The organism is Enterobacter cloacae complex sp. SHL022, from assembly GCF_049237785.1.
GTDB classification, from domain to species: Bacteria; Pseudomonadota; Gammaproteobacteria; order Enterobacterales; family Enterobacteriaceae; genus Enterobacter; species Enterobacter hormaechei_C.
Genome location: NZ_JBMKJH010000005.1, coordinates 115,063 through 337,928 on the forward strand (window position 1 = coordinate 115,063; position 222,866 = coordinate 337,928).

252 protein-coding genes (2 of these 252 only partly in view) are annotated in these 222,866 nt (G+C 53.3%); 156 read left to right on the plus strand and 96 right to left on the minus strand.

What is annotated here, in order from left to right:
- Window positions 1-178, plus strand: the final stretch of a protein-coding gene (locus ACOTZD_RS11805; RefSeq protein WP_057979956.1) for a DUF1097 domain-containing protein. 305 nt of this gene lie to the left of the window's left edge; only the last 178 of its 483 coding nucleotides appear in the window; the start codon falls outside the window, past its left edge; the stop codon is at window positions 176-178.
- Between the two features lie 43 nt (window positions 179-221).
- On the opposite strand, the gene csgG is transcribed toward ACOTZD_RS11805, so the two are convergent.
- The 4 genes from csgG to csgD are packed head-to-tail and all read right to left on the minus strand — an operon-like array spanning window position 222 to window position 2,569.
- Entirely contained in the window at window positions 222-1,055 is an 834-nt protein-coding gene (gene csgG / locus ACOTZD_RS11810) for a curli production assembly/transport protein CsgG (protein WP_003858055.1), read from the minus strand.
- Window positions 1,056-1,081: 26 nt separating this feature from the next.
- Window positions 1,082-1,498 (minus strand): curli production assembly/transport protein CsgF, encoded by a 417-nt coding sequence (csgF, locus tag ACOTZD_RS11815; protein WP_003858054.1) that lies wholly within the window; start codon window positions 1,496-1,498, stop codon window positions 1,082-1,084.
- A 26-nt stretch (window positions 1,499-1,524) separates the two neighbouring features.
- Window positions 1,525-1,914, minus strand: a complete 390-nt coding sequence (csgE, locus tag ACOTZD_RS11820; protein WP_003858052.1) for a curli production assembly/transport protein CsgE — start codon at window positions 1,912-1,914, stop codon at window positions 1,525-1,527.
- Between the two features lie 4 nt (window positions 1,915-1,918).
- Window positions 1,919-2,569 carry a biofilm master transcriptional regulator CsgD gene (csgD, locus tag ACOTZD_RS11825; protein WP_003858049.1) on the minus strand — a complete coding sequence of 217 codons (651 nt, stop codon included), beginning with the start codon at window positions 2,567-2,569 and terminating at the stop codon, window positions 1,919-1,921.
- Window positions 2,570-3,312: 743 nt separating this feature from the next.
- On the opposite strand from csgD, the gene csgB reads away from it, so the two are divergent.
- The 5 genes from csgB (at window position 3,313) to ymdB (ending at window position 5,743) form a co-directional block, all read left to right on the plus strand.
- The gene (csgB, locus tag ACOTZD_RS11830; RefSeq protein ID WP_003858046.1) at window positions 3,313-3,768 is read left to right on the plus strand and encodes a curli minor subunit CsgB; all 456 of its coding nucleotides are present in this window, start codon (window positions 3,313-3,315) and stop codon (window positions 3,766-3,768) included.
- Between the two features lie 39 nt (window positions 3,769-3,807).
- Window positions 3,808-4,263, plus strand: coding sequence for a curli major subunit CsgA (gene csgA, locus ACOTZD_RS11835; protein ID WP_003858043.1), 456 nt, complete (start codon window positions 3,808-3,810; stop codon window positions 4,261-4,263).
- 56 nt (window positions 4,264-4,319) lie between these two features.
- A complete protein-coding gene (csgC, locus tag ACOTZD_RS11840; RefSeq protein ID WP_003858040.1) occupies window positions 4,320-4,652 on the plus strand; it encodes a curli assembly chaperone CsgC in 333 nt (110 codons plus the stop codon).
- Between the two features lie 153 nt (window positions 4,653-4,805).
- On the plus strand, window positions 4,806-5,126 hold the full coding sequence (locus tag ACOTZD_RS11845; RefSeq protein ID WP_003858038.1) for a type 1 fimbrial protein: 321 nt from the start codon (window positions 4,806-4,808) through the stop codon (window positions 5,124-5,126).
- Between the two features lie 80 nt (window positions 5,127-5,206).
- A complete protein-coding gene (ymdB, locus tag ACOTZD_RS11850; protein ID WP_045350131.1) occupies window positions 5,207-5,743 on the plus strand; it encodes an O-acetyl-ADP-ribose deacetylase in 537 nt (178 codons plus the stop codon).
- A 41-nt stretch (window positions 5,744-5,784) separates the two neighbouring features.
- On the opposite strand, the gene mdoC is transcribed toward ymdB, so the two are convergent.
- Entirely contained in the window at window positions 5,785-6,924 is a 1,140-nt protein-coding gene (mdoC, locus tag ACOTZD_RS11855; RefSeq protein WP_017384749.1) for a glucans biosynthesis protein MdoC, read from the minus strand.
- Between the two features lie 255 nt (window positions 6,925-7,179).
- On the opposite strand from mdoC, the gene mdoG reads away from it, so the two are divergent.
- From mdoG to ACOTZD_RS11870, 3 genes are all read left to right on the plus strand, one after another.
- On the plus strand, window positions 7,180-8,733 hold the full coding sequence (mdoG, locus tag ACOTZD_RS11860; RefSeq protein WP_032608994.1) for a glucans biosynthesis protein MdoG: 1,554 nt from the start codon (window positions 7,180-7,182) through the stop codon (window positions 8,731-8,733).
- Window positions 8,726-11,254: a glucans biosynthesis glucosyltransferase MdoH gene (mdoH, locus tag ACOTZD_RS11865; protein WP_015570846.1), complete on the plus strand. Its 2,529-nt coding sequence runs from the start codon at window positions 8,726-8,728 to the stop codon at window positions 11,252-11,254. The genes mdoG and mdoH overlap by 8 nt, the downstream gene beginning before the upstream one ends.
- 84 nt (window positions 11,255-11,338) lie before the next feature.
- On the plus strand, window positions 11,339-11,566 hold the full coding sequence (locus ACOTZD_RS11870; RefSeq protein WP_003858030.1) for a YceK/YidQ family lipoprotein: 228 nt from the start codon (window positions 11,339-11,341) through the stop codon (window positions 11,564-11,566).
- Window positions 11,567-11,573: 7 nt separating this feature from the next.
- Here the strand turns inward: ACOTZD_RS11870 and ACOTZD_RS11875 are convergent, their stop codons facing one another.
- Window positions 11,574-11,963 carry a MysB family protein gene (locus ACOTZD_RS11875; RefSeq protein ID WP_032104437.1) on the minus strand — a complete coding sequence of 130 codons (390 nt, stop codon included), beginning with the start codon at window positions 11,961-11,963 and terminating at the stop codon, window positions 11,574-11,576.
- Window positions 11,964-12,009: 46 nt separating this feature from the next.
- On the opposite strand from ACOTZD_RS11875, the gene ACOTZD_RS11880 reads away from it, so the two are divergent.
- From ACOTZD_RS11880 to ACOTZD_RS11910, 7 genes are all read left to right on the plus strand, one after another.
- Window positions 12,010-13,845 carry a recombinase family protein gene (locus ACOTZD_RS11880; protein WP_269150367.1) on the plus strand — a complete coding sequence of 612 codons (1,836 nt, stop codon included), beginning with the start codon at window positions 12,010-12,012 and terminating at the stop codon, window positions 13,843-13,845.
- A gap of 30 nt (window positions 13,846-13,875) precedes the next feature.
- Entirely contained in the window at window positions 13,876-14,217 is a 342-nt protein-coding gene (locus tag ACOTZD_RS11885; RefSeq protein WP_048241037.1) for a hypothetical protein, read from the plus strand.
- Window positions 14,218-14,679: 462 nt separating this feature from the next.
- Window positions 14,680-15,075, plus strand: a complete 396-nt coding sequence (locus tag ACOTZD_RS11890; RefSeq protein ID WP_048241035.1) for a hypothetical protein — start codon at window positions 14,680-14,682, stop codon at window positions 15,073-15,075.
- Between the two features lie 470 nt (window positions 15,076-15,545).
- Complete coding sequence (locus ACOTZD_RS11895) at window positions 15,546-15,716, plus strand: hypothetical protein (protein WP_154817000.1); 171 nt, start codon at window positions 15,546-15,548, stop codon at window positions 15,714-15,716.
- Window positions 15,717-15,789: 73 nt separating this feature from the next.
- A complete protein-coding gene (locus tag ACOTZD_RS11900) occupies window positions 15,790-16,311 on the plus strand; it encodes a hypothetical protein (protein WP_174402503.1) in 522 nt (173 codons plus the stop codon).
- Between the two features lie 71 nt (window positions 16,312-16,382).
- Window positions 16,383-16,844 carry a hypothetical protein gene (locus ACOTZD_RS11905; protein WP_048241032.1) on the plus strand — a complete coding sequence of 154 codons (462 nt, stop codon included), beginning with the start codon at window positions 16,383-16,385 and terminating at the stop codon, window positions 16,842-16,844.
- Between the two features lie 507 nt (window positions 16,845-17,351).
- Complete coding sequence (locus ACOTZD_RS11910) at window positions 17,352-17,864, plus strand: DUF2778 domain-containing protein (RefSeq protein WP_306414113.1); 513 nt, start codon at window positions 17,352-17,354, stop codon at window positions 17,862-17,864.
- A gap of 283 nt (window positions 17,865-18,147) precedes the next feature.
- Here ACOTZD_RS11910 and ACOTZD_RS11915 read toward each other — a convergent pair whose 3' ends face one another.
- The 4 genes from ACOTZD_RS11915 to ACOTZD_RS11930 form a co-directional block, all read right to left on the minus strand.
- Window positions 18,148-18,894, minus strand: coding sequence for a hypothetical protein (locus ACOTZD_RS11915; protein WP_048241029.1), 747 nt, complete (start codon window positions 18,892-18,894; stop codon window positions 18,148-18,150).
- A gap of 238 nt (window positions 18,895-19,132) precedes the next feature.
- The gene (locus ACOTZD_RS11920) at window positions 19,133-19,738 is read right to left on the minus strand and encodes a hypothetical protein (protein WP_048241027.1); all 606 of its coding nucleotides are present in this window, start codon (window positions 19,736-19,738) and stop codon (window positions 19,133-19,135) included.
- Between the two features lie 9 nt (window positions 19,739-19,747).
- Window positions 19,748-20,311: a hypothetical protein gene (locus ACOTZD_RS11925; RefSeq protein WP_156183426.1), complete on the minus strand. Its 564-nt coding sequence runs from the start codon at window positions 20,309-20,311 to the stop codon at window positions 19,748-19,750.
- Between the two features lie 60 nt (window positions 20,312-20,371).
- Complete coding sequence (locus ACOTZD_RS11930; RefSeq protein WP_048241023.1) at window positions 20,372-20,707, minus strand: hypothetical protein; 336 nt, start codon at window positions 20,705-20,707, stop codon at window positions 20,372-20,374.
- Between the two features lie 196 nt (window positions 20,708-20,903).
- Between ACOTZD_RS11930 and ACOTZD_RS11935 the strand changes: the two genes are divergently transcribed.
- Complete coding sequence (locus tag ACOTZD_RS11935) at window positions 20,904-21,578, plus strand: EAL domain-containing protein (RefSeq protein ID WP_174402502.1); 675 nt, start codon at window positions 20,904-20,906, stop codon at window positions 21,576-21,578.
- 41 nt (window positions 21,579-21,619) lie between these two features.
- On the opposite strand, the gene ACOTZD_RS11940 is transcribed toward ACOTZD_RS11935, so the two are convergent.
- Window positions 21,620-22,429 carry a chaperonin gene (locus ACOTZD_RS11940; RefSeq protein ID WP_214574057.1) on the minus strand — a complete coding sequence of 270 codons (810 nt, stop codon included), beginning with the start codon at window positions 22,427-22,429 and terminating at the stop codon, window positions 21,620-21,622.
- Between the two features lie 166 nt (window positions 22,430-22,595).
- Between ACOTZD_RS11940 and ACOTZD_RS11945 the strand changes: the two genes are divergently transcribed.
- Genes ACOTZD_RS11945 through ACOTZD_RS11960 form a run of 4 tightly spaced genes read left to right on the plus strand, consistent with a single transcriptional unit; the run spans window position 22,596 to window position 24,496 of the window.
- Window positions 22,596-23,141 carry a hypothetical protein gene (locus ACOTZD_RS11945; protein ID WP_174402067.1) on the plus strand — a complete coding sequence of 182 codons (546 nt, stop codon included), beginning with the start codon at window positions 22,596-22,598 and terminating at the stop codon, window positions 23,139-23,141.
- The gene (locus ACOTZD_RS11950) at window positions 23,053-23,835 is read left to right on the plus strand and encodes a phage terminase large subunit family protein (protein ID WP_174402066.1); all 783 of its coding nucleotides are present in this window, start codon (window positions 23,053-23,055) and stop codon (window positions 23,833-23,835) included. Before ACOTZD_RS11945 ends, ACOTZD_RS11950 begins: the two co-directional genes overlap by 89 nt.
- 20 nt (window positions 23,836-23,855) lie before the next feature.
- A complete protein-coding gene (locus tag ACOTZD_RS11955) occupies window positions 23,856-24,185 on the plus strand; it encodes a hypothetical protein (protein WP_174402065.1) in 330 nt (109 codons plus the stop codon).
- 41 nt (window positions 24,186-24,226) lie between these two features.
- Window positions 24,227-24,496, plus strand: a complete 270-nt coding sequence (locus ACOTZD_RS11960) for a hypothetical protein (protein ID WP_048241000.1) — start codon at window positions 24,227-24,229, stop codon at window positions 24,494-24,496.
- A gap of 43 nt (window positions 24,497-24,539) precedes the next feature.
- Here ACOTZD_RS11960 and ACOTZD_RS11965 read toward each other — a convergent pair whose 3' ends face one another.
- Window positions 24,540-24,986, minus strand: a complete 447-nt coding sequence (locus tag ACOTZD_RS11965; protein WP_234903200.1) for a glycoside hydrolase family protein — start codon at window positions 24,984-24,986, stop codon at window positions 24,540-24,542.
- Window positions 24,987-25,025: 39 nt separating this feature from the next.
- Here ACOTZD_RS11965 and ACOTZD_RS11970 point away from each other — a divergent pair, with 39 nt between their 5' ends.
- Genes ACOTZD_RS11970 through ACOTZD_RS11985 form a run of 4 tightly spaced genes read left to right on the plus strand, consistent with a single transcriptional unit; the run spans window position 25,026 to window position 26,706 of the window.
- Window positions 25,026-25,457: a hypothetical protein gene (locus ACOTZD_RS11970; RefSeq protein WP_059363519.1), complete on the plus strand. Its 432-nt coding sequence runs from the start codon at window positions 25,026-25,028 to the stop codon at window positions 25,455-25,457.
- Between the two features lie 9 nt (window positions 25,458-25,466).
- Window positions 25,467-26,075 carry a hypothetical protein gene (locus ACOTZD_RS11975; RefSeq protein WP_048240994.1) on the plus strand — a complete coding sequence of 203 codons (609 nt, stop codon included), beginning with the start codon at window positions 25,467-25,469 and terminating at the stop codon, window positions 26,073-26,075.
- Between the two features lies 1 nt (window position 26,076).
- Window positions 26,077-26,400, plus strand: coding sequence for a hypothetical protein (locus ACOTZD_RS11980; protein ID WP_156183418.1), 324 nt, complete (start codon window positions 26,077-26,079; stop codon window positions 26,398-26,400).
- A 3-nt stretch (window positions 26,401-26,403) separates the two neighbouring features.
- Window positions 26,404-26,706: a hypothetical protein gene (locus tag ACOTZD_RS11985; RefSeq protein ID WP_032993641.1), complete on the plus strand. Its 303-nt coding sequence runs from the start codon at window positions 26,404-26,406 to the stop codon at window positions 26,704-26,706.
- A gap of 12 nt (window positions 26,707-26,718) precedes the next feature.
- Here ACOTZD_RS11985 and ACOTZD_RS11990 read toward each other — a convergent pair whose 3' ends face one another.
- The 3 genes from ACOTZD_RS11990 to ACOTZD_RS12000 are packed head-to-tail and all read right to left on the minus strand — an operon-like array spanning window position 26,719 to window position 27,574.
- The gene (locus tag ACOTZD_RS11990) at window positions 26,719-27,075 is read right to left on the minus strand and encodes a hypothetical protein (protein ID WP_156183416.1); all 357 of its coding nucleotides are present in this window, start codon (window positions 27,073-27,075) and stop codon (window positions 26,719-26,721) included.
- 3 nt (window positions 27,076-27,078) lie between these two features.
- On the minus strand, window positions 27,079-27,288 hold the full coding sequence (locus ACOTZD_RS11995) for a hypothetical protein (RefSeq protein ID WP_156183414.1): 210 nt from the start codon (window positions 27,286-27,288) through the stop codon (window positions 27,079-27,081).
- Window positions 27,289-27,325: 37 nt separating this feature from the next.
- A complete protein-coding gene (locus tag ACOTZD_RS12000; protein WP_075262028.1) occupies window positions 27,326-27,574 on the minus strand; it encodes a hypothetical protein in 249 nt (82 codons plus the stop codon).
- A gap of 45 nt (window positions 27,575-27,619) precedes the next feature.
- Here ACOTZD_RS12000 and ACOTZD_RS12005 point away from each other — a divergent pair, with 45 nt between their 5' ends.
- The gene (locus ACOTZD_RS12005; protein ID WP_234903199.1) at window positions 27,620-28,087 is read left to right on the plus strand and encodes a hypothetical protein; all 468 of its coding nucleotides are present in this window, start codon (window positions 27,620-27,622) and stop codon (window positions 28,085-28,087) included.
- Window positions 28,088-28,471: 384 nt separating this feature from the next.
- Here ACOTZD_RS12005 and mdtG read toward each other — a convergent pair whose 3' ends face one another.
- Window positions 28,472-29,707, minus strand: a complete 1,236-nt coding sequence (mdtG, locus tag ACOTZD_RS12010; RefSeq protein WP_003858021.1) for a multidrug efflux MFS transporter MdtG — start codon at window positions 29,705-29,707, stop codon at window positions 28,472-28,474.
- A 141-nt stretch (window positions 29,708-29,848) separates the two neighbouring features.
- Window positions 29,849-30,775 carry a Kdo(2)-lipid IV(A) acyltransferase gene (locus ACOTZD_RS12015; RefSeq protein ID WP_003858019.1) on the minus strand — a complete coding sequence of 309 codons (927 nt, stop codon included), beginning with the start codon at window positions 30,773-30,775 and terminating at the stop codon, window positions 29,849-29,851.
- A gap of 218 nt (window positions 30,776-30,993) precedes the next feature.
- On the opposite strand from ACOTZD_RS12015, the gene ACOTZD_RS12020 reads away from it, so the two are divergent.
- Window positions 30,994-32,043, plus strand: coding sequence for a rhodanese-related sulfurtransferase (locus ACOTZD_RS12020; RefSeq protein WP_003858018.1), 1,050 nt, complete (start codon window positions 30,994-30,996; stop codon window positions 32,041-32,043).
- Window positions 32,044-32,081: 38 nt separating this feature from the next.
- Here the strand turns inward: ACOTZD_RS12020 and ACOTZD_RS12025 are convergent, their stop codons facing one another.
- The 9 genes from ACOTZD_RS12025 to mdtH all read right to left on the minus strand — a co-directional run bounded on the left by ACOTZD_RS12025 (window position 32,082) and on the right by mdtH (window position 38,740).
- The gene (locus ACOTZD_RS12025) at window positions 32,082-32,660 is read right to left on the minus strand and encodes a YceI family protein (protein WP_022650779.1); all 579 of its coding nucleotides are present in this window, start codon (window positions 32,658-32,660) and stop codon (window positions 32,082-32,084) included.
- A gap of 1 nt (window position 32,661) precedes the next feature.
- The gene (locus ACOTZD_RS12030) at window positions 32,662-33,228 is read right to left on the minus strand and encodes a cytochrome b (RefSeq protein ID WP_003858015.1); all 567 of its coding nucleotides are present in this window, start codon (window positions 33,226-33,228) and stop codon (window positions 32,662-32,664) included.
- A 226-nt stretch (window positions 33,229-33,454) separates the two neighbouring features.
- Window positions 33,455-33,568 (minus strand): YceO family protein, encoded by a 114-nt coding sequence (locus ACOTZD_RS12035; RefSeq protein WP_003858014.1) that lies wholly within the window; start codon window positions 33,566-33,568, stop codon window positions 33,455-33,457.
- Window positions 33,569-33,618: 50 nt separating this feature from the next.
- On the minus strand, window positions 33,619-34,737 hold the full coding sequence (gene solA / locus ACOTZD_RS12040) for an N-methyl-L-tryptophan oxidase (RefSeq protein ID WP_174402063.1): 1,119 nt from the start codon (window positions 34,735-34,737) through the stop codon (window positions 33,619-33,621).
- Window positions 34,738-34,849: 112 nt separating this feature from the next.
- A complete protein-coding gene (bssS, locus tag ACOTZD_RS12045) occupies window positions 34,850-35,104 on the minus strand; it encodes a biofilm formation regulator BssS (RefSeq protein WP_003858012.1) in 255 nt (84 codons plus the stop codon).
- 273 nt (window positions 35,105-35,377) lie between these two features.
- Window positions 35,378-35,623, minus strand: coding sequence for a DNA damage-inducible protein I (gene dinI, locus ACOTZD_RS12050; protein ID WP_003858011.1), 246 nt, complete (start codon window positions 35,621-35,623; stop codon window positions 35,378-35,380).
- A gap of 74 nt (window positions 35,624-35,697) precedes the next feature.
- Window positions 35,698-36,744, minus strand: a complete 1,047-nt coding sequence (gene pyrC / locus ACOTZD_RS12055) for a dihydroorotase (RefSeq protein ID WP_174402062.1) — start codon at window positions 36,742-36,744, stop codon at window positions 35,698-35,700.
- 128 nt (window positions 36,745-36,872) lie between these two features.
- Window positions 36,873-37,433: a lipoprotein gene (locus ACOTZD_RS12060; protein WP_023305855.1), complete on the minus strand. Its 561-nt coding sequence runs from the start codon at window positions 37,431-37,433 to the stop codon at window positions 36,873-36,875.
- A gap of 98 nt (window positions 37,434-37,531) precedes the next feature.
- Window positions 37,532-38,740: a multidrug efflux MFS transporter MdtH gene (gene mdtH / locus ACOTZD_RS12065; RefSeq protein ID WP_003858008.1), complete on the minus strand. Its 1,209-nt coding sequence runs from the start codon at window positions 38,738-38,740 to the stop codon at window positions 37,532-37,534.
- Between the two features lie 236 nt (window positions 38,741-38,976).
- Between mdtH and rimJ the strand changes: the two genes are divergently transcribed.
- The 4 genes from rimJ (at window position 38,977) to murJ (ending at window position 42,812) form a co-directional block, all read left to right on the plus strand.
- Window positions 38,977-39,561 (plus strand): ribosomal protein S5-alanine N-acetyltransferase, encoded by a 585-nt coding sequence (rimJ, locus tag ACOTZD_RS12070; protein WP_003858007.1) that lies wholly within the window; start codon window positions 38,977-38,979, stop codon window positions 39,559-39,561.
- Between the two features lie 9 nt (window positions 39,562-39,570).
- Entirely contained in the window at window positions 39,571-40,221 is a 651-nt protein-coding gene (locus ACOTZD_RS12075) for a YceH family protein (RefSeq protein WP_003858006.1), read from the plus strand.
- A 2-nt stretch (window positions 40,222-40,223) separates the two neighbouring features.
- Entirely contained in the window at window positions 40,224-41,192 is a 969-nt protein-coding gene (locus ACOTZD_RS12080; RefSeq protein WP_174402061.1) for a Gfo/Idh/MocA family protein, read from the plus strand.
- Between the two features lie 84 nt (window positions 41,193-41,276).
- Complete coding sequence (gene murJ, locus ACOTZD_RS12085; RefSeq protein ID WP_023324447.1) at window positions 41,277-42,812, plus strand: murein biosynthesis integral membrane protein MurJ; 1,536 nt, start codon at window positions 41,277-41,279, stop codon at window positions 42,810-42,812.
- 59 nt (window positions 42,813-42,871) lie between these two features.
- Here murJ and flgN read toward each other — a convergent pair whose 3' ends face one another.
- The 3 genes from flgN to flgA form a co-directional block, all read right to left on the minus strand.
- Window positions 42,872-43,297 carry a flagella biosynthesis chaperone FlgN gene (gene flgN, locus ACOTZD_RS12090; RefSeq protein WP_003858003.1) on the minus strand — a complete coding sequence of 142 codons (426 nt, stop codon included), beginning with the start codon at window positions 43,295-43,297 and terminating at the stop codon, window positions 42,872-42,874.
- Window positions 43,298-43,301: 4 nt separating this feature from the next.
- A complete protein-coding gene (gene flgM / locus ACOTZD_RS12095) occupies window positions 43,302-43,595 on the minus strand; it encodes a flagellar biosynthesis anti-sigma factor FlgM (RefSeq protein WP_003858002.1) in 294 nt (97 codons plus the stop codon).
- Between the two features lie 93 nt (window positions 43,596-43,688).
- Window positions 43,689-44,348: a flagellar basal body P-ring formation chaperone FlgA gene (gene flgA / locus ACOTZD_RS12100; RefSeq protein ID WP_421636276.1), complete on the minus strand. Its 660-nt coding sequence runs from the start codon at window positions 44,346-44,348 to the stop codon at window positions 43,689-43,691.
- Between the two features lie 157 nt (window positions 44,349-44,505).
- Between flgA and flgB the strand changes: the two genes are divergently transcribed.
- From flgB to flgL, 11 genes are all read left to right on the plus strand, one after another.
- The gene (flgB, locus tag ACOTZD_RS12105) at window positions 44,506-44,922 is read left to right on the plus strand and encodes a flagellar basal body rod protein FlgB (RefSeq protein ID WP_003857999.1); all 417 of its coding nucleotides are present in this window, start codon (window positions 44,506-44,508) and stop codon (window positions 44,920-44,922) included.
- 3 nt (window positions 44,923-44,925) lie between these two features.
- The gene (gene flgC / locus ACOTZD_RS12110) at window positions 44,926-45,330 is read left to right on the plus strand and encodes a flagellar basal body rod protein FlgC (protein ID WP_003857997.1); all 405 of its coding nucleotides are present in this window, start codon (window positions 44,926-44,928) and stop codon (window positions 45,328-45,330) included.
- 11 nt (window positions 45,331-45,341) lie between these two features.
- On the plus strand, window positions 45,342-46,052 hold the full coding sequence (gene flgD / locus ACOTZD_RS12115; RefSeq protein ID WP_003857994.1) for a flagellar hook assembly protein FlgD: 711 nt from the start codon (window positions 45,342-45,344) through the stop codon (window positions 46,050-46,052).
- Window positions 46,053-46,078: 26 nt separating this feature from the next.
- A complete protein-coding gene (gene flgE / locus ACOTZD_RS12120) occupies window positions 46,079-47,287 on the plus strand; it encodes a flagellar hook protein FlgE (protein WP_032658025.1) in 1,209 nt (402 codons plus the stop codon).
- 20 nt (window positions 47,288-47,307) lie between these two features.
- Window positions 47,308-48,063, plus strand: a complete 756-nt coding sequence (locus ACOTZD_RS12125) for a flagellar basal body rod protein FlgF (protein WP_003857990.1) — start codon at window positions 47,308-47,310, stop codon at window positions 48,061-48,063.
- Window positions 48,064-48,074: 11 nt separating this feature from the next.
- The gene (gene flgG, locus ACOTZD_RS12130) at window positions 48,075-48,857 is read left to right on the plus strand and encodes a flagellar basal-body rod protein FlgG (RefSeq protein WP_000625853.1); all 783 of its coding nucleotides are present in this window, start codon (window positions 48,075-48,077) and stop codon (window positions 48,855-48,857) included.
- Window positions 48,858-48,914: 57 nt separating this feature from the next.
- A complete protein-coding gene (gene flgH / locus ACOTZD_RS12135; protein ID WP_003857987.1) occupies window positions 48,915-49,613 on the plus strand; it encodes a flagellar basal body L-ring protein FlgH in 699 nt (232 codons plus the stop codon).
- 12 nt (window positions 49,614-49,625) lie between these two features.
- A complete protein-coding gene (locus ACOTZD_RS12140; RefSeq protein ID WP_003857984.1) occupies window positions 49,626-50,723 on the plus strand; it encodes a flagellar basal body P-ring protein FlgI in 1,098 nt (365 codons plus the stop codon).
- Entirely contained in the window at window positions 50,724-51,677 is a 954-nt protein-coding gene (flgJ, locus tag ACOTZD_RS12145) for a flagellar assembly peptidoglycan hydrolase FlgJ (protein WP_017384732.1), read from the plus strand.
- Window positions 51,678-51,752: 75 nt separating this feature from the next.
- Window positions 51,753-53,393, plus strand: a complete 1,641-nt coding sequence (gene flgK / locus ACOTZD_RS12150) for a flagellar hook-associated protein FlgK (protein ID WP_174402059.1) — start codon at window positions 51,753-51,755, stop codon at window positions 53,391-53,393.
- Between the two features lie 16 nt (window positions 53,394-53,409).
- Window positions 53,410-54,363, plus strand: coding sequence for a flagellar hook-associated protein FlgL (gene flgL / locus ACOTZD_RS12155; RefSeq protein WP_003857977.1), 954 nt, complete (start codon window positions 53,410-53,412; stop codon window positions 54,361-54,363).
- A gap of 75 nt (window positions 54,364-54,438) precedes the next feature.
- Here the strand turns inward: flgL and ACOTZD_RS12160 are convergent, their stop codons facing one another.
- The gene (locus tag ACOTZD_RS12160; protein ID WP_045330545.1) at window positions 54,439-55,650 is read right to left on the minus strand and encodes an MFS transporter; all 1,212 of its coding nucleotides are present in this window, start codon (window positions 55,648-55,650) and stop codon (window positions 54,439-54,441) included.
- Window positions 55,651-55,759: 109 nt separating this feature from the next.
- Between ACOTZD_RS12160 and ACOTZD_RS12165 the strand changes: the two genes are divergently transcribed.
- Window positions 55,760-56,698, plus strand: a complete 939-nt coding sequence (locus ACOTZD_RS12165; protein ID WP_088567145.1) for a LysR family transcriptional regulator — start codon at window positions 55,760-55,762, stop codon at window positions 56,696-56,698.
- A 40-nt stretch (window positions 56,699-56,738) separates the two neighbouring features.
- On the opposite strand, the gene rne is transcribed toward ACOTZD_RS12165, so the two are convergent.
- Window positions 56,739-59,855 (minus strand): ribonuclease E, encoded by a 3,117-nt coding sequence (gene rne / locus ACOTZD_RS12170; protein ID WP_174402058.1) that lies wholly within the window; start codon window positions 59,853-59,855, stop codon window positions 56,739-56,741.
- Between the two features lie 570 nt (window positions 59,856-60,425).
- On the opposite strand from rne, the gene rluC reads away from it, so the two are divergent.
- Complete coding sequence (gene rluC / locus ACOTZD_RS12175; protein WP_003857970.1) at window positions 60,426-61,373, plus strand: 23S rRNA pseudouridine(955/2504/2580) synthase RluC; 948 nt, start codon at window positions 60,426-60,428, stop codon at window positions 61,371-61,373.
- A gap of 95 nt (window positions 61,374-61,468) precedes the next feature.
- On the opposite strand, the gene ACOTZD_RS12180 is transcribed toward rluC, so the two are convergent.
- Window positions 61,469-62,053, minus strand: coding sequence for a Maf family protein (locus tag ACOTZD_RS12180; protein WP_032628189.1), 585 nt, complete (start codon window positions 62,051-62,053; stop codon window positions 61,469-61,471).
- Window positions 62,054-62,193: 140 nt separating this feature from the next.
- Here ACOTZD_RS12180 and yceD point away from each other — a divergent pair, with 140 nt between their 5' ends.
- From yceD to ptsG, 14 genes are all read left to right on the plus strand, one after another.
- The gene (gene yceD, locus ACOTZD_RS12185; protein ID WP_003857966.1) at window positions 62,194-62,715 is read left to right on the plus strand and encodes a 23S rRNA accumulation protein YceD; all 522 of its coding nucleotides are present in this window, start codon (window positions 62,194-62,196) and stop codon (window positions 62,713-62,715) included.
- A 16-nt stretch (window positions 62,716-62,731) separates the two neighbouring features.
- Complete coding sequence (gene rpmF / locus ACOTZD_RS12190) at window positions 62,732-62,905, plus strand: 50S ribosomal protein L32 (protein WP_003857964.1); 174 nt, start codon at window positions 62,732-62,734, stop codon at window positions 62,903-62,905.
- Between the two features lie 81 nt (window positions 62,906-62,986).
- Window positions 62,987-64,021: a phosphate acyltransferase PlsX gene (plsX, locus tag ACOTZD_RS12195; RefSeq protein WP_153677011.1), complete on the plus strand. Its 1,035-nt coding sequence runs from the start codon at window positions 62,987-62,989 to the stop codon at window positions 64,019-64,021.
- A 6-nt stretch (window positions 64,022-64,027) separates the two neighbouring features.
- Window positions 64,028-64,981, plus strand: coding sequence for a beta-ketoacyl-ACP synthase III (locus ACOTZD_RS12200; RefSeq protein ID WP_003857960.1), 954 nt, complete (start codon window positions 64,028-64,030; stop codon window positions 64,979-64,981).
- Window positions 64,982-64,996: 15 nt separating this feature from the next.
- The gene (gene fabD, locus ACOTZD_RS12205) at window positions 64,997-65,926 is read left to right on the plus strand and encodes an ACP S-malonyltransferase (RefSeq protein ID WP_174402057.1); all 930 of its coding nucleotides are present in this window, start codon (window positions 64,997-64,999) and stop codon (window positions 65,924-65,926) included.
- A 12-nt stretch (window positions 65,927-65,938) separates the two neighbouring features.
- Window positions 65,939-66,673, plus strand: a complete 735-nt coding sequence (gene fabG, locus ACOTZD_RS12210) for a 3-oxoacyl-ACP reductase FabG (RefSeq protein WP_116290981.1) — start codon at window positions 65,939-65,941, stop codon at window positions 66,671-66,673.
- A 154-nt stretch (window positions 66,674-66,827) separates the two neighbouring features.
- Window positions 66,828-67,064, plus strand: a complete 237-nt coding sequence (gene acpP / locus ACOTZD_RS12215; protein ID WP_003857954.1) for an acyl carrier protein — start codon at window positions 66,828-66,830, stop codon at window positions 67,062-67,064.
- A gap of 91 nt (window positions 67,065-67,155) precedes the next feature.
- Window positions 67,156-68,397 carry a beta-ketoacyl-ACP synthase II gene (fabF, locus tag ACOTZD_RS12220; protein WP_003857950.1) on the plus strand — a complete coding sequence of 414 codons (1,242 nt, stop codon included), beginning with the start codon at window positions 67,156-67,158 and terminating at the stop codon, window positions 68,395-68,397.
- A gap of 120 nt (window positions 68,398-68,517) precedes the next feature.
- Entirely contained in the window at window positions 68,518-69,327 is an 810-nt protein-coding gene (pabC, locus tag ACOTZD_RS12225; protein ID WP_174402056.1) for an aminodeoxychorismate lyase, read from the plus strand.
- Between the two features lie 2 nt (window positions 69,328-69,329).
- Entirely contained in the window at window positions 69,330-70,352 is a 1,023-nt protein-coding gene (gene yceG, locus ACOTZD_RS12230) for a cell division protein YceG (RefSeq protein ID WP_045336687.1), read from the plus strand.
- Complete coding sequence (gene tmk, locus ACOTZD_RS12235) at window positions 70,342-70,983, plus strand: dTMP kinase (RefSeq protein WP_045336685.1); 642 nt, start codon at window positions 70,342-70,344, stop codon at window positions 70,981-70,983. The genes yceG and tmk overlap by 11 nt, the downstream gene beginning before the upstream one ends.
- Window positions 70,980-71,984: a DNA polymerase III subunit delta' gene (holB, locus tag ACOTZD_RS12240; RefSeq protein ID WP_174402055.1), complete on the plus strand. Its 1,005-nt coding sequence runs from the start codon at window positions 70,980-70,982 to the stop codon at window positions 71,982-71,984. The genes tmk and holB overlap by 4 nt, the downstream gene beginning before the upstream one ends.
- A 10-nt stretch (window positions 71,985-71,994) precedes the next feature.
- Window positions 71,995-72,789 carry a metal-dependent hydrolase gene (locus ACOTZD_RS12245; RefSeq protein WP_015570819.1) on the plus strand — a complete coding sequence of 265 codons (795 nt, stop codon included), beginning with the start codon at window positions 71,995-71,997 and terminating at the stop codon, window positions 72,787-72,789.
- A 297-nt stretch (window positions 72,790-73,086) separates the two neighbouring features.
- Window positions 73,087-74,520 (plus strand): PTS glucose transporter subunit IIBC, encoded by a 1,434-nt coding sequence (ptsG, locus tag ACOTZD_RS12250; protein WP_003857942.1) that lies wholly within the window; start codon window positions 73,087-73,089, stop codon window positions 74,518-74,520.
- Window positions 74,521-74,661: 141 nt separating this feature from the next.
- Here the strand turns inward: ptsG and fhuE are convergent, their stop codons facing one another.
- Entirely contained in the window at window positions 74,662-76,851 is a 2,190-nt protein-coding gene (fhuE, locus tag ACOTZD_RS12255; RefSeq protein WP_032658035.1) for a ferric-rhodotorulic acid/ferric-coprogen receptor FhuE, read from the minus strand.
- Window positions 76,852-77,204: 353 nt separating this feature from the next.
- Between fhuE and hinT the strand changes: the two genes are divergently transcribed.
- The 8 genes from hinT to ACOTZD_RS12295 all read left to right on the plus strand — a co-directional run bounded on the left by hinT (window position 77,205) and on the right by ACOTZD_RS12295 (window position 83,288).
- Window positions 77,205-77,564, plus strand: coding sequence for a purine nucleoside phosphoramidase (hinT, locus tag ACOTZD_RS12260; RefSeq protein WP_006809243.1), 360 nt, complete (start codon window positions 77,205-77,207; stop codon window positions 77,562-77,564).
- A 1-nt stretch (window position 77,565) separates the two neighbouring features.
- The gene (locus ACOTZD_RS12265) at window positions 77,566-77,940 is read left to right on the plus strand and encodes a YcfL family protein (RefSeq protein ID WP_003857939.1); all 375 of its coding nucleotides are present in this window, start codon (window positions 77,566-77,568) and stop codon (window positions 77,938-77,940) included.
- A gap of 13 nt (window positions 77,941-77,953) precedes the next feature.
- Window positions 77,954-78,598, plus strand: coding sequence for a penicillin-binding protein activator LpoB (gene lpoB / locus ACOTZD_RS12270; RefSeq protein WP_085929697.1), 645 nt, complete (start codon window positions 77,954-77,956; stop codon window positions 78,596-78,598).
- Window positions 78,579-79,403 (plus strand): thiamine kinase, encoded by an 825-nt coding sequence (gene thiK / locus ACOTZD_RS12275; RefSeq protein ID WP_023324458.1) that lies wholly within the window; start codon window positions 78,579-78,581, stop codon window positions 79,401-79,403. Before lpoB ends, thiK begins: the two co-directional genes overlap by 20 nt.
- An 11-nt stretch (window positions 79,404-79,414) precedes the next feature.
- Window positions 79,415-80,440 carry a beta-N-acetylhexosaminidase gene (gene nagZ, locus ACOTZD_RS12280; RefSeq protein WP_003857934.1) on the plus strand — a complete coding sequence of 342 codons (1,026 nt, stop codon included), beginning with the start codon at window positions 79,415-79,417 and terminating at the stop codon, window positions 80,438-80,440.
- Window positions 80,441-80,471: 31 nt separating this feature from the next.
- Window positions 80,472-81,014 carry an alpha/beta hydrolase YcfP gene (gene ycfP / locus ACOTZD_RS12285; RefSeq protein ID WP_006809239.1) on the plus strand — a complete coding sequence of 181 codons (543 nt, stop codon included), beginning with the start codon at window positions 80,472-80,474 and terminating at the stop codon, window positions 81,012-81,014.
- A 236-nt stretch (window positions 81,015-81,250) separates the two neighbouring features.
- The gene (locus ACOTZD_RS12290) at window positions 81,251-82,555 is read left to right on the plus strand and encodes an NAD(P)/FAD-dependent oxidoreductase (protein ID WP_022650789.1); all 1,305 of its coding nucleotides are present in this window, start codon (window positions 81,251-81,253) and stop codon (window positions 82,553-82,555) included.
- Window positions 82,556-82,748: 193 nt separating this feature from the next.
- A complete protein-coding gene (locus tag ACOTZD_RS12295) occupies window positions 82,749-83,288 on the plus strand; it encodes a glycine zipper 2TM domain-containing protein (RefSeq protein ID WP_017384715.1) in 540 nt (179 codons plus the stop codon).
- Between the two features lie 59 nt (window positions 83,289-83,347).
- Here the strand turns inward: ACOTZD_RS12295 and comR are convergent, their stop codons facing one another.
- A complete protein-coding gene (gene comR / locus ACOTZD_RS12300) occupies window positions 83,348-83,983 on the minus strand; it encodes a TetR family copper-responsive transcriptional repressor ComR (protein ID WP_022650790.1) in 636 nt (211 codons plus the stop codon).
- Window positions 83,984-84,228: 245 nt separating this feature from the next.
- Here comR and bhsA point away from each other — a divergent pair, with 245 nt between their 5' ends.
- Window positions 84,229-84,486, plus strand: a complete 258-nt coding sequence (bhsA, locus tag ACOTZD_RS12305) for a multiple stress resistance protein BhsA (RefSeq protein ID WP_006809234.1) — start codon at window positions 84,229-84,231, stop codon at window positions 84,484-84,486.
- A gap of 77 nt (window positions 84,487-84,563) precedes the next feature.
- On the opposite strand, the gene ldtC is transcribed toward bhsA, so the two are convergent.
- From ldtC to ACOTZD_RS12320, 3 genes are all read right to left on the minus strand, one after another.
- Window positions 84,564-85,529 (minus strand): L,D-transpeptidase LdtC, encoded by a 966-nt coding sequence (ldtC, locus tag ACOTZD_RS12310; protein ID WP_022650791.1) that lies wholly within the window; start codon window positions 85,527-85,529, stop codon window positions 84,564-84,566.
- A gap of 145 nt (window positions 85,530-85,674) precedes the next feature.
- A complete protein-coding gene (mfd, locus tag ACOTZD_RS12315) occupies window positions 85,675-89,121 on the minus strand; it encodes a transcription-repair coupling factor (RefSeq protein ID WP_023315819.1) in 3,447 nt (1,148 codons plus the stop codon).
- 145 nt (window positions 89,122-89,266) lie between these two features.
- Entirely contained in the window at window positions 89,267-90,340 is a 1,074-nt protein-coding gene (locus ACOTZD_RS12320) for an acyltransferase family protein (protein WP_023324461.1), read from the minus strand.
- A 256-nt stretch (window positions 90,341-90,596) separates the two neighbouring features.
- On the opposite strand from ACOTZD_RS12320, the gene lolC reads away from it, so the two are divergent.
- Genes lolC through cobB form a run of 5 tightly spaced genes read left to right on the plus strand, consistent with a single transcriptional unit; the run spans window position 90,597 to window position 95,536 of the window.
- A complete protein-coding gene (gene lolC, locus ACOTZD_RS12325; RefSeq protein WP_017384712.1) occupies window positions 90,597-91,796 on the plus strand; it encodes a lipoprotein-releasing ABC transporter permease subunit LolC in 1,200 nt (399 codons plus the stop codon).
- Entirely contained in the window at window positions 91,789-92,490 is a 702-nt protein-coding gene (gene lolD, locus ACOTZD_RS12330) for a lipoprotein-releasing ABC transporter ATP-binding protein LolD (RefSeq protein ID WP_015570809.1), read from the plus strand. Before lolC ends, lolD begins: the two co-directional genes overlap by 8 nt.
- The gene (gene lolE / locus ACOTZD_RS12335; RefSeq protein WP_003857918.1) at window positions 92,490-93,734 is read left to right on the plus strand and encodes a lipoprotein-releasing ABC transporter permease subunit LolE; all 1,245 of its coding nucleotides are present in this window, start codon (window positions 92,490-92,492) and stop codon (window positions 93,732-93,734) included. The genes lolD and lolE overlap by 1 nt, the downstream gene beginning before the upstream one ends.
- Before the next feature lie 54 nt (window positions 93,735-93,788).
- The gene (gene nagK / locus ACOTZD_RS12340) at window positions 93,789-94,700 is read left to right on the plus strand and encodes an N-acetylglucosamine kinase (protein WP_174402054.1); all 912 of its coding nucleotides are present in this window, start codon (window positions 93,789-93,791) and stop codon (window positions 94,698-94,700) included.
- 14 nt (window positions 94,701-94,714) lie between these two features.
- Window positions 94,715-95,536: a Sir2 family NAD+-dependent deacetylase gene (gene cobB / locus ACOTZD_RS12345; RefSeq protein ID WP_022647760.1), complete on the plus strand. Its 822-nt coding sequence runs from the start codon at window positions 94,715-94,717 to the stop codon at window positions 95,534-95,536.
- Between the two features lie 34 nt (window positions 95,537-95,570).
- On the opposite strand, the gene potD is transcribed toward cobB, so the two are convergent.
- The 7 genes from potD to ACOTZD_RS12380 all read right to left on the minus strand — a co-directional run bounded on the left by potD (window position 95,571) and on the right by ACOTZD_RS12380 (window position 102,687).
- Entirely contained in the window at window positions 95,571-96,605 is a 1,035-nt protein-coding gene (potD, locus tag ACOTZD_RS12350) for a spermidine/putrescine ABC transporter substrate-binding protein PotD (RefSeq protein ID WP_022650796.1), read from the minus strand.
- Window positions 96,602-97,393, minus strand: coding sequence for a spermidine/putrescine ABC transporter permease PotC (potC, locus tag ACOTZD_RS12355; RefSeq protein ID WP_015570805.1), 792 nt, complete (start codon window positions 97,391-97,393; stop codon window positions 96,602-96,604). The genes potD and potC overlap by 4 nt, the downstream gene beginning before the upstream one ends.
- Before the next feature lie 188 nt (window positions 97,394-97,581).
- A complete protein-coding gene (locus ACOTZD_RS12360) occupies window positions 97,582-98,700 on the minus strand; it encodes a phage integrase Arm DNA-binding domain-containing protein (RefSeq protein WP_023303434.1) in 1,119 nt (372 codons plus the stop codon).
- Window positions 98,675-98,938: a hypothetical protein gene (locus ACOTZD_RS12365; RefSeq protein ID WP_023303435.1), complete on the minus strand. Its 264-nt coding sequence runs from the start codon at window positions 98,936-98,938 to the stop codon at window positions 98,675-98,677. Before ACOTZD_RS12365 ends, ACOTZD_RS12360 begins: the two co-directional genes overlap by 26 nt.
- A 67-nt stretch (window positions 98,939-99,005) precedes the next feature.
- Window positions 99,006-101,570: a 3'-5' exoribonuclease domain-containing protein gene (locus tag ACOTZD_RS12370; RefSeq protein WP_421636277.1), complete on the minus strand. Its 2,565-nt coding sequence runs from the start codon at window positions 101,568-101,570 to the stop codon at window positions 99,006-99,008.
- Between the two features lie 272 nt (window positions 101,571-101,842).
- Complete coding sequence (locus ACOTZD_RS12375) at window positions 101,843-102,031, minus strand: hypothetical protein (protein WP_126514699.1); 189 nt, start codon at window positions 102,029-102,031, stop codon at window positions 101,843-101,845.
- Between the two features lie 275 nt (window positions 102,032-102,306).
- Window positions 102,307-102,687, minus strand: coding sequence for a helix-turn-helix domain-containing protein (locus ACOTZD_RS12380; RefSeq protein ID WP_032658059.1), 381 nt, complete (start codon window positions 102,685-102,687; stop codon window positions 102,307-102,309).
- A gap of 106 nt (window positions 102,688-102,793) precedes the next feature.
- Between ACOTZD_RS12380 and ACOTZD_RS12385 the strand changes: the two genes are divergently transcribed.
- The 44 genes from ACOTZD_RS12385 (at window position 102,794) to ACOTZD_RS12600 (ending at window position 138,112) form a co-directional block, all read left to right on the plus strand.
- Window positions 102,794-103,009, plus strand: coding sequence for a helix-turn-helix transcriptional regulator (locus ACOTZD_RS12385; RefSeq protein ID WP_072199678.1), 216 nt, complete (start codon window positions 102,794-102,796; stop codon window positions 103,007-103,009).
- Window positions 103,010-103,012: 3 nt separating this feature from the next.
- Window positions 103,013-103,567: a toxin YdaT family protein gene (locus tag ACOTZD_RS12390; protein WP_421636278.1), complete on the plus strand. Its 555-nt coding sequence runs from the start codon at window positions 103,013-103,015 to the stop codon at window positions 103,565-103,567.
- Between the two features lie 36 nt (window positions 103,568-103,603).
- Window positions 103,604-104,662, plus strand: a complete 1,059-nt coding sequence (locus tag ACOTZD_RS12395) for a DnaT-like ssDNA-binding domain-containing protein (protein WP_421636279.1) — start codon at window positions 103,604-103,606, stop codon at window positions 104,660-104,662.
- Entirely contained in the window at window positions 104,574-105,119 is a 546-nt protein-coding gene (locus ACOTZD_RS12400) for a replication protein P (protein ID WP_421636307.1), read from the plus strand. Before ACOTZD_RS12395 ends, ACOTZD_RS12400 begins: the two co-directional genes overlap by 89 nt.
- Before the next feature lie 14 nt (window positions 105,120-105,133).
- Window positions 105,134-105,553, plus strand: coding sequence for a PerC family transcriptional regulator (locus ACOTZD_RS12405; protein ID WP_421636280.1), 420 nt, complete (start codon window positions 105,134-105,136; stop codon window positions 105,551-105,553).
- A gap of 3 nt (window positions 105,554-105,556) precedes the next feature.
- A complete protein-coding gene (locus ACOTZD_RS12410; protein WP_012132763.1) occupies window positions 105,557-105,817 on the plus strand; it encodes a DUF977 family protein in 261 nt (86 codons plus the stop codon).
- Window positions 105,814-106,146 (plus strand): hypothetical protein, encoded by a 333-nt coding sequence (locus ACOTZD_RS12415; protein WP_421636281.1) that lies wholly within the window; start codon window positions 105,814-105,816, stop codon window positions 106,144-106,146. The genes ACOTZD_RS12410 and ACOTZD_RS12415 overlap by 4 nt, the downstream gene beginning before the upstream one ends.
- Before the next feature lie 38 nt (window positions 106,147-106,184).
- A complete protein-coding gene (locus ACOTZD_RS12420; protein ID WP_421636282.1) occupies window positions 106,185-106,694 on the plus strand; it encodes a hypothetical protein in 510 nt (169 codons plus the stop codon).
- Window positions 106,694-106,951 (plus strand): hypothetical protein, encoded by a 258-nt coding sequence (locus ACOTZD_RS12425; protein ID WP_288455962.1) that lies wholly within the window; start codon window positions 106,694-106,696, stop codon window positions 106,949-106,951. Before ACOTZD_RS12420 ends, ACOTZD_RS12425 begins: the two co-directional genes overlap by 1 nt.
- A complete protein-coding gene (locus ACOTZD_RS12430; RefSeq protein ID WP_421636283.1) occupies window positions 106,948-108,927 on the plus strand; it encodes a DNA cytosine methyltransferase in 1,980 nt (659 codons plus the stop codon). Before ACOTZD_RS12425 ends, ACOTZD_RS12430 begins: the two co-directional genes overlap by 4 nt.
- 221 nt (window positions 108,928-109,148) lie before the next feature.
- Window positions 109,149-110,258, plus strand: coding sequence for a recombinase RecA (recA, locus tag ACOTZD_RS12435; RefSeq protein ID WP_421636284.1), 1,110 nt, complete (start codon window positions 109,149-109,151; stop codon window positions 110,256-110,258).
- A 316-nt stretch (window positions 110,259-110,574) separates the two neighbouring features.
- Window positions 110,575-110,976 (plus strand): DNA-binding protein, encoded by a 402-nt coding sequence (locus ACOTZD_RS12440; RefSeq protein ID WP_104879849.1) that lies wholly within the window; start codon window positions 110,575-110,577, stop codon window positions 110,974-110,976.
- Between the two features lie 204 nt (window positions 110,977-111,180).
- A complete protein-coding gene (locus ACOTZD_RS12445; protein WP_421636285.1) occupies window positions 111,181-112,200 on the plus strand; it encodes a DUF968 domain-containing protein in 1,020 nt (339 codons plus the stop codon).
- Between the two features lie 12 nt (window positions 112,201-112,212).
- Entirely contained in the window at window positions 112,213-112,818 is a 606-nt protein-coding gene (locus tag ACOTZD_RS12450) for a hypothetical protein (RefSeq protein ID WP_421636308.1), read from the plus strand.
- Between the two features lie 430 nt (window positions 112,819-113,248).
- The gene (locus tag ACOTZD_RS12455) at window positions 113,249-113,884 is read left to right on the plus strand and encodes a hypothetical protein (protein ID WP_194514610.1); all 636 of its coding nucleotides are present in this window, start codon (window positions 113,249-113,251) and stop codon (window positions 113,882-113,884) included.
- Between the two features lie 433 nt (window positions 113,885-114,317).
- Window positions 114,318-114,707: a phage holin family protein gene (locus ACOTZD_RS12460; protein ID WP_059295865.1), complete on the plus strand. Its 390-nt coding sequence runs from the start codon at window positions 114,318-114,320 to the stop codon at window positions 114,705-114,707.
- A complete protein-coding gene (locus ACOTZD_RS12465; protein WP_421636286.1) occupies window positions 114,697-114,975 on the plus strand; it encodes a phage holin family protein in 279 nt (92 codons plus the stop codon). The genes ACOTZD_RS12460 and ACOTZD_RS12465 overlap by 11 nt, the downstream gene beginning before the upstream one ends.
- On the plus strand, window positions 114,975-115,604 hold the full coding sequence (locus tag ACOTZD_RS12470; protein WP_421636287.1) for a glycoside hydrolase family 19 protein: 630 nt from the start codon (window positions 114,975-114,977) through the stop codon (window positions 115,602-115,604). Before ACOTZD_RS12465 ends, ACOTZD_RS12470 begins: the two co-directional genes overlap by 1 nt.
- 7 nt (window positions 115,605-115,611) lie before the next feature.
- Window positions 115,612-115,881 (plus strand): hypothetical protein, encoded by a 270-nt coding sequence (locus tag ACOTZD_RS12475; protein ID WP_421636309.1) that lies wholly within the window; start codon window positions 115,612-115,614, stop codon window positions 115,879-115,881.
- A gap of 4 nt (window positions 115,882-115,885) precedes the next feature.
- On the plus strand, window positions 115,886-116,014 hold the full coding sequence (locus tag ACOTZD_RS12480) for a hypothetical protein (protein WP_421636288.1): 129 nt from the start codon (window positions 115,886-115,888) through the stop codon (window positions 116,012-116,014).
- Between the two features lie 312 nt (window positions 116,015-116,326).
- Window positions 116,327-116,749 (plus strand): hypothetical protein, encoded by a 423-nt coding sequence (locus tag ACOTZD_RS12485; protein ID WP_156171092.1) that lies wholly within the window; start codon window positions 116,327-116,329, stop codon window positions 116,747-116,749.
- Window positions 116,746-118,038 (plus strand): DUF6575 domain-containing protein, encoded by a 1,293-nt coding sequence (locus ACOTZD_RS12490; RefSeq protein WP_421636289.1) that lies wholly within the window; start codon window positions 116,746-116,748, stop codon window positions 118,036-118,038. Before ACOTZD_RS12485 ends, ACOTZD_RS12490 begins: the two co-directional genes overlap by 4 nt.
- A 233-nt stretch (window positions 118,039-118,271) precedes the next feature.
- Window positions 118,272-118,775: a DUF1441 family protein gene (locus ACOTZD_RS12495; RefSeq protein WP_023303457.1), complete on the plus strand. Its 504-nt coding sequence runs from the start codon at window positions 118,272-118,274 to the stop codon at window positions 118,773-118,775.
- 3 nt (window positions 118,776-118,778) lie between these two features.
- Complete coding sequence (locus ACOTZD_RS12500; protein WP_075553098.1) at window positions 118,779-120,899, plus strand: phage terminase large subunit family protein; 2,121 nt, start codon at window positions 118,779-118,781, stop codon at window positions 120,897-120,899.
- Window positions 120,896-121,111: a hypothetical protein gene (locus tag ACOTZD_RS12505; protein WP_421636290.1), complete on the plus strand. Its 216-nt coding sequence runs from the start codon at window positions 120,896-120,898 to the stop codon at window positions 121,109-121,111. The genes ACOTZD_RS12500 and ACOTZD_RS12505 overlap by 4 nt, the downstream gene beginning before the upstream one ends.
- 8 nt (window positions 121,112-121,119) lie before the next feature.
- A complete protein-coding gene (locus tag ACOTZD_RS12510; RefSeq protein WP_421636291.1) occupies window positions 121,120-122,640 on the plus strand; it encodes a phage portal protein in 1,521 nt (506 codons plus the stop codon).
- Complete coding sequence (locus ACOTZD_RS12515) at window positions 122,588-124,708, plus strand: ClpP-like prohead protease/major capsid protein fusion protein (protein WP_421636292.1); 2,121 nt, start codon at window positions 122,588-122,590, stop codon at window positions 124,706-124,708. The genes ACOTZD_RS12510 and ACOTZD_RS12515 overlap by 53 nt, the downstream gene beginning before the upstream one ends.
- Window positions 124,709-124,776: 68 nt before the next feature.
- On the plus strand, window positions 124,777-125,112 hold the full coding sequence (locus tag ACOTZD_RS12520) for a DUF2190 family protein (protein ID WP_023303462.1): 336 nt from the start codon (window positions 124,777-124,779) through the stop codon (window positions 125,110-125,112).
- Window positions 125,112-125,468 (plus strand): head-tail joining protein, encoded by a 357-nt coding sequence (locus ACOTZD_RS12525; protein ID WP_421636293.1) that lies wholly within the window; start codon window positions 125,112-125,114, stop codon window positions 125,466-125,468. Before ACOTZD_RS12520 ends, ACOTZD_RS12525 begins: the two co-directional genes overlap by 1 nt.
- Before the next feature lies 1 nt (window position 125,469).
- Window positions 125,470-126,132: a hypothetical protein gene (locus tag ACOTZD_RS12530; protein WP_421636294.1), complete on the plus strand. Its 663-nt coding sequence runs from the start codon at window positions 125,470-125,472 to the stop codon at window positions 126,130-126,132.
- Between the two features lie 8 nt (window positions 126,133-126,140).
- Window positions 126,141-126,695: a hypothetical protein gene (locus tag ACOTZD_RS12535; RefSeq protein WP_045340844.1), complete on the plus strand. Its 555-nt coding sequence runs from the start codon at window positions 126,141-126,143 to the stop codon at window positions 126,693-126,695.
- Complete coding sequence (locus tag ACOTZD_RS12540; RefSeq protein WP_421636295.1) at window positions 126,688-127,311, plus strand: phage baseplate assembly protein V; 624 nt, start codon at window positions 126,688-126,690, stop codon at window positions 127,309-127,311. Before ACOTZD_RS12535 ends, ACOTZD_RS12540 begins: the two co-directional genes overlap by 8 nt.
- 38 nt (window positions 127,312-127,349) lie before the next feature.
- Window positions 127,350-128,819: a phage tail sheath family protein gene (locus tag ACOTZD_RS12545; protein ID WP_421636296.1), complete on the plus strand. Its 1,470-nt coding sequence runs from the start codon at window positions 127,350-127,352 to the stop codon at window positions 128,817-128,819.
- Window positions 128,816-129,322: a phage major tail tube protein gene (locus ACOTZD_RS12550; protein WP_023299868.1), complete on the plus strand. Its 507-nt coding sequence runs from the start codon at window positions 128,816-128,818 to the stop codon at window positions 129,320-129,322. Before ACOTZD_RS12545 ends, ACOTZD_RS12550 begins: the two co-directional genes overlap by 4 nt.
- Window positions 129,323-129,373: 51 nt before the next feature.
- Window positions 129,374-129,661, plus strand: a complete 288-nt coding sequence (locus ACOTZD_RS12555; protein ID WP_023299869.1) for a phage tail assembly protein — start codon at window positions 129,374-129,376, stop codon at window positions 129,659-129,661.
- A 114-nt stretch (window positions 129,662-129,775) separates the two neighbouring features.
- Window positions 129,776-131,866 carry a hypothetical protein gene (locus ACOTZD_RS12560; RefSeq protein ID WP_421636297.1) on the plus strand — a complete coding sequence of 697 codons (2,091 nt, stop codon included), beginning with the start codon at window positions 129,776-129,778 and terminating at the stop codon, window positions 131,864-131,866.
- Between the two features lie 5 nt (window positions 131,867-131,871).
- Entirely contained in the window at window positions 131,872-132,333 is a 462-nt protein-coding gene (locus ACOTZD_RS12565; protein ID WP_369794028.1) for a phage tail protein, read from the plus strand.
- Window positions 132,314-132,523, plus strand: a complete 210-nt coding sequence (locus ACOTZD_RS12570; protein ID WP_045340847.1) for a tail protein X — start codon at window positions 132,314-132,316, stop codon at window positions 132,521-132,523. Before ACOTZD_RS12565 ends, ACOTZD_RS12570 begins: the two co-directional genes overlap by 20 nt.
- Window positions 132,524-132,525: 2 nt before the next feature.
- Window positions 132,526-133,644: a contractile injection system protein, VgrG/Pvc8 family gene (locus ACOTZD_RS12575; RefSeq protein ID WP_421636298.1), complete on the plus strand. Its 1,119-nt coding sequence runs from the start codon at window positions 132,526-132,528 to the stop codon at window positions 133,642-133,644.
- Window positions 133,645-133,682: 38 nt separating this feature from the next.
- Window positions 133,683-134,036, plus strand: coding sequence for a GPW/gp25 family protein (locus ACOTZD_RS12580; RefSeq protein WP_421636299.1), 354 nt, complete (start codon window positions 133,683-133,685; stop codon window positions 134,034-134,036).
- Window positions 134,020-134,934 (plus strand): baseplate assembly protein, encoded by a 915-nt coding sequence (locus tag ACOTZD_RS12585; protein ID WP_045325029.1) that lies wholly within the window; start codon window positions 134,020-134,022, stop codon window positions 134,932-134,934. The genes ACOTZD_RS12580 and ACOTZD_RS12585 overlap by 17 nt, the downstream gene beginning before the upstream one ends.
- The gene (locus ACOTZD_RS12590) at window positions 134,927-135,478 is read left to right on the plus strand and encodes a phage tail protein I (RefSeq protein ID WP_045345258.1); all 552 of its coding nucleotides are present in this window, start codon (window positions 134,927-134,929) and stop codon (window positions 135,476-135,478) included. Before ACOTZD_RS12585 ends, ACOTZD_RS12590 begins: the two co-directional genes overlap by 8 nt.
- A gap of 2 nt (window positions 135,479-135,480) precedes the next feature.
- Window positions 135,481-137,688, plus strand: a complete 2,208-nt coding sequence (locus ACOTZD_RS12595; protein WP_421636300.1) for a phage tail protein — start codon at window positions 135,481-135,483, stop codon at window positions 137,686-137,688.
- Between the two features lies 1 nt (window position 137,689).
- Window positions 137,690-138,112: a tail fiber assembly protein gene (locus ACOTZD_RS12600; RefSeq protein WP_421636301.1), complete on the plus strand. Its 423-nt coding sequence runs from the start codon at window positions 137,690-137,692 to the stop codon at window positions 138,110-138,112.
- Between the two features lie 3 nt (window positions 138,113-138,115).
- Here ACOTZD_RS12600 and ACOTZD_RS12605 read toward each other — a convergent pair whose 3' ends face one another.
- From ACOTZD_RS12605 to potA, 5 genes are all read right to left on the minus strand, one after another.
- Window positions 138,116-138,682 (minus strand): serine acetyltransferase, encoded by a 567-nt coding sequence (locus ACOTZD_RS12605; RefSeq protein WP_421636302.1) that lies wholly within the window; start codon window positions 138,680-138,682, stop codon window positions 138,116-138,118.
- Between the two features lie 81 nt (window positions 138,683-138,763).
- Window positions 138,764-139,174, minus strand: coding sequence for a type II toxin-antitoxin system HicB family antitoxin (locus ACOTZD_RS12610; RefSeq protein ID WP_047353914.1), 411 nt, complete (start codon window positions 139,172-139,174; stop codon window positions 138,764-138,766).
- A gap of 21 nt (window positions 139,175-139,195) precedes the next feature.
- Window positions 139,196-139,375, minus strand: coding sequence for a type II toxin-antitoxin system HicA family toxin (locus tag ACOTZD_RS12615; RefSeq protein WP_421636303.1), 180 nt, complete (start codon window positions 139,373-139,375; stop codon window positions 139,196-139,198).
- A 225-nt stretch (window positions 139,376-139,600) separates the two neighbouring features.
- Window positions 139,601-140,464 (minus strand): spermidine/putrescine ABC transporter permease PotB, encoded by an 864-nt coding sequence (potB, locus tag ACOTZD_RS12620; RefSeq protein WP_045340850.1) that lies wholly within the window; start codon window positions 140,462-140,464, stop codon window positions 139,601-139,603.
- Window positions 140,448-141,596 (minus strand): spermidine/putrescine ABC transporter ATP-binding protein PotA, encoded by a 1,149-nt coding sequence (gene potA / locus ACOTZD_RS12625; RefSeq protein WP_171854206.1) that lies wholly within the window; start codon window positions 141,594-141,596, stop codon window positions 140,448-140,450. Before potA ends, potB begins: the two co-directional genes overlap by 17 nt.
- Window positions 141,597-141,833: 237 nt before the next feature.
- Here potA and pepT point away from each other — a divergent pair, with 237 nt between their 5' ends.
- Window positions 141,834-143,057: a peptidase T gene (gene pepT / locus ACOTZD_RS12630; protein ID WP_023315823.1), complete on the plus strand. Its 1,224-nt coding sequence runs from the start codon at window positions 141,834-141,836 to the stop codon at window positions 143,055-143,057.
- A 92-nt stretch (window positions 143,058-143,149) separates the two neighbouring features.
- Here pepT and ACOTZD_RS12635 read toward each other — a convergent pair whose 3' ends face one another.
- The 3 genes from ACOTZD_RS12635 to phoP form a co-directional block, all read right to left on the minus strand.
- Window positions 143,150-144,271, minus strand: coding sequence for a cupin domain-containing protein (locus tag ACOTZD_RS12635; RefSeq protein WP_003857909.1), 1,122 nt, complete (start codon window positions 144,269-144,271; stop codon window positions 143,150-143,152).
- Window positions 144,272-144,362: 91 nt separating this feature from the next.
- On the minus strand, window positions 144,363-145,826 hold the full coding sequence (gene phoQ / locus ACOTZD_RS12640; RefSeq protein WP_015570801.1) for a two-component system sensor histidine kinase PhoQ: 1,464 nt from the start codon (window positions 145,824-145,826) through the stop codon (window positions 144,363-144,365).
- A complete protein-coding gene (gene phoP / locus ACOTZD_RS12645) occupies window positions 145,827-146,498 on the minus strand; it encodes a two-component system response regulator PhoP (RefSeq protein ID WP_026094318.1) in 672 nt (223 codons plus the stop codon).
- Window positions 146,499-146,891: 393 nt separating this feature from the next.
- On the opposite strand from phoP, the gene ACOTZD_RS12650 reads away from it, so the two are divergent.
- Entirely contained in the window at window positions 146,892-147,284 is a 393-nt protein-coding gene (locus tag ACOTZD_RS12650) for a hypothetical protein (RefSeq protein WP_022650801.1), read from the plus strand.
- Between the two features lie 87 nt (window positions 147,285-147,371).
- Here ACOTZD_RS12650 and purB read toward each other — a convergent pair whose 3' ends face one another.
- The 5 genes from purB to rluE are packed head-to-tail and all read right to left on the minus strand — an operon-like array spanning window position 147,372 to window position 151,707.
- Window positions 147,372-148,742 (minus strand): adenylosuccinate lyase, encoded by a 1,371-nt coding sequence (gene purB / locus ACOTZD_RS12655; protein ID WP_022650802.1) that lies wholly within the window; start codon window positions 148,740-148,742, stop codon window positions 147,372-147,374.
- A 19-nt stretch (window positions 148,743-148,761) separates the two neighbouring features.
- The gene (gene hflD, locus ACOTZD_RS12660; RefSeq protein ID WP_006809213.1) at window positions 148,762-149,391 is read right to left on the minus strand and encodes a high frequency lysogenization protein HflD; all 630 of its coding nucleotides are present in this window, start codon (window positions 149,389-149,391) and stop codon (window positions 148,762-148,764) included.
- Window positions 149,392-149,418: 27 nt separating this feature from the next.
- Entirely contained in the window at window positions 149,419-150,531 is a 1,113-nt protein-coding gene (gene mnmA, locus ACOTZD_RS12665; RefSeq protein ID WP_032103856.1) for a tRNA 2-thiouridine(34) synthase MnmA, read from the minus strand.
- 40 nt (window positions 150,532-150,571) lie between these two features.
- Entirely contained in the window at window positions 150,572-151,045 is a 474-nt protein-coding gene (locus ACOTZD_RS12670; protein ID WP_022650804.1) for an NUDIX hydrolase, read from the minus strand.
- The gene (gene rluE / locus ACOTZD_RS12675; RefSeq protein ID WP_022650805.1) at window positions 151,045-151,707 is read right to left on the minus strand and encodes a 23S rRNA pseudouridine(2457) synthase RluE; all 663 of its coding nucleotides are present in this window, start codon (window positions 151,705-151,707) and stop codon (window positions 151,045-151,047) included. Before rluE ends, ACOTZD_RS12670 begins: the two co-directional genes overlap by 1 nt.
- A 117-nt stretch (window positions 151,708-151,824) precedes the next feature.
- On the opposite strand from rluE, the gene icd reads away from it, so the two are divergent.
- Window positions 151,825-153,075 (plus strand): NADP-dependent isocitrate dehydrogenase, encoded by a 1,251-nt coding sequence (gene icd, locus ACOTZD_RS12680; protein WP_003857898.1) that lies wholly within the window; start codon window positions 151,825-151,827, stop codon window positions 153,073-153,075.
- Window positions 153,076-153,150: 75 nt separating this feature from the next.
- Complete coding sequence (locus tag ACOTZD_RS12685; protein ID WP_022650806.1) at window positions 153,151-153,396, plus strand: YmjA family protein; 246 nt, start codon at window positions 153,151-153,153, stop codon at window positions 153,394-153,396.
- 4 nt (window positions 153,397-153,400) lie between these two features.
- On the opposite strand, the gene ACOTZD_RS12690 is transcribed toward ACOTZD_RS12685, so the two are convergent.
- Window positions 153,401-154,900: an EAL domain-containing protein gene (locus ACOTZD_RS12690; RefSeq protein WP_155023258.1), complete on the minus strand. Its 1,500-nt coding sequence runs from the start codon at window positions 154,898-154,900 to the stop codon at window positions 153,401-153,403.
- A 124-nt stretch (window positions 154,901-155,024) separates the two neighbouring features.
- Complete coding sequence (gene yncL / locus ACOTZD_RS12695; protein ID WP_071524166.1) at window positions 155,025-155,117, minus strand: stress response membrane protein YncL; 93 nt, start codon at window positions 155,115-155,117, stop codon at window positions 155,025-155,027.
- Between the two features lie 370 nt (window positions 155,118-155,487).
- On the opposite strand from yncL (ACOTZD_RS12695), the gene ACOTZD_RS12700 reads away from it, so the two are divergent.
- Entirely contained in the window at window positions 155,488-155,736 is a 249-nt protein-coding gene (locus ACOTZD_RS12700) for a GlsB/YeaQ/YmgE family stress response membrane protein (protein ID WP_003857896.1), read from the plus strand.
- Window positions 155,737-155,789: 53 nt separating this feature from the next.
- On the opposite strand, the gene yoaJ is transcribed toward ACOTZD_RS12700, so the two are convergent.
- Genes yoaJ through ACOTZD_RS12715 form a run of 3 tightly spaced genes read right to left on the minus strand, consistent with a single transcriptional unit; the run spans window position 155,790 to window position 157,037 of the window.
- Window positions 155,790-155,864, minus strand: coding sequence for a protein YoaJ (yoaJ, locus tag ACOTZD_RS12705; RefSeq protein ID WP_015570794.1), 75 nt, complete (start codon window positions 155,862-155,864; stop codon window positions 155,790-155,792).
- Window positions 155,865-155,963 carry a YoaK family small membrane protein gene (locus tag ACOTZD_RS12710; RefSeq protein WP_015570793.1) on the minus strand — a complete coding sequence of 33 codons (99 nt, stop codon included), beginning with the start codon at window positions 155,961-155,963 and terminating at the stop codon, window positions 155,865-155,867.
- Window positions 155,964-156,008: 45 nt separating this feature from the next.
- Entirely contained in the window at window positions 156,009-157,037 is a 1,029-nt protein-coding gene (locus ACOTZD_RS12715; protein ID WP_023315855.1) for a sensor domain-containing diguanylate cyclase, read from the minus strand.
- A 312-nt stretch (window positions 157,038-157,349) separates the two neighbouring features.
- Here ACOTZD_RS12715 and ACOTZD_RS12720 point away from each other — a divergent pair, with 312 nt between their 5' ends.
- Entirely contained in the window at window positions 157,350-157,604 is a 255-nt protein-coding gene (locus ACOTZD_RS12720; protein WP_022650809.1) for a DUF333 domain-containing protein, read from the plus strand.
- 80 nt (window positions 157,605-157,684) lie between these two features.
- Window positions 157,685-157,990, plus strand: coding sequence for a hypothetical protein (locus ACOTZD_RS12725; RefSeq protein ID WP_022650810.1), 306 nt, complete (start codon window positions 157,685-157,687; stop codon window positions 157,988-157,990).
- Here the strand turns inward: ACOTZD_RS12725 and ACOTZD_RS12730 are convergent, their stop codons facing one another.
- Window positions 157,991-158,335, minus strand: a complete 345-nt coding sequence (locus ACOTZD_RS12730) for a DUF488 domain-containing protein (protein ID WP_003857886.1) — start codon at window positions 158,333-158,335, stop codon at window positions 157,991-157,993.
- A 150-nt stretch (window positions 158,336-158,485) separates the two neighbouring features.
- Between ACOTZD_RS12730 and ACOTZD_RS12735 the strand changes: the two genes are divergently transcribed.
- Window positions 158,486-159,193, plus strand: a complete 708-nt coding sequence (locus tag ACOTZD_RS12735; RefSeq protein WP_022650811.1) for a CTP synthase C-terminal region-related (seleno)protein — start codon at window positions 158,486-158,488, stop codon at window positions 159,191-159,193.
- Window positions 159,194-159,224: 31 nt separating this feature from the next.
- Here the strand turns inward: ACOTZD_RS12735 and ACOTZD_RS12740 are convergent, their stop codons facing one another.
- Complete coding sequence (locus ACOTZD_RS12740) at window positions 159,225-160,412, minus strand: CynX/NimT family MFS transporter (protein WP_022650812.1); 1,188 nt, start codon at window positions 160,410-160,412, stop codon at window positions 159,225-159,227.
- Between the two features lie 99 nt (window positions 160,413-160,511).
- Here ACOTZD_RS12740 and ACOTZD_RS12745 point away from each other — a divergent pair, with 99 nt between their 5' ends.
- Window positions 160,512-161,303, plus strand: coding sequence for an AraC family transcriptional regulator (locus tag ACOTZD_RS12745; protein ID WP_022650813.1), 792 nt, complete (start codon window positions 160,512-160,514; stop codon window positions 161,301-161,303).
- Here ACOTZD_RS12745 and ACOTZD_RS12750 read toward each other — a convergent pair.
- The 3 genes from ACOTZD_RS12750 to ACOTZD_RS12760 all read right to left on the minus strand — a co-directional run bounded on the left by ACOTZD_RS12750 (window position 161,287) and on the right by ACOTZD_RS12760 (window position 165,223).
- Window positions 161,287-161,733, minus strand: a complete 447-nt coding sequence (locus tag ACOTZD_RS12750; protein WP_003857881.1) for a DUF441 domain-containing protein — start codon at window positions 161,731-161,733, stop codon at window positions 161,287-161,289. The two genes, ACOTZD_RS12745 and ACOTZD_RS12750, sit on opposite strands and share 17 nt — an antisense overlap.
- A gap of 106 nt (window positions 161,734-161,839) precedes the next feature.
- Window positions 161,840-163,876, minus strand: a complete 2,037-nt coding sequence (locus ACOTZD_RS12755) for a TIM-barrel domain-containing protein (protein WP_174402052.1) — start codon at window positions 163,874-163,876, stop codon at window positions 161,840-161,842.
- 15 nt (window positions 163,877-163,891) lie between these two features.
- Complete coding sequence (locus ACOTZD_RS12760; RefSeq protein ID WP_059370220.1) at window positions 163,892-165,223, minus strand: glycoside-pentoside-hexuronide (GPH):cation symporter; 1,332 nt, start codon at window positions 165,221-165,223, stop codon at window positions 163,892-163,894.
- A 287-nt stretch (window positions 165,224-165,510) separates the two neighbouring features.
- Here ACOTZD_RS12760 and yoaI point away from each other — a divergent pair, with 287 nt between their 5' ends.
- On the plus strand, window positions 165,511-165,612 hold the full coding sequence (yoaI, locus tag ACOTZD_RS12765; protein ID WP_017384693.1) for a small membrane protein YoaI: 102 nt from the start codon (window positions 165,511-165,513) through the stop codon (window positions 165,610-165,612).
- Between the two features lie 20 nt (window positions 165,613-165,632).
- Here yoaI and ACOTZD_RS12770 read toward each other — a convergent pair whose 3' ends face one another.
- From ACOTZD_RS12770 to yeaG, 3 genes are all read right to left on the minus strand, one after another.
- A complete protein-coding gene (locus tag ACOTZD_RS12770) occupies window positions 165,633-166,133 on the minus strand; it encodes a YbaK/prolyl-tRNA synthetase associated domain-containing protein (RefSeq protein ID WP_022650816.1) in 501 nt (166 codons plus the stop codon).
- Between the two features lie 99 nt (window positions 166,134-166,232).
- Window positions 166,233-167,516, minus strand: a complete 1,284-nt coding sequence (locus tag ACOTZD_RS12775) for a YeaH/YhbH family protein (protein WP_017384692.1) — start codon at window positions 167,514-167,516, stop codon at window positions 166,233-166,235.
- Between the two features lie 89 nt (window positions 167,517-167,605).
- The gene (gene yeaG, locus ACOTZD_RS12780) at window positions 167,606-169,540 is read right to left on the minus strand and encodes a protein kinase YeaG (protein WP_006809140.1); all 1,935 of its coding nucleotides are present in this window, start codon (window positions 169,538-169,540) and stop codon (window positions 167,606-167,608) included.
- Between the two features lie 432 nt (window positions 169,541-169,972).
- Between yeaG and ACOTZD_RS12785 the strand changes: the two genes are divergently transcribed.
- Window positions 169,973-170,719: a MipA/OmpV family protein gene (locus ACOTZD_RS12785; protein WP_022650867.1), complete on the plus strand. Its 747-nt coding sequence runs from the start codon at window positions 169,973-169,975 to the stop codon at window positions 170,717-170,719.
- A gap of 66 nt (window positions 170,720-170,785) precedes the next feature.
- Here ACOTZD_RS12785 and ACOTZD_RS12790 read toward each other — a convergent pair whose 3' ends face one another.
- Entirely contained in the window at window positions 170,786-171,670 is an 885-nt protein-coding gene (locus ACOTZD_RS12790) for a D-hexose-6-phosphate mutarotase (protein ID WP_003857869.1), read from the minus strand.
- A 74-nt stretch (window positions 171,671-171,744) separates the two neighbouring features.
- The gene (gene gapA, locus ACOTZD_RS12795; protein ID WP_006809136.1) at window positions 171,745-172,740 is read right to left on the minus strand and encodes a glyceraldehyde-3-phosphate dehydrogenase; all 996 of its coding nucleotides are present in this window, start codon (window positions 172,738-172,740) and stop codon (window positions 171,745-171,747) included.
- Window positions 172,741-173,081: 341 nt separating this feature from the next.
- On the opposite strand from gapA, the gene msrB reads away from it, so the two are divergent.
- Together msrB and ACOTZD_RS12805 are read left to right on the plus strand one after the other, a co-directional pair.
- Complete coding sequence (gene msrB / locus ACOTZD_RS12800) at window positions 173,082-173,495, plus strand: peptide-methionine (R)-S-oxide reductase MsrB (RefSeq protein ID WP_003857865.1); 414 nt, start codon at window positions 173,082-173,084, stop codon at window positions 173,493-173,495.
- Window positions 173,496-173,536: 41 nt separating this feature from the next.
- On the plus strand, window positions 173,537-173,815 hold the full coding sequence (locus tag ACOTZD_RS12805) for a YeaC family protein (protein ID WP_003857863.1): 279 nt from the start codon (window positions 173,537-173,539) through the stop codon (window positions 173,813-173,815).
- A gap of 60 nt (window positions 173,816-173,875) precedes the next feature.
- Here the strand turns inward: ACOTZD_RS12805 and ACOTZD_RS12810 are convergent, their stop codons facing one another.
- The 4 genes from ACOTZD_RS12810 to sppA all read right to left on the minus strand — a co-directional run bounded on the left by ACOTZD_RS12810 (window position 173,876) and on the right by sppA (window position 178,938).
- Window positions 173,876-175,132, minus strand: coding sequence for a glycoside hydrolase family 18 protein (locus ACOTZD_RS12810; RefSeq protein WP_032658143.1), 1,257 nt, complete (start codon window positions 175,130-175,132; stop codon window positions 173,876-173,878).
- A 219-nt stretch (window positions 175,133-175,351) separates the two neighbouring features.
- Entirely contained in the window at window positions 175,352-175,993 is a 642-nt protein-coding gene (gene pncA / locus ACOTZD_RS12815; RefSeq protein ID WP_174402050.1) for a bifunctional nicotinamidase/pyrazinamidase, read from the minus strand.
- Window positions 175,994-176,002: 9 nt separating this feature from the next.
- A complete protein-coding gene (gene ansA, locus ACOTZD_RS12820; protein ID WP_023303507.1) occupies window positions 176,003-177,019 on the minus strand; it encodes an asparaginase in 1,017 nt (338 codons plus the stop codon).
- A 62-nt stretch (window positions 177,020-177,081) separates the two neighbouring features.
- Entirely contained in the window at window positions 177,082-178,938 is a 1,857-nt protein-coding gene (gene sppA, locus ACOTZD_RS12825) for a signal peptide peptidase SppA (protein ID WP_032653247.1), read from the minus strand.
- 167 nt (window positions 178,939-179,105) lie between these two features.
- Between sppA and ACOTZD_RS12830 the strand changes: the two genes are divergently transcribed.
- The 3 genes from ACOTZD_RS12830 (at window position 179,106) to ACOTZD_RS12840 (ending at window position 182,729) form a co-directional block, all read left to right on the plus strand.
- Window positions 179,106-179,657, plus strand: a complete 552-nt coding sequence (locus tag ACOTZD_RS12830; protein WP_023324479.1) for an NAD(P)H nitroreductase — start codon at window positions 179,106-179,108, stop codon at window positions 179,655-179,657.
- Between the two features lie 116 nt (window positions 179,658-179,773).
- Window positions 179,774-180,817, plus strand: coding sequence for a selenide, water dikinase SelD (gene selD / locus ACOTZD_RS12835; protein ID WP_045350495.1), 1,044 nt, complete (start codon window positions 179,774-179,776; stop codon window positions 180,815-180,817).
- A gap of 4 nt (window positions 180,818-180,821) precedes the next feature.
- Window positions 180,822-182,729 (plus strand): DNA topoisomerase III, encoded by a 1,908-nt coding sequence (locus ACOTZD_RS12840; RefSeq protein ID WP_174402049.1) that lies wholly within the window; start codon window positions 180,822-180,824, stop codon window positions 182,727-182,729.
- A 71-nt stretch (window positions 182,730-182,800) separates the two neighbouring features.
- Here the strand turns inward: ACOTZD_RS12840 and gdhA are convergent, their stop codons facing one another.
- Window positions 182,801-184,144, minus strand: a complete 1,344-nt coding sequence (gdhA, locus tag ACOTZD_RS12845) for an NADP-specific glutamate dehydrogenase (RefSeq protein ID WP_023324482.1) — start codon at window positions 184,142-184,144, stop codon at window positions 182,801-182,803.
- Between the two features lie 225 nt (window positions 184,145-184,369).
- On the opposite strand from gdhA, the gene ACOTZD_RS12850 reads away from it, so the two are divergent.
- A complete protein-coding gene (locus ACOTZD_RS12850) occupies window positions 184,370-184,642 on the plus strand; it encodes a YnjH family protein (RefSeq protein ID WP_003857857.1) in 273 nt (90 codons plus the stop codon).
- On the opposite strand, the gene ACOTZD_RS12855 is transcribed toward ACOTZD_RS12850, so the two are convergent.
- Entirely contained in the window at window positions 184,602-185,018 is a 417-nt protein-coding gene (locus ACOTZD_RS12855) for a pyrimidine (deoxy)nucleoside triphosphate diphosphatase (protein WP_063401642.1), read from the minus strand. The two genes, ACOTZD_RS12850 and ACOTZD_RS12855, sit on opposite strands and share 41 nt — an antisense overlap.
- Window positions 185,019-185,093: 75 nt before the next feature.
- On the opposite strand from ACOTZD_RS12855, the gene ACOTZD_RS12860 reads away from it, so the two are divergent.
- Window positions 185,094-185,666: a carboxymuconolactone decarboxylase family protein gene (locus tag ACOTZD_RS12860; RefSeq protein ID WP_003857852.1), complete on the plus strand. Its 573-nt coding sequence runs from the start codon at window positions 185,094-185,096 to the stop codon at window positions 185,664-185,666.
- Complete coding sequence (locus ACOTZD_RS12865; protein ID WP_022650879.1) at window positions 185,656-186,273, plus strand: CDP-alcohol phosphatidyltransferase family protein; 618 nt, start codon at window positions 185,656-185,658, stop codon at window positions 186,271-186,273. Before ACOTZD_RS12860 ends, ACOTZD_RS12865 begins: the two co-directional genes overlap by 11 nt.
- Here the strand turns inward: ACOTZD_RS12865 and ACOTZD_RS12870 are convergent.
- The 6 genes from ACOTZD_RS12870 to xthA form a co-directional block, all read right to left on the minus strand.
- Window positions 186,270-187,577: a sulfurtransferase gene (locus tag ACOTZD_RS12870; protein WP_174402048.1), complete on the minus strand. Its 1,308-nt coding sequence runs from the start codon at window positions 187,575-187,577 to the stop codon at window positions 186,270-186,272. The genes ACOTZD_RS12865 and ACOTZD_RS12870 overlap by 4 nt on opposite strands.
- 73 nt (window positions 187,578-187,650) lie before the next feature.
- Window positions 187,651-188,271: an ATP-binding cassette domain-containing protein gene (locus tag ACOTZD_RS12875; protein WP_022650881.1), complete on the minus strand. Its 621-nt coding sequence runs from the start codon at window positions 188,269-188,271 to the stop codon at window positions 187,651-187,653.
- Complete coding sequence (locus ACOTZD_RS12880; RefSeq protein ID WP_174402047.1) at window positions 188,271-189,800, minus strand: ABC transporter permease subunit; 1,530 nt, start codon at window positions 189,798-189,800, stop codon at window positions 188,271-188,273. The genes ACOTZD_RS12875 and ACOTZD_RS12880 overlap by 1 nt, the downstream gene beginning before the upstream one ends.
- The gene (locus tag ACOTZD_RS12885) at window positions 189,773-190,942 is read right to left on the minus strand and encodes an ABC transporter substrate-binding protein (RefSeq protein WP_174402046.1); all 1,170 of its coding nucleotides are present in this window, start codon (window positions 190,940-190,942) and stop codon (window positions 189,773-189,775) included. The genes ACOTZD_RS12880 and ACOTZD_RS12885 overlap by 28 nt, the downstream gene beginning before the upstream one ends.
- Window positions 190,943-190,948: 6 nt before the next feature.
- A complete protein-coding gene (locus ACOTZD_RS12890; protein WP_032645828.1) occupies window positions 190,949-191,632 on the minus strand; it encodes a TVP38/TMEM64 family protein in 684 nt (227 codons plus the stop codon).
- Between the two features lie 6 nt (window positions 191,633-191,638).
- Window positions 191,639-192,445, minus strand: coding sequence for an exodeoxyribonuclease III (gene xthA / locus ACOTZD_RS12895; RefSeq protein ID WP_022650885.1), 807 nt, complete (start codon window positions 192,443-192,445; stop codon window positions 191,639-191,641).
- Between the two features lie 433 nt (window positions 192,446-192,878).
- Between xthA and astC the strand changes: the two genes are divergently transcribed.
- The 7 genes from astC to ves all read left to right on the plus strand — a co-directional run bounded on the left by astC (window position 192,879) and on the right by ves (window position 200,458).
- Window positions 192,879-194,099 (plus strand): succinylornithine/acetylornithine transaminase, encoded by a 1,221-nt coding sequence (astC, locus tag ACOTZD_RS12900; RefSeq protein ID WP_137048208.1) that lies wholly within the window; start codon window positions 192,879-192,881, stop codon window positions 194,097-194,099.
- Entirely contained in the window at window positions 194,096-195,130 is a 1,035-nt protein-coding gene (gene astA / locus ACOTZD_RS12905) for an arginine N-succinyltransferase (protein ID WP_022650887.1), read from the plus strand. The genes astC and astA overlap by 4 nt, the downstream gene beginning before the upstream one ends.
- Window positions 195,127-196,614, plus strand: a complete 1,488-nt coding sequence (gene astD / locus ACOTZD_RS12910; RefSeq protein WP_174402045.1) for a succinylglutamate-semialdehyde dehydrogenase — start codon at window positions 195,127-195,129, stop codon at window positions 196,612-196,614. The genes astA and astD overlap by 4 nt, the downstream gene beginning before the upstream one ends.
- Entirely contained in the window at window positions 196,601-197,926 is a 1,326-nt protein-coding gene (gene astB / locus ACOTZD_RS12915; RefSeq protein WP_058656886.1) for an N-succinylarginine dihydrolase, read from the plus strand. The genes astD and astB overlap by 14 nt, the downstream gene beginning before the upstream one ends.
- Window positions 197,927-197,935: 9 nt before the next feature.
- Window positions 197,936-198,901, plus strand: coding sequence for a succinylglutamate desuccinylase (astE, locus tag ACOTZD_RS12920; protein ID WP_047653632.1), 966 nt, complete (start codon window positions 197,936-197,938; stop codon window positions 198,899-198,901).
- A 337-nt stretch (window positions 198,902-199,238) separates the two neighbouring features.
- On the plus strand, window positions 199,239-199,733 hold the full coding sequence (gene spy, locus ACOTZD_RS12925; protein ID WP_015570753.1) for an ATP-independent periplasmic protein-refolding chaperone Spy: 495 nt from the start codon (window positions 199,239-199,241) through the stop codon (window positions 199,731-199,733).
- Window positions 199,734-199,900: 167 nt separating this feature from the next.
- The gene (ves, locus tag ACOTZD_RS12930; RefSeq protein WP_022650891.1) at window positions 199,901-200,458 is read left to right on the plus strand and encodes an environmental stress-induced protein Ves; all 558 of its coding nucleotides are present in this window, start codon (window positions 199,901-199,903) and stop codon (window positions 200,456-200,458) included.
- Here the strand turns inward: ves and cho are convergent.
- Both cho and nadE read right to left on the minus strand, forming a co-directional pair.
- Window positions 200,436-201,314, minus strand: a complete 879-nt coding sequence (cho, locus tag ACOTZD_RS12935) for an excinuclease Cho (protein ID WP_057979962.1) — start codon at window positions 201,312-201,314, stop codon at window positions 200,436-200,438. The genes ves and cho overlap by 23 nt on opposite strands.
- A 115-nt stretch (window positions 201,315-201,429) precedes the next feature.
- Complete coding sequence (nadE, locus tag ACOTZD_RS12940) at window positions 201,430-202,257, minus strand: ammonia-dependent NAD(+) synthetase (protein WP_022650893.1); 828 nt, start codon at window positions 202,255-202,257, stop codon at window positions 201,430-201,432.
- 231 nt (window positions 202,258-202,488) lie between these two features.
- On the opposite strand from nadE, the gene osmE reads away from it, so the two are divergent.
- The 7 genes from osmE (at window position 202,489) to chbG (ending at window position 208,342) form a co-directional block, all read left to right on the plus strand.
- A complete protein-coding gene (gene osmE, locus ACOTZD_RS12945) occupies window positions 202,489-202,833 on the plus strand; it encodes an osmotically-inducible lipoprotein OsmE (RefSeq protein ID WP_003857836.1) in 345 nt (114 codons plus the stop codon).
- 281 nt (window positions 202,834-203,114) lie between these two features.
- The gene (gene chbB / locus ACOTZD_RS12950) at window positions 203,115-203,432 is read left to right on the plus strand and encodes a PTS N,N'-diacetylchitobiose transporter subunit IIB (RefSeq protein ID WP_421636304.1); all 318 of its coding nucleotides are present in this window, start codon (window positions 203,115-203,117) and stop codon (window positions 203,430-203,432) included.
- 80 nt (window positions 203,433-203,512) lie between these two features.
- The gene (gene chbC, locus ACOTZD_RS12955; protein WP_017384664.1) at window positions 203,513-204,871 is read left to right on the plus strand and encodes a PTS N,N'-diacetylchitobiose transporter subunit IIC; all 1,359 of its coding nucleotides are present in this window, start codon (window positions 203,513-203,515) and stop codon (window positions 204,869-204,871) included.
- A 48-nt stretch (window positions 204,872-204,919) separates the two neighbouring features.
- The gene (gene chbA / locus ACOTZD_RS12960; protein ID WP_003857835.1) at window positions 204,920-205,267 is read left to right on the plus strand and encodes a PTS N,N'-diacetylchitobiose transporter subunit IIA; all 348 of its coding nucleotides are present in this window, start codon (window positions 204,920-204,922) and stop codon (window positions 205,265-205,267) included.
- A gap of 30 nt (window positions 205,268-205,297) precedes the next feature.
- Window positions 205,298-206,116, plus strand: a complete 819-nt coding sequence (chbR, locus tag ACOTZD_RS12965; protein ID WP_174402044.1) for a transcriptional regulator ChbR — start codon at window positions 205,298-205,300, stop codon at window positions 206,114-206,116.
- A gap of 109 nt (window positions 206,117-206,225) precedes the next feature.
- Window positions 206,226-207,581, plus strand: a complete 1,356-nt coding sequence (locus tag ACOTZD_RS12970; RefSeq protein ID WP_022650894.1) for a 6-phospho-beta-glucosidase — start codon at window positions 206,226-206,228, stop codon at window positions 207,579-207,581.
- An 11-nt stretch (window positions 207,582-207,592) separates the two neighbouring features.
- Window positions 207,593-208,342: a chitin disaccharide deacetylase gene (gene chbG, locus ACOTZD_RS12975; RefSeq protein WP_022650895.1), complete on the plus strand. Its 750-nt coding sequence runs from the start codon at window positions 207,593-207,595 to the stop codon at window positions 208,340-208,342.
- 109 nt (window positions 208,343-208,451) lie between these two features.
- On the opposite strand, the gene katE is transcribed toward chbG, so the two are convergent.
- Window positions 208,452-210,701, minus strand: coding sequence for a catalase HPII (gene katE / locus ACOTZD_RS12980; protein ID WP_174402043.1), 2,250 nt, complete (start codon window positions 210,699-210,701; stop codon window positions 208,452-208,454).
- Window positions 210,702-210,889: 188 nt separating this feature from the next.
- Here katE and cedA point away from each other — a divergent pair, with 188 nt between their 5' ends.
- Complete coding sequence (gene cedA, locus ACOTZD_RS12985) at window positions 210,890-211,144, plus strand: cell division activator CedA (protein WP_071785203.1); 255 nt, start codon at window positions 210,890-210,892, stop codon at window positions 211,142-211,144.
- 48 nt (window positions 211,145-211,192) lie between these two features.
- Here the strand turns inward: cedA and tcyP are convergent, their stop codons facing one another.
- From tcyP to hxpB, 4 genes are all read right to left on the minus strand, one after another.
- Window positions 211,193-212,584: a cystine/sulfocysteine:cation symporter gene (gene tcyP / locus ACOTZD_RS12990; RefSeq protein WP_023324494.1), complete on the minus strand. Its 1,392-nt coding sequence runs from the start codon at window positions 212,582-212,584 to the stop codon at window positions 211,193-211,195.
- A 127-nt stretch (window positions 212,585-212,711) separates the two neighbouring features.
- Entirely contained in the window at window positions 212,712-213,302 is a 591-nt protein-coding gene (locus tag ACOTZD_RS12995; RefSeq protein ID WP_015570742.1) for a metal-dependent hydrolase, read from the minus strand.
- A 95-nt stretch (window positions 213,303-213,397) separates the two neighbouring features.
- The gene (gene kduD / locus ACOTZD_RS13000) at window positions 213,398-214,159 is read right to left on the minus strand and encodes a 2-dehydro-3-deoxy-D-gluconate 5-dehydrogenase KduD (protein ID WP_003857827.1); all 762 of its coding nucleotides are present in this window, start codon (window positions 214,157-214,159) and stop codon (window positions 213,398-213,400) included.
- Between the two features lie 128 nt (window positions 214,160-214,287).
- Window positions 214,288-214,959, minus strand: coding sequence for a hexitol phosphatase HxpB (gene hxpB, locus ACOTZD_RS13005; RefSeq protein WP_003857825.1), 672 nt, complete (start codon window positions 214,957-214,959; stop codon window positions 214,288-214,290).
- Between the two features lie 140 nt (window positions 214,960-215,099).
- Between hxpB and ACOTZD_RS13010 the strand changes: the two genes are divergently transcribed.
- Window positions 215,100-215,636 (plus strand): YniB family protein, encoded by a 537-nt coding sequence (locus ACOTZD_RS13010; protein WP_003857823.1) that lies wholly within the window; start codon window positions 215,100-215,102, stop codon window positions 215,634-215,636.
- Between the two features lie 36 nt (window positions 215,637-215,672).
- On the opposite strand, the gene ACOTZD_RS13015 is transcribed toward ACOTZD_RS13010, so the two are convergent.
- The 3 genes from ACOTZD_RS13015 to pfkB form a co-directional block, all read right to left on the minus strand.
- Window positions 215,673-216,533 (minus strand): fructosamine kinase family protein, encoded by an 861-nt coding sequence (locus ACOTZD_RS13015; protein ID WP_022650899.1) that lies wholly within the window; start codon window positions 216,531-216,533, stop codon window positions 215,673-215,675.
- Window positions 216,534-216,638: 105 nt separating this feature from the next.
- Window positions 216,639-216,929, minus strand: coding sequence for a type V toxin-antitoxin system endoribonuclease antitoxin GhoS (gene ghoS / locus ACOTZD_RS13020; protein ID WP_047051472.1), 291 nt, complete (start codon window positions 216,927-216,929; stop codon window positions 216,639-216,641).
- Window positions 216,930-217,020: 91 nt separating this feature from the next.
- Window positions 217,021-217,953: a 6-phosphofructokinase II gene (gene pfkB / locus ACOTZD_RS13025; RefSeq protein ID WP_174402042.1), complete on the minus strand. Its 933-nt coding sequence runs from the start codon at window positions 217,951-217,953 to the stop codon at window positions 217,021-217,023.
- Between the two features lie 296 nt (window positions 217,954-218,249).
- On the opposite strand from pfkB, the gene ACOTZD_RS13030 reads away from it, so the two are divergent.
- Together ACOTZD_RS13030 and ACOTZD_RS13035 are read left to right on the plus strand one after the other, a co-directional pair.
- Complete coding sequence (locus ACOTZD_RS13030) at window positions 218,250-219,008, plus strand: DUF481 domain-containing protein (RefSeq protein ID WP_026080717.1); 759 nt, start codon at window positions 218,250-218,252, stop codon at window positions 219,006-219,008.
- Between the two features lie 263 nt (window positions 219,009-219,271).
- Window positions 219,272-219,502, plus strand: coding sequence for a hypothetical protein (locus ACOTZD_RS13035; protein ID WP_003857817.1), 231 nt, complete (start codon window positions 219,272-219,274; stop codon window positions 219,500-219,502).
- A gap of 147 nt (window positions 219,503-219,649) precedes the next feature.
- On the opposite strand, the gene yniD is transcribed toward ACOTZD_RS13035, so the two are convergent.
- Window positions 219,650-219,757 (minus strand): small membrane protein YniD, encoded by a 108-nt coding sequence (gene yniD, locus ACOTZD_RS13040; RefSeq protein WP_003857815.1) that lies wholly within the window; start codon window positions 219,755-219,757, stop codon window positions 219,650-219,652.
- Window positions 219,758-219,855: 98 nt separating this feature from the next.
- The gene (gene yncL / locus ACOTZD_RS13045) at window positions 219,856-219,948 is read right to left on the minus strand and encodes a stress response membrane protein YncL (protein WP_071785204.1); all 93 of its coding nucleotides are present in this window, start codon (window positions 219,946-219,948) and stop codon (window positions 219,856-219,858) included.
- Window positions 219,949-220,272: 324 nt separating this feature from the next.
- Here yncL (ACOTZD_RS13045) and thrS point away from each other — a divergent pair, with 324 nt between their 5' ends.
- From thrS to rpmI, 3 genes are all read left to right on the plus strand, one after another.
- Window positions 220,273-222,201, plus strand: a complete 1,929-nt coding sequence (gene thrS / locus ACOTZD_RS13050) for a threonine--tRNA ligase (protein WP_003857814.1) — start codon at window positions 220,273-220,275, stop codon at window positions 222,199-222,201.
- 3 nt (window positions 222,202-222,204) lie between these two features.
- A complete protein-coding gene (infC, locus tag ACOTZD_RS13055) occupies window positions 222,205-222,747 on the plus strand; it encodes a translation initiation factor IF-3 (RefSeq protein WP_023616141.1) in 543 nt (180 codons plus the stop codon).
- 97 nt (window positions 222,748-222,844) lie between these two features.
- On the plus strand, window positions 222,845-222,866 hold the start of the coding sequence (gene rpmI, locus ACOTZD_RS13060) for a 50S ribosomal protein L35 (RefSeq protein ID WP_001124225.1). The gene runs 176 nt beyond the window's last position; 22 of the gene's 198 nt are visible here — the first part of the coding sequence; it begins with the start codon at window positions 222,845-222,847; its stop codon lies beyond the right edge, outside the window.

Sequence of the window (222,866 nt, forward strand, 5' to 3'; positions counted from 1 at the left end):
CTTTGTGCCCGGCACATTCATGGGTGCCTGCGCGACCTTTGCAGGGCAGGGGGACTGGAAGCTGGTGGTCCCTTCGCTCATGCTGGGGTTACTGTTTGGCTACGCCATGAAGAACAGCGGCCTTTGGCTTGCGGCCCGACGCGAGAAGAGCCAGAGCGTTCCTGCGGTAAGTAAATAAAAAAAGGCGAGACGGAATTCTCGCCTTTTTTTTGCGCCGCTGATTATGACTCTGGCGGCACCGACATCTCACGATATTTCACCAGCACCGCATTACTCACGTCACTTTTATTCTGAAGATCCCACAAGCCGCGATCGATACCGTCATTAATCAGGAAAATCACGCCGGTTTCGATGGCCGACATCAGACACAGCATGACCGGCTCGTTAGAGGTATAGCCAATTTCACCCTCCAGCAGACGCTGGTAATCGATAAAGCGGAATACCCCGGCCTGCACTTCATAAGAGAGAATCGTTTTGCTGGTGGTCACCGAGGATAATATCTCACCCGTGCTCACGTTAACCACGCGCAGGTTGACGGCAATCTGGTCCAGCTGATACTGCGTGTCGGCCCCGATGCCAAAGTAACGCGCACCCGCGCCACCCGATTTCACGTTACTTTCGTAGCCGATAATCGAGCCTTCCACCATGATATTGGCTGCGGTGAGAGACTGTAGCGGCATGCGGTTATTGACACCAACGGTACCATTCTCCTGCGCGGCACGAATGATTTTTCGTTCGTTAAGCAGGTTTTGCAGCCCCTGACGTTCCAGCGGGATAAACCAGCGAGAATCTTTCAGGGCGGTAACCAGCATCGCGGTGGCGCTCTGCGGTACGGCTGTCGAGAAGTTACTGGCCGGATACGGTTTGAACTGACCCGTCTCATCCTGAATGTTATACACCGAGACGAATATCTTTCCGGTTGGGACCGGCAGATGTGTAAGATCCCGATAGCTCTGGGCACGAGGCATCAGGGTGGGTTTAGCGGCTTCTTTTGGCGGGGCAGTTAAACAACCGCTTAATAAGCACACTGCAACTAAAATAAAAAAGCGCTGCATAATAATTGTCCTTATTTCGGGGTTGTTTAGAAATCAGTTGAACTGGTCTGCAAACCGGAAACCTGGATTGTCGACGTTTTACCGGTTTTTCGGTCTGTCACATTTAACTGAAGCTGCCCGTCTTTATTGGCAATATCGACGATAAAGTCGTTAGTGACCATCCGGCCGGGTTTTCCGGTATTAATGTTAGTTAATAAGCCACCTAATATTTGCGACTGGATGGCCTGAGTAAAATTATCCAGGGCTGACGGGGTCTCGATACCGAAATCATCGTCATAGCTGGGGTCTTTATAGGAGTTTTGAGCCTGAGCCTGGTTAAGCATAAAGGCTCCGTTATTCGGGTTGCCGCCAAAATTAGGGTTGCGGAACTGGAATGTCATATTTCCGGCCCAGCTCAACGGCGCAATGAGCATTAACGAAATCACTGTGTGTGCGAGACGCATTACAGCCTCCGAAATAGGTATCGTTGTTAGAACTCATCTTTTGCTAAATCGCCTGTGCTCAAAAGGGCTTTGTCTAACTGTAGGCGGTTAATAGCTTCTTCTGTTTGTGCCAGCGCGAAAGCGACGTTCTGATCGAAGTCTCTTTTCGTTGGGAATAAAAAAGTCTGGTAAATAACGTCCTGATTAGCGGTTATTGTGATCCAGCTTCCCCACCGCGCACTGGGCCGTTCGTTGATGGTTAAGTTACCCGGATAATCGCTTTCCCACTTATCGCTGAAGGCACGATAAAAATCGTGTCCGACAGAGGTGACGGTGTGGTCGGTTAACAGTCCGGGAACTTCTACCTCAACAGCCTGAAGGTTTCCGGCAGCAAGCATAATGCCTGCGGCGGCAATCCAACTTAAGGTGCGTTTCATGCTATTAACGCCTGAGGTTATCGTTTGCCCACGACACCGCCTGCGTGCGATTTTTAACAGCTATCTTTTTGAAAAGATTATAAAGATGCGTCTTAACCGTATTTTCGCTGATAAATAACGAACGGGCGATTTCAATATTTGAAGCACCAATACGCAGTTTGTTCAGGATCTCTTTCTCACGGTGCGTCAGAAGGGCCGATTCCGAACTGTTATAGCGATAATTTCCGGAGTGGGTAATGAGGTAGCTGGCCAGTTTCTGCGAGAAATAACACTCCCCCCGCAATATGCCCTGCAAACCCTCCACGACACGGTTTTCTTCTTCAGTGACGTAAAACACGCCGTTAATATGCGGCCAGCTCTCAATTTCGCGGAAAGGATACTCATCAGGCGTATTTAATAACAATACGCGGATATTATTGTTTTTCCTGCTTAAATTATCTTGCCAGTAATGAATGAGTTTTTTATCCGCTTCCATCATATCGAGAAGAATGATGCTGCCAGAAGCGATATCATCAAAAGAACGTTGAATATTATGCAGTTTCCCGTTAAGAGACAGGCATTGCTTTAAATGCTGCAATAACGCTGTCGCTTGTAAGGAAGGTTTTGTGATCAACAATAATGTATGACCGGGTAAGCTATGGACTTCATTAAACATGATGAAACCCCACGTTATTTATGACACCCGGCAGTTGCCCTCGTATTATTGAAAAGGGCACCAGAGGTACTGACAGGTGTGGCACTGCTGTGTGTAGTTAAAAAACCTTCCTCCAAAGGAGGCGGTAAAATTAAAAACAAATAACGTACTGCTGTTTTCAATCTAGCTATTGCAAACTTTAAAGCAAGTGTTAATCGTGTAACAGAATGTAAAATTCGATATTAATTTGTGTATATTGCAGGGCTAATAGATTTTAAGATAAGGGGAAAGTTGTACATGTGTATAAACGTGCACAGATTTTAAAAACCATAAAGTATATTATAATGGGTTGAATTATTTGGCTTTGTATTATTCTAAGCCAGCCGGTAAAAAGTATGATCTCTGCTAAAAACATAAGACTTCCCTAAGCCAGAATTTTTTCTTAAGAAAACTTGCTTCGTGTCACGCGCGTGGCAAAGGGCATTGTCTTTTTTGTCTGAAGAAGCCGGTGCAGGTTGGACAGTCTGTCTCGCTGTTGTACAAGCGCAGGAAGACATTTTTGGTTTCTGCTTTAGGCGTGTATCCCGTCGTTTCAGGCGAGATTTACGACTTTGAGGTGAAGGAGAATATAAAAATAAGGCGCACGGGTGAGATATTAAACATGTTTCGGCAGACATACTCTTTTCCGTAACGCGGCGTTAACAAAACGAATCGCGTTAACGGAGCAAGAGATACTTTTTTATAGCCAGGTCCAGGGTGACAGCATGAAAAACAAAACGTTGTTTATGATGTTTACATTACTGGGTGCGCCTGGGTTTGTAATCGCAGGTGATTCAGATTTAGCCAGTTCTGAATATAATTTTGCGATAAATGAATTAAGTAAAGCTTCATACAATCAGGCAGCCATTATTGGTCAACAGGGTTCAGGAAATAATTCTGATGTACGCCAGGACGGTTCTAAATTGCTGTCCGTTATTTCTCAGGAGGGCGGGAATAACCGCGCGAATGTTGATCAGTCAGGGACGTATAACCTTGCTTATATCGATCAGACCGGCAACGGCAACGATGCGAGTATTAAGCAGGGCGCTTTTGGCAACACCGCCATGATTATCCAGAAAGGCTCGGGTAACAGGGCGAATATAACGCAGTATGGTACGCAGAAAACAGCAGTTGTAGTACAGAGACAGTCGCAAATGGCTATTCGCGTTATTCAACGTTAGCGATGTGTGACGCCTTAATCAATCCGATGGGGGTTTACCATGAAACTTTTCAAAGTGGCAGTTATTGCAGCAATCGTAGTTTCTGGCAGTGCTTTCGCAGGTGCGGTACCACAATTTGGCGGCGGCCACGGTGGTGGCTGGGGTGGCGGCAATAACGGCCCTGACTCAACCCTGAGCATTTACCAGTACGGCGGCGGTAACTCCGCGCTTGCTTTGCAGACGGACGCCCGAGATTCTGAATTGACCATTACCCAGCATGGTGGTGGTAACGGCGCAGATGTTGGCCAGGGCTCTGATGACAGTTCTATCGATCTGCTGCAAAAAGGCTTTGGTAACAGCGCCACCATCGACCAATGGAATAGCAAAGACTCTGTTATCAACGTGAAACAGTTCGGCGGCGGCAACGGCGCGGCGGTAGACCAGACAGCGTCCGGCTCAACGGTGACTGTGCACCAGGTTGGCTTTGGCAACAACGCGACCGCACACCAGTACTGATTCATTTCTGTACCAAAAAACAGGGCATGCGCCCTGTTTTTTTTCGGGAGGATCTCATGAGCACCTTCATTCTCCTTGCCGCGCTTGCCAGCCAGATAACGTTCAGCACCTCACAGCAGGCAAATATGACAACCATTATTCCTCAGGTCACGCTGGCAGACGCCTGCGAATGTCAGGTTGAGGTGTTATCTGTCCGACAGGGGCAGGGGGGACAAAGTACATCGCGGCAGAAAAATACTCTTTTTATACCCGCTAATCAGCCGATTGATTTAACGCGAATCAGTTTAAATATTCGCTCAGGGGATGCGGTAAAAATAATCGTCACCGTTTCCGATGGAAAATCGCTTCATTTATCACAGCAGTGGAACGCACCGGTAAGTGCGCTTTAATAATTCATGAAATCAATGATTTAATAAAGTGGCGGCGCTGCACAGGTAAGCTATGCTGATATCAAGAACCCAGTCATCGGGTTGCTTAAATTGATACTTCATAACGGAGCGTTTTTACCCCTCAAGGACGAATTTCATTGAGGAGTACAAATAATGTTCAAATCCGCAGCGTGTATTATTTCTGGTCTGGGACTGATCCTGTCCTCTTTTTTTTCTCCGGCTTATTCAGCAACTATAGAAAATGGTGGGGTGATTCATTTTCGTGGCGCGGTGGTCGCTGACCCGTGCGAAGTCACGCCCCGGCATCAGCAGTTTGCGATCTCCTGTCCGGAAAATAACCGTATGAAAACGCATACCATCAGTTATGACGAGGCGCTCCGGGGCCATCATCCTCATTCAGCTCTGGCCGCTGTCAGCATGAAATACCTGAATGAACAGAAAACGCTTGCGGTCGTTCAGGTGGATTACCGCTAACCGACGTTTTTTTCGCGGCAGTTTTTCTCCTTCTCCCTCTGCGATACACTGGTGAAAAAGGCGGGTTGCAGAGGGTGTTTATGAGACCGCAAATCGACGTTATTCATGGCGATATCACGACGGTGCGCGTTGACGTGACCGTCAACGCAGCCAATTCCTCCCTGATGGGTGGTGGCGGGGTGGACGGTGCCATTCACCGGGCCGCAGGCCCTCAACTCCTTGAAGCATGCAAAACCGTGCGTCAGCAGCAGGGAGAGTGCCCGCCGGGGCATGCTGTTATTACGCTTGCGGGCGATCTCCCGGCCAAAGCGGTGATCCATACCGTTGGACCCGTCTGGCACGGTGGCGACCGCCATGAGGCTGAGATTCTGGAGCAGGCGTATCGTAACTGCCTGCGGCTTGCGGCGGATAACGGGTATAAGACCATGGCGTTCCCCGCCATTAGCACCGGGGTGTTCGGTTATCCAAAGGAAGCAGCAGCTACGATCGCCGTGAATACCGTTTATCACTACCTTTCCCTCAAACCCATGCCGGAAAAAGTCATTTTTGTCTGTTTCGATGAGCACACCGCCGACCTGTATCAGCGGATTTTGACCGCGCGCAGCCAGGCATTTTGATGTCTGAAGTGCAAAAACGGCGCCCTGGAGGCGCCGTTTTGTTATCCCGCTTTAACCTGAGGTTTGCCTGAGAACAGGAAACGCAAAAGCGGGATCCGCAGGTGGATTTCATACAACACGATGGCAATGCCAACCACAAAGACCAGGCCGGTGAAGAAGCCCAGCGCATTCGAGGCGATATGCGGCGTAATGTACGCCCCGAAAAACAGCGTCAGCGGATGGTGAACCAGGTAGATAAACAGCGAAGCATTAACGAAATAGGTGACGCGACTGGATTTAAAATTCAGCAGACGATGGCCAAGGGCGAACACCACGTTCACCATCCACAGGCCCATCAGCATCGTTATCACGCTCTCTGTCTCATACATCCACGCGTCCCCGCTGCCATAGCGCTGATTGAGAAGATAGGCGGCAAAGGCCAGCGCAGCACCCACCGCACACCAGGGGGAGGGGGTGGTAAACAGCGCTTTAAGCCGGGGATGAATAAATGCCAGCGCCCCAATCAGGAAGAAGGGAATGTAGAACAGGGTCTGCATCACCACGAAATTAAACAGCCCATCGCTCAGAATGGGAGGGTAGACAATGAGCAGGGTACGCCTGACGGCGGCATACGCGACCCCCAGCGCAAGAAACAGCAGCGACAGCTTGCCCAGGGTGATGTTGGCGAAGAAGGTCGAGGATGCGGTGCTCGCGCGCTGACGCAGCTGGCTGAAGATCAGCAAACTCACCGTGGTTAGCACCACCAGTACCAGCAGGAACCAGAGGTGGGAAATAAGCTCCCAGACCAGGGTGTTGTATTTCTCATAGAAGGAGAGATTCGGCCAGTTTTCCGCCTTGCCTTTAACATGCTGCAACATGATGAACTGCGGCAGCGTCAGCAGCGGAATGGCCGTCAACATCGGTATGCCCACGCGCTCCACGCGCACTTTCCACCATCGCTTGAGGGGATAGCGCAAGAAGAGCATGTAAGAGAAATAACCGGAAATAACAAAAAACACCTGCATGCGGAAGGCATGGATAAAATCATTAAACAGCGTCAGCCACCAGGAGGGCATCTGGCTGTTCACGTGCCAGGTGTGGCTGGAATAGATCAGTGAAATATGAAAAGGGATCCCCAATAGCATGAGCCATGCGCGGATCGAGTCGAGGAAATATTCACGTTGTACAGGGGTTGTGCTCATATAACTTTGTGCATTCTCAGACTTTTCGCCTTATCCCTAAGGCTCATAATGGTTACATTCGGAGCCAACCCTACACCAAGACCGACACCCTGTCTCCAGGATAAGCACGCAAAGTGAAAAGCGGGTTCTTTCATTTGCTTAATCCATGAGCCAGCGAGCTGAACAAAGCAGTGATAATGTTGTCGGATTGCCTGAGTTTCCATTAAAATGGATCGGATCGATATAAGCACACAAAGGGGGAAGTGCTTACTTATTATGAAACATAAACCACAAATGATGAAAATGCGTTGGTTGGGTGTAGCAGTGCTGTTGTCACTGTATACCTCATCTGCACTGGCCTTTAACATCGATGATGTCGCAAAACAGGCAAAATCGATGGCGGGCAAGAGCTACGAAGCGCCAAAAAGTAACCTGCCCTCCGTTTTCCGCGACATGAAATACGCGGACTATCAGCAGATCCAGTTCAATCACGATAAAGCGTACTGGAACAATATTAAAACCCCGTTCAAGCTTGAATTTTACCACCAGGGTATGTACTTCGACACGCCAGTTGCCATCAATGAAGTGACGGCGACCGCGGTACGCAAAATCAAGTACAGCCCGGATTACTTCAATTTTGGCGATGTGCAACACGATAAAGACACGGTGAAAGACCTCGGCTTCGCAGGCTTCAAGGTGCTTTATCCGATTAACAGCAAAGATAAAAACGATGAAATCGTCAGCATGCTTGGCGCCAGCTACTTCCGCGTGATTGGCGCGGGGCAGGTGTACGGGCTTTCTGCGCGCGGTCTGGCAATTGATACCGCGCTGCCATCAGGTGAAGAATTTCCACGTTTTCGCGAGTTCTGGATCGAACGTCCAAAACCAACCGACAAACGTCTGACAATTTATGCGCTGCTGGACTCCCCTCGTGCGACCGGCGCTTATCGCTTCGTGATCATGCCAGGGCGTGACACGGTGGTTGACGTGCAGTCTAAAGTTTACCTGCGCGATAAAGTGGGCAAACTGGGCGTCGCACCGCTGACCAGTATGTTCCTGTTTGGGCCGAACCAGCCATCTCCGGCGACCAATTTCCGTCCTGAACTGCATGATTCCAATGGCCTCTCCATCCATGCCGGTAACGGCGAGTGGATCTGGCGTCCGCTGAACAACCCGAAACACCTCGCGGTCAGCAGCTTTGCGATGGAAAACCCGCAGGGCTTTGGTCTGCTGCAACGTGGCCGTCAGTTCTCCCGCTTTGAAGATCTGGATGACCGCTACGATCTGCGCCCAAGCGCCTGGGTTACGCCGAAAGGCGACTGGGGTAAAGGTAAGGTTGAGCTGGTTGAAATTCCAACCAACGATGAAACCAACGATAACATCGTGGCGTACTGGACACCGGATCAGCTGCCTGAAGCCGGTAAAGAGATGAACTTCAAGTATGCGATTACCTTCAGCCGTGACGAAGACAAGCTGCACGCACCGGATAACGCGTATGTGATGCAGACGCGTCGTTCAACGGGTGATGTGAAGCAGTCCAACCTGATTCGTCAGCCGGATGGCACGCTGGCATTTATCGTGGACTTCGCCGGGCAGGATATGAAAAAACTGGCGCCGGATACTGCCGTGACGGCACAGGCCAGCATTGGCGATAACGGTGAAATCGTTGAAAACGCCGTGCGGTACAACCCGGTCACCAAAGGGTGGCGTTTGACCCTGCGCGTGAAGGTGAAGGATCCGAAACAGACCACTGAAATGCGCGCCGCGCTGGTCAGTAACGATAAGCCGCTGAGTGAAACCTGGAGCTATCAGCTACCTGCCAATGAATAATACATCTGAATATATTGATGCCATGCCGCTGACGGACATTGAAAAAGCGGCGCTCCCTGCGAGCGACATCCGCGCGGTTCACACCGCGCTGGATGGTGAACATCGTCATTTTTCCCGTGATGATGATACGCCGCTGGGGTCAGTGAAGGCACGTCTGGAGCAGGCATGGCCGGACTCGCTGGCAGAAGGGCAGTTAATCAAGGATGACGAAGGGCGTGACCAGCTACAGGCGATGCCGAAGGCCACGCGTTCCTCCATGTTCCCCGATCCGTGGCGCACCAACCCGGTGGGCCGCTTCTGGGATCGTCTGCGTGGGCGTGACGTGACACCGCGCTATCTGTCACGTCTGACCAAAGAACAGCAGGCCTCCGAGCAGAAATGGCGTACCGTAGGAACGATTCGTCGTTACATTCTGCTGCTGCTGACGCTGGCGCAGACGGTTGTCGCCACCTGGTACATGAAAACCATTCTGCCGTACCAGGGCTGGGCGTTGATTAACCCTGCTGACATGATTGGCCAGGATATCTGGGTCTCCTTCATGCAGCTGCTGCCGTATATTTTACAGAGCGGCATTCTTCTGCTGTTCGCTGTGCTGTTCTGTTGGGTCTCCGCCGGGTTCTGGACGGCGCTGATGGGTTTCCTGCAACTGCTGATGGGGCGTGACAAATACAGCATTTCCGCGTCGACGGTCGGGGATGAACCCCTCAATCCTGAGCACCGTACCGCGCTGATCATGCCTATCTGTAACGAAGACGTTGACCGCGTATTCGCCGGGCTGCGTGCCACCTGGGAGTCCGTGAAGGCGACCGGTAACGCGGCGCATTTCGACGTCTATATCCTGAGCGACAGCTACAACCCGGATATTTGCGTGGCAGAGCAAAAAGCCTGGATGGAGCTGATTGCCGAGGTGCAGGGGGAAGGGCAGATCTTCTACCGCCGTCGTCGTCGTCGTGTTAAGCGTAAGAGCGGGAACATTGATGACTTCTGTCGTCGCTGGGGTAACCAGTACAGCTACATGGTGGTTCTGGATGCGGACTCCGTGATGAGCGGCGACTGCCTGAGCGGGCTGGTCCGTCTGATGGAAGCCAACCCGAACGCGGGTATTATTCAGTCCTCGCCAAAAGCGTCAGGTATGGACACGCTGTATGCGCGCTGCCAGCAGTTTGCGACCCGCGTCTACGGGCCGCTGTTTACTGCCGGTCTGCACTTCTGGCAGCTGGGTGAATCTCACTACTGGGGCCACAACGCCATTATCCGCGTGAAGCCATTCATCGAGCACTGTGCCCTGGCGCCGCTGCCGGGTGAAGGGTCGTTTGCCGGGTCCATTCTGTCGCATGACTTTGTGGAAGCTGCTCTGATGCGTCGTGCAGGGTGGGGCGTCTGGATTGCCTACGATCTGCCTGGCTCGTATGAAGAGCTGCCGCCGAACCTGCTGGATGAGCTCAAACGCGACCGCCGCTGGTGTCACGGTAACCTGATGAACTTCCGCCTGTTCCTGGTGAAAGGGATGCACCCTGTTCACCGTGCGGTGTTCCTGACGGGCGTTATGTCCTATCTGTCTGCGCCGCTGTGGTTTATGTTCCTGGCACTCTCGACCGCGTTGCAGGTTGTGCATGCTCTGACGGAGCCGCAATACTTCCTGCAACCGCGCCAGCTGTTCCCGGTGTGGCCGCAGTGGCGTCCGGAGCTGGCGATTGCGCTGTTCGCGTCGACCATGGTGCTGCTGTTCCTGCCTAAGCTGCTCAGTATCATTCTGATCTGGTGCAAAGGTTCGAAGGAGTACGGTGGTTTCTGCCGCGTGACCCTTTCACTGCTGCTGGAAGTGCTGTTCTCGGTCCTGCTGGCGCCGGTGCGTATGCTGTTCCATACGGTGTTTGTGGTGAGCGCGTTCCTGGGATGGGAAGTGGTGTGGAATTCACCGCAGCGTGACGATGACTCTACGCCGTGGAGTGAGGCCTTTATGCGCCACGGCTCTCAGCTGCTGCTGGGCCTGGTGTGGGCCGTTGGTATGGCCTGGCTGGATCTGCGTTTCCTGTTCTGGCTGGCGCCAATCGTCTTCTCGCTGATCCTGTCGCCGTTTGTGTCGGTGATCTCCAGCCGTTCCACGGTTGGCCTGCGTACCAAACGCTGGAAGCTGTTCCTGATCCCGGAAGAGTATTCTCCGCCGCAGGTGCTGGTGGATACCGATACCTATCTGGAGCAGAACCGCAAACGCACGCTGGATGATGGCTTTATGCACGCCGTGTTTAACCCGTCATTCAACGCGCTGGCAACCGCGATGGCGACGGCGCGTCACCGCGCCAGCCAGGTGCTGGAGATCGCCCGCGATCGCCACGTTGAGCAGGCGCTGAACGAGACGCCAGAAAAGCTTAACCGCGACCGTCGTCTGGTGCTGTTGAGCGATCCGGTGACGATGGCACGGCTTCACTACCGCGTGTGGTCCGCGCCGGAGAGATACTCTTCGTGGGTGAACTACTATAAGGACGTTAAGCTGAATCCGCTGGCACTGAAGGCGAAGTAAGTTGTTAAGTAGGGCGGGTAAGCGAAGCGCCACCCGCCAAATGAAATACCGGCTTAATCGCCGGTATTTTTTTAGAGGTCAGACATGAAAGTAATCATTGTCGTCATGATGGCATGCCTGCTCAGCGGCTGCGGCAGCATTATCAGCCGCACCATCCCCGGGCAGGGCCACGGGAATCAATACTACCCCGGCGTACAGTGGGACGTTCGCGATTCTGCATGGCGCTATCTCACCGTACTCGATCTGCCGTTTTCGCTGATTTTCGACACGCTGCTGCTGCCCATTGATGCCAGTCACGGCCCTTACGAGTAACGGGAGCTCATCGCTCGTCCCATTCGTCCGCTGCGGCCTGACCCTCTTCGGTATCCAGCGGCGGTTCGAGCTGAAACTCGCCTTCGTCCCATTCGTGCAGCGTATTTTCTTCCAGCCACTCCTGACGTAACTCAATTTCGTCATAGTCGCCGTCGAATACCGCCTGTGCACCTTCACCACTCAGTATCGGCAGACATTCACCATCTTCACCTTCATCAGCAAAGAATTCGGCCTGCCACATAATATCGCCGTCCTGTAGGACGTATTTTTGGATATTGAGTTGTTGCACGTCAGCATCTTCTTCCTCAATGCCGGGATTATCGGCGAGGAACTCTTCGCGAGCGGCATCAATTGCTTCTTCCAGCGTACTATAGAATACATATTCTTTATCGGACATAATGAGTTCCTCAATGATTAAGTTTATCAAATGTATAGGTGCATGAATGCGAACTGTCAAAGCGTATGTGTATAGCAGGGTATCAAGTATGCAACAGGTTGATGCCTTTGGCTTAGACAGACAAATCAGCACTGTCATGGACTTTCTTGAAAATGCAAAATTGCCTGTCGAGTTAGGGTATCGACTCGATCCAAACAATCATGAAGTACTTGAAAGCGACAAAGGATTGTCGGGGTATAAGGGGCACAACTTCACGAAGGGATCTCTCGGGCGATTCAAGGAACGTGTAAGGTCAGGAGAGATCACAGAAGGTTGCTTACTAATCGAGTCCGTGGACAGGTTTAGTAGAAAACAAGGCTACGATGCTATCGATGAATTCACTTTCCTGATCAAGCGTAACATCGATATCGTTGAAGTTGAGACAGGGCAAATTTTCAGCAACAAACTGGAGCACAGATTATCTGCTCTATCTACAAGTATTGAACGTGCTTACCAGGAATCGAAGCGAAAAGCTCGTATCAGCAAGAAATCATGGAAGCATCGAAAAGAGGAATCTTTAGCAAATGGGGTTGCTCTTAACAACAATACACCAGATTGGTTGGCTCTCAGTAATGACAAAAAAAAGTATGAGATAAACATACAGAGAGTACAAACAATAACTAAGATTTTTGAGTTATACCGTGATGGCTATGGTGTAACTCAGATCGTGAATCTTCTGAACAAAGAAGGGGAGAGGTACAACGGCAAAGGCTGGAATACCGTTACGGTTTATAACAAATTGCGTGATCGTCGGCTTAATGGCTACCTTGTTGGTAAGTACCCCAGCATACCCAAAAAAGATAATGAAAGTACAAGTGAGACAGAAAAGAGGGTATTGGAAAATCTTAAGATTAAAAGAGAAGCAAACGAAAATGCTAAACGAATATATCCAATAGTAGTTGAAGATGATCTGTTCTTAAAAGTCCAATCTATGATGGACAGAAACGTGTCTACCAAAAAACAAAGAAGTAGTACTACGAAGCAAAGGAATTTATTTAATGGTTTAACAAAGTGTCATGAGTGTGGAAGCCCAATGATCGTCCAGAGTATGTCTAATGGAGGACAATACTTACGATGTTATAGACAACGGACTAAAGACGAAAAATGTAATTCAAAGATGTTACGGTATTATGTTACTGAAAGAGTACTATTAGAACATATTAAAGGTTTGAATCTTAATGATATATATGGTGACAAATCAGGTAATCTTTCTTTAGAAAGCCTGAATAATCTTCTCTCACAAGTCAATAATAAGCTCGTAGTACTTAATGAGAAGATCAAAAGTGCCAGTGAAGAAGAAGAATTGTTCGCCATAATGGATTTTAAAAGAAAAAGAAATGCAGAGAAGGAAGATATACTTAATCAAATAAATGCACTTGAAAATGAAAGTGAAGTTGTTCGCCTGTCATATGACTATGATATTGAAGAAATTACCAATCAAGATAATACAGTGCTAAGAAGAAAAACAAATGAACATATCGCTAAAGTTGTATCATCTGTTAGGTGTTTGAGAATGGATTCAAGCTATATAGGGGCATATTATTTGTATGATATCTCATATCATAAAGACATTATCAAACATCTACTTTTAACAAATAATGATGGAGTGTTACTAAGTGAAATTAGCATCAACGAAAGCAATAATCAACGCGTATACAGCGTAAAAGAAGATAACAAAATAGTATTCAAGGTTGAATCTAATGGAGACGTTTGGGTATTGCATGCAAGTAGACAGAAAAGCATTGATGAACTATTACATTATATAAATGTCATGATGGTTGGCAGGGAACCAGAGGGTTTTGCTTACGAAGTCAATGAAGACATGATTGAATGGGTTGATTAAGCGAGATGCCAAAGTTAAAACGAGGTTCACATGAAAATTTTTTTCCTGCTTTTGGCATTGCCAGTACTGGTCAATGCAGCAGATAGAATTGTAACTGAGAGAGATGCCTGGCGTGGCTGGGCAGGTATTTCGAGTCCAAATGTTGTACAAATAAACACGCATTATCAGTGTGGGGATTATAGGGTGCAGGATTCAATGGAAAAATTAGATGTTAATGGTGTTGAACGTAAGGTGATACGCATAGACAGTTTTGATAACTCGGTGATTTCGTATACAGCTGATAACGGAATGGTTTTAAAAACCTCGCTCAAAGGAGCTTACTTAAAAGCAGGAAATGGCTACTTGAAGTGTGAGATTGTCGTTGATGAATAGGGCGTAGAGCAAACCTAAGAGGAATGATCTGCTGTTTTTGTATTAAAAACAAGGAGTTGGCGTGTTTTTAGAATAATCTAAGGAAAATAACTGGAAATAAAAAGAAAATGTTGGGATAGATTTAGGCTAACGATAAAGCGATTTTGATAGATACGCTTATCATTATTTTGCTAAAAAAGCAATATCTAAAACTACAATTCCGCACCCGATGGGTTGGATATTCGCCTTGAGCGATGATATTACTCTGTTGTCCCTTATTCTGTCAAATTTGATGCTAATTTCACTTAAGTGGCTTTTTGACTGTCATACCTCCGACCTTTAATATTTAAAGCGTGGAAACAACGTTTCTTTCAATACCAAGGCATTCTAACTATTTATATAAAATTTCACGGCTACAGTGGGATTACGTTGCAGTAATGCCGTAGTAACAAACACATCTTAATCAAACTAAAAGAGGAAAATATGAAAGCCAAAAAGATAATCAAAAAGCTACTAAGTGATCTCTATGCGGGAACTGAATATTCGTGTGGAATTCAAAGCATCAAACATAGTGAAGAGTTGCCTGTAATATTTGGTATGCATCGTACAGACCACGATATAATCACTAACTATAAAATAGTGGGTGATGAATTGGATGTTCACCAAATACATGTTTTACCGCGTGAAGTAACTCCAGATTGGGATTCACCTATTACAAGTAGCGTAGAACGAAAAAGTTTTCCAATAACTGAAGATGGATTGCGTCAATGTTCCGAGTACTTTAGCAATCTAATTACAATGGATCTAATTGAACTCGTTAAGAGTATTCGCGGTTATGACATAAGTTTGATTCATAAACCATCATTTAACATCGCATAAGTACACCCAATTTGACCTCTTGTGATAAATAAATTTATACAACAGCAAGAGGTAAATAACGTGATGCATCTTTTAACTGAATTAGTACTATTCCCAATCTACATACTCTGTATGATCTTCTTTATGATGCTATGTATTATTACATTACCATTAAAGATACCAGCAATAAATAAATTACTAACAAACTATCTGAAACAGAAAAAATAAATATGTTATATTATAGGTGAAGGCTCGAACATAGCTCACCTATTCAGCAGGAAAATAATAAATAAAACGTAGTAAGAGAAACGTGAATGGTTTGCATCATTCCGTTTCGTCATTTCATTCGCAATGAATCAAATGATAAATAAAATATAGATTGTGGCTCATCTATAAATTTCCTTCCATTGAAATACACCCTACCCACAGTAGGGTTCTTTTTACATGGGAATTACTACGAAATCGAAATCAAACCTAATATGGAAATTAACATGAAAATTAATAAAAAAGACGTAAAAACCAACTTGGTATCAGTACGTGTCACTGACGCACAGTTAGCAGAATTAAAGAAACTTAGTGAAAGCGGTGTTTGTGATCGTGAAACACTTGCGAGTGCTTTTCAGTACTTACTAAACCAACACATCATTCTAAAAAAAGGCTAATGCTATACGCCTAATAAAGTTATAGCAAATGGTGAAACAGGAAGTTTCACTGTCAATGAATGGAAGCATAGATATGAAGAGAAATAATGACCTAAAAAGAATCCGTACACACAATGATTACCCAACACTAAAAACAGGACGTAAATCATTCAATAACATGTTCGATAGAACTCTATACAATGATGATTATCATGATGTAACGATTAGTACCGAGTTTAGTAACCTATCATTGTTTTTGAAATGGCATGAAGTGAACTATGTAGAAGGTTGGCATCTTGATAAAGACATACTAAATCCTGGTGCTCGTGAGTATTCATCCCAAAACTGTATGTACGTTCCCCCTGAAGTAAACCAACTATTCAAAAGTACTAAACCAGGTAAGTACATGAAAGGTGTTGAAGCATCAGGTAAGAAATTCAAAGCATACTGTAGCGTAGATAGTAAAAAGAAATGTTTAGGAACTTTCAGTACTGAACTTGAAGCACATGAAGTACATATGAAATGGCGTAAGGCACGTTTGATAGAACTTGCTGAGAAGTACAAAGAATATAAAAAACTAAGTGCGGCACTATTGAATCACGCTAACAACATTTAAAGAAATTGGCCTGTAGTGGGTGGAATCACTACAGGCCAAGTATTAATTAAGAATATATAGGACTATTTATTATGGCAAAAACCTATTCAAGTTTTGATAACAGAAACGTAAAAGCACTAATTAGCCAGTACAAGCTATATAAAGATATCCCATGTGAAGATATCAAGAACATCATGAAGGATTCAGTAGCTAAGCTTAAGGTGAGAGATAAGATTAGTGTCTATGACGTGTTTACAGTATTGAGTAATGAAGATGAAATACGAAATGATTTACTATTCAATACTATCAATGCTATTAAAGTACAACAGGATAAGAAACAAGTAAAAGAACGTATGATTAGGTACTACGGAGCAGCGATCACGGATGCAGCAAAACGAATAGAACAGTATATGTTGGCACACCCAGACGCACTGCCAGCACCAGAATATGGACAAAGAACACTAACATATAAAGAGTTTGGTAAACTATTGGAACTACAAAAACAAGGTGACTTTATTGATGACATGATCGAGTACTTAAAGAGCTTGCGTTAATTGTGCCGTATTACGGCATATTACGGCATATTACGGCATGGTTGTATGCCGTAATACGGCAAAAAAAGCCCCTGAAACCCGCGTTTTACCATCAATACGGCAACTAAGTATAGAGATACGAAATCCATTCCATTTCATTCCATGTATTTCTTTCTCTATCAGTATTCACAGAAACTGTGACTTGCGTCACGAATACTACTCGTCGTGAACTCCTCGTAGTATTGGTTAGTAACGTTGCGTTTTTCTCGCCAGTACTCGAAAACCCGCAAGGCGTTATTACTCGCTTTGCTCGACAGATGATAGTACTGAATCAAAGTGATTGGGGTCGGTACTGCGTACCTAAAGTCTTTGTGAGTAACTACGCGTCGCCTTGCTCCTTGTCGGGGTTACGGGCTGTTGAAGCCCTTCATGTACTTACCTACCTTATAGTGGTGATGTTCGATTACTCGACACATGATAGAATTGCCATATGCAAACAGCAGGGAAAACAAAATGCAAATAATGAGGATGACATACGACGACATTGATAAAAATGGCTATGCCAAATTACACGTCTATGGAATAGGAACTTTCTCGGTATTCAGTGGGCAGAACCCATATACAAATGATCCCAATTGTGCGTTTATGCCTAATAGTGCTATCCCTACTGGACGGTACTGGATAGTTGATAGGCCAACTGGTTCTACTCTGAATCAGATCCGGGCATGGGGGATTGATACAATCACTGGTAACGATCACTCCGAATGGTTTGCACTCTTCAGTGCTCAAACCATGACAGATAGCATTCTCATTAATGGTGTATCGCGTGGTAGTTTCCGTTTGCATCCATTACGGCCAGATGGAACGGGTGTATCAGAGGGATGCATAACATTCGTCAATCGCCCTGATTTCTATACTGTACGTAGTCAGTTGCTACGTACTAAAAAGGTTAAAGTACCAGGTTCCAGAACTGGATTAATGGCGTATGGCTGGGTGGACGTGCAGGGGGGTAGCAACTATGCGAACTGTAGGATTCGTTAAGTATGCAGCCTTATATAGTATCTGCATCATCTTTTCATGGTGGTTATCAAGCTTTGGTAAGCCCCTGAACGGCATAACGCAATGGGCTATGGATACCGCCTATAGTACTTTCGGTTCCGGCCTGAGCGGGTCATACGAAGCTGATGCAGATCCAGTAAGGTTCATAGCCTTAATCGTGATGGTACTCATCTACGCTACGGTACTGTTCCTGCTCATACGCTTAGCCCTCAGTAAGTTCCACAACAAAAGAAATTAATTGCAAAAAGAAGCCCCAATAGGGGCTTTATTTCTTTTTACGGATAATGAAATCTTTTATTGGTCTGTTTTCGGAGTAAACTTTATTGATCTCATTCCTAATATACGTGTTGTTTTTTAATGCATCATGACGGATATCAAACAATTCTTTCTCAAAAGCATCTTTAGCTTTTTGATCTGTATAGAAGTGGCTACCGTACTCGGCAAATGCCATAAAAGCATTTACACTAATATTATTGTAATCATCCGATGTTTTTTTGATGAAATTTTTAATGTCGTTTGCATAGGAACTAACGTCATAGTTAGTGCGTGACACTGACTGTAGCTGGTTTATTATCCCATATGTTAGACGATGATATTCATCTATGTGAACTTCTAACTCTTTGTATAATTCTTCGATTAGAGATTGACTTTCTTCATTTGCACCATCAATTCTAACAGCATAAGAGATATTTTTAGTTAAGTTTAATATGAGGTTTTTAGCATACAAGCTTTTTGAACGTACATCAGCAAGATCTTTGTACACAGCATTTTCAATAATATTGTAGGCAATATCATAGTGTTTCTGTACCATCCAATCTGGCACTTTCATTAACGCGATGATAGCAATTATGAAAGTACCAAATGTCCCAATGGCACTTAACCAATCCGTAAATGATCCCCATTCAAATCCCTTGACATCAGCGAAGAGAACCTTAATGAGTACCAAAATTGCTAAAATTAATAGTACTCCAACAATAGAGATAAGGGCGATATTGGTTTTCCTGCAAACCATCTATAAATGCTCCTTTTGTCTTGATAATCAGCACAAGTACTTTACCACTGTAAACGCAATCAAGTACACTCACAACCTCACGCCCCCCACGATGGGTAGGTTTGTTGAAGGTGTGGGTGTGGCGTGAAACTCAGATTTTTTTGGATTTGCGTCAAGATGCAGAAGAGCGAGCATTCAAGCCATTCGTAAGAGCTTTAGCTGAAAGAAAATGTGATCGAATAAACCTTCATTAGGGGATTTATTTTACTTGAAACAAATCAATAAATTTTGTTTTTTTGAACTTAAGGTGTTTCTGTTCCGTTTCTGCCAAGTCCTTAATATAATCATTATAATGTACTTTGAATTGCTTGAATGAAGTACTGAATTCATCCATGCCAATATGTTCAGCAACATATATACAGCTTTTTGCTAATGAAGAAGCATTAAAAGCGGAGACACTTGAATCACGAAGCTTTTTTAGCACGTCATTAATTATGTCTTTGTCTTTTAAAAATAACGACCACCTTTCAATCATTTCCAAATTTTCTGATAGCTCGTCTATTCTTTGAATATCAAACGTGTGGTTTAGAATAAGCATTTGATAATCATGAGCTTTGTTTCCATCAACATAAGTTATGCGTTCATCGACAGCTTTCAAGTATTCAAACGCATCATGTAATTCAGATATGTAATTTTTAGTTTTACTGTATTGTTCATCGATATCGGATAACAGTTGTTCGGCTTTATCAAAACCTTTTGTGTGTGATCGTTGTGAGAACCACTGATTAGCATTTGCAGCAGCGTATACTGCAACACCTGCCATAACCCAATCAGCTACCGTACCAGTGATATCATACCAAGCCATAGCATATCCTCAATCAACAAATAATTCACTATAGTGTTTCATTATCTTATTATGAGAGCCTCGAACAATTTTGTAAAATTCACTGATTTGTCTGTCATACTCAAAGCTGTTTTGTAACCGTAATCTGGTTTCATCTGCTCCAATAGATAACGATTCCTCTATTTTATATGCCAGGCCTAAATGTGAATCAATAAGGTCTGTGAAGTGTACTTCGTTTTTAGGTTTTAATCCCCATAAATCCATGCGTTCCATTGTGGTACGAAGATTGATAATGTTCCTTCTATATTCAATTTCCCGCTGGTATATCGCGTTCCAGCGTTTTCGGAATAGCTCAACATCACCTTGTTCATCTGGATCTGTATTGATTATTTGTTTCACATCACTATGCAGGTAAAACCCCTCCTGCTGTATTTTACAAAACTGATCAATAAGCTCATCTGCAAATTTAAATTTTCGCTCATTGATTTTAGGTGAAAGCCAATCTTTAGCTTTTGCAGCAGCATACACAGCTACACCTGCCATTACAGCATTACATCCAGCACTAATCAGATCTGAACCATTGCCCCAATCCATGAATCCCTTCCCGATACAATCTTTTGTATTGTATGTACCACAACATTGTTGATGGTGCTATCAAAACGGCAACTCACCCTGCATATCACAGAATGCATCATCCTTATCCTGGGCCTCTAACATAGCTTGTTGTGCATAGAACCAACTACCAACAGCAAAGATATCCACGGGTTGAGCTACTTCAAGCATAAAGTAGTATGCGTTACTTGAGGCCACACCGAACCAGAATAAACGAGTACCATCCTCATGAGGAGTTGTCTCGAACAAGACACATTGCCCTTCTTCAAGACGTTCTAAGTACCCGCCCGAATGAACAACAACTACCCGTTGCCCGCACTGCCAATAAACTTGAACACCCTTTTTTACGCTTGGATCAAACAGGTTCTTATTGCCCATTTCTTAACCCACCACACATTGATAGATACTGTGAATTTATACAGTAAAATGGCCTTAAGCAAGACGAAACGCTAACAATTCAGTAAAAACGATCATATTCAATAGGTTAACTCTCATTAATCAGTTAGAAATCGACTTCTATAATAGATAATAACGATCAATAATTAAGTATCGATCGATTAAAGAGATAAAAGGAATGATCACTACAACGTTCATAGCAGAACCAATCGTGACAACATCAGGCCAGCTCGTAGGGTGCGAACTGTTAACCCGCTTCCACCGTGAAGATCTGCCAGTACTAAACAGCAAGTACTACATCATGGCTATGGATGTGGAAGGGAAGAGGGAACTACTCAAGCGACAACTACAGGCCATCGAATTACGTGCGTCATGGTTCAGGGATCACCGGCTCTTCTGTACTGTTAACGTTGATACATTACAGGCACGGCTATGTGTGTTTGATAGGGAAATCATTGAACTACTGGATAAGCTTGAGTTTATAAGGCTGGAGATCTCGGAGGACTTTGAAGGGCTTGAATTGGGTAGTGAACATCCAGTATTGAGAACACTGTTAAACGTTGGCTATCGCCTGTTTCTTGATGATCTTGGTTCCGGTCGGGCTAACTTAGCGGCGTTAACCACTGGATGCTATGAAGCGGTCAAAATTGATAGAGCGTTCTACCGTCAGGAAGTACAGAAACCCACATTCAACGTACTGATGAAGAACATCATGAAGTACTGCCCGTATGTGATTGTTGAGGGTGTAGAGCAGCGGCAAGAGTTACCAGTACTACACGATGCTGGAGTAACGGCGGTACAAGGTTATCTATATAGGTCAGTAAATTTTCTAAAGGTAGATACTTTAATTTAAACTAAGGCCACTCCTTAAGTGGCCCTAAAACGTATCAAATTTTATTTATTGCTTGGGTAGCTGACGCAGGTATGACCAGAACTCATTAAAGTCATCTGGTTACCCTCAAGAGGAACAAAAGGAAAAGAAACATATTTGAAATTACTTGAAGTCATGTTGAAGTACAGTTTCTTATCATTCATCGTGAGTTGTGTTGCGTGTGCTGGAAATGTACCTTGACCAGCTTGTGTTATTAAAAAAGCCATAGGGTAGAAATGTAGGCATGAACAAACACAGTTATGACCATTGTTATAGAAGCCAACAGTTTGGGCTGTTATTTGCAGCTTGTGAGGATAAAACCAATAGTAAAAGTCGTGAGTAGCGTGTATGTCCTCATTCTTACCAAGCACAAATTGTTTTAAAGGGGTGTAGAAAGGTGAATCAACAGGTGGGTTTAGGCAATCTGTTACTGAAGTAGCTGCAAGCAAATGACCTACCATTGCTCGTGTAAATGTAACAACATCGGCTTTGAAGGAAATGATGTTGGAAGGAAATGGTGTACCTTTAAAATAATGTTTTAGTAGTAACGTAAATTCTTTTGTGACTTTACCAATCTCATTATCAAGCGAGCCTAACAGGTCGTTATTACATTTGATACATATAGTTTTAAAAGTCGTGCCTATTTTAGCATCAAGAGGGCGAACTTCACTTAGTGAAAAATATTCTACAACAGACTTCTGAAGCATTTTCTCCGGTTTACATGCACTCTTGGGCGGTACGTGATCTCGGGTTAGTCTCCCAAAATTCCCACATATATTGCAGTAACCCTCGTCAATTCTTACATGCTTAAGTCTTTCTGTAATTTTGCTCATGCGTTCTTATCCTTCATGACAATTAAAAAGAATATAAATTTAATTGAATAAATAATCAAGTATAAAAAATAGGTTCTCCCTGAACCTTCTAAAGACCGCGTAGTTTCGCCGCACCCTTTTTAAAAAATATATAAGGTTTTGAACCTAATTCATTCAATGACGTTTTATGACATACCTACAACTATCACATATATACGGTTATGATCCGGCAACTGTTAGCCGTGATTGGAAAGCCAGAGGCTTAGATATAAGCCAAACAGACGAAGAAATATATCAATGGGTACAGGACAACGTACTAACACCATTGAGAGGACAAACAGATCTAAAAGAAGAAACCCAACGTGAACAATTACGTTTAGCAAAAGCGAAAGCAGACATTGAAGAAATGAATGCTGATCAGCTAAGACGCAATCTAATCGAAGTTGATTATGTAACAGAATCACTATCAAGCTACTTACTTCAACTAAAGAACATGTTGCGTAGTATTCCTAACACAACATACGTTGAACTATTCAGTAGTGAAGATGCTAACCAATTGAGGGAAACACACAAAGATAAAATAGATGAAGTACTACGTGATATTGGAAATTACGAGTACGAGGAAGAAATAGAAGAATATGAAAATGGAATTTCAGAATCAGAAGAAATTATTGAAGATATTGAATCAGGCAGTGAAGAACATCCTATCGCCTCAGAAGATAAAACCGAGTGATTGGGTAGAGAAGAACTTAAAGTTTTGTGATGGTGAGTTACAAGGTTCACCAATGCGTTTATACGAATTCCAGAAAGAACCACTTAATGCAATTATTGAACCTGGAGTACGTAAGGTTGTGCTAATGAGTTCAGCACAGCTTTTAAAAACAACAATAGTTACTGGTGCTTCATTGTACTTTCTACAGCACGATCCATCAAATATGGTTATTGCTGGTACAACAGCAAACACAGTTAAGAAGTACAAGAATGGTAAGTACGATCCAACAATTCAACTAACACCATCACTTGCTAAATTAATAACGAGTAAATCAGATAAAACAAAAACAAATGATGCCACTACCCAGGAAACAACAGTTGGTACATTCAATTACTTTGTATCTCTTAACTCACCATCTACACTACGTGGCCTAACTGCTAAACGTGTCTTTTGTGACGAGATCTCAGGCGTAGAAACTGATGGTGATGAGGGTAATCCAATCGCCCTCGTATCCCAACGCTGTGAATCATTCCGCGATTCACTAATCATGATGTGTTCCACACCGTTAGTACCGGATGATCCCATATGCCAGGAATTTGCTATGAGCGATCAGCGTTACTTTCATGTGCCTTGCCCTAAGTGCGGTGATGAACAACGCCTGATATCTTTGGTTCACATATTGTTTCAGGTGGTCAGGCCGCTAATGATCCAGTAGCTAACCAACACTATATAGCGTTGCGTATTCGTGGTGAAGATTTCCCACGTTACTTTGATAGTGATTTATCTATTAGCTTGACCTCATATGAACGTCAGTACTTCTATATTCGTATGGGTGGTGATGGAATTGGATTAACGAATCTATTTTACTATGATGCTGGTAACGGCGGTAGTTCAACATCGTTTAGATTAAATTCAATTTATGTACCTGCTGTTGGTCGTGGTAACTGGAATTATATATATGTAATGTGCCTAACTTCACGTAGTGGTATTGCTTCACTTAATGTTCCTGCTAACTGGTCTTCATTCTTATACCGTGCTGGTGAGCAACCTTTATATAATGCGTAATAAATACTATTACCAAATTATATAACATAGGGAAATTCTTAATGGATATTGGGACACTTTTTGCTCTGGTTATAAGTGGTTTAGGGGTTTTATATTCTATCTTCCGTGACAATACAAAAGATACTAATGACTTACTAAGTCGTGTATCTGATCTTGAAACAACTATTGCGGTACAAGATAGTAATATTACACGTTTAAGCGACGAACAAGACAAGATGAAAGAAACTTTGAGAAACCTTGAAATTCAAATTCACGAATTGGATATCAAACTTGAAAGGATTATTACTATTCTTGAACAATCAAAGCAGTAACTAAAAAAGGGACAGTACCGTAACTGATACTATCCCTTTTCTTTTACTTATTTGTTAGTTGTGCGATCATCGCGTTAACTCTTTTAGGTGTCTGACGATACCATAGAGAATCTTTAGCTTGTTTAATTGCTTCGGGGTAGTTGGCATCGCGAAGTGCATGAATCATCTTTTTAAACTTCATCGTTCCAGATAGACCAAGTTGAAAAACCATTATGATCATGAATTCTTGCCAATCTTTAGGAATGGTTAGGTTCAGTTTACTTAGCTGGCTTTCTGCTATAGCAATATCTTTGTCAAGTAGATGAAGTGCTTCAACCTCAGTAATACCATTATTGAAAATTTCACCTTGTAGTACTTTATGCCCGAATCCTACGGTATAGAATCCTTCACTATCCCTATATGGGTAATACCTGTTGTTTCTAAAGTACCCCATGCGTGTTTGATATGCTCGTGAACCCTCATATTCTATTAGTCTCGTTTTTATGTCCATTAAATAAATACCTTATGATAATTTTTATAAGGTATTTATATGGAAGCATGGCAATACAACGAAGATTGGAGTGAAGAAGAATTAACTAACGGTAGTTATGTAGGTTTCGTGTACTTGTTCCAATTTGAAGATAATACAAGCTACATAGGTAGTAAGCAGATGTACAAGAGAGTTAAGGATATTAAGAAACTAAAAGATAATTCTGTAGAAAACGGATGGCGTGAGTACAGTTCAAGTTCAAAGATAGTAAATTCCAAGATTGAAGAAGGATTAAATTTCACTCGTACTATCTTATGGGCTTTCCCTTCGATGAAAGAAACTCTTTTTGTAGAAACAGCATTAATCATTAATGAAGGACTAAAAACGGGAAATCTAAATCTTGCTGTAATGCATAAGGCGAGATTACCGAGTGGGAAAGATGCGGTACGTATCCGTGGAATCCTTCAATCATTATATGAAATACTAAATTAAGGAATAGACATGGCTTGGAGAAACAGCAATAGCCCTAATGATATGAAGCGATTCATAAACAAGAATAGCCCAAAGATAGGACAAGAATTAAAAAAAGAATTAAGTAGCCGTATGCGTATAGTTACACAGCACATTCAAAGAAAAATTGATAATGATGTAGCAGGTGGTGGTGTAGCGTTTACTGGAAAAAGTATGTACTTTAACTTTAGAAAGATAAGTGAGTTCAAGTCAGTTAACCAGATCATCCTACTACCTAATCAAGCATCATATCTAAAGTACGTTCTTGATCCGGCATATAAGAATGTTAATAAAGGGAAGATCATACCGTATCAGAATGCTAAGTTAACTAAGCAAGGTAACATTGCACAACTACGTTCAAGAACCAAGAGTGATAAATACAAAAAGGTGAAGAGTAGGAACGGTAACACGTACTTAATCGACACTACCAAGAAATCCTCTAAACGTAATCCTAAACTGGCTCGTGAACAAAGGGTGATTGGTTATTATGGTTCCGTTGGTAGAAAACCATTGTTTGATTTCTACGATGAAACCGAGAAACAAGTAATAGAACAATTAAGAACATTACGCGGTACGTTTGATTATCGTTGGAGGAAGTAAGATGGATAACTTAGAAAATTTCCCATGTTATGATCATTCTGTACTAACATATTTTTCTTTTCAGACAATCCAACCAGTAAGTGTTACTTTACCATATGATAAAGCACTATCTGGTAGTAAGCTCATAAAAAAGAAGGTTGATAAAACAAAGGGCGATTTAATCGTATATAGTTTTCATCATCATACAACACCAAAAGTATATGAGGATGATGTATTGATGGTTGAACTACTAAAAGAAAAAGTAGAAGTAAAGGTACTATTATCTTACAACCACATTTTTAAAGGTCATCGCGTAGTTTCTTGTGTTTGCCAAATACAAGGATAAAATATGTTAAGTATTATCATGGATCTTATCAAATCAGGGATTAGCCTTTTTACCAAGAATAAAACCGAAGTTGAAAAATCTAAAGACGAACTTGAAACAGAAAAAACGAATGAAGCACAGGAAACAAACCGTGAAGAGATCAAAGCTGGTAGAGGCTGGAGATCATTTTTAGGTTATGCGTGTACTGGTATTCTTGTGTATAACTATATCTTAGTACCTATATTAGATTACTTTGGTATCGTTTTATTCTCTTTCCCACTATCTGACATTATCAGAATCATCGTTTTGTTACTTAGTGGAAACTAATAAGAAAGCCCCTTAAGGGGCTTTTTTTTTCGCTTCATGCATTTTTGCTGATTTATACATTATGAAACACAAGAAAACAATCAATACACTGTATGATATCCCTTCTAAACATGAGAATTCTCTTTTCCAAATCCCAATTGCAGTACCAGTTATGGCTACTGCAACACTACAGACAGTCCATACATCCGATTGATTGTTAGACCAAGGTAATTTTAGATACTGGAATTTATTTTTGACGAAGTCAGTTCCTCCCAGAACGGTTAGGGTCAGAGATACCATTCCTAATGCTACTGTTACTTTGTATAAGAAAAGTAACCCAAAAAATGCTCCTACAACCAAAACAATAGTTACAAGCGGAGTTAGTTTCATTTTTTACCAATCCCAGTTAACAGTAGTATCTAACCCACGCAAATTAGTATGCTCAGTTCGTGTCGCTGTACGAACAACTTCGCCTGTTTCCTTAGATATAATATCAAATACCTCGATTTCGGTTTGCCCCATTGTTCCCTTAGCTCTAAAGCTTTTGCGAGCATATGTAAAATGCTCTTTAGGGTAATTAGCCTCAAATTGTTCTTCTGTCAAAATCCTATCCTCATATTGTAAATGAATGCTTGATAAGTCATTCGCACTTCCAAATTGTATTTTGTACACCACTACCTTTAGGTAAATGAGGATTCATGTTAGCACTATGAACATAGGTTGCTTTTTCCTTTCCATACTGCTGACATGCTTCATTAGCTGTTTTTTGTAAACTATCTAAACCATACCAACCATCAGACTGAATGCTGACAGTTTTACCATCATTATATTGTACTGCTGCACATCCCGTTAAAACTAATGGGACAAAGATCATAATTAGGCTTTTCATTATTATTTCCTAAATACCCGTACAACAACTGTACAAGGGCATTTTATGGGAAGAATTACAAAAAAGGAATCAGCATTACACATTCAGGTAATGGATCTCATCCATTCTGATAAGCATTTAACACAAGATGATAAGGAATTCATATTCACCAATTATAAGGGGGATGTCATTGGTGCTACTGGTGCTTTCTTTACCCCTGAAATGCTCGCATGGGATTTCATACTTGATGCTGGCTCTACTGGTCAGTGTATCGAACTATGTGCTGGTATCGGTCGTCTCAGCTACTACCAGTACTTAAGGAATAGACCTACGCATATTACATGCGTTGAACTCAATCCAGAGTACGTAATGATCGGGAAGAGGGTACTACCAGAGGCAGAATGGAACATTGGTGATGCTCTTCAGTACTCACCAGACCGTTACTACGATGTTGCCTATGGCAATCCACCTTTCGGTAAGATCAATACATCAGAAACGTATACAGGCCGTTATACAGGCTCAGAGTTTGAATAGAAGGTGATTGAACATGCGAGTACTTTCTCATCTTTTGGGGCATGGATCGTACCGCAAGGTTCCGCAGGGTTTAAGTACTCAGGCCATACGTACTATGACGCCACAGTGCAGACACAGAAGTATCAGAAATTTGTGAAGGACACGGGCTTAAACTTACATCCAGGCGTAGGCATTGATACGAGTATCTACCGTGATGAATGGAACGGTACAAAGGTGATATGTGAGAGCGTCTTGGTTGATTATGACGGTACAAATTTATGATGTATTTTGCTTTACGCTGCTTCCAGCGTGGCGTACATGGTCATTGGTGTCTCCCTGTTTTTCGTGAAGGTATTCAGGGAAAGAATAGCTGATTATGTGATTTTGCAAGTATGAATGCGAAAATTAGCCGTCACGATGTTGTCTTATTCGCCCCGGGCGTAGCGCCCGGGATAAGCTGAGCCACGAATAAACGGCGTTGAACAGCACGACGCCTGCCGTCACGATAAAGACCGCCCGGAAACCGAAACTGGCTGAAATCCCCGCACCGACCAGCGGCCCGGTGACGTTACCCAGATCGCGAAACGACTGGTTATAGCTGAAAATACGACCGGCTATCTGGTTGGTGGAATTATAGACCAGCAGCGTCTGCACGGCCGGGAGCAGTGCGCCATCGGCAGCCCCCAGCAGGAAGCGCAGGACGCCGAGCTGCCAGGGAGACTGCACCATCGCCATGGGGATCAGCAGCAGGACGGAGACGATCAGGGCGCAGATCAGGATCTTTTCCGGGCCGATACGGTCTCCCAGCTTGCCGAGCCGCGGCGCGCTCAGTAGCGCCGCCACGCCGGGAACAGAGGCGATCAGGCCGCTGATAAAGGCGATATTGCTGACGTTTCCCGCCAGATCGCGGACATAGAGCGTCAGAATAGGCGCGATTGAACCGGTGGCCACCTGGATAATCATGGTGGTCACAAACAGACTCAGCACCAGCTTTGGGTTTTTCAGCGAGGCCAGCACATCCCGGGCGTGCAGCATCTCTTTTTTGGCTACCGGCGTGAAATTCTCCCGGATACAGATAAGCGTCACCAGGAAGCAGAGGAACAGCACGCTGGCGGTAATGAAGAATACCGGCCGCAGTCCGTAGTGGTCGGCCAGCAGCCCGCCCGCCAGCGGGCCCAGCAGTGCGCCACTTACGCCGCCAGTAGAGAGCGTGCCCAACGCCCAGCCGCTTTTCTGGCGCGGGATTTGGGTGGCGATCAGGGCGTTGGCGTTAGGGATAAATCCCCCGAGCAGACCCAGGAGTGCGCGTAATATCAGGAACTGCCAGACGTTCTGCGCCATCCCCATCAGCAGCATAATGATCGCCATGCCGAGCGCGGAGCGCAGCAGCATAATTTTGCGGCCTTTGCGATCCGCCAGCCCACCCCAGAAAGGCGACGCAATGGCGGAGAACAGGAACGTAATGCTGAACACCAGGCCGGACCACATATTCAGGGCGCTATGTCCGGTGACGCCGAGCTGTTCAACGTAGAGGGGCAGGAAAGGCATCACCAGGCTAAAGGCGGCGCCAGTAAGAAAACAACCCAGCCACGCAACCGTCAGGTTACGTTTCCAGTTTATGGGAGCATCTGTGGGGGACATAACTATCCGCATAATGAGGTGCAGGGCACCGTGACCAGTGAGGTAATAAGCCTGCTAATTATGCGCCCGGGGTATGATTGCCGCAATGACGGGGAGCTTTTAAAGCTAAAACATCATGCGGCCCGGATGGCCGCATGCAGATTAATAACGTGAAGGGACGCCCTGAGGCCGGGTTTTAAAGCGGCGATGCAGCCACATGTACTGCTCCGGGGCGAGCATAATGCATTTCTCGACAACGCCGTTCATCCAGCGGGCGGTGGTTTCCGCATCAATCAGCGGTGGCGCGAGCTCCGGCTCCAGCATGATGAGCTGATAGCCTGAACCGTCTGGTTTACGGCGCGGTACAAACGGCACGATAGCCGCTTTGGACATTCGCGCCAGCATCCAGGTCCCGGTGGTCGTCGCTGCATCTTCCACCGCAAAGAACGGAACAAACACGCTGGATTGCGGGCCATAGTCATGATCCGGGGCGTACCAGACCACTTCACCTGATTTCAGGGCGCGGATCATCCCTTTCAGGTCTTTTCGGTCGATCATGCTTTTATTGGAGCGCATACGTCCGTTGGTCTGGATCAAATCGATCACCGGATTATCGTTAGGACGATAAACGCCAATACCGGGCGCCTGCATGCCGAACATGCGTGCGCCAATTTCGAGCGTCAGAAAATGAACGCCAATCAGCAGGACGCCAGTCTGGTTGGCCTGAAGAGTATGCACTGGCTCCATGCCGGTCCCGGCCACTTCCGTCCAGCGCGCCATGCGCTTATCCGACCAGAACCAGGCCATACCGGTCTCCATCAGCCCCATGCCGACAGATTCGAAGTTTTTAACCACCATGTCGTGGCGCTCAGATTCACTCATCTGAGGAAAGCAAAGCTCAAGGTTGCGATACGCGATCCTGGCGCGACGCTTCATAAACTGCTGAGCAATGCGACCCAGCCCTTTACCCATGCGGAAAATGACGGGATAAGGCAGCTGTACAATTAGCCACAACAAGCCAATGCCTGACCATGTTAACCAATAGCGGGGATGCAAAAGCGCGGCAGTAAATTTCGGTAACTGGGTCATGTCTGTCCTGTGTTCTAACGTCCTGAAAGGCTATTGTCTCATTTTTTAAGGCATAGCCAAAATGTCTGTCATCGAAACATGAAAGAATATGCAAATGTTAAGTCTGATTAATCAGATTGACTGAAATGTAGCGTAAATTGTGTGGATGTAAATTGTCTTTGTTTGCTATATCATGCCGACCGATTTTTATTTCTCAACGATTGCAGGACTTGTACACCATGCCAGTGTTACACAACCGCGTTTCGAATGAGATGTTGAAAGCGCGTATGTTGGCCGAAACCGAACCGCGCACAACGATCTCTTTCTATAAGTATTTCACCATCGACGATCCACAGGCGACCCGCGATGCGCTTTACCAGGCTTTCACCGCCCTGAACGTGTTTGGTCGCGTCTATCTGGCGCGTGAGGGGATTAACGCGCAGATCAGCGTGCCGGAAAGCAAGGTCAGCGCCTTCCGCGATCTCCTTTACGGGTTTGATCCGGCGCTTAACGGCTTACGCCTGAATATTGCGCTGGATGATGACGGTAAATCATTCTGGGTGCTGCGCATGAAGGTGCGCGAGCGTATTGTGGCGGATGGCATTGACGATCCGAGCTTCAATGCTGCTAATGTGGGGGAATACCTGAAGGCCGCTGAAGTGAACGCGATGCTCGACGATCCGGATGCGGTGTTCATCGATATGCGTAACCACTACGAATATGAAGTGGGGCACTTCGAAAATGCGATGGAAATTCCTGCCGACACCTTCCGCGAGCAACTGCCGAAAGCGGTTGAGATGATGCAGGAGCATAAAGACAAAAAGATCGTGATGTACTGTACCGGGGGGATCCGCTGTGAAAAAGCCAGCGCCTGGATGAAGCACAACGGGTTTAATAAAGTCTGGCACATTGAGGGTGGGATTATCGAGTATGCCCGCCGCGCCCGTGAGCAGGGTTTACCGGTGCGTTTTATCGGTAAGAACTTTGTGTTTGATGAGCGTATGGGCGAGCGAATTTCAGAGGACGTGATCGCGCACTGCCACCAGTGCGGAACACCGTGCGATACGCATACCAACTGCAAAAACGACGGGTGTCATCTGCTGTTTATTCAGTGCCCTGCATGTGCCGAGAAGTTTAATGGCTGCTGTAGCGAGCTGTGCAGTGAAGAGAGTATGTTGCCTGAAGAAGAGCAACGTCGTCGCCGTGCCGGACGCGAGAACGGGAATAAGATCTTTAATAAATCCCGGGGCCGACTGAATACCAAACTGGGTATTCCGGACCCGGAGTAAAACACTGCCCGGCGGCTCACAAGCCTGCCGGGCCTGTTTTATGACTTCTGCTGAACGCCTTCCACCGAAATAATCAGCTCTACATCCTGCGATGCCGGACCTAAATCCGTGGTGATATTAAAATCTTTCAGATGAATTTTGCCTGCGGCTTCAAAGCCAGCACGTTTACCGCCCCATGGATCGTCACCCTGTCCAATTAATTTGGCATCCAATGTGACCGGTTTTGTTACGCCGTTCAGCGTGAGATTACCGGTAATAGCGAGTTTATCACCATCTTTCTTCACCTCTGTCGACGCGAAAGTAGCTTGCGGGAATTTGCCCACGTTCAGGAATTCAGCGCTGCGCAGATGTTTATCACGCTCGGCGTGATTAGTGTCGACGCTGTTGGTATTAATGGTGACGTTCACTTTATCGGCAGCAGGGTTTTTCTCGTCGAAAGTAAATGTGCCATCGAAATCATTGAACGTGCCATATAACCAGCTGTAACCCAGATGCTGAATACGGAAATTGACGAAGGCATGCTGGCCCTCTTTATCAATTTTATAGTCGGCGGCCAGGGCCGAACCGGTAGTAAATAACAGCGAACCTAATGCGATACCCAACAGGCGTTTTTTCATTTTATGCTCCAGAGTCAACTGACGAACGGCCAAGCATGCGCTTCAGCGTATCGTCTTTATCAATAAAGTGGTGTTTCAGGGCCGCAAGGCCATGCAGGACAGACAAGATCACTACGCTCCATGCCAGCCACAAATGAACCACACCTGCGGTGTCAGCCTGTGAACCGGCGTCAGCCAGCGTGGCTGGGACATCAAAAAGCCCAAATACGCTGATCGGTTTGCCGTCTGCGGTCGAAATGAGATAGCCGCTGATCAAAATGGCGAACAGCAGGGCATAGAGTGCGATATGCGCGCCAACAGCGCTTATGCGGGTAAGTCGGCCATGGCTTTTGGGCGCAGGAGGGGGCGGAGAGATATGTCGCCAGATCACGCGAAAAACCAGACCCATCATCAGCAGAACCCCAATGCTTTTGTGCAATTCGGGGGCCTGATGATACCAACCGTCATAATAGCTTAATGTCACCATCCAGAGGCCGAGACCAAACATGGCATAGACGGCAATTGCAAATAGCCAGTGTAAACACATGGATATTATTCCGTAGCGACGGGAGGAGTTACGCCATTGCATATGAATTTCCGTTCTCAAATGACTGAGCAATAAAAATGGACGGGTTAAATAAATAATGCAACTGAAAAAAATGAATAATGTATTTTATTTAATTTATTTCAGCGAATTTGAATGTGTTTGCGCAATGTATTTCAATCGCTTCGTTCAATAAATTTGAGGCGACGTTTTTTAAAAAATATAAGTTAAATAAATTTAAAGGAGTGTCAATAAACGTCAGCGAGAATGTTCAGAAGAATACAATATAGATAACGTCAATGATCGCCAGTAGCGACCAAAGAACAATGTAGAGCATGAAATGCTCGCGGATGTTATTGATAAGGTAATTCACCAGTCTGCGCATCATGCCCCTCTCGCTAAACAGGCCCCGGTTACTCGGAGCCTGAAGAGGTATTATCGATCAAAGCGCGAGAGCGCGAAGGGCTTGAGATCAAACGAAGGCGCTATCCCCTGAGCAAACTGGGCGGCGATTTCACCTAACACAGAGGCAAATTTAAACCCGTGACCGCTGAGCCCGGTTACGAGCAGGGTGTTGTCGTGCCCCGGCAGGGTGTCGATGATAAAGTCTTCATCCGGGGTGTTGTCGTAGGTGCACGCTGCGCCGTAAAGCAACCCGCCTACACCCGGCAGGATATTACGCAGGAACGTAAAGGCTTCGGAACCATCCTGCGGATAAGCGCCGTACGGTTTGCGTTCTTCCGCAGAGGAAATTACCTGCCCGCCGTTATGTTTGCCAATCTTGAGCGCGTCTTTTTCCGAGGGGAAACCGTAGAACTGGTCGCCATTGGGTAACTCGCCTGTAAACGCCGGGAATTTGTTCTGGCTGCTGTAACGCCCGTCAGACTGGAACCAGGAGAAGACTTTTCGCACCGGCTGGATGGGCAGGTCCGGCAGCAGTTTCGTCACCCACGTTCCCGCACTCACCAGCAGACGCGTGGCGGTATATTCACCTTCAGAGGTGGTGACGGTTGAACCCTCTGCATGGTGGGTGATGCACGTGACCGGACAGTTGAACAACTGTGCGCAGCCCGCTTTGGCGGCGAGATCAATCCAGGTCTTAATGGCCGTTTCGCTGTGCAGTACGCCAGAGTTGGCTTCAAACAACCCAATGTAGTCTTCAGGGACAGAAATTTCCGGCCAGCGCGCCATGATGCCGTTCGCATCCAGACGCTCGACGTCCAGGCGGTAGGCTTTCGCGCTCTCCTCGACGGTCGCCAGAAACGTGGAGCTGGCTGGCCCCAGGTTAACGACCCCGGTGCGCTCAAAAATGCGTTCTTCGGTGAGGGCGGCCAGCTCATCCCACAGCGTCTGAGCCCGAAGCACCAGCGGTACATAGCGCTCACCTTCGCCATAAGCGTGACGTATCAGACGGGTATCGCCGTGATGGCTTCCTTCAGAGTGGGGGGGACGATGGGCGTCAATCATCAGCACATTCAGACCCGCCTGCGTGGCGTAATAACCGGCGGCAGATCCTACGGAGCCGCTTCCGATAATGATCAAATCGTATTTCATAGGCTTCTCTTTACTAACGCTTTGTTAGCAGAGTAATTAACTATGTAGGCTTATACAAGAACGAAATAAATAAGGCACCGCGAGGGTGCCTGTTGAGTGAAGAGGCATAAGATTAATGCCGTTTATACTCATTTTCCTGGTAGTCGCCAGATTCTATTTTTGCGATGCCTGCTTCCAAAATAGAGATAAACTGACGGGCGACGTCTGTTGTAAGCCACAGCGTCTGTCCAACTTCCGCTTCATCACGGTTTAGCTGATTTGGGGTCTGGTAGTGCAAACGCAGCATCAGCGCATCGTAGCTGTCTACGGTGCTGATATCCCAGCCAACAAGCGGATGGGTCTGGATCACTTCACTATTCTTTTCCATTATAACCCCCTTAATGCGTGTTAGAAGACAACGACTTTGAGGTTCAATGCATGTTTTTCTGAAAGCAATTTCAGTATATCAATTAATAAGGGTTCAGCAGGAAAAAATAAACGGGTAGCAACACATTTTTCTGCTTTTTAGGATTGTTCGAACAATAAAACGCCATCTTGTTCACGATTTTCTAAGAAGATGCTGAAATATTTTGAACTTTCAGGAGACGAAACGAAAAAAAGCCGGGGCGACCCGGCAAAAAACACAATGAGGGAGCAAATTTTAATCAGTGATGAACCAGTCGTCGGCGCTTTCCCATGTTTCCTGCAAAATTTCGCTGATGCGTTCTTTGTCTTCTTTCGCACCGCCGATGACGGAAAGATGGTTTGCTGTCGCATAACGTACCGTTACGGCGCCATCGTTTTCAGGAAAAGTGCTGTTAATACGTCGGGATAGTTCACCCGCCAGAGCGTCGAGTGCGCCAGCAGGCAGGACGGTGGATTTGGCAATGGTGACTTCAATACGCATAAATGCCCCCTGTGTAATATACTGTTTATTTATACAGTTATATTGTCGGTTTGACAACAGGGGGCGACACTTTTTTAGCGTTTTACCGTCCAGTTTACGGTTTCACCGGCCAGGAAGGGGATCAGCGTATCGTCGGTGAACGCAATCGACGCTTCAACCTGGCTTTCTTTGCGCTCCAGCTCAATGAACGTGTCATTGATCGGCAGACCGTAGAAACGCGGGCCGTTAAGGGAGCAGAAGGCTTCGAAATGGTCTAACGCATTCATCTCTTCAAACACGGTTGCGTAACTTGCCAGGGCGGTCGGGGCGTTAAAGCAGCCTGCACAGCCGCAACTCGCCTCTTTACGGTGACGGGCATGCGGGGCGGAATCCGTGCCGAGGAACGCGCGCGGGAAGCCGCTAGCGACCAGCTCACGTAGCGCCTGCTGGTGGATGTTGCGCTTGAGGATCGGCAGACAATACAGATGTGGGCGAACGCCGCCCACCAGCATGTGGTTACGGTTAAACATCAGGTGCTGCGGGGTGATGGTGGCGGCAATCAGCTCGTTTCCATCCCGGACATACTCTGCGGCATCTTTAGTCGTAATGTGTTCAAACACCACTTTCAGCCCCGGAAGACGCTGGCGCAGCGGCTCCATGACCGTTTCGATAAAACGTGCTTCGCGATCGAAAATATCAATGTCAGCGTGGGTCACTTCCCCGTGCACCAGCAGCGGCATGCCCAGTTTTTGCATACGCTCCAGAACGGGCATGATGGCGTCGATACTGGTCACACCATGGCTGGAGTTGGTGGTGGCATTCGCCGGGTAGAGCTTCGCGGCGGTGAACACACCTTCGTTAAACCCGCGCTCAACCTCATTGGGATCCAGCGAGTCCGTCAGGTAGCAGGTCATCAACGGGGTAAAATCGTGCCCGGCCGGAACGGCGTCAAGGATACGCTGGCGATAGGCAATCGCGGCCTCGACGGTAGTGACTGGCGGAACCAGGTTAGGCATAACAATCGCACGGCCATAAATTTCGCTGGTATACGGCACGACGGTTTTCAGCATGTCGCCATCACGAAGATGGATATGCCAGTCGTCTGGGCGGCGGATTTTGAGAACCTGGGATTGTACAGTCATGGAAGCTCCGGCTTGAAAGAGATCAGTCATAAGATGGCTGTTTTTGCCGGACACAAATCATAAGCGGAAACGTTTTCGTTTGCACACTATTCCGTTAAAAAAAACGGGCGCCTGAGCGCCCGGAGTATTTAGTCGGTGAAAGGGATGATGATTTCACCCGGTTTCACCTCTATCCCTTTGGCATATTTTTTCGCCAGAGATTCACCTTTGCTTTTGTCTTCGCTCAGAACATAGGCAGGTTGTTGGTTAAAGTAGTTCTGCAACGACTGGTTGAGATACGGCATCAGCGTTTGCAGCACCGGTTTCATTTTATCCGGCGTTACAACCGCATCGACGATTTCCATCTCTTGCAGGAAAATTGCCCCTTTCTCTTTATTAAAGACCGGCAGCGCCTTGAGCTTCAGCTTGATATCCGCTTTCTGATTGCCGAAGAGCGAGGTCATATCGAGGCTGGCATCGCCGGAAAGGGTGACTTTGTTAGGCTCCTCGCGACCAATCTGGCTGGCGAGATTCGTCAGGACGATATGCGCATCCGCAAGGCCGGGCACGCCGATATCTTTTGAAAAGTTATTATGTTTTTCCAGCGCCTGATTAATTTCCTGCTCACTGACGGTGTACTGCGTAAGCTGGTTACATCCCACCAGCAGACCACTGACAATTAACGCAGCGGCAATAACGATCTTTTTCATGGCGTTCCTCAACATAAAATCGGCGCATCTGTCCTGATACGCCAGTATGTCAGGGTGATCCTACAGAAACCAGCAGAAAAAACTGATAATGTAAGAGGTCAGGCGCCAGGCTCCAGCATCCCGCGGGTGCTGCGTTTATCACTGAACTGCCACCAGAGGGCAATCAGCGTCATAAAGCCGACCATGCCGAGCATGACCCACGGCAGCTCCGGCTGATGGAGCGCTTTTCCGGCATCAAACAGCCAGCCGCCACCGGTGTAACCCAGCGCGCCGCCAAGCGCCAGCCCGAGACGGCTGAAGCCCATGTAGCTGCCCCGGGCCCGGGCGTCGGCAAGTGACGCGCTCAGCGTTTCACGGGCTGGCTCGGCAATGATTGAGCCAATATAGAAGGTGCAGATCAGCATAAACAGTTGCTGAAGCGAACTTACCAGACCGATGGGCATCATGCTCAGCGTCATCAGCAACAGCCCGGCCATCAGACGGTGCTCAAGCCGGAAACGGCGCTCGCTCCAGCGGGCAATTGGATAGAGCAGAGTCAGTGAGAGGCAGGCCTCAATGGCATACATCCATTTCACCGCTGCCGGCGTGCCGGCAATATCGTTAACCATAATGGGCAGCATCAGCATGACCTGCACGGCGAGCATGTAGTAGCCGGTCAGGGTTAACACATAGGTGACGAAGCGTTTATCGCTTAGCACACGGTCAAGCCCTTCCCGCACAGGCGCTTTCACCGTCGACAGCTTCCATGCGGGCAGAAACAGACCGTTAAACAGCGCGCAGAGAATAAACAACACCGCACCGGTGGCGCAAACCAGGCGGAAATCGTATTGCAGCAGCCAGCTTCCCAGCAGGGCGCCCACCACCGCGCCTGCGCTGTCCTGCATCATCAAAATCGAGAAGAAGCGCCCCCGATGTTGCGGACGGATAAGCTTAACCACCAGCGCGGTACGCGGTGGGTCGAAAAGGGTGCCGCCAATCCCGGAAAGGAAACAGGAGAACCACAGCAGCCAGGGTTCATGAGCGATTGCCATGGTGGCGAATCCCGCCGCACGTAACAGCATGCCGGTGACGATCATCGGTTTTGCACCGAAGCGGTCAGCTATTGCGCCGCCAAACACGCCCAGACCCTGTTGTACAAACTGGCGTAGACCCAGCGCGATCCCGACCATCAATGCCGCCCAGCCCATTTGATCGACAAAACGAATTGATATAAGCGGAAAAACGACAAAAAAGCCGAGCACAACCAGCATGTTATCGACGAGCAGGAAATATTTACCCAGGCTCCTGGCCTGTGATACGCGGGACATTTTCCCTCCAGGGAAAATAAAAGGTGAGCACGCTAACATTCTGCGGTGTCGCCGCTCTTTTTCCCATACCCGCTGGCGACAATATTTTTTTATCAAAAAGGTGCTTTGATAGAGAGTTCTCATCGAAAAATGTGAAAAGCGATCAAAATGGTATGTCACTGTTTTCACAGAAGGCGCAGGCACAGGTATAGTAAAGCTAACAGGCAGAGCAGAAGCGACGGGAAGGAGTGGTAACGATGTTTGGCTATCGCAGTAATGTGCCAAAAGTGCGTCTGACGACGGACAGGCTGGTCGTTCGTCTGGTGCATGAGCGTGATGCCTGGCGTCTGGCGGATTATTACGCCGAGAATCGCCAGTTTTTAAAACCCTGGGAACCCGTTCGGGACGAGAGCCACTGCTACCCCTCTGGCTGGCAGGCGCGCCTCAGTATGATTGCGGAATTTCATAAACAGGGAAGTGCGTTTTATTTCGCGCTTCTCGATCCGGAAGAGAAAGAGATCGTTGGCATTGCCAATTTTTCAAACGTGGTACGCGGGTCGTTTCACGCCTGCTATCTCGGGTATTCCATCGGCCAGAAATGGCAGGGACAGGGGCTCATGTTTGAGGCGCTGACGGCGGCGATTCGCTACATGCAGCGCACGCAACATATCCATCGCATTATGGCTAACTACATGCCGCACAATAAGCGCAGCGGCGATCTGCTGGCCCGCCTGGGGTTTGAGAAAGAAGGCTATGCCAAAGATTATCTGCTGATTGACGGCGAGTGGCGGGACCATGTGCTCACCGCGCTCACCACACAGGAGTGGACCGCGGGTCGTTAAGGAGAAAAGATGAAATATCAGTTAAATGGCGCCGAAGCGCGCGTGATCGGCTGCCTTCTGGAAAAGCAGGTCACCACGCCGGAACAGTATCCTCTGTCCGTGAATGCCGTCACGATGGCCTGCAACCAGAAGACGAACCGTGAGCCGGTGATGAACCTTGGCGAGCACGAGGTGCAGGATATCCTTGATGAGCTGGTGAAGCGCCACTACCTGCGCACCGTCAGCGGCTTCGGTAACCGCGTCACTAAATATGAACAGCGCTTTTGTAATTCTGAATTTGGCGATTTAAAACTCAGCGCTGCGGAAGTGGCCGTTATCACCACGTTGCTGCTGCGCGGGGCGCAGACGCCGGGGGAACTGCGCACACGCGCTTCCCGCATGCATGAGTTTCAGGATATGCAGGACGTTGAACAGACGCTGGAGGGATTAGCCTCACGCGAGGACGGTCCCTACGTGGTGCGTCTGCCCCGCGAACCGGGCAAGCGTGAAAGCCGCTACATGCACCTGTTTAGCGGCGACGTGGAGCCCTCTGCGCTGGCCGTCGTATCCGACACGCCAGCATCAAACGAAAGCCTGACCGCGCGCGTGGCAGCCCTGGAAGACGAGGTTGCCGGGCTGAAGCAGCGTCTGGATGCGTTACTCGCACATCTGGGAGATTAATCGTGACAACATTACGCATTGGTGTTGTGGGGCTGGGAGGGATTGCGCAAAAAGCCTGGCTGCCCGTTTTAGGCGCCGCGTCAGACTGGACGCTGCAAGGGGCGTGGTCGCCCACCCGCGAGAAAGCAGAGCGCATCTGCAAAACCTGGCGCATCCCTTATGCCGGTTCGCTACAGGATTTAGCCCGTGAATGTGATGCGGTATTTGTGCATACCTCAACCGCGACGCACTACCAGGTGGTGAGCGAGTTGCTGAATGCAGGCGTTCACGTCTGCGTGGATAAACCCCTGGCGGAAAATGTACAGGATGCTGAGCGACTGATTGAGCTGGCCGCGCGTAAAAAGCTGACGCTGATGGTCGGCTTCAACCGCCGTTTTGCGCCCCTCTATCAGCAGCTTAAAGCGCAGTCCGGCTCGTTCGCCTCTCTGCGTATGGATAAGCACCGTACCGACAGCGTGGGGCCGAACGATCTGCGCTTCACGCTGCTGGATGATTATCTCCACGTCGTGGATACGGCCCTGTGGCTGAGTAACGGAAAAGCCCAGCTGCAAAGCGGCACGCTGTTGACCAGCGAGCAGGGTGAGATGGTTTACGCCGAACATCATTTTGCCGTTGAGCATTTGCAGGTGACGACCAGCATGCATCGTCGGGCGGGCAGCCAGCGCGAGTCCGTGCAGGCCGTTACGGATGGCGCGCTGTATGACGTCACCGATATGCGAGAGTGGCGGGAAGAGAAGGGCAATGGCGTGGTTGCGTTACCCGTTCCCGGCTGGCAGAGCACCCTGGAACAGCGTGGCTTTGTGGGCTGCGCGCGTCACTTCATCACCTGCGTGCAGAATCAGACGGTTCCTGAAACGTCCGGGGAGCAGGCCATTCTGGCGCAGCGCATCGTGGAACGACTCTGGCGCGAAGCCATGTCGGAAAAACTCGCTGTAACATCTGCCGATAGTAATTCGTTGAAATCCGGTTAGACTAAGCGCCGCTTGTTGGCTTTGCCGGGTGGCGCTTTCGCTTATCCGTCCTGGAAATCCGTAGGGTTGTGGAACTTCACGTTAATGAACTTATTAAAATCGCTGGCGGCCGTCAGCTCGATGACCATGTTTTCCCGCGTGCTTGGCTTTGCGCGCGATGCCATTGTGGCAAGGGTTTTTGGCGCAGGGATGGCGACTGACGCCTTTTTCGTTGCGTTCAAGCTGCCGAACCTGCTGCGCCGTATTTTTGCCGAAGGGGCTTTCTCACAGGCATTTGTCCCGATCCTTGCGGAATATAAAAGCAAGCAGGGCGAAGATGCCACCCGCGTCTTTGTGGCTTACGTTTCCGGTTTACTGACGCTGGCGCTGGCGATCGTGACCGTCCTGGGCATGCTGGCAGCGCCCTGGGTAATCATGGTAACGGCACCGGGCTTTGCCGACACGGCGGATAAATTTGCCCTGACGACGCAACTGCTGCGGATAACCTTCCCCTATATTCTGCTGATTTCGCTGGCGTCGCTGGTGGGTGCCATCCTGAATACCTGGAACCGCTTCTCCGTGCCGGCCTTTGCCCCCACGTTCCTTAATGTCAGCATGATTGGCTTTGCGCTGTTCGCCGCGCCGCATTTTAACCCACCGGTGCTGGCGCTGGCCTGGGCCGTGACCGTCGGCGGGGTGTTACAGCTTGCTTACCAGCTTCCGCACCTGAAAAAGATCGGCATGCTGGTTCTGCCGCGCATTAGTTTCAAAGATGCGGGTGCAATGCGCGTTATTAAACAGATGGGACCGGCGATACTCGGCGTGTCCGTCAGCCAGATCTCACTGATCATCAATACCATCTTCGCCTCTTTCCTGGTGTCGGGCTCGGTGTCCTGGATGTACTACGCCGATCGTCTGATGGAGTTTCCATCAGGGGTGCTGGGCGTGGCGCTGGGGACTATTCTGCTGCCGTCGCTGTCGAAAAGTTTCGCCAGCGGCAACCACGATGAATACTGCCGCCTGATGGACTGGGGACTGCGTCTCTGTTTTCTGCTGGCATTGCCAAGCGCGGTGGCGCTGGGGATCCTGGCAAAACCGCTGACGGTGTCGTTGTTCCAGTATGGAAAATTCACCGCCTTTGATGCCGCCATGACCCAGCGTGCACTGGTAGCCTACTCGGTGGGGCTGATGGGGCTGATCGTCGTGAAGGTGCTTGCGCCCGGTTTCTATTCACGTCAGGACATCAAAACGCCGGTTAAGATTGCCATTGTGACGCTGATTATGACGCAGCTGATGAACCTCGCGTTTATTGGACCGCTGAAACACGCGGGGCTGTCATTGTCGATTGGTCTGGCGGCCTGTCTGAACGCCGGGCTGCTGTACTGGCAGCTGCGCAAGCAGGATATCTTCACACCGCAGCCGGGCTGGGCAAGCTTCCTGCTGCGTCTGGCGATCGCGGTAGTGGTGATGGCGGCTGCGCTGGTTGGCATGTTGTATGTCATGCCTGAATGGGCGCAGGGCACCATGCCTTACCGCCTGATGCGTCTGATGGCCGTGGTGGCGGTCGGGGTGGTGGCGTACTTTGCCACGCTGGCGGTGCTTGGCTTCAAGGTGAAAGAATTCGCCCGCCGCACGGTATAAACGTCAAAAGGGGAGTTCACCAGAAGGTGCTCCCCGCTTCATGACGTGCCGCTACTGCGTCAAATCGAAATCTTTTTCCCGCCCGTGATACGTGCCGTGGCCGTCTGACCATCCGCACCGTACAGCCCCGGCTCTTTATAGGGCTTTAACACCTCAAGCGCCTGCTGATTACGGATAATCTGACCTTCCAGCAGCCAGCCGTTATGCTGGTTGAGATCGCGAAGATGCTGGGTTTTTTCTGTAATGGTCTGCCAGCGTTCGTTGATCTCATCATTGGCGCTGCGTTTCGCGTCTTGCTCAGCGCGTCGCTGTTTTTCCAGATAATCCAGGGTCGCCAGCAGCGAGCTTTTATCTTCAGTTATGCGTTGCAACGCGCTGCCGTTGATTTGACCAGAAGAGAGGTGGTGCTGTTCGGCATCCATCACCGTTTTCAGGTCGTTCAGGACCACCGTCATCTGATCCAGTATTTCTGACAGTCGACTCATACGGTTAGTTACTCTGGAGGAAACTCTGTGCGTCCTGAATCAGCGCATCAGCGATTTTGCTGGTATCCATTTTCAGTTCGCCGTTACGGATAGCCGTTTTCAGCGCTTCAACACGTTCCATGTTGATATCGCTGCTGCCTGGCTGCATCAGCTTCGACTGCGCATCGCTCAGCGTGACGCTGGTGCTGTTAGCCGTCGACGTTTTTTCCAGACGCGTTTTTTGCGGGGCAGCCTCATTCGTTTCGCGAGGTTGTACAGTGCTAACCGGCTTCAGGGCTGATGTACGATCAATGCTCATAGTGTTGTCCTCATCGAGGGTTCGCGGCGTTTGCGCCTGACATCATCATTTGTTGAATATTTATCGGCAGTCGCCGCGAAATCTTTAAAAAGATTACAGGTTAATCAGAATATTCCCATCAGGACCGACCGTGCCGCTGACCACCTGGCCTGAGGACATTCTGACCCGGGCATTTTGCGCCACTGCGGCATTATTCAGCGCTTTTCCTTCGCTGTTGATACTAAAGCCTTCGCCATTGGCGACCACCATCACCTGTTGTCCCGCTTTCACCCGCCATGCCTGGCGCAGCATGGATAGCTGTATCGCCTGTCCAGGGGCGACATCGCGCAGGCTGACCGCCTCCTGAGCCTGGTTAATGTCCAGCATCGTCCGCGGTGGAAGCTGATCCAGACGGCCTCGCTTCAGCGTTACGCTGTCAGGTTGCAGCAGGCTGCCTCGCGGAATCGGAACGGCGGCGACAACATAATTGCCCGTCGCCTGTACCGCAACCTGTAAATACCGTTTTTCATTGGCGCAACGCGCCAGCACGTTCACGTTACCCCATAACTTTGTGCTGCCGGTCACGCTAAATGACGGGGCTTCGCAGGAAGGGTAAAGGTTAGGCGGGGTGCGCACGGTCACGTGTACGTCATCGCTGAAACCGGCCAGCTTCTGCGCAAAGAATGCATTGAGCTGGTCCTCTAACCCCTCAGCCTGCACCAGAGGGCTCAAAAGTAGTAGGGTCGCCGCCAGGCCACGTTTAAAAGTCCGCATCGCACGTTCCACCATGTCCAGAATTAAGCAAATTCTACCCGCAGTGGTTTTCCATCAACGCAACAAATAGCGACGCATTTTGCGCTTATTCCGTCGATAAGGGAGACGCCTTGAGATTTAAGCTGTGAACTGAAATTTTCTCATCAGCGGAGGAGACATGCTCGATAAACTCGACGCCGCGTTACGTTTTCAGCAGGAAGCGCTCAATTTACGCGCCCAGCGGCAGGAGATTTTAGCCGCCAATATCGCCAACGCGGATACCCCCGGGTATCAGGCGCGCGATATTGATTTTTCCAGTGAACTCAAAAAAGTGATGGAGCGTGGACGTGCCGAAGGAACGGGTGTCTCACTGGCCCTGACATCCTCACGTCATATTCCCGCTCAGGCGATGACCGCACCAACGACCGACCTGCTTTACCGTATTCCCGATCAGCCCTCGCTTGATGGTAACACCGTCGACATGGACCGGGAGCGCACACAGTTTGCCGATAACAGCCTGCAATACCAGACAGGCCTGACGCTACTCGGCGGGCAAATTAAAGGCATGATGACCGTCCTACAGGGGGGCAATTAGTAAATGGCCTTGCTGAATATTTTTGATATCGCCGGTTCGGCATTAACGGCGCAGTCTAAACGACTGAACGTGGCCGCCAGTAACCTGGCCAACGCCGACAGCGTGACCGGCCCTGACGGGCAACCGTATCGCGCTAAACAGGTTGTCTTCCAGGTTGATGCTGCACCGGGTGCGGCAACGGGCGGCGTAAAAGTGGCGGACGTGGTTGAGAGCCAGGCACCCGACAAGCTGGTTTACGAGCCAGGCAACCCGCTCGCGGATGCCAGCGGCTACGTGAAAATGCCGAACGTGGATGTGGTCGGGGAGATGGTGAACTCCATGTCCGCGTCGCGCAGCTACCAGGCAAACGTCGAAGTGCTTAATACCGTGAAGAGCATGATGCTCAAAACACTCACTCTCGGCCAGTAAAGGAGACACGCATGTCCATCGCCGTAAACGTGAATGACCCGACAAATACCGGCGTCAATAGCACCAGCAGTGCGACCGGTTCCAGCTCTCTCACCGGGAGCAATGCCTCCGATTTACAGAGCAGCTTCCTGACCCTGCTGGTGGCGCAGCTGAAAAATCAGGACCCGACCAATCCGATGCAGAACAACGAACTGACCACGCAGCTTGCGCAGATCAGTACCGTCAGCGGCATTGAGAAACTGAACACCACGCTCGGCTCGGTCTCCGGTCAAATCGATAATAGCCAGTCCTTGCAGGCCGCCAACCTGATCGGGCACGGGGTGATGATCCCGGGGACCACGATTCTGGCGGGCACCAGCACCACCGATGGCACGTCCACCACCACCACGACGCCGTTTGGCGTTGAGTTGCAGCAGCCGGCCGACAAAGTCACCGCCACAATCAAAGACGCCAGCGGCAACGTGGTGCGCACGATTGAGATTGGCGAGCTTAAAGCGGGCGTTCATACCTTTACCTGGGATGGCAGCCTGACCGACGGCACTAAAGCGCCTAACGGCTCGTATCAGGTTGCGATTAGCGCCAGCAACGGCACCACTCAGCTGGTGGCTCAGCCGCTACAGTTTGCCCTGGTTCAGGGCGTCATCAAAGGTAGCGATGGTAACAAACTGGATTTGGGTACCTCCGGTACCACCACACTCGACGAAGTTCGGCAGATTATCTAAGCCTTCATACTTATCAGGAGTAAGTCATGGCCTTTTCTCAAGCGGTCAGCGGCCTGAATGCTGCGGCCACCAACCTGGACGTCATTGGCAACAACATCGCCAACTCCGCGACCTATGGTTTTAAATCCGGTTCTGCGTCTTTTGCAGATATGTTTGCAGGCTCTAAAGTGGGCCTGGGCGTGAAGGTGGCGGGTATCACCCAGGACTTCACCGACGGGACGACCACCAACACCGGTCGCGGTCTGGACGTCGCCATCAGCCAGAACGGTTTCTTCCGTATGGTGGATGCCAACGGTTCCGTATTCTACAGCCGCAACGGCCAGTTCAAGCTGGATGAAAACCGTAACCTGGTGAACATGCAGGGGCTTCAGTTAACCGGTTATCCGGTTGCCGGCACGCCACCTACGGTGCAAACCGGTGCGAATCCGCAGGCGATCTCCATCCCAACGACGCTGATGGCGGCGAAGTCCACCACCACGGCCTCTCAGCAGATCAACCTGAACTCCACCGATACCGCACCAACCGTCGCCTTCGACCCGGCCAACCCTGACTCTTACAACAAGAAAGGCACCGTGACGGTGTTTGACAGCCAGGGTAATGCGCACAACATGAACCTGTTCTATGTCAAAAACGCGACGCCAGCTAACTCCTGGAAGGTGTATTCCCAGGACGGCAGCGTAGCAGGAGATGCCGCGAAACTGGCAACCACATTGGTCTTTAATGAGAGCGGTGTGTTGACCGGCGGTGGGGAAGTCGATATCGAGACCGGAGAGATCACTGGTGCAACGGCGGCAACCTTCAAAATGAGTTTCGCCAACTCCATGCAACAGAATACCGGTGCGAACAACATCGTGGCGACGAGCCAGAACGGTTATAAGCCGGGCGATCTGGTGAGCTACCAGATCAACGATGACGGTACCGTTGTCGGTAACTATTCGAACGAACAGACCCAGGTGCTGGGCCAGATCGTGCTGGCAAACTTCGCCAACAACGAAGGCCTGAAATCCGAAGGGGACAACGTCTGGTCTGCCACGCAGTCTTCCGGTGTTGCCCTGCTGGGTACTGCGGGTTCCGGTAACTTCGGCACGCTGACCAACGGCGCGCTGGAAGCCTCTAACGTCGATCTGAGTAAAGAGCTGGTGAACATGATCGTCGCGCAACGTAACTACCAGTCCAACGCGCAGACCATCAAAACCCAGGATCAGATCCTTAACACGCTGGTTAACCTGCGTTAAGCAGCTGACGGGAAAGCGCAATGGATCACGCAATATATACAGCGATGGGCGCAGCAAGCCAGACGCTCAACCAGCAGGCTGTTACCGCCAGCAACCTGGCGAACGCCTCCACGCCAGGTTTTCGTGCGCAGCTCAACGCGCTGCGTGCGGTGCCGGTAGAAGGGCTGTCATTGCCCACGCGTACGCTGGTCACCGCTTCCACGCCGGGCGCCGACATGACGCCAGGCCAGATGGATTACACCGCGCGTCCGCTGGACGTTGCCCTTCAGCAGGACGGCTGGCTGGCGGTGCAAACGGCTGACGGCGGGGAAGGGTATACCCGCAACGGTAATATCCAGGTGAGCGCCACCGGGCAGCTGACGATTCAGGGGCATCCGGTGATGGGCGAAGCCGGTCCGTTGACGGTGCCGGAAGGGTCAGAGCTGACCATTGCGGCAGACGGGACGATTTCGGCGTTAAACCCGGGCGACCCGGCTAACACCGTTGCGCCTGTCGGTCGTCTGAAGCTGGTGAAAGCGGAAGGCAACGAAGTGCAGCGTGGCGATGACGGGATGTTCCGTCTGACCCAGGCGGCGCAGGCCACGCGTGGCGCCACGTTACAGGCCGACCCGACCATCCGCGTGATGTCCGGCGTGCTGGAAGGCAGTAACGTCAAACCGGTAGAAGCCATGACCGACATGATCGCCAGCGCCCGCCGCTTCGAAATGCAGATGAAAATCATCAGCAGCGTCGATGAAAACGCAGGCAAGGCTAACCAACTTCTGGCTATGAGTTAACAGGACTCCCTATGATCAGTTCTTTATGGATCGCGAAAACCGGTCTGGACGCACAGCAAACCAATATGGATGTGATTGCCAACAACCTGGCAAACGTCAGCACCAATGGTTTCAAGCGCCAGCGTGCGGTTTTCGAAGATTTGCTTTATCAAACGATTCGTCAGCCAGGGGCGCAGTCTTCTGAGCAAACCACGCTGCCGTCCGGTCTGCAAATTGGTACCGGCGTGCGCCCGGTTGCCACCGAGCGTCTGCACAGCCAGGGCAACCTGTCCCAGACCAACAACAGTAAAGACGTTGCCATCAAAGGTCAGGGTTTCTTCCAGGTGCAGCTGCCTGACGGGACCTCCGCCTATACCCGCGATGGTTCGTTCCAGGTGGATCAGAATGGTCAGCTGGTGACAGCGGGCGGCTTCCAGGTTCAGCCTGCGATCACCATCCCGGCGAACGCGCTGAGTATCACCATTGGTCGTGACGGTATCGTCAGCGTCACTCAGCAAGGTCAGGCCGCGCCGGTCCAGGTTGGACAGCTCAATCTGACGACCTTCATGAACGATACCGGACTGGAAAGCATCGGTGAGAACCTCTACACCGAAACGCAGTCTTCCGGCACGCCAAATGAAAGTACCCCGGGCCTGAACGGGGCGGGGCTGCTGTATCAGGGGTATGTGGAAACCTCGAACGTTAACGTGGCGGAAGAGCTGGTGAATATGATCCAGGTCCAGCGCGCCTATGAAATTAACAGTAAAGCAGTGTCGACGACCGACCAGATGCTGCAAAAACTGACGCAACTCTAAGGTGTAGCCCGGTGCGGTAAACGTCGCACCGGCTCCCTGTTTTCGAAGATGAAGGCAATGCAAAAAAACGCGGCGTTTCGTTATCCGATCCTGACTGTTCTGGCCGTCACCCTCAGCGGGTGTGCCTGGATCCCGTCTAAACCATTGGTACAGGGTGCGACTACCGCCCAACCCGTTCCCGGCCCCGCGCCGGTGGTGAACGGCTCTATTTTCCAGACCGCGCAGCCGATTAACTACGGTTATCAGCCGCTGTTTGAAGACCGTCGTCCGCGTAACGTTGGCGATACGCTGACCATTGTGTTGCAGGAAAACGTCAGCGCGAGCAAGAGCTCGTCGGCGAACGCCAGCCGCGACGGCAAAACCAATTTTGGCTTCGACACCGTACCGCGCTATCTGCAAGGGCTGTTCGGCAACGCCCGTGCGGATGTGGAAGCCTCCGGCGGCAACACCTTTAACGGTAAAGGTGGCGCGAACGCCAGCAATACCTTCAGCGGAACGCTGACGGTAACGGTTGACCAGGTTCTGGTGAACGGCAACCTGCATGTGGTGGGCGAAAAACAGATCGCCATTAACCAGGGTACGGAATTCATTCGTTTCTCCGGTGTTGTTAACCCTCGCACTATCAGCGGCACCAACACCGTACCGTCCACCCAGGTGGCGGATGCGCGCATTGAGTACGTCGGCAACGGCTACATCAACGAAGCGCAAAATATGGGCTGGCTGCAACGCTTCTTCCTTAACCTATCGCCGATGTAAGCGAGGTGACCTATGTATAAATTTCTCTTCGCCGTGGCGCTGTCGCTGGTCGCTACCGTTGCGCAGGCCGATCGCATACGCGATCTCACCAGCGTGCAGGGCGTGCGCGAAAACTCCCTGATTGGCTATGGCCTGGTGGTGGGGCTGGATGGGACGGGTGACCAGACGACCCAGACGCCGTTCACCACCCAGAGCCTGAACAACATGCTCTCGCAGCTCGGTATTACCGTACCGGCCGGGACCAACATGCAGCTGAAAAACGTGGCGGCCGTGATGGTGACCGCGTCTTATCCGGCCTTTGCGCGTCAGGGGCAGACCATCGACGTGGTTGTCTCGTCGATGGGTAATGCCAAAAGCCTGCGTGGCGGTACGTTGCTGATGACACCGCTGAAAGGCGTCGACAGCCAGGTGTATGCTCTGGCGCAGGGCAACATTCTGGTTGGCGGAGCAGGTGCGTCGGCGGGCGGCAGCAGCGTGCAGGTGAACCAGCTGAACGGGGGACGTATTACCAACGGCGCGATCATCGAACGTGAGCTGCCGACCCAGTTCGGCACCGGCAACACCATTAACCTGCAACTGAATAACGAAGACTTTACGATGGCGCAGCAGATTGCTGACACCATCAACCGCAGCCGGGGCTACGGCAGCGCCACCGCGCTGGATGCCCGCACCGTGCAGATCCGCACGTCAACCGGCAGCAGCAACCAGGTGCGAATGCTGGCCGATATCCAGAATATGGAAGTGAACGTGCCGGTTCAGGATGCGAAAGTCATTATCAACTCCCGAACCGGCTCGGTGGTGATGAACCGCGAAGTGACGCTGGACAGCTGCGCCGTGGCGCAGGGCAATCTCTCCGTCACGGTTAACCGCTCGGCCAACGTCAGCCAGCCGGATACCCCGTTTGGTGGCGGTCAGACGGTAGTGACCCCGCAAACGCAGATTGATTTACGACAGAGCGGCGGTTCGTTGCAGAGCGTGCGCTCCAGCGCCAACCTGAACAGCGTGGTGCGTGCTCTGAACGCGCTGGGTGCAACGCCAATGGATCTGATGTCCATTCTGCAATCCATGCAAAGTGCAGGCTGCCTGCGCGCTAAACTGGAAATCATCTAAATGCTGACCGATAGCAAACTGTTGACCAGTGCCGCCTGGGATGCCCAGTCGCTCAACGAGCTGAAAACCAAAGCGGGCAAGGATCCGGCGGCGAATATCCGCCCGGTTGCCCGTCAGGTGGAAGGCATGTTCGTGCAGATGATGTTGAAAAGCATGCGTGAAACTCTGCCGAAAGACGGCATGTTCAGCAGTGATTCCACGCGGCTTTACACCAGCATGTACGATCAGCAGATTGCCCAGCAAATGACCGCCGGAAAGGGACTCGGCCTGGCGGACATGATCGTGAAGCAGACCGCAGCCGCTCAGGGACTCCCGCCTGAAGAGGCCCCGCCGCAGGTGCCGCTGAAGTTTGATCTGGAAAAGGTGACCAGTTATCAAAATCAGGCGCTAACGCAGATGGTGCGTAAGGCGATGCCGAAGCCGGCAGAAACGCGTGACGAGCCGCTCTCCGGCGACAGCAAAGACTTCCTGGCGCAGCTCTCCCTGCCGGCGCGTCTTGCCAGTGAAGAGAGCGGCGTGCCGCACCATCTGATTCTGGCGCAGGCGGCGCTGGAGTCGGGCTGGGGGCAACGTCAGATCCGCAGGGAGAACGGCGAGCCGAGCTTCAACATCTTTGGCGTGAAGGCCACCTCCAGCTGGAAAGGGCCGACCACTGAAATCACCACCACCGAATATGAAAACGGTGCGGCAGTGAAGGTGAAAGCCAAATTCCGCGTCTACAGCTCGTATCTGGAAGCGTTGTCGGATTATGTCGGGCTGCTGAGCCGGAACCCGCGCTACACTGCGGTGACCCAGGCCGCCACGCCAGAGCAGGGCGCTCAGGCATTGCAGAATGCCGGCTACGCGACCGATCCAAACTATGCACGCAAGCTGACCAGCATGATCCAGCAGCTGAAATCCATGTCTGAGAAGGTCAGCAAAGCATATAGCACAGATCTCGAAAATCTGTTCTGAAAGTTCTCAAGTCCCGGTGGAGGTTGCCGATAACCTTCATCAGGACTCGTGTCTGAACGTATAAAAGGAACCCCCATGTCCAGTTTGATTAACAGCGCCATGAGTGGCCTCAGTGCTGCGCAGTCGGCACTCAATACCGTCAGTAATAATATTTCAAGCTACAACGTGGCAGGTTATACCCGCCAGACCACCATTCTGGGGGCATCAAACAGTACCCTGACCGGTGGTGGTTGGGTGGGTAACGGGGTCTATGTCTCCGGCGTTCAGCGTGAATATGATGCGTTTATCACCAACCAGCTGCGTGCGGCGCAGAACCAGAGCAGTGGGCTGACCACGCGCTACCAGCAGATGTCAAAAATTGACGACGTGCTGTCGGATACCACGAACTCGCTTTCTGCCAACCTCCAGGATTTCTTTAAAAGCCTGCAAACGCTGGTGAGTAACGCAGAAGATCCGGCTGCACGCCAGACGGTGCTCGGTAAGGCGGATGGTCTGGTAAACCAGTTTAAAACCAACGATCAATATCTCCGCGATCAGGATGCGCAGGTCAATACGGCGATTTCTACCAGCGTCGATCAGATCAATAACTATGCGAAGCAGATTGCTAACCTTAACGATCAGATCTCCCGGCTGACTGGCGTAGGGGCGGGCGCATCCCCGAACGAACTGCTCGATCAGCGCGATCAGCTGGTGAGTGAACTGAACAAGATTGTCGGTGTGGACGTTACCGTACAGGACAGCGGCACGTATAACATCTCTATCGCCAACGGTTACACCCTGGTACAGGGCAGCAACGCAGGTCAGCTGGCGGCGGTGAAATCCAGTGCGGACCCAGCGCGTACGACGATTGCGTATGTGGATGCCGCAGCAGGCAACGTGGAGATCTCAGAAAAACAGATCACCACGGGGTCGCTTGGAGGGCTGTTAACGTTCCGTTCTCAGGATCTGGATCAGGCGCGAAACACCCTCAACCAGATGGCGCTGGCGTTTGCGGATGCCATGAATACCCAGCACCAGGCGGGCTTTGACGCCAACGGAGATAAAGGCGGCAAGCTGTTTGATTTTGGCTCCCCGGCAGTGCTGAGTAACGGCAAAAACACCGGAAGCGCGTCCGTTACGGCAACGATGACGGACAGTACCAAGGTCCAGGCGACAAATTACAAAGTTGAGTATAACGGTACTGACTGGACAATCACGCGTCTGTCGGACAACACCAGCTTCACGGCCAAGCCTGACGCCAGCGGTAATCTTTCGTTTGATGGTCTTAACGTTAAGATTAGCGGCTCAGCCAATAATAAAGACAGTTTCATCGTCAAACCGGTGAATGACGTCATTGTGAATATGGACGTTGCGATCAGCGACGAATCCAAACTGGCGATGGCCTCCGCGCAAGGAAGCGGCGAAAGTGACAATACCAATGGCCAGAAGCTGCTGGATTTGCAGAGCGCTAAGCTGGTGGGGGGGAACAAAACCTTTAACGATGCTTATGCCGCGCTGGTCAGTACGGTGGGCAGCACCACGGCGTCGCTGAAAACCAGCAGCGAAACCAAAGTTAACGTGGTGACGCAGCTGACCAAACAACAGCAGTCAATCTCCGGGGTTAACCTGGATGAAGAGTATGGCAACCTGCAACGCTATCAGCAGTACTATCTGGCGAATGCGCAGGTGCTGCAAACGGCGAGCACGCTGTTTGATGCATTGATCAATATCCGCTAAGGCTGAGGCATAAAAAATGCGTATTAGTACTCAAATGATGTATGAGCAAAGCATGCGCGGCGTGACGAACTCACAAAGTCTCTGGCTCAGCTACGGCGAGCAGATGTCTACGGGGAAGCGCATCAACCGTCCATCTGACGATCCGATTGCCGCCTCGCAGGCCGTTGTGCTCTCTCAGGCTCAAACGCAAAACAGTCAGTATGCGCTGGCGCGCTCCTTCGCTACGACGAAAGTCTCGCTGGAAGAGAACGTGTTATCGCAAGTGACAACCGCTATCCAGGCTGCTCAGGAAAAGATTGTCAATGCGGGCAACGGTACGTTAAGTGACGATGACCGCGCTTCGCTGGCCACGAACCTGCAAGGTATTCGCGATCAGCTCATGAACCTGGCTAACAGCACGGACGGTAACGGCCGCTATATTTTTTCCGGTTACAAGACCGAAGCGGCGGCTTTCGACCAGACTACGGGTGATTATAAGGGCGGCGGAACGCCAATCAGCCAGCAGGTTGACTCCGCGCGCACGATGCAAATCAGCCATACGGGCACTGAAGTTTTCGATAGCTTCACCAGCAATGCGAAGCCAGAGCCAGATGGTAGTAAACCGGAAACGAATTTGTTCAAGATCCTCGACTCCGCAATTGAAGCGCTGAATACGCCGATTGGGGAGGATGAAACGAAAGCCGAGGCGTTTACGGCGGCTATTGATAAAGCCAACCGTGGCCTGAGCAACTCCCTCAACAACGTGCTGACCGTGCGCGCCGACCTCGGCATCAAGCTGGATGAGCTGGGCAAGCTGGACGCTCTGGGTGAAGACCGCGCGCTGGGTCAGACCCAGCAGATGAGTAACCTGGTTGACGTGGACTGGAACTCGGTGATTTCGTCCTACACCATGCAGCAGGCGGCGTTGCAGGCCTCGTATAAAGCCTTTAGCGATATGCAGGGTATGTCTTTGTTCCAGATGAACAGATAAGACTCTGACCTGTTTAACATGTCTTGAAACTGGGCATGTTTTGACTGCCCAACCCGTCCGGGTTGGGCATTTTTTTTACACACTTTCTGCCTGTGCGGACAGCACCCGGGCGCTTTCAATCACTCTGATAGCCAGCGCAATGGCACCACACAGGGTTGCCAGAGCCACCACGCCAGACCAGCCTGCCAGCGTGTAGATATTGCTGCCTAATGCCGAACCCAGCGCCATTCCGATGAAAATGACGGTAAACAGCAGAGCGTTCAGGCGTCCACGGGCCTGCGGCTCAAGGCTGTAGACCAGATTCTGGTGGGCCACGAGGCTGGACTGCAAGCCGAGATCGAAACCGACCGCGGAGAGGGCAATCAGGATCAACTGACCGTGTATATCCAGTGCCGGCATCAGGAACATCAGGGCAAACGAGAGGGTCACCAGCGCGGCACCCAGTTGGGTGACTTTACCGGCGCCCAGCTTATCTGCCAGACCACCTGCCAGCGGTGCGGCCAGCGCGCCAGCGGCTCCGGCAATACCAAATCCACCCGCCACGGCGCTGCCAAGGTGATACCGTTCCAGCAGCATGACCGCCAGCGTTGACCAGAATGCGCTAAAGGCAATCGACAGAAAACCCTGGGCCAGCGCGGCCCGACGCAGCGCCGGGTAGCGGCGCCAGAGGTGTTCCATGGAGCGCATCAGCGCCGGGTAGCTCAGCGTGGAGTGAACGGCGAAGCGGGGAAGCACGGCCCACATGACCACGCCGACAAAGGCAATACTTGCGGCGGCCAGCTGATACATCACCCGCCAGCCAAAGGCTTCACCCACCACGCCGCTCACGGTTCTGGAGAGCAAAATCCCCAGCAGCAGGCCGGTCATCACCGTGCCGACCGTTTTTCCCTGTTTGCCTTCCGGCGCGAGGATCGCTGCGGCCGGGACAATATCCTGCGCCATGGTGGCGGCCATGCCAATCAGCAGGCTGGTGAGCAGCAGGGAGTGCAGTTGTCCGGTCAGGCTACAACCCAGCAGGAACAGCGCCAGAGCCGCACTTTTTATCAGGATCAGCGTTCTGCGATCATGACGATCGCCGAGCGGGAGCAGAAACAGGATACCTAAGGCATAACCCGCCTGGGTAAGCGTCGGGACCATGCCCATGCCTTCGATACTCAGGTTCAGGTCTGAGCCCATCAGCGGCAGCAGAGGCTGGGCATAATAGATGGATGCCACGCTAAAGCCCGCACCGAGCGCCAGCATTAAGATTACCCAGCGGCTTACGGCCCGGGTGGTAGTTGTGTTCATAAGATGTTCCTCATTCGTCGTGTGCGGCTATTTTTTATCAGTACGCCTTGCGACGGTAGCGGGCGCGGTGGTAAAACGCTTATACGTGTAGCGTATGGATGGAAATGGTATGAAAAGGCCTGAGCGTATAGATCGGGTAGAACTGATGCGAACGTTTGTTCGCATTGTGGAGGCGGGGTCTCTTTCTGCGGCAGCACGTCAGCTGGCAACAACCCAGGCAACGGTGAGCCGACGGTTGCAGTCGCTTGAGACCATGCTGGGAGTACGCCTGATGCTGCGCACAACCCATACGACCCGGCTGACCGATGACGGCGAACGCTGCTATCAGCATGCCCGACGGGTGATTGACAGCTGGCTGGCGCTGGAAGACGAGGTAGGGCAGACGGAAGATGAACCGGTTGGGGTGCTGAGGGTGCGCGCCCCGCACGCGTTTGGCCAGGATCAGCTTCTGAAACCGTTAACCGAATTTTTGCAGCGCTATCCCCAGCTTTCTGTTGAGTGGATGCTCAACGATCGCTCGGTTGATTTCCTCGGCGACAACCTTGACTGTGCTATTCGGGTGGGTGTGGAAGTCGATCCGGCAACCGTGTCCGTGCTGCTGGCTGAAGTGCCGCGCTCGGTGGTGGCTTCACCGGAATTACTGGCCCGTTATTCCGCGGTTAAAACGCCGGAAGATTTGCAACAGCTTCCCTGGATTGCCATCAGCTCCTTTTATCAACGCCATGTGGAGCTTTTCCACGATGCATCATCTGCCCCGACGCGGGTTACCATTACGCCACGCCTGAGTACCGACAGCCTGTATGTGGCGCGCAATACGGCACTCACCGGGCTAGGTGTTGCGGTGGTATCCAGCTGGACAGTACAGGATGATATTCAGGAAGGACGACTGGTGCATCTACTGCCAGAGTGGCAGCCGGCAGCGCTACCGGTACATCTGGTTTACCCCTGGTCTCGTTATTATCCGGCGCGCTTGCGGCGTTTTCTGGAGCTGATGCGGCAGATAATGCCGGAGGTCACCGGAATGAGAAAGCCCCTGCAACAGCCATAAAAAAGCCGACCCGAAGGTCGGCTTTCAGTATTAGCGTGCGTTATTCAACAGGCTGAGGACGAGTAGCTGGCGCAGTAGCCATGTGCGTTGCACTGTGACCACCGGCAGCACCTTTGCCTTCGAAGTTGAATGCCGGACGAACCCAGTCGCTATGGCGTGGCGCTTCAGGTACATACTCAGGTGCCGGGGCGCGAGTCATCGGCGCGGTAGCAACGTGAGCAGGCGCTACAGCTGCAACGACCTCAATCGGCTCTGATTTCACTTCAGGCGCTTTGACCTCTTCGACAACAGGTTCAACCTGAATCTCGACGTCCTGAACAACCTCTTCAGTCACCGTTTCGACGGCAACGTCTGCGGTCTCTTCTGCTGCGGAGACTGGCTCAGCGTCTTCCGCGACTTCTTCAGCCACCACGGTATCTTCTTCGGCAATGATCTGCGGAGCGGCATCAACCGGCGCAGCAATGACTTCAGGATGGGTCGTTTCCACTTCCACAGCCTGCGGTGCCGCTGTGTCAACAACCTGCGGTTCAACCACGGTTGCCGCTTCAGTCACGACGTCTTCCACCGCTGCTATTGGTGCAATCACCTCTTCGGTCACAGTCTGTTCTTCAACCGCCTGCTCCGGGCGAGCAACCGGATAACGGATCCAGACTTTACCGGATGCCATCTCTGGTGACGCACACGCCACGGTCAATGGCATTGGCGACTGAGTTGGGTAACGCTCGTCACGGTAACGACGACGACGCTGACCGCTCACGCGCAGATGACGCGGAGAACGACGGGAGCGACGCGGCATACCTGCGTTGTCACGGTTTTCGCTGCTTTCGTCCTGCTCAACCTGATTTTCTACTACGGCTGGCAGGTCAACTTTCGCAACCTGTGTACCCGTTGTGCTTTCTGCTGCTTCAACCGCGATAACGTCGTTTTCTTCCGCCTGAACAGCACCCACACGCACTTTCTGGGTCAGCTGACGCTGCTTACGACGCGGCATAACCTGAGTACGCTCTTCCTGCTCCGTGTCCTGCTGTTCAACAGGCGCTTCGCGGTTCAGGTTTTTGACTTCCTGCTGGGCCTGGCGTTTCTCGTCGTTACGACGACGGTTACGCTCGCGGCGAGGTTGCTGCTCGTCACGCTGTTTGCTCTTCTCGGACTCATCGCCCGCCTGCTGGCGAATCTCACGATCTTCAACGTTCTGCTGCTGCTTCTCGCGACGGTTGCGACGGTTGTCCTCGCGTTGTTCACGACCTTCGTTGTTCTCGGAACGATTATCACGGCGCTCGTTACGATCGCTACGGTCGTTACGGTCATTACGATCGCGACGATTGTTCTGACGCTTACGACGGTCCTGCTGACGCTCTGGTTTCGCTTCTGTTGGCGCTTCTTTCGGCTGCTCAGGCTGAACTTCTTCGCCAGCAAACATTTTTTTCAGCGCGCCGAAGATGCGGCTCAGGAGACCCGGCTGCTCAGGCTGCGCTTTTGGCACGGCAGGGGCCGCCTTTTGCACGGCAGGTTTTGCCGCTGGTTTTTCCAGCGTCGCTTCCGGCGGGGCTTCCGGCATGATGAAGGTTGCTAATGCAGGCTGCTCAGGCAGTTTACGCTCGGCAGGCTCTTCATCCGATGGCAGCGCCATTTCTTCTTCATGCAGCTTCGGCAGCAGGTAGCTGAGGGTGCTTGTCTCTTCACCTTTACGCACGCGCAGCACGTGATAGTGCGGGGTCTGCATCTCGTCGTTTGGCACGATGATGCAGCGAACGCCGCCCTGACGCGCTTCGATTGCGCTCACCGCTGCACGTTTTTCGTTCAGCAGGTAGGAGGCAATCGGCACCGGAACAATGGCGTGAACCTCTTTGGTGTTCTCTTTCAGCGCTTCTTCTTCAATCAGACGCAGAATAGAGAGGGAGAGCGATTCATTGTCACGCACGGTACCTGTCCCGGAACAGCGCGGGCAGACGTGATGGCTGGACTCGCCGAGTGACGGGCTCAGACGCTGACGGGACATTTCCAGCAGGCCGAAGCGCGAGATATGGCTAATCTGGATACGCGCGCGATCCTGGCGCACCGCTTCACGCAGACGGTTTTCAACCGCACGCTGGTGGCGAACCGGGGTCATGTCGATGAAGTCGATAACAATCAGACCACCCAGGTCGCGCAGGCGGAGCTGGCGGGCGATTTCATCAGCGGCTTCTAGGTTGGTGTTGAAGGCGGTCTCTTCGATGTCGCCGCCGCGGGTTGCACGCGCGGAGTTGATGTCGATAGCGGTCAGCGCTTCGGTGGTATCGATAACGATAGAACCGCCGGACGGCAGACGCACTTCACGCTGGAAGGCAGACTCGATCTGGGATTCAATCTGATAGTGGCTGAACAGCGGGATTTCACCGGTGTACAGTTTAATTTTGCTGGTGAAATCCGGGCGACCCAGCGCGGCGATGTGCTGGCGAGCCAGCTCAAGCACTTTCGGGTTATCAATCAGAATTTCACCGATGTCCTGACGCAGATAATCACGGAAGGCACGCACAATGACGTTGCTTTCCTGGTGGATCAGGAACGGAGCAGGACGGCTTTCAGCCGCTTTCTTGATGGCTTCCCAGTGCTTCAGACGGAAGCTCAGGTCCCACTGCAATGCTTCGGCAGATTTGCCGACGCCTGCGGTGCGCACGATAAGGCCCATGCCGTCTGGCAGCTCGAGACTTGCCAGCGCTTCTTTCAGCTCTGTACGGTCATCACCTTCGATACGGCGAGAGATGCCACCCGCACGCGGGTTGTTTGGCATCAACACCAGATAGCTTCCTGCCAGACTGATAAAGGTGGTCAGTGCGGCACCTTTGTTGCCACGCTCTTCTTTATCGATCTGGACGATAACTTCCTGACCTTCACGCAGAACATCTTTAATGTTCGGACGGCCATGGGAGTTGTAGTTTGCAGGAAAATATTCGCGGGCGATTTCTTTGAGAGGAAGGAAACCGTGACGCTCAGCACCGTAATCGACAAATGCAGCTTCAAGGCTTGGTTCAATGCGGGTGATTTTGCCTTTGTAAATGTTCGCTTTTTTCTGTTCGTGTCCAGGACTTTCGATATCCAGATCGTACAGGCGCTGCCCATCCACAAGGGCGACACGCAACTCTTCTTGCTGAGTTGCGTTGATTAACATTCTTTTCATCGTAACTTACTCGTTATTCTTACATTGACGACAAAGCTGCGGGCAAGGTGACGCTTTCCGGGGTATGAACCGATGGCCTCGTGTCTATTCACGTCGCCAACCTCACGGTTGTCGCTCGCTTAAGAGGCGCAGAGTGTCGGTTGCCTGTGTTTCATACGGAAACACAGCGCAATTATCAGGGGAATTGCCTGGGAAAACTCTCCAGAGAACAATCCTTATACCGGGAAGTACTGCAACCCGCAGCCCGCTAACTGCCTGAAAGATCAATACGTCTTACGCCATTGCTGCGTGGATGATCGGTCAGACAAAATTGGTCATTCCGTCGACATCCTTACAAAACCCGGATTTAACGCGGAAAACGGATTCATTATTCCACTGCTCGCCGGGTTATAGCAAGATGACTTTTACCAATTATCACCCGGTTACTCACAGTTTCTTCACTTCAACGGGGTGATTGGTTTAATAACCACCAAATCGATTGCGCGAAAGGGGAGCGGTCCGGATAAAAGTAAATATAAGCATAGAAAAATGAGTGGCGCTAATGCCTGACGCTATTTAGAATCGCCAACCATGAAAACAGAGACTCCAGCCGTAAAAATGGTTGCCATCGCCGACGACGAGGCGGGGCAACGTATCGATAATTTTTTGCGCACCCAGTTGAAGGGTGTGCCAAAAAGCATGATTTATCGCATCTTGCGTAAGGGCGAGGTGCGGGTGAACAAAAAACGCGTGAAGCCAGAGTATAAGCTCGAGGCGGGCGATGAAGTCCGCATTCCACCGGTACGTGTTGCAGAGCGTGAAGAAGAGGTCGTTTCTCCGAAGCTGCAAAAAGTCGCGGCCCTGAGCGACGTTATCCTTTATGAGGACGACCACATTCTGGTGCTGAATAAACCGTCCGGAACGGCGGTACACGGGGGGAGCGGCCTGAGCTTCGGCGTGATTGAAGGGTTACGCGCGCTGCGCCCGGAAGCGCGTTTCCTCGAACTGGTTCATCGTCTTGACCGTGATACCTCTGGCGTGCTGCTGGTGGCGAAAAAACGTTCTGCGCTGCGTTCACTGCATGAACAGCTGCGCGAAAAAGGGATGCAGAAAGATTATCTGGCGCTGGTGCGCGGCCAGTGGCAGTCCCACGTGAAAGTGGTGCAGGCGCCGCTGCTGAAAAATATTCTGCAAAGCGGCGAGCGCATTGTTCGTGTTAATCAGGAAGGGAAACCGTCTGAGACGCGCTTTAAAGTTGAAGAGCGCTACGAATTCGCCACGCTGGTGCGCTGTAGCCCGGTGACGGGGCGTACTCACCAGATTCGCGTCCATACCCAGTTTGCGGGCCATCCGATTGCGTTTGATGACCGCTATGGCGATCGCGAATTTGATAAGCAGCTGGCGGGGACGGGGCTATCGCGTCTGTTCCTGCATGCGGCAGCGCTTAAGTTCACCCATCCTAATACTGGTGAAGTTATCCGTATTGAAGCGCCGCTGGATGAGCAGCTCAAACGCTGTCTGAAAGTTCTGCGCGGCTGATTTTGTGCCGGGTAGCGCTGCGCTTACCCGGCCTACATGTTTTTCTCCCTCTCCCACAGGGAGAGGGCCGGGGTGGGGGCATCAGGCCGCAACGGTCACATCGTCAGCGGATTACACTCTTCTCGCCTTAACATCTGGCACAGCGCAATCAGCGGCAACCCCACCAGCGTATTGGGATCGCGGCCATCGAGCTTGTCGAACAACGCAATCCCTAGTCCTTCACTTTTAAAGCTCCCTGCACAGTTCAGCGGACGTTCCCGACGCACATAATCCATAATCTCCTGTTCGCTAAGATGACGGAAGTGCACATCAAACGGCTCGCACTCGGTTTGCAGATGACCGGAAGCAGAATTATAAAGCGCCAGGCCGGTATAAAAGGTCACGATACTGCCTCTCGCACGCAAAAGCTGCTGGCAGGCGATTTCTTCCGTATACGGTTTGCCGGTGATTTCGCCGTCCAGCACACAAACCTGATCGGAGCCTATAATCAGATGAGCGGGGTAACGTACGGCCAGCGACTGTGCTTTCTCTTTCGCGAGACGGGTCACCAGATGACGCGGTGACTCGCCCGGCTGTGGCGTTTCATCCACCTCCGGCGCAGCGCATTCAAACGGGATCCCGAGCTTTTCCAGCAGCATTCGGCGATAAGGTGAAGTGGAAGCAAGGACGAGATTTGGCATATTTTTATCACCAGATATAGCGTATCGATGCCAGCCATTTTAAACTACAGGCCGCAATGTGTGCGAATAATTGGCAAAAGGCAGCTCTGGTTGCCTTTTTCTTTGACTCTATGACGTTACAAAGTTAATATGCGCGCCCTATGCAAAAGGTAAAATTACCCCTGACTCTTGATCCGGTTCGTACGGCTCAAAAACGCCTCGATTACGAAGGAATCTATTCTTCCGATCAGGCTGAGCGTATTGCCGAATCTGTAGTCAGTGTGGACAGTGATGTAGAATGCTCCATGTCGTTCGCTATCGACAACCAGCGTCTCGCCGTGTTAACCGGTGATGCAAAGGTGACGGTAACGCTCGAATGTCAGCGTTGCGGGAAACCGTTTGTACAGCATGTTCACACAACGTATTGTTTTAGTCCGGTTCGTTCTGACGAACAGGCTGAAGCACTCCCGGAAGCGTATGAGCCGATTGAGGTTAACGAATTCGGTGAAATCGATCTTCTGGCGCTGGTTGAAGATGAAGTCATCCTCTCCCTGCCAGTCGTTCCGGTGCATGATTCTGAACACTGTGAAGTGTCCGAGGCGGACATGGTCTTTGGGGAACTGCCTGATGAAGCGCAAAAACCAAACCCATTTGCCGTATTAGCCAGCTTAAAGCGTAAGTAATTGAGGAGTAAGGTCCATGGCCGTACAACAGAATAAACCAACCCGTTCCAAACGTGGCATGCGTCGTTCCCATGACGCGCTGACCGCAGTTACCAGCCTGTCTGTAGACAAGACTTCTGGTGAGAAACACCTGCGTCACCACATCACCGCTGACGGTTTCTACCGCGGCCGCAAGGTTATCACTAAGTAATCACGCGTCAGCGTGATTAGGCTTAGTGAGGAACTTCCCCGTGCAAACGGGGAGTTTACCGAACCAGGCTGCGACGATACCTTGACACGTCTAACCCTGGCGTTAGATGTCATGGGGGGAGATTTTGGCCCTACCGTGACAGTGCCTGCAGCATTGCAGGCACTGAATTCTAATTCGCAACTCACACTTCTTTTAGTCGGTAATCCCGACACAATCACGCCATTACTTGCAAAAGCTGACTTTGAACAACGTTCGCGTCTGCAGATTATTCCTGCGCAGTCAGTTATTGCCAGTGATGCCCGGCCATCGCAGGCTATTCGTAATAGCCGCGGCAGCTCTATGCGAATGGCGCTGGAGCTGGTGAAAGAAGGGCGAGCACAGGCTTGCGTCAGCGCGGGAAATACTGGCGCGCTGATGGGGCTGTCGAAATTATTGCTCAAGCCGATTGAGGGCATTGAGCGTCCGGCGCTGGTGACGGTGTTACCGCATCAGCAGAAGGGCAAAACGGTGGTGCTGGATCTGGGCGCTAACGTGGATTGTGATAGTACAATGCTGGCTCAGTTTGCCGTTATGGGGTCGGTGCTGGCAGAAGACGTGGTCGGGATTAACAATCCCCGCGTTGCGTTATTGAATATTGGTGAAGAAGAGACCAAAGGTCTGGACAGTATCCGCGACGCTGCGGAAATACTCAAACAGGTCCCCTCCATCAACTATATTGGTTATCTCGAAGCCAATGAGTTGCTGACGGGCAAAACGGATGTATTAGTGTGTGATGGCTTCACCGGAAACGTGACGTTGAAGACCATGGAAGGGGTCGTACGAATGTTCCTTTCTCTGCTGAAATCGCAGGGAGACGGTAAAAAAAGGTCCTGGTGGCTGATTATATTAAAGCGTTGGTTACAAAAAAGCCTGACGCGGCGATTCAGTCACCTCAACCCCGACCAGTATAATGGCGCCTGTCTGTTAGGATTGCGCGGCATCGTGATTAAGAGTCATGGCGCCGCCAATCAGCGAGCATTTACCGTCGCGATTGAACAGGCAGTGCAGGCGGTGCAGCGTCAAGTCCCTCAGAGGATTGCCGCTCGCCTGGGATCTGTATTAGCTAAAAGTGACTGAGCGTACATGTATACGAAGATTTTAGGTACCGGCAGCTACCTGCCAAAACAAGTGCGTACCAACGCCGATCTTGAAAAAATGGTAGATACGTCTGACGAGTGGATTGTCACGCGCACAGGTATCCGTGAACGTCGTATCGCCGCGCCAGACGAAACTGTGTCCACCATGGGCTACGAAGCCGCTCAGCGAGCGCTTGAGATGGCTGGCATTGATAAAGAACAGATCGGGCTTATTGTGGTGGCGACCACCTCTGCCACGCATGCCTTCCCAAGCGCAGCGTGCCAGGTGCAGAACATGCTCGGCATCAAAGGCTGCCCGGCATTTGATGTTGCAGCAGCATGCGCGGGTTTCACCTATGCACTGAGCATCGCCGATCAGTATGTAAAATCGGGCGCCGTAAAATATGCGCTGGTGATCGGCGCTGACGTGCTGGCGCGTACCTGCGATCCAACCGATCGCGGAACGATCATTATTTTTGGCGATGGCGCGGGCGCGGTGCTGCTGGGGCAGTCCGAAGAGCCGGGCATCATCTCCACGCACCTGCATGCCGATGGCCGCTACGGCGAGCTGTTAACGCTGCCTAACGCCGATCGCGTTAATCCGGACAGTTCAATTTACCTGACAATGGCAGGTAACGAAGTGTTTAAAGTGGCCGTGACTGAACTGGCTCACATCGTTGATGAGACGCTGGAAGCGAACAATCTGGATCGCGCCGCACTCGACTGGCTGGTACCGCATCAGGCTAACCTGCGTATTATCAGCGCGACGGCGAAGAAGCTGGGCATGTCTATGGATAACGTTGTGGTCACGCTCGATCGCCACGGCAACACCTCTGCGGCATCGGTACCGTGCGCATTTGACGAAGCGGTACGCGATGGACGAATTAAACGGGGCCAACTGGTCTTGCTTGAAGCCTTTGGTGGCGGGTTCACCTGGGGTTCCGCGCTGGTTCGTTTCTAGGATAAGGATTAAAAAATGACGCAATTTGCTTTTGTGTTCCCGGGACAGGGCTCGCAAACTGTTGGGATGTTGTCTGAAATGGCAGCAAACTATCCGGTTATTGAAGAGACTTTCCGTGAAGCTTCTGACGCGCTGGGTTATGATCTGTGGGCGCTGACCCAACAGGGCCCTGCTGAAGAACTGAACAAAACCTGGCAGACTCAACCGGCACTGCTGGCGGCATCCGTCGCATTGTGGCGCGTATGGCAGCAGCAGGACGGCAAAGCGCCGACGCTGATGGCGGGTCATAGCCTCGGTGAATACTCTGCGCTGGTCTGCGCTGGCGTGATTGCCTTCGCTGACGCGGTACGCCTGGTTGAATTGCGTGGTAAATTCATGCAGGAAGCGGTGCCAGAAGGCACGGGCGGCATGTCTGCCATCATCGGTCTGGATGATGCTTCTATCGCTAAAGCCTGTGAAGAATCTGCTGAAGGTCAGGTCGTTTCTCCGGTAAACTTTAACTCGCCAGGCCAGGTGGTAATCGCGGGTCATAAAGAAGCGGTTGAGCGTGCAGGTGCTGCCTGTAAAGCTGCGGGCGCAAAACGTGCACTGCCCCTGCCGGTGAGCGTGCCGTCTCACTGCGCGCTGATGAAGCCCGCAGCTGATAAGCTCGCGCTTGAGCTGGAAAAAATGACCTTTAACGCACCGACGATTTCCGTTGTGAATAACGTCGATGTGAAGTGCGAAACCGCGCCGGAGGCTATCCGTAACGCGCTGGTTCGCCAGCTCTACAGCCCGGTTCAGTGGACTAAAACTGTTGAATTTATGGCGTCTCAGGGCGTGGAACATCTGTATGAAGTCGGTCCAGGTAAAGTACTTACCGGTCTGACAAAACGTATTGTAGATACCCTGACTGCCTCGGCGATTAACGAGCCGGAAGCCATGAAAGCGGCACTCTCGCAATAAAAGAGGAATACCATGAGTTTTGAAGGAAAAATTGCCCTGGTGACCGGCGCAAGCCGCGGTATTGGGCGCGCTATTGCTGAAACACTGGTTGCGCGCGGCGCAACGGTGATCGGGACTGCGACCAGCGAGAATGGCGCACAGGCCATCAGCGACTATCTGGGTGCGAACGGTAAAGGTCTGGTAATGAATGTGACTGAACCAGCATCTATCGAATCTGTTCTGGAAAATATTCGCGCAGAGTTTGGCGAAGTGGATATTCTGGTCAATAATGCCGGGATCACTCGCGACAACCTGCTGATGCGAATGAAAGACGACGAGTGGAACGATATTATCGAAACCAACCTGTCATCTGTATTCCGTCTGTCAAAAGCGGTAATGCGCGCTATGATGAAAAAGCGTCATGGTCGTATTATCACTGTAGGTTCTGTGGTTGGTACCATGGGAAATGCTGGTCAGGCTAACTACGCTGCGGCGAAAGCAGGTCTGATCGGTTTCAGTAAGTCGCTGGCGCGTGAAGTCGCGTCCCGCGGAATTACTGTAAACGTTGTTGCTCCGGGCTTTATTGAAACGGACATGACGCGTGCGCTAACTGATGAGCAGCGTGCGGGTACGCTGGCGGCAGTTCCAGCGGGTCGTCTTGGCGACCCTAAAGAAATCGCCAGCGCGGTTGCATTTTTAGCCTCTGACGAAGCGGGTTACATCACTGGTGAAACCCTCCACGTCAACGGCGGGATGTACATGGTTTAATCACGATCGAAAATATTTGCGTTATTTGGGCAAATGGCCTCAAAATAACGTAAAATCGTGGTAAGACCTGCCGGGATTTAGTTGCAAATTTTTCAACATTTTATACACTACGAAAACCATCGCGAAAGCGAGTTTTGATAGGAAATTTAAGAGTATGAGCACTATCGAAGAACGCGTTAAGAAAATTATCGGCGAACAGCTGGGCGTTAAGCAGGAAGAAGTTGTGAACTCCGCTTCCTTTGTTGAAGACCTGGGCGCAGATTCTCTTGACACCGTTGAGCTGGTAATGGCTCTGGAAGAAGAGTTTGATACTGAGATTCCGGACGAAGAAGCTGAGAAAATCACCACCGTTCAGGCTGCCATTGATTACATCAACGGTCACCAGGCGTAAGTGAACATCTCCAGGCGGTCATTCGACCGCCTGAGTTTTATCTTTTGTTGTCCCACTAATCTCTTTTTTTATCCCTCCCTGGAGGACAAGCGTGTCTAAGCGTCGTGTAGTTGTGACCGGACTTGGCATGTTGTCTCCTGTCGGCAATACCGTAGAGTCCACCTGGAAAGCTCTCCTTGCCGGTCAGAGCGGCATCAGCCTAATCGACCATTTCGATACTAGCGCCTATGCAACGAAATTTGCTGGCTTAGTAAAGGATTTTAACTGTGAAGAGATCATCTCGCGCAAAGAACAGCGCAAGATGGATGCCTTCATTCAATATGGAATTGTCGCTGGCGTTCAGGCCATGCAGGATTCTGGCCTTGAGATTACGGAAGAGAACGCGACCCGTATCGGCGCCGCTATCGGCTCCGGGATTGGCGGTCTTGGTCTGATTGAAGAAAACCATACATCTCTGATGAATGGCGGCCCGCGTAAAATCAGCCCGTTCTTCGTTCCGTCTACGATTGTCAACATGGTGGCAGGTCACCTGACCATTATGTTCGGCCTGCGTGGCCCAAGCATCTCAATCGCGACAGCCTGTACGTCTGGCGTGCATAACATCGGCCAGGCCGCGCGTATCATTGCGTACGGCGATGCAGATGCTATGGTTGCGGGCGGCGCTGAAAAAGCCAGTACCCCACTGGGCGTCGGTGGTTTCGGTGCAGCGCGTGCGCTCTCTACCCGAAACGATAATCCTCAGGCGGCGAGCCGTCCGTGGGATAAAGACCGTGATGGTTTCGTGCTGGGTGACGGTGCAGGCATGATCGTACTGGAAGAGTACGAACACGCGAAAAAACGTGGCGCGAAAATTTATGCTGAAGTTGTTGGCTTTGGCATGAGCAGCGATGCTTATCACATGACGTCTCCTCCAGAGAATGGCGCAGGTGCTGCGCTGGCGATGGAAAACGCCATCCGTGATGCGGGCATTACGCCGGCACAGATTGGCTACGTTAACGCGCATGGGACGTCTACCCCTGCGGGCGATAAAGCAGAAGCGCAGGCTGTTAAGTCTATCTTCGGCGAATCTGCCAGCCGTGTGCTGGTGAGCTCCACGAAATCCATGACCGGTCACCTGCTGGGCGCTGCGGGGGCAGTAGAGTCAATCTACTCTATTCTCGCGCTGCGCGATCAGGCTGTACCACCAACCATCAACCTGGATAACCCGGATGAAGGTTGCGATCTGGACTTCGTTCCTCACGAAGCGCGCCAGGTTAGCGGTATGGAGTATACCCTGTGTAACTCCTTCGGCTTCGGTGGGACTAACGGTTCTCTGATCTTCAAAAAGGTCTGAGTCTGGTTAGTCGCTGACGATAAAAAAGGTCCGCTTGCCGGGCCTTTTTTATTAGGCGAAATCCCCTTGTCCGGCTGTCCACATCCTGCCAGACTGAGCCTCCACGCATAAGGAGCCACTATGTTTTTGATTAATGGCCTTGAGCAAGACACGCTGCCGGCAAGCGACAGGGCGACCCAGTTTGGCGATGGCTGTTTCACGACTGCGCGTATTCTCGACGGTGACGTGTGCCTGCTCGGGGCCCATATCCTTCGTTTACAAAAAGCCTGCGAAACATTACTGATCCCCTTCTCGCAGTGGGACATTCTTGAAAGTGAGATGCGTCGGCTGGCGTCAGAAAAAGCAAGCGGCGTCCTGAAAGTCATTATCAGCCGCGGGAGCGGTGGCCGGGGCTATAGCGGTTCTGCCTGTCTGCATCCTACGCGGATCCTTTCCGTTTCAGATTATCCTTCCCATTATGCGCACTGGCGTGAAGAGGGCGTAGCCCTGGCGCTAAGTCCGGTACGTCTGGGAAAAAACCCGATGCTCGCTGGCATAAAACACCTCAACCGCCTTGAACAGGTGCTAATTCGTACTCATCTTGAGCAGACGGAGGCCGGGGAGGCGCTGGTTCTTGACAGCGAAGGGTACATTACGGAATGCTGTGCGGCTAATTTACTCTGGCGGAAGGGCAGTGACGTGTTCACGCCTTCGCTGGAGCAGGCCGGCGTCAACGGCATTATGCGGCAGTTTTGTATGCACCTGCTGGCACGCGCAGGCTTTCGCGTTGTCGAAGTCAACGCTAAGGAAGAGGCGCTGTTGGCTGCCGATGAAGTTGTTATCTGCAATGCGCTGATGCCCGTTGTCCCCGTTCGCGCTTATGGCCGCAAATGCTGGTCATCCCGCGAGCTGTTCCAGTTTCTGGCCCCGTTATGTGAGCAAACCAGGTAGTCATGAAGAAAATGTTACGCTTTGTCCTCCTTCTGATCGTTGCGTTAGGTATCGCTGGCGGAGCAGGAGTGTGGAAAGTCCGTCAGCTGGCGGAGAGTCAGATCCTGATAAAAGACGAGACGATTTTTACCCTGAAAGCGGGGACCGGGCGGCAGGCGCTTGGTCAGCAGCTGTATGACGACAAAATTATCAATCGCCCACGCGTATTCCAGTGGCTGCTGCGTATTGAACCGGACCTGTCCCATTTCAAGGCCGGTACCTATCGCTTTACCCCTGGCATGACCGTGCGCGAGATGCTGCAACTGCTGGAAAGTGGTAAAGAAGCCCAGTTCCCGCTGCGTTTCGTGGAAGGTATGCGTCTGAGCGATTACCTCAGGCAGCTGCGTGACGCGCCGTACATCAAGCATACGCTGAAAGATGACCGCTACCAGACCGTGGCAGACGCCTTAAAATTCGAACATCCCGAGTGGGTGGAAGGCTGGTTCTGGCCCGATACGTGGATGTATACGGCAGGCACGACGGATGTGGCCATTCTGAAGCGCGCGCACAACAAAATGGTCGCGGCGGTAGACGCTGCCTGGAAAGGGCGAGCAGAAGGCCTGCCTTATAAAGATCAAAACCAGTTCATGACGATGGCCTCGATCATCGAGAAAGAGACGGCCGTTGCTGCCGAACGTGACCAGGTTGCCTCGGTGTTTATTAACCGTCTGCGCATCGGCATGCGTTTGCAAACCGATCCTACCGTCATCTACGGCATGGGCGAAAACTACAACGGCAGGATTTCCAGAAAAGATCTGGAGACGCCAACGGCGTATAATACCTACGTGATTAGCGGCCTGCCGCCTGGACCGATTGCGACGCCGAGTGAAGCATCGTTGAAGGCCGCCGCGCACCCGGCCAAAACGCCGTATCTCTATTTTGTGGCTGACGGAAAAGGGGGGCACACGTTCAATACCAACCTGGCCAGCCACAATCGCTCCGTTCAGGACTATCTGAAGGCACTTAAGGAAAAAAATGCGCAGTAAATACATTGTCATTGAGGGACTCGAAGGGGCGGGCAAAACAACTGCCCGTAACGTGGTGGTGGATACGCTTACGTCGCTTGGCGTTGCCGACATGGTCTTCACCCGCGAGCCGGGCGGTACGCAGCTGGCGGAAAAACTGCGCAGCCTGGTTCTGGATATCAAATCCGTTGGCGATGAAGTTATTACCGACAAAGCGGAAGTGCTGATGTTCTATGCGGCGCGCGTTCAGCTGGTGGAGACGGTGATCAAACCCGCTCTGGCAGAAGGGAAATGGGTGATTGGCGATCGCCACGATCTCTCAACCCAGGCATATCAGGGCGGTGGCCGGGGTATCGACCAGACCATGCTGGCTACGCTTCGCAACGCGGTTCTGGGCGATTTCCGTCCTGACCTGACGCTGTATCTGGACGTGACCCCTGAGGTGGGCCTGAAGCGCGCCCGTGCCCGCGGCGAACTGGACCGCATTGAACAGGAATCTTTTGATTTCTTTAACCGCACCCGTGCGCGTTATCTGGAGCTGGCCGGGCAGGACAAGACCATTCGTACCATCGATGCGACGCAATCCCTTGAAGACGTTACGCGTGATATTCAGCAGACTGTTACGCAGTGGCTACAGGAGCAGCAGGCATGAAATGGTATCCATGGTTGCGCCCACACTTTGAACAGCTGATCGGCAGCTATCAGGTTGGTCGGGGGCATCATGCGTTACTGATCCAGGCGCTTCCGGGAATGGGTGATGATGCGTTGATTTACGCCATCACCCGCTTTCTGATGTGCCAACAGCCGGAAGGACATAAAAGCTGCGGTAAGTGCCGGGGTTGCCAGCTCATGCAGGCGGGCACGCATCCTGACTATTACACCCTCGAACCCGAGAAGGGCAAAAATACGCTCGGTATCGACGCGGTGCGTGAGGTCAGTGAGAAACTGTACGAATATGCGCGTCTGGGCGGGGCGAAAGTGGTGTGGCTGAAAGACGCCGCGCTGCTCACGGAAGCCGCAGCCAACGCCCTGTTAAAAACCCTGGAAGAGCCGCCAGAGAACACCTGGTTTTTCCTCTCCTGCCGCGAGCCGGAACGCTTGCTGGCGACGCTGCGCAGTCGCTGCCGTCTTCACCACCTCGCTGTCCCTCAGGAATCCTGGTCGCTCGCCTGGCTTGAGCGAGAAGTGACGGTGTCACAAGACGCGGCGCGCTCGGCGTTGCGCCTGTGCAGCGGTGCGCCTGCGGCTGCGCTGGCCTTATTGCAGCCGGAGGTGTGGTCCCAGCGTGAAACGCTGTGTCGTGCGGTTGAATCAGCCCTCTACAGCCATGACTGGCTGAGCATGCTGCCAGCGCTGAACAGCGATCAGGCTCCGGAACGGCTGCACTGGCTGGCCGCACTGCTGCTGGATGCGCTCAAAATCCAGCAGGGGGCTACGCTTCTGACTAACCCTGACGTGGGGGCGTTGGTCACCACACTGGCGAATCGCCTGTCAGGGCAGTCGCTGCACGCTATCCTTCATGATATCTGCCAGAGTCGTGAACAACTTTTGACGGTAACCGGTCTCAATCGCGAGCTTTTACTGACCGACCAGTTACTGCGTATCGAACACTACCTGCAACCGGGTGTCATACCGCCGGTTTCCCACCTCTGAGAGAGACATTATGTTTTTAGTCGACTCACACTGCCATCTCGATGGCCTGGATTATCAATCCCTGCATAAAAATGTGGACGACGTGCTGGCGAAAGCCGCCGCGCGCGATGTGAAATTTTGCCTGGCCGTGGCGACCACGTTGCCGGGTTACCGCTCCATGCGTGAACTGGTAGGCGAGCGCGATAATGTCGTCTTCTCCTGCGGTGTGCATCCGCTGAATCAGGATGAAGCTTACGACGTTGAGGATTTACGCCGTCTTGCCGCAGAAGAGGGCGTAGTGGCGATGGGCGAGACCGGTCTGGACTATTTCTACACCCCCGAAACAAAACCTCGCCAGCAGGAATCCTTCCGCAACCACATCCGTATTGGCCGTGAGCTGAATAAGCCGGTTATCGTTCATACCCGCGATGCGCGCGCCGACACGCTGGCGATCCTGCGGGAAGAAAAGGTGACGGATTGCGGTGGCGTACTACACTGTTTCACAGAAGACAGAGAAACGGCGGGTAAGCTGCTTGATTTAGGCTTTTATATTTCATTCTCGGGGATTGTCACGTTCCGCAATGCTGAGCAACTGCGTGATGCGGCGCGCTATGTTCCGCTGGATCGTATTCTGGTGGAAACCGATTCCCCGTACCTGGCGCCGGTGCCTCATCGCGGCAAAGAGAATCAGCCAGCGATGACCCGGGATGTCGCTGAGTATATGGCCGTTCTGAAAGGTGTCAGTATCGAAGAACTGGCTCGCGTGACAACGGAAAACTTCGCCAGCCTGTTCCATATCGACCCCGCCCGCCTGCAATCTGTCTGATACACCTGTTATTTTTTGGCTCGTAATTAATAAGTAAAACGAGTAAAGTTCACCGCCTCATTTGGGGCGGTGATGGCGTTTTTAGACACATCCAGACATGCTTTATGTAAATATCTGCAAGTTTTTTGGCCGTCTTGAACTGAAACGTGATAGCCGTCAAACAAACTCAGAGGGAATTATTTTACTCTGTGTAATAAATAAAGGGCGCTTAGATGTCCTGTCCACGGCGCGGTACTCCCCCCGGGCCAATGCGTGAAAACGTAAAAAAAGCACAAATACTCAGGAGCACTCTCAATTATGTTTAAGAATGCATTTGCTAACCTGCAAAAGGTCGGTAAATCGCTGATGCTGCCAGTATCCGTACTGCCTATCGCAGGTATCCTGCTGGGTGTCGGTTCTGCAAACTTCAGCTGGCTGCCAGCCGTAGTTTCCCACGTGATGGCCGAAGCAGGCGGTTCTGTTTTTGCTAACATGCCGCTGATCTTCGCTATCGGTGTTGCTCTGGGCTTCACCAATAACGACGGTGTATCTGCTCTGGCGTCCGTTGTTGCTTACGGCATCATGGTGAAAACCATGGCTGTGGTTGCGCCGCTGGTCCTGCATTTACCTGCTGAAGAGATTGCCGCTAAGCACCTGGCAGACACCGGTGTTCTCGGTGGTATCATCTCCGGTGCGATTGCAGCGTACATGTTTAACCGCTTCTATCGCATCAAGCTGCCTGAGTATCTGGGCTTCTTCGCGGGTAAACGTTTTGTGCCGATCATTTCTGGTCTGGCCGCGATTTTCACCGGTGTTGTCCTGTCCTTCATCTGGCCACCAATCGGTACGGCAATCCAGACCTTCTCTCAGTGGGCGGCTTACCAGAACCCGGTTGTGGCGTTCGGTATCTACGGCTTCATTGAGCGCTGCCTGGTACCATTTGGTCTGCATCACATCTGGAACGTTCCATTCCAGATGCAGATTGGTGAATACACCAACGCAGCAGGCCAGGTGTTCCACGGCGACATCCCACGCTACATGGCGGGTGACCCAACGGCAGGTAAACTGTCTGGTGGCTTCCTGTTCAAAATGTACGGTCTGCCAGCTGCCGCAATTGCGATTTGGCACTCTGCTAAACCAGAGAACCGTGCAAAAGTGGGCGGTATCATGATCTCCGCAGCGCTGACCTCGTTCCTGACCGGTATCACCGAGCCGATCGAGTTCTCCTTCATGTTCGTTGCGCCGATCCTGTACATCATCCACGCGGTACTGGCAGGTCTGGCATTCCCAATCTGTATCCTGCTGGGTATGCGTGACGGTACGTCCTTCTCTCACGGTCTGATCGACTTCATCGTTCTGTCCGGTAACAGCAGCAAGCTGTGGCTGTTCCCAATCGTGGGTGCAGGCTACGCAGTGGTGTACTACACCGTCTTCCGCGTGCTGATCAAAGCACTGGACCTGAAAACGCCGGGTCGTGAAGATGCAACGGAAGACAGCAAAGCCGGTGCGACCAGCGAAATGGCGCCTGCTCTGGTAGCTGCTTTCGGCGGTAAAGAGAACATCACTAACCTGGACGCGTGTATCACTCGTCTGCGTGTGAGCGTTGCCGACGTTGCGAAAGTAGACCAGCCGGGTCTGAAAAAACTGGGCGCAGCGGGCGTCGTTGTTGCAGGTTCTGGTGTTCAGGCAATCTTCGGTACTAAATCCGATAACCTGAAAACTGAAATGGATGAGTACATCCGCAACAACTAAGCTGTGACCTGGGGAGACTAAGGCAGCCGAATGGCTGCCTTTTTTATTATTGCGGCTTGTGGTGCCGGGTGGCGGCTGCGCCTTACCTGGCCTACGTGATGGGTAGGCCCGGTAAGCGCAGCGCCACCGGGCTTCTGTCACTCAGAAATCGTAGCTCGCGCTCACCGAGACGTTCAGCGGCGCGCCATACACCGCATACGATCCGACGTAGTCGTAATACTCTTTGTCGAACAGGTTGTTGACGTTAGCCTGTACCGCAAAATCTTTGGTGACCTGATAACGGCTGAACAGGTTCACCAGCCCATAGCTGCCTTGCTCCGCGCGGGAACGTCCTGCCGGGCCGCCTTCCACGTCCGTCCACACTTTGTTCTGCCAGTTTACGCCACCGCCCACGGTCAGTTCCGGCAGCATTGGCAACTGATAGCGGGTGAAGAGCTTCATGGTTGTGCGCGGCTGATCGGAGCTGACGGCGTTGCCATTCTTATCTTCTGCGATGTAACGCGTCGCGCCGAAGGTCAGCTGCCAGTTATCGGTCAGGGCACCGTTGAGCTCGAACTCGACCCCTTTGCTGACCACCCCGTCCAGCGATTCATAGATCGACTCACCGCTCGGCATGTAGGTGTAGGTATTGCTGGCGACGTTATCCTGCTCAATGCGGAAAATCGCCAGTGAGGTGGTGAGGCGGGTATTAAACCAGTCTGCCTTCACCCCGGCTTCGTAGCTTTTGCCCGTGGTAGGGTCGAGATAACGTCCGTTGGCATCGCGCTTATCCTGCGGCTGGAAGATAGAGGTATAGCTGACGTAGGTCGACCAGTCCTCATTGATGTCATACACCAGGCCAGCGTACGGCGTGACATCATCTTTGGTGCTTTCCAGACGGGTATTCGGCGATCCTGCCGGGTTATAACGAATATTGTATTGGGTGTAGCGCGCGCCCAGGATCAGGTGCAGCGGATCGGCCAGCGAGAAACGAGCCGAAGAATAGGCTGAAGACTGGCGAATATCATCCTTGCTGTAGAGTTTCCACGGCGTCCACTGCGGATCGGCGATGTTCCCGTTCCAGTTCTTAAAGTTGCCGACATCCACCATGCCGTATACCGCATCCGGCATGGAGTTGTCGTAATGGTTACGTTGACGGCTGAAGCTGCCGCCGAACATCATTTCATGTTGACGACCAAAGAGATCGAAGCCGCCGCGCAGGAAGGCGTCGACCGCATCCTGTTTACGTTCCCCGCGGTTCCAGCCGCCGTAACCCACCAGGCCCGCGCCGGTCTCTTTATCCGGATAGCCGGACATATACATCAGCTTAGAGTCAAAGTTGGTTTCAGCATGCATGCCGTTGATGTGCGCTTCCCAGCCATTATCGAAACGCTGGGTCAGGTTAGCGAAGATGCGGGTGCTGTCTTTATCCGAATAGGCCCAGTCAGGCGCGACGGTCTGGCTGCGATTGTAGTTAGTCTTACTTCCGTCGCTGTACCAGGTCGGCAGTCCGCCCCAGGTTGGGTCGGCGGTATGGCTTTCCTGATACTCATACCCTACCGAGAGAGTCGTGCTGTCGGTGACATCCGCGTCCATCACGCCGTAGAGGAATTTCTTCCGGTAGTGGTAGTTATCCACGAAGCTGTCGTTGTCCTGATAACCGGTGATCAGACGACCCCGTACCTTACCTGACTCTACCAGCGGCGCCTGGAGATCCAGCACGTAGCGCTGCTTGTCCCAGCTGCCGTAGCTGGCGGAGACGTTACCTTTAAATTCCGGGCTGTCCGCGTGCTTACGCACCATATTAACGTACGCCGCCGGGTTCCCCGTGCCGGACATCAGGCCGGTGGCGCCGCGAACCACTTCAATGCGGTCATAAATCGCGGTATCGGCGGCGGTATCACCAAAGTTCCACACTTCACTGATGGAGGTTGGCAGGTCGTCATAGGCGTAGTTGCTGACGAAAAAGCCGCGTGAGTAAAACACGGTACGGTCGCTGTCCTGCACCTGGGCCGTAATGCCCGTGGTGTTCGTCAGCACCTGTCCGATGGATTGCAGATTCTGGTCAGCCATACGTTGCTGGCTGATAACGCTGACGGACTGTGGGATGTCGCGGGGAACCAACAACAGTTTGGTGCCGGTGGTGGTGGTTTTTACGCTGTAATCCTGATCCTGGCTGGCAGAAAGATCCTGTGTGTTGTCAAAACCCCCGTCAACGACAACGGTATCTTCGGTGGTTGAAGCAGCGAAAGCGGCGGTTGGCGTCAATGCCATAGCAATGCAGGCGGCCAGCAACGAAGGTGTTGCGGCAGGCTGACGTTGCCCATCCCTGGTGTGATTAATGAAAGACATCATCAAACCCTTAGTGAATGGTGAAGGTATTTCGCGACAGTCCCGCTAGCACGGGCTGACGTCGTTTTCTATGTTAAAAATGCGCATGAAAATGCAAATGCGAAATATACGCATTGTGATTAACGCTGTAAACAGATGTTTCGGGATGAACTGAAATAAGGTTTCAGAAAAGAAATGTCCTAAAGCGATGCCTCTTCAGCCAGATGGGGGACAATCAGGAAAGAAATCACGGGAGAAGGTTGAAAGGACAGGAGAAACTCGCTCATACTCTTGTCTTGTGTCACGCAGTAAATCAGACAATGTGTGTTAACAACGGACGCACGACGCCAGATTAAACTTAAAAGGAAAAGGTCATGGCTGAAGAAACGATTTTCAGTAAAATTATCCGCCGCGAAATTCCGTCGGATATTGTCTATCAGGATGAACTGGTCACGGCTTTCCGCGACATTTCTCCCCAGGCGCCGACGCACATCCTTATTATTCCCAATATTCTGATCCCGACCGTTAATGACGTTAAAACCGAGCATGAAGTGGCGCTGGGCCGTATGCTGACGGTGGCCGCGAAAATCGCTGAGCAGGAAGGGATTGCTGAAGACGGATACCGTTTGATCATGAACTGTAATCGCCATGGCGGCCAGGAAGTCTATCATATTCATATGCATCTGCTGGGTGGACGTCCACTGGGACCGATGCTGGCACATAAAGGTCTTTAATATGTTAACTGGGCGTATTGCAGCGCTGATCGTGACGCTGGTAATGGTTGGGTGCAGCGCGCGTCCCGCCATCCCGGTCAGTGAAGAACAGACGCTGGTGATGGAGTCCTCAGTGCTTGCTGCGGGCATCACGGCGGAGAAGCCTTCGCTGACCATAAGCGAAATCCAGTCTTCAGCCTCTTCTACGCTCTATAACGAAAGGCAAGAGCCAGTGACGGTGCATTATCGCTTCTACTGGTATGACGTGAGAGGTCTTGAGATGCACCCGCTTGAGGCGCCGCGCAGCGTGACCATCCCGGCAAGATCGTCGGTCACGCTCTACGGCAGCGCCAGCTATCTGGGTGCACATAAGGTGAGACTTTATCTTTATTTGTAAGGAGTGAACCTTGATTAAAACAATGAGCCGTTATGCGCTCCTGAGTGCCTTTGCACTCTTTCTGGCGGGTTGTGTGACGCGAACGGAAGAACCTGCACCGGTGGATCAGGCGAAGCCGGGAACGGAACAGCCAACAACGCCAGCGCAGCCTGTTCCAACCGTGCCGTCTGTACCGACCATTCCGGCGCAGCCTGGCCCGATCGAACATCCGGACGACACCGCACAGCCTGCGCCGCGAGTACGCCACTATGACTGGAATGGCGCAATGCAGCCGATGGTGGGCAAAATGTTGCAGGCACAGGGTGTTACGCCCGGCAGCGTGCTGCTGGTGGACAGCGTGAACAACCGTACAAACGGTTCCCTGAATGCGGGAGAAGCGACGGAAACCCTGCGCAACGCGCTGGCAAACAACGGTAAATTTACGCTGGTCTCTGCTCAGCAGCTCGCGGTCGCAAAGCAGCAGCTTGGTCTGTCGCCTCAGGACAGCCTGGGTTCGCGCAGTAAAGCGATTGGTATTGCCCGCAACGTTGGCGCGCAGTATGTCCTTTATTCTAACGCGACAGGCAACGTGAACACGCCGTCGTTGCAGATGCAGTTAATGCTGGTTCAGACCGGCGAAATTATCTGGTCAGGTAAAGGTGCCGTTACGCAACAATAAGCGCACGCGTCATGAGGTCCTGACGCGTTATTTCCCTCAATACCATGTTATCGCGCCGCAAGCCCCCGCCGGGCTTGGCGGCGCGAGTTGCATTATTGAGCATGGCGACCATCGGCTGGTTTTACGTCAGCATCACGATGCCGCCGCGCCTGCCTCCCATTTTCGTCGCCAGTTCCGCGCCCTGAAGCGCCTGCCCGCCGACCTTGCGCCACAACCTCATCTCTTTATTAGAGACTGGATGGCGGTGGCGTTTATTGCGGGTGAGATCAAAAGCGAGCTTCCCGATACGCCTGCGCTGGCAGCCATGCTGTATCATCTGCATCGCCAGCCGCGTCTGGGCTGGCGGGTAACGTTACTTCCTTTGCTGGATCACTACTGGCAGCAGGCTGCGCCTGGACGACGCACGCCCTACTGGCTGGCGCAGCTTAAGCGGTTGCGTAAAGCGGGAGAGCCGCAGGCGTTACGTCTGGCGCCGCTGCATATGGATGTCCACGCGGGGAATATCGTTCATACCACGGCAGGCGAGAAACTTATCGACTGGGAATATGCCGGAGACGGTGACGTGGCGCTCGAACTTGCTGCGGTCTGGATGCCTGATGAGGCGTCGCGCGAGCAGCTGATAACCGCCTATGCCCGAAACGCCAACATCAATGCGCTCACCCTTGCGCGGCAGGTCGCGCGCTGGCGTCCGTGGGTGTTGATGCTGATGGCGGGATGGTTTGAAATGCGCCTTCAGCAGACAGGTGACAAACAATTTATTGCGCTGGCAAATGATGCCTGGCGTCAGTTACAAACGAAAGGATAAGAGAGGTTGGTGTGGGTCCAGTAATGTTGGATGTCGAAGGGTTTGAGCTGGATGCGGAAGAGCGCGAAATTCTGGCACATCCGCTGGTAGGGGGGCTGATTCTTTTCACCCGCAATTATCATGATCCGGAGCAGTTGCGTGAGCTGGTTCGCCAGATCCGTGCGGCGTCGCGCAATCACCTGGTGGTGGCCGTAGACCAGGAAGGTGGGCGTGTGCAGCGTTTCCGCGAAGGGTTTACCCGTTTACCCGCCGCGCAATCTTTTGCTGCGCTGCTGGGGATCGAAGAGGGCGGTCAACTGGCGCAGGATGCCGGCTGGCTGATGGCCAGCGAGATGATCGCCATGGATATCGACATCAGCTTCGCCCCGGTGCTGGACGTAGGACACATTAGCGCGGCAATTGGTGAGCGTTCGTATCATGACGATCCGCGTATTGCGCTGGCAATGGCGACGCGCTTTATTGACGGTATGCATGCTGCGGGCATGAAAACCACCGGCAAACATTTCCCGGGCCACGGGGCGGTGACGGCGGATTCCCATAAAGAAACCCCGCGCGATCCGCGCCCGGAAGCAGACATTCGCGCTAAAGATATGTCGGTTTTCCGCTCGCTGATCGCTGATAACAAGCTGGATGCCATCATGCCTGCGCACGTCATCTACAGTGAGGTCGATCCGCGTCCGGCCAGCGGCTCTCCACACTGGCTTAAAACCGTGCTGCGTCAGGAGTTAGGCTTCAATGGCGTAATTTTCTCTGACGATTTATCCATGGAAGGGGCGGCGATTATGGGTAGCTATGCCGAACGTGGGCAGGCTTCGCTGGATGCGGGTTGCGATATGATCCTCGTCTGCAATAATCGTAAAGGGGCGGTGAGCGTGCTGGATAACCTGTCGCCGATCAATGCTGAACGTGTTACACAATTGTATCATAAAGGTTCATTTAGTCGTCAGGAGCTGATGGACTCGGCGCGCTGGAAAACGGTAAACGCCCGGCTTGAAGCCCTGAACGAGCGCTGGCAGGCACATAAAGCAGCCCTTTAATTCATCCCGGAAGGCGTAGCGTGGTGAGACGATGATCATCTATTTACACGGTTTTGACTCAAACAGTCCTGGTAATCATGAGAAAGTGCTGCAATTGCAGTTTATCGATCCGGATGTCCGGCTGATCAGTTACAGCACACGTCATCCGAAGCATGACATGCAGCATCTGCTTAAAGAAGTGGATAAAATGTTGCAGCTCAATATCGACGATCGCCCGCTGATCTGCGGCGTGGGGTTAGGAGGATACTGGGCAGAGCGCATCGGTTTTTTGTGCGATATCCGTCAGGTCATTTTTAATCCTAACCTGTTTCCGAACGAAAACATGGAAGGCAAAATCGATCGCCCGGAGGAGTACGCCGACATCGCCACCAAATGCGTGAGCAATTTCCGTGAAAAGAACCGCGATCGGTGTCTGGTGATCCTCTCCCGCAACGATGAAGCGCTGAACAGCTCCCGCGCCGCCGAGCTTCTGCACCATTACTACGAAATTGTCTGGGACGAAGAGCAGACCCACAAGTTCAAAAACATTTCCCCGCACTTGCAGCGTATTAAAGCCTTTAAAACGCTGGGCTGATCTCCCTGAACCTGATAAAGGCTCGGTACGTGAAAGCGTACCGGGCCTCTTTTTTGTCAGAATTGTCTACTTTTAAACCATCAAAACTTGATACATATCAATTTTGGTATGACCAATGCGCCTGACGTGCTATTCTCAATGAATCTGAATGGTTTCAGTGCAGTAACCTGTTGTTAATTAAGGGTTATTTATATAACTTTTAATTAACAATTGGTTAATAATTTGAGGGGGTCACGTTGACTACGCCATTGAAAAAGATAGTGATTGTCGGCGGTGGTGCTGGCGGACTGGAGCTGGCGACGCAGCTGGGTAAGAAACTGGGTCGCGGTAAGAAAGCCAAAATCACGCTGGTGGATCGTAACCACAGCCATCTGTGGAAGCCGTTACTGCACGAAGTGGCGACCGGGTCGCTGGATGAGGGCGTGGATGCGCTCAGCTATCTGGCGCATGCGCGTAACCATCACTTCCAGTTCCAGCTGGGTTCGGTGGTGGATATCAATCGTGAAAACAAAACCATCACGCTGGCTGAGCTGCGTGATGATAAAGGCGAGTTGCTGGTTCCTGAGCGCAAGCTGGCCTATGACACGCTGGTGATGGCCCTGGGCAGTACCTCCAATGATTTCAACACCCCAGGCGTAAAAGAGCACTGCATCTTCCTGGATAACCCGCATCAGGCGCGTCGTTTCCATCAGGAGATGCTTAACCTGTTCCTGAAGTACACCAACAACATGGGTGCTAACGGCAAGGTCAACATTGCTATCGTGGGCGGCGGCGCAACGGGCGTTGAATTATCGGCGGAGTTGCACAATGCGGTCAAGCAGCTGCACAGCTACGGCTACAAAGGGCTGACTAACGAAGCGCTGAATGTGACGCTGGTGGAAGCAGGTGAACGCATTCTGCCTGCGCTTCCGCCGCGTATTTCCGGCGCGGCGCACAACGAGCTGACTAAACTGGGCGTGCGCGTGCTGACCCAGACCATGGTGACCAGCGCGGATGAGGGCGGCCTGCATACCAAAGACGGCGAGTACATCCAGGCCGACCTGATGGTCTGGGCTGCGGGGATCAAAGCGCCTGATTTCATGAAAGATATCGGTGGGCTGGAGACAAACCGCATTAACCAGCTGGTGACAGAGCCGACGCTGCAAACCACGCGCGATCCGGACATCTTCGCCATCGGCGACTGTGCCTCCTGCGCACGTCCGGAAGGCGGATTTGTACCGCCTCGCGCTCAGGCTGCGCACCAGATGGCAAGCCTCGTGCTGCATAACATCCTGGCGCAGATAAAAGGCAAACCGATGAAAGCCTATGTCTACAAAGACCACGGCTCTCTGGTGTCGCTCTCAAACTTCTCCACCGTGGGCAGCCTGATGGGTAACCTGATGCGCGGCTCCATGATGGTGGAAGGGCGCATCGCCCGCTTCGTGTACATTTCTCTGTACCGTATGCACCAGATTGCGCTGCACGGCTACTTCAAAACCGGCCTGATGATGCTGGTTGGCCGCATCAACCGCGTGATCCGTCCACGCCTGAAGCTGCACTAATTTCTCTCTCCCTCCGGACCCTCCGGAGGGAATTCTTAGCACATCATGCTGTGCATTTCCCTCCTGACGCTTAAGAGTTCTCTTAAACCCACGTTGTCCCGGCCAACAACCCTGATTTTGATCCTTTATCTTATTGGCGAAGCGTTTATTGCGCTGCAAAATTGCTACCAATTGCAACAAAGGAGGAAGTCCCGTGAATAAATCAATGTTGGCGGGTATAGGGATTGGCGTCGCAGCTGCGTTAGGTGTGGCTGCCGTTGCCAGTCTGAACGTACTTGATCGTGGCCCGCAGTATGCGCAGGTGGTTTCCGCTACACCGATCAAAGAGACGGTCAAGACGCCTCGTCAGGAGTGCCGTAATGTTTCTGTCACCCATCGTCGTCCGGTTCAGGATGAAAACCGTATCGCTGGCTCCGTGCTGGGCGCGGTTGCTGGTGGGGTGATTGGTCATCAGTTTGGTGGCGGCCGTGGTAAGGATGTCGCGACGGTGGTTGGTGCGCTGGGTGGCGGTTATGCCGGTAACCAGGTGCAGGGCGCGATGCAGGAAAATGATACCTACACCACAACGCAGCAGCGCTGTAAAACCGTGTATGACAAGTCTGAAAAAATGTTGGGCTACGACGTAACCTACAAAATTGGCGATCAGCAGGGCAAAATCCGCATGGATAAAGATCCTGGTACGCAGATCCCTCTCGACAGCAATGGTCAGCTGATACTGAATAACAAAGTGTAAAAAAGATGTTCTCTGAACTTAGCTCCTCATGCGCTCAGGCTGAGGAGCTTTTTTTTGCGTCAGAGTTTAAGAAGTTCAGGCCACAGGCGCAGCGTTGTGTGCGTAATCCCCTGCAATTTTTCCAGCGTCGCGCCTTCACGGGCGCTGATGGACATCCCCTGTAAAATACAGCTCAGATACTGGGCCAGCTCCTGCGGACGGCAATGCGCCGGGATTTCGCCGCGCAGCTGACGCTGAGCCAGAAACGTGCTGAGCGTCTCCTCCTGCATCGCATGTCGCGATTTGACCGTGTTGGCAATCTCTTTAGACGATGCCGCGAGGGTCGCGGAGGTGTTGATCATAAAACACCCCGCAGGCGTGTCCTTGCTGGTATAGCAGGTCGCGATTGCCGTGAAATAATCCTGTAATGCCTGCTCAACCGTTTTTTCTTCACAGAATAGCTGGGCTTCATGTTTTGCCGCGAAGCGCGAGATGTATCTGTCCAGAACGGCCCGGAATAAGCCTTCTTTGTTGGTGAACTCTGCGTACAGGGTAGGGGCTTTAGCACCCGTAGCTTCCACGAGATCGGAAAGCGACGTGGCTTCATACCCATGCTGCCAGAAGAGCGTCATGGCCTTATCGAGCGCCGCATCCCTGTCGAACACTTTTGGTCGGCCACGGCTTTTCTTTGCGCAACGCGTGACATCGGTTGTCATGTGCCGTTGGTCCTCTGTTGTTTTGTTGAATAGTCATTATAAAAATAAACGTCTGCAACGACCAGCGGTGATTTCTGAAAAATAATTTAATTTTATCTTTTTGAAATATAAGGCAAATGAAATTAATTTAACGACCATTATAAAAATGAGTTGACGTGTGACCTGGATCACATCTATCATTTACCTATCGATCGTTAACTAAATAACTAACGACCACTACATCATCTGCCTAAAGGTATAAAATCATGAAAAACGTTAAAACCCTCATCGCTGCCGCCGTTCTGAGTTCACTCTCTTTCGCAAGCTTCGCTGCTGTTGAAGTGCAATCCACTCCAGCAGACCAGCAGAAAGTCGGTACCATCTCTGCCACTGCCGGGACTAACCTGGGCTCTCTGGAAGATCAGCTGGCGCAAAAAGCTGACGAAATGGGTGCGAAATCATTCCGCATCACCTCTGTGACCGGTCCTAACACCCTGCACGGTACCGCAGTTATCTACAAATAAGCGTAACGCAACCCTCCGTTATGCCACTGCAATAAAAAACGCCCTGCTGATGCAGGGCGTTTGTCGTTATTGCTGCTTTACATTGACTGCTGAGCAACCTCATGATGCCGCGTAACATCGGTTGGCATCCCCGAACGTGCTTCCATCGCCCGCTCCATCACTGCGCCATCGGTGTTGGCATTCGTTTTAAAGCTCACCATCGAGGCATTCAGATTAATCGGCAACGTCTGCGGATCGTCATTGATGTTTTTCGATAGCGGCTGGTGGATCTCAACCAGACGGACGCCACCTGGCTCTTCAGATACTTTAATCGGCGTATTAATGATATTCACTTTCGTGCCAGGGGCGATCACGCGGTAGAGCGTTTTGATATCGTCATCGCGCAGGCGAATGCAGCCGGAGCTGACGCGCATCCCGATCCCGAAATCCGCATTCGTTCCGTGCAGAAGATAAACCCCACCATATGCCGCCAGGCGAATTGCATGATGCCCCATCGGATTATCCGGGCCAGCAGGTACCACGGCGGGCAGGTCGATACCTTGAGCTTTATAACGGGCGCGAATGTTTGCCGTCGGGGTCCAGGTAGGATTAGCGCGCTTATCAGAGACGGTGGTGACCATGGTAGGTGTGAGCGTATCGCCCCCCAGTTGACCAATACCGATAGGGTAGACGGTCACTTCGTTCTTGCCCGGCGGGTAGTAATACAGACGTAGCTCGGCGAGGTTAATCACAATGCCCTGACGCGGCGCGTCCGGCAGGATGGTTTGCAGCGGAATCGTCAGTACGCTGCCCGCCCGGGGCACGTACGGATCTACGCCCGGGTTGGCCTGCAACAGCGCCAGGAACCCGACGTTATATTTTTTGGCAATCGCTTCCAGCGAGCCGCCATCGTTTTCAACCACGTGAAAGCGGTTTTCACCTACGACGTTGCTGCCGGCGGGCGGAAGAGGCCAGGTATTGGCGCGAGCAGGGAGCGCGACGGCAACCGTCGCGGCCAGCGCAACCAGAGTTAACCAGCGGGTAAAACGCGAAGAAATCATCATTATGATAATCCATACAAATGATAAGGTTATTGTTTTATAAGGCGTTAATGATAATTATGGCGAATGTATAGTCGGGAAGATCGGGCGAAGTGCAAAGAGTTTGTAAATTGTCCCCCCGCCAGCCGGGCGCTGGCGGGGGAAACCGTTATGCGATGGCGTTCTCTTCCAACTGACGCATAAAGTTACGCACCCAGTCCATGCGGGTTTTACGTTCCGTCAGATCCTGAGTAAATTTCAGACGCGTAGGGCCATCAAGACGGAAATGCTGCGGCTGTTTTTGCAGGAGGCCAATCAGCCACATCGGATCGACGTGGTTCTTTTCGGCAAACTCAATTACGCCGCCTTTCTCATTGCCTTCAAGTTTGCGAATGCCCAGCTTCTGCGCCTGCTGACGCAGGCGGGCAATATCCAGCAGGTTGCGCGCCGCATCGGGCAATATCCCAAAACGGTCAATCAGTTCGACTTTGATCTCTTCCAGCTCGCCTTCGCTTTTCGCGCTGGCAATGCGTTTGTAGAACGACAGACGGGTATTCACGTCAGGAATAAAATCATCCGGCAGCAGGGAAGGCATGCGCAGTTCCACTTCGGTCTGCTGGCTGGTGAGATCTTCCAGAGACGGTTCACGTCCGGCTTTAAGCGCGTCGACGGCATTTTCCAGCAGCTCCATATACAGCGAGAAACCGATGGTTTCCATGGAGCCGCTCTGGTCTTCACCCAGCAGCTCACCGGCGCCGCGGATCTCCAGGTCGTGGGTCGCCAGCGCAAAGCCAGCGCCCAGATCTTCCAGCGAGGCGATCGCTTCCAGACGCTTTTGCGCGTCGGTGGTCATTGCCTTCGGATGCGGCGTCAGCAGCCAGGCGTAGGCCTGATGGTGCGAACGCCCGACCCGCCCGCGCAGCTGGTGCAGCTGAGCCAGGCCGAAGTGATCCGCCCGTTCGATGATGATGGTGTTCGCCGTCGGAATGTCGATTCCGGTCTCAATGATGGTGGTACACACCAGCACGTTGAAACGCTGGTGGTGGAAATCGTTCATTACCCGCTCCAGCTCGCGCTCGCGCATCTGGCCGTGACCAATGGCGATGCGCGCTTCCGGCACCAGCTCTGCCAGCCTGTCGGCGGCTTTCTGAATATTTTCAACGTCGTTGTACAGGTAATAGACCTGGCCACCGCGCAGCACTTCGCGCAGGATCGCCTCGCGCACCACCAGATTGTCGTACTCGCGAACAAAGGTTTTCACCGCCAGACGGCGCGCCGGTGGGGTAGCGATTATCGACAGATCGCGCATGCCGCTCATCGCCATGTTCAGGGTGCGCGGGATCGGCGTTGCGGTCAGGGTCAGAATGTCGACGTTGGCGCGCATCGCTTTGATGCGCTCTTTGTGGCGCACCCCGAAGCGGTGCTCTTCGTCAACGATCAGCAACCCCAGATCTTTCCACTTCACGTCACTTTGCAGCAGCTTGTGAGTGCCGATCAGAATATCAATTTTGCCTTCACTTGCCTGTTCCAGGATCTGCGTCTGCTCTTTGGCACTGCGGAAGCGGGACAACATTTCGATACGTACCGGCCAGTTGGCGAAGCGGTCGCGGAAGTTGTCGAAGTGCTGCTGGGCAAGAAGGGTGGTCGGCACCAGCACCGCCACCTGCTTGTTGTTCTCAACCGCCAGGAAAGCGGCGCGCATCGCCACCTCGGTTTTACCGAAGCCCACGTCGCCGCAGACTAAGCGATCCATCGCCAGCGGCTGGCACATGTCGCTCAGCACGGCGTTGATGGCCTGGGCCTGATCCGGCGTAGTTTCAAACGGGAAGCTGTCGCAGAACAGCTGGTACTGCTCTTTATCATGCTTAAACGCATACCCTTCTTTGGCCGCACGCTGAGCGTAAATATCCAGCAGCTCGGCGGCCACGTCGCGCACTTTTTCCGCCGCTTTCTGGCGTGCACGCGCCCAGGCATCGCCGCCCAGCTTGTGCAGCGGCGCATTCTCTTCCGCGCCCCCGGCGTAGCGGCTGATCAGATGCAGGGACGACACCGGAACATACAGCTTGGCGTCGTTAGCGTAGGTCAGCATCAGGTATTCACCTTTGATGCCACCTGCTTCGAGGGTGGTCATCCCCTGATAGCGACCCACACCGTGTTCCAGGTGAACAATCGGCTGACCGGGGTGCAGTTCGGCCAGGTTGCGGATCAGGGTGTCCGGGTTGATGGTGCGACGGCTGTCCTGACGACGGCGCGCGACGCGCTCGCCCAGCAGGTCGCTTTCACATATCAACGCCAGGTTATTGAGCGTATCAATGAATCCGTGCTCGGCGGCGCCGATCATCAGGTAACGGCCATTTCCGGTCGCTTCGCTCAGGCGAAGAATACGCTTTGGCGCGACTTTGATCCTTCCCAGCAGTTCGCCCAGCGCTTCACGGCGACCTTCACTTTCAACGGAGAAGACCACCGGCCCGGTGAAGGACTCAAGAAACTTGCGCAGATTATCGAGCGGGGATTTCTGCTGCGCCTGAACGGCCAGGTCAGGCAGCATCCGGAAGGCGAGGTTAGTGTTGGCGGCCTTATCGGCAAGCGAATCGGTTTTGAGCTGCATACGCGGCCAGCGTTTCAGCTCGGCGTTGAGCTCGTCGGTACGCAGCCACAGCATTTCCGGCGGCAGCAGCGGACGCATCGGGTCAACGCCCCGGTTTTCAAAGCGGGCGCGCGTTTCGCTTTCAAAGCGGCTGGCGCTGGCGTCGATATCCCCGGTGTTAACAATCAGCGTATTTGCCGGGAAGTAGCTGAACAGCGCCGGCAGCGGTTCGTTAAAGAACAGGGGCTGCCAGTACTCGATCCCGGCCGGAAGGGTGCCTTTGCTGACCTGCTGGTAGATATGTTCGGCATCACGCTTCACGTCGAACCTGTCGCGCCACTGGCTGCGGAACAGTTCGATGGCGGTTTTATCCGTCGGGAACTCATGGGCGGGCAGCAGATTAATAGAGTCCACTTCCTCCAGCGTGCGCTGGGTGTCGGCGTCGAACACGCGCAGGCTGTCGATCTCATCATCGAAGAAATCCAGACGGTACGGCTGATCGCTGCCCATCGGATAGAGATCAAGCAGCGCACCGCGCGTCGCGTATTCGCCGTGCTCCATCACCTGATCGACATGTCGATAGCCGGCTCCATCCAGCTGCACGCGCAGGGCATCGCGCGACAGGCGCTGGCCTTTTTTCATCACCAGCGCATGGCCGTGCAAATAGCTGTGCGGGCAGACACGCTGCATCAGGGTATTCACCGGCACAATCAGCACGCCGCGCTGCATGGTGGGGAGCTGATACAGCGTCGACAGGCGCGAGGAGATGATCTCCTGGTGCGGAGAGAAACTGTCGTAGGGAAGCGTTTCCCAGTCGGCCAGGCTGAATACCAGACTGTCGGTGAACTGACGAATTTCGTCGTGCAGGCGCAGGGCGTTTTGCATGTCCGGGGCAACCAGCACCACCGGCCCTGGATGCCGCTCGGCAATTTCCGCCACCAGCGTGGCGCAGGCCGCGCCTGTCAGTTCGCCCAGCTGGCGTTGGTCACCTGCTTTTACAGGCAAGGAAAAACGATAGTGTTCAGGCATGGCTATGTCAGAGTCTCTTGGGGATATACCAACAGTATTGGGGCATATCACTGATACGCAATGTCTTTATTATCCTCGATCGTTATGCATAAGCAAATCGTAACCGCACAAGAGGGAAAGTGCCCCCGGATGGGGGCCGAGGAGATTAACGGGTAGCAGTCTGTGGAGAAAGCCGCGCGGGAGGGGAGAAGAAAAGGTCGCCAAAGAGGGCGGTTGAGAGCTTACGTGCCCCCAGCCCAACCAGCGTGCAGACGAGCAGGCTGATAAACGGATAGACCAGAATCAGCGTTAACTCCGCCCAGATCGGCCAGTACGCCGCATTCATTTCGCGAATCAGGAGCAGGCTAAACGCCTCAATTAAAATGCGGTGGGTGGTATAAATCGCGATGGTGTTTGAACCGATGACGTTCAGCAGATTATTGGGATGAACGGCATAACGCTGCTCGAAGCTGTAAAAGAGCTTCATGATGACTACGATCGACAGCAGTGAGAGCGGCAGAGGAACATTAGCGAACCACAGCACTACCGACACCGCGCCAGAGGCGATAAGTACCAGCCAGCTGCGGCGCAAATTCATCCCTTTCATCCACGCCATCAACTGCGCGCCGTACCATGCGCCGAGGCTGTAGTAGATCATGTTGCGCACCACGCTGTTCATTCCCCACCACGGTAACGGCAGGAAGTTGATGGCGATGCTTGCCAGCGCCAGAATCCCCAGCATCGGCAGTTTCCAGCGGCTCAGCAGCTTACAGAGCGTAAAGTAGACCACTAACGCGTACAAATACCACAGGCTGGTGCTGGCCGTGAGCATTCCCAGTACAAACCCTGAAACGGAATCGGCGTAGGCCGCATTGGATGCTGTCGCCAGTTCTCGCTCGGGGGCGAGCCAGGCATTCAGATGGGTCAGCGCCTGCCATTGCAGGACGCCCCACAGGGCCAAAACCCAGACGATGCTCCAGATCCGCTTGTCGAGACTGGTGCGCCAGTTCACCTCGTCAATATAACGACGGATCAAATAGCCGGAGATAAAGAAAAACACCGGCATACGGAACGGGGCAAGGTAAAGATTAAAGTAGACCCAGCATTTGGCGAGCAGGCCCGATAACGGATGCTGTAGCCCGTCAAGGTGAGGATAAAAGGTGATCACCGAGTGGTAAATTACCACCAGGCAGATGCACAGGCCTTTTATCTGGTTAATCCATAATGCTTTTTGTTTCATGGTGCGTGACGACCTTGTTGCCATAAACGAAACGCCGATTGTTGTAAAATGAAGCCCTGATGTAATGGGTAACAGTCTGTATCAGGACGATTTTCGGAAAAGGTGGAGGCTGTCTGGCGGAAGTTCAGTCAGTAGCATGATGATTTATCTGAATTTTTCGGAAAAATGATTACCGAATCTTACGGTTTCAGTCATTTACGCTTAACGGATTCGCTTATATACTCGTGGGTCTGCTATCAGCAAACAGACGGATTTCATGTATCAACCTGTCGCACTCTTTATAGGCTTACGTTACATGCGTGGGCGCGCCGCGGACCGCTTCGGTCGCTTTGTCTCCTGGCTTTCGACTATTGGCATTACGCTTGGCGTGATGGCACTGGTGACGGTGCTTTCCGTCATGAACGGCTTCGAGCGCGAGCTGCAAAACAATATCCTGGGGCTGATGCCGCAGGCCGTTCTCTCTTCCACTCAGGGTTCCGTTAATCCGCAACAGCTGCCGGAAAGCGCGGTGAAGTTACAGGGTGTCACGCGCGTTGCGCCGCTCACGACGGGCGATGTGGTGCTGCAAAGCGCCCGTAGCGTGGCGGTCGGGGTGATGCTGGGTATCGATCCCGCGCAAAAAGATCCGCTGACGCCGTTCCTGGTCAATGTGAAACAAACCGACCTGGAAGCGGGTAAATACAACGTCATCCTCGGCGAGCAGCTTGCCGGGCAGCTCGGGGTCAACCGTGGCGATCAGCTGCGCGTGATGGTGCCGTCAGCCAGTCAGTTTACGCCGATGGGGCGTCTGCCAAGCCAGCGCCTGTTCAACGTGATTGGCACGTTTGCGGCGAACAGCGAAGTTGATGGTTACCAGATGTTGGTGAACATTCAGGACGCCTCGCGTCTGATGCGCTACCCCGCGGGAAATATTACCGGCTGGCGTCTGTGGCTTGATGCGCCGCTGAAGGTGGATACCCTCAGCCAGCAGACGCTACCGGAAGGGACGAAATGGCAGGACTGGCGCGACCGGAAAGGCGAACTGTTCCAGGCCGTGCGCATGGAGAAAAACATGATGGGGCTGCTGCTGAGCCTGATCGTGGCCGTTGCCGCGTTTAATATCATCACCTCGCTCGGGCTGATGGTGATGGAGAAGCAAGGCGAAGTCGCCATTCTGCAAACCCAGGGGCTGACTCCGCGCCAGATCATGGCGGTATTTATGGTCCAGGGCGCCAGCGCCGGCATCATCGGCGCGCTGCTCGGCGCGGCGCTGGGGGCGCTGCTCGCCAGCCAGCTCAACAATCTCATGCCGATTATCGGCGCGCTGCTTGATGGCGCGGCGCTGCCGGTGGCTATCGAGCCGCTCCAGGTGGTCGGTATTGCGTTGGCCGCGATGGCCATTGCGCTGCTTTCTACGCTTTATCCTTCCTGGCGGGCTGCCGCCACTCAACCCGCTGAGGCTTTACGTTATGAATAAGATCCTGTTGCAGTGCGACAACCTGTCCAAACGCTATCAGGAAGGCACTGTGCAGACCGACGTGTTGCACAATGTGAGTTTTAGCGTGGGCGAAGGCGAGATGATGGCGATTGTCGGCAGCTCTGGCTCCGGTAAAAGTACGTTGCTGCACCTGCTTGGCGGGCTGGACACGCCAACCGAAGGCGATGTGATCTTCTCCGGGCAGCCGCTGAGTAAAATGTCGTCTACGGCGAAAGCCGAGCTGCGTAACCGTGAGCTGGGTTTTATCTACCAGTTCCACCATCTGCTGCCGGACTTTACGGCGCTGGAAAACGTCGCAATGCCGCTGCTGATTGGTAAAAAGAAACCCGCGGAAATTAATGCCCGCGCCAGCGACATGCTAAAAGCGGTAGGGCTGGGTCATCGCGGGAATCACCGTCCGTCTGAGCTTTCAGGCGGTGAGCGTCAGCGTGTGGCCATCGCCCGTGCGCTGGTCAACAACCCGCGCCTGGTGCTGGCGGATGAACCGACAGGTAACCTCGATGCGCGTAACGCAGACAGCATTTTCCAGCTTCTCGGCGAACTGAACGCCGCGCAGGGAACCGCGTTTCTGGTGGTCACCCACGATTTACAACTGGCTAAGCGGATGGGGCGTCAGCTGGAAATGCGCGACGGTCGTCTGAATGCTGAACTGACGCTGATGGGAGCGGAGTAATGGCTTCACCGTTATCGTTACTCATCGGGTTACGCTTTAGCCGCGGTCGTCGCCGGAGCGGGATGGTTTCCCTTATCTCCGTGATCTCCACCATCGGTATCGCCCTGGGCGTGGCGGTGCTGATTGTGGGCTTAAGCGCCATGAATGGCTTTGAGCGTGAACTGAATAACCGCATTCTGGCCGTTGTCCCTCACGGTGAAATCGAGCCGGTTAACCAGCCGTGGTCCAACTGGCAGGATGCCCTGAACAAAGTGGAAAAGGTGCCCGGTATTGCGGCGGCTGCACCTTACATTAACTTTACCGGGCTGGTAGAGAGCGGGGTAAACCTGCGCGCCATTCAGGTGAAAGGGGTAAATCCTCGTCAGGAAGAGCGTCTGAGCGCGCTGCCGCGCTATGTGCAAAATGGCGCATGGGCAAACTTTAAGGCCGGCGAGCAGCAGATTATCATGGGCAAAGGCGTTGCCGATGCGCTGAAGGTGAAGCAGGGCGACTGGGTCTCGATCATGATCCCGAACGCCAGCGCTGATCACAAATTGCAGCAGCCTAAGCGCGTACGTCTGCACGTCACCGGTATTTTGCAGCTGAGCGGCCAGCTCGATCACAGCTTCGCGATGGTGCCGCTGGAAGATGCACGCCAGTATCTGGATATGAGCGACAGCGTGACGGGCATTGCCATTAAGGTTAACGACGTCTTCAACGCCAATAAACTGGTGCGTGACGCTGGCAGCGTGACCAATAACTATGTCTACATCAAAAGCTGGATCGGCACTTACGGGTATATGTACCGTGATATCCAGATGATCCGCGCGATTATGTATCTGGCGATGGTGCTGGTGATTGGGGTGGCGTGTTTTAATATCGTCTCGACGCTGGTGATGGCCGTTAAGGATAAGAGCGGCGACATCGCCGTGCTGCGTACCTTAGGGGCGAAAGACGGTCTTATTCGCGCCATCTTCGTCTGGTACGGTTTACTGGCGGGGCTGTTTGGCAGCCTCTGCGGCGTGGCGATCGGCGTGGTGGTTTCCCTTCAGCTGACGCCGATTATCAACGGGATTGAAGCGCTTATTGGCCATCAGTTCCTGTCAGGCGATATCTATTTTATTGACTTCCTGCCGTCTGAACTGCACTGGCTGGACGTTATTTATGTGCTGGTTACAGCACTTTTACTGAGTCTGCTGGCAAGCTGGTATCCGGCGCGTCGCGCTAGCCGAATTGATCCGGCGAGGGTATTAAGTGGCCAGTAATTTCGTCATGGTTTAGCGGTCTTTTGGCCGCTGAATCAAACAGAGGAATGCATCATGTATTACGGATTTGATATTGGCGGCACCAAGATTGCGCTCGGCGTGTTCGATAAAGATCTTAAGCTACAATGGGAAACCCGCGTCCCCACGCCGCGCGAAAGCTACGATGAATTTTTAACCGCCATTGCCGCGCTGGTGGCGCAAGCGGATGAACGCTTTGGCGTCAAAGGCAGCGTTGGCATTGGTATTCCGGGTATGCCCGAAACCGACGATGGCACGCTGTACGCGGCCAACGTGCCTGCCGCCAGCGGCAAACCGCTGCGGGCCGATCTCTCCGCGCTCCTTGAACGCGACGTGCGTTTAGATAACGATGCCAACTGCTTCGCGCTCTCTGAAGCCTGGGATGATGAATTCCGTCGCTTCCCGCTGGTGATGGGGCTGATCCTCGGAACGGGCGTCGGTGGCGGGATTGTCATTAACGGTAAGCCCATTACCGGGCGCAGCTACATCACCGGCGAATTTGGCCATATCCGCCTGCCGGTGGATGCTCTGGAGGTCGTCGGACGTGATTTCCCGCTGACCCGCTGCGGCTGTGGGCAGCACGGCTGTATTGAGAACTACCTATCAGGCCGCGGGTTTGCATGGCTTTACGAACACTTCTATCATCAGAAACTTGAGGCCCCTCAAATCATTACCCTGTGGGAGCAGGGGGATGCGCAGGCGCGTGAGTACGTCGAGCGCTATCTGGATCTGCTGGCGGTGTGTCTGGGGAATATCCTGACTATCGTCGATCCGGATCTGCTGGTGATCGGGGGAGGGCTGTCAAATTTCACTGCGATTACGGAACAGTTGTCCGGGCGTCTGACCCGACATTTATTGCCGGTCGCCCGCGTGCCGCGCATTGAGCGTGCGCGACACGGGGACGCAGGAGGCATGCGCGGAGCCGCATTCCTTCATCTCACCGATTAGTTTACGAGGTTATTATGCTGTCGCGTCGCCAGGGTCGACTCAGCCGTTTTCGCAAAAATAAACGCCGCTTACGTGAACGCCTGCGTCAGCGGATCTTTTTCAGAGACAGGATGATGCCAGAAGCGATGGATAAACCCAGAGTGGTGGTGTTGACCGGGGCGGGGATCTCCGCCGAATCCGGTATTCAGACTTTCCGCGCAGCGGATGGACTGTGGGAAGAACACCGAGTTGAAGATGTGGCGACGCCGGAAGGTTTCGCCCGCGACCCGGCGCTGGTGCAGGCGTTCTACAACGCCCGCCGTCGCCAGCTTCAGCAGCCGGAGATTGCGCCGAATGCGGCGCACCTGGCGCTGGCAAAGCTGGAGGAAGCGCTGGGGGATCGTTTTCTGCTGGTCACGCAGAACATCGACAATCTTCACGAAAGGGCCGGAAACCACAACATCATTCACATGCACGGCGAACTGCTCAAGGTGCGGTGCGCATGGAGTGGTCAGGTGCTGGAGTGGAAAGAGGACGTGCTGGACGAAGACCGCTGCCACTGCTGTCAGTTCCCTTCGCGTCTGCGTCCGCATGTGGTCTGGTTTGGCGAAATGCCGCTGGGAATGGATGAGATCTACAGCGCCCTGGCCATGGCGGACGTCTTTATCGCCATTGGTACTTCGGGACATGTCTATCCGGCGGCGGGATTTGTTCACGAAGCGCGACTTCAAGGTGCCCATACGGTGGAGCTTAATCTGGAGCCAAGCCAGGTCGGGAGTGAGTTTGAAGAGAAACATTACGGTCTGGCGAGCGAGGTGGTGCCAGCCTTTGTGGATAAACTCCTGAAGGGGCTATAAGAGTAACGGGCGACATTGCGTCGCCCGTTATGCATTAACGGCCTGCTTTTAGCTTCTGATAATATTCTTCATACAGGCGGCTCGCGTCACCGACGTCGTTCTGCCATTCCCCTTTGCTGATGGTTTCAGCGTCCGGATAAAGCGATTTATCATTTGCCACTTCAGGGCTTAAAAGCTTCCGTGCGGCCAGGTTTGGCGTCGGGTAGCCGATCGTTTCCGCCACCTCTTTTGCCACATCCGGGCGCAGCAGGAAGTTGATCAGCTTCAGGGCACCCTCGACGTTTTTCGCATTCGCCGGGATCGCGAGGCTGTCCATCCAGAAGATGCCGCCCTCTTTCGGCCAGACCACCTCAAGCGGCGTCCCGGCCTGACGCGCCACAAACGCAGAGCCATTCCAGACCATCCCCAGATTCACTTCACCTTCCATATACGGGTTAGCCGGGTTATCCGAGTTGAACGCCGCCACGTTTGGCATCAGCTTTTTCAGTTCGTTATACGCTGCTTCGATTTCTTTCGGATCGGTGGTGTTGCCGGAATAGCCGAGTTTACGCAGCGCCACCTGGAACACTTCGCGCGCATCGTCGGTTAACAGCAGGCTGCTTTTGTATTCCGGCTTCCACAGGTCAGCCCAGGATGAAACCGTTTTGGGATCAATGGCATCGCTGTTGATGCCAATTGCCGTCGCGCCCCAGATGTACGGAATGGAGTAGTCGTTGTTCGGGTCGAACGGCTTGTTTAGCATCTCAGGATCGAGGTTAGAAAAATTGGTTAGCTTCGTTTTGTCGATCTTCTGGATCATGCCTTCTTTGCGCATCTTGTCGACGAAATAGGTCGACGGCACCACCAGGTCATACGCGCCATCTTTATAGGTTTTGAGCTTGGCGTACATGGTTTCATTCGACTCGTAGGTCGAATAGATCACCTTGATGCCTGTCTCTTTGGTGAACTGCTCCAGCAGGCCCGGCGGCACATACTCGGTCCAGTTGTAGAAATAGAGCGTTTTGCTGTCATCAGCATGCGCAGCGCCCATTCCGAGCACCAGTGCCGCAGCGGCAAGCATTTTTTTCATTTCTGTGTCCCCTGAGATTTTGTTTTATCACGAGCAATAACCTGGCTGGCAATCACCAGAACCAGCGATAACACCAACAGAATAGTCGCCAGCGCGTTCACTTCGGGTGAAACACCGACTTTAACCATTGAGTAGATCTTCAACGGCAGAATTTCATAGCTCGGCCCGGTGACGAAGGAGGACACGACCACGTCGTCCATCGACAGGGTAAAGCTGAGCAGCCATCCTGCTGCCACGGCGGGCATCGCCAGCGGCAGAATGATTTTGCGCAGAATGGTCATCTCGCTGGCACCCAGATCTTTCGCCGCTTCCAGCATGCGTACGTCGAACCCTTTCAGACGCGCGTAGACGGTTACCACCACAAACGGCAGACAGAAGGTGATATGCGAGAACAGCAGCGACCAGAAACCGAGCTGGACGCCCAGCAGCATAAACAGCACCAGCAGTGAAATGGCCATCACGATATCCGGGGACATCATCACCACAAACAGCATACCGCTGACGAACGGCTTACCGCGAAAACGGTAGCGGTACAGTGCCACGGCGGTCAACGAGCCAATCAGCGTCGCGAAGGTGGCAGAAAATACCGCCATCGTCAGCGAGTGCTGAGCGGCCTGTAGCAGGCTGTCATTGTTCATCAGCAGGCCATACCATTTGGTGGTAAACCCTTGCCAGTTGATCCCGAAGCGTGAGCTGTTAAAGGAGTTCACGATCAAAATGATTATCGGAATATAGAGATACGCATAAATGGCGGTCATAAAACCGCCGCGAAGCAGTCGACCGATCATTCCAGCTCCACCTTCTTATTCAGAAGGCGTGATGTTTTCAGAGCCTTGAAAATATTCAATTTTTTCTCTTCTCCAAAATCTCTCCAAAACTTTTCACCAAAACTAATGACCGATGTAGAACAGAGCGACCATCACTAAGGCCGCACATTTTACAATAATTTTTCTCGTGATCGGGAAAAAACGGCCATTCAAATGACCAGTTTGATCCATTCCTGCCCGCGTGTGTCATTATATTTATCGGTGGTTGCCTGTACTTTATGACCCAGCAGAGTTTTCGTGTCGATCCCCTGAGCACGATATAGACGTTCAGACAGGGAGCGCTGTTCGTGAAATGTTGTTGGTGTTTTTCCCTCCGGTGGTTTAATGCCCGCCTTATCCCTGGCTTCAGCAAAATAATCACTCAGGTTATCTTTGCTCATTGGCTGGCCTTTCTTCTGTAGCTGGCTATGAATCAGATACGGGCTTACTATTCGGTCCCGGCAACCTGCGATTACTTCCCTGAGAGTCATCCCGACCGCTTCGCTGTAAAGTGACAGCGGTAACGCCAGCCGCATCCCTGTTTTTCCCTGGATCACGTGTAAGTGATCATCCCACACATCAGAGAATTTCATCCTGACTATGTCCTCTCTTCGCTGGCCGGCTACCAATGCGAGCAACATGGCGTTGCGGATATAATGCCCTTCCGGAGCGACGCGGAAAATCGCTTTCCAGTCCTCGATGCTCAATCGTGCGCGGGAAACCTTTGGTATTGGCTTACGCGTCGCCTCAGGGGGATTCCAGCCGGGCGGTACCTCACCGGCATGTTGCGCTTCACGGTAAAGATCTATCCACACCACGCGATTATTCAGCGCTGTACTCGCCTGGCCTTTATCAAGCCACTCTTCCAGGAGAAGGGAAAAATCACGAACCTCCAGGCTGCGCAATGGATGATTCCCCAGCCGTTCTGCCAGCAAATTTGCCATCCTCATTTTTTCTTTGAAACGTCCTTCCGATAACTCCCCATTGCTCACCCTGGTTCGCTGGACTTTCTCGTACCTGACGACCCAGCCTTTAAGGCTAATTCCCCGAGTTTTATTGGCTGCCGGTTTTTCATCAATCTGTTTAAGGAAGTAATCGGCTTCAGCAGCTGCAATTCTCTGGTTGGCTGTAGCAGCGATTTTCTCCGCTTTGGCTTTGTCGGTACCAAGCCCGTGGAATTTGCCGGTGACAGGATTTTTGTACTGGTAATAAGTTTTGTCCGTGCGGCGGTCAAACCGGGCATAAAGCCCGGGTATAGATATGCTATTTTTTCGTGGCCTTGGTGACATGATTTAGGATCTCCTTCAACGCTTCATCGTCGTCCTCGTGAATTTCGGGAGCTACCCCGGCAGCACTTGGCCCGACGTAGATCGCGCTGCGGTCAACACACCATCGCCCACGGACTTTTTCAGGTTTGGGATTGATATAGCCAAGCTTCCCATACTTAACCAGCGTGGTATTTGTGATCTCAAATCCGAATCGTCCGGACTTCCACTCCGCCAGGGGTATCAGATATTGTTCGCTCATAGCCATCACTCTCGACAGCCAGCTGCGATCATAGTTGAGGCAGCTGGCGAATATTGATTTTTGATAATCAGTTTGAAATCAGACGTTGCCAGATTGCTGACACGTATTTGACCTGGTGAAGTGCGTCTGAAATAGCCTTATGCGGTTCTCCTTCAAAAGGGATCTCATAGCGAGGCGTACAACCCACAGCTTTACCAAGTTCGACGATGGTTCTTACGTCACGATTGTTCCAGAATTTCCAGGGGCGAGGGATCCCGGTTCGGTCGTATGAATTTTCAAGCAGGACGTTATCGAAGCTGGATCCATTTCCCCAGACCTGTACTGAATCCTTGCCGTTCGCTGCATTCTCGGCGATAAAATCCTTGAACTGGAGGAGGGCATCATCCAGTGGGATGGCATGATCCATAACAATCTCTGAGCGAGCTTCAGGAGTTGCTTTCAACCAGAAGAGGATCGTAGAGGCATCAGGAACGCCGCCCCATTCCATAGCCGATTCGAGAGAGATCACCTTATAAAACTCAGGTCCCGTCTGGCCGGATGCTGGGTCGAAGAATACCGCTCCGATGGAAACTAATGGCGCGTCGGGCTTTTTGCCCAGGCTTTCAACATCTACCATAAGGTGCGTAAAGAGCATATCAGCCGCATCATCATTATGATGACCGGAATTATTATTTAGGGCAGTTGCGTTGCTATCAATTTCAGTAGGACTTTCGCCTGCGATAACTTCTTCCTGGCCCTCTGATAATGGAGCGTCGTTCGTGGTTTCATCATTGCCAGTTTCTTCCATCTGCACATTGCTGGTGGTCTCCACTTCCTGAATTTCTTCTGCTGATATTTTAGTTACAGCGTTAGCCCGCTGAAGGGCGCCTTCTTCACGAACCCGCTTCAAATTTTCTTCGTGAGTTGCGGTCGGTTGGCGGTGGGCACTGTCCCATTTTGGATCTGCTGGGTCACTGATACCCGGGACGAACTCCCCACGACCGACAGCAAGCTGGTGATCAACATCATCAGTTGATTGTTGCGCCACATCAGTCATTGGTACAGGCAAGGAGGAGCGGCCACAGGCGATATCAACCAATGTTTGATCAGGGTGCGCATGATCGGTTTCAGTCATGACACGATTAAGATATTCGAGGTGTTTAACCGGATCTTTCCAGAGATTTTCTGGGGTGGTTTTTACTGTTGCAACGTTACAGGCGCGGGAATAATCCATACCCCCTGGCATTTGGTCAAACAGTTTGCATGTCGCCAGAAACTCGTCCAGAACATCATCTTCGCCAGGCCAGTTGAGATTCATGATGGCATTGGCTTTTACGTCAATTTCAAGAGATGGAGCGTAAATATCAAACTCAAACCGACGCGCCAGTAGCCCCATTGCTAATTCGTAATCTCGGCCTGTTTTAGTTAGTGGTGTCAGTCGGTCGGTTTTATTACCGCCGCCAGCATTCGCGCCGGAAGATGTTCGGTTAATCGCGCTCACCCGATTACCCTTACCCCATTCTTTAATCAGCAGGCCACGATCTATGTAATCTGTCTCTGCCCAGATTCTGGTGAAACGGAGAACCAAAGCGAGTTCGTGACGCTTCTCCTGGCTGAACACCTTGCGAATGGCGTCGGTGTAGCGCCAGAGGTCTTTGGTATCGTAACCCTTAACTTCCTCGCAGTTTTCTGCCGCCAGCAGCAGGTTCTGAACGTAGCTGTTGTCAGTGTCCATCTCCAGCGCGCTGATAGCTTCGTATTCTTCGCGGGTTACGTGGTGGCGCAGTTCGTCGGTGGTGAACTGAGCAAGAAGCTGCTTACGGAACGGCATTCTGCACACTGGATAACGGGTGTTTTCATCATCGTGCTCGCCGATCTGGATACCATCATGAGTTGCGAGATGATGACCAGTTTCAACCCCGGCGTCGCTGGTTCTTTCTGATTTGAGCAGAGTAAGCTTTCCGCTCCTCCACTCTCTCACTAACTCATTGCGGTCGCCGGCATCTACTCTCAACCAGTCGGCCATGAAAGTAGCAAGTAGCTTTACTTCGTGCTCTTCATCTGGCGCGAATACCTGCTTAATCGCCTGAATCAGTTTCCACTCAGCGTTCAGGCTAAGTTCGGCAACTTCAGGGGTTTCATTCTTCGCCAGTAGCAGATTCTGGAGATAGGTGTTGCCTTCATCCAGTGATATTTCGCTGGCAGCCTGCTGCTGCTCTTTACTGATATGCGTCTGATATTTGTCGCTGGTCAGATGGAAGGCAAAACGGACCGCTGGAGTGCGGTTTTCAAGCGTCACACTCTCGTCGATAGTTTCAACTTTAACGGTCGTTTCCGGAGCGGCAGTATTGTCCACGGCTCCAGCAGACTCAGCAGTTGCCTTCGGCAGCCAGGTGCGTCCATCGTCCTGCAATTCGTAGCGTTTGCACCATGTGTAATCTACTGCACTTTCTTCAGGCAGGTCGTTATACACCGGAAAATCGGTGCGGACAGGCTTGACATAATCCTTGCCGCGGCCGGTTTCAATGCCTGCATCTTCCAGCTCAACATCCAGCTGCAAATTGGCGCGGGCTTCTGATTTAGCGGTGAACCAGATCACGGCATCCTCTTTGCCTGATTTCTGGGTTGCTTTAATAAAATAGAAAAATTCCATATCGGGTCCTTAATTTTGGTTGTAAGATACCCGCAGCTAATGATTGCCGCCTTGGGTAGTGGTCATTGGTCAAAACTCGATTCCGGAAAGCTTTGGTCGGCTGACCGGGTACTTAACCCGCCTTGCGCGGGTTTTGTGCTTTATAAAGCGGACGGATCGCCTTTTTGGGCGAGGGTATAGCAAATGCGGCGAACAGCGGCCCAGAAGTAGGGCAGGTGCACGGCTTGGCGCCGGGCTGGTTTGCGTGCAAAATCGATCATAAATTTCCCCTCTTACCAAACTTCAGGCCAGCCTTTAATTACAGCGGCCAAACCAATTTCTGAATTTTTCTCTTCTGGGTGCAACTCAATATGACGCTCTTCAGCGATTCGATCTGCATCCTTCCAGTCCTCTGCTTTTACCCGATAAGTGCGGTAGCCACTGCTACAGCTGACAACGACGGTGTACTGCTTTTTAGCCACGGTGAGCCCCTTATTTGCCATTGACGCCAGGCTGGCGGAACGTTGAAACCTGCTGCGCATTTCTGATTGGTCATCTCATCCGGTGTTTCGTATGCCGCCGGCAGCTACTTCGTGGGCGTCCTGCCTTGATGACCGTGCTGTGTTTATAGTAAAACTTAAATCGTGATATTATGTCAACACGTGATGTGTTTTTGCCGGGTAAATTTTTTTGAGGTAGGGCGTTAAGAAACAAAAAAAACCAGCCGTCAGGCTGGTTTCAGTGATGCTAAGGGCGATCAGTCTTCAGAAGATTTAAAACGACCACGCAGATACTTTTCCACATAGTCATCAATTTCTTTCAATCGAACCTGAAACAAATCGATCATCCTTTCTTGCTCGGCTTCAGGCAGCTGATCAAACAAATCAATCAATTTTCTGTGTTGCGGAGTTATCCACTCCTGAGTTGATTCGGGCCCAAATATTAGCTCTGCCGGTGGTATTCGTAGAGCTTTTGCCAGAGCGATCGCATCATCAATACCAATAGCTCTGCTAGCCGATTCATAATTGCCAATCCGAGATTGAGCCCACCCACACAGCTCTGCGAGTGCCTTCTGAGACAGTCCCTTTTGTTCTCTGGCTTGTTTAAGCCGCGCAGCAATTCGTTCATTTGTATTCATAAATTCTTTTTACCACGTAGCGTGTTATCACTCAAAAACATATGGTGTTGACATTCAAACACGTAGCGTGTTTTAATTCCGTCCATCGATAAGCACGAGGTCAAATATGAACAATATAGCGAGTGAGAGACAATCTCTCGGACTAACACAAGAGCAATTGGCGTTGATGTTTGGGTGGCGCCAATCGCGCATCTCGAACTATGAAAATGGCACTCGCAAACCAAATCTGAGTGATTGCCGCCGCATAGTCGAAAAATTTAATGAGCTCGGGTCTCAATGTACCCTCGATAGCATTTTTCCACCTAACTCACATAAGGAGTGAGGCATGCAACAGATCCCTTATGAACATTCTATTCCCCAGACTTTTATTTCTTTGAAAACAAATAATCAGTTTGCTCCTACTCGAAGAGACTCGATACGCAGTCGCACCATCTTTGAGGCTGTTCGGGAGTGGGAGTCAACGTTACCAGGACAGGCTCAGGAAAATATCGCGCAACTGGTGGCTGAGCAGTGGTCGAAGCGTGGTGGGCGCGGCATCGCGGTTAATAAGCAGAATCTTTTCCGGTACCTGAAAAACGAAAGTGGGTCTGATAAATACACCGCTTACGTCATGCAACTTTCTGGCGCAATCATTGCTGCCATGCCTATTCAGATCGCCCGAAAGCACGGTCTCAGTAAGGCAAAGACAGAAACCGAATTGGTGGCGAGCGCAATCAAAGAATGCAGCGAGGCACACCAGGCGAAACTTCTCGGTGCTCCGTTACAGAAGCTTGAGAAAGAAATACGTGAAGCGGCAATCGCCCTATTCAACATGCTACCAGCTGAGACGGCGGGACCACTACTGGCGAGTATTAGCGCCGTAGCGCCGCAATTTTTTTAATCGAGTTTTGACCAATGAAATCAACCCGGAGGCTTCATGAGCATTGATGCAATGCGGTGGGCCAAAAAAGTTAAAACCGGAAAATCTTCCAGCAAGGCGATATTAACCTGGCTGGCTGATATGTGCGGTGCTGACTTATGCGCTTATCCATCTGTCGCTGCGCTTGCAGAGGCTACTGAGATGGACAGAAAGACTGTGCTTGCAGGATTGCAGCATCTACAGGAAATCGGCCTTGTTGTGGACACCGGGGAACGGCGTGGCAGGACTAAACAAATACCTGTTTACAGGCTGGTGGGTGTTGAAGAAAGCATCCCCGATGCAGAACAAGCCCGAAATCGGTACCGTTTAAACGGTACCAAAAAGGGAACTGTTCAACGAAATGATCCCGATAACGGAGCTGTTAATGCGAACAGTACCATTAACGGGACTGTTAACGAGGATAACAATACCAAAATCGGGATTGTTAATAGTTTGAATTTTAACCAAAGAGTACCGTTTTTCCCTTTAAACAGTCCCAAAAACGGGACACGGAATCTACCAAGGAACCATAAAGATCTAAACCCCACACATAGCGAACTGGTCGAACCTGCTATTCCAGATTATCCGAACCAACCCGGTATCGGATTTGGACCACAGCATTCATTCGGGAAATTCCAGATGCATCAGGCCTGGAAACCATCAGTCGATTTTGAACGTCAGGCGGTTTTGTGGGGGATGCCGTTGAAGGCGGGAATAAATTTTGAAGCGGAACTGAGTAGTTTCATCGCTTACTGGCAAGCCGAAGGGAAAGTTTTTCATCAAATCCAGTGGGAGCAAAAATTGGCCCGCCATCTGGATCGCGCAAAGGTCCAGACAAAACCACAATCCGGAGGTACCGACAATGCAGCAGTTCGATCAGAACCAACAGCATCCCGAGCTGTTCAGCAAATTCAATCAGCACACGCAGAGTGGCGACGCCGGAACGGACTTGATGGCGACGGAAACGGCATGGCGGCTATGGCAGGTGATGGGGGAAATCTTCTCGAACCGATGGACACAGAAGAATGGGGCAGAGCCTACGGCCCTCTGGATAGCTCAGATAGGTTCGATGACTGAAGCCCAGATTAAACTGGTTTGCCAGCAGTGCATGGAGCGCTGCGCGATAGGTAACACATGGCCTCCTGATCTGGCTGAGTTCGTATCGCTGGTTTCTGAGAGTGGCGCTAACCCGTTCGGGCTTACATCGGATCGGGTGATGACTGAATACCGCCGTTGGCGTAACGAGTCATATCGTTTTTCGGGAAGTGATAAATACCCGTGGCCGCAGCCGGTTTTGTACCACATCTGCATCGAAATGCGCAGGACTGGCGTAGAGCGCCAGATGACTGAGGGGGAACTGAAGAAACTCGCTGAGAAGTTATTGACCAAATGGACGAAGCACGTGAGTAACGGGTTGTCGGTTCCACCAATCCGTCGCCAGCTTGCTGCACCGCAGCATCCGGCAGGGCCAACTCCGGCACAGCTGCTGATGGAAGAGTACAAGCGCCGCAAAGCGGCAGGTTTAACCAACTAATCGAGATTTGACCAATGACCAAACCATTAACCCAGAAAGAGCAGGTGGCGATTTTCGTGCGCTACCAACCGGACAGCGCAGTTGGCGACATTTGCGAAGCACTGGATATGTCCAGCGCTGCATCAGGGAAGTTACTGCGTGAGTTAAGCAATGAAGGCGTGTTAGTTCGTGCGCGTAGCGGGGGCCAGTTTATGTACACCGCGGCACCAGATGCCGTTATTCCGGATGTGATCCTTCCCTGCATGGTGGAAAAAAGCGATCCGGTCAGGATGCAATCCGCAGAGCAGAAAGCGAAAGCACTTGAGGAAAAGGGGTTATGGCGGCGAGCAGCAGCTGTGTACACCGACATGTTTGGGATCGCCGGCAGCGCTGTAGAGGTAGCTCGAATAGCGAAGCGCCGGAAAGTTTGTCTTCGCATGGCAGGGAGGGCGTAACCGATGGCAAGAAAGAAAACCGACAAAGAACGCACCCTGATCATCAACCGGATTATCGAACTGGTGAAGGAGCAGGGACGCATCACCACGAATGATGTCGTTGCGATGTTCGGCCTGCACCGGACCACGGCGGAGAAATATCTTCGCGTAGCGGTAGAGCAGGGTGGCCTGGTTCGTCACGGGCGCTGCGGTATCTTCCGTGACCTGCGGGCAACAATCGACTTTGACCTGAAACGTTTTTCGCACAACAAGGCGGCTGCATGAGCAAAATTACCAAAGAATTCACCAAAGAGCAGTTGATTGCGCGTACAGAAATGCGACTCGCTATGGTTGCCGGATTCCCTGAGAGCAAGCTGGCGCAGATGGATAAATGCCTGGCTAAAATTGCGCAGGCAGTGTTGAAGGCCGAGCCGTTCCTGTATGCCATAGCTGATTCGGAAGGCGAGGCGCATTTAGATGAGTTCTGCGTTGCTTATGGCGAGGATGCCTTAGTCTCAGAAATTAGCGCCCTCAACGAAATGGCAGAATCACCGGGAGAGGAATACAAAGCGGTACCTGTGTACCGGCTACCAATGCTGGAGGGATTGAAGTGATGAATGCGCCCCTAAGAGAATGGCTAAATAAGACTATCATGGAGCTTGAAGAAGAGCGCGATGCGACGCCAGGCGCAGTAAACGAAGATGCGGCCATGGCGCTGGCGGCGATGAAGATTACGCTGGCATCGCTCGAGGCGGAGGCTGTGGCTGAGGTATGCGAGGGATTTACCCTGAGATATATCGGTCACGGACCTGCGCCAAAGTCCGGGGTGCATATCGGAGACAGGCTATACACCGCCCCGCCAGTCCCGGTATCTGTTCCTGAGTGCTTTGTCAGGTTTCATGAAGCTGTTAAGAGCAGGCATCATGGAAGAATGCCAGAAGAGGTGCAGAATGCTTTTGATGCGTGCGCCGCCATGCTTCAGGGGGCCGACGGCAACATTGGAAAACCGCTAACCATCAAACTACCTGACATCAGTTCAAAGGCCTTCTGGAGCGGTACCGGGAAGAATGAGACCTTCCACCCTGAAACCTACCGCCGCTGGGTGAAAGAAGCTATCGAAATCAGCTGCACCATCGCCCGTGTCGATGTGGAGGTGAAATAGTGGATCCTTTGCTCGAATACGCATGCCGACGGGTTACCGAACTGGAAACCCTTCTGCTGGTGGACGTGCAGGATACCGTCTGGCCTGCCGAGGTCGGAATGGTATACAGCCAGATTGAAAACGCCGTGGATCTCCCGGCACACCACCAGCGCCGCCTGAAACATCACATCAACCGGATGTGGCTTGAGAAAATGCCGGTACCGTCGATTATCGTTGCTGCCCGTTCACTGGCCACCGCCATGGAGGAATACGCGTGAGAGAAATTATTGTTGATAACTTTGCTGGCGGCGGCGGGGCGAGTACAGGCATTGAAATGGCTATCGGGCGCAGTGTGGATATTGCGATCAACCACGACCCGAACGCCGTTGCGATGCACACCACCAACCACCCGGACACGTTGCACTATTGCGAATCCGTCTACGAGGTCCGGCCAAAGATTGCGACCGCCGGCCGCCCGGTTGCGCTGGCATGGTTTTCTCCTGACTGCCGTCACTTTTCGAAAGCCAAAGGCGCAAAGCCCGTTGAGAAAGCGATTCGCGGACTGGCATGGGTTGTACTGCGCTGGGGGCTGGATGTTAAGCCGAGAGTGATGAAACTCGAGAACGTCGAAGAGTTCAAAACGTGGGGGCCGCTGCTCGCCGGGGAAATGCGGCCGGATCCTGCCCGCGCTGGCGAAACTTTTGAGGCATTCATTGGCATGCTGACCACTGGCATATCAGCGGATCATCCTGCGCTGGCGGAATGCTGTGAATTTCTGAATATTTCGTTGGACAGCGAGGAGGCTGCACGTCTGGTAAAAGGCCTGGGCTATGCCGTTGAGTATCGCGAGCTTCGTGCCTGTGATTATGGTGCCCCGACGATCAGAAAGCGTTTCTTCATGGTTATGCGTTGTGATGGGAAGCCGATTGTATGGCCGGAACCAACGCATGGGGATCCGAAATCTCCAGCAGTGCAGGCTGGGAAACTGGCGCCGTGGCGAACAGCTGCTGAATGCATCGATTGGTCGATTGCCGCGCCGTCAATTTTTGGCCGTAAAAAGCCGCTGGCAGAAAATACGCTGAAGCGGATCGCCCGGGGAATTCAGCGTTTCGTCCTGGACAATCCGACGCCGTTCATCGTGAAGTGTAACCATACCAGCACCCGTTCGGGTTATGACTGTTTCAGAGGCCAGAGCCTGAATGAGCCTTTGCAGACCATCACAAAAAAACACGGCTACGCAATCGCAGTACCGCACCTGACGAAGTTCCGCACGGGTGCCACCGGGCAGGAAGTCACTGAACCGGTACCGACGATTACCGCAGGTACATCGAAGCGTCCGGGCGGCAACGGGCATGCACTGGGCATGGTAGAAGCCGCGCTTACACCTTTCCTGGCTGGTAACGGCGGCAGTGAATATCAGGCAAAGCCGCGCCCGGTGGAAAAGCCTGTGCACACAATCCTGAAGCAGTCACGGGCGTGCGTTGTTGCCCCGGTTATCGCCCGGCAGTTCGGCGCCAGTACAGGACATCGGGCAGACGAACCCAGCGCGACAATCACTGCTGGTGGTGGCGGGAAATCACAGCTGGTGGTACCCACGCTGATTCAGATGGGCTATGGCGAACGCCCGGGGCAGGAGCCGCGCGTGCTGCAACTGGATAATCCGCTTGGTACCGTTACGGCAGGCGGCAATAAATTCGCCACTGTGAGCGCGTTCCTGGCGAAGCACTACGGCGGGAATTACCAGGGCGCTGGCGTGGACATGGACGAACCGATGCACTCTGTGACAACCGTCGATCACCATGCCGCGGTAACCTCTCATCTGGTGAAGCTGCGTGGAACCTGTCGGGACGGACAGCGCACCGACCAGCCAATGCCGACCATTACCGCTGGTGGCACGCATGTGGGAGAGGTGAAAACCATGCTGGCCGTAGACGGGTATGACGAGCAGCGCGCGCAGCAGGTGCTGGAGTTCCTGCGCGAATATTGTGGCCCGGACAGCACTGGCCTGGTGACGCTGGATGGGGTAGTTTATCGCATCGTTGATATTGGCATGCGCATGCTGCAACCGCATGAGCTATACCGGGCGCAGGGCTTCCCGGAGTGGTACATCATCGACCAGGATTTCCGGGGCGTGAAGTACGCAAAGGATAAGCAGGTGGCACGTTGTGGAAATGCAGTTCCTCCGCCATTCGCTGAGGCGCTGGTGAGGGCAAATCTGCCAGAATTATGCATGCCAAAAGTACGCGCTGCGTGAAGCATATGCTGTTAGTTTTTAATCCTCAAAACAACTTTACTAAGAACCCGCCACAGGCGGGTTTTTTATGTCTGTACGAAAAAAAATCCATGAGAAACATATAACTGGCTTTGGCAAAAAGTGCTTTATGCGGGTTGATCATTTTTATTTTTGGGTGTACTGTTTTTATATCCAGTATGTATATTCATACAGTTATTCGTGTGAGATGAGGAGATTCTGCTATGGCCGTTGATAAGAAAAAACCTGTTCTGTCCGACAAAACAAAACCTTCAACAAGGGAAGAAAAAGAAAAGGCGCTCACAGCTGCAATGGGACAGATCGAAAAAGCCTTTGGCAAGGGAGCCATTATGCGTCTTGGTGACGGTTCACATTTAAATGTTGAAATGGTTCCAACTGGTTCCCTCGGGTTGGATATTGCCCTGGGTGGTGGTTTTCCGGTTGGGCGTATCTCTGAAATTTACGGCCCAGAGTCATCTGGTAAAACTACGGTAGCGCTTTCAGCGATTGCCAGCGCACAGCGTGAAGGCCGACAGTGTGCTTTCATCGATGCTGAGCATGCTCTTGATCCCCGATATGCACAGCAGTTAGGTGTGGATATTGATAATTTGCTCATATCCCAGCCTGACACCGGCGAACAGGCACTTGAAATTACAGATGCGCTGGTTCGTTCCGGAGCCGTTGGCCTGATTGTCGTAGATTCCGTGGCTGCCCTGGTGCCTAAGTCTGAGCTTGAAGGTGAAATAGGGGATGCGCAGATGGGACTTCAGGCGCGAATGATGGGGCAAGCCATGCGCAAACTTGCGGGAGAGGTCAGTAAAACAAAAACCATCGTTATTTTCATCAACCAGTTACGCATGAAAATAGGGGTCATGTTCGGTAATCCTGAAACTACTACCGGCGGAAACGCCCTTAAATTTTACGCCTCCGTTCGTCTCGACGTCAGATCACGAACCATCAAAGAAGGTGACCAGATCACCGGTAAAGACACCACGATAAAAGTCGTCAAAAATAAAGTTTCACCACCATTCAAACAGGCATCCTACCGTCTCATGTTCGGTCAAGGGATTTCTCGTTCCGATGAAATTCTTGAGCTTGGCGTGAAGCTTAAATTGATAAATAAAACAGGTGCATGGTACGACTACCTTGGTGAAAAGCTTGGTAATGGCCGTAATAACGCCGTCACCTGGCTTAACGAGCATCCCGATATAGCTGCTGAAATTGAGGGGCAGATCCGGGAAAAAGCACTTAACAACGATCCTGATTTAACCGCAATTCAGAGCGCTTCAGTCGAGGAAACCATAGAAGTGACTGACACCTTTGAAAACGAGTAATGCGGAACTGGTAGAGAGAAAGATTAAGAGGAGGGGGCATGGAGGATCTACCGGATACCGGTTTTGCGTTAATTCGTTGTGCGGACAGGGCGGTTATAGCTTACTTTGAAAACTTCCCTCGGTGCGACCGCGCCCTGATGTATCGCAAAGGGGACATGTTTTCGTTCATGCCTCTCAGAGAAGATGAGATAGTTGGCTCTCCGTCCCTCTTCACCAAAATGCTGGAGAAGGCTGGCTACCGTCCTTCTCCGCCCTCTGGTATACTTTCGTAGCTGGCCTGAACAACCGGCACCTGCTGCGCCACTGGAGAAAAACCATGGCGCAAACAACCAAGACAAAATTGAACTCAATTCCTGCTGGCGAGCTTTCAGGCTGCGCCGGCTTAACTATATCCCCTGAGACACAACTTACCCCGAGACAACAGGAAGTGTTGGATCTGCTCGTGGATTTTGTGAATACGCATGGCTACCCCCCAACCTGTCAGGAACTGGCGAATCTGCTTGGTGTTGCTTCACCTAACGCAGCGCTGACCCACCTCCGTGCATTAGAGCGAAAACGCATTATCACACTGGCACCAGGAACCTCTCGCGGGATCCGCATTAACGGGCGTAAAGAACCGGTTATGGCCGTTCAGTTACTGCGTGAGCTGCTCAACAACGAACCCGGCGCCCGGGCTCGTGCAATTGAATATCTGAAATTATCCGGGGCCATCCAATGAAAAAAAGCTGGTTCACCCACACCGGACTGACAACGGAAGAAGCTAATGAGCTGGTAGCTCGCTACGAATCCAATGGCGTAACCGTCGAGAAAAGCCTCGATATAGATCCGCGGTTCTGGTTAGTCAGCGCATATCTTCCTCAGTTCGTCTCATCGCAGAGAGCACAGCAAAACATGCGTTCACGCGGGCGGAGGTAAAATAGGGATGCGCGCTCTGTTACATCCGGTGATTGTTCGTGAATTAGGTGTTGTGTTGCTGAAGCCAGGCAAGGAGCTGCTGAGTTTGTTTGGGAGCGGAAGAGTCTTGATCGAACGTCAGCCTGCAAGCATGTCGGGATACCAGACAGGCCGCGTTCCTGATGCACGGCAACCGTTAGCTGAAAACGAGCAACTAAGAACTTTCTTTCTGAATGAGAATGTCATTCGTGCTGCGGGCGGTATACGTGGGCTTGATTACTGGTTGCTCCACTACGGTGGGGGCAAGTGCCAGAACCCTCGTGGCGATTATCACTATCATGAGATGACCGTAATGCATCATGAACCCGGCTCGATTCTGCTATGCGGCTACTGCGACAATGAGTTACGTGATCAACACACTGAGGCACTGGCTGAGCTGGCGTGCCGGAATATAATCGCATTTGTTCTCGATTCTGTCCGTATTTCTCTTGGCATGGACAAGGCCAGGGAGATCTCGCTCGCAGAACTCAGCTGGTGGGCAGTTCGTGCCGGCGTTACTGAAGCACTTCCCGAATTTGCGGCCCGTGAAGCGCTTCGCCTGCCGGAGGACAGCAAGATTGGGCGCGAAAGTGATATAACGCCAGGGATACCGGCCACCAGCATTCTCGCTGAGAAAGTCGCCGCTGTTGACGTACCTGACATCATGGCCGAACCGCTGGTGGGTGTGCTGGTGGATCCTGCTCCTCCGCAGTCCTTCATGCGTCGCCCTAAACGTCTGCGCTGGGAGTGTCGCGAATATCTTGATTGGGTGAAAACTCAACCATGCGAATGTTGCCAGCAGCAGTCAGATGACCCACACCACTTAATTGGATGGGGGCAGGGTGGCATGGCAACCAAAGCCCATGACATTTTCGCGATCCCACTCTGCCGTAAACATCATAACGAACTGCATAACGACCGGCGGGCATTCGAGCGTAAATATGGCTCGCAGCCGGAGATGATTATTAAAGTGCTGGACCGGGCCTACGCGCTCGGCGTTCTGGCGTAAGGATTAAAGATGATGACACCACGTCAACGCCGTAATCATATTGAAGCGCTGGGTAAAGCAGCAATGGCACCACGTAAGAGCTGGCTGGGTAAAAGTATTCTCCTTAATGATATTCAGTCCGGGTGGATTAAATCGCTTCTGACTGTATGGGGCGAATTTGTTCGCGGCGGTACGGCCCCAGCGAAACCGTGTGGTCATTCGTGCTGGAATGTGCTCAGAGGCAAGAATTGGTCTGATAAAGCACTGGAGCGTTTTACCGCGGCTTTGAACCAGGCAAGGGAGGAAGGTTACCGTGGCGAGCAGGCAATGAGGCGCGCGCGCTCAATACTCTGGCCTGAATCCCCGGTCAGTGTAATTGACCAGGCTATGAGCAGTGATGACGCTAAATTCATGGAGAACGTTATTCTTCAGGCGTTTGATTTGAAAGATCCTGTTTTTATCGTTGGACGTCAGTATTACACCACGCGTAAGAAAATAGCGGACATCACCAGAGATTTGCAGCATCTGGCACCGTGGTTGACAGATTCGGAAGCCAGAAAGCGGGTGCGCTGGTGCCTGGAAATATTCAGGGCAAAGGTTTTTTTGTCAGCGCGGAATGCTCTGAAAGAAATTTCATGAGCGTCACGGTTTAGCAAAAAGTGCTATTTGTGCGATGAAACATTGAAAACGGGCCAGAAAATCAGATAATCCATTCATGCTTGGCAGAGCTGCGCCACGATGGCAGCGATGTAAAGCGACAATATGAAAAAACTTGAAACCCCGCCTGCCGGGGTTTTTTGTTATCCGGCGATACGACAGGGGTATTCGCGAAGGTGCATTGCACCAGTACCCCTGTCATATCGTCGTTGCATCAACAGTGCTGAGTGCCCACTGGCACGCCTTGAACTTACTTTACCCACACTCCTTATGCTGTAATCGGTTAGCACTGTAGGTTGACTATAAAATAGTTGGCTATTGTGTGCCTAAGATGTAGTATTACCTCATAGGTAAACAAATAAGTTGCAAGTTTTCCTACGTTGAAGAGTTTTTCTATATTATGAGGTGATGTATGCCACAGCAGCTGCTGAATCCGGCAAAGGTAACTGAAGTTTTCGCTCATCTGAACGAAACTCCAGATAACCGCGCCCTGTATTCAGAGCTAGTGAACGGCAGCGACGTCACATCCGATGTCAAAGGCGTTTCACTGGCTCCTGGATACCGAGTTGTCCGCGTTGATGACCGAAAGAATGGTGAGATTCCACAGGCGCACTTTGAGCTTGCACTGATTAACGATCTCACTGAAGAGGTTGTTTACTATAATCGAGTAATTATACAGCCAGATAGTTACTTGAACTGCCGTCCAGTTACCCAGATTCTTGTATGGAGAACACAGAAGCCTAAGCACCGTGCGGTTCTGCATGACTTCGCTGGCATCATCTTCATGAATTATCTTCTGGAGCGTTATGATATTATCGTTTCAGATCGCAACCAGACCCATGAGGGTATGTCGTTCTGGCAGGCAAGGATGTATGACGCTCTGGAAATTGGTCTTCATCTTTATGCTTATGACATGATTACATGTGAACTGATTGAGATGCATGATGAGATTGAGCTTGAAAAGGGCGAGACTTGGTTGTGGGGAGATGCAGACAATTTCCAGAATCGGTTAGCCATCATATCCAAGTACAATTTACCGTTAGAATGATAAAAGCCCGCATCGCGGGCTTTTTATTGTTTGAGCAAATCATACGGGCTCATTCAGGTGGACCTTTTGCATACCTGAAGGCCGCTAGCAGGCACTGTTTAGTGCAATGTTTTCCCTGTTTCCGTAGCCCGCGCCAGTTAGCGCTTTTCAGTCTTCGATGATATGGTCCCTAGAGTGTCTGAAAAGCGGTCCAGTTTTGAATGGCGCTGCTTTCTGCAAAATTGCTGTGTAAAAATACTGACCTTGGGATTCAGCGCTCATCCAAAAGCATCTCGTCAAAATCCAATTAACCTCGGGTGGGTTTGTTGGATGAGATGCCTCAAATTGAAGTAAACCCGTCCATACTCTATTTTTTCTATGGCTACCATTCGGTGGCCTTTTTTTATTCCCCTCAATTTTCTGAGAGGAGCCACAGCAAAAAGAGGGGGGCTTAATGTCCGATCCATTAACAGGAGCCGGCGCAGTTCTCGGCGGCGGCCTTCTGGGTTCAGTCCTGTACGGTTTCTTTACTCATACAGATTTCGGTGTGGTGTTCGGGGCGTTCGGTGGTGCAGTGTTCTACGTCGCGACAGCAACAAACCTGTCCCGTGCCCGACTGGCGGCGTATTTCCTGACGTCGTTTATCGTTGGGGTGCTTGGAGCGGGGCTTGTTGGCTCATTGCTAAATACTGCTTCGCACTATGAAAAACCGCTGGATGCACTGGGCGCAGTGATTCTGTCTGCCCTGTGTATAAAAATCCTCACTTATCTTAACAACCAGGATCTGAACAACGTGTTCAGGCTTTTCTCGCGGCTACGCGGGGGAGGAGGAAATGGTAATTGACCCGTCAGCAGTCTTTAATGCGTTTATCTGTGCGGCCATCGTCATCGTGCTGATGTTTTACCAGCGACATGGCGCCCGGCATCGTCCCTTTATTTCTATTCTGGCGTATATAGCCGTGCTGGTTTACGCAGCTATTCCCTTGCAGTTCATCTTCGGCCTGTATCGTGATTCGAGCTGGCTGGTGGTGGTAGCAAACATTCTTATCTTCGCCGCCGTCCTGAAGGTTCGTGGAAATATGGCGCGGCTGGTTGATGTACTGAGGCACTAATGAACCAAACACAATTTCAGAAGGCGGCAGGCATAAGCGCCGGGTTAGCTGCGCGCTGGTTTCCGCATATCGACGCCGCTATGAGGGAATACGGCATCACCGCACCGCTAGATCAGGCCATGTTTATTGCCCAGATGGGGTATGAAAGCACCAGATTTACCCGGCTGGTGGAGAACCTGAATTACGCGGTTGAAAATTTAGTGCCGACGTTCGGTAGCCACCGCATCACTCAACAGCAGGCCGCAGCACTTGGCAGAACGGCAACGCAACCGGCAAACCAGAAAGCGATCGCCAATCTGGTATACGGTGGAGAGTGGGGAAAAGAACACCTTGGCAATCAGGTTGCCGGTGATGGCTGGAAATATCGCGGTCGCGGGCTGAAACAGGTTACCGGGCTGAGCAACTATCGCAGTTGTGGCCACGCGTTGAAACTGGACCTTGTTACCCACCCGGAGCTGCTTGAACAGGATGAATACGCCGCGCACTCAGCTGCGTGGTTTTATGCGTCCCGCGGTTGCATGCTTCATTCCGGGGACGTGGAGCGCGTGACGCTGCTAATCAATGGCGGCCGCAACGGGCTGGATAAACGCCGCGCGCTGTTTAACCTGGCGAAATCAATTCTGGTGTGAGGTGAGTGTGGGTATCGAAACGATAATCGGGCTGGCCGCACTGGTCATTTCCGCTATTGCCGGCGCTTTTGGCCTGGGCCATATCCGCGGCACCAGCAAAGCAGAGGCTAAAGCTAACCAGCAACGCACTGAAGATAACGCAGCTGCAACGGTCACAGCAGCCGAACGCCGGGTAGATGCAACGAAAGAGGCTAGCAATGTACAGCAGAATGTTAACCATATGCCTGGCGACGATGTTGATCGCGAGCTGCGGGACAACTGGACCCGTAAGGGTTGAGGTAGTGGATACCGCTTGCGACTGGGTTAAACCCATTTACGGCACAGCGCACGACTGGGATGTGCTAGACCGCCAGACGAAGCGCGACATCCTGGCGCATAACAAAGCGTGGCAGGCGAACTGCCAGAAGTAGGAGTTACGCATGCTGCTGTTGATAGTTCCGTTGCCTTCCGCGAGCTGAGGTACCTCCAAGCTGTTCTGTGGATTAATCCTTTACTGTCGACCATTGAAAAGGCGAATAACCAGTTGAGTAGTCTCCGGATCTTGAACGAAGCAGAGGAATAGAGCTGAGAAGAAGTGTGAGACCTAACGTGCGGTTTTAACACTTTAAGATTCACATTTTGTAAACTTTTGCTATATTGCATCTGATGCCAGCGGTCGTTTCCTTATTAGAATAAATTGTTATCGTGTTGGCAGTTTTTTTATGACTACACGGAATGATGCTATGTCAGAAGTTGCAGCGGAGCTAGCCGAGCAGACTTGGCCTGATTTTTATCCAAATGGTGTTCCTCCAAAAACGGCTGTAGATGCTGAGGGTGAGTTTTATCGTTTGGTTAGAGCTAACCCTCCGACTCCAAATTGTTTCCTTTCTACCCATGAAGAGTATCCGAATAGACATAAAAAATGTCGCGGAGAAGCTCTCCAGTGCGTATATGGCACATCTTTTTTTTCTGAAGAACGAGGTGCTAAAGATGCAAAGGCTAAGTTTCCAGCGGCGTTAGGTGATCGTACCGTCGCTAAAGGTAACGTCATGCCATTCATGGGGGTCATGAAAAAGACTTTTGCGGATCCTGCTCACTATACAATATGGCTTAAGGTAAATAGCTGTATCCATGAGCATTTTGCTTGTTTAGGAGAAGGCGCATGAGTAACGTTTTTCTGCCTAATACAATGATGGGGACTCTGCGTTATAAAAGGGTGTATGAGTTTTTCGAAGAACCGCGTTTCTTTTCAGCAGAAAATGAAGTTAATTCATTATTTGTTGTTTATTGGATTGGTGAAGACGAGGACGCCGATAGCTGGTATGTTATCCCTGTATCTCCAACGCGATTGGAGTTGATTGAAAGAAAAAGAATTGATTTGCGTTCAGTTTTAATTGATCAGGAACAATCATTTTACTATGAAGTACGCGCCCCTTATGATCGGGAAGTTGCGCCTACATGGAATGTTAAAAGCGTAGATGCCATCTATGATAATGCTTTGCCAGCTCAGGGGCTGTTTATTAGCTCTGTGGTTCCAGTCTTAGAAAATGGTCGAATCGGTGAAGCAATTAAATATTCAACACATGAGATTCATTTAGAAAAAAGCTCAAAGAAAAGCGCTGGAAATTTGGTGCTAAGTCACGTTTCTAATGTGTGTGATAGCTTTAGTGCGTTATATGACAGTTTGCTGGAGTTTAGCGGTCTCAAAGATAAGCTACGTCCAGTTGATGCTCGTCCTGGTTCGTTCATTCTTTCATTCCAAGCTGAAAAGCTGAACGTCTATGAAGAGATTTTACGTGATTTGAGCGCTCTTATTGAGCGTCGTGCTGATATAGTTGATTTCATACAAAACAAAGGGATAGACATCCAAGCCTTTTCTGATTTGCTACAGTCTATTGTATCGACTGGAACAAATATGGAATTAAAAAGCAATCAGACTGGTGAGGTTATATTTCTGCTGACTAAAGCAGGAGCCGAGTTCTATCTTAGGGTAATTAGTAGGATGTCTGCACTTGCAGTTAGTGGACATCAAATTCCGCAGGCAGATACTTTAGAAAAGGTTTTTAAAGTTGTTGAAGTCAAATGGAGTGGTGGGCCTTGTACCGTAGAGAATACAGGTTTGCAAGAAAGGCACGTCTATTATTACCTTCATGCTGCAAAAGTTTTAGGATTGCTGAATGCTAATGGCCATGTAACTGCGATGGGGCAAAAATTAATTCAATCTGGACAAGAGAACCAATATAAAATTGCTGCGAGATGCTTTGAGGTGAGTCATATTGGTTGGGCTTGGATTAACTGGTCCGAAGTTGAGAATTTATCCCAAATAGATCCTGATACAGCTGAGGAATTTTTACTTGAACAGTGCAACTCATTAAGTAAAGACACTATTGCCAGAAGGTCGCGTACTCTTAGACATTGGGGTAAAGAGCTTAAGGAAAAATATACCCCGCTCTAATCCAAATATATAGTATAGCAATTCCAGACCCCGCTAATGCGGGGTTTTTTGTTGATAATTTCTGCCATTTGTGCGGGTCCTCCTATCGATTATGGACACCGAGGGGGCGAGGACACGCGGGAAACGGCTAGTTTTTTGCATTTTATGGGTTTCATCATCATCTGTTTAACCTCTTGATATTTCAGTCCTGATCATTAGCAGGATGTCGAAATGACTATTTTTTGTTCACCATCATGGATAACGAACTCAAAAATTTTCGGCTGAATATCACGCAGCTGGCAGCCATTACCGATCTGCACCGCCAGACGGTCGCGAGCAAGCTTGCAAATGTTCAGCCGGCACCGGGCAGCAATCCGAAACATAAGCTTTATGCCATCACAGATATCCTCAGGGAATTGCTGACGAGCACCACACCGTCGGAGCTGGTGGACGTCGATAAAATGCTTCCCCCTGATCGTAAAGCCTGGTTTCAGTCGGAGCGTGAAAGGCTCAAGTTTCAGCAGGAAACAGGGGAGCTGATCCCGGCGTCAGAAGTCACCAGAGAATTTTCCTCCATGGCAAAAGCAATGGTTCAGGTGCTGGAGACGTTACCCGACATTCTTGAACGAGACTGCGCCATGACCCCTTCCGCAGTTGTCAGGGTGCAGCAGGTTATTGACGATCTGCGCGACCAGATAGCCCTCAAAGTTGAGCAGGCCGACTCACCAGAACAGGAGGATATGCCAGAAGAGGAGTAAATCATGCGACAGGCCACGGCAGCGGAAGTCAGGCGTAACGCTTCCGCCATTCTCAAAGCCCCGCGCCGTATGCCTGTGGCTGAGGCGGTTCAAAAATTTATGCGCGTACCTATGGGAGCCGGTAACTCGGTACCGTGGGACCCTGCTGTCGCTCCCTATGTGATCGAGCCAATGAACTGCCTCGCGATGCGTGAATACGATGCAGTGGTGTTTGTTGGACCTGCACGAACGGGGAAAACGATCGGCCTGGTGGATGGCTGGGTTGTATACAACATTGTCTGTGACCCGTCCGATATGCTCGTCGTTCAGATGACCGAAGAGAAAGCGCGTGAGCACTCTAAAAAACGTCTGGCGAGAACGTTTCGTGTCAGTCCTGAAGTGGCGAAACGCCTGAGCCCGTTGCGAAACGACAACAATGTGCATGATCGTACTTTTCTGGCGGGCAACTATCTCAAGATTGGCTGGCCTTCCATCAACATCATGTCCTCGTCAGATTTCAAATGTGTAGCGCTCACCGATTATGACCGCTTCCCTGAGGACATCGATGGCGAGGGTGACGGTTTTACCCTGGCTTCCAAGCGTACCACCACCTTTATGTCCGCCGGGATGACTCTGGTGGAGTGTTCGCCAGGCCGGGACATTCGCGACAGCAAATGGCGCCGAAAGTCTCCCCATGAAGCACCACCAACGACAGGCGCGCTTTCGCTGTACAACCGTGGGGATCGCCGTCGCTGGTACTGGCCGTGCCCGCATTGTGGTGAATATTTTCAGCCTGCGATGGAGGCGATGACCGGATACCGTGATGTACCTGATCCGGTAAAAGCCAGTGAGTCGGCTCATCTGCTTTGTCCGCATTGCAGCACCATTATCACCGCAGATAAAAAGCGCGAGCTTAACGGTGTGGGTGTCTGGTTGCGTGAAGGTCAGAGTATTGACCGGGACGGCAAGATCTCCGGTGAGCCACGCCGTTCGCGCATAGCGTCGTTCTGGATGGAGGGGCCCGCAGCCGCGTACCAGACCTGGGCGCAGCTGGTATACAAACTGCTGACTGCTGAGCAGGAGTATGAGGCTACCGGCAGCGAAGAAACCCTCAAGGCGGTTATCAACACCGACTGGGGGCTGCCATACCTGCCGCGCTCGGCCAGCGAACAGCGACGCGCCGATGTGCTGATGCAGCGTGCGGAGGATTACGGTAAACGCCTGGTTCCGCCGAAGGTGCGTTTCCTGCTGGCGGCCGTCGACGTTCAGGGCGGGAAAAAGCGCCGTTTCGTCGTGCAGATAATTGGTTATGGCGAAAACGGTGAACGCTGGCTGGTGGATCGCTACAACATCCGCCAGTCCCTGCGCTGCAATGAACATGGCGAGGCGGAGCCAGTCCACCCCGGCGCGTATCCGGAGGACTGGCAGCTGCTGGTCTCCGATGTGCTGGAAAAAACTTACGTACTTCAGTCCGATCCGACGCGGCGTATGCCGGTGCTGGCTATGGCCGTCGACAGTGGCGGTGAGGAAGGGGTGACAGATAATGCCTATAAATTCTGGCGCCAGTGTCGCCGGGATGGTCTGGGTAAACGTGTCTATCTGATCAAGGGCGACAGCACAAAACGCCAGAAAATTATTACCAAAACTCACCCGAATAATACCGAACGCAGTGACCGTCGCGCTGATGCGCGTGGCGAGGTGCCGGTGTATCTGCTGCAAACCGACCTGCTCAAGGATCAGCTCAGCAATAACCTTGATCGTGAGACTCCCGGAGCAGGCTATATCCATTTTCCCGACTGGCTGGGGGAGTGGTTCTACGAGGAACTCACCTACGAAGAGCGCGGCGTGGATGGCAAATGGCGTAAGCCAGGCAAGGGCGCCAACGAAGCCTTTGACCTGTTCTGCTATGCCCACGCCGTCGCGGTTCTGCGCGGCTACGAAAAAATTCGCGACTGGGAAAAACCGCCTGCATGGGCTGAGCCGCAGGATCTCAACCCAAATATTCATGAAGGGGAACGCCCCCGGGAGATAACCGTGAAAAAAAACAAAACCGTTCAGCCGCAAGTCAGGGCTGAGCCTGAGAAAGAAAACACGCTTTCCGGCAGCTGGCTGGGATCTTCCGGTAGGGGAGGAGGCTGGCTGTGAAGAAAGACGACATCTGGAGAACGCTGGTGATGGTGCGCCAGGCCTACCAGGACTCGCTGGACGGCAAGAGTATTTCTTTCACCGGCGTAAACGGTCGCGCCATTACCAACCACGATCCGAAAGCGCTACGCGATGAGCTCGAATACTGGGAACGTCGCTGGCGCGAGGTCAACCGCCGTGGTGGTTCGTACAAACTCGCTAACTTTCTGTAAGGCGTTCTATGGGCATTCTTGAAAGAACACTGAGGGCAATTTCCCCCGGGTGGGCCGCGGCACGTGAGCGGGATCGACTCCGGCTTAATGCGTATGAAGCGGCAAATCCGTCACGGCTGCACAAGGCGAAAAAGCAAAGCCAGTCGGCGGACACCTCTGTGTTTGCAGCAGGTCAGTCCCTGCGGGAACAGGCCCGGTGGCTTGATGAAAACCATGATCTGGTGATCGGCCTGTTCGACAAAATGGAAGACCGGGTGATAGGTGCCCACGGGATCCATGTTGAGCCTCAGCCCCTCGATCTGGAGGGGAATCTTCATTCCGATTTCGCCGGGAAACTTTCGGCGCTCTGGGCTGAATGGTCCGTGCGTCCTGAGGTGACTGGCATGTTTACCCGCCCGGAAGCTGAACGCCTGCTGCTGCGTTCAGCACTGCGTGACGGGGAAGTGTTCACGCAACTGGTCAGGGGGAATGTGCCGGGCCTGCAACATTCCACCTCCGTACCGTTCTCGCTGGAAATGCTGGAGGCGGATTTTGTTCCGTTCAACCTTAACAGCACCGCCGGCCAGCAGGTTCGCCAGGGCATCATCGTGAACAACTGGGGACGTCCCATCGGCTACCGCGTTTACAAGTACCATCCGGCCAATATGACGCGGTTCAGCGCTGAACTTAAAACCGTCTCAGCTGAAAACATGCTTCACCTTGCGCAGCGCAAGCGTCTGCACCAGTTGCGCGGTATCAGCCTGATCCACGGAGTCATTACCCGTCTTTCTGACATCAAGGATTATGAAGAGAGTGAACGCGTCGCCGCCCGTATTGCCGCCGCGCTGGGGTTCTATATCAAGCGCGGTGACGCGCAGTCTCTTGGTGACGACGGGGAGTTTTCACCTCCCGGCGGCCAGCGTCATTACGATATCGCCCCGGGCATGATTTACGACGATCTGCGCCCGGGTGAAGACCTGGGCATGGTGGAATCAAATCGCCCGAATGTTCACCTCTATGAATTCCGAAACGGACAGATGCGGGCCGTGGCCGCAGGCACGCGCGGCAGCTATTCCAGCATTGCCCGGGACTATAACGGCACCTACAGCTCCCAGCGTCAGGAGCTGGTGGAGAGCTTCGAAGGGTACAACGTCCTGCAACAGTGGTTTGTCGGCCAGCACAGCCGGCCCGTTTACCGCGCATGGCTGGCAATGGCGTTGCTGAGCGGCGTTGAAGTGCCGCCGGATGTGGATCCGAATTCTCTCTATAACGCGCTTTATCTCGGCCCGGTGATGCCGTGGATTGATCCGGGGAAAGAGGCTAATGCCTGGAAAGCCATTGTTCGTGGCGGTGCTGGTACCGAAGCGGAATGGGCACGGGCGCGGGGTAAAAACCCGCAGGAGGTTAAACGCCAGCGACTGCGTGAAACCGAATTTAACCGTCAACACGGGCTGGTGTTTGATTCCGACGCCGCCAACGACAAAGGAGTGATGCCAGATGCAACGGCAAAAACAAAAGACGATCGGCGCGAGCCGGACGATGATGATTAACCCCCGCGCCAGCCTGGCGGGTGTCGATGCGGCGAACGGTCAGTGCTGGTACGAAATCCGCGCGCTGTCTTCCGGGCGCGTCGAAATCTTCCTCTATGACGTGATCGGCGGCTGGGGCATCACAGCCCAGCAGTTCGTCGCGGACTGTAAAGACACCGGGGTGTTTGACGCCAGCGCGGTGGATTTGCATATCCACAGCCCCGGCGGCGATGTCATGCAGGGATTTGCCATTTACAACACCCTGTCGCGGCTGAAAGCGAAAGTGGATATCTGGGTAGACGGGGTGGCGGCCAGCATGGCCTCAATGATTGTCTGCCTGCCTGGCGCCACGGTGCACATGCCGGAAAACGCCTGGATCATGGTCCACAAACCGTGGGGCGGGATCGCCGGGGATTCTGATGAAATGCGTGATTACGCCGCGTGGCTTGATCGTAACGAAGCCCTGATGCTCAGCGCCTATATGAATAAAACGGGACTGGGGCAGGAGGAGCTGGAAGCGATGCTGAAAGCGGAGACCTGGCTTAACGGGGCCGAGGCAGTGGAGAAAGGTTTCGCTGACACGCTTGAACCTGAACTACAGGCTGCGGCCTGTGTTAATGAAAATAAACTGAAGGATTACCAGAACATGCCAGAACAGATTAAAACTCTTTTTGCGCCGCGCGCCGAAGCTCCGGTGAATCAGCCACAGCAGCCTGCTCCGGTACAGCAGCCCGCGCCGGTACAGGCGAACCTTAACCCGCCAGCGCCACAGCAGCCCGCACAGCAGATGACTAATATCGATATCACCGCGCTGGCCCAGCAACTGCAACAGCAGATGCAGACGGCAAACGCAGAACGCGTGAACACGGTTTCCGCTGTTTTTGAGGCGTTCCCGACTTTCACGACGCTGAAGGCAGAATGTCTGGCCGACTTCTCCTGCACGGCGGAAAAAGCCCGTGACAGACTCCTCCAGGCGCTGGCGGCAGGGACTACGCCGAGTGCCGGTCCTGGCGCTGTTCATCTTTATGCCGGAAACGGCAATCTGGTCGGTGACTCCATCCGTGCTGCGGTAATGAGCCGCGCGGGCTATGCGCAGGCTGAAAAAGATAACGCCTACAACGGTTATACCCTGCGTGAACTGGCGCGAGCTTCCCTTGTGGATCGCGGGATCGGTATTTCAGGTGCGGGGACAGCACAGGCGATGGTCGGCCTTGCGTTTACCCACAGCAGCAGCGATTTCGGCAATATCCTGATGGATGTGGCGCACAAGGCGGCACTGATGGGCTGGGACGAGGCCACTGAATCATTCGAACAGTGGACCCGTAAAGGTACCCTGACTGATTTCAAAACCGCGCACCGCGTCGGTCTGGAATCACTTGCATCGCTTCGCAAGGTCCGCGCCGGGGCGGAATATAAATATGTCACCATCAAAGATCGCGGCGAGCCGATTGCGCTTGCGACCTACGGCGAACTTTTCAGCATTGACCGCCAGACCATCATTAATGATGACCTGGACATGCTGACCCGTATCCCGCAGGCAATGGGCCTTGCCGCGCGTGCCACCGTGGGCGATCTGGTGTGGGCAGTTCTGACCAGCAACCCAAAAATGTCCGACGGCAAGCCGCTGTTCCACGCCGATCATGGCAACCTGGTCTCCGCCGATCTGAGTATCGAAGGCCTCGATACGGCGCGTAAGGCGATGCTGCTGCAAAAATCAGGCGACCGCCGTCTGAACATTCGCCCGGCCTACATGCTGACGCCAGTGGCCATCGAGTCCCGCGCTAACCAGCTGATCAAATCTGCAAGCGTACCGGGCGCGGACGCGAACAGCGGTATCGTTAACCCGATCCAGAACTTTGTGACGGTTTCCTCTGAGGCTCGCCTCGATGACAGCAGCCCGACGGATTACTACCTGACTGCCGCACAGGGACGCGACACCATTGAGGTGGCGTATCTGGACGGTATTGATACGCCATACCTTGAGCAGCAGCAGGGCTTCACCGTTGACGGTGCCGCGTTCAAGGTACGCATCGATGCCGGGGTGGCACCGCTTGACTGGCGCGGCATGGTTAAAGTCACAAAAAAATAACGACCGTCATCTGACGGTTTTTTATTACGGGGCGGCGCGTGCTGCTCCTTTTTTGTCTGGAGAGAAAAATGGCGAAAAATTATCAGCAGGATGGCAACACCCTTGATTTTCAGAATACCGGTGCGACCGATATTCATTCGGGTGATGCCGTGCTTTCAGGTGCGCTGGTGGGCGTTGCTCACGACGACATTCCGGCAGGGTTGTGGGGTGTGCTGCATACAACGGGGGTGTTCGTTCTGCCAAAAGCAGCGGAAGCGGTTACTGTCGGCCAGAAGCTCTATCTGGCAGACGGTAAACTGACTGCGGAAGCGGGTGAGGCGGCGGCTCCGAATCCTCTGGCGGGCACGGCCTGGGCTGAGGCGGCGGCGGATGCGGATTCTGTTCCGGTCCGGCTTGGTTACTGATGAACCGCTTTCGGCAACGCCTGTTAAAAGCGGATGCCCGGATATCCCGGGCATTTGCCGAAGAGGTGCCTGCTGTCCTGTCTGTCGGCGATGAGTTGCGTCCTGTTACCGTGATTTTCGAGACACCTGATGTCCCGGTTGACGTGCCCGGCGGGGGGCAAATTCAGGATCGCTCTCCGGCCTTCAGCGCGATGACCGCTGATATCGTGGGGCTTGAGAAGCACCACGGCGTGGAGATCAACGGCACGGCTTATCGTGTGACGCACATTGGTGCTGATGAAGAAGGCCGCACCCGCGTCACGCTGGCGTATGGCGCACCGGGTAAGGTGCAGCCGGACATCAATAAGTGGAGCTGATATGGCGCGTGAGTCCAGACTGCGGCGGGATTTGCCCGTCGATATCGATGTGGATGCCATCTGGCGGATAGCGGAGCACATCGGTGCCACCCATAAACAGTTTCGGGCAGCGTATTCCCGTGCGCTGAAGCGTACCGCCGCTACCTTACGTAAAAAAGCGATGGCTGACCTGAAAGACGGGCTGGCGCCGCGCAGCCTGGATCTGGTGCGCCGGCGTCTGCTTTCCTTTCGGCTTGATCGCGCTTCTCAGTCACAACTGGATAATTTTCGTCTCTGGTTTGGTCTCAATGCCATCAAGGTAAAAGACCTGAAAGGCAGGATTAACGGGCGGGTCAGGCCTCACCATACCCGGCGGGATAAATCCACCGGGCGGTATATAAAGGCGCGGTGCCAGGCAGGGAACGCCGGATTCACCCCAAAGGGCAGCCAGCTATCCCCGCGCACATTTGAAAACGGGGAAGTGGCGCGCTCCCGCCGTGAAAACCGCCGGACGGTGGTTATTCGCGATCCGGATACCCGTCGTACCCGCGAAGCGGAAGTCGATATTTATGAGCCGATGCTGAACTACATCGAGGATAATGCCTTTGCGGAGGCGATGGAGATTTTTATGCATCACTTTGAAACCGATCTGCGCGGGCGTGTGAAAGCCCGTATTTCTGTCTGAGGTGGACTATGGCTGAGCCATTACTGCTGGGGCAGTATCACGATGCTGTCACCGGCGCGCTGAAAAAAATTGCGTGGGTGCGTGACGCCGATGCCTACCCGGAAAAAAACGTGCCCCGCTTTACCGGACTGACCACCCCGGCGGTCTATTTCTCCATAAACGGCTGGGAGCAGGGCGGCGGCAACGAGGGGCAGCTTAATGTGAATCTGTCGTGCGATTTGTTCGTTGTGGTGGACGCGGCAGGCGCTGGCGTCAGCCGACCCGAAATTTTCCTGCGTACGGCGGCGGCGGATATCACGCAGTGGATTGACGGCCAGCAGTTCGGCCTGACCAGTCTTGAGCCAGCCGTCTTTATCGATGCGTCACGCGATGAGTTTGATCCGCGCATGGATGATTACCTGGTCTGGCGGATCTCCTTCACACAGTCAGCCGCCTTTGGTGCGGATCCGTTTGCACAGCTGAATGCCCCGCTGAAAGCGGCCTGGCTGGGCAAGGCACCGGATATCGGCCAGGCACATGTGGACGATTATCAGCTGATTTACGAGGCGAAACCCGATGAGTGATATCGAGGGCGATTTACAGCGCCGCCTGGCGAATATTGTGCGGCGCGGGGTTATTCATTCCGTTAAGCATGATGGTATACCGAAGTGCCGGGTGGATCTGGGCGACATCACCACTACCTGGCTGCCGCTCTGCCAGGGCTTTTCCGGGTCAAACCGTGCTGACTCCAATCCGTATGCGATCGGGGATGCGGTCACGGTGCTGTCGGAGGCGGGTGAGCTGAATAATGGGCGGGTGTTTCCCGGCTGGAATACCGGCGGTCTGCCGGTACCGGAGGGCAGCGACAGCGAACATATCACCCGCTACGGTGACGGTACGGAGATCCGGTATGACCGCGCCGCGCATGCCCTGACCATCACGCTGGCGGAGGGCGGGACCTACAAAATTATCGGAAAGGGAACGCTCGATGGTCCGGTGGAAATCACCGACACCCTCACAGTTCAGGGGGTTACGCAAATCAATTCCGACACGAATGTGAAGGGAAACATCGGTGCAACACAGGAAATTTCGGACGGTACCGGGAAAATGAGCGGGATCCGCGAAACCTACAACGGCCATGACCATAAAGAGAATGGTGATGGCGGCGGAACCACGAATCCCCCCAATCAAAAAATGTGACCTGCCGCGGCAGGTTTTTTTATGCCTGGAGAAAAAAAATGGCGAATTTACATGGTGTGGAAACGATCGAACTGACATCCGGTACGGTCGCGGTCACGACGATCCAGACGGCCATTATCGGCCTGGTGGGTACTGCGCCTGATGCCTCTGCCGGAACGCCGGCGAGTGCCAGCACAGGAACCCCGATTCTGGATAACGTTGTGGATTTTTCCGCGACAGTTGCTGGCAGGGCAGGAAACGTGGTGGTGGTTGAGGCTGTAGCCGGCATCCCGAATGAAGAAAATCCCGCAGCGATTGAGACTTCTGCTGCCTGGAATGCGGAGGCATTAACGCTGACTATCACGCTTGGCTGCGATGAAACGGGCAAGCTGACGGCTACCCCTTCAGCCGTGGCCACTGCCGTGGGCGCGGTGGATGATGTGAAAGTCACCGCAACGGGAAGCGGGAATGGCATGGTCACACCGTTCCGGTTGCAGCTGGCAGGCGGCGAAGATGAACCTTTCCCGATGAATACTCCTGTCGCGATTGTCGGTACCTCGATGCTTTCCCGGCTCGGAGAAAAAGGCACGCTGAAACAGGCTCTGATGGAAATCAATGACCAGCGAAATGCCCTGACGGTGGTGGTACGCGTGGCTGAAGTTAACGATGCCGCGAAACAGCCTGCGGCGGTGCTGACCGGGATCGGTGCGCTGTCATCTGCACGATCCGTGACGACGTACCAGCCCCGTATCGTGATTGCGCCGGGGTTCAGTGAGGATGATGCCGTGGGCAAGGCTCTGGAAACCGTTGCCGGCAAGCTGCGGGCGGTGGCGTATGTTGACTGTGCCGCTGGCGCTAAGCTGCAAGAAGTGGTCCAGCGCCGACAGTCCTATGGTACCCGCACCGAGCTGCTGCGCCCGCGCGTACAGGTCAGCAATGCCGACGGCCAGCTGGTCTATCGTCCATATTCTGCGTTTGCGGCGGGGTTGCGTGCCCGAATCGACTTTGAAAAGGGCTGGTGGTGGAGTAAATCCAACCAGGACATCAATAACATCCTCGGGGTGGAACAGATCGACGAGTTCATTCTCGGCGATGAAAACTGCGACGCAAACCTGCTCAACATGCAGAACGTCTCTACCATCATCCGCCGGGCAGGGTTTAAGCACTGGGGCAACCGTCTGTGCGGTACCGATCCACAGTGGCGCTTCGAATCGGTTCGCCGAACCGCAGACGTCATCGAGGACAGTATTCAGGAAACGATGCTGGAATACGTTGACCGTCCGCTGGACCGGGAGAATGCCGACGACATTATCGGCACCATCAACGCTTATATGCGCCAGCTGGTCGGCCTCGGAGCCATTTTCGGTGGTCGCGCCTGGCTGGATGAAGAACTTAACACCGCTGAGAGCATGGCGGCGGGCGTGCTGTACATCAACTATGACTTTGGTCCGAAATCGCCGACTGAACTTATCAGCCTGCGCGTCCGGGTGAATAACAACTATGCGCTTGAGGAGATGCTGGCAGCATGAGCGAAAAAAACACATTACGCGTCTGGACCTTCTTCCGGCAGGGGATCCGCATACAGGGGGCGCATGAATTTACTCCGCCGGCATTGTCCATTGTCAAAACGGATTTGCGTACCGGCGCACAGGATGCGCCGTCCCCCGTTGATGACGGCATGGAAGCACTCACCTGTCAGCTGAAGTTTTACGGTGTGGACGTGGATATGCTGACCGCTTTCGGTTTTGTCAGCGGCAGCCGTCCGCGCTTTACGGCCTATCAGGGCTATCTGGCTAACGGTACCGCGCTGGGTACTATCGAGGAGATCGAAGGCTTTGTGCAGACCGTCACTCCCGACGCGCGTGGCAAGGACAGCCTGTCCGAAAATGCCGTCACGGTGGAAATAGCCGTGAGCTATTACCGTCAGACCAAGGACGGTCGCGAGCTCTTTGAGATTGATACTGAGCGCTTCTCGCGCCGGGTGAATGGCGTGGATGTTCTGTCCGGTCTGGCGGCAAAAGTACGGCTTTAACTTCAAACAATCTTACAACGGCCTGCGGGCCGTTTTTTTATGGAGATCAACATGTCTTTTCCTGGTGAAACACGCGTTATCAAACTGTATTCCCCTGTTTCCTTTGAGAACGGTGGCCTGCTCGAACAGGTGACGCTGCGCGAGCCGCTGGTGCGTGACCGCATTGCTTTTTCCAAAGACCGCGGCAGTGAAGAAGAAAAAGAGGCGCGCATGATTGCGCTGCTGTGCAACCTCAGCGAACAGGATATCTGGCAACTGACTGCGGCAGATTATGCCCAGCTGCTGGACGCGTTTAATGTTTTTATGCTCCCGCCCGAGAAGCGACCGAAAGAGGGCTGATGCGGGCGATACGTTTTCTGGGACGGCGCCTGCATTTTCCCATGACGGAATACCTGGATATGCCGTTCAGTGTGTTTTCGGATTTTCTCACCGACGAAGTGGAGGCGGTAAATCGTGGCCGGATTAAGCCAGAACCTTAAGGCCGTCATTACCTTTGGCGGCAGTATCGACAGCTCCTGGAGCCGTTCAGCGAACAGTCTGCAAAAAAGCCTGAAGGACGTCGGAAAGCAGTCAGAAAAACTGACGAAAGACCAGGCTAAGCTGGCAACAGAGATTAAGCGTGCGAAGCTGGCAGGGCAAAGCCTTGGCGATCTTAAACGGCGTTACAGCGACGTTTCCCGTGAAATCCGCAAAACGGAGGCCGAACAGCAGAAGCTGAATCAGCAGATGCAGAAGACGCAACGGCTGGCAGCATTTAAGGGGGCAGGGAAAGGGCTGTTTCGCCGTGGGCTCGGTATGGCCGGACAGCTGGGCGGAATGGTGGCTCCCGGGCTGGCGATTGGCGGCGGTGGCGTGGTGGCTTCTGCCCTGGGTACCCTGATTGCACCTGCGGCCACCAACGAAGAAACGGCCCGACGGGCTGGCGTGGCGAAAAGTTATGGCGTCGATATCCCGACGTTTGATGCCTGGGACACGCTCGCGAAGCAGTACGACATGAACGGGGAGAACATCGGCGACCTGTTCGAGGAGTATCTTCACAAGGCAGGAGAGTACAAGCAGAACGGCAAGCAGGGTTCCCTTCAGGATGCGTTTGAAACGCTGGGATTTAAGGCGGGGGATTTTGCCGGCCTCAGCGATATGGCGCAGTTCGAAAAAATCGTCGAGCGTGCGCTCAGCATGCAGGACGAGTCGAAAGCGTCGTTTGCACTGGATTCGCTGTTTGGCGGCGAGGCCAGCAAACTGCTGATGTTGCTGAAGCAGTCCGGCAAAAGCTACCGTGACCTGATGGACGAGCAGCGGCGTTATAACCTCGTCACGAAAGAGGGGGCTGAAGGGGCGATGGAGGGCAACCGCGCCATCACCAGCCTGCGCACGGTCTTCTCCTCCGCTGTAGCGGAAATCTCAGGGCAGCTGGGAAACGAGCTGGCACCGGATATCCGCCGGCTGACGGATGATATGGCGGAGTGGTTTAAGGGGGGCGGGATCAAACGCATTGTCAGTTTCCTGCGTAATGATCTTTACCCCGGCGTGCTGACGTTCGGTCAGGGCATTGTGTTCGTCGGGAAAGTAGCCTACGCGCTGGCAAAAAAACTGTCCTGGCTTTTACCGGATGAGCGAAGCGATCAGCGGGACGTGCTCAAATCGCTGGCCATGACCGGCTCGGTTGATATTGCGCGCATGACGGCGCAGCGCAATGGTCAGGGCGAATGGTTTGAGCAGCAACTGAAGGAAAACCCGGAGCTGCCTGATGATGTAAAAACATCGTACCGGGACACCCGGGGATTTTTCCGCGACGACGATGACACCTTTAACAGTACGCTCGATAAATACGTGGCGCCGGAAAGCAACGGCGCGCCGTTCTCCTGGGATTCAACACTGAACCAGAACCAGGGGACGTCTGTGCAACCGGGACATGAAACATCCGACAGGACTGCCGGCGCCTGGAATAATTACAGACTTCCTTCCTTTCCCTCGCTTGAAAAAAGTAGCGTCTGGCCCGCAGCGGAAAAACCGAAGGGATCCGCAGACAACATCTCACCGGATAAGCCGGTGGTCAATGTAGATATTTATCCTTCCCTTAACTGGACAGCAGCAGAGGAAAGATCTGAGGGGAATTCAAAATACCCGGCACAGCGTATCCCGGATGTGAATGTTGATGTCGATTCGTTACAGGGGACTGACAACGCGCAGGGTTCATTCAGGGGTAACGAACGTTACAGGGATAAAAGCGCAGACGTCTTGCACTTACCGCCTGAGATTAACTCCCGACAGTCTCCTGATCCTGTTCCAGGCAGACCGGCAGAACTGTCAGGTGAAGAGGAAAGCGGCTACTGGGAAACATTACTTCAGAAGCTGGATTTTGCGGACAAAGCGCCACCTCCCCGACAACTGACCGACAACCGTCGTTTCGAATTTCATTATGAGATACATGGCGCACCTGGTCAGGATGAAAGGGCGATCGGGGATGAAGTTGTCGCGGTAACTAAAACCAGTCCGGTATTTAATGGAGACAGCAGCATGCTGGACGGAGGACAAATCTGGTGAGTGAAATTATTCCTGTCTTTGAAGACTACGGGCAGTTTCAGTCCAGCGCTGTTCGGGGGGCTCAGGCCGCCCGGGTGATGATGATGCTGGGCGATTTTGCCTTTTCGATCGATACCACGGCATACAACCAGCTGACCCGCGAGGCCAGCTGGCGATGGAGCGAACAGGAGCGGATCGGGAAGCAGGATTTATTGCAGTATACCGGCAAGCCCGGGCGAACCGTCCGGCTTGAAGGGGAATCGCATGCTTTCTTTCGCAAGGGGGTGGATGCTGTTAACGATCTCTTCGACCTGGCAGACCAGAATCAGCCTCAGCAGCTGGTCAGCGGTGAAGGAGATGTACTGGGCTGGTGGGTGGTGATCGACTTCTCAGATACGACCAGCCGATTCCTGCCGGGCGGCGGCCACCGAAACAAAAACTGGACGATGACGCTGAAACATTATGCCGATGACATATCAAACCCGTGACGGTGATGTGCTGGATGCGATCTGCGCGACGCATTACGGCACAGAGAACCTCTCTTATATTGTGACGCAGGTTCTTGAGGCGAATCCTGGACTGGCTGACCGTGGGGCCGTTTATCCTTCAGGTCTGTTTATCACTTTACCGGATCTGGCTCCGCCGGTTCAGGCTTCTGCATACAGCCTGTGGGATTAAAAATGGCAGATCAGATTGTTAAACCGGAATATGCTCCCGCTTTCAGCGTCAGCGCTGAAGGAAAAGATATTACCCGTGCGCTGCAACAATGCCTGGCAGAGCTGACGCTGACTGATTACGGCGGTGCCACGGCAAAAGCAGATGAGCTGAAAATCACCCTGCTCTCGGAAACGCTCCCCCTTCCGACAAAAGGCGCTCGTCTTCGCGTGGCGCTGGGTTTTAATGATCATCTGGTGGATAAGGGCTGGTTCGTGGTTTCCGGTGTGGCCAGCAGCGGCCCGCCACGTCGTATCGAGATTTATGCCACCGCTGCGCCAATGAACGCGCAAAAACAACCGGGTGATGTGATCAGCCAGAAAACACGCAGCTGGGATAATCTGCGACTGGCGGATTTGGTTAAAACGGTAGCGACTGAAAACGGTCTGGTACCGAAAGTGGCCGTAGAGCTCGCCGATATCCATATCGACCACGTTGACCAGGTGGCAGAATCGGACGCCAATCTGCTGACGCGCCTGGCCCGAACATGGAATGCTGTCAGTAAACCATCGGGCGGATACTGGCTCTTTCTGCGTCAGGGAGCCACGGCAAATGCTTCCGGCGAACAGACCGCAGCTCTGATTATCACACCAGAAGAGGTGTCAAACTGGTCTTACAGCGAAGGAGAGCGGGGCAGTTCGACAGGGAAGGCCACCGCCAGCAGTGGTAAGTCTTCAGGCAAAATCGGCGTACGTTATTACGATGAGGCTGACGGGAAGACCAAAACCACCACGGTTGATCATGATGGCCCCTCAATGGCTAACCCGTATACCCAGCCTGTAAAAGCTACTGCCGATCAGCAGGCCAAAGCGAAAAAAACGCAGGCCCGCCGCAATGAACAAAAAATGACAGTAACGGGGCCCTGCCGACCCAGGCACGTTCCTCTCACGGCAGAGTCTGGCGTATCCACGTCCGGCTTTGGCGAACGGGAAGATCGCGCCTGGGTGGTTGAGTCGCTGGTGTTTTCCCTGACACCTGCGGGTTTCAGTTTCACATACAACCTGGTAGTTGATATTCGCAAGCCTGCGAAATCCACAAAAAAATCCGGCAGCAAGGATAAGACCGGCCCGGATTACTTCGGATAACACGCCGCCGCCCGGCGACCCTGATACGGAAAAAAATTATGAACGGTGTAAACAGCCGGACCGGGAAACGCCTGTCCGGTAGCGACCATTTGCGCCAGTCCGTCAGCGATATTCTCTCCACGCCTGTCGGCAGCCGCGTGCTGGTCCGTGATTATGGCAGCGATCTGTTTTCGCTGGTGGACAACCCTCGTGATGACCTGACCAGGCTTCGCATTATCGCCGCGACCGCCTCGGCGCTGGCACTCTGGGAACCCCGGCTTAAGGTCACGCGCGTTGTCGTTACTTTCCCGGCTGATGGAACGGGGTGTGTGGTTGATATCGAAGGGATTAACAAAGAGAACAATCTTCCTGTCAGCACCGGAGGCATACCGATTTATGGCAAGCAGCTATGACGTAATTAACCTGTCCGCCCTGGCGGTGCCGGATGCCATCGTGGTACCGGATACAGCCGACATTTTTACCCGCTGGCTGGCACGCCTGCGTGAACTCGATACGGAATTTGATGCGCTTGTGGAATCGGATCCGGCGTATAAGCAGGGGGAAATCACCGCTTACCAGCTTGCTCTGGCGTTCCAGCGCGTTAATGACGCTGTAAGGGCTGTTTTCCTTGCCAGTGCCAGAGAGGCCGATCTCGACCAGCTGGGCGCGGCCTTTAATGTTTCCCGTCTGGTGATTAATCCCGGCGATCCGGATGCGGTTCCCCCTGTCGACCCTGTTTATGAAGACGACGACGCTTTCCGGGAACGTATACAGCTTTCGTGGGCGCAGCTGAATACGGCCGGCGCGCGTAACGCTTATCGCTTTCATGCCAAATCAGCGGATAACGATGTGCTGGATGCGGACGCCTACGGGCCTGAAACCCATAACCGGCCCGGCGAGGTGGATGTATACGTGCTCTCGCGAACCGGCAACGGCGAGGCCGGGGATATCCTGATCGAAAAAGTGATGAATAAACTGAGCGCGGATGAAGTCAGGCCGCTCACCGATTTTGTCAGTGTGAAGAGTGCCAGTATCGCCAGCTATACCGTTAAGGCTGAACTTGAAATACCAGACGGTCCGGATGCACAGACGGTACTGGAAAACGCGATAAGTACGCTGACGAGCTACACACAGCTTTCCCATCGCATTAATGCCATCGTACCGCTTTCCGCGATTTACTCAGCACTTCAGCAGCCCGGCGTATCCAGAGTTAAGTTGCTCAGCCCGACGGCTGATCTGGAAGCGGCAGCAGGACAGGCCCCGTGGTGCAGCGCGATAAACGTCACCCGTAAAGGAGGAGTGAGTGGATAAATTTCGATCTCTGCTTCCGCCTTCAGCTATTCACCCGGAACGGGCGCAGGAACAGGCAAGCACAGAGCTGATCACGGCGCTGGATACTGACATGGTACGTAAGGTGAAAAATCCTGATACTTGTCCCGCACATTTGCTGCCATGGCTGGCCTGGGAATTCGCGGTGGATTCATGGGAGGAGGCCTGGACCGAGGAAGAAAAAAGGCAGGTGATCAGGGATGCCGCTTATGTCCATCAGCATCGGGGCACCGCCGGGGCGGTCAGGCGGTCGCTGAGCGCCGTCAGCCTCCCGACCACTGTGATTGAGTGGTGGGAGGATACACCGCGCAAGGATCCCTACACCTTCCGCGTGGAGGTTTACAGCTTACAGGCTGTTGACGAAGCGCTTTACCAGCGCATACGGCGCCAGGTCGATAAAGCCAAAAACCTCCGCAGCCTGTTGACCACTATCGATGTGATCGCCGATCTGGGTGCGAAGGGAACTTATTATGCCGGCGGCGCTGTTACCGCCTGGATTGACGTTGTTATTGAGGCCGGAGAATAACCATGGCTGAGAAGTATTACAGCATTCTGACAAACCGGGGCAAGGAGCTGGAGACGCAATCCTCTGCAACCGGGAAGCCCGTCATCATCAAAGATTTTGTTGTGGGGGACGGGAACGGGCAGTCCGTTAAACCGGATCCTGCGCAGACGAAGCTGGTGCGTGAGGTCTATCGCAGCGCAATTTCTGCACTACAGATTTCTCCGGATCAGGCGAACCAGTTTATTGCTCAGCTGGTCCTTCCGGTTAACGTTGGTGGATTCGTAGTCAGGGAAGTTGGCCTACTGACTGATGCTGGCGAACTGTATTCTGTTGCGAATTGTGCCGCCATTGAAAAGCCTGAAAACGGTGTCAGTGTAAACCTACAATACCGACTTGCGGTATCAGAGACGGCGGCAGTTGAATTAAAAGTGGCTACGGGCGATGGTCTTTTTCTGCGGCTCGACCGAAATCTCGGGGAGATCGCTGAGAATGGTCCAAGTGCACAAAAAAGCGCGCGGGAAGCGATAGACGTCGTCGATGCGACTACATTACGTAAGGGGCTGGTGCAGCTCAGTAATGCGACCGACAGTAAGTCGGAGGGGCTGGCGGCCACACCAAAGGCAGTTAAAGATGCATATGATCTTGCAAAAGGGAAATATACTGCTCAGAACGCCACCACAGCACAAAAGGGGATTGTCCAGCTCAGTAGCGCAACTGACAGTGACAGTGAATCGCTGGCGGCTACGCCGAAAGCTGTCAAAGCAGCTAATGATAATGCTAATGGGCGTGTACCGTCTGGGCGTAAGATAAATGGTCACGCACTGACAGACGATACCAGCGTAACGTCTCAGGATATCTTCAACGACCAGGCTATCGGGCTTTCGACCGAGGATCTGGATACGTTAAAAACGCCGGGTATTTATTTTCAGCCAATGAATGCCAATACTTCAGCCGCGAGGCACTATCCAGAAAATAACGCCGGAACGCTGCTGGTTTACAAAAATGCGGGCGTGACACAAGTTTATCTGGTTTATAACAGTTCTCGTGCCTACACTCGCAGCCAGTATTCAACGGGCGCATGGACTGCCTGGGCCAAACGATATGATTCCGTCAATAAACCGTCCCCGGCTGATATTGGTGCCGTGAATAAAAGCGGCGACACCATGAGTGGCGTACTCAAGGCTGGTGCAGAAATTCAGAGTACCATCGCAAACAATTTCCGCATTGCCTATGGTGACTACGGCTCATTCTGGCGAAATGACGGCAGCAACCTGTATCTCATGCTGACCAATAAGGGAGACTCTTACGGAGCCTACAACGCGCTTCGACCATTGCGTGTAAGCCTTGAAACAGGAGCACTTCAATCTGAAACGCCACTTACCGTCGGTAATACGGTCTATGCCTCTAAAGAAATTACAGCAGGTTATAGCGGGGCGTTTGCGTGGGTAGAACAGTATAAAACGAAAGCACCATTTTTTAATTCATATTCAACAACCGGCGAGAGCGAATACCACCCGGTTATCAAGCAACAGGCGACAATCGCGAGTAAAAACTCTTGGGCTTTTTCGTTTGGGTCTCTGGTCGCGGGAACCGAACTTTCATGGCATCTGCACATGAAAGGCAGTGGCGGATCAGAGGTTAATTTTAAATGGGACACTAATGGCAACTTTAACGCGCCGGGTCAGGTTAATCCGGGCAGCTATGCCAATTTTGATAACCGTTATTACACCAAAGCACAATCAGATGCGGGATATATGCCAAAAACAGGCGCATACACCAAAGCTGAAAGTGACGGACGTTTTCAGCCTAAGGGGAGTTACACCCCTGCTGGTCAGGCATACACGAAGTCGGAAAGTGACGGGCGTTTTCAGCCTAAAGGGAGTTACACCCCTGCGGGGCAGGCTTATACGAAGGCGGAAAGCGATGCACGGTACAACCTCAAAAATACCGCAACCAAATCAGCCAATGCCATGACGCATAAAGATGCTTCAACGGGTGTTATGGAGGTTGTTATGAGTAATATAAACGTTCCAAGCAAAACAAATGTTAATGTGACATTTCCTGCGGCTTTTCCAAATGCATGTGTAGGAGTTGTAATTACATACAATGGGGCAGGGCATGGTTCAGGCGATGATTCGGCAATTTATGTTCCGTCTTATTCGCGTACTGGATGTACATTATATGCTCATAACGCCGAAGGCAGATTCATGCTAATTGCTAAAGGATACTGAGATGAGAATATATTTTAGCCCGAGTGAAATTGGTTTTTATCATGAATTAGATAAACAAGATTATTTACTGGCGGGTACGTGGCCGAATGATTTAATTGAAATTTCGGAGAAGTGGTTCCTGTATCTTTTGGATGGTCAACAGAAAGGTAAGGTAATCACTGTTAATGATAACGAACAACCTATTCTTGTAGATCCGCCAACCGCCACAAAAGAGCAGCTCATTGCCGAGGCAGATGCTCAGAAAGTAGCGCTCATGAACGCTGCCAGTGCTGCAATTGAGCCATTAAAAGATGCTGTTGAGTTGGGTATGTCAACAGATGAAGAGGAAGATTTACTGTTGGCATGGCAGCAATATCGAGTGCTTTTGATGCGGCTTGATACATCGCTTGCACCAGATATCGAGTGGCCTGTATTACCAGCATGAAAATCATGAATGTTTGAATTGTAATATTATTTTCTTCTCATTGTAGGCAACAGTGTTATCTGGAATGTCTTTATTCACAAAAGACATTGCGCCTATCGTGACATTGCTGCCTATAGTGAGATTGTTACCGATAATAGAGGTCCCAACTCCCAGAACAACGTTGTCACCTATTGTTATCCTTGGGTTTGAGTTTTCATTCTTTCTACCACCACCAATGCCAATAGTACAATTATGCCTTATTTTGAAATTACGGCCGATAACGACACATCCGTTTATAACAACTGATGTGAAGTGAGTTATATGAAGACCAGGTGCAATTGTAGCTGGCAACTGTATCTCAGTATTGTATTTTTGGATCAGTTTTCTATTAATTCTTCTGGCTAACTGTTTTTTCCATTTGACATCAGTACTATAGAGATAAGATGCAATTCGCCACCAAAAATTAAAGCGTCTCTCAGGGCACTTTAATGCTTTATGTAAAACGCGAATCCATGTGAATTTCTTATCGCTTTTCATTACTTCAGCTTGTAAGCACTCATGTAAATGGCGTTTTGATAGTTGATTAGTCATTTTGATAATCCCATTTTCACTTTTTCTAACTGTATCCATGAATGCAAAGAGGGCAATTTCGCTAAAAGCCTCTTTCGAGGCTTATCGTTTTTCTCGTCCAATTACTTTATCTGCCGCGACGCGCGATAAGAAGCCAGACCGACTGCCGTATTCTGGATGCGCGGCCACAAACTGATCGATACGACGGATCAGTAATGAGGGAAGCGTCACATTGATTTTTTCCGCTTTTCCCATTAGGCGAGTTATATCCACGTCAACCAGGGCCCATACCGCACCGGCGTACTCCAGATCAGAAAGCCAGTTTTCGACGGTCGTTGCTTCTGGAACGCTCTCGCCATCTTCAACCAGTAATTCGATGTGTGCCTCGATCGCTTCACGTACGCTTTCAATCGCGTCCTGATAATCATCACCGCCAGAGAAGCAGCCAGGAATATCAGGTACGCGAACGCCGAAGGATGAATCGCCTTTATCAATAGCAACAGGGTACAACATGTAAACCTCCAGTAGGGGGGCTTAGAGCCCCGCCTGTTTTTTGATGCTTTTCAGTGTTGGTAACGGTATGTCTTTCTGTGGATGTTTTACCGTCACCAGCCCCTTTTTCGTTGGGTGTTTGAACTGGTGATGACTGCCTTTTACTCTCACCAGAAACCACCCATCGGCTTCTATCATTGCTATTGCATTCTTGCTATCCATCCTCCGGCTCTCTGTGTTGTCTTGATGGAGTTATAGTAACCCCTGCTCGGAGATGAGTCAAACACTTTTGGGGTTATTAGGGTTATTCATTGTGAGGGCAAAAATCTTCGAAAACCGTTCTCCAAAACTCAAGCGTAAGTGCTTGAGTTTGGTGGTTTTTGGAAAACGTTTATTAGCATTGGTTTTAAACTAAAAAATACTGCTTAATATTTTGATTTATAATGATTAATTGTCGATTTCGCTCACCTTCTTATTCAGCAGGCGTGATGCACGCCAGTAAACCAGCAGCATCAGCCCCATCACCACCGTCAGCGTTATGCTGGTGGCCGAGCCGAACGGCCAGTCGCGGATATTCAGGAACTGGCTCTTAATCACGTTACCGATCAGCAGGTTTTTCGCCCCGCCCATCAGGTCCGATACGTAGAACAGGCCCATCGCAGGCAGCATGACCAGCAGACAGCCGGCGATAATACCCGGCATGGTCAGCGGAATAATGATGCGGACAAAGGTTTGTAACTTACTGGCGCCCAGGTCTTTCGCCGCTTCCAGCAGCGGTTTATCGAGCTTTTCAATGCTGGAGTAGAGCGGCATCACCATAAACGGCAGCAGGATATAGACCAGGCCGACAATTACCGCGCCCGGGGTGAACATGATGCGGATCGGCGTCTCGATCACCCCCAGCCACAGCAGAAACTCGTTCAGATAACCTTTGGTGCTGAGGAAGATTTTCAGCCCGTAGATGCGGATTAACGAGTTGGTCCAGAAGGGTACAATCAGTAAAAACAGCAGCAGCGGTCGTACTTTTTGCGGCAGGCGGGCCAGGAACCAGGCGAACGGATACCCCAGTACCAGGCAGGCGAGGGTGGCAATCAGCGCCATATTGAGCGAGTGCAGCAGCACGTCAAAATAGAGCGGATCGAGCAGGCGCGCGTAGTTGTCCAGCGTAAAGACCATCGCCACGAAGTTCGCGTCGTCGCGGGTCAGGAAGCTGGTCACGATGATCATCAGGTTGGGAAGAAAGACAAACAACACAAGCCAACCGACGATCGTGGCAATCACCACATTTTGGAACTTACTTGTGTTCTTCATCAGCCAGTACAACCTCCCAGCTTTCTACCCAGTTGATGACCATTTTCTGATCCAGCGAGTGGTCGAAGTCCGGATCGTCCTCGTTAAAGAATTCGCTGACCATCACCATTTTGCCGTTTTCCAGTTCGACCACGGATTCGAGGGTCATCCCTTTGTAGTTACGTTCGCGAACGTAACCGATCAGACCTTCGACGTCAGCCGTGTCGTGGATCTCATCAACGCGGAGATCTTCCGGACGCAGCAGGACGTTGAGCCTTTGCCCCTTTTCCACGGCAAAGTTCACCGTGATGTTGCATTCGCGGCCTTCCACGCTCGCGCGCACGCGCTGCTCGTCCAGACGCTCAATCACCGTGGCGTTGAAAATATTGATTTCACCAATGAAGCTGGCGACGAACAGGTTTTTCGGCTCTTCGTAAATTTCACGCGGGGTGCCATCCTGCTCAATCTTGCCGTCACGCATCACCACGATACGGTCTGACATGGTCAGGGCTTCTTCCTGATCGTGCGTGACAAACACGAACGTAATGCCGAGCTTACGCTGAAGTGCTTTAAGCTCGTTCTGCATCTGCTTGCGCAGCTTGTAGTCCAGCGCGGAAAGGGATTCATCCAGCAGGAGCAGGCGAGGTTTGTTGACCACGGCGCGGGCAATGGCCACACGCTGCTGCTGACCACCGGAAAGTTGATGAGGCTTGCGCTGGGCGAATGCCTCCAGCTGCACCATGCGCAGGGCTTCGGTAACCCGAGGCGGGATCTCGCTGGCCGGTGTTTTTTGCATCCGCAGGCCAAACGCCACGTTCTCAAACACGGTCATGTGCGGGAACAGGGCATAGCTCTGAAAGACGGTATTGACGTGGCGATCTTCGGCAGGAACCTGGGTAATGTCCTGGTTCTCAAGATGGATATGGCCGTTATCGACGCTTTCCAGCCCGGCGATAAGGCGCAGGACGGTGGTTTTGCCGCAGCCGGAGGGGCCGAGCAGCGTGAGAAACTCACCGTCATTGATGGTCAGATTAAGGTCGGAAATGACATCTTTGCCATCGAAACTTTTACGAATTCGTTCCAGTTGCACCAGCGGTGAAAGGGAACGGGGTTGTGTATTCAATTTTCGCGCTGTCCCATATAGACGCCTCAGGCAGCAGACTGAAGCGGGGTTTGTGTGTAACCACCTTGGTGACTCGTAATGAGGGCGGACATTCTACGGCAAACCCATTGAATCGCCAATCCTTCTCACTTATTCATAAGCTACATTTATTAACGCAGAACGATATAAACGTAAAAAGTTCTCGTTTGCGGGATAAAAGTGACCTGACGCAATATTTGCGTTTTGCTGCTTAATGATAATGTTGTCACAAAAAGTGAGGGTGACTGCATGGATAAACTACTTGAGCGTTTCTTACATTACGTTTCGCTGGATACCCAATCTAAGCCGGGGGTCCGACAGGTGCCAAGCACCGAAGGCCAGTGGAAGCTGCTAAATCTGCTGAAAGAGCAGATGGAGGCTATGGGGTTGGTTGACGTCACGCTCAGCGAAAAAGGGACCGTGATGGGAACGCTGCCGGCGAATATTGACGGCGATATCCCGGCAATTGGCTTTATTTCTCATGTCGATACCTCACCTGATTTTAGCGGTAAACACGTTAATCCGCAGATTGTTGAAAACTACCGCGGCGGTGATATAGCACTGGGCATTGGCGACGAAGTGCTGTCGCCAGTGATGTTCCCGGTACTGCATCAGCTGCTGGGGCAGACGTTAATCACCACCGACGGCAAAACCTTGCTGGGGGCCGATGACAAAGCGGGCATCGCCGAGATCATGACGGCGCTGGCGGTGCTGAAGGGCAAAAATATCCCGCATGGCGATATCCGCGTGGCCTTCACGCCGGATGAAGAGGTTGGAAAAGGCGCGAAACACTTTGACGTTGAGGCGTTTAACGCGCAATGGGCCTACACCGTTGACGGTGGCGGCGTGGGTGAACTTGAGTATGAAAACTTCAACGCGGCATCGGTAACGATCAAAATCGTCGGGAATAACGTGCACCCGGGCTCTGCGAAAGGAGTGATGGTGAATGCACTGTCGCTGGCTGCGCGTATTCATGCGGAAGTGCCCGCCGAAGAAAGCCCGGAGATGACGGAAGGGTATGAGGGTTTTTATCATCTGACCAGCATCAAGGGGACCGTGGACAGCGCGCAGATGCACTATATTGTCCGCGATTTCGACCGCAAAGCCTTTGAAGCGCGCAAGCGTAAGATGATGGAGATCGCGAAAAAAGTCGGCAAGGGGCTACATCCGGATTGCTATATTGAGCTCATCATCGAAGACAGCTATTACAATATGCGCGAGAAGGTGATGGAACATCCGCACATTCTTGATATCGCCCAGCAGGCGATGCGCGATTGTGACATCGAGCCGGTGATGAAACCGATCCGTGGTGGAACCGATGGTTCACAGCTGTCGTTTATGGGCCTGCCGTGCCCGAACCTGTTTACCGGTGGATATAACTACCACGGCAAGCATGAGTTCGTGACGCTGGAAGGGATGGAGAAAGCGGTGCAGGTGATTGTGCGGATAGCGGAGTTAACCGCGAAGCGGTAAAAAAAGCCCGGTGGCGCTTCGCTTACCGGGCCTACAGGAACGGCTTTTGTAGGCCGGGTAAGGCGTAGCTGCCACCCGGCAAACATCATGGTTCAGTCCTCAAAAAACCAGTACCCGCTGTTAACCAGCGCGGCCAGCATGGCGAGGAAGGAGGGATCGTCCAGCGCGTCGCCAAAGGTATCCGCAGTCAGCACCATATGGCTGGCAATTGCTTCCAGCGCCGGGCGATGCGGAGAGTCCAGGCGCTCGCCGTTGACGAATACCTCTTCGCCAATGCGCAGTACACGTAATCCGCCCAGACGAACCAGCTTATCGCCCTGCTGGAGCGCATCATAAATTTCATCTGCCTGATAAGGCGGCTCTGGCGGTGCGACGTCCAGTTCGTGACGCGACTGGCTGATAAACTCGCCAAACCACTGTCTGAAGTGCTCCGGTTCGTTGATCAGATCCAGCATCATCCCGCGCAGCTTATCCAGCTCCTCTGGCAGAATATCCGCCGGATGCTCACGCGCCGGAACGTCCGGATCGCTGTAACGGTAACTGCCCAGCTCACGCTGTAAAACATAGTCAGCAAATCCGCTGATCATCTCGCGCCCGCTTGGCGCGCGGAAACCAACCGAATAGTTCAGCGAGTTTTCCAGGGAATAACCTTCATGCGGGAAGCCCGGTGGGATATAAAGAATGTCACCTGGCTCCAGCTCTTCATCAATGATCCCTTCAAACGGATCAACCTGGAGCAGATCCGGGTGCGGGCAGTGCTGTTTCATTGGCACTTTTTCGCCCACGCGCCAGCGACGGCGACCGGTACCCTGAATGATAAACACGTCGTACTGATCCAGATGCGGACCCACGCCGCCACCGGGAACGGAGAAGGAGATCATCAGATCGTCCATTCGCCAGTCTGGCAGGGCGCGGAAGGGACGCATTAAGGCTGCGGTAGGTTCGTGCCAGTTGTTGACCGCCTGCACCAGTAAAGACCAGTTGTTTTCGCCCAGGTGATCGTAGCTTTCAAAGGGACCGTGGCTGACCTGCCATTTCCCGTCCTGGTGGCTTACCAGACGGCTGTCTACCTCGTTTTCCATCGCCAGACCAGCGAGTTCGTCAGGAGAAATAGGGTCGATAAAATTGCTGATCCCGCGTTTAAGAACGACCGGGCGTTTTTGCCAGTAACGTTCAATAAAGTCGGGCCAGTTAAGCGTTAATTGATAATCCATATTTATGTATTCCGCAGGCTCTTACTGAGTCGGATTATAACGGAAGCCCCGCTCCCTGGCTGCGAGATCCGCGTATTTTTCACATTCCGGGTCAACTATCGTTCGATACGGGATGCTGGCGGCCAAAAATGACTTCCATCCGGGCTCCGCCCAGCAAACTTTCACCGGTTTCAATCTTGCCCTCGTACTGATCGACAATTTCCCTGGCGACGGATAATCCGACGCCCTGGCCTGGCCGCAGCGTATCGGCGCGCTGGCCGCGATCGAACACCACTTCGCGTTTATTACGGGGAATGCCAGGACCATCATCCTCAACGATAATATGCAGTTCGTTATCCGTTACCCGCGCGGAAACCTCGACAAACTCCAGACAATATTTACAGGCGTTATCGAGCAGGTTTCCCATCACTTCCATAAAGTCATTCTTCTCGCCAACAAAGCTAATTTCCGGTGAGATATCCAGACTGATGTTGACCCCTTTACGCTGGTACACCTTGTTCAGCGCCGAGGTGAGGTTATCCAGCAGCGGGGCTACCGGGTGCAGTTCACGGCTCAACAGAGCGCTTCCGGAGCGCATGCTCGCGCGGTGCAGGTAATAGCCGATCTGCTGTGAAATACGGCTGATTTGTTCCAGCATCACCGGCTCTGCATCATCCACGCTCATTTTCGAACTGCGCATGGAACGCAGGGTACTCTGCATCACCGCCAGCGGGGTTTTCAGGCTGTGCGTAAGGTCGGTGAGCGTCGTGCGATACTTGTCGTAGCGTTCACGTTCGCTTTTCAGCAGGCGGTTGAGGTTGCGCACCAGGCTGGTCAGTTCGCGCGTAGTTTCCGGGTTCAGCTTCTCGCGGTGATGTTCTTCCAGCTCGCGCACCTCTTTGGCAAGGGATTCAATCGGGCGGAGGCTCCACCATGCAGCAACCCACAGGAGAGGGATCACCAGCAGCAGGTTGGCAGCCAGAACATACACAAACCAGTTCCAGACCATATATGAGCGTTTCAGCTCAACCGGGATGGTATCGATCACCACAATGGTTAACTGCGGCATGTTCAGGGTGGCGGGATAAAGGTTGATGGCCACAGAGTGGGTCATCTCCGTGTCGTCATCTTCGGCACGGATCTCATTAAGCTTGATCTGTAAGGCGCGATCGTCACGCAGCAGGCTGCTGGTGGAGTTGAGATCGGCTTCTATTTCATGAAAACCGTTGGTTTTCAGCCATTCCGGACGGATGCGCTTTTTCAGCCACGGGACATCGCGCTGGGCCCACAGCAATTTCCCTTTTTCATCGTAGATCAGCGCCAGCGTCGGGCTCTGCTGATTCAGGTTTTCCGGCATCTCGACGGTGATTCGGTTGTTCTCCCACTTCGCCAGGGTATAAAACAGGTTACTTTCGCCGCGAAGCAGGCGGAAGGTGGTTTTATCGAAGCTCACGCTATACCCGACCAGCGCCACCATCCCGTAAGAGAGCGACAGCACCAGCACGACGGCGGCGGTTGCCAGCAAAAAGCGAACCCGCAGCGAAAGGGGTAAAATGTGACGCAAAATCCCTTTCATTTAGCGTAATTCAAACAGGTAACCCTGACCACGCACGGTGGTGATCACGTCATGCGGGTACTGCGCCTGAATTTTTTTACGCAGGCGGCCCATCAGCACGTCAATGGTGTGGCTTTCGCGCAGTTCGGCATCCGGATAGAGCTGAAGCATCAGAGAATCTTTGCTCACCACTTTACCGTTGTTACGGATCAGCGTTTCCATGATGGTGTATTCGAATGCGGTCAGCTTGATCACTTCATCATTAATAGAAAATTCGCGGCGGGAGAGATCCACCTGGAATGGCGGCAGAGAGATCACCTGCGACGCCAGCCCGCTGTTGCGGCGCAGAAGCGCCTGCATACGCGCGGCGACTTCTTCAATATGGAAGGGTTTAGTCACGTAGTCATCCGCGCCAGCGCTCAGGACTTCAACCTTGTCCTGCCAGCCTTCACGGGCAGTTAGCACCAGCACCGGCAGGGAAACGTCATGGCTACGCCAGCGGCGGATAAGGGACAATCCGTCTTCATCCGGTAGCCCTAAATCGACAATGGCGATGTCCGGCAGGTGTTCATTGAGATAATAATCGGCCTCTTTTGCGTCTTCAGCATCGTCCACCTGATGACCCATCTCCTGAAGTTGAACTTTCAGGTGATGACGTAGCAATGCGTTATCCTCAACAACCAGTACGCGCATCATCATTTCTCCCTTTATAAATGGTATGAATAGTTTAACGCTGATTATTCAGGTTGACACCAGCGCGATGAAATTAAATGATTTTTTTGCATGCTCCAGAACACAGGGGGCATGACGCCAGGCGCGGGTAATATAAACGGACTTGTTTTCGCAAGCTTCTGCAATCCGGATAAAACAGCCATCCGTTTATGAAATGTTGAAGGCGAGTCGCTTTTTTGACAGAAGGGTCACGCCAGTTTTGTAAAGATTGCCTTTTTTTTGTAAGGATGTTCTCACTATGTCTGCCTTTGTCTACGCTTATTTTATGGTGCGAAATTAGATTTGCATAAGATGTTCCAGAAAAGCAGCATTTTTACAGGACAAAACAGCAATATAGCGAGTAAAGAGGGTTTTATGGAATGGAAGGTTGTTGAGACTATTGCGAGCCCGGAAAGCGGAACTATCTTTTGCAAAGTTGAAACACAGTATGGCCTGAATTATATCCTGTGGTTAAAGGGAGATTATTACGTTCGTACAGGTGAAATCATCACCACCTCAAACCAGGGGATCCTGATTAACGATCGACGCCGTAGAGTATGGATAGCGCAGGCAATGCCCTTTACATCCATAGGCTGGATGGGGTTCAAACAGAAAAACGCGTGTCCAGGCAACCGGCAAGAGATGGATCGTCCGTGCACGGCTGAAACCCCGTGCCAGTTCAAACTGTGCCCGTTCGGCTTAAAACGATATATTCCGGAAAGTTATTCCACGACGAAAATTAACAACCATCCTGACGGCAGGCTTTAATCCCGGCAAAACAGGTAATGTGACGTGAAAACATCAACTCGATGATGTAAAACAGCCCCCTTTCCGGATGGAAAGGGGGAAGGGCGATTACTTTAGCTCGTCAACCATAGTAATGGCGCGGCCAATATAGTTTGCCGGGGTCATCTCTTTCAGGCGCGCTTTTTCTTCTTCTGGCAGCGCCAGACCGTCGATAAACTGTTTCATACCTTCAGCATCAACGCGTTTACCGCGGGTCAGCTCTTTGAGTTTCTCGTACGGTTTTTCAATGCCGTAACGACGCATCACGGTCTGAATCGGCTCCGCCAGCACTTCCCAGTTGTGATCCAGCTCGTCCAGCAGACGGTCGCGGTTAACTTCCAGTTTGCTCACACCTTTCAGGGTGGACTGGTAGGCGATCAGCGCGTAGCCAATACCTACGCCCAGGTTACGCAGCACCGTGGAGTCAGTCAGGTCGCGCTGCCAGCGGGATACCGGCAGCTTGCTCGCCATATGCTGCAACACGGCATTCGCCAGACCCAGGTTACCTTCGGAGTTTTCGAAGTCGATTGGGTTCACTTTGTGCGGCATGGTGGACGAACCGATTTCCCCGGCGATGGTTTTCTGCTTGAAGTGGTTCAGGGCGATGTAACCCCATACGTCACGATCGAAGTCGATCAGGATGGTGTTGAAGCGCGCAATGCAGTCAAACAGCTCGGCGATGTAGTCGTGCGGCTCAATCTGGGTGGTGTACGGGTTCCACTGGATCCCCAGAGAGGTCACAAATTCTTCGCTGAACTGGTGCCAGTCCACTTCCGGGTACGCGGCGATGTGGGCGTTGTAGTTACCCACCGCGCCGTTGATTTTGCCGAGGATCTCAACCTGCTCCAGCTGACGATACTGGCGTTCCATGCGGTACGCCACGTTCGCCATTTCTTTACCCATGGTAGATGGGGTTGCTGGCTGGCCGTGAGTACGGGACAGCAGCGGAATGTCGCGGTATTCCACGGACAGCGCTTTCACCGCATCAATGATTTTACGCCAGTAAGGGAGTACCACCTCTTTCCGCGCGGTAGAGAGCATCAGCGCGTGAGACAGGTTGTTAATATCCTCAGACGTACAGGCGAAGTGAATAAATTCAGATACCGCGTGCAGGGCAGGGACGCATGCCACTTTCTCTTTCAGGAAGTATTCAACTGCTTTCACGTCGTGGTTGGTGGTGCGTTCGATGGTTTTAATGCGCGCGGCATCTTCTTCGCTGAACTCAGCAACGATTTTATCAAGGTAATCGTTTGCCTTTGCGTCAAAAGCAGGAACTTCCTTGATTGCTGTCTGGGCGGCCAGCTTTTGCAGCCAGCGTACTTCAACCTGAACACGGAACTTCAGCAGGCCATATTCGCTGAAGATCCCGCGCAGCGCGCTGACTTTATCGCCGTAGCGTCCATCGACAGGGGATACGGCGGTCAGTGAGGATAATTCCATAATTCGCAACTCCGGGAGGTTAACAATGAGCAAGAATTTGTTTTGCCTGAGTCGTCAGGCGATGACGAGAAAACATTAACTGTAGGCGGCCACCGCCGACCTGTTGCCACAGCACGGCGGCACGGATGCCTGCCAGCAGCGAAGCGCGTACCTTCGCCTGTACCTGTGGGCTTTGCAATACGGCAGGCGAACCGGTGACCTGAATACGCGGGCCGAGCGGGCTAATCACGTCAACATAGATACCGGCCATCGCGCTCAGCAGGGTCTCAGACTGGAGGTCAAAGTGGTCGAGCTGGCGCTGTAGCCCGGCGATGCGATCGCCAAGGGTATTCATTGCGCCTTTTGCCGCGTTCAGCTTACGTTCCAGCACCATCAGGCTTAAGGTGTAGCGGGTCAGTTCCGCATTCAACCCCTGACGGTTGCTGGCGTTGAGCACGCCGAGCAGAGTTTCAAGACCGAGACGAAGATTGGTTTCACTGCCGCCAAAGACGCCCAGCGTGGAGCCTGGGTTGAGGTCGATAACGCTGTTAAGTGAAACGTGCAGGGCGTCAGCGTCGCAATGACCCTGATGCGCCAGCTGTTGCACCAGACGGGCTGACTGGCAAATTCCCGCCAGCGCCAGGGTGATGTCGTAATAGTTCTTCGCCACACGATCTCCTTTATGTGTGCAAACGGTTTAAACAGCAGGCAGCGGCAGGCGCTGTTCAATGATCCCACCGCCGAGGCAAATTTCGCCGCTGTAGAAAACAGCAGACTGGCCAGGGGTAACGGCGGAAACCGGCTCGTCGAAACGCACGTCAATGCGATCGTCATCCAGTGCGGTTACGGTGCAAGGGATGTCCGTCTGGCGGTAGCGCGTTTTCACTGTGCAGCGCAGCGTGCCTTTCAGCGGCTCGCGATCGACCCAGTGCAGCTGTTGCGCGATCAGTCCAACGGACATCAGGCGCGGGTGGTCGTGACCCTGAGCCACAACCAGAATATTGTTTTCGACGTCTTTGTCGACCACGTACCACGGATCTTCGCTGCCCTCTTTGGTGCCGCCGATACCCAGACCTTTACGCTGGCCGAGAGTGTGGTACATCAGTCCCTGGTGCTGACCAATCTCATCACCGTCAACGGTGACGATTTTGCCCGGCTGTGCAGGCAGGTAGCGCCCCAGGAACTCGCGGAATTTACGCTCGCCGATAAAACAAATACCGGTGGAGTCTTTTTTCTTCGCGGTGATCAGATCCAGATCTTCAGCAATCTTACGCACTTCCGGCTTTTCCAGCTCGCCGACCGGGAACAGACTTTGGGCAATCTGTTCGTGGCTCAGCGTATAGAGGAAGTAGCTCTGATCTTTATTGCCGTCCAGGCCGCGCAGCAGCTGGCTTTTGCCATTCACATCCGCGCGACGCACGTAGTGGCCAGTCGCAATGTAGTCTGCGCCCAGGTCTTCCGCAGCGAATTCCAGGAAGGCTTTGAATTTGATCTCTTTGTTGCACAGGATATCCGGGTTTGGCGTGCGGCCCGCTTTGTACTCTTCGAGGAAGAGTTCAAAAACGTTGTCCCAGTATTCTGCGGCAAAGTTAACGGTGTGCAGTTCGATGCCGAGCTTATCGCACACGGCCTGCGCATCGGCGAGATCCGCAGCGGCAGTGCAGTATTCCTCGCCATCGTCTTCCTCCCAGTTCTTCATGAACAGGCCCTCCACCTTATAGCCCTGTTGCTGCAACAGGTAGGCGGAAACGGAGGAATCGACACCGCCGGACATGCCGACGATTACTTTTTTCTGGCTGTTATCTGACATGGAATACTCACGACATTGAACTTCAAGGCGGCGTATTCTATCACGCCCCCCCACCATTGACACCCTCTGTAAACGGCCAGTTAAATTCTGCAATGACATCCAGCGGCAGGCGCGCCGTAGACTGCCAGCAGCGGATGCTTTCCGCAACCAGTGGCGAGCGCAGGTTTGGCGCGTTCAGGATCTCCTCTGCGGTCACCCACAGGCAGCGATCGATATCGTCGTCGTGCGGTTCAGTGGCGCACGTTTCGTTAAGCTCAACGGCGAATAAAAAGCGCAGGAAAGGTGTCTGGTCAGGCGCTATCCACTGATGCATACGGATAAAGTGCTGCGGTTCGGCGCGGATACCCGTCTCTTCCCAGAGCTCGCGTTTCGCTGCCTGCAATAAGGTTTCATTGGCTTCAAGATGCCCGGCTGGCTGGTTCCACAGCGCTTTGCCGTTAATGGTCTCTTCCACCACCAGGAATTTCCCCTGCGCGTGGACCACGCAGGCGACCGTAACATGAGGTTTAAACATCAGTTCTCCTTAGGGGTAACATCCCGCCATTCCCCGTTTGCCAGCGAGTCCAGCGTATAGCTGCCCATGGCGTAGCGAATGAGTCGCAGGGTAGGGAAGCCCACATGCGCAGTCATGCGCCTGACCTGTCGGTTGCGGCCTTCATAAAGGGTGATTTTAAGCCAGCTGGTAGGAATGGATTTACGCTCACGAATCGGCGGGTTGCGCGGCCACAGCCACTCGGGTTCATTCACACGTTCAATACCAGCCGGCAGGGTGGGACCGTCGTTCAGCGTTACGCCGTTGCGCAGCTTTGCCAGCGACGCGTCGTCCGGCTCGCCTTCAACCTGCACATAGTAAATTTTTCCGGTACGTTTGCCCGGCTGAGTAAGCCTGGCCTGGAGCACGCCGTCATTGGTAAGGACCAGCAGCCCCTCGCTGTCGCGATCCAGGCGTCCCGCTGCGTAGACTCCCTGTACGGGGATAAAGTCCTTCAGCGTGCTGCGCCCGGCCTCGTCGGTAAACTGCGGCAATACATCGTAGGGTTTATTGAACAGTATGACCCGCGTTGGCTGGGGTTCTGGCGTTCTTCTGGTGGCTTGTCGTGAGCTGAATCGCTCAACCCGGTGTTTTCTAAAAGAAGTTTTCGTCATGGTATTTTCAGGCGTTATCAATTGCCGCATTATAGCCTAATAACGAAGACCTTTCATGGCGTCGGACAATCAGGTACTATCGGAAGGCTCATTACAATTTATTAACATAAGATCAGTAACAACCAGAAGCGCTCGAAGGAGAGGTTAATGGAAAGCAAAGTAGTTGTTCCGGCGGAAGGTAAAAAGATCACCCTGCAAAACGGCAAGATTAACGTTCCTCACAACCCGATTATCCCGTTCATCGAAGGTGACGGTATCGGTGTAGACGTTACCCCGGCGATGCTGAAAGTGGTTGATGCCGCTGTTGAGAAAGCCTACAAAGGCGAGCGTAAAATTTCCTGGATGGAAATTTACACCGGTGAAAAATCCACTCAAGTTTATGGCCAGGACGTCTGGCTGCCAGCCGAAACGCTGGACCTGATCCGCGACTATCGCGTTGCTATCAAAGGCCCTCTGACCACGCCAGTTGGCGGCGGCATTCGCTCCCTGAACGTGGCGCTGCGTCAGGAACTGGATCTGTATGTGTGTCTGCGTCCGGTGCGTTACTACCAGGGCACCCCAAGCCCGGTTAAGCACCCGGAACTGACCGACATGGTTATCTTCCGTGAAAACTCTGAAGACATCTACGCGGGTATCGAATGGAAAGCGGACTCTGCTGACGCAGAAAAAGTGATTAAATTCCTGCGCGAAGAGATGGGCGTGAAGAAAATTCGCTTCCCTGAGCATTGCGGCATCGGCATCAAGCCGTGCTCCGAAGAAGGGACCAAGCGTCTGGTGCGTGCCGCCATCGAATACGCTATCACCAACGATCGTGACTCTGTGACCCTGGTGCACAAAGGCAATATCATGAAGTTCACCGAAGGCGCGTTCAAAGACTGGGGCTACCAGCTGGCGACCGAAGAGTTCGGCGGTGAACTGATCGACGGCGGCCCATGGCAGAAAATTAAGAACCCGAACACCGGTAAAGAGATCATCATTAAAGATGTGATTGCCGATGCGTTCCTGCAACAGATCCTGCTGCGTCCTGCTGAGTATGACGTGATCGCCTGTATGAACCTGAATGGTGACTACATCTCCGATGCGCTGGCAGCACAGGTGGGTGGTATCGGTATCGCCCCGGGCGCGAACATCGGTGACGAGTGCGCCCTGTTCGAAGCCACTCACGGTACTGCACCGAAATACGCAGGCCAGGACAAAGTCAACCCAGGCTCTATCATTCTGTCCGCAGAGATGATGCTGCGTCATATGGAATGGTTCGAAGCCGCAGACCTGATCGTTAAGGGTATGGAAGGCGCGATTAACGCGAAAACCGTCACCTATGACTTTGAACGTCTGATGGAAGGCGCTAAACTGCTGAAATGCTCAGAGTTTGGCGACGCGATTATCGCGAACATGTAATCCACTCGCTGGGTTAAATGACAACGGGAGCCTGAGGGTTCCCGTTTTTTATGCACACAAGACGGAAACAACGCTATGACCCATGATATCCCGCTCAAGTATTATGACATCGTCGACGAGTATGCGACTGAAACGGCGAAACCGGTAGAAGAGGCAGAGCGTACGCCGCTGGCACACTATTTCCAGCTGCTGCTCACTCGCTTATACAACAATGAGGAAATCAGTGAAGAGGCGCAGCGGGAGATGGCTGTCCAGGCGGAGATAGACGAAGCGCGCATTGACGATATTGCGAACTTCCTGAATCAGTGGGGCAATGAATAACGCATCATCGCGCTGAGTCTGCCAGCAGCCTGGCGAGGTCGTGCCGGGTTAGCGACTTTGAAAAGTACCAGCCTTGTACGAGGGCATCGGGGTATCTCTGCGCGATGAACTGAAATTGTGTTTCGCTTTCAACCCCTTCAAAAACCAGGGTTTTGTTCAGTTTAGCGAGCGCGTCGCTGAAGATCACCAGGATATCCTGTTTATAGTGCTCGCTGATGCCGTCCACTAACGACTTATCTACCTTGATTTCGTCATATTTGAGATTTGTGAGCCTGGCAAGATTAGAGTTTTGCACGCCAAAATCGTCTATTGAAATTTTGACGCCTGCCGATTTAAGCTCCTCACAAAACTCTTCAAGGATGGCCGAGGTGGAAACGCCATTCTCGGATAACTCAACTTTGATTAACGATAAAGGAATCGCGTTCTCTGAGCATGCATGACGTAATACCGACAGGAATTTGCCGTCTTCAATTTCCGTCCGGCCAACGTTCAGTGAAATCATTAACTGATGTTCAGCGGCCAGCGCGGCAATTTCCGCCAGGGATTTCTTTATCATGTTCTGATAATAAACGTTATACAGGCCAATTTTTTTGATTAACGGGATAAACAGCTCAGGAGAAACCTCTTTGTGATTGTTATCCTGCCATCTTGATAACACTTCAACCCCGACGATTTTCTTATCAGCCACCCGAATAACGGGCTGAAAATGAACGCTGATGGTATTCGCTTTCACCGCCTTGACCAGCGTTCGCTCCAGTGAACGTCGGTCTTCATAAAGTCGAAGAGAAAACAGCGTCAGGGATACCCAGATAAAGTATAAAAACAGACACAGAAGCACCATCACTACGTGGGAGAGCGAAGCCAGTCCGGCATCGTGGTGTGTGACGGTGACACACAAATCCCAGCGTGTACTGCACTCTGTCACAGCCAGCGTAAATAACAGAGACTGTAAGCGGCTAAGGTTTTCTGATGGCGGCGTAACGGTGAAAAAGGTGCGGCCGAAATCTTTAGTGGAAGAACGAAGCGAATAGTTGGCGGTAACGGGGGCAAATTTATCGTAGGCTGAACGGGAGGTGAAAATAATAAGGTGGTTATAAGTTGTCGCATTACCGATAAAGAAATCTTTCTGCGAAAACTGCGCCAGACTGAATCCGTTCTGGGTTTTATGCAGCTCAGGGGGAAGGGCGATGGGATTTGCCAGCTTGCCCCAAAACGCGGTGCAGGTGATTTTCCCCTTTTCAATAAACCCCACATCGGCGAAATAGAGACTACGCATCTTTAATTTTCGGTAGACGTTCAGACTGGCGCTATCGCATCCCTGCACGGTGGTATTTTTAAGCGTACTGGCGATATTTTGTGTTAACTCTTCGGAATAGCTTAAGAGCGTGTGGGAGATCTCCCTCTGCCGGTTCTTTTGCTGCTCAACGATAATGGCGTTAACCGCATACAGCGACAGGACGACCATTAGGGTTGAGATGATAGCAACGGCAATGGCCTTCTTCATTTTCCTGCTGTCCCGCCACGTCCTGAGGTGCAGGGATCTTATCACAGGTCATAAAAGCTACAAGTATGAGAGTTGAGCCGGCACGGAATCGGAAGGAAATCCACCCTGCCAGGCTCCTTTCAACTCAGAACCACTCAAACCGTGTTGAGAGCAGTAACAGTAGCGTACTGGCAGAAACAAGATTAAGGCAGATGACGAACTTGCTCGATACGTTCATGTTATCAACGCTTTTTGGTTATTCAGAAGCCACAGAGAATAGCGTTTCACCTCCACAGAAAAAACGCCAGATTTTGGTGGGTTGAGGCAAAAAAAAGCCCACTAAAAAGTGGGCAAGAAATACTGGAAGCAATGTGAGCAATGTCGTACTGAATACCTGAGTTATTTGCTCAACTATTCAGTAATGAGAAAGATAATCTTTCTCAGTAGAAGATGCAACCCCAGGATGAGTGTGGATCGACATTTTTTACTGCTCATATTTTACTCAAACGAGCCGTGTGATTCTTATCACAAATTTCCTTTCTCAGATCCTGTGCTATCCTTTTCTGTGTCGTTGATTTAATGACAAAAACCATACAGAGAGGAAAGCTATGGGAATTTTATCCTGGATTATCTTTGGGCTGATTGCGGGGATCCTGGCGAAGTGGATTATGCCGGGCAAAGATGGCGGCGGTTTCATCGTCACGATCATTCTGGGGATTGTGGGTGCAGTCGTCGGCGGCTGGATCAGTACCCTGTTCGGCTTTGGCAGAGTTGATGGCTTCAACTTCGGCAGCTTTGTCGTCGCGGTGATTGGCGCGCTGGTTGTTCTGTTTATCTACAGAAAAATCAAAAGCTAAATCTGACCTGTGTTAAAAAAGGCTGCCTGACGGCGGCCTTTTTACTTTGGGCGTTACCACCAGCCTAACTGCGTACCGGCGACGGCCACGATGGCGACAATCAGCATGATGATGGTCGTTTTTCTCATTTATGCCCCCGGCGCGGCGTAACCGCCAAGGAAAAACCAGCCTAAAAACACCACCGCTGTGATAAAAATAACCACCGGAAAGAGGATCCCTATTCTCATGCCATCACCTGTTTGAGTTTGTATAAGGCCGTAGAGTGTACGGTTTTAATCTAACGCGACAAAGCCTGTTTTGCTTTTTCCTTTTTTATCCTGATACATCGCGAGGTCCGCGGTGCGCAGGGCGCTATCTTCATCCGTGCTGTGAGGATCAACAATAACGACGCCAAGGCTTGCACCGGGATAAAGAATGGTGGCATTGCCTAACCCGTATTCGCCCGCAATAAGACCATTGAGGCGGGTTTTGATTGCGTTGATCTCTGTACTGGCGTCGCCATCATCGCTGTGACTCAGGCTGGCAACCAGAAATTCATCGCCGCCGAGCCGGCCAATAATCTCATCCTGCGTTTGCTCGTGAGTCAGTCGCTTGCCGACCTGTACGAGGAAGCGATCGCCCGCCTCATGCCCGTACTGGTCATTGATTCGCTTGAAATCATCGAGGTCAATAAAGGCAATCATGACGTTGCGGCTAAGATGGCGCGCCAGTGAGAACAGGGTGGTAAGGTTTTCAAAAATGGCGCGACGATTCGGCAGGCCGGTAAGGGCGTCGGTGTAAGAGTGGGCAATGAGCGCCGCATTTGCTTCGCGAAGCTGAAGCACAAGCGACTCTTTCTGAATGTACTGACCAATTAACCCGGCAAAGAGCCTGATCACCTGCTCGCCACGCTCGCTGAACTGTTTCTGTGCGGTGCTGGCAGCGCAAAGCGTGCCGTACAGAGAACCGTCAGCCAGGTGAACCGGCACGCTCATATAGGTTGTAATACCCAGTGCTTTTGCCGCTTCACACTCCGGCCAGCGGTCAGGCACCTCGTTACTGAACAAAGTGTCGCTATCCATGGCGCGCTTACAGAGCGTTTCGTCCCAGGGCACGCTGAACCCTTCCGGGATTTGCATTTGCTTGCTGTTACGGGCATATAAAATGTGCTGCAAACGCGCGTTAATATCGATTTTGGTCAGGTAGGTTGATTCCATATCCGTCACAATTTCCAGCATTTCCAGTAGCTGACGCACAAGACTGTCGAGAGATTGCTCAGTGGAGAGGGTTTCTGAAACACGGGCAAGAATGATATCTGACATGAGGCAGGTTGACTCCCATGCAGAAGACCTCTGTATCTGCATGTTATGCTGAAAATTTAGACTCCGGTCATAGTAAAACATGAACAGGATTAATTTTATAGATTCTTCTGAAAGCGGATGAGGGAGAGGCTAAAAAAAAGCCCCGATGTTGAGATCGGGGCAAAACATCTTGATTACGGAATGATGTTCTCTGGTCAGTGTGAGAACAGGTATCACTATAAGAGGGAATCGTGCAGGTTTAATGGAGAAATCATGGAGAAAACGGCGATGACCCGTTACTCTGACGTTTTTACACCCTGAAGGATCATGATAATGAAATATCTTCTCCTGGCGCTGGTTGTACCACTGGCCGCCTGCTCAACAAAGACCACCCCTCCTGATGCGCCTCAACCGCCGCACGCTATTGGTATGGCAAACCCGGCGTCAGTGTACTGTCTGGAGAAAGGGGGAGAGCAAATCCCTGTCCAAAGCCCGCAGGGTGTACGTACCGAGTGCAAATTACCAGGCGGGGAAGTGATCGATGAATGGGATCTCTACCGCCGCGATCACCCGCAACCAACCAGATGACAAGGGCAATAAAACTGCGATACACTTCTCTTTAGGATTATTCTTAGCCAGTTTCTGGCAGTACGTTTGCGAGAAGAAGTATGTTTCAGTTAAAACCGGGCAGCATGGCGATGATCGTGGGTGCGCGTACGGCGGCAGGCCGTCGAAATATCGGTAAATCCGTGGAGCTGTTTGGCCTTTGTCAGCCGGGCCAGCGTTTTGTAAACCCGGTTAACGGCGTCATGACGCAATTACCTGATACATCAGCACGTGCGCTGTGGCTGGTCACCGGTGATGTTTACGCCTTTGATAACCAGCACGGTTTTGCGTTTGTTCGCCCGGAACATTTGATGCCGCTTACTCCCGACGAGATGCCACACAACGTGGATGAGCTGGCGATCGGTTAATCACAGTTTACGTAGCCAGTCCGCCAGTACCCGCGCGTGATTCTGCTCCCTGTTTTTCGCCCCGTAGAGTAGCGTCACGGTCTGCTGTCGGGCGAGGGCCGCCAGGCGTTTGCCTTCATCCTGATGCTGCGCCAGCTCTTTACGATAGGCTTCACTGAACGCAGTGAAATCTATCGTTTCACTGTGAAAAGCTTTTCGCAGTTCGCTGGACGGCGTTAGCGATTTACACCACTCATCACAGGCGAGGTCGGTCTTTTTTATTCCTCGCGGCCAGAGTCTGTCTACCAGCACCCGGTAACCATCGTCTGACGTTGCCTGTTCATATACGCGCTTACATTGAATCATCCGTTTTCCTCCTGCCGTGCGACGTTCGGCAAGAACACTATAGCACCCGTCTTTTATACACCCAATTTAAGGTATTGTGGTAATTGCAAAAGATCGGTAGTCTGAGGCTCCTTATGTTATCTGAAAATCCTCCGGCATAAGGAATCTCTCATGGAACTCTCCCCGGTTAAAACGACGCTGCGCATTGCGCTGGTTGGTGATTTCAATCCTGATGTTATTGCGCACCAGGCGATCCCGCTGGCGATTGACGACGCCGCTGCGGTTCTGGATCTCACCGCTGATTATGACTGGCTCGCCACGCCTGAGCTGACCAGCCCCGAAGACCTCGTCGGGTATGATGCCATCTGGCTGGTACCGGCAAGCCCGTATAAAAACACCGAGGCGGCGTTTATTGCGGCGCGTTACGCGCGTGAGAATAGCATCCCCTTTCTCGGCACCTGCGGCGGGTTCCAGCATGCGCTGATTGAGTATGCGCGTAATGTACTGGGCTGGCACGATGCAGGCCATGCCGAAACCGATACCGAGGGAAGGATGGTGATTGCGCCGCTGACCTGCTCGCTGGTAGAAAAAACCGACGCGATAGAGCTGCGGAATAACACGCTGATTGCCAAAGCGTATGGCAAGCCGGAAATTCAGGAGGGGTATCACTGCAATTATGGTGTCTCGTCTGAGTTTGCCAGCCAGCTTGAGCGGGGCGACATGCGCGTAACGGGCTGGGACGAGCAGGGCGAGATCCGCGCGGCAGAGCTGATAACCCATCCTTTCTTTGTCATCACCCTGTTCCAGCATGAGCGGGCTGCGCTTCAAGGGCGACCTGTCGTGCTGGTACAGGCCATGCTGCGGGCGGCGCAGGGATAAAAAAAGCAGACCGTCAGGTCTGCCTTGAATGTCAGCGGGGTGTGATCTCCCGGTCACGCCCGGCCAGCATGCCGCACAGGGCCATCACTACCGCAGCCAGCGCACAGGCCAGCAGCGGAATGCGCCAGTCTCCGGCGGTATCGTGAATTTTCCCCATCAGCGGTGGGCCACAGGCCGCCAGAAGATAGCCAATCGACTGTGCCATGCCGGAGAGCGCGGCGGCCTGATGTGCCGAGCTGGCCCGCAGTCCGATAAACGTCAGGCCGAGGATCATGGTGGCGCCGGATCCAAAGCCAAACACCAGCGTCCAGACGACGGCCAGCCCCGGCGCGAACCAGAACCCGGCCGCACTGACAGCGCACATCAGAGCGACAAGCCCGGCTATGCCACGCTGATCGTTAAGACGGTGCAGGATCAGCGGAATGGCGAGACCGGGAACAGCGGTTGCCAGCTGGAGAAGCCCGTGCATGGAGCCAGCCTGCGTTTCGCTGTAGCCGTGGCTAAGCAAAATCGCGGGTAACCAGCCGATAATGACATAGTAAATCAGCGAGTTAATGCCCAGAAAAAGTGTTACCTGCCAGGCGAGTGCCGAGCGCCAGATAGCCCGGTTGTGCAACGCGCCCGCGCCGGTCAGGGTGGCGGCCGGCCTCTGGCGCCATTGCGGTAACCACAGCAGCAGCGCCACCAGCGGGAAGAACATCAGCATCAACAGCGCTCCGTGCCAGCCACCACTCCCCAGCGACAGCGGGACGATCAGCGCCGACCCTGCGGCAGCGGCGGCCCCCATCGTCAGCGAATACGCCCCCGTGAGTTTTGCGACCTGGCCCGGAAAATCACGTTTGATTAAGCCAGGTAACAGGACATTGCCCAGCGCAATCCCACAGCCCACGATCGCCGTACCGATAAACAGCAGCGCGGCCGACGGCAGCGAACGTACGCCAATCCCGATGCAAATCAGCAGCAGAGCGATAAAAAGGCTGCGCTCCATGCCCAGGCGCCGGGCGACGCCTGCGGCAAGGGGAGAGATAAAGGCGAAGGCAAGCAGGGGCAGCGTTGTGAGCAGGCCGGTTTGCGCCGTGCTTAAGCCATAGTCCTGTCGGATGGTGTCGAGCAGGGGGGCGACACCGGTAAATGTGACGCGCAGCGTCGTGGCGATCATCAGGATGCCTGCAACCAGCAGTGCACCCTGTTTCCCGGAAGGTTGAATAGCAGTAGTCATTATTGTCTCTTACGTTCAGGCGAGCGCATACCATACCGATTTAAGTTGTGGTTGAAATCAGGCTAAAATGACAGTTTATCGCTAATATCGGACAACTTTATGTACGGACTGGGGCTCGACGGCTACGATCCCGATAGCCAGCACGACGCGGCGGTGGCCTTTCGCATCCGCGTGGTGGCACAGGAACAATTTATTCCGCTGCATCAGCACCGCAAAGGGCAGCTGATTATGGCGCTGGGTGGAGCGATCACCTGTGAAGTGGAGAGCGCGATGCTGATGGTGCCGCCCCAGTATGCGGTGTGGATCCCAGGACAAACGCCGCACAGCAACAAGGCGACGCCCGGCGCGCAGCTCTGCCTGCTGTTTATTGAACCCGGTGCGCTCGAATTGCCGACGCGTACCTGTACGCTGAAAATATCGCCCCTGGTGCGGGAGCTGGTGCTGGCGCTTGCGGACAGGTCACGGGAAGAGTTGCCTCTTCCCGCTACGGGAAGGCTGGTAGACGTCCTGTTTGATGAACTGCCCCTGCAACCGCAGGAGCATCTACAGCTGCCGGTATCTCCGCATCCAAAAATTCGCCTGATGAGTGAGACCATGGCAAACGAACCTGCCGCATGGCAGACGCTGGCGCAGTGGGCAAGCCACTTTGCCATGAGCGAACGCAATCTGGCGCGGCTGGTGGTGAAAGAGACCGGCTTAAGCTTTCGCCGCTGGCGGCACCAGCTCCAGCTGATTGTCGCATTGCAGTTTTTGATCGGCGGGAAGTCGGTCCAGCAGGCGGCGCAGGCGCTGGGGTATGACTCCACCACCGCCTTCATCACCATGTTTAAGAAAGGGCTGGGACAGACGCCGGCCCGCTATATCGCCAGCCTGACTACGACTTCCCGATAAACAGCGAAACCAGACCGGCAGCAATCAGCGGGCCAACCGGCACGCCACGAAACAGCGCCACGCCTAACACGGTGCCCACCAGCAGCCCGGCCACCAGCGAAGGCTGGCTGCTCATCAGCGTCACGCCGCGACCGCCAAGCCACGAGACAAAAACGCCCACCGCAATCGCCACCAGCGATTTCCAGTTTACAAAGGAGTGCAGCAGCGTTGAGGCCGGTAGCGTTCCGCTGGCAATCGGGGCCATCACGCCGATGGTCAAAATAATGATCCCGATGGTAAGCCCCTGTTTTTCTATCCACGGGAAGAAGGTGTTCAACGGTGTGACGCGAACGATGATCAGGACCAGAATGGAAATCGCGACGGTGGTGTTGTGGCTGACAAAACCCAGTGCAGCCAGGGCCAGAAGTATGAGCAGTGTAGGGTCGAACATGACGGGGTCCTTGCCAAAAATAGTAAGCCTGCTTACTTTACGCGCAAACGCGTCGGCAGGCAGGCTTTACTGAAAAAATTGTCTATTTTTGGGCACTTGCCTGACGTCAGTCCACCAGTTGCTGGATAAGCGGACTCCCTTCGCGGATAAACACCGGGATGGTTTCCAGCGCCGCAGGCACCCGGATGTGCTCCCCACCGGCGTAGCGCTCACCGTTGAGAGCGACCCAGCTATTGCCCGTCGGCAACCAGACATCGCGCTCACGCTGGCCGGCCTGCATAACCGGTGCCACCAGAAGATCTTCGCCAAACAGATACTGATCTTCACACGCCCAGCTCTGCTTGTCCTGCGGATAGTGCCAGAACAGCGGACGCATGAGCGGGTCTCCGTGCAGATGAGCCTGCTGGTACAACGCGTCAATATACGGGCGCAGGGTTTCGCGCACGGTAAGCCAGTGCTGCATGATGGCGTAATTCTCTTCTCCGTAACTCCACAGCTCATTAGGCGAACCGCTGTTACACTGAGGAATGCCGTCACGGTAGCGCTCCGGAGGCTGGATCTGCGGTTCGCGATAGCCGTGCATGCGCAGAACCGGTGTAAACACCGCCCACTGGAACCAACGGATCAGTAATTCGTGGAACGCCGGGTTGTTAACGTTCCCTCCCTGGAAGCCGCCGATATCGGTCGTCCACCATGGGATCCCCGCCAGCCCCATATTCAGTCCCGCGGCGAGTTGATTGCGAAAAGCATGGAATGAGGAGTGGACATCACCCGACCACGCCAGCACGCCGAATCGCTGGCTGCCTGCCCAGGCGCAGCGTACAAGGTTAACAATGTCGGTTTCACCGTTTGCCTGGAGCCCATCGTAAAAGCCCTGCGCAAAATCACGCGGGTAGCGATTGCCCACTTCCAGTACCGGACCGGCGTGGTAGCGATAGTTGTCAAAATCATAGGCGCGGTATTCCGGTTCCGCTTCGTCCAGCCAGAACAGCTTAATGCCCATGTCGTAGTAATTTTTCTTCACCGTATCCCAGACGAATTTCCGCGCCTCAGGATGGGTCGCATCAAAGAAGGTGGTATTGCCCATAAAGTCGAGGTTGACCTGCACGCCACGTTCACTGCTGACCAGCCAGCCTTTGGCTTTCATCAGCGGATAGAGAGGGCTGCGCGCCTCTACCGTTGGCCACACCGACACCATCAGCGCAATACCCATTTCGCGCAGCTCGTCGACCATCCCTTCAGGGTCGGGCCAGTCTACGGGGTCGAAGCACCAGGTGCCCTGATTCGGCCAGTGGAAAAAGTCGATGACCATTACCGACAGCGGCAGATTACGGCGGCGATACTCCCGCGCAACCTCAAGCACCTCCTGCTGGGTGCGGTAGCGTAATTTGCACTGCCACAGCCCGCTGATAAACGCCGGGGCGGCGGGCGGAGTTCCGGTGGCTTTTACATACTGGCGGGTGATATCCGCCACCGTGTCAGCGGCGGTGATCCAGTAGTCCATTTCTCCCGTCACGCGGGCGCGCCATTCCGTCTGATTTTTTGCAAAGCTGGCTTCACCAATCGCCGGATTGTTCCACAGCAGGCCATAGCCAAGGCTGGACTGCATAAAGGGCACGCTGGCCTGGGAGTTGCGCTGCGCCAGTTCCAGCGTACAGCCTTTCAGATCCAGCCACGGCTGTTGATACTGACCCATGCCATAGATGCGTTCATCCGGACGCGATTCAAACCGGACGGTGAGCTGATATTTTCCCCCCATTAGCGGCTTAAATTCACGGCCATCCAGCTTCATGGCGCTGACATATTTATCCTGACTCTTCTCGCTGGCACCGATACCCACCGTTGAACGCTGGCGCCACATCTCTTCCAGCAGCAGTTCGCCGCGCTGATTGTAGAAGGCCAGCTGACCTTTAAGGTTCAGCGTCGCGGTAATATTGCCGTTGCGCAGCGTCAGGCTTTCCGCTTCGGCGATAATCTCAGCCTGGCAAGGGGCGGCGGGCAACAGTGCCTGTAAGGCGTCCTCAAAAGCCGGGGAGCAGGTGGCCCTGACGCGCAGGCTGTTTTCTCCCCACGGTTCAATACGCAGGATCTGGCGTTCAAAACGCCATTCGATGCTGTTGGAATGTTTAATCAGCTCACTCATGGATAACGCGTCCTTCTAAACAGGGTTTTTGGCGAGATGGATGGATTGCATTGTGCTGTCGTCGAGCTTATACCAGCGCAGCGTGGCAAACGCGCAGAGTGACAAGACGCCAGGCACGACGGTGAAGAGGGCGATGATGCAGTACATGGCCGTGTTGGTCTGCTCCGGGGCATTGGCAACATAACCGCTTAAGCCCAGCGTCCAGCCAACAATCGCGCCGCTGATTGCCATCCCCAACTTGAGTACGGCGAGGAAGGTGGAGAAGATCACGCCGTCCATGCGTTTGCCCTGTTTCCATTCGCCGTAATCGGCGACGTCCGCCATCATTACCCACATCAGCGTGGTGGTGGCCTGGTAAAGGGTGGAGACGATAAACGTCATGGGCACCAGAATAAGCACCGACTTAGGCGCAAAGAACAGAGCGATGCTGAGTACCCCCGCCAGTACGGAACAGTATCCAAACATCTGCACTTTGCTGACGTTCCGCGTCAGACGTTTGGCCAGCGCGCTGCCTGCGGCTTTCCCGAGAATATGCGCCCCGAGCATCCACATAAAATAGCTTGCGCTACCGAGATAATAAGTGACGAAATACATCATTGCGCCAAGGCGAATAACGCCAAAACCAATGTTGGTTAATACCAGGACGGCGACAATCCGCCATTGGTCGTTTCGTAATAAATCCCGCAGTTCCGCAAGATAATTATTGTGGGTAGCGGGAGCCTTAATACGTTCACGCGTATTGGCGAAGCAGATCCAGAACATGACGACCGCGACGGTCGCCATAATGGCCATTGCCCAGCGGTAGCCCAGTAATTTATCGTCGCCACCTAAAAACTCTGCCAGCGGCATCATAAAGAATGTCGACAGCGCGCCACCCAAAGTGGCAAGGAAAAAGCGATAAGACTGGAGGGAAATTCGCGCATCGTTGTCGGGCGTAATTACCGCGCCCATGGAGCAATAGGGAATATTGATTGCGGTGTACATCAGCATCATCAGGGTATAGCTGACGGTGGCGAAAATCATTTTACCGTGCAGATCGAGGGACGCCGGCACGGCGTAGGTCAGCAGACAACTTGCGCCAAAGGGCAGCGCCAGCCACAGCATCCAGGGACGGAATTTGCCCCAGCGCGTGCGCGTCCTGTCAGCGATATAGCCCATCGCCGGGTCTATTATGGCATCGGCGGTTCTCGCCAGAAGAAACATGGTGCCCACGAATGCGGCAGGTAGCCCCACCACGTCCGTATAGTAAAACGTCAGAAAAATAATGACGTTATCCAGCCCAATATGGCTCGCCATATCGCCTAACCCATAACTGATCTTTTCTTTACGGGTAATTATCTCGGTCATTGTATTCACCTTGCCAGTGTAAGGTTTATTTTTGAGGTGCTCCGTAAACAGGGTTAACCAGGATGAAAAGGTTAACAATTGCGAGATCTGGCATCGGGGTTACGTAAATTTCTTTTCGTGATACCGGTAACAAATAAAGTATTTAAACAGTGACTTTATACGGAGGAGGATAGTTAACAGCGAATCGTTTCAGCGAAAAAAATCGTCTTTTCGCGGACGCGTCATTGTCATTTAGCTGTCATTGTGGGGGAGTAAAAAAGAGGTAAATGGGCAAAGCAGAGGGCATCATGAACGATCCTATGTTTGTCGAAACGCTAATTATTTCCTCATCATTTTTTATCATCGCGATTATTTTGATTGCTTCCGTGCTGCTGCTGGAAAACGGCTGACCGTTAGCCAGCCGCTGTATTTATTGTTTACGGAACGTCACCAGTTCAGGACGGGCGATACGCAGATAGTCCTGGGTATCCATTATCACCGATTTTTCCAGCAGGCCGGCGTTAAAGGCGATTTCATCGAAGCGCTCAAACAGCAGCGGATCGGCGACCAGCGTCAGATCCGGATGAAAGCTGAAGGGGGGAATGGCGCCGAAAACGCAGCCGGTAAGCGCATCCACTTCTGCCGGACTGGCGAGAGAGGCCTTTAGCCCACCGAAATGGCTGGCCAGCAGGCTCAGATCGGCCTGCCGATCGGCGGCAAGGATTGCCAGAATATGTTTCTTAACGCCGTTGCCTTTTACCTTGCAGACCAGTGCTTTTGCACCCTGCCGGAGATCGGTCCCGCGAATTTCACTGACCGCTTCGCATTTCCCAACGGCCTCATGCGCCACCACGCGAAAGCGCGCCTCCTGCTCGGTTAATAAGCTGATTAGCCGCTGATGGGTCGTCGTCCCGGTCACGTCATCAGACATAACGATTTCACCTGTGATTTGCCAATACGTAGCTTGCTACATTAGCACGGGACGGAGAGGGCTGAAAGAAAACAGCCAGCGGGAGCGCTGGCTGTTGGGTCATGCGTTGCTGGTGGATGACTGTTTCTGGAACAGTTCCCGGAAGACCGGATAGATGTCATCCTGGTCACGAATGTGCTGCATCGCAAAGTTATCAAACATCGCTTGCAGATGCTCATACTCACGCCATAGCGTCTGGTGGGCGCGACGGGTAATTTCAATGTAGCTGTAGTAACGCACCACCGGCAGGATCTTCTTCGCCAGAATTTCATGACACAGCGGCGAGTCATCCGCCCAGTTATCGCCATCCGATGCCTGCGCGGCGTAGATGTTCCACTGCGCCGGATCGTAGCGCTCCTTCACTACCTCATCCATCAGCTTCAGGGCGCTCGACACGATGGTGCCACCGGTCTCCTGCGAGTAGAAGAACTCATGTTCATCCACCTCTTTCGCCTGAGTGTGATGGCGGATGTAGACCACCTCCACGTTCTTATACGTTCTGCTCAGGAACAGATAGAGCAGAATATAAAAACGCTTAGCCATATCCTTGGTGGCCTGATCCATTGAACCTGACACGTCCATCAGGCAGAACATCACCGCCTGGCTGGAAGGCTCAGGGCGTTTTTCGTAGTTCTTGTAGCGCAGGTCGAACGTGTCGATAAACGGCACCCGGTCGATCTTCGCCCGCAGTTCGGCAATCTCTTTTCGCAGGCGCTCCTCTTCCAGCAGTTGCGCCGGTTCCGTGTTTTCCACTACTTTCAGGCTGGTTTCCAGCTCGCGCAGTTCGCGCCGTTTGCCTGCCGTCATCGCCGTGCGTCGCGCCAGCGAGTTTTGCAGTGAACGCACCACGCTGATGTTGGCGGGCACCCCATTTGCGGTATAGCCCGCACGATGGGTTTTGTATTCGTTGAGCTGACGGTGCTGATTCTTTCTCAGATTCGGCAGGGCCAGATCCTCAAACAGCAGATCGAGATATTCGTCTTTTGAAATCTGGAAGACAAACTCATCCTGGCCTTCTCCGTCCTGGCTGGCTTGCCCCTGACCGCTGCCAGAACCGCCGCCTCCGCCCTGGGGTCGCTCGATTCTGTCATTCTGGACGAAGTGGTCATTACCTGGGTGTACACGATGGCGAAGGCCGCCACGCCCCTGATGAAACATCGGTTCGCTGATGTCATCGTTGGGGATGGAGACGGATTCGCCGCTGTCGACGTCGGTCACCGAGCGTTTGTTGATGGCCTCGGAGATCGACTGTTTAATTTGCGCTTTATAACGGCGCAAGAAGCGCTGGCGATTCACCGTGCTCTTGTTTTTGCCGTTAAGACGCCGGTCAATAAACCAGGTCATATATCCCCCGTACTGCATTTGCCAACTTGCAGCGTCCGTAAGTGCCGGACATTTTGTTGGCCCGGTAAGCGCGTTACCGGGCACTTGTTTTAAGACGATTTACGCACGCGCAGATACCATTCACAAAGCAGGCGGACCTGTTTGCGCGTATAGCCTTTTTCCATCATACGGTCGACAAAATCGTCGTGCTTTTTCTGCTCGTCGGTTGAGGTTTTGGCGTTGAACGAGATAACCGGCAACAGCTCTTCCGTGTTAGAGAACATTTTCTTCTCTATAACGGTGCGCAGTTTTTCGTAGCTGGTCCAGTTCGGATTGCGGCCGTTGTTATGCGCTCTGGCGCGCAGCACGAAGTTCACAATCTCGTTTCGGAAGTCTTTCGGGTTGCTGATCCCGGCTGGTTTCTCGATTTTTTCAAGTTCCGCGTTCAGGGATTCACGGTCAAACAGCTGGCCGGTATCCGGGTCGCGATACTCCTGATCCTGGATCCAGAAGTCAGCGTAAGTGACGTACCGGTCGAAGATGTTCTGGCCGTATTCGGAATAGGATTCCAGATAGGCGGTCTGGATCTCTTTGCCAATGAACTCGGCGTATTTCGGGATCAGGTAGCCTTTCAGGAACTCCAGGTAGCGTTCAGCCTGCTCCTGTGGGAACTGTTCACGTTCAATTTGCTGTTCCAGCACGTAGAACAGATGTACCGGGTTGGCGGCCACCTCCGCGTGGTCGAAGTTAAAGACGCGGGAGAGGATCTTAAACGCGAAACGCGTCGACAGACCGTTCATCCCTTCGTCGACCCCGGCGTAATCGCGGTATTCCTGGTACGATTTCGCTTTCGGGTCAGTATCCTTCAGGCTTTCCCCGTCATACACGCGCATTTTTGAGTAGATGCTGGAGTTTTCCGGCTCCTTCAGGCGCGACAGGATCGAGAAGCGCGACAGCGTTTCCAGCGTTCCCGGTGCGCAAGGGGCATGGACCAGCTCACTGTGGTTGAGCAATTTTTCGTAAATCTTGATCTCCTCGGAGATCCGCAGGCAATAAGGCACTTTGACGATGTACACACGGTCAAGGAACGCCTCATTGTTTTTGTTGTTACGGAAGGTCACCCATTCAGATTCGTTAGAGTGGGCAAGGATAATCCCGTTAAACGGCAGGGCGGAAATACCTTCCGTCCCGTTGTAGTTCCCCTCCTGGGTGGCGGTCAGCAGCGGATGCAGCACTTTGATCGGTGCTTTAAACATCTCGACGAATTCCATAATCCCCTGGTTGGCACGGCACAGCGCACCGGAATAGCCGTAGGCATCCGGGTCGTTTTGCGCGTGATGCTCTAGCTTACGGATATCGACTTTACCCACCAGCGCCGAGATATCCTGGTTGTTCTCGTCACCGGGTTCTGTTTTGGCAATGGCGATCTGCTCGAGGATAGACGGCCACACTTTCACGACGCGGAATTTGGTGATGTCCCCGCCAAACTCGTGCAGACGTTTTGCCGCCCACGGCGACATGATCGTACCGAGATAGCGATGCGGAATGCCAAACTCTTTTTCCAGAATTTGCGCATCCTCTTGCGGATTAAACAGGCACAGCGGATGGTCATTGACCGGGCTGCGCTCGCCGTTGGCGCTCAGCACATAGATCGGCACGCGCTGCATCAGCGCTTTCAGCCGTTCAGCCAGGGAGGATTTACCCCCACCGACAGGACCCAGCAGGTAAAGGATCTGCTTCTTCTCTTCCAGCCCCTGAGCGGCATGCTTCAGGTAGGAGACGATCTGCTCAATGGCATCTTCCATGCCATAGAACTCTTCAAACGCCGGGTATCGGGCGACCACCCGATTCGAAAAGAGACGGGAAAGCCGTGGCTCCAGGGCAGTATCAACCATGTTTGGCTCACCAATAGCCATCAATAGCCGTTCTGCCGCATTGGCATAGGCACTGCGATCTTGCCGACAAATGGTAAGAAACTCCTGCAGTGTGAACTCTTCGTCCTTGGCAGCTTCGTAGCGCTGGCGATAGTGATCGAATATATTCATGGCATGCCGTCCTTTCGTTTTTTAGCACAGGATAAGAGCCGTTCGTATGAGTAGTGGAGGCTCCCGGAAGAGAATTTTTCGCACCTCACTGCCAGAGCAGCAACCTGTGTGCCAGGTCGAAGGCTATGAACCGCAGGGTGTTCAGCAAAACCTCTTCTTAAATTAAAGCGTAGATGGCAATTGCAAAACTTGCATACGGATAAAATCTACTTTCAATGACATATCAATAACTCATCCAAAAATTTCCACTGCGGTTATAAGCGAAAAGCGGGTTTTTCATTTATCGGTCACATAAATGAAAGCGGGATGTCATCTGAAAAATGAAAAATAACGGGTTAATCAAACGGATTAGTGCGCAAAAAATTTTGGGATGTACGGGAATGGCGGTTACACTTCACCCGCTGATTATTTGACTACAGGAAAGAATGGATTGTGACCAAACTCAAACTTCTGGCATTGGGCATCCTTGCCGCTACCGCAGCGAGCACCGTACAGGCTGAGAGCCAGTGGACTGTTGGCGCGGGTGCTGGCGTGATTAACAGCCCGTACAAGCAGTATGACCGCGACGTTTATCCTGTCCCCGTTGTCACCTATGAAGGCGATAACTTTTGGTTCCGTGGGTTGGGCGGCGGCTACTATCTGTGGAACGATACGGCCGATAAGCTCTCCATCATGGCCTATTACGATCCAACGCACTTTAAACCAGGCGACAGCGACAGCAATGCGCTTCGTCAACTGGACAAACGCAGAAGCTCACTGATGGCGGGGCTTTCTTACGTCCATAATACCGAGTATGGCTTCCTGCGCACTGCGCTGGCGGGCGATACCCTGGACAACAGCAACGGCTTCATCTGGGATCTGGCGTGGCTTTACCGCTATACCAACGGCGCAGTGACGCTGACGCCGGGTATCGGTGTGCAGTACAGCAGCGAAAATTACAACGACTACTACTATGGCGTGTCTAAAGCGGAGTCTCGCCGCAGTGGTTTGAATAGCTACAGCGCGGATGATGGCTGGGACCCGTACCTGGAACTCACCGCATCGTATAACTTCCTCGGTGACTGGAATGTGTACGGTACTGGCCGTTACATTCGTCTGAGCGATGAAGTGAAAGACAGCCCGATGGTCGACAAGTCCTGGTCTGGCATCTTCTCTGTAGGTGTGACCTACAAGTTCTGACCAGAACGTAATGCATTAAAACGGGGCGCTTGCGCCCCGTTTGTTTTTTATGATGCCTGAACAATATTAGCGCTTCACAATCTTGATCGTCTGGCCTAAGCGGGACGGTTTTTCTTCGCTGGTTTTCTGCGGCGCGGTCACGCACGCGGTTTCCACGCAGACGAAGGTCTTGTAACCGTCATCCGGGATATCCGCCATGCTGACGGAAAGGGCAGGGCCCGGGTTCCAGCCCACTACGTTGCTGTGGTGGTGATGAACCACATCAATACCGCGGTTCAGCGCGCTGTCGTGGATGACGCTACAGGCTTCCGGGTGCAGGTATACGCGGTCGGTACGATCCGGGAAAGTCTGCACGCCGTCGTCCAGCTTGCCTTCTTTCGCGTTATCCACTTTGTCGATAAAGGTATCGCCAAGTCCGCTCACCTTAACGGCCTGAATGTCGCCTACGTTGAAATAGGTGTGCAGGGCGGACGTTGTTTCGAATTCGCCGTGCGCTTCCAGTTCAATCTCGCAGGTTTTACCCAGCTTGAAGCGGGCATACAGGGTGAATTCATGTGGCCACAGGGCGCGCGTTTCATCATTCGCCTGAAGCTCAAAGGTCAACACCGCGCCGTTTTCATCTTCGTTGTGGGCTTTCAGCGTCCACTGCTGGTTACGGGCGAAACCGTGAGACGGTAATCCCTGCTGCGCTGACGGGCCAAACCATGGCCAGCAAATCGGTACGCCGCCGCGGATCGCCGCCCCTCTTTTGAACGAGGTGGCCTCGCTTAGCCACAGGCCTTCTTCTTCACCTTCTGGTTTCCAGGAGAGCAGGTGGGCGCCGTTGAGTGCGACGGAGGCTTTAACGCGCGGATGATCAACGATGATGATATCGGCACCGTCAATCTGACGGCGGGAGAGCACAGGGGTAAGTTGTTCGACTACCGGAAGTGCAAAAATTTTATTAATCATTAAGCAATCCTCTGTCTAAAAACAATAAAAAAGGCGACCGAAGTCGCCTTTTAGGATCAAGCACTCATCTCAACTTATTTGGAGATGTGAGCGATCAGGTCCAGTACTTTGTTAGAGTAGCCAGTTTCGTTGTCGTACCAGGAAACCAGTTTCACGAAGTTGTCGTTCAGTGCGATACCTGCTTTAGCATCGAACACGGAAGTGCACACTTCGCCGTTGAAATCGGTAGATACAACGTCGTCTTCGGTGTAACCCAGAACGCCTTTCATTGGGCCTTCGGAAGCAGCTTTGATTGCTTTCTTAATTTCTTCATAAGAAGCAGCTTTTTCCAGACGAACGGTCAGGTCAACAACGGATACGTTAGGAGTTGGAACGCGGAACGCCATACCAGTCAGTTTGCCATTCAGTTCTGGCAGTACTTTACCTACTGCTTTAGCAGCACCGGTAGAAGATGGGATGATGTTCTGAGCCGCGCCACGGCCGCCGCGCCAGTCTTTGTGAGACGGGCCATCAACGGTTTTCTGAGTAGCGGTGGTTGCGTGAACGGTAGTCATCAGACCTTCGATGATGCCGAAGTTGTCGTTGATAACTTTAGCCAGCGGTGCCAGGCAGTTGGTGGTGCAGGATGCGTTGGAAACGATGTCCTGGCCAGCGTAAGTTTCGAAGTTTGCACCGCGAACGAACATTGGGGTGTTGTCTTTGGAAGGACCAGTCAGAACAACTTTCTTCGCACCCGCAGTGATGTGTTTACGTGCAGTTTCGTCGGTCAGGAAGATACCGGTAGCTTCAGCTACAACGTCAACACCGATTTCGTTCCATTTCAGGTTAGCTGGGTCTTTCTCAGCAGTAACGCGGATGGTTTTGCCGTTAACAACCAGGTGGCCGTCTTTCACTTCAACGGTGCCGTCGAAACGACCGTGAGTTGAGTCGTACTTCAGCATGTACGCCATGTATTCAGCGTCCAGGAGATCGTTGATACCAACGATTTCGATGTCAGAACGTTTCTGAGCAGCACGGAAAACAATACGGCCGATACGGCCAAAACCGTTGATACCTACTTTGATAGTCATATATTCCACCAGCTATTTGTTAGTGAATAAAAGGTTGCCTGTAAAATTACAAAAACCTTACGCAGCGTCAAGCGGAATCGTGTCAATCATTGCGACAAATCAATCCTGTGACTAACGTTTGTGCGACTGACTCGCCTCACTTTCCCTTTGAGCTAGCAACCACATGGGGGCTGCGCCCGGAATTTTAAAGGCCTCGCAGGATTAAAATGTGAAATTGATCACAATTGCCTGACCGCCTTTTCGCGACACATAAGTTTAGAACAAAAGTGCACGCGCGGGTGTTAATGTTTTGTTAGAATCTGGGTTAAAAGATGTCTGTTTCAACAGCGAGATGTAAGCATATGTCGAACCAACGTAACCCCGACGATTTGAAAAAAAACCTTACAGAGATGCAGTTTTACGTGACGCAAAATCACGGCACAGAACCGCCGTTTTCCGGGCGTTTGCTGCACAATAAACGGGAAGGCGTCTACCACTGCCTGGTGTGTGATGCACCGCTGTTTAACTCCCAGACGAAGTACGATTCTGGCTGCGGCTGGCCGAGTTTTTACGAGCCTGTCAGCGATGATGCGATCCGCTACCTGACGGACACCTCGCACGGCATGGTGCGCACCGAAATTCGTTGCGGGAACTGCGACGCCCATCTCGGGCATGTCTTCCCGGATGGCCCGCAGCCGACGGGGGAGCGTTTCTGCGTAAATTCGGCTTCCATGAGCTTTACCGATGATGAAAACGGCGACCAGACCAAGGGTTGAAAAAACGATTCAGCAAATTATTCCTTTGAAAGGGAGAGATCATGAATATTGATGACATGATTGCAGGTATGACCCCGGAGGTTTATCAGCGTCTGGTGACGGCCGTTGAGTTGGGAAAATGGCCGGACGGTGTGGCGCTCACACCTGAGCAAAAAGAGAACAGCTTGCAGCTGGTGATGCTGTGGCAGGCGCGTCACAATACCGACGCCCAGCACATGACCATCGACACTAACGGTCAGATGGTGATGAAAAGCAAGCGCGAGTTGAAAGAAGACTTCGGCATCACGCCGAAGCCGATTGCGACGATGAAAATGCAATAACGGTGCGGGTTTATGCCCTCACCCAACCCTCTCCCAAAGGGAGAGGGCTTGATTGTCTTACTACTGATGCGGGATCCCAAGCGACTCCGCCAGCTGTTTCGCGAGCTGGTTTTCGTCGTCAGCCCCATACTCCCAGAACATGGCGCCGGCAAGTCCTTTCTCCTTGATGTAATCCGCTTTGATCGCCACGGAGCGCGGGTTCTCATAGGAAATCGCAAACAGCGCCTTCCCGTCGGCGGATTTCACCGACAGCCACGGCACCTTCGCCTGTTCGTCCCAGTGCTCGGTAAAGCGTTTTTGCGGATCGTTCAGCAGCTTGCGGACGATATCGTTGTATTTCACATAGGTATCTTTGGTCAGATCATAGCCAAGCGATTTGAACAGGCTCAGTTCCTGCGGCCCGAAGTAGGGCTGCGTCACCGGATTGTTTTGCGCGTCTGGTTTGCTCCAGTCGATCCCTGGCTCTACGGCACGTTTCGGCACGCGCCCATAGAAACCAATTCCGAGGTTCATCTGCTGCGGCTTCAGCCCGGCGGCCAGATAGTTATTCACGACAAAATCGACGCTGTATTTGTCTGCGGCAGCTACCGTTGGCCAGTCGCTGGAGTCATACAGATTCGCGTTAAAATACTGAGTACCGTACGCCATGTCGTAGGTCATCAGGTTGATGTAATCAAGCAGGGGGGCAATGGCTTTCACATCCACCCAGCTTTTCGGACTTTCCGCATTCGCGCCCACCGCAATCGTGACCAGCTTTTTCTTACCAAACGCGTCACGCATCTCTTTTAACAGCGCGGTGAAATTATCCCGGTCGGCAGGGGTGCTTTCGACAAGTCCCCACGCGCCGTTGACCGGATATTCCCAGTCCAGGTCGATCCCGTCCAGGCCGTATTTACTGACGATCTCCTGCGCGGAGCGAATAAACACCGCGCGACTCTCTTTGGTTGCCGCTGCGCCAGAAAATCCTCGCGCGCCCCAGCCGCCAACGGAAAGCAGGACTTTCAGGTTCGGGTTTTGTTTACGAAGCTGAGGAAGTAACGCCAGATCGGATGCCACCTTAGGTGATAACCAGATTTGATGCAGTTTTGCCGGATCTTTCAGCGCGGCGTTGGTTTCGTCTTTCTCGTTGTTATAGACCAGACCAAACGAGTAGTTGAGGTGGGTGATCTGGCGGACGTCCAGTTTATTAATATCGCCACCCGGTCCGGCGGTAACATCGCCACCCCCATTGAAGTAACCCACGGACATCAGGGGCGCGGCGGAAGCCAGTGACGCGCAAAGCAAGGGTAATGCTGCCAGCAAGGGCAAACGTTTCATATAATTTCCTCTTTGACTGAATAAAAATAACCACGCCACAGAAAAGGCGTGGCGAAAAAACAGCCTGAAGAGAATAGCATCGCCGTTTCGCTTGTGATGCGAGGGAGTTCACTTTATGGGGATTGGGGAAGAAATGCCGGGTGGCGCTGACGCTTATCCGGTCTACAAAACCAGAGAAAGTAGGCCGGGTAAGGCTAAGCCGTCACCCGGCTAAAAAGCTTACGCCTGCGTCTCCATCCAGTCAGCCAGCGTATACAGCGTTGTGCCTTCTGCGGCCATATCCATAAACGCCTGAGCGCTGTCCTGCGGCTGAATATTTACCCCGCGACAGCCGTCGGTGATGACATTCACGGTATAGCCCAACTGGAGCGCATCCAGCACGGTGAACTTCACGCAGTAATCCGTCGCCAGGCCCAGCACAATCAGCTCGGTGATCTCATGGTGGCGCAACCACGCGTCCAGCGCCGTCTTCTGACGATGACCGTTATCAAAGAACGCGCTGTAGCTGTCGATGGTTGGGTTTTCACCTTTGTGGAACACCGCGTCGATGGCCTTCTGGTTCAGCAGCGGATGCAGCTCAGCGCCTTCCGTCTGCTGCACGCAGTGATCGGGCCAGAAGGTTTGCGCCAGCCCGTCCAGATCGCCCTGGCTGTAAGGCTCAACGTTGTGCTGGCTGGCAAAGCTGCCGTGGTTTGCCGGATGCCAGTCCTGACTCGCCACCACCGCTTCACCACGAGCTTTACACCACGCAATCAGCGAATTCGCGACGTCTACGGTGCTGTCGCCTTCCGCGACGGCCAGCGCACCACCCGCACAGAAATCATTTTGCAAATCGACCAGTAACAGGGCGCGTTGCTTCATGGGATCTCCTTATTCGTCCGGCGTCAGTTCACCGCGCAGGTTTTGCATCATGGCGCGGCGAATGGAATCAATATCCAGATCCTGACTCAGTAAATAGTGAAGTTTAGTCAGTGTTGCCTCAACGGTCATATCGAAACCACTTATCACGCCTGCGTGAGCCAGAGCATTACCGGTGGCGTAGCCGCCCATATTGACCTTGCCGGACATACACTGGGTGAGGTTGACCACCACAATCCCGCGATCGCTCGCCTCCTGAAGCTCTTTCAGGAATTCACCGTTCTGCGGGGCGTTACCCACACCATAGGAGCGCAGGATCAGCGCCTTCACCGGCTGGCGCAGGAAGTTGCGCACCACGTCGGCGGAAATACCCGGATAAATCGTCACCACGCCGATCGGCTGCGGGGTGATCGGGTGAACGATCAGTTCGCCTGCGGTATTTGGTGCGGGCGGCGTGCCCAGACGACGGATATGGATCCCCGCTTCCAGCAGCGGTTGCAGGTTAGGTGAGGCAAAAGCGTCAAAGCCATCGGCGTGCGCTTTAGTGGTACGGTTCCCGCGGTACAGTCGGTTGTTGAAGAAAAGCGTTACCTCGTTGATCGGGTAATTAGCGGCCACGTACAGAGAGTTGAGCAGGTTGATCTGCCCGTCTGAACGCAGTTCCGCCAGCGGGATCTGCGAACCGGTCACGATGACGGGCTTGCTCAGGTTCTCCAGCATGAAGGAGAGCGCCGAGGCGGTGAACGCCATGGTGTCGGTACCGTGAAGGATCACGAAGCCGTCGTACTGGTCGTAATGGGCTTTAATATCATCCGCAATATGCTGCCAGTCTTCCGGCGTCATGTCGGAGGAGTCCATCAGCGGCTCATATTCGTGGATGGTAAAGTCCGGCATTTCCGGACGGTGAAATTCAGGCATCAGCGCCAGCTGGCGCTGCAAGTGGCCGGAAACCGGGATATAGCCATTTTCTGAGCGCTGCATACCGATGGTACCGCCGGTATAGGCGACATATATTGATTTCTTCTGCATGGTAATGAGTTCTTGTTCTTCAAAAGAAAAAATCCCCTCTTCACGGGAAGAGGGGACGGTTTTTAACGCACGTTCGCGCAGGTCAGGCAAAACGCGTAACGGCTCTGTGGATCATTAAAGGCTGCGAGCTTGTCGCTCTCCGCTTTCATGGCTTTCGCCGCGGTCGCCACCGGCGCCGGCAGATAAGCCTGAAGCGCGTCCGGCAGCATGGCACGGACGGAGCCGGACATGCTGTCCATGACCATATCGAAGAACGTCGGTTCGTCCTGATAATAGTCCACGTGCCACTGCTTGAGCTTCGCCAGCTCCGCCGCTTTCTTCACGGCGTCGTCGAAGTCACCCAGGCTGTCTACCAGACCGTTGCTCTTCGCATCCTGGCCGGTCCAGACGTGGCCCTGCGCGATCTGGTCAATCTGGTCTGGCGTCTTTTTACGGGAGTCCGCAACCAGCGTGATGAAACGTTTATAGCCACTCTCAATGCTGAGCTGCATCATCTCAGACACCTCAGGCGGCAGGGATTTGGTAACGGACACGTCTGCCAGCGGCGAGGTGGAAACGCCGTCGGTGTGGACGCCGAGATAATCCAGGCTGTTCTCAACGGTGTTGATCACACCGAAGATGCCAATCGAGCCGGTCAGCGTGCTTGGGTTAGCCACGATGTAGTTGGCTGGCGTCGAGATCCAGTACCCCCCGGAAGCCGCCATGCCGCCCATCGAGACCACTACCGGCTTGCCTGCGGCGCGCGCGGCGGCCAGTTCAGCACGGATCACTTCAGAGGCGCTGACGCTGCCGCCAGGGCTGTTCACCCTCAGGACAATTGCCTTCACTTTCGGATCCAGGCGCGCATCGCGGATCTGCGACGCGGTGGTGTCCCCGCCGACGTTCCCCGGCGTTTCTTCCCCGTCCATAATGGCCCCGTTAGCAAACACCACGGCGATGCTGTCACCGCTGTCGTCCGGCTTTTTCGCGGCGTAGTCATACATGCTGATGGCGCTGTAGTTTTTATCCTCTTTACTCCAGCCGAACTGTTTGGTCAGCGCTTTTTCAATTTCAGCGCTGGAACCCAGCTGATCGACCAGTTTGTTATCAAGCGCGTATTTCGCTGTATCGCCGTCCACCTTGCGCAGGCCGTCCAGCACGCCGCGCGCGCCCGGAAAGACCTGCTCAGCGGTAATCTGACGGTTAGCGGCAATGGTGCCGAGGTAGTTCTGCCACAGCTCGCCAATCCAGCGGCTGTCCGCTTCACGAGCGGCAGGGGACATATCATCGCGGATAAACGGCTCCACGGCGGATTTATAGGTCCCGACGCGGAAGACGTGGGTAGTGACCTTCAGCTTGTCGAGCAGCGATTTGTAGTACAGACCGTTAGTGGCGAAGCCATGCAGATCGACCGTGCCCTGTGGCGAAAGCCAGATCTTATTGGCAAAGCTCGCCAGATAATATTGCCCCTGGGTGTAGCTGTCGCCAATGGCAATAACCGGTTTACCGCTGTCGCGAAATTCGCGCAGCGCTTTACCGATGTACTGCATTGACGGCTGATCGGCGCCGGCAAAATCTTTCAGGTCCAACACGATACCGGTAATGTTACGATCGTCTTTGGCCTGACGGATGGTGTCGACAATATCAAACAAGGAGTTTTCCTGGAGACGGTCTGACGTTGCGCCGAACAGCTGGCGGCCAATCACGCCCAGACGGTTGCTGGTCGATGGCTTATCAACAATCACCCCGGTGATATCGAGTAACAGTGCGCCGCGCGTCGAATGCTGCGACTGGTTTGCGTTGCTGATATGCATCCAGATACCAGCGCATACCAGGACCAGGAAGATGAAAAAGATGTTCATCACCAGGTTGCGGACGAAGTTGAGCAGTCGCCACGTCCATTTAAAGAAACCGGCAAAGATTCGCCAAAGGGTTCGCATGTATTCTCCCTAACCAGAAAAGGACTGTTTCCGTCGCCACGGGACGGTAATGTGCGGTTATCGTAATGACCCAACCGCCACTTGTCAGCAGGAATCGCCTGCCACGCTGTAACAAATTCTGCTGTCGTGTTAATTTTGTGAGTAAATTTCATGAAAGGAGTTAACCAATGGACGCACTTGAACTGCTTGTTAACCGTCGTAGCGCTTCCCGCCTGGCCGAACCGGCACCCGTCGGCGAGCAGCTGGAAAACATTCTGCGTGCCGGAATGCGTGCGCCGGACCATGGCACATTGCAGCCGTGGCACTTCTTTATTATTGAAGGCGAAGGGCGCGGCCGCTTCAGCCAGCTGCTGGAGCAGGGGGCTGTTGCCGCAGGCCAGGATGAGAAGGGGATTGATAAAGCCCGCAACGCGCCATTCCGTGCGCCGATGATCATCGCGGTAGTCGCAAAATGCCAGGCCGATCATAAAGTGCCGGTCTGGGAGCAGGAGATGTCTGCCGGTTGCGCGGTAATGGCAATGCAAATGGCCGCCGTCGCGCAGGGCTTCAATGGCATCTGGCGCACCGGACCGCTGACCGAAAGTTCGGTCGTGCGTGATGGCTTTGCCTGTGGCGAGCACGATAAAATTGTCGGCTTCCTCTATCTCGGCACCCCGCAGCTTAAAGCCTCCAGCACCATCAGCGTGCCGGACACCACGCCTTTCGTCAGCCGTTTTTAATTACCCGCGCTAAACTGTCTGGATTCTGAGCATCCGCCGCAGAATTCAGACAGTCATACTTACCTCTTTATGGAATGAGCGCTACCATAGCGCGATTGAGATGACAGGAGACGTCCATGAGCGAGCAAACCATTCGTTTAACGCAATACAGCCACGGAGCCGGTTGCGGTTGTAAAATTTCCCCGAAAGTGCTGGAGACCATCCTGCACAGTGAGCAGGCGAAGTTTGTCGACCCGAACCTGCTTGTCGGTAACGAAACGCGTGACGATGCAGCGGTTTATGACTTAGGTAACGGCACCAGCATTATCAGCACCACTGACTTTTTTATGCCGATTGTCGACAACCCATTCGACTTCGGACGCATTGCGGCCACCAACGCCATCAGCGATATCTTTGCGATGGGCGGTAAACCGATCATGGCGATCGCCATTCTGGGCTGGCCGATTAACAACCTCCCGCCTGAGATTGCCCGCGACGTGATCGAAGGCGGACGCTTTGCCTGCCAGCAGGCGGGTATTGCCCTGGCCGGTGGTCACTCTATCGATGCGCCGGAGCCGATCTTCGGCCTGGCCGTCACCGGCGTGGTGCCCACCGAACGCGTGAAGCGCAACAGCACGGCGCAACCGGGCTGCAAACTGTTCCTCACCAAGCCGCTGGGCATTGGCGTACTGACCACTGCCGAGAAGAAATCCCTGCTGAAGCCCGAGCATATCGGTCTGGCAACGGAAGTGATGTGTCAGATGAACCTCGCCGGTGCGGCATTCGCCAATATCGACGGCGTGAAGGCCATGACCGACGTGACCGGATTTGGTCTGCTGGGGCACCTCTCTGAAGTGTGTCAGGGCGCGGGCGTGCAGGCGCAGATCTGGTATCAGGATGTGCCGAAACTGCCGGGCGTGGAAGAGTACATTGCTCAGGGCGCGGTGCCGGGCGGGACGCAGCGCAACTTCGCCAGCTACGGCCATTTAATGGGCGAAATGCCGGAAGCATGGCGTAACCTGCTGTGCGATCCGCAAACCTCCGGCGGTCTGCTGCTGGCGGTGACGCCGGAAGCTGAAGCTGACGTTCAGGCGACGGCTGCCGAGTTTGGCATCACCCTGACGGCCATTGGCGAGCTGGTGACCGCCCGCGGTGGCCGCCCGATGATTGAGATCCGTTAATTCGATGCGGTTGTTTATTGCCGAAAAGCCGAGTCTGGCGCGAGCCATCGCCGACGTGCTGCCCAAGCCGCATCGCAAAGGTGATGGCTTTATCGAATGCGGTAACGGGCAGGTGGTCACCTGGTGTATCGGTCACCTGCTTGAACAGGCGCAGCCGGATGTCTACGACAGCCGCTACGCCCGCTGGAATCTCAACGATCTGCCGATTGTGCCGGAAAAGTGGCGTCTGCAACCGCGTCCTTCCGTCACCAAACAGCTCAACGTCATTAAGCGTTTCCTGCATGAGGCGACGGAAGTGGTCCACGCGGGTGACCCGGACAGGGAAGGGCAACTGCTGGTCGATGAAGTGCTGGACTACCTGGAGCTGACGCCGGAAAAGCGTCAGCAGGTGCAGCGCTGCCTGATCAACGACCTTAACCCGCAGGCGGTGGAGCGCGCGATTTCGCGCCTGCGCGCCAACAGCGAATTTATTCCCCTGTGTGTGTCCGCGCTGGCACGTGCCCGCGCGGACTGGCTGTACGGGATCAACATGACCCGCGCCTACACCATCCTGGGACGCAATGCGGGCTATCAGGGCGTACTCTCTGTTGGGCGTGTTCAAACCCCGGTGCTGGGGCTGGTGGTGCGTCGCGACGAAGAGATCGAAAATTTCGTCGCCAAAGACTTCTTCGAAGTCAAAGCGCATATCGTCACGCCGAAAGACGAACGCTTTACCGCCGTCTGGCAGCCGAGCGATGCCTGTGAGTCATATCAGGACGAAGAGGGACGGCTGCTGCATCGTCCGCTGGCGGAGCACGTGGTTAACCGCATTACCGGCCAACCCGCGATAGTCACCAGCTATAACGACAAACGGGAATCAGAGCCCGCACCGCTGCCGTTCTCCCTTTCGGCGTTGCAGATCGAGGCCGCGAAAAAGTTTGGCCTGAGCGCGCAGAACGTGCTCGATATCTGCCAGAAGCTCTATGAAACCCACAAGCTGATCACCTATCCGCGTTCGGACAGCCGCTATCTGCCGGAGGAACACTTCGCCGGACGCCACTCGGTGATGAACGCCATTGGTGTCCATGCGCCGGATCTGTTGCCGCAACCGGCGGTAAACCCGGATACCCATAACCGCTGCTGGGACGATAAAAAAGTCGATGCCCACCACGCGATAATCCCGACGGCGCGCACCAGCAACGTCAACCTGACCGACAACGAAGCAAAAGTCTATAACCTGATCGCGCGTCAGTATCTGATGCAGTTCTGCCCGGACGCGGTGTTCCGCAAGTGCGTTATCGAACTGGACATTGCCAAAGGCAAATTTATCGCCAAAGCGCGTTTCCTCGCGGAAGCGGGCTGGCGCACGCTGCTCGGCAACAAAGAGCGTGACGAAGAGAACGACGGTACGCCGCTGCCGGTCGTGGCCAAAGGCGACGAACTGCTGTGCGAGAAGGGGGAGGTGGTTGAACGACAGACCCAGCCGCCGCGCCACTTCACCGATGCGACGCTGCTTTCGGCCATGACCGGGATCGCCCGTTTTGTGCAGGATAAAGATCTGAAGAAGATCCTGCGCGCCACCGACGGTCTGGGTACGGAAGCAACCCGCGCGGGGATCATCGAGCTGCTCTTTAAGCGCGGTTTTCTTGAGAAAAAGGGGCGCTATATCCATTCGACCGAGCCGGGGCGCGCGCTGATTCATTCCCTGCCGGAGCTGGCCGCCAGGCCGGACATGACCGCGCACTGGGAATCGGTGCTGACGCAGATTAGCGAGAAGCAGTGCCGCTATCAGGACTTTATGCAGCCGCTGGTGGGGACGCTTTACCAGCTGATCGATCAGGCGCGCAGCACGCCGGTGAAGCGCTTCAGAGGGATGGTTGCACCAGGCGCGGGTGCGAAGAAACCGTTTAAAAAGAAGAAAAGCGCGGCCTGATACGCCCGGTTTTCACCCTCTCCCTATGGGAGAGGGCCGGGGTGAGGGCACCCGGCCGCACGATATAAACCTTAAATCACACCCTGCCCAATCATCGCATCCGCCACCTTCACGAACCCGGCGATATTCGCCCCGCGCACGTAGTTGGTTTGCGATGCCTCCCCGCCGTACTCCACGCAGGCATGGTGAATATCCAGCATGATGTGGTGCAGGCGCGCATCCACTTTCTCCGCCTTCCAGCCGAGACGCGCGGCGTTTTGCGCCATCTCGAGGCCGGAGGTGGCCACGCCGCCCGCGTTAGCGGCCTTGCCCGGCGCAAACAGCACGCCCGCGTCCAGGAACAGGTCCGTGGCGTCGATGGTGGTTGGCATGTTCGCCCCTTCGGCCACCGCTTTCACGCCATTGCTAATCAGCGTCCGGGCGGCATCCACGTCCAGTTCGTTTTGCGTCGCGCATGGCAGGGCGATATCCACCGGCACGCCCCACGGCTGTTTACCTTCCAGATAGGTCAGGCCAAACTCACGGGCATAATCCGCTACCCGACCGTCACGGCTGGCTTTGATTTCGCACAGACGCGCCAGTTTTTCTGCCGTAAAGCCAGCTTCATCCACTACGGTGCCGCTGGAGTCGGAGGCGGTCACCACGCGCGCGCCAAACGCCATCGCTTTCTCGATAGCGTACTGCGCCACGTTGCCGGAGCCGGAGACCGCCACGCGCATCCCCTCGAAGCTCAGTCCGTGACGCTTAAGCATCGCTTCAGTGAAATAGACCAGACCGTAACCCGTCGCTTCCGGGCGAATCAGGCTACCGCCAAACGACAGACCTTTGCCGGTAAAGACGCAGGCGCTGTTGTTGGAGAGCTTTTTCATCATCCCGGCCATAAAGCCCACTTCACGCCCCCCCACGCCGATATCTCCGGCGGGAACGTCGGTGTCGGGCCCAAGGTGGCGATAGAGTTCAGTGACCAGCGCCTGGCAGAAGCGCATCACTTCGCCTTCGCTCTTGCCTTTCGGATCGAAATCACTCCCGCCTTTACCGCCGCCCATCGGCAGGGTAGTGAGCGCATTTTTAAAGGTCTGCTCGAAGCCGAGGAACTTCAGAATCGACAGGTTCACCGAAGGATGGAAGCGCATCCCGCCCTTAAACGGCCCAATGGCGGAGTTAAACTGCACGCGCCACGCGCGGTTGACCTGCACCTGATTGCGATCGTCCACCCACGCCACGCGGAACTGGATGACGCGCTCTGGCTCAACCAGACGTTCAAGCAGCGCCATCTGGCGGTAGCGCGGATTTTCCTCAAGGAAGGGCCACAGGGTGGTCATGACTTCACGAACGGCCTGGGCAAACTCGCTTTGGTGCGGGTCGCGCTGCTGAACATGGGCAAGAAAGCTTTCCAGAGAGCGTGTCTGATCCATAGATATAAGAACCTCTTATAATAATTTATGCGTGTGGCGGAGATGTTTTGTGTCGTTTTTTTGACTATACCACCCGCACCGCTTTGAGAGGCAAGCAGAAATTTATGCTGCAAGGGAAATTAATGACAGGGCGCGCGTCATAACTAAAAGCGATGACGAGATACATTAAAGATCCCGTCCGGATCGACCGTTATAGATATAAACGATGCAAAGGAAACAAAGTCTATGAACCGTTACGCAATGGCCGCGTTATGTTTGATGGTGTCCGCCGGGGCACAGGCTGATCGCATTCGCCCGGATGTCGAGGTTAACGTGCCGCCAGAGGTCTTTAGCGCTGGCGGCCAGCGTGCGCAGCCGTGTAATCAGTGCTGTATCTATCAGGATCAAAACTATTCCGAAGGCGCAGTGGTCAGGGCGGATGGCGTGCTGTTGCAGTGCCAGCGTGATGAACGCACCCTCAGTACAAACCCGCTGGTCTGGCGTCGCGTAAAAGAATAAACGCTTCCAGCAGCGGTATATCCGCCGGGGCTAAATCATACGTGAACGCGTCTTCTGGCGTACACCATACCAGCGCCGAGTGATAATGCGCCTTCAGCTCACCGCTAAATTTAGGCACATGCCAGGCGTGGAGGTGAATCAGCCGCTGCGACACCTCCCGCTGGTGGCTTGCCACATACCGCGCGGGCACAGCTTCAATGCCGAGCTCTTCGCGCAGTTCGCGGATCAGCGCTTCCGGCTGGGTCTCACCGGCTTCAACCTTCCCGCCCGCAAATTCCCACATTCCTGGCTGATCGGCATGTTCGGGACGCTGCGCCAGCAAAATCTTGCCCTCATTTTCGAGGATGGCCGCAACCACATCGAGTGTTTTCAGCATGTTCGTCAATAATTAATAGCGAAAAACGACATATTATCGTGCCCTTCCACAGAGTCCAGTCATCAGGAGAATCAGGTGAAAGAGATATCCGCCTGGGTTGCGCCCATGGAAACCCTTCCCGTCAGCCTTAGCCCCATCGCCGCCATGCAGAAAAAACACTTCGGCGCGGTGCTGAACCCCACTCGCTGGTGGGGGCGTATGCCGCGTCTTTTCTGGCTGGTGGCGCTGTTTGTCGGCTACCTGGAGCGGCGCAAGGCGCGTTTGACCCCGGTTCTCCGATCGCTACTAATGACGCGGGTCTCGCAGATCTGCCACTGCGCATTTTGTATTGATGCCAACAGCCTGCGTCTGGCCGAGCGGAGCGGGGCGCTGGATAAAGTGCAGGCCGTCAGCGACTGGCAAAATTCCACCCTGTTCAGCGAAGAGGAGCGCGCGGCGCTGGCCTATGCGGAAGCGGTCACCGCCACGCCGCCTGAGGTGGATGAAAATATCAAAAGCCTGCTGAAGCGCCACTTTACGGAAGAGACCATCACCGAAATGACGGCTCTGATTGCCTTTCAGAATCTTTCCGCCCGCTTTAACGCCGCGCTGGATATCCCGACTCAGGGGCTGTGCGCCACGTTTAAAGGTAAACCACATGCTGGATAAACATCTGCACCCCCGGCTGAAACCCGGGTTAAATCAGCTGGCCGCCGCGCTGGATAAACCGTTTATCACGCCTGATGGCTTAACGCTCGCCGGGTTTGCGATTGGCGTGCTGGCGTTACCTTTTCTGGCGCTGGGCTGGTATCCGGCGGCGCTGATCGCCATTGTGCTGAACCGGCTGCTGGATGGTTTGGACGGCGCGCTGGCGCGTCGCCGTGGCCTGACGGACGCGGGAGGATTTCTTGATATCGCCCTCGACTTCCTGTTTTACGCCCTGGTGCCGTTTGGTTTTGCGCTGGCCGCTCCGGCTGATAATGCGATCGCCGCCGCCTGGCTGCTGTTCGCGTTTATGGGGACGGGCAGCAGTTTTCTGGCCTTTGCCGCGCTGGCGGGGAAGCATGATATCGACAACCCCGGCTATGCGCACAAGTCGCTTTATTACATTGGAGGATTAACGGAAGGAACAGAGACCATCGCGCTGTTTGTGCTGTGCAGCCTGTTTCCGGCGCATTTCGCGCTCTTTGCATGGGTGTTTGGCGCGTTGTGCTGGCTGACCACCACAACGCGCATCTGGAGCGGTTATATCACGCTGAAGTCACTTCCCCGCTAGCGTGCGCTCTCCGGTCCGCGCTCCCCGGTGGAGACCGGGTTCTGCGGATGGCTGCTCCATTCGTACCAGCCGCCGTCGTAGACGGCAACGTTCTGCCAGCCCATGGCGCGGGCGTACATAAAGGCTTCAGACGCGCGCCAGCCGGTACCACAGTAAAACGCAACGTGCTGCTCCGGCAGGATATTCCACGTTTTCCACATGGCGGCAATATCATCGGCGCTGCGCATGGTGCCATCCGGATTGTGGAAATCTTCCATGTGGGTCGCGTCGCTGCCCGCATGGCCCCAACGCGCACCGGCAATTTCACCTTTTGGCTTGATATAGCTGTAGCCGCTGGTTTCACCGATAAACTCTGGCCAGGAACGAACGCTCACCAGCGACGCGTCCTGACGGTGCAGCATTCCCCGGGCCTGCTCCATATCCACCATCAGCCGCGGCTGGCCCGGGATCGGCGCGCCAAAATCAGGGGCTGGCTTCACGTTTGCAGGCGTTCCGCGCTCAACGGGCAGGCTGGCGTCGGACCACGCCTTCCAGCCGCCATCCAGAATCCGCACATCCTTCACGCCCGCGTAGAGCATGATCTGCGCCACGCGCGCGGCGGCATACACGTCGCGACCGTACAGAATGACGGTGGTATCGTGACGGATCCCGTGCTTCGCCAGCATCGCTTTCAGCTTTTCGTCAGAGACCTTATTCCACAGCGGTTCGCTTTCCACTTCATTGGTGTCGATATAGCCCGCGCCGGGAATATGGCTCAGGAGATAAAGCTTCGGCGCACCCCAGCCAGCCTCGATCACCTTCCACTCTCCGGCTGGTGCGGCGGTAACGGGTTTCCCCTGCTGCAACTGGCGGATCCACTGCGGATAAACCAGCTGTTCGAAATGCGCCAGACGTTGCAGACGATCGGATTGTTGCAGGGCATCGCTCAGGGTGGAGACGTGGGTAAAGCCCGCTTTCTCCAGCCGCGTTTTGACGGTCTGGTTGTCATTATCGTTGCCATAGAGCGCAACCGGCATGTCTGGCGTAAGCCGATGCTGTTTTGCCCAGCCGCTGAGCTGTTCATCGCTCATTGCCCCAAGCCAGCTGGCAGAGAGATTAAGCGCGGCGGGTTCATGCCCGGACGTTCCGCTCAGGGTCTGCGGCCAGCCGTTAAAGAACGCACTGATGCGCGTATCAATTACCGCGCCGTTTTGCGTCTGAAGCTGAGCCAGCGTGAGGGAGTGGGGCATATCAGCCGCCGTGGAGGAGAGTGAGGCGAGGCCGCAGATCAGGGCCAGCGCGGTCAGTTGAGAAACACGTTTCATCGAAAAACCTGACGTCATTAAAAGAGGGGGGCATTGTCGTCTCTCCTGAAGCCAAAAACATTGCGTTAGCACATTATTGCCAGCGAGAAATCTCAATCACCTCGCCGCCGGGCGGAATATCGTCCTCATCATGCGTGACCAGCACCACCGGGATCCTGCGCTGGCGAGTGACCTCGAATACCCACGCCCGGAATGAGGCGCGCAGCGTTTTATCCAGTCGACTGAACGGCTCGTCGAGCAGCAATGCCTGCGGCTGGGCGAGAAGGGCGCGCAACAGGCTGACCCTGGCGCGCTCGCCGCCGGAAAGGGTCGCCGGATCGCTGGTGTAGTGGTTTGCCAGCCCGGCAGTCTCCAGGGCCTGCTCGACCGCGTTGCGGCGGGCGCGCCCGACGATGTGCGCCGGCAGCGCCAGCATCAGGTTTTGCCCCACGCTGAAGGCGTCAAACAGCAGGGCATCCTGAAACAGAATGCCGATCCCGCGCGTTTCCACAGGGAGCATATCGCAGCGACGATCGTTCAGCCACAGCTCGCCGTGCGCCTTAAAATCAGCGGATAACGCCCCCACCATCCAGGCGAAAAGGGTCGATTTCCCACTCCCGGAGGGCCCCATCAGCGTGACGATCTCCCCCGCCGGGACGCGGAAGTTGACCTCATGTAAGAGCGGCGCAATGGTGAGATTTTTCACGGTTAGCATTAACGTAATCCTTGTCTGTGACGGCCCACGAGCCGGGAGAGCAGCGCGGCAAGGGCAAATACGCTGCTGGTCAACAACAACAGACCCAGCGCCCGGCTGGCGAGGATCGGAATGCTGCCGCCGCTGCTGAGGGCGACCGCCTCCGTCGTCAGGGTGGTGAAACGTCCCGCCCCCAGCCAGAGGGTAGGCATGTACTGGGCCATGCTCACGGAAAAGCCGGTGGCAAAGGCCAGCAGGGCCGGACGAACCATCAATGGGCATTTCACTAGCCAGAAAATTTTCGCCCGCCGCCAGCCCAGCGTTCTGGCAGTGAGGATAAGCCGGGGATCGAGCCGGCGCCAGGCCGGTTGCAGCACCAGGAGCATCCACGGGAGGACCCAGAGCATATGGCTCCAGAGCACCGCAGCGTACTGGCCGTCGATGCCCAGCCACAGCGCCACGGCATACTGCCCGGACACGAGGGGCAGCGCCGGGAGGGCGAGCGGCAGCCAGATCCACACCGCGCCGCGCTGGGGTCCCCACTCAAGCCAGATCATGAGGATGGCCAGCGCTGTCAGGCTGGACAGCAGTCCCAGTGAAAGGCTGTCGCTGACGGGGCCGATGTCGTCCCGGCGTGCCAGCATCAGCAGAACCAGCGCACAGAGCACGCCGCACAGCGGCAGTAACCCGCCCAGCGTCCGTGCGGGCAGCGCGCTATGCGAAGCGCGACGTACCCCGGAGGGGGCAGGCTGGGCGCGCCGCCATGCCGTCCAGAAGCCGTATCCCACCGCGGCAAGCGCCGCCAGCAGCAGGAGCAACACCAGACACAGCAGCGTTCCCTTGGTTTGCTGCTGCGCATCGCCCTGGGTGAGCCACTGCCAGGCCAGCACCGCCAGCGTAGGCGGGTTGCCCGGCCCGAGCACGATCGCCACATCCACCACGGAAAGCGACCAGGCGAGCACCGCCAGCATCACGGCGCCCAGCGCGGGGGCGATTGCCGGGAGGACGAGCCAGTTGAGCGCCTGCATTCGTCCGTAGCCGAAGGTATGCAGGACAATTTTCTGCTGTACGAGGCGCTTTTCAGGCAGCGCGGCGTAGATTGTCCACAGAACGAACGCGCTCTCTTTGACCGCAAGCGTCAGGCCAAGCCCGATACCGTAGCGGTCAAGCTGCGGCGAACAGACTGTACAGATCCGGTAAAACTGACCCCCTTCCGCAAACAGCAGCAGCGCGCTGGTGGCGAAGGCGACGTGCGGCACGGCTAACAGCCACGGCAAACGGGTGCTCAGGCGCTGCCAGCCTTCAACCGGCCAGAGAAGCGCAAGCAGGGTCAGGGCGATAAACAGTGAGCCCAGCGTCGCGATAAGCGCTGACACCAGCGTGGCGGCCAGCGCCTGCGGCAGCTGCGGGTCGGCAAACAGCGTCGCCCAGTTGCCGGGAGAAAACGCCGGGGCCAGCAGCATGCCGCTGGCGGGAAGCAGGGGCAGATAGATGACCGCCATTGCCGCCCAGACCAGCCCGCTTAGCGGGTTCCGTAGCGGCGAAGCCATTCCTGCTCCAGGGCGTTAACCCAGGCGGCGTGCGGTTCGGGAAGCACATCAGGCGTGCCTGAGGGGGTAAAGGCGCGAAGATGTTTTGCCGCTTTCGCAGGCAGTTTTTCGCCATCCAGCACGCTCGGGTCACCCCAGACGGCAGGATTAGCTTTGCGGATCTGCGCCTGCGGTGACAGCAGGAAATTCGCCACCACTTTCGCACCTGCGCTCGCGCTGGCGTTTGCCGGGATGGCGACAAAATGGACGTTGCCGATCATGCCTTTGAGAAAGCCGAAACTGTAGCTGTCGGCAGGCAGTTCACCGCTCGCCACCTTTTGCATCGCATGGGCGGGGTTAAAGGTGAGCGACAGGTTCAGACTGCCGCTGGCCAGCAGCGTATCCATGCGCGCAGGCGACGGAGGAAAATCGTTCCCTTCGCGCCACAGCAGGGGGTGCAGCGTATCAAGGTAATCCCACAGCGGCGCGGTGACCTGCGCAAAGGTACTGTCTGGCGCGTTTTTTAACGCCTCCGGATGGGCGGTCAGCGCCAGCAGTAGCTGCTCAAGAAACGCCGTGCCGGTAAAATCCGGCGGTCGCGGATAGCTCACCTTGCCAGGGTGCTGTCGGGCGTATACCAGCAGCGCGTGGGGATCTGCCGGTGGTGTCGGCGTACTCGCTTTACGGGCGATAAAGGTTAATTGCGCGCCGCCCCACGGGGATTCTGCCCCATCGGTCGGGATGGCAAAATCTTCCGTGACCGGTTTACGGGTATCGACGTAGCGCCAGTTGGGCAGGGTTTGCGCCCAGCCGGTGAGCAGCAGGTTTGCCGCTTTCAGGTTGCGGAAGTTTTCCCCGTTTACCCAGAGCAGATCCACCGACCCGTTACTGCTACGTCCTGCGGCATGTTCCGTCTGGATCCGCTTCACCGCGTCGGCGGCATCGGCCAGATGAACGATCTTCAGGTTGATGGCGTAGTGCGTTTTCATCTCGCCGCTTACCCAGTCGAGGTAGCGGTTAACGGCCTCGTCACCGCCCCAGGCGTTAAACCAGACGGTCTGCCCGGTGGCCTGTTGCTGAATGGATTGCCAGCTCTCAGCGGCGAAGGCAGAGGTTGCCAGCAGCAGACTCGTCAGAAACGCGCAAAAACGCACCCGGCGCATAATGCCTCACTTTTTAATCGAAGGGATGTAACGGGAAAACAGCCAGCGAGTGACCAGCGGTAATAACCCTAATAGTGTAAAGGCGAACAGCAGTCCCGGCGACAGAATATCGCGCAGCGAGGTGAGTTTCCCCAGCTCGCGTCCGGCGTTCAGATAAATGACGGTGGCAGGTAGCATCGCAAGCTGGCTGACCCACCAGTAGTGACGCACCCTGAGACGGGTTAGCCCCATCAGCAAATTGACCAGAAAGAACGGGAACAACGGCATCAGGCGCAGGGCAAAAAGGTAGCGTGCGCCGTCGCGATCCATCCCCGCATCGATCGTATTCATCTGTGCGGCAAAGCGCCGCTGCACCCAGTCGCGCAGCAGATAACGGCTGACGAGCATGGCAAGCGTGGCGCCGAGCGTCGAGGCAAATGACACCAACAGCGTCGCCTCCCACAGGCTGAAAAGCGCCCCGCCGAGCAGCGTCAGAAGCGCGGCTCCGGGGATCGATAGCGCGGAGAGCAGAACGTAAACCGCAAAATAGAACAGCGCGCTCTGAAGGGGCGCTTGCTCCACACGAGCGAGCAACGTTTGCTGGTGTATTTTTAGCGTGTCGAGGGAGAGCATGCCCGGTGGAAGCAAAACAACAATTAAAACAAATGCGCCCAGAAGGGCGCACAGGAGACTGATTTTTTTAATATTCACTGAAGTTTACAGCTTGAACGTTGCCCATACCGGCGCATGGTCGGACGGCTTTTCCATGCTGCGGATGTCATAGTCGATACCGGTTTCGATGCAGCGTTCGGCCAGGGGGGCGCTCGCCAGCAGCAGATCAATACGCAGGCCCCGGTTGTCATCGAAGCCTTTAGAGCGGTAGTCAAACCACGAGAAACGGTCCTGCGTTTCCGGGTTAGCCGTGCGGAAAGTATCCACCAGCCCCCAACCCAGCAGGCGCTCCATCCACTCGCGCTCCTCCGGCAGGAAAGAGCATTTGCCGGTGCGCAGCCAGCGCTTACGGTTCTCTTCGCCAATACCGATATCCAGATCCGTCGGGCTGATATTCATGTCGCCCATGATAAGCACCGGGTTTTCTTTTTTGAGTTCGGTTGTCAGGTAGTTTTGCAGATCCTGATAAAACTTCGCTTTGGCCGGGAATTTGGTTTCATGATCGCGGCTTTCACCCTGCGGGAAATAGCCGTTGATGACGGTCACATTGCCGAGTGCGGAAGGAATTTCCGCCATGATGATGCGGCGCTGCGCCTCTTCACCGTCACCCGGGAAGCCACGGCGCACCGACACCGGCGTATCTTTGGTCAGCAGCGCAACGCCGTAGTGGCCTTTCTGACCGTGGTAAAAAACGTTATAGCCCAGCTTCGCTACCTCTTCGAGCGGGAACATATCGTCGTGAACTTTTGTCTCCTGCAAGCCGATCACATCTGGCTGATGTTGCTCAACAATCGCTTCAAGCTGGTGAGGGCGGGCACGCAGGCCGTTGATATTAAAAGAGACAAATTTCATAGTCGCTGCCAATGCAAGGTGAATAGTGCAAGGATGGTAGCAGAATTTACGTCGTCTGTTATCCGCTTCGCCCAATTACTGCGACAGATAATGCCAACGGTGCAATATTTGCACCATTTCGGCGCGTTTTGCCCTCGAACAGGGCGTAAACGACCGATAAATTTCGCGAGCGATCACAATTCCAGAATTATATTTGGCCTCTGCATACTCTTTCTTGTTTTCATGCGGCAAAGCGCCGCTTGTCGTAAAAATATTCACTATTTATGCATTATAAGTGAATATCTCCATATTGTAACTCATTGATATTCTGTTACCCAAACCCATTTATGCATTTTTATCGCTGGCTGGCACGAACGCTGCAATCTACATTCACAGTGCAAACACTCAATTATTTAACATTTAAACAACCTTTTATTTACCGGATGAGGTCGCTATGTCTCTGTCAGTTACGCGTGAAAATTTCGATGAATGGATGATGCCGGTATACGCTCCGGCGGCTTTTATTCCGGTACGTGGGGAAGGCTCTCGCCTGTGGGATCAGCAGGGCAAAGAGTATATCGACTTTGCAGGTGGGATTGCGGTGAATGCGCTGGGGCATGCAAACCCGGCGTTGCGGCAGGCGCTGAATGACCAGGCGGCGAAATTCTGGCATACCGGCAACGGTTATACCAACGAACCGGCATTGCGTCTGGCGAAGAAGCTGATCGACGCCACCTTCGCAGAAAAAGTCTTTTTCTGTAACTCCGGCGCGGAAGCGAACGAAGCGGCGCTGAAGCTGGCGCGCAAATATGCGCACGATAAATTCGGCGCGCATAAGAGCGGCATCGTAGCCTTTAAAAATGCTTTCCATGGCCGCACGCTGTTTACCGTCAGTGCGGGCGGTCAGCCCTCATATTCTCAGGATTTTGCGCCGCTGCCGCCGGATATCCGTCATGCGGCGTATAACGATTTACACTCTGCCAGCGAGCTGATTGACGACACCACCTGTGCGGTGATTGTCGAGCCCATGCAGGGGGAAGGCGGCGTCATGCCCGCCCAGAAAGCGTTCCTGCAAGGGCTGCGCGAGCTGTGCGATCGGCATAACGCGGTCCTGATTTTTGACGAAGTCCAGACCGGCGTGGGCCGCACGGGTGTGCTGTACGCCTACATGCACTATGGCGTGACCCCGGATGTGCTCTCAACAGCCAAAGCGCTCGGCGGCGGTTTCCCGGTGGGGGCGATGTTGACCACCGAAAAATTCGCCAGCGTGATGACCGTGGGCACTCATGGCACCACATACGGCGGCAACCCGCTGGCAACCGCTGTCGCCGGACAGGTGCTGGATATCATCAACACCCCTGAGGTGCTGAACGGCGTGAAGCAGCGTCACCAGTGGTTTGTTGAGCGACTCACGGCCATTAACAGCAAAACTGGCCTGTTCAAAGAGATCCGCGGTCTGGGGCTGTTAATAGGCTGTGAGCTTGCCCCTGAGTTTGCCGGCAAAGCGAAGCTGATTTCACAGGAAGCGGCAAAGCAGGGCGTAATGGTGCTGATTGCCGGTGCTAACGTGGTGCGCTTTGCCCCTGCGCTGATCGTCAGCGAGGAAGAGGTCAGAACTGGCTTAGATCGTTTTGCGCTGGCCTGCGAACAGGTGAAGTCCGGGGTGTCATCATGATGGTCATCCGTCCCGTTGCGCACGGCGATCTCGCCGGGCTTATGCAGCTTGCCGGTAAGACAGGGGGCGGGCTGACCTCGCTGCCTGCCGATGAAAAAACGCTGTCGGCGCGCATTGAGCGCGCCCTGCAAACCTGGCAGGGGACGTTGCCAAAAAGCGAACAGGGCTATGTGTTCGTGCTGGAAGATACCGACACGGGGACCGTGGCGGGGATTTGCGCTATCGAGGTGGCCGTCGGGCTTAATGATCCGTGGTACAACTACCGCGTCGGCACGATGGTCCACGCCTCGAAAGAGCTGAACGTTTACAACGCGCTGCCGACGCTCTTCCTCTGTAATGACCATACCGGCGCCAGCGAACTCTGCACACTGTTTCTCGATCCGGACTGGCGCAAAGAGGGCAACGGTTATCTGCTCTCCAAATCGCGCTTTATGTTTATGGCCGCCTTTCGCGACCGCTTCAACGAAAAAGTGGTCGCGGAGATGCGCGGCGTGATTGATGAGACGGGCTACTCGCCGTTCTGGGAGAGTCTGGGCGAACGCTTCTTCTCCATGGAATTTAGCCGGGCGGATTACCTGTGCGGCACCGGTCAGAAGGCGTTTATCGCCGAGTTGATGCCGAAGCATCCTATTTATACCCATTTCCTAACGCCAGAAGCGCAGGCGGTGATCGGCGAAGTTCACCCGCAAACCGCCCCGGCCCGCGCGGTGCTGGAGAAAGAGGGATTTCGCTACCGTAACTACGTCGACATCTTCGACGGCGGCCCGACGCTGGAATGCGACATTGACCGCGTTCGCGCCATCCGTAAAAGCCGCCTGGTTGAGGTTTCAGAAGGCCAGCCCGCGCCGGGCGAGTGGCCAGCCTGCCTGGTCTCGAACGAGAATTACACCAACTTCCGCGCCATGCTGGTGCGAACCAACCCATCATGCGAGCGTCTGGTACTGACGGCTGCGCAACTGGATGCCCTGAAATGTAACGCTGGCGACACGGTTCGCCTGGTGCGGCTCTGCCCTGAGGAGAAAACAGCATGACTCTATGGATTAACGGTGACTGGGTTACGGGCGAAGGTGACGCGCGGACAAAAACTAACCCGGTCGGCCAGGAGGTGCTCTGGTCTGGGAACGACGCAAGCGCCGGGCAGGTTGAGCAGGCCTGTCAGGCTGCACGCCGCGCGTTTCCGGCGTGGGCGAAACGGCCATTCTCCGAGCGCCAGGCGCTGGTTGAGAAATTTGCTGCGCTGCTGGAGGCCAATAAAGCCGAGCTGACCCGCATCATTGCCTGCGAAACCAGTAAGCCGCGCTGGGAGGCAACAACCGAAGTCACGGCGATGATCAACAAAATTGCGATATCGGTGAAGGCGTACCATACCCGCACCGGCGAGCAGCATACCGAGATGCCAGACGGCGCGGCCACGCTGCGCCACCGTCCGCACGGTGTACTGGCGGTGTTTGGCCCGTATAACTTCCCCGGGCATCTGCCGAACGGGCACATTGTGCCTGCGCTGCTGGCGGGGAATACCGTCATCTTCAAGCCGAGTGAGTTAACCCCCTTAACCGGAGAAGCAGTGGTAAAACTCTGGGAGCAGGCGGGGCTGCCGCCGGGGGTGCTGAATCTGGTGCAGGGCGGGCGTGAAACCGGTCAGGCGCTGAGTGCGCTGAGCGACATTGACGGTCTGCTGTTTACCGGCAGTGCCGGAACGGGCTATCAGCTGCATCGTCAGCTGGCGGGGCAACCGGAAAAAATTCTGGCGCTGGAGATGGGCGGCAACAACCCACTGATTGTGGAAGATCCGGAGGATATCAATGCCGCGGTCCACTTGACCATTCAGTCGGCGTTCATTACCGCCGGACAGCGCTGCACATGCGCCCGCCGCCTGCTGGTTAAGCGCGGCGCGCAGGGGGATGCGTTCCTGAAGCGTCTGGTGGAGGTGAGCGCGCGTCTGGTTCCCGCGAAATGGGATGCCGAGCCGCAGCCGTTTATCGGCGGGCTGATCTCCGTGCAGGCGGCGCTGAACGTACTGAAAGCGTGGCAGGAGCACGTGGCGCGCGGGGCGAAAACCCTGCTGGAGCCGAAGCTGGTTCAGCCGGGCACGTCGCTGCTGACGCCGGGGATTATTGAGATGAGTGCGACGAGCAACGTGCCGGATGAAGAGGTCTTTGGCCCGCTGCTGTGCGTCTGGCGCTATGACGATTTTGAGTCGGCGATCGAGATGGCCAACAATACCCGCTACGGCCTGTCGAGCGGCCTGATATCGTCGCATCGCGAGAAATTCGACCAGCTGCTGCTGGAAGCGCGCGCCGGGATCGTGAACTGGAACAAACCGCTGACCGGTGCGGCGAGCACTGCGCCGTTTGGTGGCGTAGGGGCGTCGGGCAACCATCGCGCCAGCGCCTGGTATGCCGCCGATTACTGCGCGTGGCCGATGGCAAGCCTGGAAACCCCGGCGCTGACGCTGCCGGAGACGTTGAATCCGGGGCTGGATTTTACAGAGGGTGACGCCCATGAAAGCGCGTGAGGTTAACTTTGACGGCCTCGTGGGGCTGACGCACCACTATGCCGGGCTGTCGTTCGGTAATGAAGCCTCGACGAAGCACCGTTTCCAGGTCTCGAACCCGAAGCTGGCGGCGAAGCAGGGGCTACTGAAAATGAAGGCGCTGTCCGATGCCGGTTTCCCGCAGGCGGTGATCCCGCCGCAGGAGCGCCCAAACGTGGCCGTGCTGCGCCAGCTGGGATTCAGCGGTACGGATGAACAGGTGGTGGAAAAAGCAGGCACGCAGACGCCACACCTGCTTTCGGCTGCCAGTTCAGCCTCCTCGATGTGGGTGGCGAATGCCGCCACCGTAGCGCCGTCGGCGGATACGCTGGACGGCAAAGTGCATCTGACCGTTGCTAACCTGAACAACAAATTCCACCGCGCCAGCGAAGCGGAGACCACCGGGCGCGTGCTGCGCGCCATTTTTAATCATGATGCGCATTTTGAGGTGCATTCGGCGCTGCCGCAGGTTGCGATGTTTGGCGATGAAGGGGCGGCAAACCACAACCGTCTGGGCGGCGACTATGGCGATCCGGGTTTACAGCTGTTTATCTATGGACGGGAAGAGGGCGGCCACGCCGCGCCGGTTCGTTATCCGGCGAGACAAACCTTAGCCGCAAGCCAGGCGGTTGCGCGGCTGAACCAGGTTAATCCTTCTCAGGTGATTTTTGCCCAGCAAAATCCGCAGGTGATCGACCAGGGCGTGTTTCATAACGACGTCATTGCCGTTTCCAACCGTCAGGTGCTGTTCTGCCACGAGCAGGCGTTTGCCCATCAGGAAAAGTTGCTGGCCACGCTGCGCGAACGCGTGCCGGGATTTATGCCGATTCAGGTGCCCACGCAGGCGGTAAGCGTGCAGGACGCGGTCGAAACGTATCTGTTCAACAGCCAGCTGCTGAGCCGGGATGACGGCAGCATGATGCTGGTGCTGCCGCAGGAGTCCCGAAACCATCAGGGCGTCTGGCGCTATCTCAGCGAACTGGTGCAGGCGGATAACCCGATTGATGAACTGCGCGTGTTTGATCTTCGGGAAAGTATGGCCAACGGCGGGGGACCGGCGTGCCTGCGACTACGCGTGGTGTTAACGCCGGAGGAATTGCAGGCCGTGAATCCGGCGGTGATGATGAACGACACGCTGTTCAATACCCTCAATGACTGGGTGGACCGCTATTATCGCGACCGTCTGGTTCAGGCCGATCTGGTTGATCCGCAGCTGCTGCGCGAAGGCCGCGAAGCGCTGGATGCATTATCAACCATCCTGCAACTGGGATCGGTTTATCCGTTCCAGCGCTAAGGAGACGATATGGAAAACTTACTGGCGCTGACGCTGGCCGAAGATACACCGGAGCGGCAAGAGGGGGCAGGCCCTTCGTTCCACTGGCGATGGCTGGGGCCGGGCGTGCTTGAACTGACGCCGACGGGGAAATATAACCTGTCGCTGCTGCTTTCTACCGGCATTCACGGAAACGAAACCGCGCCCGTGGAGATTGTCGAACTATTGCTGCGCGCGCTGTATCGCGCAGAGATCACGCTGCACTGCCGTCTGCTGGTGGTACTGGGAAATCCGCCTGCGCTGGCGCAAAATAAACGGTACCTCGTGAGCGACATCAACCGCATGTTTGGTGGTCGCTGGGCGCAGTTTCCACAGAGTGATGAGACGACTCGCGCGCAATGGCTGGAGAAGGTGGTCACGGCGTTTTTTGCCGGGGCGGGGGAAACGCGCTGGCACCTTGATCTGCATACGGCCATTCGCGCCTCGTACCATGTGCGTTTTGGCGTGTTACCGCAGCGTCATCAGCCGTGGGATGAGGCGTTTCTGACCTGGCTTGGCGATGCGGGGCTGGAGGCACTGGTCTTCCACCAGACGCCAGGCGGCACGTTTACCCACTTCACCTGCGAGAATGTTGGCGCGTTATCCTGTACCCTGGAGCTGGGAAAAGCGCTGCCGTTCGGGCAAAACGACCTGACGCGTTTTACCCCTACGCATCAGGCGCTCCGGGCGTTGCTCGCCGGGGTTGCGCCGGAACCCACCCGGGAACCCGTCGTGCGCTATCGGGTCGTGCAGCAGATCACGCGTCAAAGCGAGGCTTTCCAGCTTCATATGGCACCCCATACGCTGAACTTTACGCCGTTTCGCCAGGGCGTCCTGCTGGCGGAAGATGGTGAGACGCGCTATGCGGTACAGAAATCCACGGAATATGTTTTATTTCCTAATCCGTCGGTCGCGTTTGGTTTGCGAGCAGGTCTGATGCTGGAAAAAATGCCCTGAACGTCTCCCCTCGCGCAGACCGGAGGGGAAATGAAGAATAAATTTCTTAGCGTTAAAAGCGCTCTGGTATTGTTTGCGGAATATTCCTGGAGAATTGCTTTATTATTAAACGGCACTTCGCTATACTTCTCCATAATCTCTTTAAAATCATCCTGTTGAATATTTTTGTTTCATCTCTCCACGCTTTTTCCTTAATTTCTCCACAATTGGCGAAAAGTTGTTTTTTACACTTTCATTGTTTTACCGTTGCTCTGACTAATTGACGATAAACGCCGTAAAGTTAATCTCGTCAACACGGCATAGCGCCGAAGAATAACTGAAAGTAAGGAAAGACATTATGCGTAAATTAACTGCACTGTTTGTTGCCTCTACCCTGGCTCTGGGCGCTACCAGCATGGCGTTCGCCGCCGATACCGCGACCACTACCGCCGCGCCGACGGAAGGCAAAATGATGATGCATCATAAAGGCAAGCCGGGTATGCACCATGAGATGATGATGTTTAAAGATCTGAACCTCACCGATGCGCAGAAGCAGCAGATCCGCGACATTATGAAAAGCCAGCGTGACCAGATGAAACGTCCTCCGCTGGAAGAGCGCCGCGCAATGCATGACATCATTGCCAGCGACAGCTTCGATAAAGCAAAAGCGGAAGCGCAGATCGACAAAATGGCCGAGCAGCATAAAGCACGCATGCTGGCCCACATGGAAACCCAGAACAAGATTTACAACATTCTGACGCCGGAACAGAAAAAGCAATTTAATGCCAATTTTGAGAAGCGTCTGACAGAACGTGCAGCGCCAGAAGGTAAAATGCCTGCACCAACCGAATAATCGGTTCACTCTCTTAAGACCGCCGGGCTCCTGTCTACAAAAGCGAAAACGCTGTGGACAGGACCGGCGGTTTTTCTTTTATCCCATGCCTAAGGTCTGGCCTGACTGCTGCCGATAATACGTCTGTGAAAATGCCCTGGCGCACGGTGCGTCCTTCAGGAGTGGTCATGGAATTCTTTGATATCCGTAAAATGCCGGTCAGTCTCTGGCGTAATGGTGCGGGTGAGACGCGTGAGATTTGCTGTTTTCCTCCCGCGACGCGGGATTTTTTCTGGCGGGCCAGTATTGCCTCCATCGCCAGTAACGGCGAATTCTCCGCGTTCCCGGGCGTTGACCGGGTGATTACGCTGCTGGAAGGCGGCGAGGTGACCCTGGATGCAGGCAGGGCGTTTTGTCATACCCTGAAGCATCACCAGCCTTACCGATTTGCGGGCGATCTGGCGGTGAAAGCCGTGCTCACAGAGGGGCAGATGTCGATGGACTTCAACATCATGACCCGACGGGATTGCTGCCAGGCAAAGGTGCGCGTTGCTACCCGAACGTTCACTACCTTCGCGTCACGCGGTGGGGTGGTCTTTGTATTAAGTGGCGCCTGGCAACTGGGCGACAAATTACTGACCGCCGATCAGGGTGCCAGCTGGGAAGCGGGCAGTCATACCCTCCGTTTACTGGAAACGAAGGGGTCGCTGCTGTTCAGTGAAATTACCTGGCTGCCGGGTCACTGAGGACGATGATCTCATGTTTTCCGGTTAATAGTGGCTTACAGAGAATTTTGTAACCATCCTGATCGAACCCGGCAGGGGTGCGCAGCAGGGCGGTAGCGTCATCCAGACTTTCAACGGCGCCAAGCCAGAGCCAGTTGCGGATGATGTGATAGTGCGTCATCGCATCGCGGGTTTCTTTCAGCGCCACCGCGCCTTCCCACGGCCAGCAGTTAACGCTGATAGAGGCCAGGCCCGCCATAAACCGGGCATGATGTTCTTCAACGCTCTCTTTTCCACAACACGCCCCGGCGCAGCGTTTCAGCGCGGAGCGGAAACAGGCGCGACCGCGGGTGGTGGCTTCCAGTCCTAACAGGCCGTAACAAAGCTGTAATTCATCAGCCAGGGATTGCAGGGTTTGCAGTGCGGCACGTTTGTTGGCAAACAGACCGTAAAGATTGGGTTCATGCGAAAAATCCACTTCCCGGGCATAAACAACCTGCGGTTTTCCTGCGTTAACCTGCAAGGAACACAGCTGGCGGTTGCGGCGCAGGCGTTTGTTAAACAGCGGCTGCTGTTCCTTGATGAGCCGGGCTTCGAGCAGAAGCGCGCCCAGTTCGCCTGCCGTCTCGATCCAGGTGATCCGCCGGGACTGCCTGAGCATCGATGCTTCATCCGGCGTACGCAGGTGCGACATCACCCGGCTGCGGATATTCACGCTTTTGCCGATATAGAGCGGCATGGTATCGCTGTCGCCGTGGAAGAAATAGACGCCAGGCTGTTTAGGCAGAGCCTCAAGCCAGGGGCGAAGATGCTCGGGATATTCGTAGATAGCCGCCGCTTCAAACTCAAGACGCGGGGCGGATTGACGCCTGCTCACATACTGCTCCATATACTGTTCAGGCATACAGTGTAGCAGGTGTTCGGTGGTTAAAAAAGAGCCGGGTGGCGGTTACGCCTTACCCGGCCTGTAAAACTGAGTTACCGTTTTGCTTTTACTTTTTCCAGAAATCATCAAACACCGTAATCGGCGGACGGCGCTTGTGCTCGGTTTTCAGATACCAGCCTTCGATAATGTTAGCGGTACCTTCGTCGAGCGTTTTGCCTTCCAGATAATCATCAATGTTGTCATATGTGACGCCCAGCGCGGCTTCATCCGGCAGGGAAGGGCGATCGTCCTCCAGGTCCGCCGTTGGCGCCTTCTTATACAGGTGCTCCGGGCAGCCCAGCGCCGCCAGCAGTTGCTTGCCCTGACGCTTGTTCAGGCGGAAGAGGGGGTTGATATCCGTGCCGCCATCGCCGTATTTGGTGAAGAAGCCGGTGATGGCTTCCGCGGCGTGGTCGGTGCCGACGACAACCCCTTTGGTCATCCCTGCGATACTGTACTGCGCTTTCATGCGCTCACGGGCTTTCTCGTTGCCGCGAACAAAATCGCTCAGTTCAATACCGGCTTCACGCAAGGCCTGCTCGCTTGCCAGTACCGAACCTTTGATGTTTACGGTAAGAACACGGTCCGGCTGAATAAACGCGATCGCATCCTGACAGTCCTGCTCGTCAGCCTGCACGCCATACGGCAGACGTACGGCAATAAATTGCAGCGCGGTGTCACCGGTCTCGTCACGCAGCTCGGAGATGGCCATCTGGCTCAGCTTACCGGCCAGAGTGGAATCCTGACCGCCGCTGATACCCAGCACCAGCGTCTTCAGGAAAGGGTGTGCAGACAGGTAAGCTTTCAAAAAATCAACGCTACGACGGATCTCTTCATTGGCATCAATCGCAGGTTTCGCGCCCAGCGCCTGAATAATTTCTTGTTGCAGAGCCATTACGCCCTCCCTATGCAGAACCAAACAGAAAGTGTGATCTGTTAAAACTAACCCTTTGTCGGGGAAACGACAAGGATCACAGTTTTGAGTGTACTGTTTTACAGCGATTTAGCAGCTTACCGTTGTTTTATTAGAATTTTCCGAAATTCATCTGGCGTAACTCGCAAAGTTGAACAATAGTAATTTTTATCCCATGCTTAGTTAACACGCTGATAAACAAGAGGACGGAATATGAACAAGAACGTAGCAGGAATTTTAAGCGCAGCGGCGGTACTGACTATGCTGGCAGGGTGTACAGCTTACGATCGCACCAAAGATCAGTTCACACAGCCAGTGGTAAAAGACGTTAAAAAAGGCATGACGCGTTCCCAGGTTGCAGCCATTGCCGGTAAACCTTCTTCAGAAGTTACTATGATCCACGCGCGTGGTACCTGCCAGACCTATATTCTGGGTCAACGTGATGGTAAGGCAGAGACCTACTTTGTCGCCCTGGATGATACGGGTCACGTGATCAATTCTGGTTACCAGACCTGTGCCGAATACGACACCGACCCACAGGCACCTAAGGCACAGTAAGCCTGTTTGCCTGAGAGCGTTAACAAACCGGCCTGAAGGCCGGTTTTTTTATGCATACGTGAATCTTATTTCTTGGCGCGAATTATTTGCCTGAAATGTGAAGGTAGTCAACAAGCCAGGTCAATGAGAGACAATTTCAGTCTATCCAGAATTATCCCCTCCCTGTACCATTGCGTATACTCACTTCAACGATAAACAATGTTCAGCACACTGCCCGTCAGCCAGGATAGCGAGTCGAGTGATAGCGAGACGGCGGGTAGCCAAACAAGAGGGAAGTTATCATGGAAAAGAAACATATCTATCTGTTTTGCTCTGCGGGCATGTCCACTTCGCTGCTGGTTTCTAAAATGCGCGCGCAGGCCGAAAAATATGAAGTCCCTGTGGTGATTGAGGCGTTTCCGGAAACGCTGGCGGGCGAGAAGGGCCAGACAGCAGACGTTATTTTACTCGGGCCGCAAATCGCTTATATGCTGCCAGAAATTCAACGTCTGCTACCCAATAAGCCGGTCGAAGTGATCGATTCCGTTTTATACGGCAAGATTGATGGTTTAGGTGTATTAAAAGCTGCCGTTGCGGCGATTAAAAAAGCTTCTAATTAATTTTTTATTTTTCCCGTCAAAGAGTTATTTCACACACAATCTGCCGTAACGATCGTTGCGGCCTTTAAGGGTATTTTCCTATGAGTAAAGTCATCGCTTCACTTGAAAAGGTACTCCTTCCTTTTGCTGTTAAAATAGGAAAGCAGCCTCATGTTAATGCCATTAAGAACGGCTTTATTAAATTAATGCCGTTGACATTAGCCGGGGCAATGTTCGTTTTAATTAACAACGTTTTTCTGAGCTTTGGAGAAGGTTCCTTTTTTTATTCATTAGGAATTAGGCTAGATGCTTCAACTATTGAAACCCTTAATGGTTTAAAAGCCATTGGCGGCAACGTATACAACGGTACGTTGGGTATTATGTCGCTAATGGCGCCTTTCTTTATTGGAATGGCGCTGGCGGAAGAGCGTAAAGTGGATCCGCTGGCGGCAGGCTTACTGTCCATTGCCGCGTTCATGACCGTCACACCGTACAGCGTGGGCGACGCTTATGCCGTTGGCGCCAACTGGCTGGGTGGGGCAAACATCATTTCCGGTATTATTATCGGGCTGGTGGTGGCCGAAATGTTCACCTTCATTATTCGCCGTAACTGGGTTATCCGCTTGCCGGATAGCGTTCCGGCCTCTGTTTCTCGTTCATTTTCCGCGTTGATTCCGGGCTTCATTATTCTCTCCATCATGGGGATTATTGCCTGGGCGCTCTCTCACTGGGGAACTAACTTCCACCAGATCATTATGGACTCTATCTCAACGCCGCTGGCGTCGATGGGTAGCGTGGTCGGTTGGGCGTATGTCATCTTTACCTCCCTGCTGTGGTTCTTCGGCGTGCATGGTTCACTGGCACTGGCGGCGCTGGACAGCGGTATTATGACCCCATGGGCACTGGAAAACGTCGCGCTTTACCAGCAGTACGGCTCCGTCGATGCGGCGCTGGCGGCCGGTAAAACCTTCCATGTGTGGGCGAAGCCGATGCTTGACTCCTATATCTTCCTGGGCGGTACCGGGGCGACGTTGGGTCTGATCATCGCGGTCTTTATTGTCTCTCGCCGCGCTGACCATCGTCAGGTTGCGAAGCTGGCCCTGCCGTCAGGCATCTTCCAGATTAACGAGCCGATCCTGTTTGGTCTGCCAATTATCATGAACCCGGTGATGTTCATTCCCTTCATCCTGGTTCAGCCGCTGCTGGCCGCGATTACGCTGACGGCGTACTACCTGGGCATTATCCCGCCGGTGACCAACATTGCGCCGTGGACGATGCCGGCTGGTCTGGGCGCGTTCTTCAACACCAACGGTAGCGTGGCCGCCTTCCTGCTGGCGATATTCAACCTCGGGATTGCAACCCTGCTCTACATGCCGTTCGTGGCGATTGCGAACAAGGCCGCAACGGTTATCGATGAAGAAGAGAGCGAAGAGGATATCGCCCTCGCACTGAAATTCTAAAATTGCACGGCGCGGGGCAACCCGCGCCAGCGGAAAGGAGCTTAAAAAATGTTAGATTTAGAGAGTATCGTTGCCGAAGAAACCGCAGAGAACGATCTGGAAGAGGTGGTGATGGGCCTCATCATCAACTCCGGGCAGGCACGCAGCCTGGCGTATGCGGCGCTTAAGCAGGCTAAGCAGGGCGACTTCGTTGCCGCGAAAACCATGATGGAGCAGTCCCGTACGGCGTTAAACGAAGCGCATCTGGTGCAGACGAAGCTTATCGAAAGCGACCAGGGCGAAGGGAAGATGAAAGTGAGTCTGGTGCTGGTACATGCGCAGGATCATCTGATGACCTCCATGCTGGCGCGCGAGCTGGTAGCGGAGCTCATCGAGCTTCACGAGAAGATGCAATAAGTCAGGATGAAGTAGCAGGAGGTCAGCACGATGGAAATCAAAACCGCACATGAGCAGCAGCTGTTTAATGGCAAAAATTTTCACGTGGTGATTTACAACAAAACGGAGAGCGCCAGCGGTCTGCACCAGCATGACTACTACGAGTTCACGATTGTTCTGACCGGCCGCTACTATCAGGAGATCAACGGTAAGCGCGTCCTGCTTGAGCGTGGCGATTTCGTCTTCCTGCCAATGGGATCTTATCACCAGAGCTTTTATGAGTTTGGTGCGACACGCATTCTGAACGTAGGGGTGAGCAGGCGTTTCTTCGAGAAGCACTATCTGCCGCTGGTGCCGTTCTGCTTTGTGGCGTCACATGTGTATCGCGTTAAAAATGAGTTTATGACCTGGATTGAAACGGTTATCGCCTCGCTGAATTTCCGCGACAATGAATTTGATGAATTTATTGAAACCGTGACGTTCTACGTCATGAATCGCCTCCGCCATCACCGTGAAGAACAGCAGGTGGTGGATGATATTCCTCAGTGGCTGCGTAGTACCGTGGAGCTGATGCACGACAAAGGACAGTTCAGCGATAACGCCCTGGAGAATATGGTGGCGCTGTCGGGTAAATCGCAGGAATATTTGACGCGCGCCACGCAGCGTTATTACCGTAAAACGCCTGTGCAAATTATTAATGAAATCCGCATTAACTTTGCCAAAAAACAGCTGGAAATTACTAATTACTCTGTCACCGATATCGCTTACGAATCGGGTTACAGCAGTCCCAGTCTGTTTATTAAAACCTTTAAAAAATTGACTTCATTCACACCGAACAGTTACCGCAAAAATTTAACGGTAATTAATTAACTTTCGGCGGTTTATCCGCCAGGAACAGTGACGTAATGGCTTGCCCAAATAGCGGGAAGAGCACGCTATACCTTGCAGGCGATTAACCTGATACGCTAAGGGAGATATTATGCAACAGAAATTAAAAGTCGTAACCATTGGTGGCGGCAGCAGCTATACCCCGGAATTACTTGAAGGTTTCCTGAAACGGTATCATGAATTACCGGTCAGCGAATTATGGCTGGTGGATGTTGAAGAAGGTCAGGAGAAGCTGAATATTATTTTTGAACTGTGCAAACGCATGGTTGAAAAAGCGGGCGTGCCCTTAACCGTGCATAAAACGCTGGATCGTCGCCTGGCACTGAAAGATGCTGACTTCGTGACCACGCAGCTGCGCGTCGGCCAGCTGAAGGCGCGTGAGCTGGACGAGCGCATTCCGCTGAGCCACGGTTATCTGGGCCAGGAAACCAACGGGGCAGGTGGCCTGTTTAAAGGCCTGCGTACTATTCCGGTCATTTTTGACATCATTAAAGACGTGGAGGAGATCTGCCCGAACGCCTGGGTGATTAACTTTACCAACCCGGCCGGGATGGTCACCGAGGCAGTCTATCGCCATACCGGTTTCAAACGCTTTATCGGCGTCTGCAATATTCCGATTGGCATGAAGATGTTCATCCGCGATGTACTGGAACTGACCGAGCACGATGATCTGTCCATTGACCTGTTCGGCCTGAATCACATGGTCTTTATCAAAGATGTGATTGTGAACGGGCAATCGCGCTTTGCGGAACTGCTCGACGGCGTCGCCTCTGGTCGCCTGACTGCGGCCTCGGTGAAAAACATCTTCGATCTGCCGTTCAGCGAAGGGCTGATCCGCTCCCTGAATCTGCTGCCGTGCTCGTATCTGCTTTACTACTTCAAGCAGAAAGAGATGCTGGCCATTGAAATGGGCGAATACTACAAAGGTGGCGCACGCGCTCAGGTTGTGCAGAAAGTAGAGAAGCAGCTGTTTGATTTGTATAAAGATCCGAACCTGAACGTCAAACCGAAAGAGCTGGAGCAGCGCGGCGGGGCATACTATTCGGATGCGGCGTGTGAAGTGATTAACGCCATTTACAATGACAAGCAGGCCGAGCACTATGTGAACGTTCCCCATCACGGGCACATCGACAATATCCCGGCAGACTGGGCCGTTGAGATGACCTGCATCCTTGGACGCGAGGGTGCAAAACCGCATCCCCGCATTACCCACTTCGACGATAAGGTGATGGGGCTGATTCACACCATCAAAGGCTTTGAAGTGGCGGCGAGCAATGCTGCCCTGAGCGGCGAACTGAATGACGTGCTGCTGGCGCTGAATCTCAGCCCGCTGGTGCATTCTGACCGTGACGCTGAAAAACTCGCGAGTGAGATGATCCTGGCGCATGAAAAATGGCTGCCAAACTTTGCTGCAACGGTTGAGAAACTGAAACTCACACACCGTTAAGAGGAGGCGCGATGGAAAACCTGCTGATCGTCAATGCCGATGATTTTGGCCTGTCAAAAGGGCAGAACTACGGCATTATTGAAGCCTGTCGCCGGGGCGTCGTGACCTCTACAACAGCGCTCATCAACGGTGAGGCGGTGGAACATGCGGCGCAGTTAAGCCGTGAGCTGCCCGAGCTGGGCGTGGGCATGCATTTTGTGCTGACGCTTGGGTTGCCCCTTTCACCGATGCCGGGTCTGACGCGCGAGGGAAAACTGGGGAAATGGATTTGGGAAATGGCGGAGCAGGACGCTCTGCCGCTCGATGAGATTGCCCGCGAGCTGGAGTGCCAGTTTAACCGCTTTGTGGATGTGTTTGGCCGCGAACCTACCCATATTGACAGCCATCATCATGTGCATATGATCCCGGCGATTTTCCCGCTTGTGGCAGAGTTTGCGCAACGTAAAGGCGTGGCGATGCGCGTGGATCGTGAGGTGCGCGGGTTGCCGGACGTCGCGGTGACGTCAACGGAGGGGTTCAGCAGCGCATTTTATGGCGACGAGATCGACGAAGCGCTGTTCCTGAAGGTGCTGGATGACTCCGCCGCAAAAGGGGAGCGCTCGCTTGAGGTAATGGCGCACCCGGCGTTTGTCGATGAGATAGTACGTAAGAGCGCCTACTGCTGGCCGCGTCTGGCAGAACTGGATGTGCTGACATCGGCGTCGTTAAAGTATGCGATTGCCGAGCGTGGGTATCGTCTGGGGACGTTCAGGGATCTTTGAGGCAAAGCCCGGTGGCGAGGTAAAAGCAAAACGGTAACCTTTTGGTTACCGTTTTTATTGTTTTCTCCCTCTCCCAGGGGAGAGGGCCGGGGTGAGGGCTTCAGGTTTTTTACGCCGGTATCTGGTCAATCTTACTGCTGCGCGACCACACGCGGTGCGCGGCGAGCAGGTCAAACAACCGGGTCATAAACGCATCATCGACGTTATCACCTTCGACAATGCCTTCTTCCCCTTGATCCCGTACCTTCAGCAGAGTTTTAAACTTCCGCGCATCGCCTGCCAGAGCGATTGGCTTCAGGTGCTTATAGGCTTCCAGCAGATAATAGGCGGCATCACCGTTACCGAGCAGGCTCTCAACGTCGCCGCACGGCATAATCACCGCATCAACCGTCAGCGACGGTGCTCCGGCGAAGGTCGCGGCAATCGGCAGGACGGAGCCATCATCGGCCGTCACTTCACCCATGCGAGAGTAAAGCAGTTTGGCATGTACGCCCTGGGTTTTGAGCGCCCGCATGATCCCCAGTACGTCGCTGGCGCGCGGTTTATCGTTCAGCAGAATAGCCACTACGCGGCCTTTAATTGACCCGCCAGGTACCGCGTACAGGCTCAGGGACGGATCCTTCTTCAGCCCGTTCACGTCTTTTGGCGGTGCGGCATGGCATTGCTCATCGGTGAGCGTGATGCCGAGATTATTCGCCACGCCCTGAGCAAGCTGGATATCAATATGCGCCAGATGGTCGACCACGCGCTCGCGAATGTAGGTACGCACCACTTTGCTCAGCTCAAAGCTGAAACCGCCGATAATGTGCTGCTGTTCAATCGGGGTCTGGCTGTTCCAGAACAGGCGAGGCTGAGCGTAATATTCGCCGAATGACGGGCTGCGCTCGCGAATTTTTGTTCCATCCACGCGCTCCTGATACGACTCGAATCCGCCACGTTTTGGCCCCGGCGGGGTTTCACGCGGCCAGTTATCGTTAATGGAGTTTGGCTCGTAGTTCGCCGGGTTGGTATCGATATCCTGGCGATGCATCCCGTCACGCTGGAAATTATGGTACGGGCAGGTCGGACGGTTGATAGGAATTTCGTGGAAGTTCGGTCCGCCGAGACGGCTGATCTGCGTATCGGTATAAGAGAACAGACGGCCCTGGAGCAGCGGATCGTTGGTGAAATCCAGCCCCGGCACAATATGGCCCGGGTGGAACGCAGCCTGCTCATTCTCCGCGAAGAAGTTATCCGGGTTGCGATTAAGCACCATTTTGCCCACCAGCTGAACCGGCACCAGCTCTTCGGGAATAAGCTTGGTCGGGTCGAGCAGGTCGAAGTCGAATTTGAACTCGTCCTCTTCCGGGATCAGCTGTAACCCCAGCTCGTATTCCGGGAAATCACCGGCTTCAATGGATTCCCACAGTTCGCGACGGTGGAAGTCCGGATCGCGCCCGGTCAGCTTCTGTGCTTCATCCCACACCAGGGACGCTTTCCCCGCGACCGGTTTCCAGTGGAAACGCACAAACGTCGCTTTACCTTCAGCGTTAATCAGACGGAAGGTATGAATACCAAAGCCTTCCATGGTGCGATAGCTGCGTGGGATCCCCCGGTCAGACATCGCCCACATCACGTTGTGAAGGGTTTCCGGTTGCAGGGAGACGTAGTCCCAGAAGGTGTCATGCGCACTTTGTCCCTGCGGTATGGCCCAGTGTGGCTCTGGTTTTACCGCATGGACAAAGTCAGGGAATTTATGCGCATCCTGAATGAAGAAAACCGGGGTGTTATTCCCGACGAGGTCGAAAATGCCCTCTTCGGTATAGAATTTGGTGGCGAAGCCGCGGATATCACGCACCGTGTCGGCCGAACCCGCGCCGCCCTGTACGGTAGAGAAGCGCACAAATACCGGTGTAATTTTGTTCGGATCGGAAAGGAAATCCGCCTTCGTGATCTCCTTCAGGCTCTTGTACGGCTGGAAATAGCCGTGCGCCGCAGAGCCGCGAGCGTGAACGATACGTTCAGGAATACGCTCATGGTCGAAATGGGTGATTTTTTCCCGCAGGATGAAATCTTCCAGCAGCGTCGGGCCGCGCGTTCCGGCGCGCAAGGAGTTCTGATCATCGGCGATGCGCACGCCCTGATTGGTGGTCAGCGCATAGCCTTTACCCCCTTTGCGGTGCGGGTCGAGAGATTTTAACTTTTCGTTGTCCGCATCGGGTGACTTCATGCTTCCCGGTGCAGTAGGTTGCTCGCCCGGCGCGGAGAGGCCCGGCGACGGTTTATGAGAGCCATCCGCAGGGGCGAGTGAGTCCATTCCCGGTTGAGATTCTTCGGTGCCATGAATAGGGGATTGATGGGGTTTATCATTGTTCGACATTGCACGATTCTCCTTTGTTCGTTCCTGAAAACCCTATTAAGGATAGAACAATGTGATGAATTAGCAGGCGAACTAAGCGTTTTCAGAGGAAGTGATTAGCGAAAGGAGCCATCTGCCACATGTCAGGCGCGACGGGTGGGGGGAGAATCGGCTATGATAGAAATTTCCTGCTTTAATAATTTGCATTAGTGAACCCGTCGCTTATGAAACCTCTTCGTCAACAAAACCGCCAGGTTATTAGCTATGTGCCCCGCGTTGAACCCGCGCCGCCTGACCATGCCCTGAAAGTGGATGGTTTTCGCGATGTCTGGATGTTACGGGGTAAATACGTTGCCTTCGTGCTGATTGGCGAGCACTTCCGTCGCTCCCCTGCGTTTACGGTGCCAGAATCGGCGCAGCGATGGGCTATGCAGACCCGCCAGGATGAAGAGGTTGAAGAATAACAGCCATAAAAAAACCGCCCTCAGGCGGTTTTTTTATTTCGGCCGTGATTAACGATGGGCCAGTTCCGCATCTTCTTCACTGTCGAGAATTGTTTTGTCGGTCTGCTTCAGCCACTGGCTGGTCAGGGTACCGGCGGTCATTGAGCCACTCACGTTCAGGGCGGTACGACCCATGTCGATCAGCGGTTCAACAGAGATCAGCAGGGCAACCAGCGTCACCGGCAGTCCAAGCGCAGGCAGAACGATCAGCGCAGCGAAGGTCGCGCCGCCGCCCACGCCCGCAACACCGGCGGAGCTAATGGTCACGATACCGACCAGCGTCGCAATCCAGACCGGATCCAGCGGATTAATCCCCACTGTTGGGGCAACCATTACGGCCAGCATCGCCGGGTAGAGACCCGCACAGCCGTTCTGCCCGATGGTGGCGCCAAAGGAGGCCGAGAAGCTGGCGATAGACTCCGGTACGCCCAGACGACGGGTCTGTGCTTCGACGTTCAGCGGGATAGATGCCGCGCTGGAACGGCTGGTAAAAGCGAAGGTCAGCACCGGCCAGACTTTACGGAAGTATTTCAGCGGGCCAACGCCGTTCACCGCCAGCAGAATGCCGTGCACAACAAACATGATGCCCAGACCGAGGTACGAGGCAATCACAAAGCTGCCAAGCTTAATGATGTCTTGCAGGTTAGAACCTGCAACGACTTTGGTCATCAGCGCCAGGACACCGTACGGCGTCAGCTGCATGACCAGACGCACCAGCTTCATCACCCAGCTTTGCAGGGTATCGATGGCCGTCAGAACGCGCTCGCCTTTCGGCGCATCGTCCTTCAGCAGCTTCAGCGCAGCCACGCCCAGGAATGCCGCGAAGATCACCACGCTGATAATGGAGGTTGGGCTTGCGCCGGTCAGGTCAGCAAACGGGTTCTTCGGAATGAAGGAGAGCACCATCTGCGGAACGGTCAGATCGGCCACTTTACCCACGTAGTTGGTCTCAATCGCCGTCAGACGCGCGGTTTCAGCGCTACCCTGCACCAGACCTTCAGCAGTCAGGCCAAACAGATTGGTTACCAGCACACCCACCAGCGCTGCAATCAGCGTGGTGAAGAGCAGGGTACCAATGGTCAGGAAGCTGATTTTACCCAGTTGAGAGGCATTGTGCAGGCGGGCTACGGCGCTCAGAATAGAGGCGAATACCAGCGGCATAACGATCATTTGCAGCAGCTGTACATAGCCGTTACCGACAATGTTGAACCACTGAATGGAGTCTTTCAGTACCGGGCTGTCGGAGCCGTAAATAGCGTGTAAGGCCAGGCCAAACACCACGCCCATGACCAGACCGACCAGTACCTTTTTCGCCAGGCTCCACTGTTTGTGGCGAGCCTGGGCGAGAAGCAATAGCAATACGACGAACACAACAATGTTCGCGATGAGTGGAAAATTCATCCCCGTTCTCCTGATTTATTATACGGTCGGTTTTTACCGAACCTGTTGGCGCAAGGTTATCAGAAGTGTGATGTCACGCTTATATCCATATGGAATGGTTTATGACAAAAGTGATTATATTGTCGGTTTAATGTTCAATCTGGTGATTAATAAAACGATTGAACTGAAATTGCAGCGAGTTGATCATCTGCGATGACCAGCGCACTGCACCATTTTCGGGCAATGTCTGCGGCATCCAGACGGCATACGCAAACAGCGCCATGCACAGAACGCGCTCCAGCTGGTTGCCTTTTTGCGGCACGAGGATTGGCAGGCGGAAACGCCAGCGGCAGGGCCAGAGCAGCGGTACGCCCGCTGGCGTCAGCATATCGGCGAGGATATGGCTTAAGTAGCCAAGCACCATGCCCTGAATGGCATCCGCCGGGACGATCCAGCTCTCCGGAACCTTTAAATAGAAGAGTGTAAGCAGGCCAAATACGGCCAGCAGGCTGTGGGTAAACCCGCGATGACCAAAGGCTCTGGCGATGGGCTTTGAAATCCACTTTAGCCGCTGGCCAAGGAATGACTTTGGATGATCTATGTCCGGCAGCAGGCAGGTAAGTACGGCGGAAGGGACAATATGCCACCAGTCCCCCTGTGCCAGCACAGGGGTCAGTTCAGCGTTTTTGGCAAACACTGCACAGGCAAGTGAAAAAAGCAGGTGGCCTTCCGCCGTCATGATAAAACCCGGTAAACTGTCGATTCATACAGTATAGGGTTTTTATACAGTGTGTGAAAGAGGTGACGGTGTAACTCTTTGTCACAAACGCGCGGTTAGCGCGCCAGCCAGCCACCGTCTACGGCGAGAGTATGACCGTTAACGTAATCAGATGCTCTTGAAGCCAGAAACACCACCGGACCCTGTAAATCCTCCGGGAGACCCCAGCGGCCCGCCGGAATCCGGTCGAGGATCGCCTGGCTGCGCTGCTCATCATCGCGAAGCTGCCTGGTGTTATTGGTCGCCATATAACCTGGCGCGATAGCGTTCACGTTAATACCTAGCGGCGCCCATTCGTTCGCCAGCAGGCGGGTGAGGCCCAGCACGCCGCTTTTGGACGCCGTATAGGAGGGCACCCGGATGCCGCCCTGGAAGGAGAGCATGGAAGCAATGTTAATGATCTTGCCGCCCTGACCCTGCGCGATAAACTGTTTCGCCACTGCCTGAGAGAGGAAAAAGACTGATTTCAGATTGAGATCGATGACCTCGTCCCAGTCCTTCTCACTAAATTCCAGCGCATCGGCACGGCGGATGGTGCCGGCATTGTTAACCAGAATATCGATGCGGCCCATCTCAGCGACTGCGGTATCCACCACGCTCTGAATACTCTCCTGCTTGCCAAGATCGGCGCGAATCGCGATAAAGCGTCGTCCCAGCGCCGTAACGCGCGCTGCCGTTTCGTCAGGAACCTTGCGGTTAACCCCCACGATATCGCATCCTGCTTCGGCGAGGGCAATGGCCATGCCTTGCCCCAGACCGGTATCGCACCCGGTCACCATCGCCACTTTTCCTGCCAGAGTAAAAGCATCCAGTATCATACGCGCCTCAGAAGTCAGGTTATTGTCATTCTGCACGTAAGAATAGGAGTCTGGAATGAGAAAAGCAAATAAAGTAAAACGTTGTTTTGATTTTTCGGGGCAGGCAGCCGAAGCTGCCTGAAAGAGCGTTACTCCCCACGCAGATGGCGGGCAGTCAATTCTTCAAGAGACGTCAGCCTGACATCCGCCAGGGCAAAACGGGGATCGTGTCGGCCTTCTTCAGCCGGCACAACGATGGAGCGCATACGTGCGGCTTTGGACGCCACCATGCCGTTAACCGAATCTTCCAGCGCCACACAGGTAAGCGGATCCAGCCCCAGTTTCGCGGCGCAGTCCATATACACCTGCGGATGTGGCTTGCTGTACGGAAGCTTTTCGGCCGAGGCCAGCGCGTCGAAGCTGTCGCGCAGCCCGAACATCGTCAGCACTTTTTCCAGCATATGCAGCGGTGAGGCGGAGGCCAGCCCCACTTTCAGCCCTTGCGCCTTGCACAGGGCGATAGCGTCGCGTACGCCCGGTAACAGAGGCTTATACTCTTCTACGAGGGAGATGGCGCGGTTGATAATGCGCGCCGTAACTTCGTCGCGATCCGGGCCAACCCATGGCTGGTGGGCATACCAAAGGTCAACCACCATATCGATGCGCAGCCCCAGGGTATCGGGAAGCTCGTTACGACGACTGATATCGACGCCGAGGCTGGCCATCACGTCCAGTTCAGCCCGATCCCACAGGGGTTCGGAATCAATCAGCAATCCATCCATGTCAAAAATAGCGGCAAGTATCTGGCGCGGTGTCGACATTACAACATCTCCTTATCTTGGGGTAAGACGAACGGTGCTAAGCACAAGCAATTTAGCATATTGCATGCAAAGAGCGGGCGAAATTGACCGACAGCAGGTAGACTTAGGCACAAATAACGCGTCTTTATGAAGAGGAACTAATGACGTATCAACAAGCTGGACGCATCGCGGTCTTAAAACGTGTTGCTGGTTGGGTTATTTTTATTCCCGCCCTGATTTCAACGCTGATCTCCGTACTCAAATTTATGTACGATCACAGCGAAAAACAGCCGGGCATCAATGCCGTTATGCTTGATTTTGCCCACGTCATGATTGAGATGATGCGGTTTAACACCCCGTTCCTGAACGTCTTCTGGTTCAACTCGCCCACGCCGGATTTTCACCACCAGCTGAATGTCGGTTTCTGGATAATCTATGCGTTGATATTTATCGCGATGGCGTTGCAGGCCTCCGGCGCGCGCATGAGTCGCCAGACCCGCTTTTTACGCGAAGGGGTGGAAGATCAGCTGATACTTGAGAAGGCGAAAGGCCCTGACGGGATGAGCCGCGAGCAGATCGAATCGCGCATTGTCGTTCCGCGTCATACCATTTTTGTGCAGTTTTTCCCGCTCTACATTCTGCCGGTCATCATCATTGTGGCCGGGTATTTCTTCTTTACGCTGCTTGGCTTCCTGTAAATCCTAAGGGAAGGGGCGTGATGCCGCCCCTTCCCGCTATGCCGCCAGAATACGGTCCAGCGCCCGCTGGGCATTTACCAGATGACTCCCGCCAAACAAAATAGCCCGGTTTAGCAAGGTGTACAGCTGATAAACCGGCTGACGATCAAGGAAACCCGCAGGTAACGGCGAGACAGACTGATAGCCATCATAAATTTGCGGCGGCTGTTCAGGGTGCAACGGCAGCATCGCGAGGTCACACTCTCTGTCGCCCCAGTAGCAGGCCGGGTCATATATATAGGGACCATCAGGCCCAAGCGCGCAGTTGTTTGACCATAAATCACCGTGCAGAAGGGAAGCCTGAGGCTGATGCGAAGCCAGACGCTGCTGAATATGTTCAACAATCGCGTCGATGTTGCCGAACGCTAATCCCTTTTCAGCGGCCAGCTCCAGCTGCCAGCCGATGCGCTGTTCGGCGAAAAAAGTCGACCAGCGGCGCTGCCATGCGTTTGGCTGTGGGGTGGTGGAGAGGTCGTTATCGAAATCGAGCCCAAACTGAGGTTGATCGCTCCACTGGTGCAAACGGGCGATCTGTTGCCCGAGAATAAAGGCGTTGTGCGCATCCAGAGGACGCGCGGGAAGATAGTTCATCACCAGAAAGCTATAGTCACGATCGCTGCCGACGGCTAAAACCTGCGGAACGGTGACTGTTTTACTGCGCGATAACAGCTCAAGCTGATCGGCTTCGGCAGTAAAAATGGGGAGCAATTCGCGCTCATCACATTTAACGAAAAGATCGCGCCCGGCGTAACGTAAATGCCATGCGGCATGGATCTCTCCGCCTGGCAGTTCGTTACGCAGTTCAATTTCACCTTCACCCAGCTGCTCACTTAAAAGATGACTGATAGCCTGCCACATGATGTCTCTCCCATGTTGTCTGCCAGATCATAAAGTTAGCGCAAAACGGCTATAAAAAAACAGGAACTAACGCACAACTGAGCGGTTTAATTTTATACAGGGCACTTATTGTGCTTTTTTATGCCAGTTTTCCCAGCTATCCACATCAATTTCCGTGGCTTTGTCAGTCACGCTTTCCACCAGGCTACTGGCCAGCGCCTTCACCTCTTCCTGGCTCAGCGGGCTTATCAGGCCAAATGCCAGTGAGCCGAGATCGTGAATATTGCCCTCATCGTCCGTCAGCGTGAGCAGAAAATTCGCCCGCGTGAACGCGTTGTTGAGTTCATTCAGTTCGGTCAGCGATGCTTCATGAATATTGACAGTTACGACGTAGCGGGTGATATCACCACTGCTCATAATTCACCTCGTTGTTATCCTGAAAGTTTTCTTAGCATAGTCGATAAGCTCTGTTTAGCGACTTCCCCTTCCATGGGAAGGGGAAGCAGGTTCAGCTTCTCGCCAGGTAATCGACAATTTTCTGGGTATCCGCAAGCGAACACAGACGCGTTCCCTGATTGATGGTGGCTGCACTCCCTGCCGCGACGCCATAGCGTGCCATCTCCAGAAGCGAAGCGCCCTGCGCCAGCTTCAGCACCATCGCGCCAACCATACTGTCACCGGCACCCACGGTGCTCTGGCTTTTCATCGGCGGTGGCACAACCTGCACAAAGCCCGTCTTGTCGACGGCCAGCGCACCCTGAGGACCGAGAGAAACCACAACGCGATGCGCTTTGCCCGTACGTACCAGCTCTTCTGCGGCAGTACGCACGTCGTCAGGCTGGCTGAGTTCTCGATTAACCAGGGCGCTGAGCTCTTTCTGGTTAGGTTTAACGAGTTCAAGTTGTCCGGGTTCTAACGCCGCCTTCAGGGCTTCGCCCGAGCTATCGACAATGCAGCGGATGCCGCGCTGGAGCGCCGCCTGAACCAGCGCCGTCAGTTTCTCGGTTTCGACGCCCGGCGGCAGACTACCGCTGATCACCAGTAATGAGCCGCTTTCAATGGTCAGCACTTTCTCTTCCAGTTGACGAAACTCATCATCGGTCAATATCGCCCCCGGCATCACAAAGCGATATTGCTCGCCGCTGGATTCAACATGGACATGCAGGTTCTGCCGGGTCCAGTCTTTAGCGTCGACGGTGTCTACGGCCACCTGTTCATCTGCCAGCAACGCCACCAGATGTTCTCCCGTGGCGCCGCCAGCGGGGAAGATGGCGGTGGCTTTTCCGCCGAGATGGGTAATAGCGCGCGCCACGTTGATGCCGCCGCCGCCCGGCTCAAACACCGGCGCGCTACAGCGCAGCTTACCTTCCGGGTAGATTTGCGGCGTTATGGTCGCGGAGTCGAGGGAAGGGGAGAGTGTCAGCGTATAAATCGAAGCCATCATGACCTCCTTTTATCATGGGTTCTTTTAAGCCTGGCACCGTTTGGCAGGAAGGCAACGTAAATAACAGTATGATTTTAAATATGAATGCTGACAAATAACCCGCGCCGGGCATATAAAATAAAACGCGTTTTGGGATCGTTCTTATTCAAAAAATGAAAGAAGAAAATATTGCTATGTTATTTGCGGCTTTTTATAATTTGTTACCTTTCTATGGTCGCCTTGTCATTGATCCGCAAGAAAGTTTCCGAGACCGTGACGGTCTCTTTTTATGTTGTACGGACTCCTTAAATAAAATGAAGCTTTTGAAGACAGTACCCGCAGCACTGATGCTGGCGGGTGGCGTATTTGCGTCACTGAATGCAACCGCCGATGATACCGTTTTTACTGTCATGGACGATCCCTCCACTGCCAAAAAACCCTTTGAAGGTAACGTGAATGCCGGGTATCTGGCGCAATCCGGTAACACGAAAAGCTCCTCCCTGACAGCAGACAGCACCCTGACCTGGTACGGCAACACCACGGCCTGGTCGCTGTGGGGAAATGCCAGCAACACCTCTGCTAACGATCAACGCTCATCGGAGAAATACGCGGTAGGCGGACGTAGCCGATACAACATGACCGATTATGACTACCTGTTTGGGCAGGCGAGCTGGCTGACTGACCGCTACAACGGCTATCGCCAGCGTGATGTCGTGACTGCGGGTTATGGTCGTCAGTTCCTCAATGGGCCGGTGCACAGCCTGCGTTTTGAATTCGGTCCGGGTGTCCGTTACGACGAGTACACCAACGGCGAAGATGAAACGCAGCCGCTGGGTTATGCATCGGGCACCTATGCATGGCAGATGACCGACAACGCAAAATTCACCCAGGGTGTGTCGGTGTTTGGTGCTGAAGATACAACGCTGAACTCAGAAAGTGCGTTGAACGTGGCGATCAATGAACACTTTGGACTCAAGGTGGCGTACAACGTAACCTGGAACTCATCCCCACCCGATTCTGCACCGGAACATACCGATCGCCGAACCACGATTTCATTAGGTTATAAAATGTAATATCCTCGGGCCGAGAATAATCCCGGCCCGTTTTTTATTTTCTGAAACTGTGCTTATTTATATTAAACGGCGTTTTAAAATAATGTGTCTGGTTTCATCTTCATAATTTCTCCATAATTAGCTGGCCAGGGCTTATTCAGTTTATTTGACACGAATTGATAAATAATTTGACTAGGCAAGAATGTGATCCAGATCTACACTTACGGCACAGGCGAAAAACTTGCCTCAGGCATATCGTATTAAATAAGTATGAGAATAAAATTATGAAAAAAATCAAAACCGCTACAGCAGCGATGGTGCTTTCCGCACTTTCATTTGGCGTATTTGCTGCTGATAATACGCAACCTGCCAATGACGTTAACAGCCCAATCGGGATCGCTAAAGCCTCTGATGTAGAAGCAGGCTCCAACATTGCCCCTGGCACTCAGTCTACCGGCCAGTCAATGAATGATGCATTTGATGTACATAAGCTGGTGGCGGGTGAGTGGTCCTGATATTTCAACTGCCACGTGTGACGGAATATACGCTGCCACAGCCTGTCGAAAACCGGATTATGACGTACCGGTTTTGGACCATAAATTATCGTTAAGATAGTTAAGATTTATTCAGTAAATTCACGGCAGGTTTTCGCTGACAAAATATTAGCCCCAGATCATAGCGGCCCAGCGCAGCAGCAACATCGCGCCGCAAATAGCAATTAACACCACGACCATTTTCCAGTGCTTCACGGCAAATCTTTTTGTTGGCATAACCTAATCCTTGTCAGTTGATACCCTTAGTCTACCAAAGTCTGCGCCAGAAAGCGCTCAACAAGGGAGAACAGGTTATGCCGGAACACCGGTTCGGCTTAAAACCAATGGAATCTGTCAGCCAGAATCAATACCAGGCCAGCAGCGGAAAGTAGATTTAATATCACAACGGTTCTACTCGATACGTTCATGTGATACCCCTTCGATGTTTAAGGACCAGATCAAGAATAGCTCAGCACTTTCGGATTGCGAGCACCCGTCAACAAAAGTTCATTAATGCAGACAACAGGATGTGCGGTTCAAAACGGTCGCAGGAAGGTGCATTCGCCCTGTCAATAGTGTTACCATTACGTCGCCTGTCGTAAACCCGCATTATTCTGAAATCGGCCGGTGAATGATGACGAACCAATTTGACGATTGTTGGTCAGATGGTTTCGTAATCTACTGTTTAATCACGATTATTTTCTTTGTATATGCTCTTATGTGTGGGGCATCACTGCAAATAAGGATATAAAATGCCTGTAATTACTCTTCCTGATGGTAGCCAACGCCATTTCGACCACGCTGTTAGCCCAATGGATGTTGCCCTGGATATCGGTCCTGGACTTGCAAAAGCAACCATTGCAGGCCGCGTAAACGGCGAGCTGGTAGACGCGTCCGATCTGATTGAAAGCGATGCAACGCTTGCGATCATCACCGCTAAAGACGAAGAAGGTCTGGAGATCATTCGTCACTCCTGCGCGCACCTGTTAGGCCATGCTATCAAGCAGCTGTGGCCAAACACCAAAATGGCGATCGGCCCGGTTATCGACAACGGTTTCTACTACGACGTTGACCTTGACCACACCCTGACCCAGGAAGATATCGACGCGCTCGAAAAACGTATGCACGAGCTCGCCGAAACTAACTATGACGTCATTAAGAAGAAAGTCAGCTGGCACGAAGCGCGTGAAACCTTCGTGAAGCGCGGCGAGAGCTACAAAGTCTCGATTCTTGATGAAAACATCGCTCATGATGACAAGCCAGGCTTGTACCATCACCAGGAATACGTCGACATGTGCCGTGGTCCGCACGTGCCGAATATGCGCTTCTGTCATCACTTCAAACTGATGAAAATCGCAGGCGCTTACTGGCGTGGCGATAGCAACAACAAGATGTTGCAGCGTATCTATGGTACCGCGTGGGCCGATAAGAAAGCCCTGAACGCATACCTGCAACGCCTGGAAGAGGCGGCTAAGCGTGACCACCGTAAAATCGGTAAGCAGCTTGACCTGTATCATATGCAGGAAGAAGCTCCGGGGATGGTGTTCTGGCATAACGACGGCTGGACTATCTTCCGTGAACTGGAAACGTTCGTGCGCTCCAAGCTGAAAGAGTACCAGTATCAGGAAGTGAAGGGCCCGTTCATGATGGACCGTGTGCTGTGGGAAAAAACCGGCCACTGGGACAACTACAAAGATGCGATGTTCACCACTTCGTCTGAGAACCGTGAATACTGCATCAAGCCAATGAACTGCCCGGGCCACGTTCAGATCTTCAACCAGGGTCTGAAATCCTACCGCGATCTGCCGCTGCGTATGGCGGAGTTCGGTAGCTGCCACCGTAACGAGCCATCAGGTGCGCTGCACGGTCTGATGCGTGTTCGTGGCTTTACTCAGGATGATGCGCATATCTTCTGTACTGAAGATCAGGTCCGTGAAGAAGTTAACGCCTGTATTCGTATGGTCTACGATATGTACAGCACCTTTGGCTTCGAGAAGATCGTGGTCAAACTCTCAACGCGTCCGGAAAAACGTATCGGCAGCGATGAGACATGGGATCGCGCAGAGGCGGATCTCGCCGTAGCGCTGGAAGAGAACGGTATTCCGTTCGAATACCAGCTGGGCGAGGGCGCATTCTACGGTCCGAAAATTGAATTTACCCTGTATGACTGCCTCGATCGCGCATGGCAGTGCGGAACGGTACAGCTGGACTTCTCCCTGCCGCAGCGTTTAAGCGCCTCTTATGTTGGCGAAGATAACGAGCGTCAGGTGCCGGTTATGATTCACCGTGCGATTCTCGGTTCACTGGAGCGCTTCATCGGCATCCTGACCGAAGAGTTCGCAGGCTTCTTCCCAACCTGGCTTGCGCCAGTGCAGGTCGTGGTGATGAACATTACCGATTCTCAGGCGGATTACGTTAAAGAATTGACGCAGAAACTACAAAATGCGGGCATTCGCGTAAAAGCAGACTTGAGAAATGAGAAGATTGGCTTTAAAATCCGCGAGCACACTTTACGTCGTGTCCCGTATATGTTGGTCTGTGGTGATAAAGAGGTGGAAGCAGGCAAAGTTGCCGTTCGCACCCGCCGTGGTAAAGACCTGGGGAGCCTGGACGTAAGTGAAGTGATTGAGAAGCTGCAACAAGAGATTCGCAGCCGCAGTCTTCAACAACTGGAGGAATAAGGTATTAAAGGCGGAAAACGAGTTCAAACGGCACGTCCGAATCGTATCAATGGCGAGATTCGCGCCCAGGAAGTTCGCTTAACAGGTCTGGAAGGCGAGCAGCTGGGGATTGTGAGTCTGAGAGAAGCGATCGAAAAGGCTGAAGAAGCTGGAGTAGATTTAGTTGAAATCAGCCCTAACGCCGAACCGCCAGTTTGTCGTATCATGGACTACGGCAAGTTCCTTTATGAAAAGAGTAAGTCTTCTAAGGAACAGAAGAAGAAGCAAAAAGTTATCCAGGTTAAGGAAATCAAATTCCGTCCTGGTACCGACGATGGCGATTATCAGGTAAAACTCCGCAGCCTGATTCGCTTTCTGGAAGATGGCGATAAGGCCAAGATCACGCTGCGTTTCCGCGGTCGTGAGATGGCCCACCAACAGATTGGTATGGAAGTGCTTAACCGCGTCCGTGACGATCTGAGTGAACTGGCAGTAGTCGAATCCTTCCCTACGAAGATCGAAGGCCGCCAGATGATCATGGTGCTCGCTCCTAAGAAGAAACAGTAAGGCCTTCAAGCAGCAAAATCTGTGGAGCCTTCGGGTTTCATAGGTTTTGTTCGCCTATGTTTCGTTTATTTAACAATGCGAAGTGGAAGTTATTAAAATGCCAAAAATTAAGACCGTAC

Coding starts and splice junctions, on each gene's coding strand:
- csgG (WP_003858055.1), bottom strand. CDS start 1,055: ATGCAGCGCTTTTTTATTTTAGTTGCAGTGTGCTTATTAAGCGGTTGT.
- csgF (WP_003858054.1), bottom strand. CDS start 1,498: ATGCGTCTCGCACACACAGTGATTTCGTTAATGCTCATTGCGCCGTTG.
- csgE (WP_003858052.1), bottom strand. CDS start 1,914: ATGAAACGCACCTTAAGTTGGATTGCCGCCGCAGGCATTATGCTTGCT.
- csgD (WP_003858049.1), bottom strand. CDS start 2,569: ATGTTTAATGAAGTCCATAGCTTACCCGGTCATACATTATTGTTGATC.
- csgB (WP_003858046.1), top strand. CDS start 3,313: ATGAAAAACAAAACGTTGTTTATGATGTTTACATTACTGGGTGCGCCT.
- csgA (WP_003858043.1), top strand. CDS start 3,808: ATGAAACTTTTCAAAGTGGCAGTTATTGCAGCAATCGTAGTTTCTGGC.
- csgC (WP_003858040.1), top strand. CDS start 4,320: ATGAGCACCTTCATTCTCCTTGCCGCGCTTGCCAGCCAGATAACGTTC.
- ACOTZD_RS11845 (WP_003858038.1), top strand. CDS start 4,806: ATGTTCAAATCCGCAGCGTGTATTATTTCTGGTCTGGGACTGATCCTG.
- ymdB (WP_045350131.1), top strand. CDS start 5,207: ATGAGACCGCAAATCGACGTTATTCATGGCGATATCACGACGGTGCGC.
- mdoC (WP_017384749.1), bottom strand. CDS start 6,924: ATGAGCACAACCCCTGTACAACGTGAATATTTCCTCGACTCGATCCGC.
- mdoG (WP_032608994.1), top strand. CDS start 7,180: ATGAAACATAAACCACAAATGATGAAAATGCGTTGGTTGGGTGTAGCA.
- mdoH (WP_015570846.1), top strand. CDS start 8,726: ATGAATAATACATCTGAATATATTGATGCCATGCCGCTGACGGACATT.
- ACOTZD_RS11870 (WP_003858030.1), top strand. CDS start 11,339: ATGAAAGTAATCATTGTCGTCATGATGGCATGCCTGCTCAGCGGCTGC.
- ACOTZD_RS11875 (WP_032104437.1), bottom strand. CDS start 11,963: ATGTCCGATAAAGAATATGTATTCTATAGTACGCTGGAAGAAGCAATT.
- ACOTZD_RS11880 (WP_269150367.1), top strand. CDS start 12,010: ATGCGAACTGTCAAAGCGTATGTGTATAGCAGGGTATCAAGTATGCAA.
- ACOTZD_RS11885 (WP_048241037.1), top strand. CDS start 13,876: ATGAAAATTTTTTTCCTGCTTTTGGCATTGCCAGTACTGGTCAATGCA.
- ACOTZD_RS11890 (WP_048241035.1), top strand. CDS start 14,680: ATGAAAGCCAAAAAGATAATCAAAAAGCTACTAAGTGATCTCTATGCG.
- ACOTZD_RS11895 (WP_154817000.1), top strand. CDS start 15,546: ATGAAAATTAATAAAAAAGACGTAAAAACCAACTTGGTATCAGTACGT.
- ACOTZD_RS11900 (WP_174402503.1), top strand. CDS start 15,790: ATGAAGAGAAATAATGACCTAAAAAGAATCCGTACACACAATGATTAC.
- ACOTZD_RS11905 (WP_048241032.1), top strand. CDS start 16,383: ATGGCAAAAACCTATTCAAGTTTTGATAACAGAAACGTAAAAGCACTA.
- ACOTZD_RS11910 (WP_306414113.1), top strand. CDS start 17,352: ATGACATACGACGACATTGATAAAAATGGCTATGCCAAATTACACGTC.
- ACOTZD_RS11915 (WP_048241029.1), bottom strand. CDS start 18,894: ATGGTTTGCAGGAAAACCAATATCGCCCTTATCTCTATTGTTGGAGTA.
- ACOTZD_RS11920 (WP_048241027.1), bottom strand. CDS start 19,738: ATGGCTTGGTATGATATCACTGGTACGGTAGCTGATTGGGTTATGGCA.
- ACOTZD_RS11925 (WP_156183426.1), bottom strand. CDS start 20,311: ATGGATTGGGGCAATGGTTCAGATCTGATTAGTGCTGGATGTAATGCT.
- ACOTZD_RS11930 (WP_048241023.1), bottom strand. CDS start 20,707: ATGGGCAATAAGAACCTGTTTGATCCAAGCGTAAAAAAGGGTGTTCAA.
- ACOTZD_RS11935 (WP_174402502.1), top strand. CDS start 20,904: ATGATCACTACAACGTTCATAGCAGAACCAATCGTGACAACATCAGGC.
- ACOTZD_RS11940 (WP_214574057.1), bottom strand. CDS start 22,429: ATGAGCAAAATTACAGAAAGACTTAAGCATGTAAGAATTGACGAGGGT.
- ACOTZD_RS11945 (WP_174402067.1), top strand. CDS start 22,596: ATGACATACCTACAACTATCACATATATACGGTTATGATCCGGCAACT.
- ACOTZD_RS11950 (WP_174402066.1), top strand. CDS start 23,053: ATGGAATTTCAGAATCAGAAGAAATTATTGAAGATATTGAATCAGGCA.
- ACOTZD_RS11960 (WP_048241000.1), top strand. CDS start 24,227: ATGGATATTGGGACACTTTTTGCTCTGGTTATAAGTGGTTTAGGGGTT.
- ACOTZD_RS11965 (WP_234903200.1), bottom strand. CDS start 24,986: ATGGACATAAAAACGAGACTAATAGAATATGAGGGTTCACGAGCATAT.
- ACOTZD_RS11970 (WP_059363519.1), top strand. CDS start 25,026: ATGGAAGCATGGCAATACAACGAAGATTGGAGTGAAGAAGAATTAACT.
- ACOTZD_RS11975 (WP_048240994.1), top strand. CDS start 25,467: ATGGCTTGGAGAAACAGCAATAGCCCTAATGATATGAAGCGATTCATA.
- ACOTZD_RS11980 (WP_156183418.1), top strand. CDS start 26,077: ATGGATAACTTAGAAAATTTCCCATGTTATGATCATTCTGTACTAACA.
- ACOTZD_RS11985 (WP_032993641.1), top strand. CDS start 26,404: ATGTTAAGTATTATCATGGATCTTATCAAATCAGGGATTAGCCTTTTT.
- ACOTZD_RS11990 (WP_156183416.1), bottom strand. CDS start 27,075: ATGAAACTAACTCCGCTTGTAACTATTGTTTTGGTTGTAGGAGCATTT.
- ACOTZD_RS12000 (WP_075262028.1), bottom strand. CDS start 27,574: ATGAAAAGCCTAATTATGATCTTTGTCCCATTAGTTTTAACGGGATGT.
- ACOTZD_RS12005 (WP_234903199.1), top strand. CDS start 27,620: ATGGGAAGAATTACAAAAAAGGAATCAGCATTACACATTCAGGTAATG.
- mdtG (WP_003858021.1), bottom strand. CDS start 29,707: ATGTCCCCCACAGATGCTCCCATAAACTGGAAACGTAACCTGACGGTT.
- ACOTZD_RS12015 (WP_003858019.1), bottom strand. CDS start 30,775: ATGACCCAGTTACCGAAATTTACTGCCGCGCTTTTGCATCCCCGCTAT.
- ACOTZD_RS12020 (WP_003858018.1), top strand. CDS start 30,994: ATGCCAGTGTTACACAACCGCGTTTCGAATGAGATGTTGAAAGCGCGT.
- ACOTZD_RS12025 (WP_022650779.1), bottom strand. CDS start 32,660: ATGAAAAAACGCCTGTTGGGTATCGCATTAGGTTCGCTGTTATTTACT.
- ACOTZD_RS12030 (WP_003858015.1), bottom strand. CDS start 33,228: ATGCAATGGCGTAACTCCTCCCGTCGCTACGGAATAATATCCATGTGT.
- ACOTZD_RS12035 (WP_003858014.1), bottom strand. CDS start 33,568: ATGCGCAGACTGGTGAATTACCTTATCAATAACATCCGCGAGCATTTC.
- solA (WP_174402063.1), bottom strand. CDS start 34,737: ATGAAATACGATTTGATCATTATCGGAAGCGGCTCCGTAGGATCTGCC.
- bssS (WP_003858012.1), bottom strand. CDS start 35,104: ATGGAAAAGAATAGTGAAGTGATCCAGACCCATCCGCTTGTTGGCTGG.
- dinI (WP_003858011.1), bottom strand. CDS start 35,623: ATGCGTATTGAAGTCACCATTGCCAAATCCACCGTCCTGCCTGCTGGC.
- pyrC (WP_174402062.1), bottom strand. CDS start 36,744: ATGACTGTACAATCCCAGGTTCTCAAAATCCGCCGCCCAGACGACTGG.
- ACOTZD_RS12060 (WP_023305855.1), bottom strand. CDS start 37,433: ATGAAAAAGATCGTTATTGCCGCTGCGTTAATTGTCAGTGGTCTGCTG.
- mdtH (WP_003858008.1), bottom strand. CDS start 38,740: ATGTCCCGCGTATCACAGGCCAGGAGCCTGGGTAAATATTTCCTGCTC.
- rimJ (WP_003858007.1), top strand. CDS start 38,977: ATGTTTGGCTATCGCAGTAATGTGCCAAAAGTGCGTCTGACGACGGAC.
- ACOTZD_RS12075 (WP_003858006.1), top strand. CDS start 39,571: ATGAAATATCAGTTAAATGGCGCCGAAGCGCGCGTGATCGGCTGCCTT.
- murJ (WP_023324447.1), top strand. CDS start 41,277: ATGAACTTATTAAAATCGCTGGCGGCCGTCAGCTCGATGACCATGTTT.
- flgN (WP_003858003.1), bottom strand. CDS start 43,297: ATGAGTCGACTGTCAGAAATACTGGATCAGATGACGGTGGTCCTGAAC.
- flgM (WP_003858002.1), bottom strand. CDS start 43,595: ATGAGCATTGATCGTACATCAGCCCTGAAGCCGGTTAGCACTGTACAA.
- flgA (WP_421636276.1), bottom strand. CDS start 44,348: ATGCGGACTTTTAAACGTGGCCTGGCGGCGACCCTACTACTTTTGAGC.
- flgB (WP_003857999.1), top strand. CDS start 44,506: ATGCTCGATAAACTCGACGCCGCGTTACGTTTTCAGCAGGAAGCGCTC.
- flgC (WP_003857997.1), top strand. CDS start 44,926: ATGGCCTTGCTGAATATTTTTGATATCGCCGGTTCGGCATTAACGGCG.
- flgD (WP_003857994.1), top strand. CDS start 45,342: ATGTCCATCGCCGTAAACGTGAATGACCCGACAAATACCGGCGTCAAT.
- flgE (WP_032658025.1), top strand. CDS start 46,079: ATGGCCTTTTCTCAAGCGGTCAGCGGCCTGAATGCTGCGGCCACCAAC.
- ACOTZD_RS12125 (WP_003857990.1), top strand. CDS start 47,308: ATGGATCACGCAATATATACAGCGATGGGCGCAGCAAGCCAGACGCTC.
- flgG (WP_000625853.1), top strand. CDS start 48,075: ATGATCAGTTCTTTATGGATCGCGAAAACCGGTCTGGACGCACAGCAA.
- flgH (WP_003857987.1), top strand. CDS start 48,915: ATGCAAAAAAACGCGGCGTTTCGTTATCCGATCCTGACTGTTCTGGCC.
- ACOTZD_RS12140 (WP_003857984.1), top strand. CDS start 49,626: ATGTATAAATTTCTCTTCGCCGTGGCGCTGTCGCTGGTCGCTACCGTT.
- flgJ (WP_017384732.1), top strand. CDS start 50,724: ATGCTGACCGATAGCAAACTGTTGACCAGTGCCGCCTGGGATGCCCAG.
- flgK (WP_174402059.1), top strand. CDS start 51,753: ATGTCCAGTTTGATTAACAGCGCCATGAGTGGCCTCAGTGCTGCGCAG.
- flgL (WP_003857977.1), top strand. CDS start 53,410: ATGCGTATTAGTACTCAAATGATGTATGAGCAAAGCATGCGCGGCGTG.
- ACOTZD_RS12160 (WP_045330545.1), bottom strand. CDS start 55,650: ATGAACACAACTACCACCCGGGCCGTAAGCCGCTGGGTAATCTTAATG.
- ACOTZD_RS12165 (WP_088567145.1), top strand. CDS start 55,760: ATGAAAAGGCCTGAGCGTATAGATCGGGTAGAACTGATGCGAACGTTT.
- rne (WP_174402058.1), bottom strand. CDS start 59,855: ATGAAAAGAATGTTAATCAACGCAACTCAGCAAGAAGAGTTGCGTGTC.
- rluC (WP_003857970.1), top strand. CDS start 60,426: ATGAAAACAGAGACTCCAGCCGTAAAAATGGTTGCCATCGCCGACGAC.
- ACOTZD_RS12180 (WP_032628189.1), bottom strand. CDS start 62,053: ATGCCAAATCTCGTCCTTGCTTCCACTTCACCTTATCGCCGAATGCTG.
- yceD (WP_003857966.1), top strand. CDS start 62,194: ATGCAAAAGGTAAAATTACCCCTGACTCTTGATCCGGTTCGTACGGCT.
- rpmF (WP_003857964.1), top strand. CDS start 62,732: ATGGCCGTACAACAGAATAAACCAACCCGTTCCAAACGTGGCATGCGT.
- ACOTZD_RS12200 (WP_003857960.1), top strand. CDS start 64,028: ATGTATACGAAGATTTTAGGTACCGGCAGCTACCTGCCAAAACAAGTG.
- fabD (WP_174402057.1), top strand. CDS start 64,997: ATGACGCAATTTGCTTTTGTGTTCCCGGGACAGGGCTCGCAAACTGTT.
- fabG (WP_116290981.1), top strand. CDS start 65,939: ATGAGTTTTGAAGGAAAAATTGCCCTGGTGACCGGCGCAAGCCGCGGT.
- acpP (WP_003857954.1), top strand. CDS start 66,828: ATGAGCACTATCGAAGAACGCGTTAAGAAAATTATCGGCGAACAGCTG.
- pabC (WP_174402056.1), top strand. CDS start 68,518: ATGTTTTTGATTAATGGCCTTGAGCAAGACACGCTGCCGGCAAGCGAC.
- yceG (WP_045336687.1), top strand. CDS start 69,330: ATGAAGAAAATGTTACGCTTTGTCCTCCTTCTGATCGTTGCGTTAGGT.
- tmk (WP_045336685.1), top strand. CDS start 70,342: ATGCGCAGTAAATACATTGTCATTGAGGGACTCGAAGGGGCGGGCAAA.
- holB (WP_174402055.1), top strand. CDS start 70,980: ATGAAATGGTATCCATGGTTGCGCCCACACTTTGAACAGCTGATCGGC.
- ACOTZD_RS12245 (WP_015570819.1), top strand. CDS start 71,995: ATGTTTTTAGTCGACTCACACTGCCATCTCGATGGCCTGGATTATCAA.
- ptsG (WP_003857942.1), top strand. CDS start 73,087: ATGTTTAAGAATGCATTTGCTAACCTGCAAAAGGTCGGTAAATCGCTG.
- fhuE (WP_032658035.1), bottom strand. CDS start 76,851: ATGTCTTTCATTAATCACACCAGGGATGGGCAACGTCAGCCTGCCGCA.
- hinT (WP_006809243.1), top strand. CDS start 77,205: ATGGCTGAAGAAACGATTTTCAGTAAAATTATCCGCCGCGAAATTCCG.
- ACOTZD_RS12265 (WP_003857939.1), top strand. CDS start 77,566: ATGTTAACTGGGCGTATTGCAGCGCTGATCGTGACGCTGGTAATGGTT.
- ycfP (WP_006809239.1), top strand. CDS start 80,472: ATGATCATCTATTTACACGGTTTTGACTCAAACAGTCCTGGTAATCAT.
- comR (WP_022650790.1), bottom strand. CDS start 83,983: ATGACAACCGATGTCACGCGTTGCGCAAAGAAAAGCCGTGGCCGACCA.
- bhsA (WP_006809234.1), top strand. CDS start 84,229: ATGAAAAACGTTAAAACCCTCATCGCTGCCGCCGTTCTGAGTTCACTC.
- ldtC (WP_022650791.1), bottom strand. CDS start 85,529: ATGATGATTTCTTCGCGTTTTACCCGCTGGTTAACTCTGGTTGCGCTG.
- mfd (WP_023315819.1), bottom strand. CDS start 89,121: ATGCCTGAACACTATCGTTTTTCCTTGCCTGTAAAAGCAGGTGACCAA.
- ACOTZD_RS12320 (WP_023324461.1), bottom strand. CDS start 90,340: ATGAAACAAAAAGCATTATGGATTAACCAGATAAAAGGCCTGTGCATC.
- lolC (WP_017384712.1), top strand. CDS start 90,597: ATGTATCAACCTGTCGCACTCTTTATAGGCTTACGTTACATGCGTGGG.
- lolD (WP_015570809.1), top strand. CDS start 91,789: ATGAATAAGATCCTGTTGCAGTGCGACAACCTGTCCAAACGCTATCAG.
- lolE (WP_003857918.1), top strand. CDS start 92,490: ATGGCTTCACCGTTATCGTTACTCATCGGGTTACGCTTTAGCCGCGGT.
- nagK (WP_174402054.1), top strand. CDS start 93,789: ATGTATTACGGATTTGATATTGGCGGCACCAAGATTGCGCTCGGCGTG.
- cobB (WP_022647760.1), top strand. CDS start 94,715: ATGCTGTCGCGTCGCCAGGGTCGACTCAGCCGTTTTCGCAAAAATAAA.
- potD (WP_022650796.1), bottom strand. CDS start 96,605: ATGAAAAAAATGCTTGCCGCTGCGGCACTGGTGCTCGGAATGGGCGCT.
- potC (WP_015570805.1), bottom strand. CDS start 97,393: ATGATCGGTCGACTGCTTCGCGGCGGTTTTATGACCGCCATTTATGCG.
- ACOTZD_RS12360 (WP_023303434.1), bottom strand. CDS start 98,700: ATGTCACCAAGGCCACGAAAAAATAGCATATCTATACCCGGGCTTTAT.
- ACOTZD_RS12365 (WP_023303435.1), bottom strand. CDS start 98,938: ATGAGCGAACAATATCTGATACCCCTGGCGGAGTGGAAGTCCGGACGA.
- ACOTZD_RS12370 (WP_421636277.1), bottom strand. CDS start 101,570: ATGGAATTTTTCTATTTTATTAAAGCAACCCAGAAATCAGGCAAAGAG.
- ACOTZD_RS12380 (WP_032658059.1), bottom strand. CDS start 102,687: ATGAATACAAATGAACGAATTGCTGCGCGGCTTAAACAAGCCAGAGAA.
- ACOTZD_RS12385 (WP_072199678.1), top strand. CDS start 102,794: ATGAACAATATAGCGAGTGAGAGACAATCTCTCGGACTAACACAAGAG.
- ACOTZD_RS12390 (WP_421636278.1), top strand. CDS start 103,013: ATGCAACAGATCCCTTATGAACATTCTATTCCCCAGACTTTTATTTCT.
- ACOTZD_RS12395 (WP_421636279.1), top strand. CDS start 103,604: ATGAGCATTGATGCAATGCGGTGGGCCAAAAAAGTTAAAACCGGAAAA.
- ACOTZD_RS12400 (WP_421636307.1), top strand. CDS start 104,574: ATGGGGGAAATCTTCTCGAACCGATGGACACAGAAGAATGGGGCAGAG.
- ACOTZD_RS12405 (WP_421636280.1), top strand. CDS start 105,134: ATGACCAAACCATTAACCCAGAAAGAGCAGGTGGCGATTTTCGTGCGC.
- ACOTZD_RS12410 (WP_012132763.1), top strand. CDS start 105,557: ATGGCAAGAAAGAAAACCGACAAAGAACGCACCCTGATCATCAACCGG.
- ACOTZD_RS12415 (WP_421636281.1), top strand. CDS start 105,814: ATGAGCAAAATTACCAAAGAATTCACCAAAGAGCAGTTGATTGCGCGT.
- ACOTZD_RS12420 (WP_421636282.1), top strand. CDS start 106,185: ATGGAGCTTGAAGAAGAGCGCGATGCGACGCCAGGCGCAGTAAACGAA.
- recA (WP_421636284.1), top strand. CDS start 109,149: ATGGCCGTTGATAAGAAAAAACCTGTTCTGTCCGACAAAACAAAACCT.
- ACOTZD_RS12440 (WP_104879849.1), top strand. CDS start 110,575: ATGGCGCAAACAACCAAGACAAAATTGAACTCAATTCCTGCTGGCGAG.
- ACOTZD_RS12445 (WP_421636285.1), top strand. CDS start 111,181: ATGCGCGCTCTGTTACATCCGGTGATTGTTCGTGAATTAGGTGTTGTG.
- ACOTZD_RS12450 (WP_421636308.1), top strand. CDS start 112,213: ATGACACCACGTCAACGCCGTAATCATATTGAAGCGCTGGGTAAAGCA.
- ACOTZD_RS12455 (WP_194514610.1), top strand. CDS start 113,249: ATGCCACAGCAGCTGCTGAATCCGGCAAAGGTAACTGAAGTTTTCGCT.
- ACOTZD_RS12460 (WP_059295865.1), top strand. CDS start 114,318: ATGTCCGATCCATTAACAGGAGCCGGCGCAGTTCTCGGCGGCGGCCTT.
- ACOTZD_RS12465 (WP_421636286.1), top strand. CDS start 114,697: ATGGTAATTGACCCGTCAGCAGTCTTTAATGCGTTTATCTGTGCGGCC.
- ACOTZD_RS12470 (WP_421636287.1), top strand. CDS start 114,975: ATGAACCAAACACAATTTCAGAAGGCGGCAGGCATAAGCGCCGGGTTA.
- ACOTZD_RS12485 (WP_156171092.1), top strand. CDS start 116,327: ATGTCAGAAGTTGCAGCGGAGCTAGCCGAGCAGACTTGGCCTGATTTT.
- ACOTZD_RS12490 (WP_421636289.1), top strand. CDS start 116,746: ATGAGTAACGTTTTTCTGCCTAATACAATGATGGGGACTCTGCGTTAT.
- ACOTZD_RS12495 (WP_023303457.1), top strand. CDS start 118,272: ATGGATAACGAACTCAAAAATTTTCGGCTGAATATCACGCAGCTGGCA.
- ACOTZD_RS12500 (WP_075553098.1), top strand. CDS start 118,779: ATGCGACAGGCCACGGCAGCGGAAGTCAGGCGTAACGCTTCCGCCATT.
- ACOTZD_RS12510 (WP_421636291.1), top strand. CDS start 121,120: ATGGGCATTCTTGAAAGAACACTGAGGGCAATTTCCCCCGGGTGGGCC.
- ACOTZD_RS12515 (WP_421636292.1), top strand. CDS start 122,588: ATGCAACGGCAAAAACAAAAGACGATCGGCGCGAGCCGGACGATGATG.
- ACOTZD_RS12520 (WP_023303462.1), top strand. CDS start 124,777: ATGGCGAAAAATTATCAGCAGGATGGCAACACCCTTGATTTTCAGAAT.
- ACOTZD_RS12525 (WP_421636293.1), top strand. CDS start 125,112: ATGAACCGCTTTCGGCAACGCCTGTTAAAAGCGGATGCCCGGATATCC.
- ACOTZD_RS12530 (WP_421636294.1), top strand. CDS start 125,470: ATGGCGCGTGAGTCCAGACTGCGGCGGGATTTGCCCGTCGATATCGAT.
- ACOTZD_RS12535 (WP_045340844.1), top strand. CDS start 126,141: ATGGCTGAGCCATTACTGCTGGGGCAGTATCACGATGCTGTCACCGGC.
- ACOTZD_RS12540 (WP_421636295.1), top strand. CDS start 126,688: ATGAGTGATATCGAGGGCGATTTACAGCGCCGCCTGGCGAATATTGTG.
- ACOTZD_RS12545 (WP_421636296.1), top strand. CDS start 127,350: ATGGCGAATTTACATGGTGTGGAAACGATCGAACTGACATCCGGTACG.
- ACOTZD_RS12550 (WP_023299868.1), top strand. CDS start 128,816: ATGAGCGAAAAAAACACATTACGCGTCTGGACCTTCTTCCGGCAGGGG.
- ACOTZD_RS12555 (WP_023299869.1), top strand. CDS start 129,374: ATGTCTTTTCCTGGTGAAACACGCGTTATCAAACTGTATTCCCCTGTT.
- ACOTZD_RS12570 (WP_045340847.1), top strand. CDS start 132,314: ATGACATATCAAACCCGTGACGGTGATGTGCTGGATGCGATCTGCGCG.
- ACOTZD_RS12575 (WP_421636298.1), top strand. CDS start 132,526: ATGGCAGATCAGATTGTTAAACCGGAATATGCTCCCGCTTTCAGCGTC.
- ACOTZD_RS12580 (WP_421636299.1), top strand. CDS start 133,683: ATGAACGGTGTAAACAGCCGGACCGGGAAACGCCTGTCCGGTAGCGAC.
- ACOTZD_RS12585 (WP_045325029.1), top strand. CDS start 134,020: ATGGCAAGCAGCTATGACGTAATTAACCTGTCCGCCCTGGCGGTGCCG.
- ACOTZD_RS12595 (WP_421636300.1), top strand. CDS start 135,481: ATGGCTGAGAAGTATTACAGCATTCTGACAAACCGGGGCAAGGAGCTG.
- ACOTZD_RS12600 (WP_421636301.1), top strand. CDS start 137,690: ATGAGAATATATTTTAGCCCGAGTGAAATTGGTTTTTATCATGAATTA.
- ACOTZD_RS12605 (WP_421636302.1), bottom strand. CDS start 138,682: ATGACTAATCAACTATCAAAACGCCATTTACATGAGTGCTTACAAGCT.
- ACOTZD_RS12610 (WP_047353914.1), bottom strand. CDS start 139,174: ATGTTGTACCCTGTTGCTATTGATAAAGGCGATTCATCCTTCGGCGTT.
- ACOTZD_RS12615 (WP_421636303.1), bottom strand. CDS start 139,375: ATGGATAGCAAGAATGCAATAGCAATGATAGAAGCCGATGGGTGGTTT.
- potB (WP_045340850.1), bottom strand. CDS start 140,464: ATGAAGAACACAAGTAAGTTCCAAAATGTGGTGATTGCCACGATCGTC.
- pepT (WP_023315823.1), top strand. CDS start 141,834: ATGGATAAACTACTTGAGCGTTTCTTACATTACGTTTCGCTGGATACC.
- ACOTZD_RS12635 (WP_003857909.1), bottom strand. CDS start 144,271: ATGGATTATCAATTAACGCTTAACTGGCCCGACTTTATTGAACGTTAC.
- phoQ (WP_015570801.1), bottom strand. CDS start 145,826: ATGAAAGGGATTTTGCGTCACATTTTACCCCTTTCGCTGCGGGTTCGC.
- phoP (WP_026094318.1), bottom strand. CDS start 146,498: ATGCGCGTACTGGTTGTTGAGGATAACGCATTGCTACGTCATCACCTG.
- ACOTZD_RS12650 (WP_022650801.1), top strand. CDS start 146,892: ATGGAATGGAAGGTTGTTGAGACTATTGCGAGCCCGGAAAGCGGAACT.
- purB (WP_022650802.1), bottom strand. CDS start 148,742: ATGGAATTATCCTCACTGACCGCCGTATCCCCTGTCGATGGACGCTAC.
- mnmA (WP_032103856.1), bottom strand. CDS start 150,531: ATGTCAGATAACAGCCAGAAAAAAGTAATCGTCGGCATGTCCGGCGGT.
- ACOTZD_RS12670 (WP_022650804.1), bottom strand. CDS start 151,045: ATGTTTAAACCTCATGTTACGGTCGCCTGCGTGGTCCACGCGCAGGGG.
- rluE (WP_022650805.1), bottom strand. CDS start 151,707: ATGCGGCAATTGATAACGCCTGAAAATACCATGACGAAAACTTCTTTT.
- icd (WP_003857898.1), top strand. CDS start 151,825: ATGGAAAGCAAAGTAGTTGTTCCGGCGGAAGGTAAAAAGATCACCCTG.
- ACOTZD_RS12685 (WP_022650806.1), top strand. CDS start 153,151: ATGACCCATGATATCCCGCTCAAGTATTATGACATCGTCGACGAGTAT.
- ACOTZD_RS12690 (WP_155023258.1), bottom strand. CDS start 154,900: ATGAAGAAGGCCATTGCCGTTGCTATCATCTCAACCCTAATGGTCGTC.
- yncL (WP_071524166.1), bottom strand. CDS start 155,117: ATGAACGTATCGAGCAAGTTCGTCATCTGCCTTAATCTTGTTTCTGCC.
- ACOTZD_RS12700 (WP_003857896.1), top strand. CDS start 155,488: ATGGGAATTTTATCCTGGATTATCTTTGGGCTGATTGCGGGGATCCTG.
- ACOTZD_RS12710 (WP_015570793.1), bottom strand. CDS start 155,963: ATGAGAATAGGGATCCTCTTTCCGGTGGTTATTTTTATCACAGCGGTG.
- ACOTZD_RS12715 (WP_023315855.1), bottom strand. CDS start 157,037: ATGTCAGATATCATTCTTGCCCGTGTTTCAGAAACCCTCTCCACTGAG.
- ACOTZD_RS12720 (WP_022650809.1), top strand. CDS start 157,350: ATGAAATATCTTCTCCTGGCGCTGGTTGTACCACTGGCCGCCTGCTCA.
- ACOTZD_RS12725 (WP_022650810.1), top strand. CDS start 157,685: ATGTTTCAGTTAAAACCGGGCAGCATGGCGATGATCGTGGGTGCGCGT.
- ACOTZD_RS12730 (WP_003857886.1), bottom strand. CDS start 158,335: ATGATTCAATGTAAGCGCGTATATGAACAGGCAACGTCAGACGATGGT.
- ACOTZD_RS12735 (WP_022650811.1), top strand. CDS start 158,486: ATGGAACTCTCCCCGGTTAAAACGACGCTGCGCATTGCGCTGGTTGGT.
- ACOTZD_RS12740 (WP_022650812.1), bottom strand. CDS start 160,412: ATGACTACTGCTATTCAACCTTCCGGGAAACAGGGTGCACTGCTGGTT.
- ACOTZD_RS12745 (WP_022650813.1), top strand. CDS start 160,512: ATGTACGGACTGGGGCTCGACGGCTACGATCCCGATAGCCAGCACGAC.
- ACOTZD_RS12750 (WP_003857881.1), bottom strand. CDS start 161,733: ATGTTCGACCCTACACTGCTCATACTTCTGGCCCTGGCTGCACTGGGT.
- ACOTZD_RS12755 (WP_174402052.1), bottom strand. CDS start 163,876: ATGAGTGAGCTGATTAAACATTCCAACAGCATCGAATGGCGTTTTGAA.
- ACOTZD_RS12760 (WP_059370220.1), bottom strand. CDS start 165,223: ATGACCGAGATAATTACCCGTAAAGAAAAGATCAGTTATGGGTTAGGC.
- yoaI (WP_017384693.1), top strand. CDS start 165,511: ATGAACGATCCTATGTTTGTCGAAACGCTAATTATTTCCTCATCATTT.
- ACOTZD_RS12770 (WP_022650816.1), bottom strand. CDS start 166,133: ATGTCTGATGACGTGACCGGGACGACGACCCATCAGCGGCTAATCAGC.
- ACOTZD_RS12775 (WP_017384692.1), bottom strand. CDS start 167,516: ATGACCTGGTTTATTGACCGGCGTCTTAACGGCAAAAACAAGAGCACG.
- yeaG (WP_006809140.1), bottom strand. CDS start 169,540: ATGAATATATTCGATCACTATCGCCAGCGCTACGAAGCTGCCAAGGAC.
- ACOTZD_RS12790 (WP_003857869.1), bottom strand. CDS start 171,670: ATGATTAATAAAATTTTTGCACTTCCGGTAGTCGAACAACTTACCCCT.
- gapA (WP_006809136.1), bottom strand. CDS start 172,740: ATGACTATCAAAGTAGGTATCAACGGTTTTGGCCGTATCGGCCGTATT.
- msrB (WP_003857865.1), top strand. CDS start 173,082: ATGTCGAACCAACGTAACCCCGACGATTTGAAAAAAAACCTTACAGAG.
- ACOTZD_RS12805 (WP_003857863.1), top strand. CDS start 173,537: ATGAATATTGATGACATGATTGCAGGTATGACCCCGGAGGTTTATCAG.
- ACOTZD_RS12810 (WP_032658143.1), bottom strand. CDS start 175,132: ATGAAACGTTTGCCCTTGCTGGCAGCATTACCCTTGCTTTGCGCGTCA.
- pncA (WP_174402050.1), bottom strand. CDS start 175,993: ATGAAGCAACGCGCCCTGTTACTGGTCGATTTGCAAAATGATTTCTGT.
- ansA (WP_023303507.1), bottom strand. CDS start 177,019: ATGCAGAAGAAATCAATATATGTCGCCTATACCGGCGGTACCATCGGT.
- sppA (WP_032653247.1), bottom strand. CDS start 178,938: ATGCGAACCCTTTGGCGAATCTTTGCCGGTTTCTTTAAATGGACGTGG.
- ACOTZD_RS12830 (WP_023324479.1), top strand. CDS start 179,106: ATGGACGCACTTGAACTGCTTGTTAACCGTCGTAGCGCTTCCCGCCTG.
- selD (WP_045350495.1), top strand. CDS start 179,774: ATGAGCGAGCAAACCATTCGTTTAACGCAATACAGCCACGGAGCCGGT.
- ACOTZD_RS12840 (WP_174402049.1), top strand. CDS start 180,822: ATGCGGTTGTTTATTGCCGAAAAGCCGAGTCTGGCGCGAGCCATCGCC.
- gdhA (WP_023324482.1), bottom strand. CDS start 184,144: ATGGATCAGACACGCTCTCTGGAAAGCTTTCTTGCCCATGTTCAGCAG.
- ACOTZD_RS12850 (WP_003857857.1), top strand. CDS start 184,370: ATGAACCGTTACGCAATGGCCGCGTTATGTTTGATGGTGTCCGCCGGG.
- ACOTZD_RS12855 (WP_063401642.1), bottom strand. CDS start 185,018: ATGCTGAAAACACTCGATGTGGTTGCGGCCATCCTCGAAAATGAGGGC.
- ACOTZD_RS12865 (WP_022650879.1), top strand. CDS start 185,656: ATGCTGGATAAACATCTGCACCCCCGGCTGAAACCCGGGTTAAATCAG.
- ACOTZD_RS12870 (WP_174402048.1), bottom strand. CDS start 187,577: ATGAAACGTGTTTCTCAACTGACCGCGCTGGCCCTGATCTGCGGCCTC.
- ACOTZD_RS12875 (WP_022650881.1), bottom strand. CDS start 188,271: ATGCTAACCGTGAAAAATCTCACCATTGCGCCGCTCTTACATGAGGTC.
- ACOTZD_RS12880 (WP_174402047.1), bottom strand. CDS start 189,800: ATGGCTTCGCCGCTACGGAACCCGCTAAGCGGGCTGGTCTGGGCGGCA.
- ACOTZD_RS12885 (WP_174402046.1), bottom strand. CDS start 190,942: ATGCGCCGGGTGCGTTTTTGCGCGTTTCTGACGAGTCTGCTGCTGGCA.
- xthA (WP_022650885.1), bottom strand. CDS start 192,445: ATGAAATTTGTCTCTTTTAATATCAACGGCCTGCGTGCCCGCCCTCAC.
- astC (WP_137048208.1), top strand. CDS start 192,879: ATGTCTCTGTCAGTTACGCGTGAAAATTTCGATGAATGGATGATGCCG.
- astA (WP_022650887.1), top strand. CDS start 194,096: ATGATGGTCATCCGTCCCGTTGCGCACGGCGATCTCGCCGGGCTTATG.
- astD (WP_174402045.1), top strand. CDS start 195,127: ATGACTCTATGGATTAACGGTGACTGGGTTACGGGCGAAGGTGACGCG.
- astB (WP_058656886.1), top strand. CDS start 196,601: ATGAAAGCGCGTGAGGTTAACTTTGACGGCCTCGTGGGGCTGACGCAC.
- astE (WP_047653632.1), top strand. CDS start 197,936: ATGGAAAACTTACTGGCGCTGACGCTGGCCGAAGATACACCGGAGCGG.
- spy (WP_015570753.1), top strand. CDS start 199,239: ATGCGTAAATTAACTGCACTGTTTGTTGCCTCTACCCTGGCTCTGGGC.
- ves (WP_022650891.1), top strand. CDS start 199,901: ATGGAATTCTTTGATATCCGTAAAATGCCGGTCAGTCTCTGGCGTAAT.
- nadE (WP_022650893.1), bottom strand. CDS start 202,257: ATGGCTCTGCAACAAGAAATTATTCAGGCGCTGGGCGCGAAACCTGCG.
- osmE (WP_003857836.1), top strand. CDS start 202,489: ATGAACAAGAACGTAGCAGGAATTTTAAGCGCAGCGGCGGTACTGACT.
- chbB (WP_421636304.1), top strand. CDS start 203,115: ATGGAAAAGAAACATATCTATCTGTTTTGCTCTGCGGGCATGTCCACT.
- chbC (WP_017384664.1), top strand. CDS start 203,513: ATGAGTAAAGTCATCGCTTCACTTGAAAAGGTACTCCTTCCTTTTGCT.
- chbA (WP_003857835.1), top strand. CDS start 204,920: ATGTTAGATTTAGAGAGTATCGTTGCCGAAGAAACCGCAGAGAACGAT.
- chbR (WP_174402044.1), top strand. CDS start 205,298: ATGGAAATCAAAACCGCACATGAGCAGCAGCTGTTTAATGGCAAAAAT.
- ACOTZD_RS12970 (WP_022650894.1), top strand. CDS start 206,226: ATGCAACAGAAATTAAAAGTCGTAACCATTGGTGGCGGCAGCAGCTAT.
- chbG (WP_022650895.1), top strand. CDS start 207,593: ATGGAAAACCTGCTGATCGTCAATGCCGATGATTTTGGCCTGTCAAAA.
- katE (WP_174402043.1), bottom strand. CDS start 210,701: ATGTCGAACAATGATAAACCCCATCAATCCCCTATTCATGGCACCGAA.
- tcyP (WP_023324494.1), bottom strand. CDS start 212,584: ATGAATTTTCCACTCATCGCGAACATTGTTGTGTTCGTCGTATTGCTA.
- ACOTZD_RS12995 (WP_015570742.1), bottom strand. CDS start 213,302: ATGACGGCGGAAGGCCACCTGCTTTTTTCACTTGCCTGTGCAGTGTTT.
- kduD (WP_003857827.1), bottom strand. CDS start 214,159: ATGATACTGGATGCTTTTACTCTGGCAGGAAAAGTGGCGATGGTGACC.
- hxpB (WP_003857825.1), bottom strand. CDS start 214,959: ATGTCGACACCGCGCCAGATACTTGCCGCTATTTTTGACATGGATGGA.
- ACOTZD_RS13010 (WP_003857823.1), top strand. CDS start 215,100: ATGACGTATCAACAAGCTGGACGCATCGCGGTCTTAAAACGTGTTGCT.
- ACOTZD_RS13015 (WP_022650899.1), bottom strand. CDS start 216,533: ATGTGGCAGGCTATCAGTCATCTTTTAAGTGAGCAGCTGGGTGAAGGT.
- ghoS (WP_047051472.1), bottom strand. CDS start 216,929: ATGAGCAGTGGTGATATCACCCGCTACGTCGTAACTGTCAATATTCAT.
- pfkB (WP_174402042.1), bottom strand. CDS start 217,953: ATGGCTTCGATTTATACGCTGACACTCTCCCCTTCCCTCGACTCCGCG.
- ACOTZD_RS13030 (WP_026080717.1), top strand. CDS start 218,250: ATGAAGCTTTTGAAGACAGTACCCGCAGCACTGATGCTGGCGGGTGGC.
- ACOTZD_RS13035 (WP_003857817.1), top strand. CDS start 219,272: ATGAAAAAAATCAAAACCGCTACAGCAGCGATGGTGCTTTCCGCACTT.
- yniD (WP_003857815.1), bottom strand. CDS start 219,757: ATGCCAACAAAAAGATTTGCCGTGAAGCACTGGAAAATGGTCGTGGTG.
- yncL (WP_071785204.1), bottom strand. CDS start 219,948: ATGAACGTATCGAGTAGAACCGTTGTGATATTAAATCTACTTTCCGCT.
- thrS (WP_003857814.1), top strand. CDS start 220,273: ATGCCTGTAATTACTCTTCCTGATGGTAGCCAACGCCATTTCGACCAC.